General features: G+C 62.9%; 199 protein-coding genes and 6 pseudogenes (2 of these 205 cut by a window edge). 113 read left to right on the top strand and 92 right to left on the bottom strand.

Annotated features, from left to right (window positions below):
- Positions 1–767, top strand: a pseudogene (locus tag ACVC5H_RS13775) (IS256 family transposase) (it extends 458 nt beyond the left edge of the window).
- 19 nt (positions 768–786) lie between these two features.
- Here the strand turns inward: ACVC5H_RS13775 and ACVC5H_RS13770 are convergent.
- The 4 genes and pseudogenes from ACVC5H_RS13770 to ACVC5H_RS13755 form a co-directional block, all read right to left on the bottom strand.
- Positions 787–921, bottom strand: a pseudogene (locus tag ACVC5H_RS13770) (IS3 family transposase); the annotation flags it as partial.
- A 151-nt stretch (positions 922–1,072) separates the two neighbouring features.
- A complete protein-coding gene (locus tag ACVC5H_RS13765) occupies positions 1,073–1,420 on the bottom strand; it encodes a hypothetical protein (protein ID WP_489618420.1) in 348 nt (115 codons plus the stop codon).
- 18 nt (positions 1,421–1,438) lie between these two features.
- Positions 1,439–2,011, bottom strand: coding sequence for a hypothetical protein (locus tag ACVC5H_RS13760; protein ID WP_489618419.1), 573 nt, complete (start codon positions 2,009–2,011; stop codon positions 1,439–1,441).
- A 288-nt stretch (positions 2,012–2,299) separates the two neighbouring features.
- Positions 2,300–2,950, bottom strand: coding sequence for a DUF1353 domain-containing protein (locus ACVC5H_RS13755; protein ID WP_489618418.1), 651 nt, complete (start codon positions 2,948–2,950; stop codon positions 2,300–2,302).
- Positions 2,951–3,193: 243 nt separating this feature from the next.
- Here ACVC5H_RS13755 and ACVC5H_RS13750 point away from each other — a divergent pair.
- The 6 genes and pseudogenes from ACVC5H_RS13750 to ACVC5H_RS13725 all read left to right on the top strand — a co-directional run bounded on the left by ACVC5H_RS13750 (position 3,194) and on the right by ACVC5H_RS13725 (position 10,605).
- A pseudogene (locus tag ACVC5H_RS13750) lies at positions 3,194–4,418 on the top strand (IS256 family transposase).
- A gap of 776 nt (positions 4,419–5,194) precedes the next feature.
- Positions 5,195–5,317 carry a hypothetical protein gene (locus ACVC5H_RS13745; protein ID WP_489618417.1) on the top strand — a complete coding sequence of 41 codons (123 nt, stop codon included), beginning with the start codon at positions 5,195–5,197 and terminating at the stop codon, positions 5,315–5,317.
- Positions 5,318–5,667: 350 nt separating this feature from the next.
- On the top strand, positions 5,668–6,990 hold the full coding sequence (locus tag ACVC5H_RS13740) for a protein kinase domain-containing protein (RefSeq protein ID WP_489618416.1): 1,323 nt from the start codon (positions 5,668–5,670) through the stop codon (positions 6,988–6,990).
- Positions 6,991–7,007: 17 nt separating this feature from the next.
- Positions 7,008–8,123 (top strand): AAA family ATPase, encoded by a 1,116-nt coding sequence (locus ACVC5H_RS13735; RefSeq protein ID WP_489618415.1) that lies wholly within the window; start codon positions 7,008–7,010, stop codon positions 8,121–8,123.
- A gap of 1 nt (position 8,124) precedes the next feature.
- Positions 8,125–9,528, top strand: coding sequence for a hypothetical protein (locus tag ACVC5H_RS13730; RefSeq protein WP_489618414.1), 1,404 nt, complete (start codon positions 8,125–8,127; stop codon positions 9,526–9,528).
- An 879-nt stretch (positions 9,529–10,407) separates the two neighbouring features.
- On the top strand, positions 10,408–10,605 hold the full coding sequence (locus tag ACVC5H_RS13725; protein ID WP_489618413.1) for a hypothetical protein: 198 nt from the start codon (positions 10,408–10,410) through the stop codon (positions 10,603–10,605).
- A 144-nt stretch (positions 10,606–10,749) separates the two neighbouring features.
- Here the strand turns inward: ACVC5H_RS13725 and ACVC5H_RS13720 are convergent, their stop codons facing one another.
- From ACVC5H_RS13720 to ACVC5H_RS13695, 6 genes are all read right to left on the bottom strand, one after another.
- Positions 10,750–11,217: a hypothetical protein gene (locus tag ACVC5H_RS13720; protein WP_489618412.1), complete on the bottom strand. Its 468-nt coding sequence runs from the start codon at positions 11,215–11,217 to the stop codon at positions 10,750–10,752.
- The gene (locus ACVC5H_RS13715; RefSeq protein ID WP_489618411.1) at positions 11,210–12,943 is read right to left on the bottom strand and encodes a hypothetical protein; all 1,734 of its coding nucleotides are present in this window, start codon (positions 12,941–12,943) and stop codon (positions 11,210–11,212) included. Before ACVC5H_RS13715 ends, ACVC5H_RS13720 begins: the two co-directional genes overlap by 8 nt.
- A complete protein-coding gene (locus ACVC5H_RS13710) occupies positions 12,840–13,532 on the bottom strand; it encodes a hypothetical protein (protein ID WP_489618410.1) in 693 nt (230 codons plus the stop codon). The genes ACVC5H_RS13715 and ACVC5H_RS13710 overlap by 104 nt, the downstream gene beginning before the upstream one ends.
- Complete coding sequence (locus ACVC5H_RS13705; protein ID WP_489618409.1) at positions 13,529–15,070, bottom strand: site-specific integrase; 1,542 nt, start codon at positions 15,068–15,070, stop codon at positions 13,529–13,531. Before ACVC5H_RS13705 ends, ACVC5H_RS13710 begins: the two co-directional genes overlap by 4 nt.
- A complete protein-coding gene (locus tag ACVC5H_RS13700) occupies positions 15,070–16,290 on the bottom strand; it encodes a tyrosine-type recombinase/integrase (protein ID WP_489618408.1) in 1,221 nt (406 codons plus the stop codon). Before ACVC5H_RS13700 ends, ACVC5H_RS13705 begins: the two co-directional genes overlap by 1 nt.
- A 249-nt stretch (positions 16,291–16,539) precedes the next feature.
- The gene (locus ACVC5H_RS13695) at positions 16,540–17,433 is read right to left on the bottom strand and encodes a LysR family transcriptional regulator (protein WP_489618407.1); all 894 of its coding nucleotides are present in this window, start codon (positions 17,431–17,433) and stop codon (positions 16,540–16,542) included.
- 90 nt (positions 17,434–17,523) lie between these two features.
- Here ACVC5H_RS13695 and ACVC5H_RS13690 point away from each other — a divergent pair, with 90 nt between their 5' ends.
- Together ACVC5H_RS13690 and ACVC5H_RS13685 are read left to right on the top strand one after the other, a co-directional pair.
- Complete coding sequence (locus ACVC5H_RS13690; RefSeq protein WP_489618406.1) at positions 17,524–17,844, top strand: 3-phosphoglycerate dehydrogenase; 321 nt, start codon at positions 17,524–17,526, stop codon at positions 17,842–17,844.
- Positions 17,845–17,870: 26 nt separating this feature from the next.
- On the top strand, positions 17,871–18,674 hold the full coding sequence (locus ACVC5H_RS13685; protein WP_489618405.1) for a methyltransferase domain-containing protein: 804 nt from the start codon (positions 17,871–17,873) through the stop codon (positions 18,672–18,674).
- A gap of 29 nt (positions 18,675–18,703) precedes the next feature.
- Here ACVC5H_RS13685 and ACVC5H_RS13680 read toward each other — a convergent pair whose 3' ends face one another.
- Both ACVC5H_RS13680 and ACVC5H_RS13675 read right to left on the bottom strand, forming a co-directional pair.
- The gene (locus tag ACVC5H_RS13680) at positions 18,704–19,093 is read right to left on the bottom strand and encodes a hypothetical protein (protein ID WP_489618404.1); all 390 of its coding nucleotides are present in this window, start codon (positions 19,091–19,093) and stop codon (positions 18,704–18,706) included.
- Positions 19,094–19,496: 403 nt separating this feature from the next.
- The gene (locus ACVC5H_RS13675) at positions 19,497–20,540 is read right to left on the bottom strand and encodes a DNA-binding protein (RefSeq protein WP_489618403.1); all 1,044 of its coding nucleotides are present in this window, start codon (positions 20,538–20,540) and stop codon (positions 19,497–19,499) included.
- A gap of 187 nt (positions 20,541–20,727) precedes the next feature.
- Between ACVC5H_RS13675 and ACVC5H_RS13670 the strand changes: the two genes are divergently transcribed.
- From ACVC5H_RS13670 to ACVC5H_RS13605, 14 genes are all read left to right on the top strand, one after another.
- Entirely contained in the window at positions 20,728–21,690 is a 963-nt protein-coding gene (locus ACVC5H_RS13670; protein WP_008328784.1) for a site-specific integrase, read from the top strand.
- 387 nt (positions 21,691–22,077) lie between these two features.
- A complete protein-coding gene (locus ACVC5H_RS13665) occupies positions 22,078–22,413 on the top strand; it encodes an ArsR/SmtB family transcription factor (RefSeq protein WP_008328785.1) in 336 nt (111 codons plus the stop codon).
- 42 nt (positions 22,414–22,455) lie between these two features.
- A complete protein-coding gene (locus ACVC5H_RS13660) occupies positions 22,456–22,965 on the top strand; it encodes an arsenate reductase ArsC (RefSeq protein ID WP_008328786.1) in 510 nt (169 codons plus the stop codon).
- Positions 22,966–23,029: 64 nt separating this feature from the next.
- Positions 23,030–24,313 (top strand): arsenic transporter, encoded by a 1,284-nt coding sequence (locus ACVC5H_RS13655; protein ID WP_008328807.1) that lies wholly within the window; start codon positions 23,030–23,032, stop codon positions 24,311–24,313.
- Position 24,314: 1 nt separating this feature from the next.
- Positions 24,315–25,514 (top strand): MFS transporter, encoded by a 1,200-nt coding sequence (locus ACVC5H_RS13650; RefSeq protein WP_008328809.1) that lies wholly within the window; start codon positions 24,315–24,317, stop codon positions 25,512–25,514.
- 9 nt (positions 25,515–25,523) lie between these two features.
- Positions 25,524–25,952: an arsenate reductase (glutaredoxin) gene (arsC, locus tag ACVC5H_RS13645; protein ID WP_008328810.1), complete on the top strand. Its 429-nt coding sequence runs from the start codon at positions 25,524–25,526 to the stop codon at positions 25,950–25,952.
- On the top strand, positions 25,918–26,655 hold the full coding sequence (arsH, locus tag ACVC5H_RS13640) for an arsenical resistance protein ArsH (RefSeq protein WP_154134776.1): 738 nt from the start codon (positions 25,918–25,920) through the stop codon (positions 26,653–26,655). Before arsC ends, arsH begins: the two co-directional genes overlap by 35 nt.
- A gap of 494 nt (positions 26,656–27,149) precedes the next feature.
- The gene (locus ACVC5H_RS13635) at positions 27,150–28,394 is read left to right on the top strand and encodes a TolC family protein (protein ID WP_034350328.1); all 1,245 of its coding nucleotides are present in this window, start codon (positions 27,150–27,152) and stop codon (positions 28,392–28,394) included.
- Positions 28,391–29,875 (top strand): efflux RND transporter periplasmic adaptor subunit, encoded by a 1,485-nt coding sequence (locus ACVC5H_RS13630; protein ID WP_008328813.1) that lies wholly within the window; start codon positions 28,391–28,393, stop codon positions 29,873–29,875. Before ACVC5H_RS13635 ends, ACVC5H_RS13630 begins: the two co-directional genes overlap by 4 nt.
- Positions 29,872–33,012: an efflux RND transporter permease subunit gene (locus tag ACVC5H_RS13625; RefSeq protein WP_008328814.1), complete on the top strand. Its 3,141-nt coding sequence runs from the start codon at positions 29,872–29,874 to the stop codon at positions 33,010–33,012. Before ACVC5H_RS13630 ends, ACVC5H_RS13625 begins: the two co-directional genes overlap by 4 nt.
- Before the next feature lie 28 nt (positions 33,013–33,040).
- A complete protein-coding gene (locus ACVC5H_RS13620) occupies positions 33,041–33,379 on the top strand; it encodes a copper-binding protein (protein ID WP_034350329.1) in 339 nt (112 codons plus the stop codon).
- Between the two features lie 207 nt (positions 33,380–33,586).
- Complete coding sequence (locus ACVC5H_RS13615; protein WP_202799754.1) at positions 33,587–33,697, top strand: LemA family protein; 111 nt, start codon at positions 33,587–33,589, stop codon at positions 33,695–33,697.
- A 74-nt stretch (positions 33,698–33,771) separates the two neighbouring features.
- Positions 33,772–35,049: a 3-phosphoshikimate 1-carboxyvinyltransferase gene (locus ACVC5H_RS13610; RefSeq protein ID WP_008328816.1), complete on the top strand. Its 1,278-nt coding sequence runs from the start codon at positions 33,772–33,774 to the stop codon at positions 35,047–35,049.
- Between the two features lie 188 nt (positions 35,050–35,237).
- The gene (locus ACVC5H_RS13605; protein ID WP_008328817.1) at positions 35,238–36,284 is read left to right on the top strand and encodes a DUF2207 domain-containing protein; all 1,047 of its coding nucleotides are present in this window, start codon (positions 35,238–35,240) and stop codon (positions 36,282–36,284) included.
- A gap of 107 nt (positions 36,285–36,391) precedes the next feature.
- Here the strand turns inward: ACVC5H_RS13605 and ACVC5H_RS13600 are convergent, their stop codons facing one another.
- The 4 genes and pseudogenes from ACVC5H_RS13600 to ACVC5H_RS13585 form a co-directional block, all read right to left on the bottom strand.
- Positions 36,392–37,939 carry an IS91-like element ISCR8/ISPps1 family transposase gene (locus ACVC5H_RS13600; protein ID WP_008328818.1) on the bottom strand — a complete coding sequence of 516 codons (1,548 nt, stop codon included), beginning with the start codon at positions 37,937–37,939 and terminating at the stop codon, positions 36,392–36,394.
- 108 nt (positions 37,940–38,047) lie between these two features.
- Positions 38,048–38,653 (bottom strand): annotated as a pseudogene (locus tag ACVC5H_RS13595) (FAD-dependent oxidoreductase); the annotation flags it as partial.
- 131 nt (positions 38,654–38,784) lie between these two features.
- Entirely contained in the window at positions 38,785–41,700 is a 2,916-nt protein-coding gene (locus ACVC5H_RS13590) for a Tn3-like element IS1071 family transposase (RefSeq protein WP_034350331.1), read from the bottom strand.
- A gap of 114 nt (positions 41,701–41,814) precedes the next feature.
- Entirely contained in the window at positions 41,815–42,726 is a 912-nt protein-coding gene (locus tag ACVC5H_RS13585) for a LysR family transcriptional regulator (RefSeq protein ID WP_008328845.1), read from the bottom strand.
- A 126-nt stretch (positions 42,727–42,852) separates the two neighbouring features.
- Here ACVC5H_RS13585 and ACVC5H_RS13580 point away from each other — a divergent pair, with 126 nt between their 5' ends.
- From ACVC5H_RS13580 to ACVC5H_RS13505, 16 genes are all read left to right on the top strand, one after another.
- Entirely contained in the window at positions 42,853–43,224 is a 372-nt protein-coding gene (locus tag ACVC5H_RS13580) for a 2Fe-2S iron-sulfur cluster binding domain-containing protein (RefSeq protein ID WP_008328848.1), read from the top strand.
- A gap of 21 nt (positions 43,225–43,245) precedes the next feature.
- A complete protein-coding gene (locus tag ACVC5H_RS13575) occupies positions 43,246–44,190 on the top strand; it encodes a catechol 2,3-dioxygenase (protein WP_008328854.1) in 945 nt (314 codons plus the stop codon).
- A gap of 144 nt (positions 44,191–44,334) precedes the next feature.
- On the top strand, positions 44,335–44,766 hold the full coding sequence (locus tag ACVC5H_RS13570) for a GlcG/HbpS family heme-binding protein (RefSeq protein ID WP_034350336.1): 432 nt from the start codon (positions 44,335–44,337) through the stop codon (positions 44,764–44,766).
- Positions 44,767–44,791: 25 nt separating this feature from the next.
- A complete protein-coding gene (locus ACVC5H_RS13565) occupies positions 44,792–46,246 on the top strand; it encodes a 2-hydroxymuconic semialdehyde dehydrogenase (RefSeq protein ID WP_008328859.1) in 1,455 nt (484 codons plus the stop codon).
- A 271-nt stretch (positions 46,247–46,517) separates the two neighbouring features.
- Positions 46,518–47,384 (top strand): alpha/beta fold hydrolase, encoded by an 867-nt coding sequence (locus ACVC5H_RS13560; RefSeq protein ID WP_008328861.1) that lies wholly within the window; start codon positions 46,518–46,520, stop codon positions 47,382–47,384.
- 23 nt (positions 47,385–47,407) lie between these two features.
- The gene (gene dmpE, locus ACVC5H_RS13555) at positions 47,408–48,193 is read left to right on the top strand and encodes a 2-oxopent-4-enoate hydratase (RefSeq protein ID WP_008328863.1); all 786 of its coding nucleotides are present in this window, start codon (positions 47,408–47,410) and stop codon (positions 48,191–48,193) included.
- Between the two features lie 19 nt (positions 48,194–48,212).
- A complete protein-coding gene (gene dmpH / locus ACVC5H_RS13550) occupies positions 48,213–49,001 on the top strand; it encodes a 2-oxo-3-hexenedioate decarboxylase (protein ID WP_008328869.1) in 789 nt (262 codons plus the stop codon).
- Positions 49,002–49,026: 25 nt separating this feature from the next.
- Positions 49,027–49,629: a putative antibiotic biosynthesis monooxygenase gene (locus ACVC5H_RS13545; protein WP_008328872.1), complete on the top strand. Its 603-nt coding sequence runs from the start codon at positions 49,027–49,029 to the stop codon at positions 49,627–49,629.
- Positions 49,626–50,429, top strand: a complete 804-nt coding sequence (locus ACVC5H_RS13540) for an SDR family NAD(P)-dependent oxidoreductase (protein ID WP_008328873.1) — start codon at positions 49,626–49,628, stop codon at positions 50,427–50,429. Before ACVC5H_RS13545 ends, ACVC5H_RS13540 begins: the two co-directional genes overlap by 4 nt.
- 32 nt (positions 50,430–50,461) lie before the next feature.
- Positions 50,462–51,376, top strand: a complete 915-nt coding sequence (locus ACVC5H_RS13535; RefSeq protein WP_008328875.1) for an acetaldehyde dehydrogenase (acetylating) — start codon at positions 50,462–50,464, stop codon at positions 51,374–51,376.
- Between the two features lie 13 nt (positions 51,377–51,389).
- Complete coding sequence (dmpG, locus tag ACVC5H_RS13530; RefSeq protein WP_008328878.1) at positions 51,390–52,430, top strand: 4-hydroxy-2-oxovalerate aldolase; 1,041 nt, start codon at positions 51,390–51,392, stop codon at positions 52,428–52,430.
- Positions 52,431–52,442: 12 nt separating this feature from the next.
- A complete protein-coding gene (locus tag ACVC5H_RS13525) occupies positions 52,443–53,420 on the top strand; it encodes a Bug family tripartite tricarboxylate transporter substrate binding protein (RefSeq protein ID WP_008328880.1) in 978 nt (325 codons plus the stop codon).
- 17 nt (positions 53,421–53,437) lie between these two features.
- Positions 53,438–53,629: a 2-hydroxymuconate tautomerase gene (thmT, locus tag ACVC5H_RS13520; RefSeq protein ID WP_008328882.1), complete on the top strand. Its 192-nt coding sequence runs from the start codon at positions 53,438–53,440 to the stop codon at positions 53,627–53,629.
- A 63-nt stretch (positions 53,630–53,692) separates the two neighbouring features.
- Positions 53,693–53,920, top strand: a complete 228-nt coding sequence (locus ACVC5H_RS13515; protein WP_008328886.1) for a cis-(methyl)benzoate dihydrodiol dehydrogenase — start codon at positions 53,693–53,695, stop codon at positions 53,918–53,920.
- A 43-nt stretch (positions 53,921–53,963) separates the two neighbouring features.
- Positions 53,964–55,352 (top strand): amidase, encoded by a 1,389-nt coding sequence (locus ACVC5H_RS13510; RefSeq protein WP_489618402.1) that lies wholly within the window; start codon positions 53,964–53,966, stop codon positions 55,350–55,352.
- Positions 55,353–55,394: 42 nt separating this feature from the next.
- Positions 55,395–56,189, top strand: a complete 795-nt coding sequence (locus tag ACVC5H_RS13505) for a 2-keto-4-pentenoate hydratase (protein ID WP_008328897.1) — start codon at positions 55,395–55,397, stop codon at positions 56,187–56,189.
- Positions 56,190–56,278: 89 nt separating this feature from the next.
- Here ACVC5H_RS13505 and ACVC5H_RS13500 read toward each other — a convergent pair whose 3' ends face one another.
- The 8 genes from ACVC5H_RS13500 to merT form a co-directional block, all read right to left on the bottom strand.
- Positions 56,279–59,248: a Tn3 family transposase gene (locus ACVC5H_RS13500; RefSeq protein ID WP_008328900.1), complete on the bottom strand. Its 2,970-nt coding sequence runs from the start codon at positions 59,246–59,248 to the stop codon at positions 56,279–56,281.
- A gap of 2 nt (positions 59,249–59,250) precedes the next feature.
- A complete protein-coding gene (locus tag ACVC5H_RS13495; protein ID WP_003124096.1) occupies positions 59,251–59,811 on the bottom strand; it encodes a recombinase family protein in 561 nt (186 codons plus the stop codon).
- Between the two features lie 130 nt (positions 59,812–59,941).
- On the bottom strand, positions 59,942–60,931 hold the full coding sequence (locus tag ACVC5H_RS13490) for a DUF3330 domain-containing protein (protein ID WP_003132006.1): 990 nt from the start codon (positions 60,929–60,931) through the stop codon (positions 59,942–59,944).
- The gene (gene merE / locus ACVC5H_RS13485) at positions 60,928–61,164 is read right to left on the bottom strand and encodes a broad-spectrum mercury transporter MerE (RefSeq protein WP_003132004.1); all 237 of its coding nucleotides are present in this window, start codon (positions 61,162–61,164) and stop codon (positions 60,928–60,930) included. Before merE ends, ACVC5H_RS13490 begins: the two co-directional genes overlap by 4 nt.
- Positions 61,161–61,526 (bottom strand): mercury resistance co-regulator MerD, encoded by a 366-nt coding sequence (gene merD, locus ACVC5H_RS13480; RefSeq protein ID WP_000995360.1) that lies wholly within the window; start codon positions 61,524–61,526, stop codon positions 61,161–61,163. The genes merE and merD overlap by 4 nt, the downstream gene beginning before the upstream one ends.
- Positions 61,527–61,543: 17 nt before the next feature.
- Entirely contained in the window at positions 61,544–63,229 is a 1,686-nt protein-coding gene (gene merA, locus ACVC5H_RS13475; RefSeq protein WP_003158917.1) for a mercury(II) reductase, read from the bottom strand.
- Positions 63,230–63,300: 71 nt separating this feature from the next.
- Positions 63,301–63,576: a mercury resistance system periplasmic binding protein MerP gene (merP, locus tag ACVC5H_RS13470; protein WP_003131987.1), complete on the bottom strand. Its 276-nt coding sequence runs from the start codon at positions 63,574–63,576 to the stop codon at positions 63,301–63,303.
- A gap of 12 nt (positions 63,577–63,588) precedes the next feature.
- Positions 63,589–63,939, bottom strand: a complete 351-nt coding sequence (merT, locus tag ACVC5H_RS13465) for a mercuric ion transporter MerT (RefSeq protein WP_003131974.1) — start codon at positions 63,937–63,939, stop codon at positions 63,589–63,591.
- 71 nt (positions 63,940–64,010) lie between these two features.
- Here merT and merR point away from each other — a divergent pair, with 71 nt between their 5' ends.
- The 3 genes and pseudogenes from merR (at position 64,011) to ACVC5H_RS13450 (ending at position 67,320) form a co-directional block, all read left to right on the top strand.
- Positions 64,011–64,445: a mercury resistance transcriptional regulator MerR gene (gene merR / locus ACVC5H_RS13460; protein ID WP_003131969.1), complete on the top strand. Its 435-nt coding sequence runs from the start codon at positions 64,011–64,013 to the stop codon at positions 64,443–64,445.
- A 33-nt stretch (positions 64,446–64,478) separates the two neighbouring features.
- Positions 64,479–66,953 (top strand): annotated as a pseudogene (locus tag ACVC5H_RS13455) (efflux RND transporter permease subunit); the annotation flags it as partial.
- Between the two features lie 28 nt (positions 66,954–66,981).
- A complete protein-coding gene (locus tag ACVC5H_RS13450) occupies positions 66,982–67,320 on the top strand; it encodes a copper-binding protein (RefSeq protein ID WP_008328976.1) in 339 nt (112 codons plus the stop codon).
- A gap of 137 nt (positions 67,321–67,457) precedes the next feature.
- On the opposite strand, the gene ACVC5H_RS13445 is transcribed toward ACVC5H_RS13450, so the two are convergent.
- The 4 genes from ACVC5H_RS13445 to ACVC5H_RS13430 form a co-directional block, all read right to left on the bottom strand.
- Positions 67,458–67,715: a hypothetical protein gene (locus tag ACVC5H_RS13445; protein WP_489618401.1), complete on the bottom strand. Its 258-nt coding sequence runs from the start codon at positions 67,713–67,715 to the stop codon at positions 67,458–67,460.
- Positions 67,716–67,825: 110 nt separating this feature from the next.
- Positions 67,826–68,620: an EAL domain-containing protein gene (locus ACVC5H_RS13440; RefSeq protein ID WP_489618400.1), complete on the bottom strand. Its 795-nt coding sequence runs from the start codon at positions 68,618–68,620 to the stop codon at positions 67,826–67,828.
- A gap of 71 nt (positions 68,621–68,691) precedes the next feature.
- Complete coding sequence (locus tag ACVC5H_RS13435) at positions 68,692–71,193, bottom strand: YbcC family protein (RefSeq protein WP_489618399.1); 2,502 nt, start codon at positions 71,191–71,193, stop codon at positions 68,692–68,694.
- Between the two features lie 23 nt (positions 71,194–71,216).
- Complete coding sequence (locus ACVC5H_RS13430; protein WP_489618398.1) at positions 71,217–72,779, bottom strand: NADH-quinone oxidoreductase subunit L; 1,563 nt, start codon at positions 72,777–72,779, stop codon at positions 71,217–71,219.
- A gap of 99 nt (positions 72,780–72,878) precedes the next feature.
- Between ACVC5H_RS13430 and ACVC5H_RS13425 the strand changes: the two genes are divergently transcribed.
- From ACVC5H_RS13425 to ACVC5H_RS13365, 13 genes are all read left to right on the top strand, one after another.
- On the top strand, positions 72,879–73,772 hold the full coding sequence (locus ACVC5H_RS13425) for a LysR family transcriptional regulator (protein WP_489618397.1): 894 nt from the start codon (positions 72,879–72,881) through the stop codon (positions 73,770–73,772).
- Between the two features lie 204 nt (positions 73,773–73,976).
- On the top strand, positions 73,977–74,192 hold the full coding sequence (locus ACVC5H_RS13420; RefSeq protein WP_489618396.1) for a hypothetical protein: 216 nt from the start codon (positions 73,977–73,979) through the stop codon (positions 74,190–74,192).
- 141 nt (positions 74,193–74,333) lie between these two features.
- A complete protein-coding gene (locus ACVC5H_RS13415) occupies positions 74,334–74,651 on the top strand; it encodes an ArsR/SmtB family transcription factor (RefSeq protein ID WP_489618395.1) in 318 nt (105 codons plus the stop codon).
- A gap of 2 nt (positions 74,652–74,653) precedes the next feature.
- Positions 74,654–75,103 carry a YeeE/YedE family protein gene (locus tag ACVC5H_RS13410; RefSeq protein WP_489618394.1) on the top strand — a complete coding sequence of 150 codons (450 nt, stop codon included), beginning with the start codon at positions 74,654–74,656 and terminating at the stop codon, positions 75,101–75,103.
- A complete protein-coding gene (locus ACVC5H_RS13405) occupies positions 75,100–75,528 on the top strand; it encodes a DUF6691 family protein (protein WP_489618393.1) in 429 nt (142 codons plus the stop codon). The genes ACVC5H_RS13410 and ACVC5H_RS13405 overlap by 4 nt, the downstream gene beginning before the upstream one ends.
- 87 nt (positions 75,529–75,615) lie before the next feature.
- On the top strand, positions 75,616–76,491 hold the full coding sequence (locus ACVC5H_RS13400; RefSeq protein WP_489618392.1) for an MBL fold metallo-hydrolase: 876 nt from the start codon (positions 75,616–75,618) through the stop codon (positions 76,489–76,491).
- 200 nt (positions 76,492–76,691) lie between these two features.
- Complete coding sequence (locus ACVC5H_RS13395; protein WP_489618391.1) at positions 76,692–77,729, top strand: cytochrome c oxidase subunit II; 1,038 nt, start codon at positions 76,692–76,694, stop codon at positions 77,727–77,729.
- Positions 77,726–79,648 carry a cytochrome c oxidase subunit I gene (gene ctaD, locus ACVC5H_RS13390; protein WP_489618390.1) on the top strand — a complete coding sequence of 641 codons (1,923 nt, stop codon included), beginning with the start codon at positions 77,726–77,728 and terminating at the stop codon, positions 79,646–79,648. Before ACVC5H_RS13395 ends, ctaD begins: the two co-directional genes overlap by 4 nt.
- Entirely contained in the window at positions 79,645–80,247 is a 603-nt protein-coding gene (locus ACVC5H_RS13385; RefSeq protein ID WP_489618389.1) for a cytochrome c oxidase subunit 3, read from the top strand. The genes ctaD and ACVC5H_RS13385 overlap by 4 nt, the downstream gene beginning before the upstream one ends.
- Positions 80,244–81,125: a cytochrome c oxidase assembly protein gene (locus tag ACVC5H_RS13380; protein ID WP_489618388.1), complete on the top strand. Its 882-nt coding sequence runs from the start codon at positions 80,244–80,246 to the stop codon at positions 81,123–81,125. Before ACVC5H_RS13385 ends, ACVC5H_RS13380 begins: the two co-directional genes overlap by 4 nt.
- The gene (locus ACVC5H_RS13375) at positions 81,103–81,477 is read left to right on the top strand and encodes a c-type cytochrome (protein ID WP_489618387.1); all 375 of its coding nucleotides are present in this window, start codon (positions 81,103–81,105) and stop codon (positions 81,475–81,477) included. The genes ACVC5H_RS13380 and ACVC5H_RS13375 overlap by 23 nt, the downstream gene beginning before the upstream one ends.
- Positions 81,474–82,295: a c-type cytochrome gene (locus ACVC5H_RS13370; protein ID WP_489618386.1), complete on the top strand. Its 822-nt coding sequence runs from the start codon at positions 81,474–81,476 to the stop codon at positions 82,293–82,295. Before ACVC5H_RS13375 ends, ACVC5H_RS13370 begins: the two co-directional genes overlap by 4 nt.
- A 337-nt stretch (positions 82,296–82,632) precedes the next feature.
- On the top strand, positions 82,633–83,136 hold the full coding sequence (locus ACVC5H_RS13365) for a CinA family protein (RefSeq protein WP_489618385.1): 504 nt from the start codon (positions 82,633–82,635) through the stop codon (positions 83,134–83,136).
- A gap of 2 nt (positions 83,137–83,138) precedes the next feature.
- Here ACVC5H_RS13365 and ACVC5H_RS13360 read toward each other — a convergent pair whose 3' ends face one another.
- On the bottom strand, positions 83,139–84,158 hold the full coding sequence (locus tag ACVC5H_RS13360; protein WP_489618384.1) for an SDR family oxidoreductase: 1,020 nt from the start codon (positions 84,156–84,158) through the stop codon (positions 83,139–83,141).
- Positions 84,159–84,401: 243 nt separating this feature from the next.
- Here ACVC5H_RS13360 and ACVC5H_RS13355 point away from each other — a divergent pair, with 243 nt between their 5' ends.
- Entirely contained in the window at positions 84,402–85,097 is a 696-nt protein-coding gene (locus ACVC5H_RS13355; RefSeq protein WP_489618383.1) for a VIT1/CCC1 transporter family protein, read from the top strand.
- A 16-nt stretch (positions 85,098–85,113) separates the two neighbouring features.
- On the opposite strand, the gene ACVC5H_RS13350 is transcribed toward ACVC5H_RS13355, so the two are convergent.
- From ACVC5H_RS13350 to ACVC5H_RS13340, 3 genes are all read right to left on the bottom strand, one after another.
- Positions 85,114–85,527 carry a DUF2306 domain-containing protein gene (locus ACVC5H_RS13350; RefSeq protein ID WP_489618382.1) on the bottom strand — a complete coding sequence of 138 codons (414 nt, stop codon included), beginning with the start codon at positions 85,525–85,527 and terminating at the stop codon, positions 85,114–85,116.
- 158 nt (positions 85,528–85,685) lie between these two features.
- Positions 85,686–86,990, bottom strand: a complete 1,305-nt coding sequence (locus ACVC5H_RS13345; protein WP_489618381.1) for a type II toxin-antitoxin system HipA family toxin — start codon at positions 86,988–86,990, stop codon at positions 85,686–85,688.
- Positions 86,987–87,274, bottom strand: coding sequence for a helix-turn-helix domain-containing protein (locus ACVC5H_RS13340; protein ID WP_489618380.1), 288 nt, complete (start codon positions 87,272–87,274; stop codon positions 86,987–86,989). Before ACVC5H_RS13340 ends, ACVC5H_RS13345 begins: the two co-directional genes overlap by 4 nt.
- Before the next feature lie 501 nt (positions 87,275–87,775).
- Between ACVC5H_RS13340 and ACVC5H_RS13335 the strand changes: the two genes are divergently transcribed.
- The 12 genes from ACVC5H_RS13335 (at position 87,776) to ACVC5H_RS13280 (ending at position 97,857) form a co-directional block, all read left to right on the top strand.
- A complete protein-coding gene (locus tag ACVC5H_RS13335) occupies positions 87,776–88,999 on the top strand; it encodes an IscS subfamily cysteine desulfurase (RefSeq protein WP_489618379.1) in 1,224 nt (407 codons plus the stop codon).
- A 13-nt stretch (positions 89,000–89,012) separates the two neighbouring features.
- Positions 89,013–89,462: a Fe-S cluster assembly scaffold IscU gene (gene iscU / locus ACVC5H_RS13330; RefSeq protein WP_489618378.1), complete on the top strand. Its 450-nt coding sequence runs from the start codon at positions 89,013–89,015 to the stop codon at positions 89,460–89,462.
- 43 nt (positions 89,463–89,505) lie between these two features.
- Positions 89,506–89,862 carry an iron-sulfur cluster insertion protein ErpA gene (erpA, locus tag ACVC5H_RS13325; RefSeq protein ID WP_489618377.1) on the top strand — a complete coding sequence of 119 codons (357 nt, stop codon included), beginning with the start codon at positions 89,506–89,508 and terminating at the stop codon, positions 89,860–89,862.
- A gap of 12 nt (positions 89,863–89,874) precedes the next feature.
- Positions 89,875–90,195, top strand: a complete 321-nt coding sequence (gene iscA, locus ACVC5H_RS13320) for an iron-sulfur cluster assembly protein IscA (RefSeq protein ID WP_013234802.1) — start codon at positions 89,875–89,877, stop codon at positions 90,193–90,195.
- A 3-nt stretch (positions 90,196–90,198) separates the two neighbouring features.
- A complete protein-coding gene (gene hscA / locus ACVC5H_RS13315; RefSeq protein ID WP_489618376.1) occupies positions 90,199–92,127 on the top strand; it encodes a Fe-S protein assembly chaperone HscA in 1,929 nt (642 codons plus the stop codon).
- Positions 92,128–92,178: 51 nt separating this feature from the next.
- Complete coding sequence (gene fdx / locus ACVC5H_RS13310) at positions 92,179–92,517, top strand: ISC system 2Fe-2S type ferredoxin (protein ID WP_489618375.1); 339 nt, start codon at positions 92,179–92,181, stop codon at positions 92,515–92,517.
- 209 nt (positions 92,518–92,726) lie between these two features.
- Complete coding sequence (gene nifV, locus ACVC5H_RS13305; RefSeq protein WP_489618374.1) at positions 92,727–93,857, top strand: homocitrate synthase; 1,131 nt, start codon at positions 92,727–92,729, stop codon at positions 93,855–93,857.
- A gap of 67 nt (positions 93,858–93,924) precedes the next feature.
- Positions 93,925–94,254: a nitrogenase stabilizing/protective protein NifW gene (gene nifW / locus ACVC5H_RS13300; protein ID WP_489618373.1), complete on the top strand. Its 330-nt coding sequence runs from the start codon at positions 93,925–93,927 to the stop codon at positions 94,252–94,254.
- A gap of 22 nt (positions 94,255–94,276) precedes the next feature.
- Complete coding sequence (locus ACVC5H_RS13295; RefSeq protein WP_489618372.1) at positions 94,277–95,122, top strand: electron transfer flavoprotein subunit beta/FixA family protein; 846 nt, start codon at positions 94,277–94,279, stop codon at positions 95,120–95,122.
- Positions 95,123–95,153: 31 nt separating this feature from the next.
- On the top strand, positions 95,154–96,248 hold the full coding sequence (locus ACVC5H_RS13290; protein WP_489618371.1) for an electron transfer flavoprotein subunit alpha/FixB family protein: 1,095 nt from the start codon (positions 95,154–95,156) through the stop codon (positions 96,246–96,248).
- Positions 96,249–96,268: 20 nt separating this feature from the next.
- Positions 96,269–97,567, top strand: coding sequence for an FAD-dependent oxidoreductase (locus tag ACVC5H_RS13285; RefSeq protein ID WP_489618370.1), 1,299 nt, complete (start codon positions 96,269–96,271; stop codon positions 97,565–97,567).
- Positions 97,564–97,857, top strand: coding sequence for a ferredoxin family protein (locus ACVC5H_RS13280; protein ID WP_489618369.1), 294 nt, complete (start codon positions 97,564–97,566; stop codon positions 97,855–97,857). The genes ACVC5H_RS13285 and ACVC5H_RS13280 overlap by 4 nt, the downstream gene beginning before the upstream one ends.
- 81 nt (positions 97,858–97,938) lie before the next feature.
- Here the strand turns inward: ACVC5H_RS13280 and modC are convergent, their stop codons facing one another.
- The 13 genes from modC to nifH form a co-directional block, all read right to left on the bottom strand.
- A complete protein-coding gene (modC, locus tag ACVC5H_RS13275; RefSeq protein ID WP_489618368.1) occupies positions 97,939–99,057 on the bottom strand; it encodes a molybdenum ABC transporter ATP-binding protein in 1,119 nt (372 codons plus the stop codon).
- Complete coding sequence (gene modB, locus ACVC5H_RS13270) at positions 99,054–99,806, bottom strand: molybdate ABC transporter permease subunit (protein WP_489618367.1); 753 nt, start codon at positions 99,804–99,806, stop codon at positions 99,054–99,056. Before modB ends, modC begins: the two co-directional genes overlap by 4 nt.
- A gap of 7 nt (positions 99,807–99,813) precedes the next feature.
- A complete protein-coding gene (gene modA / locus ACVC5H_RS13265) occupies positions 99,814–100,569 on the bottom strand; it encodes a molybdate ABC transporter substrate-binding protein (protein ID WP_489618366.1) in 756 nt (251 codons plus the stop codon).
- Positions 100,570–100,616: 47 nt separating this feature from the next.
- Positions 100,617–101,216 (bottom strand): nitrogen fixation protein NifQ, encoded by a 600-nt coding sequence (locus ACVC5H_RS13260; protein ID WP_489618365.1) that lies wholly within the window; start codon positions 101,214–101,216, stop codon positions 100,617–100,619.
- Positions 101,217–101,274: 58 nt separating this feature from the next.
- A complete protein-coding gene (fdxB, locus tag ACVC5H_RS13255) occupies positions 101,275–101,580 on the bottom strand; it encodes a ferredoxin III, nif-specific (protein WP_006463098.1) in 306 nt (101 codons plus the stop codon).
- A complete protein-coding gene (locus ACVC5H_RS13250) occupies positions 101,577–101,783 on the bottom strand; it encodes a CCE_0567 family metalloprotein (protein ID WP_013234814.1) in 207 nt (68 codons plus the stop codon). The genes fdxB and ACVC5H_RS13250 overlap by 4 nt, the downstream gene beginning before the upstream one ends.
- Positions 101,784–101,809: 26 nt before the next feature.
- Positions 101,810–102,280 carry a NifX-associated nitrogen fixation protein gene (locus ACVC5H_RS13245; RefSeq protein ID WP_145601200.1) on the bottom strand — a complete coding sequence of 157 codons (471 nt, stop codon included), beginning with the start codon at positions 102,278–102,280 and terminating at the stop codon, positions 101,810–101,812.
- 3 nt (positions 102,281–102,283) lie between these two features.
- The gene (gene nifX, locus ACVC5H_RS13240; protein ID WP_006463095.1) at positions 102,284–102,685 is read right to left on the bottom strand and encodes a nitrogen fixation protein NifX; all 402 of its coding nucleotides are present in this window, start codon (positions 102,683–102,685) and stop codon (positions 102,284–102,286) included.
- Positions 102,682–104,070: a nitrogenase iron-molybdenum cofactor biosynthesis protein NifN gene (gene nifN, locus ACVC5H_RS13235; protein ID WP_489618364.1), complete on the bottom strand. Its 1,389-nt coding sequence runs from the start codon at positions 104,068–104,070 to the stop codon at positions 102,682–102,684. The genes nifX and nifN overlap by 4 nt, the downstream gene beginning before the upstream one ends.
- Before the next feature lie 4 nt (positions 104,071–104,074).
- A complete protein-coding gene (gene nifE, locus ACVC5H_RS13230; protein ID WP_489618363.1) occupies positions 104,075–105,454 on the bottom strand; it encodes a nitrogenase iron-molybdenum cofactor biosynthesis protein NifE in 1,380 nt (459 codons plus the stop codon).
- Between the two features lie 89 nt (positions 105,455–105,543).
- Complete coding sequence (gene nifK / locus ACVC5H_RS13225) at positions 105,544–107,103, bottom strand: nitrogenase molybdenum-iron protein subunit beta (protein ID WP_489618362.1); 1,560 nt, start codon at positions 107,101–107,103, stop codon at positions 105,544–105,546.
- A 106-nt stretch (positions 107,104–107,209) separates the two neighbouring features.
- Positions 107,210–108,664: a nitrogenase molybdenum-iron protein alpha chain gene (nifD, locus tag ACVC5H_RS13220; protein WP_171938389.1), complete on the bottom strand. Its 1,455-nt coding sequence runs from the start codon at positions 108,662–108,664 to the stop codon at positions 107,210–107,212.
- Positions 108,665–108,831: 167 nt separating this feature from the next.
- The gene (nifH, locus tag ACVC5H_RS13215; protein ID WP_489618361.1) at positions 108,832–109,710 is read right to left on the bottom strand and encodes a nitrogenase iron protein; all 879 of its coding nucleotides are present in this window, start codon (positions 109,708–109,710) and stop codon (positions 108,832–108,834) included.
- A gap of 517 nt (positions 109,711–110,227) precedes the next feature.
- On the opposite strand from nifH, the gene ACVC5H_RS13210 reads away from it, so the two are divergent.
- The 4 genes from ACVC5H_RS13210 to ACVC5H_RS13195 all read left to right on the top strand — a co-directional run bounded on the left by ACVC5H_RS13210 (position 110,228) and on the right by ACVC5H_RS13195 (position 112,034).
- Positions 110,228–110,659, top strand: coding sequence for a response regulator (locus ACVC5H_RS13210; protein ID WP_489618360.1), 432 nt, complete (start codon positions 110,228–110,230; stop codon positions 110,657–110,659).
- Positions 110,660–110,711: 52 nt separating this feature from the next.
- Positions 110,712–111,116 carry a group II truncated hemoglobin gene (locus ACVC5H_RS13205; RefSeq protein ID WP_489622693.1) on the top strand — a complete coding sequence of 135 codons (405 nt, stop codon included), beginning with the start codon at positions 110,712–110,714 and terminating at the stop codon, positions 111,114–111,116.
- A gap of 9 nt (positions 111,117–111,125) precedes the next feature.
- On the top strand, positions 111,126–111,713 hold the full coding sequence (locus ACVC5H_RS13200; RefSeq protein ID WP_489618359.1) for a hypothetical protein: 588 nt from the start codon (positions 111,126–111,128) through the stop codon (positions 111,711–111,713).
- A gap of 84 nt (positions 111,714–111,797) precedes the next feature.
- Positions 111,798–112,034 carry an FmdB family zinc ribbon protein gene (locus tag ACVC5H_RS13195; protein ID WP_489618358.1) on the top strand — a complete coding sequence of 79 codons (237 nt, stop codon included), beginning with the start codon at positions 111,798–111,800 and terminating at the stop codon, positions 112,032–112,034.
- 4 nt (positions 112,035–112,038) lie between these two features.
- On the opposite strand, the gene ACVC5H_RS13190 is transcribed toward ACVC5H_RS13195, so the two are convergent.
- From ACVC5H_RS13190 to nifA, 14 genes are all read right to left on the bottom strand, one after another.
- On the bottom strand, positions 112,039–112,890 hold the full coding sequence (locus ACVC5H_RS13190) for an SIR2 family NAD-dependent protein deacylase (RefSeq protein ID WP_489618357.1): 852 nt from the start codon (positions 112,888–112,890) through the stop codon (positions 112,039–112,041).
- A 35-nt stretch (positions 112,891–112,925) separates the two neighbouring features.
- Positions 112,926–113,231 carry a 2Fe-2S iron-sulfur cluster-binding protein gene (locus tag ACVC5H_RS13185; protein ID WP_017453286.1) on the bottom strand — a complete coding sequence of 102 codons (306 nt, stop codon included), beginning with the start codon at positions 113,229–113,231 and terminating at the stop codon, positions 112,926–112,928.
- A gap of 60 nt (positions 113,232–113,291) precedes the next feature.
- Complete coding sequence (locus ACVC5H_RS13180) at positions 113,292–114,440, bottom strand: DegT/DnrJ/EryC1/StrS family aminotransferase (RefSeq protein ID WP_489618356.1); 1,149 nt, start codon at positions 114,438–114,440, stop codon at positions 113,292–113,294.
- Positions 114,441–114,470: 30 nt separating this feature from the next.
- Positions 114,471–114,731 carry an HCV capsid domain containing protein gene (locus ACVC5H_RS13175; protein ID WP_489618355.1) on the bottom strand — a complete coding sequence of 87 codons (261 nt, stop codon included), beginning with the start codon at positions 114,729–114,731 and terminating at the stop codon, positions 114,471–114,473.
- Positions 114,732–114,743: 12 nt separating this feature from the next.
- Positions 114,744–114,953 carry a putative nitrogen fixation protein NifT gene (gene nifT, locus ACVC5H_RS13170; RefSeq protein ID WP_026052155.1) on the bottom strand — a complete coding sequence of 70 codons (210 nt, stop codon included), beginning with the start codon at positions 114,951–114,953 and terminating at the stop codon, positions 114,744–114,746.
- Positions 114,954–114,988: 35 nt separating this feature from the next.
- Positions 114,989–116,128 carry a cysteine desulfurase family protein gene (locus tag ACVC5H_RS13165; protein WP_489618354.1) on the bottom strand — a complete coding sequence of 380 codons (1,140 nt, stop codon included), beginning with the start codon at positions 116,126–116,128 and terminating at the stop codon, positions 114,989–114,991.
- 11 nt (positions 116,129–116,139) lie between these two features.
- Complete coding sequence (locus ACVC5H_RS13160) at positions 116,140–116,514, bottom strand: DUF3024 domain-containing protein (protein WP_489618353.1); 375 nt, start codon at positions 116,512–116,514, stop codon at positions 116,140–116,142.
- Positions 116,511–116,759 (bottom strand): nitrogen fixation protein NifZ, encoded by a 249-nt coding sequence (locus ACVC5H_RS13155; protein WP_006463078.1) that lies wholly within the window; start codon positions 116,757–116,759, stop codon positions 116,511–116,513. The genes ACVC5H_RS13160 and ACVC5H_RS13155 overlap by 4 nt, the downstream gene beginning before the upstream one ends.
- Positions 116,756–117,073 (bottom strand): nitrogen fixation protein NifZ, encoded by a 318-nt coding sequence (locus tag ACVC5H_RS13150; protein ID WP_489618352.1) that lies wholly within the window; start codon positions 117,071–117,073, stop codon positions 116,756–116,758. Before ACVC5H_RS13150 ends, ACVC5H_RS13155 begins: the two co-directional genes overlap by 4 nt.
- A gap of 32 nt (positions 117,074–117,105) precedes the next feature.
- Positions 117,106–117,849, bottom strand: a complete 744-nt coding sequence (locus ACVC5H_RS13145) for a 4Fe4S-binding leucine-rich repeat protein (RefSeq protein WP_489618351.1) — start codon at positions 117,847–117,849, stop codon at positions 117,106–117,108.
- A 4-nt stretch (positions 117,850–117,853) separates the two neighbouring features.
- Positions 117,854–118,228, bottom strand: coding sequence for a HesB/IscA family protein (locus tag ACVC5H_RS13140; RefSeq protein WP_489618350.1), 375 nt, complete (start codon positions 118,226–118,228; stop codon positions 117,854–117,856).
- 9 nt (positions 118,229–118,237) lie between these two features.
- Entirely contained in the window at positions 118,238–118,456 is a 219-nt protein-coding gene (locus ACVC5H_RS13135) for a 4Fe-4S binding protein (protein ID WP_013234835.1), read from the bottom strand.
- Between the two features lie 33 nt (positions 118,457–118,489).
- Complete coding sequence (gene nifB / locus ACVC5H_RS13130; protein WP_489618349.1) at positions 118,490–120,067, bottom strand: nitrogenase cofactor biosynthesis protein NifB; 1,578 nt, start codon at positions 120,065–120,067, stop codon at positions 118,490–118,492.
- A gap of 363 nt (positions 120,068–120,430) precedes the next feature.
- Positions 120,431–122,059 carry a nif-specific transcriptional activator NifA gene (gene nifA, locus ACVC5H_RS13125; protein ID WP_489618348.1) on the bottom strand — a complete coding sequence of 543 codons (1,629 nt, stop codon included), beginning with the start codon at positions 122,057–122,059 and terminating at the stop codon, positions 120,431–120,433.
- A 577-nt stretch (positions 122,060–122,636) separates the two neighbouring features.
- On the opposite strand from nifA, the gene ACVC5H_RS13120 reads away from it, so the two are divergent.
- The 3 genes from ACVC5H_RS13120 (at position 122,637) to ACVC5H_RS13110 (ending at position 125,070) form a co-directional block, all read left to right on the top strand.
- Positions 122,637–123,173, top strand: a complete 537-nt coding sequence (locus ACVC5H_RS13120) for a globin family protein (protein ID WP_489618347.1) — start codon at positions 122,637–122,639, stop codon at positions 123,171–123,173.
- 89 nt (positions 123,174–123,262) lie between these two features.
- Positions 123,263–124,264: an LLM class flavin-dependent oxidoreductase gene (locus ACVC5H_RS13115; protein ID WP_489618346.1), complete on the top strand. Its 1,002-nt coding sequence runs from the start codon at positions 123,263–123,265 to the stop codon at positions 124,262–124,264.
- The gene (locus ACVC5H_RS13110) at positions 124,261–125,070 is read left to right on the top strand and encodes a TOBE domain-containing protein (RefSeq protein WP_489618345.1); all 810 of its coding nucleotides are present in this window, start codon (positions 124,261–124,263) and stop codon (positions 125,068–125,070) included. The genes ACVC5H_RS13115 and ACVC5H_RS13110 overlap by 4 nt, the downstream gene beginning before the upstream one ends.
- Here ACVC5H_RS13110 and ACVC5H_RS13105 read toward each other — a convergent pair.
- On the bottom strand, positions 125,030–126,709 hold the full coding sequence (locus ACVC5H_RS13105; protein WP_489618344.1) for a cyclic peptide export ABC transporter: 1,680 nt from the start codon (positions 126,707–126,709) through the stop codon (positions 125,030–125,032). The two genes, ACVC5H_RS13110 and ACVC5H_RS13105, sit on opposite strands and share 41 nt — an antisense overlap.
- A 329-nt stretch (positions 126,710–127,038) precedes the next feature.
- On the opposite strand from ACVC5H_RS13105, the gene ACVC5H_RS13100 reads away from it, so the two are divergent.
- From ACVC5H_RS13100 to ACVC5H_RS13085, 4 genes are all read left to right on the top strand, one after another.
- Complete coding sequence (locus tag ACVC5H_RS13100) at positions 127,039–128,112, top strand: GNAT family N-acetyltransferase (RefSeq protein ID WP_489618343.1); 1,074 nt, start codon at positions 127,039–127,041, stop codon at positions 128,110–128,112.
- A 13-nt stretch (positions 128,113–128,125) separates the two neighbouring features.
- Complete coding sequence (locus tag ACVC5H_RS13095; protein ID WP_489618342.1) at positions 128,126–129,445, top strand: lysine N(6)-hydroxylase/L-ornithine N(5)-oxygenase family protein; 1,320 nt, start codon at positions 128,126–128,128, stop codon at positions 129,443–129,445.
- A 99-nt stretch (positions 129,446–129,544) separates the two neighbouring features.
- The gene (locus tag ACVC5H_RS13090; protein WP_489618341.1) at positions 129,545–131,764 is read left to right on the top strand and encodes a TonB-dependent siderophore receptor; all 2,220 of its coding nucleotides are present in this window, start codon (positions 129,545–129,547) and stop codon (positions 131,762–131,764) included.
- A complete protein-coding gene (locus ACVC5H_RS13085; RefSeq protein WP_489618340.1) occupies positions 131,758–133,020 on the top strand; it encodes a PepSY-associated TM helix domain-containing protein in 1,263 nt (420 codons plus the stop codon). The genes ACVC5H_RS13090 and ACVC5H_RS13085 overlap by 7 nt, the downstream gene beginning before the upstream one ends.
- Positions 133,021–133,096: 76 nt before the next feature.
- Here ACVC5H_RS13085 and ACVC5H_RS13080 read toward each other — a convergent pair whose 3' ends face one another.
- From ACVC5H_RS13080 to ACVC5H_RS13015, 14 genes and pseudogenes are all read right to left on the bottom strand, one after another.
- Positions 133,097–143,173: an amino acid adenylation domain-containing protein gene (locus ACVC5H_RS13080; RefSeq protein ID WP_489618339.1), complete on the bottom strand. Its 10,077-nt coding sequence runs from the start codon at positions 143,171–143,173 to the stop codon at positions 133,097–133,099.
- A 30-nt stretch (positions 143,174–143,203) separates the two neighbouring features.
- Positions 143,204–146,302 carry a non-ribosomal peptide synthetase family protein gene (locus ACVC5H_RS13075; RefSeq protein ID WP_489618338.1) on the bottom strand — a complete coding sequence of 1,033 codons (3,099 nt, stop codon included), beginning with the start codon at positions 146,300–146,302 and terminating at the stop codon, positions 143,204–143,206.
- A complete protein-coding gene (locus ACVC5H_RS13070) occupies positions 146,299–158,493 on the bottom strand; it encodes an amino acid adenylation domain-containing protein (RefSeq protein WP_489618337.1) in 12,195 nt (4,064 codons plus the stop codon). The genes ACVC5H_RS13075 and ACVC5H_RS13070 overlap by 4 nt, the downstream gene beginning before the upstream one ends.
- Before the next feature lie 24 nt (positions 158,494–158,517).
- Positions 158,518–159,513 (bottom strand): TauD/TfdA family dioxygenase, encoded by a 996-nt coding sequence (locus tag ACVC5H_RS13065; protein ID WP_489622692.1) that lies wholly within the window; start codon positions 159,511–159,513, stop codon positions 158,518–158,520.
- A gap of 36 nt (positions 159,514–159,549) precedes the next feature.
- The gene (locus tag ACVC5H_RS13060; protein WP_489618336.1) at positions 159,550–160,233 is read right to left on the bottom strand and encodes a 4'-phosphopantetheinyl transferase family protein; all 684 of its coding nucleotides are present in this window, start codon (positions 160,231–160,233) and stop codon (positions 159,550–159,552) included.
- A complete protein-coding gene (locus ACVC5H_RS13055; protein ID WP_489618335.1) occupies positions 160,208–160,963 on the bottom strand; it encodes a thioesterase II family protein in 756 nt (251 codons plus the stop codon). The genes ACVC5H_RS13060 and ACVC5H_RS13055 overlap by 26 nt, the downstream gene beginning before the upstream one ends.
- Positions 160,960–161,175 carry an MbtH family protein gene (locus ACVC5H_RS13050; protein ID WP_141915043.1) on the bottom strand — a complete coding sequence of 72 codons (216 nt, stop codon included), beginning with the start codon at positions 161,173–161,175 and terminating at the stop codon, positions 160,960–160,962. Before ACVC5H_RS13050 ends, ACVC5H_RS13055 begins: the two co-directional genes overlap by 4 nt.
- Positions 161,176–161,350: 175 nt before the next feature.
- Complete coding sequence (locus ACVC5H_RS13045; protein ID WP_489618334.1) at positions 161,351–161,857, bottom strand: RNA polymerase factor sigma-70; 507 nt, start codon at positions 161,855–161,857, stop codon at positions 161,351–161,353.
- Between the two features lie 377 nt (positions 161,858–162,234).
- Positions 162,235–164,790 (bottom strand): cation-translocating P-type ATPase, encoded by a 2,556-nt coding sequence (locus ACVC5H_RS13040; RefSeq protein WP_489618333.1) that lies wholly within the window; start codon positions 164,788–164,790, stop codon positions 162,235–162,237.
- Positions 164,791–164,973: 183 nt separating this feature from the next.
- Positions 164,974–165,858 (bottom strand): copper homeostasis membrane protein CopD, encoded by an 885-nt coding sequence (gene copD / locus ACVC5H_RS13035; RefSeq protein ID WP_489618332.1) that lies wholly within the window; start codon positions 165,856–165,858, stop codon positions 164,974–164,976.
- Complete coding sequence (copC, locus tag ACVC5H_RS13030; RefSeq protein ID WP_489618331.1) at positions 165,855–166,220, bottom strand: copper homeostasis periplasmic binding protein CopC; 366 nt, start codon at positions 166,218–166,220, stop codon at positions 165,855–165,857. The genes copD and copC overlap by 4 nt, the downstream gene beginning before the upstream one ends.
- A 162-nt stretch (positions 166,221–166,382) precedes the next feature.
- Positions 166,383–167,253: pseudogene (locus ACVC5H_RS13025) on the bottom strand (fumarylacetoacetate hydrolase family protein).
- Positions 167,254–167,293: 40 nt separating this feature from the next.
- Positions 167,294–167,707 (bottom strand): RidA family protein, encoded by a 414-nt coding sequence (locus ACVC5H_RS13020; RefSeq protein ID WP_489618330.1) that lies wholly within the window; start codon positions 167,705–167,707, stop codon positions 167,294–167,296.
- A gap of 107 nt (positions 167,708–167,814) precedes the next feature.
- A complete protein-coding gene (locus ACVC5H_RS13015; RefSeq protein WP_489618329.1) occupies positions 167,815–168,981 on the bottom strand; it encodes an FAD-dependent monooxygenase in 1,167 nt (388 codons plus the stop codon).
- 726 nt (positions 168,982–169,707) lie between these two features.
- On the opposite strand from ACVC5H_RS13015, the gene ACVC5H_RS13010 reads away from it, so the two are divergent.
- Entirely contained in the window at positions 169,708–171,084 is a 1,377-nt protein-coding gene (locus ACVC5H_RS13010) for a uracil-xanthine permease family protein (protein WP_489618328.1), read from the top strand.
- Positions 171,085–171,208: 124 nt separating this feature from the next.
- Positions 171,209–171,796, top strand: a complete 588-nt coding sequence (locus ACVC5H_RS13005; protein ID WP_489618327.1) for a cysteine hydrolase family protein — start codon at positions 171,209–171,211, stop codon at positions 171,794–171,796.
- Between the two features lie 78 nt (positions 171,797–171,874).
- Here the strand turns inward: ACVC5H_RS13005 and ACVC5H_RS13000 are convergent, their stop codons facing one another.
- Positions 171,875–172,561, bottom strand: coding sequence for a GntR family transcriptional regulator (locus ACVC5H_RS13000; RefSeq protein ID WP_489618326.1), 687 nt, complete (start codon positions 172,559–172,561; stop codon positions 171,875–171,877).
- 343 nt (positions 172,562–172,904) lie between these two features.
- Between ACVC5H_RS13000 and ACVC5H_RS12995 the strand changes: the two genes are divergently transcribed.
- From ACVC5H_RS12995 to ACVC5H_RS12980, 4 genes are all read left to right on the top strand, one after another.
- Positions 172,905–173,720, top strand: coding sequence for an alpha/beta fold hydrolase (locus ACVC5H_RS12995; RefSeq protein WP_489618325.1), 816 nt, complete (start codon positions 172,905–172,907; stop codon positions 173,718–173,720).
- Between the two features lie 17 nt (positions 173,721–173,737).
- Entirely contained in the window at positions 173,738–175,099 is a 1,362-nt protein-coding gene (locus ACVC5H_RS12990) for a metal-dependent hydrolase family protein (RefSeq protein ID WP_489618324.1), read from the top strand.
- A 167-nt stretch (positions 175,100–175,266) separates the two neighbouring features.
- On the top strand, positions 175,267–176,448 hold the full coding sequence (locus tag ACVC5H_RS12985; protein ID WP_489618323.1) for an acyl-CoA dehydrogenase family protein: 1,182 nt from the start codon (positions 175,267–175,269) through the stop codon (positions 176,446–176,448).
- Between the two features lie 99 nt (positions 176,449–176,547).
- Positions 176,548–179,202 (top strand): EAL domain-containing protein, encoded by a 2,655-nt coding sequence (locus ACVC5H_RS12980; protein WP_489618322.1) that lies wholly within the window; start codon positions 176,548–176,550, stop codon positions 179,200–179,202.
- A gap of 55 nt (positions 179,203–179,257) precedes the next feature.
- Here ACVC5H_RS12980 and ACVC5H_RS12975 read toward each other — a convergent pair whose 3' ends face one another.
- Positions 179,258–179,557 carry a hypothetical protein gene (locus ACVC5H_RS12975; protein ID WP_489618321.1) on the bottom strand — a complete coding sequence of 100 codons (300 nt, stop codon included), beginning with the start codon at positions 179,555–179,557 and terminating at the stop codon, positions 179,258–179,260.
- 161 nt (positions 179,558–179,718) lie between these two features.
- Here ACVC5H_RS12975 and ACVC5H_RS12970 point away from each other — a divergent pair, with 161 nt between their 5' ends.
- The 6 genes from ACVC5H_RS12970 (at position 179,719) to ACVC5H_RS12945 (ending at position 185,813) form a co-directional block, all read left to right on the top strand.
- Positions 179,719–180,024 carry a helix-turn-helix domain-containing protein gene (locus tag ACVC5H_RS12970; RefSeq protein WP_489618320.1) on the top strand — a complete coding sequence of 102 codons (306 nt, stop codon included), beginning with the start codon at positions 179,719–179,721 and terminating at the stop codon, positions 180,022–180,024.
- 494 nt (positions 180,025–180,518) lie between these two features.
- Positions 180,519–181,217: an HAD-IA family hydrolase gene (locus tag ACVC5H_RS12965; protein ID WP_489618319.1), complete on the top strand. Its 699-nt coding sequence runs from the start codon at positions 180,519–180,521 to the stop codon at positions 181,215–181,217.
- 146 nt (positions 181,218–181,363) lie between these two features.
- The gene (locus ACVC5H_RS12960; RefSeq protein ID WP_489618318.1) at positions 181,364–182,986 is read left to right on the top strand and encodes an ABC transporter substrate-binding protein; all 1,623 of its coding nucleotides are present in this window, start codon (positions 181,364–181,366) and stop codon (positions 182,984–182,986) included.
- A 137-nt stretch (positions 182,987–183,123) separates the two neighbouring features.
- On the top strand, positions 183,124–183,804 hold the full coding sequence (locus ACVC5H_RS12955; protein ID WP_489618317.1) for a response regulator transcription factor: 681 nt from the start codon (positions 183,124–183,126) through the stop codon (positions 183,802–183,804).
- Positions 183,801–185,177 carry a sensor histidine kinase gene (locus ACVC5H_RS12950; protein WP_489618316.1) on the top strand — a complete coding sequence of 459 codons (1,377 nt, stop codon included), beginning with the start codon at positions 183,801–183,803 and terminating at the stop codon, positions 185,175–185,177. The genes ACVC5H_RS12955 and ACVC5H_RS12950 overlap by 4 nt, the downstream gene beginning before the upstream one ends.
- A gap of 69 nt (positions 185,178–185,246) precedes the next feature.
- Positions 185,247–185,813, top strand: coding sequence for a cytochrome b (locus tag ACVC5H_RS12945; RefSeq protein ID WP_489618315.1), 567 nt, complete (start codon positions 185,247–185,249; stop codon positions 185,811–185,813).
- A gap of 69 nt (positions 185,814–185,882) precedes the next feature.
- On the opposite strand, the gene ACVC5H_RS12940 is transcribed toward ACVC5H_RS12945, so the two are convergent.
- Both ACVC5H_RS12940 and ACVC5H_RS12935 read right to left on the bottom strand, forming a co-directional pair.
- On the bottom strand, positions 185,883–187,289 hold the full coding sequence (locus ACVC5H_RS12940; RefSeq protein ID WP_489618314.1) for a sensor histidine kinase: 1,407 nt from the start codon (positions 187,287–187,289) through the stop codon (positions 185,883–185,885).
- Between the two features lie 2 nt (positions 187,290–187,291).
- Complete coding sequence (locus ACVC5H_RS12935) at positions 187,292–187,969, bottom strand: response regulator transcription factor (RefSeq protein ID WP_489618313.1); 678 nt, start codon at positions 187,967–187,969, stop codon at positions 187,292–187,294.
- A 253-nt stretch (positions 187,970–188,222) separates the two neighbouring features.
- Between ACVC5H_RS12935 and ACVC5H_RS12930 the strand changes: the two genes are divergently transcribed.
- The 5 genes from ACVC5H_RS12930 to ACVC5H_RS12910 all read left to right on the top strand — a co-directional run bounded on the left by ACVC5H_RS12930 (position 188,223) and on the right by ACVC5H_RS12910 (position 194,788).
- Positions 188,223–189,371, top strand: a complete 1,149-nt coding sequence (locus tag ACVC5H_RS12930) for an efflux RND transporter periplasmic adaptor subunit (RefSeq protein WP_489618312.1) — start codon at positions 188,223–188,225, stop codon at positions 189,369–189,371.
- Positions 189,364–192,468: an efflux RND transporter permease subunit gene (locus ACVC5H_RS12925; protein WP_489618311.1), complete on the top strand. Its 3,105-nt coding sequence runs from the start codon at positions 189,364–189,366 to the stop codon at positions 192,466–192,468. Before ACVC5H_RS12930 ends, ACVC5H_RS12925 begins: the two co-directional genes overlap by 8 nt.
- Before the next feature lie 13 nt (positions 192,469–192,481).
- A complete protein-coding gene (locus ACVC5H_RS12920) occupies positions 192,482–193,942 on the top strand; it encodes an efflux transporter outer membrane subunit (protein WP_489618310.1) in 1,461 nt (486 codons plus the stop codon).
- Between the two features lie 67 nt (positions 193,943–194,009).
- Positions 194,010–194,414 carry a hypothetical protein gene (locus ACVC5H_RS12915; RefSeq protein ID WP_489618309.1) on the top strand — a complete coding sequence of 135 codons (405 nt, stop codon included), beginning with the start codon at positions 194,010–194,012 and terminating at the stop codon, positions 194,412–194,414.
- The gene (locus ACVC5H_RS12910; protein ID WP_489618308.1) at positions 194,411–194,788 is read left to right on the top strand and encodes a hypothetical protein; all 378 of its coding nucleotides are present in this window, start codon (positions 194,411–194,413) and stop codon (positions 194,786–194,788) included. Before ACVC5H_RS12915 ends, ACVC5H_RS12910 begins: the two co-directional genes overlap by 4 nt.
- A gap of 7 nt (positions 194,789–194,795) precedes the next feature.
- On the opposite strand, the gene ACVC5H_RS12905 is transcribed toward ACVC5H_RS12910, so the two are convergent.
- Entirely contained in the window at positions 194,796–195,722 is a 927-nt protein-coding gene (locus ACVC5H_RS12905; protein WP_489618307.1) for a LysR family transcriptional regulator, read from the bottom strand.
- A gap of 194 nt (positions 195,723–195,916) precedes the next feature.
- On the opposite strand from ACVC5H_RS12905, the gene ACVC5H_RS12900 reads away from it, so the two are divergent.
- From ACVC5H_RS12900 to ACVC5H_RS12870, 7 genes are all read left to right on the top strand, one after another.
- Positions 195,917–197,035, top strand: a complete 1,119-nt coding sequence (locus tag ACVC5H_RS12900) for a porin (protein WP_489618306.1) — start codon at positions 195,917–195,919, stop codon at positions 197,033–197,035.
- A gap of 91 nt (positions 197,036–197,126) precedes the next feature.
- Positions 197,127–198,179: an ABC transporter substrate-binding protein gene (locus ACVC5H_RS12895; RefSeq protein WP_489618305.1), complete on the top strand. Its 1,053-nt coding sequence runs from the start codon at positions 197,127–197,129 to the stop codon at positions 198,177–198,179.
- A gap of 78 nt (positions 198,180–198,257) precedes the next feature.
- Positions 198,258–199,118: an ABC transporter permease gene (locus ACVC5H_RS12890; protein ID WP_489618304.1), complete on the top strand. Its 861-nt coding sequence runs from the start codon at positions 198,258–198,260 to the stop codon at positions 199,116–199,118.
- Entirely contained in the window at positions 199,115–199,894 is a 780-nt protein-coding gene (locus ACVC5H_RS12885) for an ABC transporter permease (protein WP_489618303.1), read from the top strand. The genes ACVC5H_RS12890 and ACVC5H_RS12885 overlap by 4 nt, the downstream gene beginning before the upstream one ends.
- A gap of 12 nt (positions 199,895–199,906) precedes the next feature.
- The gene (locus ACVC5H_RS12880) at positions 199,907–200,920 is read left to right on the top strand and encodes an ABC transporter ATP-binding protein (RefSeq protein WP_489618302.1); all 1,014 of its coding nucleotides are present in this window, start codon (positions 199,907–199,909) and stop codon (positions 200,918–200,920) included.
- 35 nt (positions 200,921–200,955) lie between these two features.
- Positions 200,956–201,924 carry a nucleoside hydrolase gene (locus ACVC5H_RS12875; RefSeq protein WP_489618301.1) on the top strand — a complete coding sequence of 323 codons (969 nt, stop codon included), beginning with the start codon at positions 200,956–200,958 and terminating at the stop codon, positions 201,922–201,924.
- Between the two features lie 53 nt (positions 201,925–201,977).
- Positions 201,978–203,051, top strand: a complete 1,074-nt coding sequence (locus ACVC5H_RS12870; RefSeq protein ID WP_489618300.1) for an adenosine deaminase family protein — start codon at positions 201,978–201,980, stop codon at positions 203,049–203,051.
- 12 nt (positions 203,052–203,063) lie between these two features.
- Here ACVC5H_RS12870 and ACVC5H_RS12865 read toward each other — a convergent pair whose 3' ends face one another.
- Positions 203,064–204,785 carry a methyl-accepting chemotaxis protein gene (locus ACVC5H_RS12865; RefSeq protein ID WP_489618299.1) on the bottom strand — a complete coding sequence of 574 codons (1,722 nt, stop codon included), beginning with the start codon at positions 204,783–204,785 and terminating at the stop codon, positions 203,064–203,066.
- Between the two features lie 323 nt (positions 204,786–205,108).
- Here ACVC5H_RS12865 and ACVC5H_RS12860 point away from each other — a divergent pair, with 323 nt between their 5' ends.
- Positions 205,109–206,374: a multidrug effflux MFS transporter gene (locus ACVC5H_RS12860; protein ID WP_489618298.1), complete on the top strand. Its 1,266-nt coding sequence runs from the start codon at positions 205,109–205,111 to the stop codon at positions 206,372–206,374.
- Positions 206,375–206,440: 66 nt separating this feature from the next.
- Positions 206,441–206,644: a hypothetical protein gene (locus ACVC5H_RS12855; RefSeq protein ID WP_489618297.1), complete on the top strand. Its 204-nt coding sequence runs from the start codon at positions 206,441–206,443 to the stop codon at positions 206,642–206,644.
- 95 nt (positions 206,645–206,739) lie between these two features.
- Here the strand turns inward: ACVC5H_RS12855 and ACVC5H_RS12850 are convergent, their stop codons facing one another.
- The gene (locus ACVC5H_RS12850) at positions 206,740–209,166 is read right to left on the bottom strand and encodes a DNA polymerase II (RefSeq protein WP_489618296.1); all 2,427 of its coding nucleotides are present in this window, start codon (positions 209,164–209,166) and stop codon (positions 206,740–206,742) included.
- Positions 209,167–209,363: 197 nt separating this feature from the next.
- Between ACVC5H_RS12850 and ACVC5H_RS12845 the strand changes: the two genes are divergently transcribed.
- Together ACVC5H_RS12845 and ACVC5H_RS12840 are read left to right on the top strand one after the other, a co-directional pair.
- A complete protein-coding gene (locus ACVC5H_RS12845) occupies positions 209,364–210,302 on the top strand; it encodes a lysozyme inhibitor LprI family protein (protein ID WP_489618295.1) in 939 nt (312 codons plus the stop codon).
- A 140-nt stretch (positions 210,303–210,442) separates the two neighbouring features.
- Positions 210,443–210,649 carry a hypothetical protein gene (locus tag ACVC5H_RS12840; protein WP_489618294.1) on the top strand — a complete coding sequence of 69 codons (207 nt, stop codon included), beginning with the start codon at positions 210,443–210,445 and terminating at the stop codon, positions 210,647–210,649.
- Positions 210,650–210,671: 22 nt separating this feature from the next.
- Here ACVC5H_RS12840 and ACVC5H_RS12835 read toward each other — a convergent pair whose 3' ends face one another.
- From ACVC5H_RS12835 to ACVC5H_RS12825, 3 genes are all read right to left on the bottom strand, one after another.
- Positions 210,672–212,084, bottom strand: a complete 1,413-nt coding sequence (locus ACVC5H_RS12835) for an aminotransferase-like domain-containing protein (protein WP_489618293.1) — start codon at positions 212,082–212,084, stop codon at positions 210,672–210,674.
- Between the two features lie 145 nt (positions 212,085–212,229).
- Positions 212,230–214,314: a TonB-dependent receptor gene (locus tag ACVC5H_RS12830; protein WP_489618292.1), complete on the bottom strand. Its 2,085-nt coding sequence runs from the start codon at positions 214,312–214,314 to the stop codon at positions 212,230–212,232.
- A 392-nt stretch (positions 214,315–214,706) separates the two neighbouring features.
- A complete protein-coding gene (locus ACVC5H_RS12825; protein WP_489618291.1) occupies positions 214,707–215,456 on the bottom strand; it encodes an SDR family oxidoreductase in 750 nt (249 codons plus the stop codon).
- Positions 215,457–215,559: 103 nt separating this feature from the next.
- Here ACVC5H_RS12825 and ACVC5H_RS12820 point away from each other — a divergent pair, with 103 nt between their 5' ends.
- Positions 215,560–216,513, top strand: a complete 954-nt coding sequence (locus ACVC5H_RS12820; protein ID WP_489618290.1) for a cupin domain-containing protein — start codon at positions 215,560–215,562, stop codon at positions 216,511–216,513.
- Positions 216,514–216,516: 3 nt separating this feature from the next.
- Here ACVC5H_RS12820 and ACVC5H_RS12815 read toward each other — a convergent pair whose 3' ends face one another.
- Entirely contained in the window at positions 216,517–217,155 is a 639-nt protein-coding gene (locus ACVC5H_RS12815; protein ID WP_489618289.1) for a GntR family transcriptional regulator, read from the bottom strand.
- 110 nt (positions 217,156–217,265) lie between these two features.
- On the opposite strand from ACVC5H_RS12815, the gene bioB reads away from it, so the two are divergent.
- The 5 genes from bioB to bioD are packed head-to-tail and all read left to right on the top strand — an operon-like array spanning position 217,266 to position 222,645.
- Positions 217,266–218,288 (top strand): biotin synthase BioB, encoded by a 1,023-nt coding sequence (gene bioB / locus ACVC5H_RS12810; RefSeq protein WP_489618288.1) that lies wholly within the window; start codon positions 217,266–217,268, stop codon positions 218,286–218,288.
- A complete protein-coding gene (locus ACVC5H_RS12805; RefSeq protein ID WP_489618287.1) occupies positions 218,288–219,445 on the top strand; it encodes a cytochrome P450 in 1,158 nt (385 codons plus the stop codon). Before bioB ends, ACVC5H_RS12805 begins: the two co-directional genes overlap by 1 nt.
- A gap of 10 nt (positions 219,446–219,455) precedes the next feature.
- Positions 219,456–220,616 carry an 8-amino-7-oxononanoate synthase gene (bioF, locus tag ACVC5H_RS12800; protein ID WP_489618286.1) on the top strand — a complete coding sequence of 387 codons (1,161 nt, stop codon included), beginning with the start codon at positions 219,456–219,458 and terminating at the stop codon, positions 220,614–220,616.
- Positions 220,613–221,959, top strand: a complete 1,347-nt coding sequence (gene bioA / locus ACVC5H_RS12795; protein WP_489618285.1) for an adenosylmethionine--8-amino-7-oxononanoate transaminase — start codon at positions 220,613–220,615, stop codon at positions 221,957–221,959. The genes bioF and bioA overlap by 4 nt, the downstream gene beginning before the upstream one ends.
- Positions 221,956–222,645, top strand: a complete 690-nt coding sequence (gene bioD / locus ACVC5H_RS12790) for a dethiobiotin synthase (protein ID WP_489618284.1) — start codon at positions 221,956–221,958, stop codon at positions 222,643–222,645. The genes bioA and bioD overlap by 4 nt, the downstream gene beginning before the upstream one ends.
- Positions 222,646–222,664: 19 nt before the next feature.
- Here bioD and ACVC5H_RS12785 read toward each other — a convergent pair whose 3' ends face one another.
- The 7 genes from ACVC5H_RS12785 to ACVC5H_RS12755 form a co-directional block, all read right to left on the bottom strand.
- On the bottom strand, positions 222,665–224,305 hold the full coding sequence (locus ACVC5H_RS12785; RefSeq protein WP_489618283.1) for a histidine kinase famiy protein: 1,641 nt from the start codon (positions 224,303–224,305) through the stop codon (positions 222,665–222,667).
- Between the two features lie 160 nt (positions 224,306–224,465).
- Positions 224,466–225,167 (bottom strand): ABC transporter ATP-binding protein, encoded by a 702-nt coding sequence (locus ACVC5H_RS12780; protein WP_489618282.1) that lies wholly within the window; start codon positions 225,165–225,167, stop codon positions 224,466–224,468.
- Positions 225,164–225,925, bottom strand: coding sequence for an ABC transporter ATP-binding protein (locus tag ACVC5H_RS12775; RefSeq protein WP_489618281.1), 762 nt, complete (start codon positions 225,923–225,925; stop codon positions 225,164–225,166). The genes ACVC5H_RS12780 and ACVC5H_RS12775 overlap by 4 nt, the downstream gene beginning before the upstream one ends.
- Positions 225,922–227,814 carry an ABC transporter permease gene (locus tag ACVC5H_RS12770; RefSeq protein WP_489618280.1) on the bottom strand — a complete coding sequence of 631 codons (1,893 nt, stop codon included), beginning with the start codon at positions 227,812–227,814 and terminating at the stop codon, positions 225,922–225,924. Before ACVC5H_RS12770 ends, ACVC5H_RS12775 begins: the two co-directional genes overlap by 4 nt.
- Positions 227,815–227,862: 48 nt before the next feature.
- Positions 227,863–229,077 carry an ABC transporter substrate-binding protein gene (locus tag ACVC5H_RS12765; protein WP_489618279.1) on the bottom strand — a complete coding sequence of 405 codons (1,215 nt, stop codon included), beginning with the start codon at positions 229,075–229,077 and terminating at the stop codon, positions 227,863–227,865.
- Positions 229,078–229,163: 86 nt separating this feature from the next.
- The gene (locus ACVC5H_RS12760; protein WP_338714977.1) at positions 229,164–229,700 is read right to left on the bottom strand and encodes a response regulator transcription factor; all 537 of its coding nucleotides are present in this window, start codon (positions 229,698–229,700) and stop codon (positions 229,164–229,166) included.
- Positions 229,701–229,840: 140 nt separating this feature from the next.
- Positions 229,841–230,686, bottom strand: partial view of an ATP-binding protein gene (locus ACVC5H_RS12755; protein ID WP_489618278.1) — the 3' portion only. 537 nt of this gene lie beyond the right edge of the window; only the last 846 of its 1,383 coding nucleotides appear in the window; the start codon falls outside the window, past its right edge — the gene reads right to left on this strand; it ends in the stop codon at positions 229,841–229,843.

Here is a 230,686-nt window from a genome sequence, read left to right as displayed (position 1 = left end):
GATGAAGTTAAAGCATGGCAAGCCAGGCCATTGAATCCAATTTATCCCATCGTTTATTTTGACTGCATCCATGTCAAAGTGCGTGAAGGAACGGTGCGAGTAAAAGCCGTCTACCTGGCCATCGGCATCACCATGGACGGCGAGAAGGAGGTGTTGGGACTGTAGCTAGCGCAAACGGAAGGCGCCAAGTTCTGGCTGCAGGTCGTCACTGAGCTGCGTAATCGGGCGTGCAAGATATCTTCATCGCTTGCGTTGACGGTTTGAAGGGCTTCCCGGATGCCATCGAAGCTGTATTCCCGAAGACCACGGTGCAGCTGTGTATCGTCCACATGGTTCGGCACAGCCTGAATTACGTCTCATGGAAACGACGTCCGGAGGTGGCGGCTGACCTATGATTGATTTATCAGTCGGCAACCGCCGAAGAGGCCGAACTCCGACTCGGTGAATTCGAAGAGAAATGGGATGCAGAGTATCTGCCTATCGGCCAATCTTGGCGGCGCAACTGGCCCCGTCTGATTCCGTTCTTCGACTTCCCACCAGAAATTCGAAAGGTCATCTATACGACCAATGCCATCGAGTCGGTCAACAGGAGTTTGCGCAAGCTGACTAAGAACCGAGGCTCGTTCCCAAGCGACGAGGCACCGGTCAAGTTCTTCTTCCTTGCCCTGCGTAACATCAGTAAAAAGTGGACGCTACCCATCCGAGATTGGAAAGCTGCACTGACTCGGTTTACTATCCAGTTCGGTGAACGTATCTCTATGAATTAAACGAAATCCCGTTTACACAAAAATTCGGACACGCCCAGGCCAGATGTGTGAGCGCCGTGGGCACATCGGGCTTATCCATGAAGGCGATGTAATCATGCTTCATCGTTTTTACGAACCGCTCCGCCATGCCGTTACTCTGTCGCGAGCGCACGGGCTTGGCGGCGAACTGTGTTGCGGGAAATGTCGCGCCTACAGGCAATTTTCCGAATTGATGTGCGGTCTCTGATGGACCAGCGTCGAATAATTCCAAGTAGGGCCGCGTCTCGATACTTGGAATGCGCCATGTGCCACATCAAAAATGATCTTCAGACAATCGCGGCTATTACTCCAGTAAAAGCGGTTCTCAATACATCTAGGATCGAATTAATAGCCTTTTGAACCGCGATCATAGTTAAATGTGAAACTGCTACAAGTACGCCCTCGCAAGCGTTTTTTTGCATCAAAAAGAGAATCTTCCCGGTTTCCGGCGAATATCCTTGCATGTTATCGATCTCATACATTGCCACGTTGCTGGCTATTTCAGAAAGCTGAATTGCCATCTTCTGGAATTCGGCCGGTGCGTAGGCCTTTACTGAATCCCAACCGTTGCCAAATGCGGTGCCTGCCGCCTCCATCATTTGGTCAAAAATGTTTTGCACATCGATAGCAGCCATGATTATCACTCCCTTTAGTTATTTTTTAGCGTTCTCAACAACCGAAACCGCGTTGATGGATTGATTCATAATCTTTACGGCCGTGACAGCTGTTGCAGGCCTCAAGCAAGAAATCTGCTTTTTATTATCTTTTTTGTCTGTGCATTTATCGGTCTCGCTGTGAATACGTTTGATGGCGGTGAGCTGAGCTTTGACCAAGACCAGTAGCTTTTCATTGCATCCTTCTTCATTACCATCGTTGCTTGCGGAGTCGGGCTGAATGTCGGCGGGAATATCCCGGCCAAAAATTGCTTCGACCCTCCTGAAAACCTTCTTCTCAAGTTTGCATCCCTTGCTATTGGAAGCGGTTGATGCTCTGGCTATCAGCACATCTATCTTTGCTTCCAGTGCGTTGTAGGTTTTTAGGTTCGCCTCATAGGAACCCTCCGCGGTGCCAGCTTCGTCCGCTAGGTTTTTACTGAAGGTGCCGAATTGTTCGGAGAATTCAACGATGCCTTTGTCAATCACTTCGTCGTAGGTGCTGACTAGTCTAAAGCTCCCGCAGCCGCTAAGCGAGGTGATAACTGTTAGTGTAAAAAGCAGCTTTTTCATATTTTTATATCTCCTTAAATGAACTCCACTGCGGATTCGTTTTTTCTAGGAAAAATGTCCCACACCAACAATTTCACATCACAAAATCTGCCGCCAATACGCAAGCATGTTTGGATCAAATTACATTGGCAGCATCTTAAGATAAAGCCAACGACCGCGGTTTGACAGACGGAAAAATCGCACCGAGGTCAAGTAGCCAGCTTTTATAGAGATCAATGCTCCGGTTCCTATATTCGCTAGCATGACGCTGAGCCATGGCCATAGATGATTACCGATCTGTAGCTAGCGCTATTTACGGAAAAGAATTCTACTCAAATCTGTTTGTACCCTAATCTCATTTCCAAGAGCACTGCATATTTTAGTCAGAGCGGAATCAGTTTGAGGAAACTGTTCGATTGCATTTTTGGAGCGCAAAAAATTTCTAAAGATTTTCCAATCGGAAACTGGTGTTCTGTCCTCGAGGTACGCGGGTGGAATGACCCGGATGAGATGCTCTTCTTCTCGCTCGCGCTTATTTGTTTCCCACGCATGGCCGCCAGCTAATTCAAGGCGTAAAATTTGAAAAAAACTGAACTGAGTTATTTCGTCGACGCCTGCATCTTGCATCGCCTGATAGATTATTTTGTCGGCATCTTTCCTAGTACATACCCCTCGCCAGTAGAGGTAATCGTGCAATATCGCCGCAGTTAAGTATTTGCCAAACGGCGGGTATTTCGACCAAACGATTCTGGGAGTGCTCGCTAAATCTGTGACAAAGCCTTTAGGTACGATTATTGAAGCGGTAGGCCCGTCGTAATAACGAACGACAAATTCCATATCTTGTAATACGACCCACTGGGTTCCGTCACCAAATGGACTAAGGGCTGCGGGATCTTTTAAGGTTATGGTCGAGCAACCGAACAATACCAATGAAATGAAAACAATAATGAGGCGGGTCATATCTTCTTTCTCAGTCTTACAATTTTTCTTGTTGAAAAATGGCAACTATTGAGTTTGCAGATGCTGATATTGACTAGGGAATTGCGCTCACCCTGTTGTTACATTTGGTTACACGCATAAAAGTATATACCCGTAAAACGAATGGCGTACAGGTGCCAGTGAAGTGCTCCCAGAGATGGGCCTGTACATAATTTTGTGCAAACGGACTATTGGCAGGAAACTGTCGCCTTGTCCGGAGCCACAATGAGTAAAAAGAAACACGACGTACCAGAAGAATTACTGGCTGGATTGCTAGCCAATTACAAGAATCCCGAAGATTTAATAGGTGAAGAAGGTCTGTTGAAGCATCTCACCAAGCTGGTGGTGGAACGAGCCCTGGAAGCCGAACTGAGCGAGCACCTGGGTCATGAGAAGCAGGGGTGCGTAGCCAAGAGTCGGGCAATACCCGAAACGGCAAGAGTCGCAAGACGCTCAAGGGCGAATTTGGCGAGTTGCCGATTGAAGTTCCTCGGGTCCGTCATGGCAGCTTCGAACCGAAGCTGGTAACCAAGCATCAGACGCGCTGGGCCGGCTTCGACGACAAGATTATTTCGCTGTATGCCCGTGGCATGACGGTAAGAGAGATTCAGGCGCACCTGGAAGAGATGTATGGAACCGAGGTGTCACCCAGCCTGATTTCATCGGTCACTGACGCCGTTGTCGATGAAGTTAAAGCATGGCAAGCCAGGCCATTGAATCCAATTTATCCCATCGTTTATTTTGACTGCATCCATGTCAAAGTGCGTGAAGGAACGGTGCGAGTAAAAGCCGTCTACCTGGCCATCGGCATCACCATGGACGGCGAGAAGGAGGTGTTGGGACTGTAGCTAGCGCAAACGGAAGGCGCCAAGTTCTGGCTGCAGGTCGTCACTGAGCTGCGTAATCGGGGCGTGCAAGATACTTCATCGCTTGCGTTGACGGTTTGAAGGGCTTCCCGGATGCCATCGAAGCTGTGTTCCCGAAGACCACGGTGCAGCTGTGTATCGTCCACATGGTTCGGCACAGCCTGAATTACGTCTCATGGAAACGACGTCCGGAGGTGGCGGCTGACCTACGATTGATTTATCAGTCGGCAACCGCCGAAGAGGCCGAACTCCGACTCGGTGAATTCGAAGAGAAATGGGATGCAGAGTATCTGCCTATCGGCCAATCTTGGCGGCGCAACTGGCCCCGTCTGATTCCGTTCTTCGACTTCCCACCAGAAATTCGAAAGGTCATCTATACGACCAATGCCACCGAGTCAGTCAACATGAGTTTGCGCAAGCTGACTAAGAACCCGGGCTCGTTCCCCAGCGATGAGGCGCTGATTAAACTATTCTTCCTGGCCCTGCGCAACATTAGTAAAAAGTGGACGCTGCCCATCCGAGATTGGAAAGCTGCACTGACTCGGTTTACTATCCAGTTCGGTGAACGTATCTCTACGAATTAAACGAAATCCCGTTTACACAAAAATTCGGACACGCCCCTTCCCCGACGCAGAGAAACAGCTGTCGGCTGGTAAGAGTGCGGCTGACATTGTGCTTCGATGCGAGAATTGGTCAAGGCTTTCGGAGCTGCCCGAGCAGCCCGGCTTTTTGGACGTGGAGTCAATTGAGGGAGGTGATGAGACAAATCCATTGTACGGCAGCCCGCCTTGGGTGGCGCCTGAAAAAGCCTGGCTTTACGGACTTGGTCGAATTCTCCGCTCCGCCCTTACTGGGGAATTTGACTTCACGAGCCGGCGCTACCTTGTCACTGAGGAAGTAGGGCGATACAGCGGTTTGCGCAGTACCTAGTTCAAGCGCCGTTTCGGCCTCTTAAACTCAGGGCGCGGACTTCTGTATGAGCCTGGACCTGTGTCGCCGTGGCTCTCCGGCCTGCTTCACCAGTCCAGACATAAGTGAAATCGGCCGCCCACTTCTCATTCGGCACAGTTGCTTCAAATTGCCGGCCCAACAGATTCGGCGCAATCGAGTGCACCGCCACCTCAAGCCGCCCTGGTGTACGACGGCGCTTGTGCCGTGCCTTTGATGCCAGCGGCCTTCATCAACCGGGAGACGCAGTTCTCACTGCAAGCAAAGCCAGCATGTACATCCAATCCGCAATGCGATGGAGCCTGTCCGTCTTCAGCGTGACGAGATTATATTTGCAAAGAGCGAGTGACCTGACCTGAAAAAACTGGTCCGACTTGAACTTTCATATGCTATTGAAAAGGAGAGTCAGACCATGCCCAAGAAGCGATTCACATCCGAAGACATCATCCACAAACTGCGCGAAGCAGAAGTCATCTCTGCGCAAGGCAAGACGGTAGCCGAAATCAGCCGCCAACTCGGTGTGGCCAATGAATAGGTGAGGGCGCTCGAATATGACCAACAGCAGGCCATGATAAAAATCGCTGCGATGCGCATGGACGCTTTTAACGTGACTTTTAGCAGGCATTGCCCCGTTCAACGCGCATTAGCCAAGCTAGTGAGTACGCTTCGCGAAGAACTTAACTTGTCGCGAGACGATATCAGGGAGCGTATGACCGCGTGGCCGCCTTCGGAAGGCAGTGGATGGCGGGGCAATTGGAGAGGGTAAACTCTGCGAGAAAATCAGCAACGATCTGGCTTTACTTTGACATCTTTCTGAAATGACATTTATATTATAACAACGGGGGATGTAAAGTTGTTCAGCCTAAAAATATGTCGGGAGAAGGTATGACGGATTTCCACGAGCTGTCGGGGCGAACTATTCGTGAATGGACATTAATCGAGCCTATTGGAACAGGAGCGGATGGTATTGTCTACTCGGCAGTCAAGGATAGAGAACAGTTTGCACTCAAGCTGTTTTTTCCCGAGACATTGAAAAAAAATGGCTACGACGAAGGGTTGCAGCGTTTAGAGTTGCAACTTCAACTCAAAGGGAAAAAGCACCATCAGTATTTAGTGCAAATTTTTGACGGCGGAGAACTTCCAGAATTAGACACTTTATATGTAGTGATGGAATTGGTTCCAGGAACATCTTTGGACAAAGTTATTGATAAGGTTCCTAGGGAGGCAATTCCTAAGATTGTCGACCAGCTTGCCTCTGCCGCTGAACATCTGGAAACTTGGGGGCTAGTGCATAGAGATATCAAGCCAGCAAACATCGTGATTAGTGACGATTTTCAATCAGCAACTTTGTTGGACCTTGGAATTGTGTTGGCAACAGACCTCTCTGATGCAGGGCGTCTTTCCGGGGACGAGTTCGTTGCTACGGTGCGCTACAGTCCCCCAGAGTTTGTGTGGCGTACAGAAGAGAGCGGAGATGAAAATGCCTGGCGTGCTATTACGTACTATCAGATTGGAGCAACTCTGCATGATCTCATAATGGCAAAACCGCTATTTTCTGGTCATGACACACCTAGGGCCGTGCTCTACGATTCGGTTAAATATCGCACGCCAGTCATTGGTGCAGATGATTGTGAAAGCTGGCTGATTACGCTCGCTAAATCATGTTTGGTGAAAAAATGGCGCGAACGAGTTCAGCTTGTCAATTGGGACAGTTTTAGAAAGACATCTGATATTAATGATGTTGATCATCAGACCAAATTGATTCGACTTCGACAGTTACGGCACGAGGAAGGCAGGATATTTAAGGCCGAGCAGGCGAAAAATAACGTTCCTGCAAATGGCCGATTCCATGAGTTGTGGGATCTGCATAATCGTGTGTTCCTTGAAATCCGAGAATACTTGATGAGTACCGATATCTATCCACGTTTCAGCGGGTCGGCAATTCGTGCCAACGAAAAGTGTTATCTGCTGAAATTCGAATTTGATGAAGATGACGAATTGATGTTTTTTTCGAAGGTGACAGTAGATGTTCAGCTGTCAATTGATGAAGAGTTTGAGCAGGCGTCAATTCTGGAGGTAATCGGTTCACATCAAGAAGGGGAGATAATTTTCTCTAGTAAGTGGACTGAAGTGCTAACTATTGAGAGCACTTCCAGACTTGTCCAGAATGCATTATTGCAAATTGTGTCGCAACTGGTGCCTGAATAATTAGGGGAGTTGAATATATGAGCACATTCTGGATTAACGATAAAAATCTAGACGAATTTCAGTCGGCTGCTGTCCAAAACTTCTCTGCTGAAGATAGTTTTTTGGTGCGAGGGCCTGCGGGGTCAGGCAAGACGAATATCTTGCTATTGCGCGCCAAATGGCTGCGTATTAAGGATGTGAAAAATGTCAAGATTGTGGTTTTTACGGCCAGTCTAAAAGAACACGTTCAAGAGGGATGTGCAACCTATTCCCTTCCAGCAGGTATCGTCACAACGCACATGCAGCTATTTAAAGATTTGCTAGGTGATTACAATGTCGCGTTTTCTCTGTCAGATGATTTTGATTCAGACAGATCTATGTTGGCCGGGGCTGCGAAGTCGCTAATTGACTTGCGAAATATTGAGCCTATTTACGACGCATTGTTCGTCGACGAATGCCAGGACTACATGGATACCGAACTGATGGTTTTCCGTAGGCTAGCTAGACGGTTGATTTTGGTGGCCGATTCTCGGCAATCGATTTATCGCGTGACTCATACCCCAGAACTTCTTGAAAAGCTGGTTGGTAACAAGGTGATAACGCTGAAGTATCATTATCGAAGCGGCTTAAATATTTGCGTGGTTGCAGATGGGATTTTGTCGGATTCAGCAACCTATCCACGTGTGACGCCAGACTGCAAATATGACGAAGCAGTTCGTCCGTCGTCAGTGACTCCTGAAGAATGCGAGGATTTTGAAACCCAAATTGCTCAAATTATGTCAGCTTTACCTGGGCAATTAGATTTGTATCCAGATGAATTGGTTGGGGTGGTTTTCCCCAAAAAGGAGCAAGTGGAGAGATTCAAGCACGTTTTGGATGCCGACAAGACCATTTCAGATAAAAGCAGAGTGCGTGTCCAGACAATGCATGGCGCCAAAGGGTTGGAATTTAGGGCGGTGCATATAGCCGGCTGTGAGGCATTATCCAAAATGGGGCCAACGCAGAAACGATTGGCATATACGTCCATCTTGCGTGGCAGAACCGCAGCGACAATCTATTACACTGGTAATATCCCAGGGTATTTGGAAAGTGCGTTGGCCCGCCTTGAGCCCCCAAAGGCTACCCCTACGTTAGAGGATTTATTCCGGAGTTGAAATGCTTGTAAAGAAAAGCCTCAGAACTGATGAAATTTTCAGTAGAGATTATGTCTCACGCCAACAAGTTAGAGATGATTTGTTTTCGGTGCAGGGGTCGAGAAGTGCTCGTCTGCATGAGTGTTTTTTCCAGAAAATAGGCAATGCCTTTTCTCTTCCAAGCGCGATTGTACCTTTCGAGAACGATGCGGAAACGTTGTATGCGGATGTCGCAACGTACCATCGGGAATGGAGCCCGATTTCGGCGCACATTAATATCTATGATGAAAAGATCCACGATTTCCGACCTAATTTAACCTCTAAAAAGGCACCGCAAAATAATCAGAATGAATTTCGCCAACGTATCTGGGTTGCACTTATCTTGGGGGAATCTGCGGCTACCTTTTTGCAGTCAGACAATGAGCGCGTTTGGCAACCGTCATATGAATCATGCCGGCGCTCCTTGGCGTTTTGTTTAGCACGAGCGGACACTCTCTACCATAATATTTCCTATCCGAAGGTCGCGCATCGATGGTCTTCACTTCGGTTTCTTTCAAAGATGGATTTCCCTAATAGCGTCTTTGAAAGCGTGTTAGATGTCTCGGGCTATATGAATGAGGCAGAGCTATCTAGCACTTCTGAATTCTTTGCAGAGGGGCTTGCTCGCCCACTATTTGATTTGGCAAGAAATAGATTGACTGTGGCGGATGTAATTGATGTATTCGAGAACCTTTACGGACCGGAAATTCGCACGCATGTCTTAGAGCTAAGAGGAAGATTTGATGGCCGGATGAAAGCGTTTCTCTCAATTGCAGAGCTGATAAAAAAGAAACCTACGAAAGAAGGGAAAAGTCTAGATTCAATTGCACTTGCATTCTTCGCCAATTTAATTTTGCCTGGATCAATGGAACATTTCCGTCCGTTGCGCAGATTGGCAAATGAGTATCCTTCGATCCTAGTTTGGTATTCCTTTTTCGCCGGCGTTTCTTCGGAAGCTGATGAGTGTAATTTTGCTCCGAGTATCTGTAAGAAGATTATTCGAGATTTAAATACTCCGTTTTCACCGTCGTCTGTGCCCGTGTGCGACATCTCTTTTGATGAATTGTCTGTACTTTCAAGAGTTGGTCTTTCGAACGATCTGATCAAGCCAGTTCAGCCCCGGGTAGTCATGGTGTCACTGCTTCCAGGTGTTGACTTATTAACCCGTTTCTCTAGCGCCGATTCTGTAGATAATTCCGAGCGAAAAGGGGGGGGCTCTGAAAAAAATACGGAAGATTTCGATAAAAAGAGAATGTTGTCATTGCTCGCAGAAATGCAAACTCTTCTTGAAGGAGCGCCCCGCGAAGAAAATCGAGGAGATTCTTCTGATCCTACCACTAGGAAAGTCGCACCTAAAACGAAAAGTATTTATCGCCGAAATAATTAAGTACTGATGACGAGGTTGCAATTGCATACTTTCGAAACGTTGGAGTTTTACCGAGGCTTCAGCAACCGGTGGCCCATTGATAGACCATCCGTTATTACGACTAGAAAAGATCGGCGGCCGCGCAATTTCGACGACGGATCTCATGCTCGAGCGGACGCCTGGTTTGAAAAAAAATTCGGTATCCGTTACAGAAGTCAGGCTGTCTTCGTTACGAGCGCACATTTCACTGCTCGGGGGTACGGGGCAACACCTGATCACGTTGCGCGTATTATCCCATTGGGAGAGTACAAGTTCTGTTGGTCTCCAAAGCGGATAGATCTTTTGTTCTTTGAAAGAAATAATGAAGGTCTAGACATTGAGCAATATCTGGACGAAAGCCAATATCAAGACTCAGACTTGGAGCTCGCTCATTCAACAAAGCATGAGGTCATGTTGTATTGCGAGCAATATATTTCAATACCGACAAGTCTTATGAAGCCCTCCGAAACTGCACCGTTAGACGGCGCACCGCTGATTTACTTGGGAAGTTGATTCAGAAGTCAAAGACTCTTCACGGTTTAGCTTTGCGAGCTAAATTGGCTTTTAGTTCGCGAACGCAGGCGTTCTAATGTCTCCTCAATATTAATTTCTCCCTGAGCCCAAGCCAAACCATTGTTAATTGTTGGCTGAGCTGGCATTAGCCCCGCGAGACTCGGCGAGTTCGGCTGTGGCAGCCGTGGACCGCGGCATCAGCGGTTGCCGCAGCGATATGGGCGAATCTTCGCGCATTGCTAGAACCACCGTGAAGAGGGTGTATCCTCAAATTTGAGCACATCTATCTTGTCGCACACGGTCTCGTGGTGCTAGAGTGCAATAGCGAAAGATTAGAGGAAAAGATCTATGTTTATTGATGCGGACATGGATGTTGATTTAACAATAGCACTCAAGGTGCTCCATAGACTACAGTTAGAAGACGGGGATCTTGGAGCCGAATATTGGTTGAAGATCTCCATGCTGCTCAAGGCAGCCTCAAGCTACCGTAAGCGAGCTTTGGATGCAGAAAGCAAGCTGCGTCAAATCGGTGACATATGCAACTGATGTAATGCTTTGAAAAGTCTCGTCTCAGGTGAGGGCTAAGAGGGGAGTGCGGCATCACTGATCAAGTACGAAAAATCCACGAAACATACTGTGAGCGAAGGTATCCGTTATCAAAAGATATAGGCGCATCTGGACCGATGGTAGCTATTTCTTTTTGTTCTGCTCGTAGATCGCCTCCTCAGGCATCGCTCCTAGTTTCGCGAGATGGTCACGCACTTGCTGGAACTGTTCGTAGAATTTGGCCCACATGCTGAAGCCGCCAAGCTCCCCAACCGCTCGCAGCATGGCTACATGGGATGCAATCAGGGCCTGCACACTTCCCTCGAGTTCCTTGACACGATGCTCCCTTTGCTCAAGAGACGAGGCCATGCTTGCGCTTGATTGTTTGCCCGCGCGATTTCGCCAGCGCCTGTATTCATCTTGACGCGCTTGAAATATCGCCAAGAGTTTTCTGCGTTTTTCGCTCCGCGTGATGGTGGACGCCGCTCTGATTGATGGATGGACACGAGCTACTGCGCGAGCGGTGATATCTTCGTCGCTCTCTAGCATTTTTTCCAATATTGCGGTCATTTCTGCGTCATCATGCGCCACAGAATATTTTTTTTCAGTCATTCAATACTCCTGGTTGGCCAGTGTTAGAGAGGTCGACCCCATCCGGGAAGACGTGCTCGCCTGGAGAGGCGGCGAGCAGTTTTTGTACGCCGACTAGGCGCTCCTCCGCATGATTTAATTGATTTTTCCAGCCCAGGCTAGTCGACGGACGCGCCTTGATGGTCTCAATTGCCGCCTTAAACTTGCCTTCAAGCCTTATCAAGTTTTTCCGGTTCTCCGGCAAGTCTGTTGCCGATAAATGGCGGCAATTGGCAAAGCATTCTAAGTGTTTAGGGCATGGATCAACTGTGAAAGAGTTCAAGCAATGGCCATATGGCGTTGCATGGAACCCATCCGCTTCAACACGCAAATATTCGTAAGCGGCATTATCGCCTTCGCGAGTCTGGATGCGGCGAAACGCCTCCACGATTGGGCCGTTCGCTTTCTTGGCTTTGATCATCTTGGCGACGGTGGTCGCTTTTTCACCTAACATGATCTCGACTTCCGGTGGAATCTCAATCTGTTCCAGTTCTTCCGCCAACGAGCGATGATCGTATTCGTAACTCTGTGTGACGCTGCGTCGGTTAAAGCGTTTAGAAATGATGGTATCCGCTACGCCCAAGCGAAACAATTCTGTGTTTTGCAAATGACGAAGTGCGTGGGACTTAATGCCCATTCTGCGCTCTTCATCCCCGCTTCCATATCGACTAAATATCGAGGGCGGGTCCGGTGATTCTCCAAGAGCATGTCCAATGAAAGTCGGATCTGGTCGACTGACGGACATATATCTAGTAATGTCACAAATCCCGTCATTGCGCTCCTCTGCGAGCGATCGTTTTGGCTGAACGAATAGAAATTCCCACGGCTGGATAGCTCCGGTCTCAAGCCGAAGCGGCGCCATGTCTGATATTTTAGTGGGAGTGAACGCGCGAATGTGAGCTTCCATTTCCCCAACATTGACGTACGTGTTAGCCCACGACATGCGGCTGCTCGTTGATATAATCGCTCCGGTCGAATCCCGGAAACGCAACGCAGTTTCTCCGCGCTGCATTTGCTTAGATAGGCGATTTCCGAACTTATAAATCGCCATATCCAAATTACCACCTCTGCGCATATGAAGCTGGGTCTGGGCGCGATGTAGTTCGCGCAATACTTCCGGATCAAAATCCTGACGATATTGGCCTATATGGCTGGCTGCCTCAATTTTTAGCCAAAAGGGATTGCCGGATATCCGGGAGTACAGATCAATGAACGGCACGTTGGCATTTTCTTCATACCAAGGCAATATTCGGCCGGTCTCGCATTGCAGCTTAAGCGTATCCCGCAAGGGCTGAGTGATCTTCTCTATTCGATCAAGTGATTCAATTAGCAATTGCTGAAACATCTCCGGCACAGGCTGGATATTTTCGCGAAGGATGCGGCTATCTGATTCCTCGTTTTGCTGTTTTTCCGCAAAATGCCTTAGCATCATGGACTTCGATATGCCGCCGGATTCCCCTGCAGAACGGCCCTTTGCATCGACGTAAATTCGTTCGCGCTTCCAATCAACGGGAAGGAGTGCAGCTTCACCTATTCGAAATCCGGTGAAGATCATCGTCCGGATACTGGCAAATTTCAGCTCATCCATGAACGTGCGAGGTTTTTCAGTCATGACGATGCGAATCAATTCCCAAAATGCGCGTCTCTCCGGCAATCGTTCTTCGCGCTTTCTCTCTTCGAGATTGGATCGCAATTCGTCTTCCGACATTGTGTGCTTTGATTTCCGCCCTCGCGTGCCTAAACGAGTAATGCCAAGCAGGGAATACATTTGGCCAGCGTCGCAGATGTGATGAGCATCGATAACGTTTTTCACTACGCCCGCAACGATATCCCCCCAGTTTTCCTGACACCTGGATTTCGCTAGCTATCTCTTTTGCGATGCGCAACCCGTCTAGCGTGAGTTCCCATGGCTCGCTACCGACACAAGTTGCAATGACTCGAAGTGGCCGAACTACATTGTTGTAAACAGATCCTGGGGTATTTCGTTTCACAAACAGTTGCTCAGTGACTGCGGCTTTGAGAAGATCTTGCCAGCCTTCAGAGAGAGGTTGTGTAGGTAGCTCTTCTTGGCTGTTCAAATCGCGTTTCGCATTAAGTATCGCCAACGCTTTAGGGTCTGGCCCAAAGTCACGGAGATAATGCGCAGGCGGCGGCACATCGCCCGAGATGGATGTCAGATTCCATCCCGTTTTGTCCAGTGCTGCGCCGGCCCCATCTAACGGAATATCCCACGATATTCCCTTTTCCCGGGCAAGCGATTTCCCAAACTCAATGAACGTTTGATAGCGCGGGTTCATAGTGAAGCCCCGTCAAGTTCATCAATGACAGATTGAATTTCAGCGATCGTTCGCTGCAACTGCATATAAGCCGGCGAATGTGTGTCTCCACGAGCGCTTCCATCAAAAAATAACACGACCTCGCGCATTTCGGATAGAACCTTTTCGTGGAGCTCTCGATCATGCACGGGCATGAACTTGCGGCACCCATAGCAGGACGTCACGGGATTATACGGGCACGCAGGTTGTCCAGATTGACAGCCGCCAATCCCAGAAATTGGAATGCCGTGAGGGACGGCTGCGACTTGTTGTTCTCCTTTAAGACATTTCAATTCTTCGACCGAAATGAAATGGTCATGCGCGATTGTTGCAACATGTCGATACACTTCCGAAGCGCCGAGCGCTCGATTGACTCTTTCAGCATGAGATGCGGAAACCGAAAAATACACGAGTCCAGTATCAGTCTGTGCATGACCGAGGAACTCAGCAAGCTCTGCGTGACTTGCGCCAGCATCGACAAGACGCTGGGCCGCTGTATGGCGAAGGGCAGTAGCAGTGCCGGTATCCTCTGAATTGATTACAGATCTGACGAGTGTCGAGATTCTCGTTCCGACCTCTTGGCTCGATTGAGCTTGAAAGAATTTTGCTATACCCGTAATGCCGTTTGCATCTAAATATTCTTGCCAACGAACGAAGATTGGCGTCCACTCTGACTTCACTCGCCGCGTCATGGCGACGTTTTTTTTGCTGCCTCGTTGTTTTGCAACGTGAAACGTCAAATGCACTGAAGGATATTTCGATGCTTCAGTATTCCAGATTCGAACATGATGCACATCCAACATCGCGATTTGTATTGGCCGCATTGCAAATTGGTACGAACAAATGAGCATGCCAGCATCAGCGAGTTCATTCATTAAAAATTGCTTCTCCCCCGTATGGGTTAGCCGTTCAGTGACATTATCCAAGTATCTGACAATTAATGCCTCTTCTTCAGCGGAAAGGAAAACTTCGCCGGAGCGAACACCACTATATTTATCCTGTGCGGGCAAGGGGAGGGTGGTGCTTATAAATTCGGCATAGTCGCTGCTCCACCCATACAAACGATATGCGCACAAAAGATGCAACACGTATTTTGCCGCCATGTATGTAGGAGGTGGAAGATCGCGGCCCCGCAGCGCTATCCAAACCAGACCAATTCCCATCGGACCCGCATCAATTAGTGCGGCAAGATCCGACGGTGTCAGATGTCGCATCGCGGACAGATACGTATATACAGTATGAATGTTTAAATTTTTCGCAAGCGCAAAAGCAAAAACATGTTTAAAGATTGTGCTGCAATCTGGATTGGTACGAGTAAAGTCCAATCGACACATTGTTCCGCAAATTATAAGTTCGAACTTTGCTTGCTCTTCTGGATTGTTTATTGACCTTACCACATCATTAAATTCGTCATAATAACGAAGCGTGGAAGGCAAACTGGGCAGGCGGCTGCACAGTTCAGCAAGCACGTCTCTGCCGTTATTGGATCCTTCAAATTCGTGGAACTGAAGTTGCTCCATCAACGTCTCTCCGGCAACGATCGCAGGAGAGCAACGCGCTCATCAAATGCGTTAGTCCAAACGGAAGCAAGCCGATCTTCGAACACGGCTCGCGCATAACGCGACGGCATGGACGACGTTCTTGACCAACCGAAGAACGTACGCAACTTCTGTAACGCTTCATCCATTGAATCTCCTTGTCGAAGCAACTGATGAAGCCGCATTACAGCACAGGTATGACGTAAGTCGTGAGGTGTAACAGATTCTTTGCCGGTTCGATCCATCAACTCTTTCACGGCATTGGCAGGCAATCGAGACGATGCATGCGCAAATGCTTTTGTTATTGCCTCAGTCGACAAAGGCATATTTGAGGGCGAATTCAGTAGAAAAGAATGCCTTGGACGCCCGCGATAATTCTGCGTATAAGTATCAATAATTTTTGCTGTCAACTCGCTAATTGGGATCTGGCGAAGTGATGATGAAGTCTTGATGCTCGGCTTGGAGTATCGGGGATCAGTTTTGCTTTCCTCGTAAGGATTTTCTTGAATATTGATCCAATAACGATTTCGCTCTTGCTTAGAGTCGTACATTGCTTTGACACCGTCTACGGGCAGCAATAGCAGCTCTCCGCGCCGCAGTCCCTGATGTAGCATCAGTATGAAGGATACATAAACTCTCCAACGAGTCCGAACCCTTGGGAAAGGATTTGTTGGTGATTCAGGATCCAGCATTTCATAAAGCAACTGGACGGTGGTTGCCGGTAACGACCGGATTGATTCGATCGGTTTGGCTTTGCTGACGTGCAGTTGGCGATAAATGATACCCAGACGTTGCAACCGTCCATCAATACCTCGCATGAGCGTATCTGCCTGACTTTTAGAAACCCACGCAACTACGGAAGAAACAAAGTCCAAGCCGGTTTGCCAACGTTTTTCGTCTGTGCCGGTGGTGTTGGGGCGATTGCGGATAGAAACGAACCACGACTCTAGGATGATAGCCAACACTTGCTCATTAAGGGCCCCTAACGCGTCGTCAAGAGCAGACTGGCCGAGTAGTTGATCGGCATGGCAATAGAGATTTTCAATGTGACGCAATTTCTTGATATGAGTGGACTCGGCAAGCTCAGCTGTCGCGGCTGTGGACCACACGGCCGCCCAATATCTGGGGAGACCGAAAGTGTCGATCAAGACCGGCCCGCGAAGATTGGAAGGCACATTTGCGTTTGAAAGTTGGATAAACATCTCTGCACACCAAATTGTCGCAACGGCTAAAGATACCATTTACTTTTTTTATGTTGCGGTATTTAGAGGAAAGTTACTCTTATTACGCAACAGATTCAAAACTACGTGCCCTTCGCATAATTTGTATTATGTAAAATAACAACCATCCATTTCAATGTTTCCAAGAACCCTTCCGTCGCCCCTGGCGCCACCATTGCAGCGCAGACCGTATCGGAACTGAGGTATTCCTGCGCGGACAACTACCCACCCTCAGTTTTCGTTCTCTTGTTCCCGGATCAGGTCATAAAGCGCCTGAGCCGCCGGCGACAGATGCGCAGCCTTGCGCGTGATCAGCACAAGGCTGCGTGAAACAACAGGCTCCACAAGTTCCATCATCCGCACATTGGGATACGCACCTTCCTGCATGGCCAGCCGTGGCACCACGGCAATGCCGACTCCCTGTGCCACCATCCCCACCGCTGTCGAACTGCGCTGCACCTCATAGAACGAGCGCAACGCCAGGCCATTGGCGTCGAGGATCGGATCAAGCAAGGCGCGATTGGCGCTCACCTCGCCGGCAAAAATCAACGGATAAGGTTGAAGTTGTGCCCAGGCGGCCCGGCGCCGTTTGGCCAAAGGGTGACCCCGATGGCAAATCAGTACGTACCGGTCCGCCATCAACGGGACACTGACAAGCTCAGGATGATGCTCCTTCGCAATATTGATGCCGAACTCCGCCTCGCGCCGCAGTACCGCTTCCGCTACGGCCGATGAAGCGTGATCGAGGATCTTGATGCGGTTATGCGGATAACTCTCCGCATAAGCCTGGAGGATACGTGGCAGGTACTGAACCCCGACAGTGGGTACACATGCGATGCAAACGTCACCACGTCGCGCCATCCCCGTTTCACGGATTTCCACGAGCGCACCGGCCAGCTCACCGAGGAGCCGCCGGGCCTGGGGAAGGAAGTCTTGCCCGATTTGCGTGAGCGCAATGGAACGCGTGGTCCGTTCTATCAGCGTTACACCCAGAAAATCCTCAAGCTTGCGCAAACGCAGCGTCACCGCCGTTTGAGTCACATGCAATGCGCCGGCCGCCCCCTGGAAGCTGCCTTGATCCGCAATCGCCACAAACGCCTGCACACCAAGGATGTCTATTTTCATGAGGAAAACTTATTAATCTTCGAAATAATTTCATTTTACCGGCTCTCCTGACGCGCTCAAGATACGAACCAGCCAGGAGGGAAGTCGATCATGAATATCACCATTCCAGAGGCACGTGACCAGGCTCAGCCTGATCAAGCCAAACCTGAGGCCTATGATGCCGTCGAGCCGCTCATCCTTGACCTTCTCGAATGGATCGGCAGCGATGCACGGCCCTACAGCGAGGTCATTGAAATCTGGCGTACCTCCTGCCCTCGCCTGCCGTTTTGGGAAGAAGCCAATGCGCGAGGTTATCTGGCGCGTCTGCATGCGTCCGGTGGCGTTGCCCGAGTGAAGGTCAGCGAGGCCGGCGCCGCCCATCTGCAAGCTAGCCGAGGCCGAACGATTCGACGTTCGCAGACGTCGACGTGAATCCAGAAACGAGACAGGAGCAAGCCATGCAAGCCTCTCAAGAAACAATGCAACCCCAGGTTCAGTGGGATGTCACCCAGTATCTGCGCTTCGGCGGCGAACGCCTGCGCCCTGCGCTGGACCTGATGCTGCATCTGCCCGTGCAGAACCCCGCGCGTATCCTCGACCTTGGTTGCGGCGCCGGCAACCTGAGCGCCATCCTGCAGCAGCGCTGGCCACAAGCCGAGGTGCTCGGTGTCGATGGTTCGGAGGAGATGTTGGCCAAGGCGCGCACGAGCGTGCCGCAGGGCCGCTTCATCGCTGCCGATCTGAATCATTGGGTACCCGAGCACAAGCTGGACCTGATCTACACCAATGCGACCCTGCAGTGGCTGCCAGATCACGCGCAACTGTTCCCGCGGCTGCTGTCCTTTCTCAATCCCGGCGGTTGCCTGGCGGTGCAGATGCCGGCCATGCACGATGCACCGTTGCGCCGGGCGCAGGTGGAGCTGGCGCAATCGTCTCCCTATGCCGATGTGCTGGGCGCCGTGTCGGAGCGGCGCAATGTACTGGAGATGGGTGCGTATTACGACCTGTTGCGCCCGCACGTGGCTACGCTGGACATCTGGCAGACGACCTACCTGCATATCCTCAATGGTGCGGACCCGGTACTGGAATGGGCCAGCGGCAGCAGCCTGCGGCCCTATCTTGAGAAACTGGCGGGCGGGCAACTGCAGGCTTTCCGCGCCGATTATGCGCGCCGGATGCAACTGGCTTACCCGCCCAGCGCGGATGGCAGCACCCTGCTGCCGTTCCAGCGCATGTTCATCGTGGCGAGCTTGGCGAACTGAGACCGTGTGCATCTCAGCGATTGCCGCTGTCAAGCCGAACGGGCTCGCTCCCGGATCAGGCGCGCATACGCTTCTGGCTGCGCCTGCCGCAATTCGTCCAGGGCATCGACGGCGCTCTCCAATCGCGAGCGCCGCTGTTTGGCCTTGATCTCTTCGACTTCCTTGACGACCTTGGCCAGTTGATCCCTGGATTTTTTGCTCGGTGGTTTCCCCTCGGCAAGCGCCAGGACAATCTCGTTGAGGCAGCCGAGCTGGGTGCCATAACTGGCCACATCCTTGACCACGCGTTCTTCGACTCCGGCATCCCCGGCGAAATTATTGGTGGTGATGGTCGGCGAAAACCAGGGAGTGACCATATGCTGGTCGACGTTGCCAGACAGCGGCCAGAAAATCGAAAAGGGATTCAGTTCCGCGCTCATGGGATGCCCTCCGAAAAGAATGTATCGGCCGATATTACCGAGAACTGTTGAGCTTTTGCCAGTCCAAGATCAAAGCGCGCAGGGGTATGGATAAAAAGTGCACTCAGGACGAGCAGAAAATGACGAAAATGACCTGCGACCACCTGCAGGGCTGCGGGAAAAAGTGTTTTTGGGGAAAGAATATTCAGTGCGCATCAAAGCGCAGGCCGACTTCGGCCCAAGCGCACGCCGATGGACGCGGCCTCGAAGGCCGGATGCCGGACAAGGCCGGCCGCCCGCGACCCAAACCTTCATATGGCACTTTTGCCAGGGCAGTTGCAGATGCCCTGCATGTTGGTTGGAGATCCGCTGTGGCATGAGCGGCGCCGAGCGCCCCGTCCTGGCGTCAGGCTTCTAAAGCGCCCTACTCTTTCCGGTCTGCTTTTTCTTCTTTTTTCTCGTTTTCGGCGGCCCTGTGGTGACGCCATTCTCGCAAGAGCGCTTCGTGTGTCTCCAGCCTGGCGCGCACTGCGGCCAGTTCGCGTTCGCCCTGCTGCCATTGCTGGCGCGCGCTGGCGGCGTCTTGTCCGGCCTCGGCCAGGCGGCACTGCAACTGCGTCAAGGCTTCATCCCGGGCGGCCAGCTGCGCTTCGAGCACGAGTTTGGCGGAGGCCGCCGCTTGCAGTGATTCCAGCTGCTGATCCCGGCGGGTCGCCAGCGTCTGCTGCTCGGCCAGTGCCTGGCGCGCATGCGTCAACTCGGCGATCAGGCGCACGCCCTCCTGGTTGAGGCGAGTGATGTCCTCCTGCCGCACCACCGCGTCCTGCCGCAACTGGCGCAGTTCAGCCTGCAGGGCCTGCATTTGCTGCTCATGGCGCCGCTGGTCCTGGTCGCGCTGCTCCTTGGCGGCGCTGCGGTAGTGTTCCAGCGCCTGGCGTGCGTGCTGGTGCTTTTCTTCCAGGGATTGGCGATGTTGTTCGTTCTCTTCCAGGCGGTCCTGCAGGGCGGTCAGACGAACCTCCAGCGTGCGGACGGTGGCGGCGTGCTCCTGCCGTTCCTCCTGGGTTCTTTCATGCGCGGCGCGTTCGGCGATCAAGGCCTTTTGCGTATGATCCAGGCGCAGGTTCAGTTCGGCATGGGCCGTGCGCAGCGCTTCCAGCTCCTTGGACATGCGCGCAGTGACGGCCTCGGCTTCGGTGCGGGCGGCATTGACCTTGCCGTCCGCTTCGGCCTGCAGCTGTTCGGCAAGGCGCGCAACAAGGTCTTGCAAGGCGTCGCTGATGCTGCGGGCACCGTCCCGGCCGCCCTCCTCTTCTTCCAGTTCCTTCAGGTATTTGTGGATCGTCGTCTTGGAACCGGTGTTGCCCAGCTCCACCCGCACGGCATCCACCGACGGATGGCGGCCCAATGCCAGCAGGCTGTCGCGGGCTTTCTTCACTTCCGATTTGTAGAGACCGGTGCGTGCCATGGTCCAAGTCCGTTATTTGATGATGTATTACATAATACGTAATTACATAATAAATATAAAGAGATAAAGGCTGTAAAATATAAAAATATCACATGAGATATTGGATAGTTATGTATCCTGATGGGCTAAAATCGACGTCATCCGACTCCATCCACCTGTAATGCCGCCTTTTTAAGATTCAAGCGCCATGATCCAGATTGATGACTACTTGCGGGCCGCCACCCGGGACAACACCCGAAAAAGCTACCGCGCCGCAGTGAACCATTTCGAGGCTGAATGGGGCGGCTTCCTGCCGGCCACCGCCGATAGCATCGTGCGGTACCTGGCCGCCTATGCGGGCGTATTGGCGCACAACACCCTGAAACAACGCATCTCTGCACTGGGTCAATGGCACGTCGACCAAGGTTTTCCGGACCCGACCAAGGCACCTGTGGTGCGCAAGATGCTGCGCGGCATCCAGGAACTGCATCCCGCGCAAGAAAAGCGGGCCAAGCCGCTGCAGCTTGATGCGCTTGAGCAGACCTGCGCCTGGCTCGAACAGCAGCGCGAGCAGGCACGGCACCAGGGGCGCTTCGGCGATCTGCTCCGTCACACCCGCGATAAGGCGCTGCTGCTCATTGGATTTTGGCGCGGATTTCGCAGCGACGAGCTGGCCAGGCTGGAAATTGATCGCATCGAGGCCGTTGCCGGCGAAGGCATGACGATTTATTTGCCACGCACGAAGACCGACCGAAGCCTCAAAGGCACCACCTACAAAACGCCCGCGTTATCGAAGCTATGCCCGGTGGCAGCCTACCTAGACTGGTTGGCTATCAGCGGTCTGAAATCGGGCGGCGTTATCAGGGGCATTGACCGCTGGGGCACGATTAGCGAAGGTGCCGTCAACGCGGCCAGCATCATTCCGTTGTTTCGCCGGATCTTAAAGACCGCTGGGGTTACGGACGTCCACCTTTATAGTTCGCACTCATTGCGCCGAGGCTTTGCCAGTTGGGCCAGCGCTAATGGATGGGAGATGCGGGCGCTGATGGAGTACGTGGGATGGAAAAACGTCAGTTCGGCTTCGCGATATGTAGATTCGCCGGATCCATATCACCGAGAAATGTTGGAGCGTCTCATTCCCAAGACGCCTCCTCTGCTGGAGCAATCCTGAGTTGAGCATTGCCTTTCTAGCCGACGATGATTTTTTGTCAGGCCCATGGCGGGGGGATTCAGCGCAAGAAATTGAATAAGCTCCGGTACATGGACGCAGTAGAGATGGTGTTGGGCACTCCAGCTCTATCTGGATCGAGGAAATATAGCCTGGCGAAGCTATTCCCCCCCTTTGTAGTGAGCAGTGCCTTTAATTCCGCTTTTAAAGCATCTTGGGCATCTTGTTTTGCCGTGTCGGTCGACCCTCACGTTCTACTACCTGGGCAGAACGAAACGTCAGAAGTCCGTTATTGACCGATAGCGGTCCACTTCTACCAAAATCCAACACGCTCTTGTTTTAATCTAATAATTCAATAATAATTGAATCATTGGATTGATTGGAGCTGTGATGGAAACCAAGACCGTTATTGCCGCACTGGCTGCTTTGGCACAGGACTCTCGCCTGGCCATCTTCCGCTTTCTCGTTCAGGTCGGGCCAGAGGGCAGTGCTGCCAGCAAAATAGGGGAAGCCTTGGACATTGCTCCCTCATCCCTGTCTTTCCACATGAAAGAACTCTCGCATGCCGGTCTGGTGACTTCGCACCAGGAGGGGCGCTTCGTCATCTATGCCGCCAACTACACCGTCATGAACGATGTTCTGGGGTTCCTCACCGAGAACTGCTGCGGTGGCAACGTGTGCTCGCCGGTGACGGCATGCTGCGAGCCAACCGCTACTGCCGAATAATCAATGCCTGGAACCGCCAGGCCTTCACGCCAAGGAGTCACCATGTCCACTAGCCAACAGAAGACCTACAACGTTCTTTTCCTCTGCACCGGTAATTCGGCCCGCAGCATCATGGCCGAAGCACTGCTCAACACCATGGGCAAAGGCCGTTTCAATGCCTACAGCGCAGGCAGTCATCCGGCCGGCGCCGTCAATCCGCTGGCGTTAGAACAGATCCACGCGACTGGTTATCCGCTGAATGACCTGCGCAGCAAGAGCTGGGACGAGTTTGCGGCACCGGATGCCCCAAAGATGGACTTCATCATCACGGTTTGCGACAACGCCGCCGGCGAAGTATGTCCGATCTGGCCAGGACAACCGATCTCGGCCCACTGGGGATTCGAAGATCCAGCGGCTGCTACCGGCACCGACGAGCAAAAGCGCGCCGTATTCTCGAAGGTTGCCCGCCAGATCATGACCCGCGTGAACATCTTCGCCAGCCTGCCGTTCCACACGCTCGAAAAGACCTCGATCAAGCGTGAGATGGACGCTATCGGCGCCACCCCGGTTTAAACCTCACGGCGAGAGCCCGATGGCTCTCGGCTCCTGATTCATCTTCTTCGACCAAGGAAAGAAAGTGCTGGCCGCTTTTGTCATCTTCCTGCTCACCCTGATTTTTGTGATCTGGCAGCCCAAGGGGCTCGGCATTGGCTGGAGTGCGTGCGCTGGCGCGGCCGTGGCTTTGGCTGCCGGCGTCATTCATCTTTCGGACATCCCGGTTGTCTGGCACATCGTCTGGAACGCCACGGGTACCTTCATCGCCATCATTATCATCAGCCTGCTACTGGACAAGGCCGGCTTCTTCGAGTGGGCAGCTTTGCACGTAGCCCGGTGGGGTGGTGGTCGCGGCCGCATGCTGTTCGTACTGCTGATCCTGTTGGGCGCAGCCGTATCTGCCCTGTTCGCCAACGATGGCGCCGCGCTGATCCTGACGCCGATCGTCATCGCCATGCTGCTGGCGCTGCGATTCTCGCCCCAGGCGACGCTGGCCTTTGTCATGGCAGCCGGCTTCATCGCCGACACGGCCAGTCTGCCACTGGTGGTATCCAACTTGGTGAATATTGTCTCGGCGGACTTCTTCAAGATCGGATTCGCGGAATATGCCTCGGTCATGATCCCCGTCGACATCGTGTCAGTCGTGGCGACGCTCATCGTGCTCTTTCTCTACTTCCGTCGAGATATCCCCGCAAACTATGACCTGACCCAGGTTCCGGATCCCGTCGCGGCCATCCATGATCGAGCAACGTTCGTCGCCGGCTGGTGGGTGCTTGCGCTGCTGCTGGTGGGTTTCTTCTGGCTGGAAGGCCTCGGTGTGCCCATCAGCGCCGTGGCGGCGGTTGGTGCACTGATCCTCCTGGCAGTTGCAGGCAAAGGCCATGTCATTTCTACGCGCGAGGTCATCAAGGGCGCGCCCTGGCAGGTCGTGTTCTTCTCGCTGGGGATGTACCTGGTGGTGTATGGGCTGCGCAATGCGGGCCTGACGGACTACCTGACAAGCGCGCTGAACGGCTTTGCAGAGCACGGCGTCTGGGGCGCTGCCCTCGGTACCGGCTTCTTGACGGCTTTCCTGTCGTCCATCATGAACAACATGCCGACGGTGCTGGTGGGCGCACTGTCGATCGACGCCACCACAGCCGAAGGCGCGGTGAAGGAAGCAATGGTCTACGCCAATGTCATTGGCAGCGACCTTGGCCCCAAGATCACCCCCATCGGTAGCCTGGCGACCTTGCTCTGGTTGCATGTGCTGGACAAGAAGAGCATCCACATCTCATGGCGCTATTACTTCCGGGTGGGCGCAATGCTGACGCTGCCCGTCCTGCTGGTGACGCTGTCCGCCTTGGCGCTGAGACTGGGAAGCTGAAGTGGATGCCCGTAAATCGACCTGGCTGATTCCATCACTTGGGCTGACCCAGATTGTCGGCTGGGGCTCGATGTTCTATGCCTACGGGATCTTGATGCAGCCGATGCAGACTGAGCTGCAGCTCTCCAAGCCAGTCGTGGTCGGAGCTTATTCCCTTGCGCTGCTCATTTCGGGGCTAATGTCCACGCTGGCCGGCAGCATCATTGACCGCATCGGTGGCCGGCTGCTGATGGGCGCCGGAACCGTATTGGCCGCCTTGATGCTGGCGGCCATGTCGTTCGTTCACGATGCGCAGGGGCTTTATCTCATCTGGGCGGTAATCGGGCTGGCCATGAGCGCGACGCTATACCAGCCGGCGTTCGCCGTGTTGACCCAGGTCTTCCAAGCAGATTTCCGCCGCGCCATCACGATGTTGACGCTTTTTGGTGGCTTTGCCAGTACCGTCGCCTGGCCGCTGACCCAATGGTTGCTGGAGCAGTATGGCTGGCGGACGACGTGGCAGATTTACGCGGTGGCCAACCTGGTGATCTGCCTGCCGGTTCATATGCTGCTTCCAGCAGCCAGGTCTATTCAGAAGACCAAGGCCGCCGCCAATAAGGATTGGGACCTGAGGGCTGTGCTACGGCAACCGAGTTTTTATGCAGTGACGACGGCCGTGACCTTGAACGCCCTGGTGTTCTCGGCAATGTCGTTGCACTTGATGTCGATTTTGCATGATCGCGGAATGACGCCGTACTATGCCGCCGCAATCGGAGCGATGATTGGCCCCATGCAGGTGTTGGGCCGAATCCTGGAGACCACGATCGGGAAGAAGGCCAGCACCAGGCAGACGGGCCAGTTTGCCATTTCCTTGCTGCCAGTAGCTTTGCTTCTGCTCTATGCCCCAGCTGACTGGCTGGTGCTCTACGGACTGTTTGCCATCCTGTACGGCATGGGCAACGGCGTCATGACCATCGTTCGCGGGACGCTGCCAGCTGAGTTGTATGGCCGTGAGGCCTACGGCGCCATCAGCGGCGCGATGGCAACTCCGGTCACGATCGCTTTCGCAGCCGGTCCGTTCGTCGCATCGCTCCTCTATAGCGTCGGGGGCGGCTATCCCGGTGCCATAGCTGCCCTGGTTGCCATAGCGGCGACGGGAGCAATTCTCTTCTTTTTCGCTACGGCGGCGATTCGCCCGCAATCAGAGCCGATTTCACAATAGGACCTCATCATGACGATCATCTATCACAACCCTGCATGCGGGACCTCCCGCAACACCCTGGCCATGATCCGCAACAGCGGCGAAGAGCCGACAGTGATTGAGTACCTGCAGCATCCACCCAGCCGTGAGCAGCTGGTCAAGATGATTCAGGATGCCGGTCTGACGGTTCGCGAGGCCATTCGCCAGAAAGGCACGCCTTACGCTGAGCTGGGCCTGGATGACGTCACCTTGACCGACGATCAACTACTGGATGCAATGCTGGCAAATCCCATCCTGATCAACAGGCCGTTCGTCGTGACGACCAAGGGAACCAGGCTGTGCCGTCCGTCCGAGTTGGTATTGGACATCCTCCCGAACCCGCAACAAGGCGCTTTCACCAAGGAAGACGGCGAAGTCGTGATCAATGCGGAGGGCCAACGTGTCGCACCAGGTAACTGATCTGCCCAACGTCGATCCCGGCCAATTCAAGGTGCCTGCAATCGGCGACTTCTCAAAAATTGGCGCATCGACCCACCGTCCGCGCTTTCTCCTGCTGTACGGATCTGTTCGTGAACGCTCTTACAGCCGATTACTGACCATGGAAGCGGCACGGCTGCTGGAAGCGATGGGCGGCGAGGTCAAGATCTTTGATCCCCGCGGCTTGCCGCTGCCGGATAGTGAGCCGGAGACACATCCTAAGGTCGCGGAACTACGCGAGCTGGCGAACTGGTCCGAAGGTATGGTTTGGTGTTCGCCAGAGCGCCACGGCGCTATGACCGGCATCATGAAGGCCCAGATTGACTGGATTCCGTTGACACAGGGGGCTATCCGTCCTTCACAGGGCAAGACCTTGGCCGTCATGGAAGTGTCCGGTGGATCGCAGTCCTTCAATGCTGTGAATCAAATGCGGATTTTGGGGCGCTGGATGCGGATGCTGACCATTCCCAATCAATCCTCGGTGGCCAAAGCGTACCTAGAATTTGACGACGCCGGCAGGATGAAGCCATCGCCTTACTACGAGCGGGTGGTCGATGTGATGGAAGAACTGTTCAAATTCACGCTGCTAACGCGTGATGTCTCGCCGTTCCTGACCGACCGATACAGCGAACGCCGAGAAAGCGCATTAGAACTGAGCAAGCGAATGAACCAGAAATCTATTTAAACCCAGCTCATCGAGACATGATCTATAATTTGTGCGATGAAAATGCTTCGTACATTTCTGATAGTGTTGCTAGCCATTGCCATTCCCCTTGAGGGATTGGCGGCTGTGCGCATGGTCGAAATGATGCGTAGTGTCACTCCTGCCATGGAGATGTCGGTCTCCGCAAACAGCTCGGACGAAACTTGCGTCATGAGCATGTCAAGTGGGGACAAGTCATCAAAATCGACGGCGCCATGCAAGATGGGAGACGCCTGCAAGATTTGCCAAGTGTTTCCGTCGACCACACCTTCAGCGGACGTTAATCTGCAGGTTCTTCCCTTGATCGCAACGGTCTCCCTGTTGCCCGAATCGTTTCTTCCTTCCCACGATCTGTCCGGATTGTGGCGTCCCCCTCGTTCACTCTGATCGTTGCTGATTTCTTGACACGCTTGGCTTGAGCGCCAAGTGGTCTTTCGCGCGCTTTTTCGCGCAGTCACGCTATGGAGTGAACAATCATGTCCTTTCACAGGATATCCGGGGCCCTGCTTGCTTTGCTGGCAGGGATGTCCGGCCTTGCCCACGCGGCTCCCTTATCTTTTAACGCTGCGCTCGATATCGCCGAGCGCCAGTCTCCCAACCTGGCCTCCAACAGGGCTCAAATTGCGGCAGCCCAATCATCGGCGATACCCGCAGGTGCTTTACCTGACCCCAAGATCTTTGCCGGAGTCGACAACTATCCCGTCTCCGGGCCGGATCGAGGCCGACTCAATGCCGACTCCATGACGATGCAGAAAATCGGCGTCATGCAGGATTTTCCCAATGCGGCCAAGCGCCAGGCCCGCGTTGCCGTAGCCGAAGCTTCGATCGAAACTGCGCAAGCACAGCGGCAAGTGGAGCGCCTCAAGCTGCGCCGAGCCACGGCCTTGGCTTGGCTCAAGCGCTATTTCCTGGAACGCAAGATCTCGCTGTTCGATGATTTGGGCAAAGAGAATCAGCTTCTGGTAGATGCCGTGCGCGCCCAGATCGCGTCTGGCCGTACCCAGGTGGCCGATAGCGTAATGCCCAAGCAGGAAGCGGCTCAATTGGCTGACCGTCGTGATGAACTGATCCGCGACCTCGTCAAGGCCAAGTCCGGCCTCCGCCGCTATGTGGGTGGTGAAGCCGATGAGCCACTGGTCGATGCGTTGCCTGAGCTGCGCATCGATGCTGACCATTTACGCGATCACTTGCACAAGCATCCGGAACTGGAAGCCTATTCTGCGGAGAGCCACAAGGCGGAAGCAGAATTGCGCCAAGCGCAGGCGATGAAGAAATCCGATTGGGGTGTCGAGCTAGCCTATCAGCGACGTGACCCGCGCTTTGGCAACATGGTGTCGGTCCAGTTCACGTTCGAGATTCCAGTTTCCCCCGCGACAAGGCAGGATCCCCTCATCGCGGCTAAACAGCAAGAGCTATATCGCATCGATGCAGACCGCGAGGCCATGCTGCGCGATCACACCAACGAGCTCGAAAGCGATCTGGCCGACTACCAATCCTTGACCCGGCAGCTTGAACGCGCTAACCAGACGGCCTTGCCGCTGGCACAGCAAAAAACCGACCTCCAATACGCCAGCTATCGCGCAGGCAAAAGTGACTTGACGACAGTCCTCGCGGCACGCCGGGAAGTCGTCGACCAGCGCCTGAAAATCATCGATTTGGAGGCGCAAAGATCCGCAGTCGCCGCCCAACTCTATTTCGCCTATGGGGAAGATCAACAATGAAAAAAAGCACTTACCAGATCGCCGTACTGATCGCGGCGGTTGCCGCGGTGAGCGGCATGGGTGGATATTGGATGGCCCATCGCGCCGCCGGCGCCGAAGCCATGCCTATCAAGACAGGGAATCCTGCCACGCAAGTTGAACGCAAGGTACTGTATTGGTACGACCCGATGATGCCGAATCAGCGTTTCGACAAGCCGGGAAAGTCGCCGTTCATGGACATGCAACTGGTCGCGAAATATGCGGATGAGCAAGGTGACGGCGCCGGCGTCAAGATTGACTCTGGGATTAGCCAGAACCTGGGAATGCGCACCGCCAAGGTCGAGCGTGGCAGCTTTTCGAGCACCGTGCGCGCTGTCGCCAACGTGCAGCTCAATGATCGCCAGGTGGCGATTGTCCAGGCCCGAAGCAACGGCTTTGTTGAGCGGGTCTACGCACGTGCTCCTGGCGACGTCATTGAACGCGGCGGGCCCCTGGTGGACTTGCTCATTCCGGAATGGGCTGGCGCCCAAGCGGAATTTTTGGCGGTGCTCGGTACGAAGGACCTGGCGCTGATCCAGGCCGCCCGTGCACGTCTGCAGTTGCTCGGAATGCCGGCTGATCTGATTAGCCGTGTAGAGAAAAGCGGCCGACCTCAGACGGTAGTGACCATCGCTGCACCTATTGCGGGCTTGATTCAGACCTTGGATATCAGGAGTGGAATGACGGTATCGGCCGGAGCGCCTTTGGCCAGGATCAACGGGCTCGATACCGTGTGGCTAGAAGCGGCAATTCCTGAGGCGCAAGCCGCACTAGTCAACGTCGGCGGTAAGCTGGAAGCGGATTTTGCGGCGTACCCAGGCGAAAAATTCACAGGCAAGATCCTTGCCGTTCTGCCGGAGAGCAACGCCGACAGCCGTACCCTCCGGGTTCGCGCCGAGTTGCCCAATCGCGATGGCAAATTGAAGCCGGGCATGTATGCGCAAATCGGCTTAGGAGGCGGCAAGGCAGCACCAAGTCTACTGGTACCGTCTGAAGCGGTCATCCGCACCGGCGCGCGCAATATCCTGCTGGTCACAACAGGCGATGGTCGCTACCAGCCGGTCGAAGTGAAGCTTGGCCAAGAATCCGATGGAAAGAGCGTCATCCTGGATGGCGTCACTGAAGGCCAACAAGTTGTCACGTCCGGTCAATTCCTCATCGATTCCGAGGCCAGCCTTAAAGGCGTGCTCGCGCGGCTGAACACTTCACCAGGCGCCGACGCCAAGAGCGCCCAGATGTCACTCAATGAGGCGACCGGGAAAATCGAATCACTGCGGGACACTGACATCACGCTCTCGCACGGTCCGGTCCCAACACTGGGTTGGGGAGCCATGACAATGTCATTCAAACTGGCGCGGCCTGAGATGGCAACACGTCTCAAGGCGGGAGATAGCGTGCATTTCGGTTTCCAAGAGAGAAATGGCAATTATGTGATCGAGAAGCTGGATCGGAGCACGCCATGATCGAAAAACTCATCAAATGGTCGCTTCGCAGCCGCTTCCTGGTCTTGTTTGGCGTGCTTTTTCTGGGGGCCTGGGGGGTATGGGCGCTCAAGACCACCCCTGTGGACGCGTTGCCCGATCTTTCGGATGTTCAGGTCATCATCCGGACTACCTATGCTGGCCAGGCGCCGCAAATCGTCGAGAACCAGGTAACGTATCCGCTGGCAACTACCATGCTGTCGGTGCCGGGTGCAAAGACGGTGCGGGGCTACTCGTTCTTCGGGGACTCCTTCGTCTATGTCTTGTTTGAGGACGGCACGGATATGTATTGGGCACGTTCCCGGGTACTGGAATATCTCAACCAGGTGCAGGGGCGCCTTCCGGCCTCGGCCAAGGCATCACTGGGGCCGGACGCTACCGGCGTCGGCTGGATCTATGAGTACGCGCTGGTCGACAGGAGCGGGCAACACGACCTGGCCCAGTTACGTAGCCTGCAAGACTGGTTCCTGAAATATGAGCTCAAGAGCCTGCCCAATGTCGCCGAAGTCGCAACGGTAGGCGGCATGGTCAAGCAATACCAAGTAGTGCTCGACCCGGTGAAACTGGCGGCCTACAGCATCGGGCAAGACAAGGTTGTCGACGCGATCAAAAAGGCCAACCAAGAAACCGGTGGCTCGGTGCTGGAGATGGCGGAAACCGAGTACATGGTGCGGGCTTCCGGCTATTTGAAGACGCTGGCGGACTTCCGCAACATTCCCTTGGCGACGGGGAAAAACGGCGTACCCGTCAAACTGGGCGATGTAGCGGCCATCCAATTCGGGCCGGAGATGCGCCGCGGCATTGCGGAACTCAATGGCGAAGGCGAGTCGGTGGGCGGCGTCATCATCCTGCGCTCAGGCAAGAATGCGCGGGACACCATTGCGGCCGTCAAGAGCCGACTGGAAGAGCTCAAAAAAAGCCTACCCACCGGTGTTGAGGTCGTACCTGTCTACGACCGCAGCCAGTTGATCGATCGCGCCATCGACAACCTGTCGCACAAGCTGCTTGAGGAGTTCATCGTCGTTGCGGTTGTTTGCGGCCTGTTTCTCTGGCATCTGCGTTCCGCACTGGTGGCCATCGTCTCTCTGCCACTGGGCATCATGATTGCCTTCATCGTCATGCGGTATCAGGGCGTCAACGCCAACATCATGTCCCTAGGAGGGATCGCCATTGCAATTGGTGCTATGGTCGATGCCGCCGTCGTCATGATCGAGAATGCGCACAAGCATATCGAAGAGTGGAAGCATCGACATCCAGGGCAACCTTTACAGGGGGAAACCCATTGGAGAGTCATCGGTGAGGCGGCGGCAGAGGTCGGACCAACGCTGTTTTTCTGCTTGCTGATCATTACGCTGTCATTTATCCCGGTATTTACCCTCGAGGCGCAGGAGGGACGCTTATTCGGGCCATTGGCATTTACCAAGACCTATGCAATGGCCGGTGCCGCCGGACTATCCGTCACACTGATCCCGATCCTGATGGGCTACATGATCCGCGGGAAGATCCCCTCGGAGAACAGCAATCCGCTCAATCGCTGGCTGATTCGTTGCTATCGGCCGTTACTGGAAGCCGTCTTGCGCCGCCCTAGGACGACACTGGCAATTGCGGCGCTTGCGCTGTTGACGACCTTATGGCCGATCAGCCGTTTGGGCGGTGAGTTCTTGCCGCAGATGGATGAGGGGGATCTACTCTATATGCCGTCAGCCTTGCCAGGCTTGTCCGCATCCAAAGCTGCCGAACTGCTGCAACAGACCGATCGCCTGATCAAGACGGTTCCGGAAGTCGCCAGTGTTTTCGGCAAAGCTGGCCGTGCTGAGAGTGCGACCGATCCAGCCCCCCTGGAGATGTTCGAAACGACCATTCAATTCAAGCCGCGTGATCAATGGCGCCCCGGCATGACGCCGGCAAAGTTGGTGAATGAGCTTGACCGGGTCGTCAAAGTGCCTGGCCTATCGAACATCTGGGTACCGCCCATTCGTAACAGGCTAGACATGCTGGCTACCGGGATAAAAAGCCCGATTGGCGTCAAAGTGTCAGGCACTAGCCTGGTTGATATCGACAAGACGGCGCAACAAATCGAACAGGTTGCCAAAGAGGTGCCAGGTGTCAGCTCCGCGCTCGCCGAACGTCTCAGTGGCGGACGTTACGTGGATGTCGATATCGACCGGCTGACTGCCGCCAACTACGGTCTCAATATCGCTGATGTCCAGAGCATCGTCTCGTCGGCCATCGGTGGGGAGAATGTCGGTGAGACGATTGAGGGACTGGCACGTTATCCGATCAGCGTTCGCTATCCGAGAGAGACTCGCGACTCGCTGGAGCGACTGCGCGATCTGCCGATCCTGACCGCCAGCGGGCAGCAGATCACCTTGGGAACCGTCGCCAAGCTGAAGATCAGCGATGGCCCGCCCATGCTCAAAAGTGAGAATGCTCGGCCCAGCGGCTGGATCTATGTCGATGTCCGGGATAGGGATCTGTCATCTGTGGTCGCCGATTTGCGCGCTGCGGTCAGTTCCAAAGTAAAGCTAACGCCCGGACTGAGCATTGCTTACTCGGGGCAATTCGAATACCTGGAGCGGGCAAATGCACGTTTAAAGCTAGTGGTGCCGGCGACGCTGATGATCATCTTCGTGCTGCTCTATCTGACGTTCCGACGCTTCGATGAGGCAGCATTGATCATGGCGTCACTGCCATTTGCTTTGGTCGGCGGCATCTGGTTTCTCTATGCCCAGGGCTACAACCTATCGGTTGCCACCGGTGTCGGTTTCATTGCTCTTGCGGGCGTGTCCGCTGAATTCGGCGTCGTCATGCTGCTGTACCTGAAGCAGGCGGTCTCTGTCCGTGAACAACAGGTAGGCGCTATCTCGGTCCCCGTACTGGAGGATGCAATCCGCGAAGGTGCCGTGCTCAGGGTACGCCCAAAAGCGATGACCGTGGCCGTCATCCTGGCGGGGCTGATTCCGATTCTGTGGGGAAGCGGTGCCGGCTCCGAAGTCATGAGCCGGATTGCAGCGCCGATGGTCGGCGGCATGATTACCGCTCCGTTGCTTTCGATGTTCGTCATTCCGGCCGCGTATCGCTTGATGCGTGGTCGTCAACCCAAAGCCAATCCGGCTTAATTTATCTTCAAAGTGAAAGGAAGTTGTCATGAAGAACGTGATTTACGCCATGCTTTTTACCGCATCCCTGGGCAGCATTGCGCCCGTGTTTGCCGCAGATATGCAGGGCATGAAAATGGGCCAGGCTGATGTTGGCGAAATGGTTTCTCATGGAACCGGGGTCATCAAGAGCCTCGACCCGAAGCAGAAAACCGTTACCTTGGCGCATCAACCCATTAAAGAACTAAACTGGCCAGCGATGACCATGGGCTTCAAAGTATCGGATGAGAAAATGCTACAAGGACTCAAAGTCGGAGACCAGGTCACATTCGACTTAAAGGGGAGTGGAGCCGCACCTGTCGTGACGGGAATTCGTCCAGCTAAATAAGCCGGGTACCGTCCGTGATTGCAAATTTCCTATGCGACACGGACGGTTGGATGTGAGCAAGGCATCGATATGCGCGCAATGGCAACCAATCATCTACGAAATATGAATAATGGATTATTTCTTAATTACTTTTTCGCTTATGTATGAACATTTGCTTTATCTCGGCTGGCTCCCTACAATGGCGCTGCCCGCGATCTTAACGTCAAGGTGGAGAGCTTCCCGTCCAATCTCGTGGCGGGGCAGTTCGGTTTTGCCAAGGCGCCCTATTTCGAGATCGACAACCCGGCCGACCGCGCCGTGCCGACCGTTAAGTTCTAAGCACCGGCTCACAAATTCCCGCCGATATTCCGATAGCCCGGCTTTGCGCCGCATACTTTGACAAGACGACGATCATGATCGAACTGACCATCACCCCGCCCGGCCACCCGCTTTCCGGCAAGGTGGAGCCGCCCGGTTCCAAATCCATTACCAACCGTGCACTTCTGCTGGCCGGGCTCGCCAAGGGCAAAAGCCGTCTCACGGGCGCGCTGAAAAGCGACGATACGCTTTACATGGCAGAAGCGCTGCGTGAGATGGGTGTCAAGGTAACCGAGCCTGACGCCACCACCTTCGTGGTGGAGAGTTCAGGTGTGTTGCATCAGCCGGAAAAGCCGCTTTTCCTCGGCAATGCCGGCACAGCCACCCGCTTTCTCACCGCCGCTGCCGCCCTTGTGGATGGCGCCGTCATCATCGATGGCGACGAGCATATGCGCAAACGCCCGATCATGCCGCTGGTGGAAGCCCTGCGCTCCCTCGGCGTTGAGGCGGAGGCGCCGACCGGCTGCCCGCCCGTCACCGTCTGCGGCAAGGGTACGGGTTTCCCGAAGGGCAGCGTCACGATCGACGCCAACCTTTCCAGCCAATATGTGTCCGCACTTCTGATGGCCGCCGCCTGCGGCGACAAGCCTGTCGATATCATCCTCAAGGGCGAGGAAATCGGCGCGAAGGGCTATATCGATCTCACCACATCGGCCATGGAAGCATTCGGTGCGAAGGTGGAGCGGGTGAGCAACGCCATCTGGCGCGTGCATCCGACGGGTTACACGGCAACCGATTTCCACATCGAGCCGGATGCCTCCGCCGCCACCTATCTCTGGGGCGCTGAGCTTTTGACCGGCGGCGCCATCGATATCGGCACGCCGGCCGATAAGTTCACCCAGCCGGATGCCAAGGCCCATGAGGTCATGGCGCAGTTTCCCCACCTGCCCGCTGAAATCGACGGTTCGCAGATGCAGGATGCCATTCCCACCATTGCGGTTCTCGCTGCCTTCAACGAAACACCGGTGCGTTTCGTCGGCATCGCCAATCTGCGCGTCAAGGAATGCGACCGAATCCGCGCCGTCTCACTCGGCCTCAACGAAATCCGCGATGGTTTGGCGCATGAGGCAGGCGACGACTTGATCGTGCATTCCGATCCCTCGCTTGCGGGCCAGACGGTGAATGCCTCGATCGACACTTTCGCCGACCACCGTATCGCCATGAGCTTTGCGCTGGCGGCGCTGAAGATCGGCGGCATTGCCATCCAGAATCCGGCCTGCGTGGGCAAGACCTATCCCGGTTACTGGAAGGCGCTCGCCTCGCTGGGCGTCGAATACTCGGAAAAGGAAACCGCTGCCGAGCCGCAGCATTAGAAGAACGGTATTGGTTTTCCGTCATTCCGGCCCTGAGCCGGAATCCAGTGCGATCAAGTCCTTGATCGCGAAAGACTCTTCAAGCCGCGCAGACGCGCGGCTGCTGGATACCGGGTCTAGCCCGGTATGACGGCAATGACTGTATTCTGAAACCGGAAACGCTCCATTCCCTTAAGGAGAAATCACCCGTGAAGACCATCGCCGCAAGATTTCTCGCGCTGTTCGTCTTCCTGGGCGCGGCCTTCCCGGCTTTCGCGGAAGAGTTCATCCGTTCGTATCATTCCGTCATCGAGGTTGCGCGAGACGGAAAGCTGACGGTGACGGAGAGCATCACCGCCCGCGCCGAAGGCCAGAACATCAAGCGCGGCATTTTCCGCGATTTTCCGCTTTATGCGCTGGATGCGAATAACCGCCGCACCAAGGTGGATTTCAGCGTCGTTTCGGTGGAGCGCGATGGTGCGCCCGAGAACTGGCGCACCGAAACCATCGATGGCGGCATCCGCATCTATACCGGCAGCGCCGACCGTTTTCTGCCGACCGGCGAACATATCTTCCAGATCACCTACACCACCGCCCGGCAGATCCGTTATTTCAGCGATTATGACGAGCTGACCTGGAATGTTACCGGCAATGGCTGGCAATTCCCCATGGGCGAGATTTCCGCTACCATCACGCTGCCACAGGGCGTGAAAGCCACGGATACCGCCGTCTTTACCGGCCCTCTTGGCGCGAAGGGCAAGGATGCGCGCATTCTCAGCGAAGGCAACGAGGTGTTCTTCGCCTCCACTCGCCCGTTTTCGGTGGGCGAGGGCATGACGGTTGCCGTCAAGCTGCCCAAGGGTGCGATTGCCGCGCCCGCGAGTTCGCAGGAGACAAGCTGGTGGCTGCGAGATCATATGGCCATCCTGATCTCGGGCGGCGGGCTTCTGGCCGTTCTCATCTATTACCTGCGGGCATGGTCCGCGGTGGGCCGAGATCCGGCCAAAGGCGTGGTCGTGCCGCGCTGGGATGCGCCGGAAGGGTTGTCGCCGGCGCTGGTCAATTACGTCGACAATAGGGGCTTTTCGGGCGCCGGCTGGACGGCGCTTTCCGCGTCTGCCCTTGATCTTGCCGTCAAAGGTTACGTCGTTCTGGAAGACCTGAAAAATTCCATCGCGGATAGGAAATTCAACCGCATGAGGCCAAGTATGGCACGAGTTTTGGGCCTCGAAACACGTTCGGCCAAGGAAGGTTGAGCGCTCGCTTGCCGCTCAATGGCAAGAGCTTGGGAGGCAGTATGCATTTGGGCCTGGCGCGCGCGCAGCTGCTTCCCCGCAGCGATGGATACCGCCGCTTCACTGGGTCACCAATTGACGCGCTGGTCTACCTCGTCGGGTTGAGCTGCCAGATCCCAATCCGGCTCGCCTTGCGCACCATCATCCACCGGCGCGTCGCAGCCCTCCCACAGCGGTGGCCCGCGTGCCGGGGTGATGTGCGGGGGGGCAGACTCCACCCCGATGTGGTTCAGGATGTGGCGGATTTCGGCGCTGTGGGTGATGAAGGCAATGATGCGCATCTGCCCACCGCACATGGGGCACAGCAGCGGAAATGCCTCGTAGATGCGGGCAATCAGCACCGCCCACAAGTAATGCGCCGCTCGCTTCGGGCGTGCTTCAGGTTCGGGTGTGGGTGTGGCCGCGTTGCCCGGCGCCGCCACCCCAGGTACGCCCGCGCCAGGTTGTGCAGTCTCCACCGTGGCTGGTTGCGACGCAGCAGGCTGAGCCAGCGCCGTTACCGCCGCCCTGAGCGGCGAGTTGGGTGCCAGCACACCAAAGTAGCGGTGCCGGTGGGTGCGTGGCGGTGGCACCAGCGCGGCGATGCGGTCGATCAGTTCCAGCGGTGTGAGGTGCAGCTCATCTGCCTTGGCACCACGCTTGTCACTGGTGGGCTCGCTGCGCTGTTTGGCACAGCGGTACACCAGTTTGCTTCCCTCTTTGCGTAGGCGCTCCATGGAAAACGGTGGACGCGCGCAATAGCGCAGCAGCCGCTCCAGCGCAGCGCGGTCGTGGGCTTCGATGCACACCCCCGCATCCACCGAGAAGCCGCTGTGTTTGTAGCCCAGCATGTCTTTGGCGTCACAGTTCTCCAGCAGGCCCCGAGCAACGAAGGCGCGCAGGATGCGTTTTTGCAGTGTGGTCTGCACTGGGGCCACGGTAGCCGCATCGATGCCGGTGGCCGCGTGAAAGATGACACCCGGCGATGAGATTCGAGGGGTCGCATCAGCATCGCCCTCGCCCTCCACTTCCTCAAACACCCCGTCCACCACACAAACGTGGAAGTGGACGTGTTCATTGAGGCTGGAGCCGAATCGGTGAATGAAGGCGATGGCACCGATGTGCAGGCCTGCCTTGTCCATATGGGCCGCACCGGGGCTGTGGGTCTGCAGAGTTTGTGCGATCACCCGCAGAAAGATGCGCAGCACCATGCTCAGCACCGCTCCGTCGCGCTGCATGAAGTAACGAAGCCGCTTGGGAACCGACAGCACCCACTGGCGCACCGGCAGGCGGGGGAAAACGTGGTCGTTCAGGTGCGCTGCTGTCTCCACCATGCGCCGGGTGGTGCACGAGGGGCAGACTCCCCGGCCTTTGCAGGAGAAGGCTACAAAGTAGTCGTGCCCACAGTCGCCGCAGCGAGCGCGGGCAAAGCCATGGGCAAAGATGCCGCACTCAAGATACTTGGCAAACGCTTTGCGCACGAAGGGCTTGGGGGTGTGGTGGTCGCCCTGGCCGTCGAACTGACCCGCGCTGGCCAACTCTAGCCAGGTCTCGTAGTGCTCGGCTACCGTTTGGTAGAGCAGCGTGCGTTCGGGGTGGCGTGGGTTGTAGAGCTTGGGCTTGGAAGTGGCTGACATGAATACTGTACAAATGCACAGTATTCTGCGGCGATTGTTTGGGTACGCAAAGCACAAGGCCCGAACCGTCGCCAGTTCGGGCCTTGTCAGGGTAGCTTGGCTGCGGACTTACTTGCGCGCAGGCGGCACATCCGTGCAGCTGCCATGCGCCACTTCCGCCGCCATGCCGATGCTCTCGCCCAGCGTCGGATGCGGGTGGATGGTCTTGCCGATGTCCACTGCGTCCGCACCCATCTCGATAGCCAGCGCGATCTCTCCGATCATGTCGCCCGCGTGGGTGCCGACCATGCCACCGCCCAAGATCTTGCCGTGGCCCCGGCCAGCATGGCCGTCTCCTGATCCTGCTTCGGGGCTGTCGTCGAACAGCAGCTTGGTGACGCCTTCGTCGCGGCCGTTGGCAATGGCGCGGCCCGAGGCCGCCCAGGGGAACAGGCCCTTCTTGACCTTGATGCCCTGCTGCTTGGCCTGGTCTTCGGTCAGGCCCACCCAGGCCACTTCGGGGTCGGTGTAGGCCACGCTGGGGATCACGCGGGCGTTGAAGGCGGCGCTGGCCAGTTCCTTGTTGCCCTGCAGTTCGCCGGCGATGACCTCGGCCGCCACGTGCGCTTCATGCACCGCCTTGTGCGCCAGCATGGGCTGGCCCACGATGTCGCCGATGGCGAAGATGTGCGGCACATTGGTGCGCATCTGGATGTCCACGTTGGGGTCTCCTCGTTTTCAGTGCAATAAGTGACGGTACGAAAAGCTAGCACTGGCGCGGAGGTGGTGTTGGTAGATCGTTGATTTCATTGACTTTCCTGTTCACTTTCAAATCTGCGATTCGTGGCGTCAAACCGTGGTCGGTTTCATCCATTGGTGCCAGTTATCGATGCATTTGGCCGCGAAGGCAGGATTTGGTCAGCATAGCGGTCAACCGGGAAGCGAAACACACCCCGCAAGTTGATGCTCTCCAGCCTGGTGGGCGCAATCTTCTCGATCAGTTCCGGTGGAATGACCTGGCGGCGGTTCGACCAGCGATCCAGGACCGCCTGCATCTGTGAGGTATTCCACGCCATCACGATGTTGGCCATCAGGCTCAACGCATCGGCCACAGCCTGCATTTCATCGACACGTTTGGCCTGCGCCGGGCTGATCCGGCCGGTATAAATGGCGCGCTTGAGGGCGTTAACAGCCTCGCCCCGATTGAGCACCCGGCGCAACTCGTTCCTGAAAGCGTCCTTGACAAAGTAGTCAGCCAAAAACGCCGTACGCAGCAACCGCCCCAATTGCACGCCAGCCTCATAGATTGGATCGCCCTGGGCGGCAGAACCGAACCGCGCAAGAGCTGCCACCGCACTGGCATGTCCGCTCATGACCGAGGCTGCCAGGTGCACCAGACTATCCCAATGCTTTTCGATCAAAGCGACGTCGACATTGGCTTCGCACACCGCAGCGATTTCTGCGGGCACTTTGGTGCCGCGTGGCACAAAGAGGTGGCGCTGTTTGAGTTCCTTCAACCGCGGGCAAAGATCAAAACCAAGCAAACGGGCATGTGACATGGCAAAGTCGGTGTAGCCATGGGTATCCACAGCAAGCTGGCTGGTCTCCAGCTTTTCTTGGCGGATGACACCTTCAATGGCCACGCCCGCCTGGCGCTCATTGAGCACAAAGGGCTGCGCATGGAAGATGCCCCACCGGTCTTTTACATGGGAGTAGATTCCAATGGAAGGTGTGTTGCGCCGAGGATCAAGCCGGGCTTGCCACACCCGTTTGGTGGTCTCCATGGTCATCATGTCAGAAGATGCCAAATCGGACCGCCCCCAGGTGGCGGCAATCGGGTGTCGCTGCATGAATTCCAGCACAGCCTGGCAGGCCTGGCTCAGACGCCGTTCGTCCCGCGCCCAGCGCATGGCCTGGCGAATGCTGGTGGCAGACAATTGCGGAATCATGCGCGCGCATTCGACCGCAGTCAGACTGGTGCCGTGGGCCATGATGCCGGCATAGACCATCAGCAGCTCGTCGGTAGAGCGCGGCTCACGTCCGAGCATGATCCAGCTAAAGCGCACCTGGGCGTCAACGGCCAGAATCACTTCCGGCAATTGAACCTCACCGATGCGGTGATCCAAAGCCGCGCGCAGCTTGGTCACTTCTGGGTCTTCGTCCTCTGCGGGCAATGGCGACAAATGGAGTTCATCATCCACGCGCAGTACGCCACTGCGGGCTGCAGCGGCCACCGCATCGACACCGGCAGTTACTCTGGCCAGCAAAGGCTTCAAGAAAGTGGCAGCCTTGCTGGGTAACGATAGACGGGCATAGTGTTTCTTGGACTCTGCCTGCCAACGCTCGTCCGTGAAGAACAAGCGCGCACGACCCCGAAAGCTCAGGCTGTGCTCAATCCAGACCGAGCCATTGCGCACCGCGCGGCGCAGGGCAAACAGGGTGGCCACCTCCAACGCCTGAAACGCCCGTTCCCGGTCTGGGCTGGAGATCGAAACCTGCCAGATCATTCCCAGACTTGGTGCCACCACTTCAACTGGCAGCTTTCTGGATCCTTTGAGATATAAAGCTTGCAGCTTGGCAAGGTACTCGATGGCAGGATGCTCGCCGGTGGCCTGCCAGGGCAGCTTTGCAATGGCGACGAGCAACGACCGCACGGGGCGAATTCCATCAATCAATCCCTCGCGGACCAGGGAGGCCCTGCTCGGTGGTTTGCGTTTCTGGGTTTCGGTGATCAAGGCTTCAAGACGGGCACGCAACTCAGCATCTGGCACCGCACCTTGCGCGCTCAAGGCAACAAGTTCGCCGAGCAGCGTTTTGTACATTGCGGCCCAATTGACGGTAGCGGGGACATCGGCGGCAGCCTGACGCCACAGATCGGCGATCCGGCGCTGCACCATAAGGATCAACTGGTCTGTGGTGGTGAACAGGCAATACCGAAGAAAGCATGCGACCTCCACGGTGCGCGCTGGCTCTTTGATCTTGGCTCCGGCTGAGGGCGGCCTGGAGACAAGTCGGCGCGCGTAGCGGCGCAAGATGAGATCGGGGATGTCTGCCAGGTGCTTATGAACGTCCAGCGTGTAAAGCAGGTCGATGCGCTCCAGTACCTCGCTGATTTGGCGGGTTGAGTGTTTCGCCGGTGCAGCCCATAGCCAACTCTGCTGGGTTTGTCCATCTGGGCGCAGCTCTGAAACTGAGGCTCGCCAGCGATCAAGTGTTGCTGGATCAACGCTGGCGGCGATGGCGGTGCCTGTTTCAACTTCAAGCTGGGCAAGTGCCGCCGCAATCAGTGTCCGAATTGCCCGCTCGTGCACGATCACCAGCTTGTTCTTGTACAGCCATTGACGCGCCCGCACGAGTAGCTGATCGCGGTCGGCGCAGCGCGCCACTTCGTCGCGCAGTTCACGTACCAGTGAGCGGCGCTGGTGCTCGCTCATCCACTGGAATCCAAGGACCGTGCAGGCTACTTGTTGGTGATCGAATAGCGTGCGCCCGCGTTCATACATGGCTCTCAGCGAGGCGACTTCTGGTGCTGCAATGCCAAGCTCGTTGCCAAGGTGGCGCCACAAGGCTACTGGAATTACCCGAAAGGCACCGAGCAAACGCCCACTCATGCGCAGGAAACCAATATGGAGCGCCAGACCAAGCTTGTGGGAATCACCTCGGCGTGCATTGATTGCGTCGCGCTCGGCACCATCGAAGGTGAAAAATGCCTTCATCTCGAAGTCGCTGATATCGCGGGGGAGCCCACGCATCCCCAAAAACGTTGTGTGCCAACCCTGCATCGTGAACCTCAAAAGTGGGAGGCCACCATACCCGTTTACAAAGCGAACAGGAAAGTCAATGAAATCAACGGTCTACCCAGACCACCCCCGCGCCAGTGCTAGCTTTGCGTACCGTCACTTATTGCACTGAAAACGAGGAGACCCCTTCCCATGCGCACGCACCACCTCCAGGAACATGGCCAGCACCGGCGACGGATCGCCGCGCCGGTAGAGGCAGCTCAGCTCCAGGTCCTTGAGGTGGCGGCTGCGCAAGGGCACGAACACCACGCCCGGCAGGCGCAGGCTGGCGGCCGACCGGGTGGCGATGGTCAGCCCGAAGCCACTGGCCACCAGGGCCACGGCCGTCACCACGTCCTCGACGTCCTGCTCGACCGCCAGCCGCACGCCTTCCTGGCGGAAGGCCTCGGCCACTTCCTGCGCCAGCCCGTGGATGGCCTCGTTGGGGTAGAGGATCATGGGCAGCCCGTCGAGGTCGGCCATCCCGACCTGCCTGCGCTGCGCCAGCGGGTGCGCTTCGTGCATCGCCACCAGCAGCGGCTCGCGCAACACCGACTCGACCACCAGGTCCGGCTCGGGCGGGATCAGGCGGTTGAAGCCCACGCTGATGCGCCGTTCGCGCAGCGCCTGCAGCTGCTCGGACTTGGTGAGGTTGTGCAGCGCGATGCGCACCTCGGGCCGCTGCGCGTGGAACTTCGCGAGCACGCGGGGAATGACGTCCAGCACGCCCGAGCCGTAGATGCCCACGTCGAGCTGGCCGGTCAGGCCCTGCGCCGCGCGCCGCGTGCGCTCGGCCGCGCGCTGCGCCAGGTGCAGCAGGTTGGGCACCTCGTCCAGCAGCGTCTGGCCCGCCTCGGTCAGCTCCACGCCGGCCGGTGTGCGCAGGAACAGCGGCGCCCCCATCTCGTCTTCCAGCGCCTTGATCTGGCGCGACAGCGGCGGCTGCGCCATGTGCAGGCGCTCGGCCGCGCGGGTGAAGTTGCGCTCTTCGGCGACCGCCAGAAACTGGCGCATGTCTTTGAGATCCATGGGGCCTCCTGGTTCGGCTCGCAATACCTCACCAGTATAGGGTCGCAAAAATTCGGTATTGGACGGTATGACCGCTCCGCCCTATCTTTGGCAGCTGAAGCTGCTGCGTTGAAGAAGAACTGAGACATGTCCCTGTTTGATTCCCGCCCCAAGTTCGCAGTGCACGTGGCCCAGACGGACGAGACCTTTCCCTGCGCCGGCAATGAAAGCCTGCTCACCGGCATGGTCCGCCTGGGCCGCAAGGGCATCCCGGTGGGTTGCGTCAACGGCGGCTGCGGGGTCTGCAAGGTCCGCATCGTCGAGGGACAGATCAAGGCCCTGGGGCCGATCAGCCGTGCACACGTGACGCTCGACGAAGAGAACCAGGGCTACACGCTGGCATGCCGCGTGGCACCCCAGACGCCGGTGAACCTCGAAGTGGCCGGCAAGTTGAGCAAACCGTTTTCCAAGGGGCGCGCAGAGTCTGCGACTGCCAGCCCTTCGATTCAGCAGCAGTAACCAACCACCAGGAGACACAACATGGGTGTGATGCGCATCGGGCACGCGAGCCTGAAAGTGATGGACATGGACGCCGCCGTCCGGCACTACGAGAACGTGCTGGGCATGAAGACCACCATGAAGGACAAGGCGGGCAACGTCTACCTCAAGTGCTGGGACGAATGGGACAAGTACTCGGTCATCCTGACCCCGTCGGACCAGGCCGGCATGAACCACCTGGCCTACAAGGTCGAGAAGGAAGCCGACCTTGAAGCGCTGCAGCAGAAGATCGAGGCCTGGGGTGTGAAGACCACCATGCTCGACGAAGGCACCTTGCCCTCGACCGGCCGCATGCTGCAGTTCAAACTGCCCAGCGGGCACGAAATGCGCCTGTATGCCAGCAAGGAGTTTGTCGGCACCGACGTGGGCAACATCAATCCCGACCCCTGGCCCGACGGCCTCAAGGGCGCGGGCGCCCACTGGCTGGACCACTGCCTGCTGATGTGCGAGATGAATCCCGAGGCCGGCATCAACACCGTGGCCGACAACACCCGCTTCATGACCGAGGCGCTGGACTTCTTCCTGACCGAGCAGGTGCTGGTCGGACCCGAAGGCAACATGCAGGCGGCGACCTGGATGGCCCGCACCACCACGCCGCACGACATCGCCTTCGTCGGTGGGCCGCGCAGCGGCCTGCACCACATCGCCTTCTTCCTGGACTCGTGGCACGACGTGCTCAAGTCCGCCGACGTGATGGCCAAGACCAAGACGCGCATCGACGTGGCCCCCACCCGCCACGGCATCACGCGCGGCGAGACGATCTACTTCTTCGACCCGAGCGGCAACCGCAACGAGACCTTCGCCGGCCTGGGCTATCTGGCCCAGCGCGACCGGCCGGTGACGACCTGGACCGAAGACCAACTGGGCAGCGGGATCTTCTATCACACGGGCTATCTGGTGCCGTCTTTCACCGAGGTGTACACGTGATCACCCCCCTGCGCCACTGACGCGGCTTCCCCCCTCTCTGGCGCGCCTTCGGCGCTTGGAGGGGGGACGGCACCTGAGGCCCGGCGGAGCCGGTTCCTCGGTGCCCCTCGAACTGGAGTCACCTTTCTCTCGCCGCTTCTTCTTATGACATCCGCTCTCTCTGTTCCATCTTCCGTCATCACCGCATCTGCGGCTTCGTTGGCCTGTCAGGCGGCGGTGGCGCATGCGGAGGCATCGGGCATTCGCATCAACGTGGCCGTGACCGATGCCTCGGGCACGCTGACCGCGTTTCTGCGCATGCCCCATGCGTTTCTGCATTCGATCGACATCGCGATCGACAAGGCCTACACCGCGGCCAGCTTTGGCTTCCCCACCTCGCAGTGGGGCGGCGTGATCGGCGACGACGAGCTGCTGCGCATCGGCCTGAACCAGCGCCAGCGCCTGGTGCTGTTCGGTGGCGGCCTGCCCATCGTGGCCGGTGGCCAGCGCATCGGCGGCATCGGCGTGTCCGGCGGCTCGGCCGAACAGGACGAAGCCTGTGCCCGCGCCGGCCTGAAGGCCCTGGGCCTCGACTGACTTTTCTTTTCCTTCCTCACGCACCATGAAACAGTTCCTGAACTTCATCAACGGCGATTTCGTCGCCACCGCCAAGACCTTCGAAAACCGCAACCCGGCCACCAACGAGGTCGTAGGTCTGGTGCACGAGGCCGGTCAGGCCGAGGTCGACGCGGCCGTGGCCGCGGGCCGCGCCGCGCTCAAGGGCGAGTGGGGCACGATGAGCGTGGTCAAGCGCGCCGAACTGCTGCACGCGGTGGCCGACGAGATCAACCGCCGCTTCGACGACTTCCTCGCCGCCGAACTGGCCGACACCGGCAAGCCGCGCTCGCTGGCTTCGCACATCGACATCCCGCGCGGCGCCGCCAACTTCAAGATCTTTGCGGACATCGTCAAGAACGTGCCGACCGAGAGCTTCCAGATGACCACGCCCGACGGCGGCACTGCCATCAGCTACGGCCTGCGCACACCCCTGGGCGTGGTCGGCGTGATCTGCCCCTGGAACCTGCCGCTGCTGCTGATGACCTGGAAGGTCGGCCCGGCCCTGGCCTGCGGCAACACCGTCATCGTCAAACCCTCGGAGGAAACCCCCGCCACCGCGACCCTGCTGGGCGAGGTGATGAACGCGGTCGGCGTGCCCAAGGGCGTGTACCAGGTGCTGCACGGCTTCGGCCCCGGCTCGGCCGGCGAATTCATCACCAAGCACCCGGGTGTCAACGGCATCACCTTCACCGGCGAGACCCGCACGGGTGAAGCCATCATGGCCGCCGCCGCCAAGGGTGTGCGCCCGGTGTCGTTCGAACTCGGCGGCAAGAACGCCGGCATCGTGTTCGCCGACGCCGACTTCGACAAGGCCATCGCCGGCATCACCCGCAGCGCCTTCGAGAACTGCGGCCAGGTCTGCCTGGGCACCGAACGCGTGTACGTGCAGCGCCCGATCTTCGACAAGTTCGTCGCCGCGCTGAAAGAAAAGGCTGAGGGCCTGAAGATCGGCGGCCCCGACATGCCGGGCGTGGGCATCGGCCCGCTGATCTCGGCCGAACACAAGCAGAAGGTCATGGGCTACTACGCCAAGGCCAGGGCCGAGGGGGCGACCGTCGTCACCGGCGGCGGTGAACCGGCCATGACGGGCGAGTACGCCAACGGCCACTTCGTGCAGCCCACTATCTGGACCGGCCTGCCCGAAAGCGCCAGCGTGATCCGCGAGGAGATCTTCGGCCCCTGCTGCCACATCGCCCCCTTCGACACCGAAGAGGAAGCGATTGCGCTGGCCAACGCCACCGACTACGGCCTGGCGACCACCGTGTGGACGCAGGATCTGGGCAAGGCGCACCGCATGGCCGCGGCCATCGAGGTCGGCCTGTGCTGGATCAACAGCTGGTTCCTGCGTGACCTGCGCACCGCCTTCGGCGGCAGCAAGGCCTCGGGCATCGGCCGCGAAGGCGGCGTGCACTCGCTGGAGTTCTACACGGAACTCCGCAACGTGATGGTGAAGCTGTGATCTCCCCCCCTGCGCCGCTGCGCGGCTTCCCCCCTCCGTTGCGCGTCTTCGACGCTTCGAGGGGGGACGCCGCCTGTGGCCCGGCATAGCCGGTTCCACGGCTGCCCTGGACGAACGGCCTCGTGCGCCGACAGCGAGTGGGCCGGGGCGACTGGTGCAGTGAAGTAAAGGAGGAGGCGAGCGCGCAGCGACCGACGGGGGACATGAACGGAACCAGTCGTCCCGGCCCACTCGCCGCCCCTTCAAAGCAAAGACCTCAAGGACAAGACACATGAATGCCCCACACAACCCTGAAATTGCGCTGAGCGTTCGCACAGGCAGCTTCAACACCAACGTGCACGACCTCGGCAGCTCCAAGCCGGGACAGCCTCCGGTGCTGTTCATCCACGGCTCCGGTCCGGGTGTAAGCGCCTGGGCCAACTGGCGCCTCGCCATGCCGGTCATCGCCAAGGATCGGCGAGTCATCGCGCCCGACATGGTGGGCTTCGGCTACACCGACCGCCCCGCCGGCATGACCTACAACATGGACACCTGGGTCCAGCAGGCGCTGGATGTCATGGACGCGATGGGCGTCGAGAAAGCCGACGTGGTCGGCAACAGCTTTGGCGGCGCGCTCTCGCTGGCGCTGGCGATCCGCGCGCCGCAGCGCGTGCGCCGCCTGGTGCTCATGGGCTCGGTCGGTGTGCCCTTCCCGATCACGCCGGGCCTGGACGCGGTCTGGGGCTACGAGCCCTCGCTGGCCACCATGAAGCGCCTGCTGGACATCTTCGCCCACAGCCGCGCGCTGGTCACCGACGAGCTGGCCGAGCTGCGCTACCAGGCCAGCATCCGCCCCGGCTTCCAGGAATCCTTCTCGGCCATGTTCCCGGCCCCGCGCCAGCGCTGGGTCGACGCCATGGCCAGCCCCGAATCGGCGATCCGCGCGCTGCCGCACGAGACGCTCATCGTCCACGGCCGCGAGGACCAGGTGATTCCGCTGCAGACCTCGCTCACGCTGAGCCAGTGGATTCCCAACAGCCAGCTGCACGTGTTCGGCCACTGCGGCCACTGGACGCAGATCGAACACGCCGCGCGCTTCGCCCAGCTGGTGTCGAACTTCCTCGCCGAAGCCGACGCGCAGGGCGCCGCGTCCGCCTGACCCCTTTTCCCACACAGAACACCATGGACAACTCCAAGATCCAGCACTACGGCGACGAGCTCTACCAGTCGCTGCTCGACCGCCAACCCGTCGCTCCGCTGACCGACCGCGAAGCGGACATCACCATCGAGGACGCCTACCAGATCCAGCTGCGCATGATCCAGCGCCGGCTGGACGCGGGCGAGCGCGTGGTGGGCAAGAAAATAGGCGTGACGAGCAAGGTCGTGATGGACATGCTCAAGGTCAACCAGCCCGACTTCGGCCACCTGCTCTCGGGCATGGTCTACAACGAAGGCCAGCCCATCCCGGTGAGCAGCATGATCGCGCCCAAGGCCGAGGCAGAGGTCGCCTTCATCCTGGCGCGCGACCTCGAAGGCCCCGGCGTCACCGCGGCCGACGTGCTGCGCGCCACCGACTGCGTGATGCCGTGCTTCGAGATCGTCGACTCGCGCATCAAGGACTGGAAGATCAAGATCCAGGACACCGTGGCCGACAACGCCTCCTGCGGCGTGCTCACGCTCGGCGGCCTGCGCAAGAGCCCGCGCGACCTCGACCTCGCGCTGGCCGGCATGGTGCTGGAAAAGAACGGCGAAATCATCAGCACGTCCTGCGGCGCATCGGTGCAGGGCTCGCCGGTCAACGCGGTGGCCTGGCTGGCCAACACGCTCGGCCGTCTGGGCATCGGCCTCAAGGCCGGCGACATCATCCTCTCTGGCTCGCAGTCGCCGCTGGTGCCGGTGGTCGCGGGCGACAGCCTGTATTGCAGCGTCGGCGGCCTGGGCGGCACGTCGGTGCGTTTCGTCGCCTGAGCGGGAAGGAAACAACCACATGAAACTCGACAAGAACACCCTCGCCCAGCTCGCCGAGCACCTGGAAAACGCCGAGCTGAAGGCGCACGACGTCACCAAGATCACCGACGACCACCCGGACATGGACTGGGACGACGCCTACGCGATCCAGGACCTGATCCGCGCGCGCAAGGAAAGCCGTGGCCACAAGACGGTGGGCCTCAAGTGCGGCCTGACCTCCTACGCCAAGATGAAGCAGATGGGCGTGGACACGCCGGTCTTCGGCTTCGTCAGCGACTACATGGCCTGCGCCGAAGGCAGCGACATCAAGACCTCCGAACTCATCCACCCCAAGGTCGAGGCCGAGATCTGCGTCGTCACCAAGGCGCCGCTCAAAGGTCCGGGCTGCCACGTCGGCGCCGTGATGGCCGCGATCGACTTCGTGATCCCCGGCGTGGAGATCATCGACAGCCGCTACCGCGACTTCAAGTTCGACCTCAAGAGCGTGATCGCCGACAACACCTCGGCCTCGCGCTTCGTGATCGGTGGCCGCGCCCGTCGTGTGGAAGACCTGGACCTGCGCACGCTGGGCGTGGTGCTGGAGAAGAACGGCCAGATCGTGGCCATGGCCGCCGGCGCCGCCGTGATGGGCCACCCGGCCGCCGCCATCGCCGCCCTGGCCAACCACCTGGGCGCGCGCGGTCAGGAGATCCCGACGGGCAGCTTCATCATGACCGGCGGCGTGACCGAAGCCATTGCGGTGCAGGCCGGCGACAGCGTGAACGTGCGCTTCCAGGACCTGGGCACGGTTGGCATGCGATTCGTCTGAGCGCCGCCCTGAGCCGCCTGCACCCATGAACGCACCCGCCACCCCGTCGCGCGCCGTGACCGTGCTGGTCACGCGCCGGGTCGCACCCCAAGGCGTGGCCGGCTTCGAGACGGCCATGGCCGGCATGATCGAGGCAGCGACCCACTTCCCCGGCCACCTGGGCGGCCACCTGGGCGGCCAGCTGGTGCGCCCTGGCGAGGCCGGCGGCGGCGACGAGCCCCTGCTCTACCACGTGGTCTTCGCCTTCGACAACGAGGCGCACCTGGCCGCCTGGCAGGACTCGCCCGAGCGGGCCCGCTGGCTCGCGCAAGTCGCACCCCACACCGTCGGTGCGCAGGAGATGCGCCGGGTCAGCGGGCTGGACTACTGGTTCGCGCCGGCGGGCAGCACCACCAAGGCGCCGCCGCGCTGGAAGGTGGCGATCGTGACTTGGCTGGGCATCTTCCCGACCGTGCTGCTGCTGTTCCTCACCGTGGCGCCGCTGCTGGCCGACTGGCCGCTGGTGCCGCGCACCATGGTCATCACCGTGCTGGTGGTGGTCCTCATGACCTGGGTGGTGGCGCCGCGCCTGACCCGCTGGCTGGCCGGCTGGCTGCACGCCCGTCCGCCCGTAGGAGGGCGCCCATGAGCCCGGCACCACGCCCCCTGGCGGGGCAGACCGCCTTCGTCTCGGGCTCGACCGCTGGCATCGGCCTGGCCATCGCCCAGGCCCTGCTGGCCGACGGCGCCCATGTGGTGCTCAACGGCCGCGGCGAGGCGTCGGTGCAGCGCGCCCTGCAGACCCTGCGCCAACAGCACCCGCAGGCCGAGGTGTCGGGCATCGCCGCCGACCTGGGCACCGCCGCCGGCTGCGAGCAGGTGGCGACCCGGCTGGCCGATGTGGACATCCTGGTCAACAACCTCGGCATCTTCGAGCCCAAGCCCTTCGAGCAGATCGCCGACGCCGACTGGCAGCACCTGTTCGAGGTCAACGTGATGAGCGGCGTGCGCCTCGCCCGCGCCGCGCTGCCCGGCATGCTGACGCGCAACCGCGGCCGCATCGTCTTCATCTCCAGCGAGTCGGGCATCTGCCCGCCGGCCGAGATGGTGCATTACGGCATGAGCAAGTCGGCCCAGCTGTCCGTGGCACGCGGCCTGGCCGAGTGCTGCGCCGGCACCGCCGTCACGGTCAACAGCGTGCTGCCCGGCCCCACGCTGACCGAAGGCGCACGCGCTTTCTTCGACACGCTCGCCGCGCAGCAGGGCCTGAGCTTCGACGAAGCCGCGGCCCGCTTCTTCCGCGACGCGCGCCCCACCTCGCTGCTGCGCCGCTTCATCCGCCCCGACGAGGTGGCGGCCATGGTGGCCTACGTCTGCAGCCCGCAGGCCAGCGCCACCACCGGCGCCGCGCTGCGGGTGGACGGTGGCGTGGTGCGCACGCTCACCTGAACCTTTTTTCTTCTTCCCCCAGGAGTCAACCCATGACCAAAAAAATCAAGTGCGCCCTGATCGGGCCCGGCAACATCGGCACCGACCTGCTGGCCAAGCTGCAGCGCAGCCCCTTGCTCGAACCCGTGTGGATGGTGGGCATCGATCCCAACTCCGACGGTCTCAAGCGCGCCAAGGAGATGGGCATCAAGACCACCGCCGAGGGTGTGGACGGCCTGATCCCGCACATGAAGGCCGACGGTGTGCAGATCGTGTTCGACGCCACCAGCGCCTACGTGCACGCCGAGAACTCGCGCAAGGTCAATGAGCAGGGCGCGATGATGATCGACCTCACGCCCGCCGCCATCGGCCCCTACTGCGTGCCGCCGGTCAACCTCAAGCAGCACGTCGGCCAGCGCGAGATGAATGTGAACATGGTCACCTGCGGCGGCCAGGCCACCATCCCCATGGTCTACGCGGTCAGCCGCGTGCAGCCGGTGAGCTACGGCGAGATCGTCGCCACCGTGTCCAGCAAATCGGTCGGTCCCGGCACGCGCAAGAACATCGACGAGTTCACCCGCACCACGGCCGGCGCGGTCGAGAAGGTGGGCGGCGCCAAGAAGGGCAAGGCCATCATCGTGATCAACCCGGCCGAGCCGCCGCTGATCATGCGCGACACGGTGCACTGCCTGGTCGAAGGCACGCCCGACGAGGCCGCGATCACGAAGTCGGTGCACGACATGATCAAGGAAGTGCAGAAGTACGTGCCGGGCTACAAGCTGGTCAACGGCCCCGTCTTCGACGGCAACCGCGTCTCGGTCTTCATGGAGGTCGAGGGCCTGGGCGACTACCTGCCCAAGTACGCCGGCAACCTGGACATCATGACCGCCGCCGCCGCGCGCACCGCCGAGATGTTTGCCGAAGAAATCCTGAAGGGCGAGCTCGTGCTCGAACCCGTCGCCGCCTGATCCGGAGCACCCCATGAGCCAGCAAAAAATCACCCTGCACGACATGACCCTGCGCGACGGGATGCACCCCAAGCGCCACCTGATGACGCTCGAACAGATGAAGAGCATCGCCTGCGGCCTCGACGCCGCCGGTGTGCCGCTGATCGAGGTCACCCACGGCGACGGCCTGGGCGGCTCCAGCGTCAACTACGGCTTCCCGGCCCACTCCGACGAGGAGTACCTGGGCACCGTGATCCCGCTGATGAAGCAGGCCAAGGTCTCGGCCCTGCTGCTGCCCGGCATCGGCACCGTCGACCACCTGAAGATGGCGCACGGCCTGGGCGTGCACACCATCCGCGTGGCCACGCACTGCACCGAAGCCGACGTGAGCGAGCAGCACATCACCTTCGCCCGAAAGCTCGACATGGACACCGTGGGCTTCCTGATGATGGCCCACATGAACAGCCCCGAAGGCCTGGTGAAACAGGCCAAGCTGATGGAGGGCTATGGCGCCAACTGCATCTACATCACCGACTCGGCCGGCTACATGCTGCCCGCCGACGTGAAGGCCCGCCTGCAGGCCGTGCGCGACGCGCTCAAGCCCGAGACCGAGCTGGGCTTCCACGGCCACCACAACCTGGCCATGGGCGTGGCCAACTCGGTCGCCGCCATTGAATGTGGCGCCACCCGCATCGACGCTGCCGCCGCCGGCCTGGGCGCGGGCGCAGGCAACACGCCGATGGAAGTGCTGGTCGCCGTGCTCGACCGCATGGACGTGCAGACCGGTGTGGACGTCTGGAAGATCCAGGACGTGGCCGAAGACCTGGTCACGCCCATCATGGACTTCCCGATCCGCATCGACCGCGACGCGCTCACGCTGGGCTACGCCGGCGTGTACGGCAGCTTCCTGCTGTTCGCCAAACGCGCCGCCGTCAAGTACGGCCTGTCGGCGCGCGACATCCTGGTCGAACTGGGCCGCAAGAAGATGGTCGGTGGCCAGGAAGACATGATCGAAGACACGGCCATGACCATGGCTCGCGCGCGAGATGCGCGCGAGCAGAAAAAAGCGGCCTGAGGAACGCACCCTATGCAACGCAGAGATTTCATCGCCTCCGTGGGGGCCGGCCTGGCCCTGGCACCCGCCGCTGGTTGGTCGCAGGACGCCTACCCCGCCCGTCCCGTCAAGCTCATCGTGCCCTTCCCACCGGGTGGACCCACCGACATCATGGGCCGCACCGCCGCCAAGGCCATGGGCGACGCGCTGGGCCAGTCCTTCGTGGTCGAGAACAAGGCCGGCGCCGGCGGCAACATCGGCACCGACGCGGTGGCCAAGGCCGCACCGGACGGCTACACCATCGGGCTGTCGGCCATCAGCAGCCTGGCCATCGCGCCCTACCTCTACGACAAGCTGCCGTTCCAGGTGGAAAAGGACTTCGCCCCGATCTCGCTGGTGGGCACCACGCCCTGCGTGATCGTCGTGCACCCGAGCGCACCGTTCGCCGACCTCAAGGGTCTGGTGGCCTACGCCAAGGCCAACCCGGGCAAGCTCGGCTACGCCACGTCCGGCATCGGCACCAGCAACCACCTGGCGGCCGAGCTGCTGCAGTCGGTGGCCGGCATCGAACTCACCAACATCCCCTACAAGGGGTCGAGCCAGATCGTGCCGGACCTGCTCTCGGGCACGGTGATCATGAGCATGGAAAGCTCGCTGGCCACCACCTTGCAGCACATCCGCAGCGGCAAGCTCAAGGCGCTGGCCGTCACCTCGCCCACGCGCGCCAAGGCCCTGCCGGACGTACCGACCGTGGCCGAGTCCGGTTACCCCGGCTTCGCGGTGGAGACCTGGTTCGGCCTGGTCGCCCCCGCCGCCACCCCGGCCGCCGTCGTGCAGAAGCTGCACGACGCCTGGGCCAAAGGCGCCAAGACCGCCGAGGCCCAGGCCGCGTTCGACAACATCTCCGGCAACCTGCGCGTCACCACGCCCCAGGAGTTCGACGCCTTCATCAAGGCCGAGAACAACCGCTGGGGTGCCCTGATCCGCAAGCTGGACATCAAAGCCAACTGACCCAGGAGACCACCACCATGCCGTTCGCACAGATCTACATACTCGAAGGCCGCACGCCCGAGCAGAAGAAGGCCGTGATCGAGAAGGTCACCCAGGCGCTGCACGAGGCCATCGACGCGAAGAAGGAAACCATCCGCGTCTGGATCCACGAAATGCCCAAGGAGAACTGGGGCATCGCGGGCGTCAGCGCCAAAGACCTCGGCCGCTGACCAGGACCGGAATCGCCGCCCAGCGCTACCAGGGGCGCGTGGTGCAGGCGGCCCTGCAGGCCCATGGCCGCGTCGACGCGTCGGTGCACAACGTGGGCGGCACCATCTGGGTGCGTCTCGCCCGGTGCCATCGACAACGGCCAGCGCATCGTGCCGCGCAACCCGCAGCCGCTGAGCGAGGCCGAGACCGGCTGGATGAAAGCCATCTACACCCAGTTGCTGCGCGACACGCCGATGAACCGCCTGGGCACACCAGAAGAGATCGCCGCGGACTTGGCGGCCGGGTGGTGACAATGGGACACACCCTGTTCACCACACCCCGAGGAGAAGGCCCTTGAACGCTGCCCACCTGTCGCTGGCCGAGCACGCCGCCCGCCTGCGCCGCCGCGAACTGACGGCGGTGGCCCTGATCGACACCTGCGCGCAACACCACGCGCGCATGGAACCCCGGCTCAACGCCTACAAGACCTGGGACGGCGCGCGCGCCCGCAGCGCCGCCGCTGCGGTCGACACCCTGCTGGACCAGGGCCAGGACCTGGGCCCGCTGATGGGCTTGCCGGTGTCGGTGAAGGACCTGTACGGCGTGCCCGGCCTGCCGGTGTTTGCGGGCAGCGACGAGGCCCTGCCCGAAGCCTGGCAGGCGGCCGGCCCGCTGGTCGCGCGGCTGCAGCGGCAACTGGGCATCGTGGTCGGCAAGACGCACACGGTCGAGTTCGCGTTCGGGGGTCTTGGCGTCAACGCCCACTGGGGCACGCCCCGGAACCCCTGGTCACCCCACGAGCACCGCGTGCCAGGCGGGTCCAGCGCGGGCGCGGGCGTCTCGCTGGTGCAGGGCAGCGCCCTGCTGGCGCTGGGCACCGACACCGCCGGTTCGGTGCGCGTGCCCGCGTCCATGACCGGACAGGTGGGCCTGAAGACCACCGTGGGGCGCTGGCCGGTCGAAGGCATCGTGCCCCTGTCGTCCTCGCTCGACACCGCGGGCGTGCTCACCCGCACGGTGGAAGACCTGGCCTACGCGTTCGCCGCCCTCGACACAGAGAGCCAGGGCCTGCCCGCGCCTGCCCCGGTGCGCGTGCAAGGACTGCGCGTCGGCGTGCCGACCAACCACTTCTGGGACGACATCGACCCGAGCATCGCCGCCGCCGTGGAAGCGGCCGTTCAGCGCCTCGCCCAGGCCGGCGCGCAGGTGGTCCGGTTACCGCTGCCGCACTGCGAGGAAGCCTTCGACATCTTCCGCCGCGGCGGCCTCGCAGCGTCCGAACTCGCGGCCTACCTCGACCAGCACTTCCCGCACAAGGTGGAGCGGCTGGACCCGGTGGTGCGCGACCGCGTGCGCTGGGCCGAGCAGGTGTCTTCCGTCGAGTACCTGCGGCGCAAGGCCGTGCTGCAGCGCTGCGGCGCGGGCGCGGCCCGGTTGTTCGACGACGTCGACGTCCTGCTCACGCCCACCGTGCCCGCCTCGCCGCCGCGGCTGGCCGACATCGGCACGGTGGAGACCTACGCGCCGGCCAACATGAAGGCCATGCGCAACACCGCCATCAGCAACCTGTTCGGCTGGTGCGCGCTGACGATGCCCGTGGGCCTCGACGCCAACCGGATGCCGGTGGGCCTGCAGCTGATGGGGCCGCCGCGCGCCGAAGCGCGGCTGATCGGCATCGCGCTCGGCATCGAGGCCCTCATCGGCCAGGGCCACGCGCTGCTGGGCGCGCCCGACCTGCCATAGCCGGCGCGCCCCACCCTCAACCTTTCCAGGCGGAGCCCCCCCATGACCCAGACGCCCAACCAACTCGCCGAAGCGATCTGGGCCGCCCGCCAGGCCGGTCGGACACTGGACGCCGCAGCCACCATCGGCACGCCCGACCTCGCCACCGCCTACGCCATCCAGCGCGCGCTGCTCGGCCTGCGCCTGGCCGCCGGCGAGCGCGTGGTCGGGTGGAAGCTGGGTTACACGTCGGAAGTGATGCGCCGCCAGATGGGCATAGCCCGGCCCAACATCGGGCCGCTGACCGACCGGATGCTGCTGAACTCGGGCGACGCGGTGCACGAGCGCCTGGTGCAGCCGCGGGTCGAACCCGAGATCGGGCTGCGCCTCCAAACCGCCCTCGACGCGCGGCACGCGCCCGTCGACCGCCACACCGTGGTCGCCGCCGTGGAGGGCGCCTACGCCTGCCTCGAAGTCGTGCACTCCACCTGGACAGGCTACCGCTTCAACCTCGAACAGAACACCGCCGACAACTCGTCCGCCGGCCAGGTCGTCGTCGGGCCACGCCTGCCGGTGACCGACCTGATGGCGGCGGGCACCGTGGCGGTGCGCCTGCACGACGGCAGCCACCACACGCTGGGACAGGGCGTGGGCGCCGATGCCGACGGCCACCCCCTTGACGCGGTGGCGCGGCTGGCGCGGGAGCTGGCCGCGTTTGGTCAGCGGCTGGAGGCGGGTGATCTGGTGATCACGGGTGGGCTGACAAAGGCTTGTGAGCTGGAGGTGGGGGGGAGGTTGACGGGAGTGTTTTCGTTTGGGGACGCTTGGTCGGTAGATGTGACTGTGCGGCGTCTGTGAAACGACACTTGATAGGTGCGGATCGCCTGCACATCAACCCGGTCAACGAACGGCTCGGGGTCGTCTCAGAAAACGGAAAATAAAGCACGCTAAGCAGGTTGCAACGGCCGCAGCGGCCTGAACTTGCCCGCGCCGATCTTGGCGCTGCTGCGCCAGAGGTAATCGCCGGTCAGGTTGATGTGCTCCCAGCCGAGCGGCGACAGGTACTGCAACAGCGCGTCATCGACGGCGTGGCCGTTGCCCCGCAGCGCGTGCGCAGCCCGTTCCAGATAGACCGTGTTCCATAGCACGACGGCCGCCGTCACCAGGTTGAGGCCGCTGGCACGGTAGCGCTGCTGCTCAAAGCTGCGGTCGCGGATTTCACCCAGACGGTTGAAGAACACGGCGCGGGCCAGCGCATTGCGGGCTTCGCCCTTGTTCAGCCCAGCGTGCACGCGACGGCGCAGCTCCACGCTTTGCAACCAATCCAGGATGAACAGCGTGCGCTCGATACGCCCCAGCTCGCGCAGGGCCACGGCCAGGCCGTTCTGGCGCGGATAGCTGCCGAGCTTGCGCAGCATCAGCGAAGCCGTCACCGTGCCCTGCTTGATCGACGTGGCCAGCCGTAGAATTTCATCCCAATGGGCGCGAATAGCCTTGATGTTCAGTCTGTCGCTGCTAATCATCGGCTTGAGCGCGTCGTAGACGGTGTCGCCCTTGGGGATGAACAGCTTGGTGTCGCCCAGGTCGCGGATGCGCGGCGCAAAGCGGAAGCCCAGCAGGTGCATCAGGCCAAATACATGATCGGTGAATCCTGCCGTATCGGTGTAGTGCTCCTCGATGCGCAGGTCGGACTCGTGGTACAGCAAGCCGTCGAGCACATAGGTCGAGTCGCGCACGCCGACATTGACCACCTTGGTGTGGAATGGCGCGTACTGGTCGGAGATGTGGGTGTAGAAAGTCCGCCCAGGACTGCTGCCATATTTCGGGTTGATGTGGCCAGTGCTCTCGGCCTTGCTGCCGGTTCGGAAATTCTGGCCGTCCGACGATGACGTGGTGCCGTCGCCCCAGTGCTCGGCGAAGGGATGCCGGAACTGCGCATTGACCAGTTCGGCCAGCGCCGACGAATAGGTTTCGTCGCGGGTATGCCAGGCTTGGAGCCAGGCGAGCTTGGCGTAGGTCGTTCCGGGGCAGGACTCCGCCATCTTGGTCAGACCCAGGTTGATGGCGTCGGCCAGGATCGTGGTCAGCAGCAGGTTCTTGTCCTTGGCCAGGTCGCCCGATTTCAGGTGCGCGAAGTGCCGGGTGAAGCCTGTCCATTCGTCTACCTCCAGCAGCAGTTCGGTGATCTTGACGTGCGGCAGGATCATTGCTGTCTGGTCGATCAGCGCCTGCGCGGTGTCGGGCACCGCCGCATCGAGCGGCGTGATCTTCAGGCCCGACTCCGTGATGATGGCGTCCGGCAGCTCGTTGGCCAGCGCCATGCGGTTGACGGTGGCGAGCTGCGTTTCCAGCAGCGTCAGCCGGTCATGCAGGTACCGGTCGCAGTCGGTGGCCACGGCCAGCGGCAATTCGCTGGCCTGCTTGAGGCTGGCGAATTTCGCGGGCGGCACCAGGTAGTCCTCGAAGTCCTTGAACTGGCGCGACCCCTGCACCCAGATGTCGCCGGAACGCAACGCGTTCTTCATCTCCGACAGCGCGCACAGCTCGTAGTAGCGCCGGTCGATGCCGGTGTCGGTCATGACCAGCTTCTGCCAGCGCGGCTTGATGAACTCGGTCGGCGCGTCGGCGGGCACCTTGCGGGCGTTGTCGCTGTTCATGCCGCGCAGCACCTCGATGGCGTCGAGCACGTCCTTCGCGGCGGGAGCGGCCCGCAGCTTGAGCACGGCAAGGAATTCCGGCGCGTAGCGGCGCAGCGTGGCGTAGCTTTCGCCGATGCGGTGCAGGAAATCGAAGTCCTCGGGCTGCGCAAGCTTCTGCGCTTCGGTGACGCTCTCGGCGAAGGCATCCCAGGACATGACGGCCTCGATGGCGGCGAACGGATCGCGGCCCGCCTGCTTGGCCTCGATCAGCGCCTGGCCGATGCGGCCGAACAACCGCACCTTGGCGTTGATCGCCTTGCCGGACGCCTGGAATTGCTGCTGATGCTTGTTCTTGGCGGCGTTGAACAGCTTGCCCAGGATGCGGTCGTGCAGGTCGATGATTTCGTCGGTGACGGTGGCCATGCCCTCGATGGCAAGCGCCACCAGGGTGGCATAGCGTCGCTGCGCCTCGAACTTGGCCAGGTCGGCGGGCGTCATCTGGCCACCCTCACGGGCGATCTTGAGCAGGCGGTTCTGGTGCACCGACCGCTCGATGCCAGAAGGCAGGTCGAGCGCCTGCCACGCTTTGAGGCGTTCGATGTGTTCCAGCATGTGCCGCGAATTCGGTTTGACGGGCGATTGGCGCAGCCAGGCCAGCCAGGTCGTTTTGCCGTTGTCCCGACGCTTGAGCAGATCGTCGAGGCGGCGGCGATGCGCGTCCGACAGCGGTTCGGCCAAGGCATCGTAGATGCGCCGGTTGGCGCGGGTGATTGCTTCGGCGCTCGCCCGCTCGACGGCGTTGAGGGCAGGCAGAATGACCGACTGCTGCCGCAGGTGCTCGATCAAGGTGCTGGCCAGCACGATGCCCTTGTCGGTCTGCAAGGCCATCTCGGTCAGCAACTGGACGGCCTGCCGGTAGTGGCCCATGGTAAAGGGCTGGAAGCCGAACACCGTTTGCAGTTCGACCAGGTGCTCGCGCCGGGTCTGCTCCCGCTGCCCGTATTCGTCCCAGCTTTCGACGCTGACCTTGAGCTGGTCGGCGACCAGTTTCAACAAGGGCGGAAACGGCGGCTCATCGACGCCCAGGATGACACCAGGAAAGCGCAGGTAACAGAGCTGCACGGCGAAGCCCAGCCGGTTGGCCGGGCCGCGCCGCTGCCGGATGATGGAGAGGTCGGTTTCGCTGAACGTGTAGTGACGGATCAACTCATCCTTGGTGTCCGGCAACGCCAGCAGGCTTTCGCGCTCGGCGGCGGACAGGATTGAACGACGTGGCATATTTACTGATCCGTTCTCAAGTATTGATACAGGGTTTCGCGACTGATTCCGAATTCACGAGCCAGCTTGGTCTTTTGCTCGCCAGCCTCGACACGTTGGCGCAGTTCGGCAATACGCTCAGACGACAGGGATTTCTTCCTGCCACGGTAGGCCCCGCGCTGCTTGGCGAGCGCGATGCCCTCGCGCTGCCGCTCGCGGATCAAGGCGCGTTCGAACTCGGCGAACGCGCCCATTACCGACAGCATCAGGTTCGCCATCGGCGAGTCCTCGCCGGTGAAGGTCAAATGCTCCTTAAGGAACTCGATGCGTACGCCGCGCTGGGTGAGGCCCTGCACCAGGCGGCGCAGGTCGTCGAGGTTGCGCGCCAGACGATCCATGCTGTGCACCACGACCGTGTCGCCTTCGCGCACGAAGGCGAGCAGCCGTTCCAGTTCGGGCCGCCGTGTGTCCTTGCCCGACGCCTTGTCGGTGAACACTTTATCCACCTGGATCTGTTCGAGCTGCCGTTCTGGGTTCTGGTCGAAGCTGCTGACGCGGACGTAACCGATGCGCTGACCGTGCAAGGTATCCTCCTGAGGGAAATGTGTCAGGAAGAAATCTATGACCCTTGACGGCGCATGTCAATCAATTCGGAAGGCAACTCTATTCTGACGATTTAGCGCCGGATGGTCTGACGCCAAGTTAGGGCATGCCTCAATCTGACGGTAGCGAGTCGCAGGCGTTCGGATCGGCATCGGTTTCGTTCCCTGTCTTGGCACGCGCTTCGAAGCGTTGATAACACTCCAACCCGCAGAAGTGCTCGACGTATTCCGCGCCTTCCGGGGTGAAGGCGGCATCGAGCGGGATTTCCTTGCAGCACACGCAGCAACTGGTGGTGGTCGAGTCACTTGCATTCATGGTGGCACCCCTCCATTGACTGACGAAGACGGCGAATGCCGCCGCCGGCATTGGCTTCGCGAACAGGAAGCCTTGTCCTGTGTCGCAGTCCGCTTGTCGCAATAGATCAAGACTCGCCGATGTTTCCACGCCTTCAGCCACCACATCCATGCCCAGCCCGTGCGCAAGCTGAATCACGGTGTGCACGATGGTTTGGTCGCGGCGGTCGTTGGCGAGCCCGGCGACAAACGATTGGTCGATCTTGAGCGTGCTGATTGGGCAGCACTTCAGATGTTGCAGACAGGAATACCCCGTCCCGAAGTCATCGGCGGCGAAGCGCACACCGATCTGCCGCAAGGCGTCCAGGGCGGGGAAGATCGCCGGATCACCAAACGCGACCGATTCGGTCAGCTCGATTTCGAGATACTCGGCGGGCAACTCGGCATCAGCCAGCACGCCCTTTACCCACCCGTCGAAGTCCGGTCCCACTTGGCTCGCCGAAACATTGACGGCCAGCCGGAACGGTCGCCATGCCAGCATTCGCCAGTCACGCATCTGGCGGCAGGCTTCGCCCAGCACCCAAGCGCCGATTTCAGGCATCAGGCCGGACGATTCGACCACGGGCAGGAACTGGCCCGGTGGCAATAGTCCAAGCGTCGGATGACGCCAGCGCAACAGGGCTTCCGCGCCGACAATCCCACCACTGCGCAGATCGACGACGGGCTGGTAGTGCAGTTCAAGCTGCCCGCGCTCGACCGCTTGGGCCAGTTCCGGCGTCGTCCATCCATCCGGCCGGAAAGCGCTCATTCTCTTTCCCTGAATGCCCGCAACGCCCGCGACAGGGACAGAAGGAACAGGCCGGTCAAACCGAGCGCCGCGATGACCCAATGCTCGCCGAGGAAAGCACCGGCGGTTGTGCCGGCCAGCACGACAGCGAGGATGGGCAGGTGGCAGGGGCAAGTCAGCACAGCCAGTCCGCCCCACAGGTAGCCGGTGATCGGTTTGTGCGTCTCGGACGGCAAGCGCTCGGGGTTGTTCATGGCAGACTCTCCGCGTGCTGTGCCGGCTCGGTCGGCAGGGTGGCCAACTGCACTTCCAGATCGGCCAACGCTTCGCGCCGACGCTCGACGAACTGACGCAGCAGGGCAAGCTGCGCGGCCGCTTCGTCGCCGTCCGCCGCATCCAGCGCCCGGCACAGCCGCGCCAGCGCGTCGAGGCCGATGCCCGCCTCGAAGGCCGCCCGCACGAAGCACAGCCGTTGCAAGGCGGCGTCATCGAACAAGCCGTAGCCGCCTGGTGTGCACGCCACCGGGCGCAGCAATCCGCGCAGCAGGTAGTCGCGCACGATATGCACGCTCACCCCGGCATCAAGAGCCAGCCGGGACACCGTGTAGGCGTTCATTGAACACCTCCTTTTTCTCACCCGGCGCAGCAGGAAAGCTGCTTCACATCCTTGTTGAAGGTCTGCGCCGCGAGCTTCAACCCCTCGACCATCGTCAGGTAGGGGAACAACTGGTCGGCCAGTTCCTGCACCGTCATGCGGTTGCGAATGGCCAGAGCCGCCGTCTGGATCAGTTCACCCGCTTCCGGCGCGACCGCCTGTACGCCGATCAGCCGATGGCTGCCTTCCTCGATAACCAACTTGATGAAGCCGCGTGTGTCGAAGTTGGCGAGCGCACGCGGCACGTTGTCCAAGGTCAAGGTGCGGCTGTCGGTCTCGATCCCGTCGTGGTGGGCTTCCGCCTCGCTGTAGCCCACGGTCGCCACTTGCGGATCGGTGAACACCACGGCCGGCATTGCGGTCAGGTCGAGCGCCGCATCGCCGCCGGTCATGTTGATCGCGGCACGGGTGCCGGCCGCTGCCGCCACATAGACGAACTGCGGCTGGTCGGTGCAGTCGCCGGCCGCGTAGATGTTCGGGTTGCTCGTGCGCATGCCTTGGTCGATGGCGATGGCACCTTGCGCATTGACAGTGACCCCCGCTGCGTCCAGCGCGAGGCTGCGCGTGTTCGGTGTCCGACCGGTGGCAACCAGCAGTTTGTCGGCGCGCAATTCACCGTGCGTGGTGGTCAGCACGAATTCACCGTCCATATGGGCGACCTGGCTGGCTTGCGTGTGCTCCAGCACCTCGATGCCCTCGGCACGGAAAGCGGCTGTCACCGCCTCGCCGATGGCCGGGTCTTCACGGAAGAACAAGGTATTGCGCGCCAGGACCGTGACCTTGCTGCCCAGCCGGGCAAAGGCTTGCGCCAGCTCCAGCGCCACCACCGACGAGCCGATTACGGCAAGGCGTTCGGGAATGGTGTCGCTCGCCAGGGCCTCGGTGGAAGTCCAGTAGGGTGACTCTTTCAAGCCCGGAATCGGCGGGACCGCCGGGCTGGCACCCGTGGCGACCAGGCAGCGGTCGAACATCACGACGCGCTCGCCACCCTCGTTCAAACGGACGGTAAGGCTCTGGTCGTCCTTGAAGCGCGCCTCACCGTGCACAACGGTGATGGCCGGATTACCGCCCAGGATGCCTTCGTACTTGGCGTGCCGCAGTTCGTCGACGCGGGCCTGCTGCTGGGCCAGCAGCTTACTGCGGTCAATCGTAGGCACAGTTGCCGCAATACCGCCATCGAACGGGCTTTCCCGGCGCAGATGGGCGATGTGGGCGGCGCGGATCATGATCTTGGACGGCACACAGCCGACATTGACGCAGGTGCCGCCGATGGTGCCGCGCTCGATCAGCGTGACCTGCGCGCCTTGCTCGACGGCTTTCAGCGCCGCCGCCATCGCGGCTCCACCGCTGCCAATGACCGCTACCTGCACCGGGGGCTCGTTGCCACTGTGCTTTTCGGCGGCGGCCATCCATCCCCGCACCTTGTCGAGCAGTCCGACGCGGTTGTCCGCCAGTGGCGCATCGGCTAGCGTTGCCTTGTAGCCCAGTCCGGCCACGGCGGCAGTCAGCGCGTCCGGCGATGTGCCCGGCACGATGGCGAGTTGCGCTGTGCCCTTCGGATAGGACACCAGCGCCGACTGCACGCCTGGCACTTTTTCCAGCGCTTCCTTGACGTGCGCCGCGCACGAGTCGCAAGTCATGCCGGTGATTTTTAGATGGGTCATGCAACAGATCCTTTATCGTTTGTGGCGCCAGACAATGACGTCCGTTGTGCTGCGGTGCCGTTTTCAGTGACTCACTGCTTGACGCTGGACGGATAGCCCGCGTCTGCGGTTGCCTTGGTCAGCTTCTGCACGCTGGTCTTGGCATCGTCGAAGGTGACGACCGCTTGGCGTGTCTCGAAAGTCACGTCAACTTTGCTGACGCCTTCGACCTTGGAAATCGCCTTCTTGACAGTGATCGGGCAGGCGGAGCAGGTCATGCCCGGTACGGACAGCGTGACGGTCTGGGTGGCGGCCCAGACGGGGGCAACAACGGCGGCGAGGGCGAGGGAGGCAAACAGTTTCTTCATGGTGAACTCCGATCAGTAGAAAAATGGCATGACGTAGGGAAATCCGAGCGCGACCAGAACCAGCGCGGCCACGATCCAGAAAATGAGCTTGTAAGTAGCTCGCACTTGGGGAATCGCGCAGACCTCACCCGGTTTGCAGGCCGCTGCCTGCCGGTAGATGCGCCGCCAGGCGAAGAACAACGCCACCAGCGCCACGCCGATAAAGATGGGGCGATAGGGTTCCAACACCGCCAAGTTGCCGATCCAAGCGCCGCTGAACCCCAAGGCGATCAGAACCAACGGCCCGAGGCAGCAAGCCGAGGCGAGGATGGCGGCAAGCCCTCCAGTGAAGAGCGCGCCGCGCCCGGTTTTTGGTTCAGACATGCGCTTGTCCTTTCGAATTGAAATTGGATAGCGTAACCTTACTTCCGTACTCATGTACGGAGTCAAGCGATATGGAAAACAATTTGGAGAACCTGACCATTGGCGTTTTCGCCAAGGCGGCCGGGGTCAATGTGGAGACCATCCGTTTCTATCAGCGCAAGGGCTTGTTGCTGGAGCCTGACAAGCCCTATGGCAGCATCCGCCGCTATGGCGAGGCGGATGTAACGCGGGTGCGCTTCGTGAAATCAGCCCAGCGGCTGGGCTTCAGCCTGGATGAGATCGCCGAGCTGCTGCGGCTGGAGGATGGCACCCATTGCGAGGAAGCCAGCAGTCTGGCCGAGCACAAGCTCAAGGACGTGCGCGAGAAAATGGCTGACCTGGCGCGCATGGAGGCCGTGCTGTCTGAGTTGGTGTGCGCCTGCCATGCGCGAAGGGGGAACGTTTCCTGCCCGCTGATCGCGTCACTACAGGGTGGAGCAAGCTTGGCAGGTTCGGCTATGCCTTAGCGTGCTTTATTTTCCGTTTTCTGAGACGACCCCGAGATGGCGGAAACCGAGTACATGGTGCGGGCTTCCGGCTATTTGAAGGCGCTGGCGGACTTCCGCAACATTCCCTTGGCGACGGGGAAAAACGGCGTACCCGTCAAACTGGGTGATGTGGCGACCATCCAATTCGGACCGGAGATGCGCCGCGGTATTGCGGAACTCAATGGCGAAGGTGAGTCGGTGGGAGGCGTCATCATCCTGCGCTCAGGCAAGAACGCGCAGGACACCATTGCGGCCGTCAAGAGCCGACTGGAAGAGCTCAAAAAAAGCCTGCCCGCTGGTGTTGAGGTCGTACCCGTCTATGACCGGAGCCAGTTGATCGATCGTGCCATCGACAACCTGTCGCACAAGCTGCTTGAGGAGTTCATTGTCGTTGCGGTCGTTTGCGGCCTGTTCCTCTGGCATCTGCGTTCTGCCCTGGTTGCCATCGTCTCTCTGCCGCTGGGCATCATGATTGCCTTCATCGTGATGCGGTATCAGGGCGTCAATGCCAACATCATGTCCCTAGGGGGGATCGCCATTGCAATTGGTGCCATGGTCGATGCCGCCGTTGTCATGATCGAGAATGCGCACAAGCATATTGAAGAGTGGACGCATCGACATCCAGGGCAACCTTTGCAGGGGGAAACCCATTGGAGAGTCATTGGTGAGGCGGCCGCAGAGGTCGGACCAACGCTGTTTTTCTGCTTGCTGATCATTACCCTGTCGTTTATCCCGGTATTCACGCTGGAGGCGCAGGAGGGACGCTTATTCGGGCCATTGGCATTTACCAAGACCTATGCAATGGCTGGTGCCGCCGGATTATCCGTCACGCTGATTCCGATCCTGATGGGCTACATGATCCACGGGAAGATCCCTTCGGAGAACAGCAATCCGCTCAATCGCTGGCTGATTCGTTGCTATCGGCCGTTACTGGAAGCCGTCTTGCGACGGCCTAGGGCGACACTGGCAATTGCGGCGCTTGCGCTGTTGACGACCTTATGGCCGATCAGCCGTTTGGGCGGCGAGTTCTTGCCGCAGATGGATGAGGGGGATCTACTCTATATGCCGTCTGCCTTGCCAGGCTTGTCCGCATCCAAAGCTGCCGAACTGCTGCAACAGACCGATCGCCTGATCAAGACGGTTCCGGAAGTCGCCAGTGTTTTCGGCAAAGCCGGCCGTGCCGAGAGTGCGACCGATCCCGCCCCCTTGGAGATGTTCGAGACGACCATTCAATTCAAGCCGCGTGATCAATGGCGCCCCGGCATGACGCCGGCGAAGTTGGTGAATGAACTTGACCGGGTCGTCAAAGTGCCTGGCCTGTCAAATATCTGGGTGCCGCCCATTCGTAACCGGCTAGACATGCTGGCTACCGGGATAAAAAGCCCGATTGGCGTCAAAGTGTCAGGCACCAGCCTGGCCGATATCGACAAGACGGCGCAAGAAATTGAACAGGTTGCCAAAGCAGTACCGGGCGTCAGCTCCGCGCTCGCCGAACGTCTCAGTGGCGGACGTTACGTGGATGTCGATATCGACCGGCTGACCGCCGCCAACTACGGTCTCAACATCGCTGATGTCCAGAGCATCGTCTCGTCGGCCATCGGTGGGGAGAACGTCGGTGAGACGATTGAGGGACTGGCGCGTTATCCGATCAGCGTTCGTTACCCGAGAGAGACTCGGGACTCGCTAGAGCGCCTGCGCGATCTACCGATTCTGACCGGCGGCGGCCAGCAGATCACCTTGGGAACTGTTGCCACGCTGAAGATCAGCGATGGTCCACCCATGCTCAAAAGTGAGAATGCGCGGCCCAGCGGCTGGATCTATGTCGATGTCCGGGAGCGGGATCTGTCATCTGTGGTCGCCGACTTGCGCACTGCGGTCAGTTCCAAGGTAAAGCTGATGCCCGGGTTGAGCATTGCCTACTCGGGACAATTCGAATACCTGGAGCGAGCAAATGCACGTTTGAAGCTGGTGGTGCCGGCAACGCTAATGATCATCTTCGTGCTGCTCTATTTGACGTTCCGGCGCTTCGATGAGGCAGCATTGATCATGGCCTCACTGCCATTTGCCTTGGTCGGCGGCATCTGGTTCCTCTATGTTCAAGGCTACAACCTCTCGGTTGCCACCGGTGTCGGGTTCATCGCTCTGGCTGGCGTGTCCGCTGAATTCGGCGTAGTCATGCTGTTGTACCTGAAACAGGCGGTCTCTGTCCGTGAACAACAGGTAGGTGCTATCTCAGTCCCCGTACTGGAGGATGCAATCCGCGAAGGTGCCGTGCTCAGGGTCCGCCCAAAGGCGATGACCGTGGCCGTCATCCTGGCGGGCCTGATCCCAATTCTGTGGGGAAGCGGCGCCGGCTCCGAAGTCATGAGCCGGATTGCAGCGCCGATGGTCGGCGGCATGATTACCGCTCCATTGCTTTCGATGTTCGTCATTCCGGCCGCGTATCGTTTGATGCGTGGTCGTCAACCCAAAGCCAATCCGGCTTAATTTATCCTCAATGTGAAAGGAAGTTGATATGAAGAACTTGATGTACGCCATGCTTTTTACCGCATCGCTGGGCAGCAGCGCGCCCGTATTTTCCGCAGACATGCAAGGCATGAAGATGGGCCAAGCCGATGCTGGCGAAATGATTTCTCATGGGACCGGTGTCATCAAGAGCCTCGACCAGAAGCAAAAAACCGTTACCTTGGCACATCAACCCATCAAAGAACTAAACTGGCCGGCAATGACCATGGGCTTCAAAGTATCGGATGAGAAAATGCTACAAGGCCTCAAAGTCGGAGACCAGGTGACATTCGAATTGAAGGGGAGTGGAGCCGCGCCCGTCGTGACGGGAATTCGTCCTGCCAAATAAGCCTGGCACCGTCCGTGCTTACACGTTCCTAATGCGACACGGACGGTAGGACGTGAGCAAGGCATCCATAAGGTCGAAAAGGTAACCAATCATCTATGAAATATGAATGATGGATGATTTCTTAATTACTTTTTCGCTTATGTATGAACATTTGCTTTATCTCGGCTGGCTCCCGTATCGGTCCGGTTGCCGTTGACCACCGAACTGCAGCGGGACTGCCCGGTCGGCACCTGGATGGCGCGGGTGCGCATTTCCATGCGGGTCTGCTGGATGATCGGATACTGGGCATAGGCCGCCGGTGCGCACTGGCTCTCGGTGGCGCGATAGGCTTCGGTGGCACAGCCGGTCAGTGCCAGCATCGCTGCCAGCCACGGCAGAGTGGCGTTGATGTTCATCGGGGAGGTCTCTTTACATGTTCCGGGCAAGGATTGTAGCCGCGCCTGGCATCCTTTCCCGAACAGAACGTCAAAAAACGGCATCGACGGCATGCCGTTTTCTTTGCCTCTCAGTCCCAGGCCGCATCCGGCACGAGTGCCAAGGCCTGGAAAGCCGGCTTGGCAAACCAGTACCCCTGCATCAGATCTATGCCCAGCGCAGCCAGGTGATCACGCTCGGCGCGGCTTTCCACGCCCTCGGCCAGGATCTCGATGTCCAGGTCACGGCAGATGGCGGCAATGCCCGCCACGATGGCCTGGCGTGGTTTGTCGGTGTCGATGTTGCGCACCAGGTCCATGTCGATCTTGATCAGGTCGGGCTGGTATTCGGCCAAGAGGTTCAGGCCGGCGTAACCGGCACCGAAATCATCGATGGCCGTGCGAAAACCGAAGCGGCTGTATTCCTTGAAGATGTTCACCAGATGCGGCCGGTCATCCACACGCTCGCCTTCGGTCACTTCGAAGATGATCCGCTCGATCGGAAAGCCGTACTGGCGCGCTGCCGTGAAGGTGCTCTGGATGCACACTTCCGGCCGATACACCGCATTGGGCAGGAAGTTGATCGACAGGAACTGGGTCATCCCCAGACGCGCCGCGCCCTCCACCGCCCTGGTGCGGCAGGCCTGGTCAAATCGATAGCGGTTGCCGTCATTGACCTGGGCCAGCACGGTGTAGGCCGGTTCGCCGTGCGGACCGCGTACCAGCGCTTCGTAGGCATACACGGAGCGCGTGGAAAGCCGCACGATGGGCTGGTAGGCGTACTCGAATGTGATGTCCAGGTCGCCCTCCTCCGAGCAGCCCTTGCAGGAGCGGCGCGCAGCGTCGTCTCCCGGGCTGGCATTGGAGGCTGGAAGGATGGGGATCATTCTTTCTCCAGCAGTTCATAGTTGCTAAACGGCATCCATGCTACAACATCTCGTCAACGATACCAGAAGTTTCACAGGGCAATTGACTTCCAGCCTTCGCGCCGCCACTGCTCCAGTCCTGCTTCACCAAAGCGCCACAGGTGCAGCCAGCCGTGTTCCAGCAATTGCCGCACGATGGCGTGGCGGGCGACGATGGCATCGATGGACTCGGCCGGCGCATCGATGACGACCGTCAGGCGCAGTGGCTCATGGACCCACTGCTGGCCATCATGCAAGGACTGGCGCGACAGGCCGATCCGCAAATCACCGCCGTTGCCTTCGAAGACGCCGATGGTGCCGCCCACCACGTTGTGCAGCAGCTTGTTGCCGCTGCCCAGGCGCAGCGGATCGCTGGTGGAGGCGTGGTACTGCCAGTTGATCCAGTGCGTCACCAGCATGGGCGCGGTCATCAGCAGTTCAAGGACGCTGCCGTCCTGATCCTGGCTGGCATCGTAATCGTGCAGGAAGCAGCGCCCGCCCAGATCCAGCCCGCGGCTGCGCGCGCGCGGGGCGATCAGGAAGGCGGCGTTGCCGGTCAGGCCCCATTCGGGACGCGGCTGGGCGCCGTCGTTGGCGCGCCGGCGCAACTGTTTCAGCAGGGCCGGTGCGGCCTGGGCCGGGTCCACGCCCAGGCGCAGCGCGCGTTCACGTCGCACACGGTCGCCCGCCTCGGCAAGGATTGGCTGCAGGGCCTGCCAGCGCGCGAGGGCGGCAGGAGGCAGCAGGTCGAGGTCAAAGGCTTCGATCTCGTCGGTGGTGGTGTTGTGCAGCGCGGCCAGGAAATGGCTGTCTTCGGGGATGAAGATCTGCTGTTCCAACAGGCCGCGCCGCACTTCCTTTTCGTTCAGCAGCTGCGCCAGCGTACGCGCATTGACTTCACCGGTCTGGCCGCAGCAGGCGCCACAGTCCAGCGCCGCCGCATGGGCATTGTTGGCCGACTGGCTGCCGTGGCCGGCCAGCAGCACCAGCGGTGCCACCTGGCGGTCCAGGCCCATGGCGTGCAGCACGCGGGCGGCCAGGGCCACCTTGTCGGCCAGCGCCACGCCGACCAGTTGCGGGCGGCAGACCTCGCGGTAACGTGCCGGCAGGCCGGCCAGGTCATCGCGTGCACGCTCGCCCTGCCCCGGCCGCAGCCATTGCCACAAGCCGCCCAGCGCGGTCACGCCCGCCACTTCCACGAAGGAAAACGCCGAGCCCGGCCAGCGCGTATTGCCCTGCCATTGCTCCTTGAAGGCCAGGCTCTTGCGACGTGCACGCGCCACCGCACTGGCCAGCACCCCGCCATCGGCCGGCGCACCTGCCGGCGCCACCACATCCTGGACCTGGTAAGCAGGCGGCAGCAGGCCCGGCAATTGCGGCCGGCTGGCTTGCGTAGCCAGCGGCGTATAGGCCACCGGCAGCCCGAAGAAACCGGCAAAGCCCATGGTTTGCATGCCCGGATGCACGGCTTCCAGCGCACGCCGCAGCGGTTCACTGCGCACGTCGATGCAGAAGGCGGCCTGCACCTCCACGGCGCTGGCGCTTGCTGGCGCCCGCTGCAGCAAGGCGGCCGCCAGGCGGCGCTGGTAGCCGGCTTCCAGCGCGACCTGCCAGAGTTCGTCGACCAGCAACTCCTGCCGGGCCTGCTGCAGCCGCTCCTGGGAGCGTGCCCAGGCTTGCTGCACCGTGTGGAAGGCATGGCTGGCCGCTTCGTCATCCTTGCACTCCAGCAGCAAGGCGCCCCAGGCCATGCGGATGGCCAGCAACTCGCGCAGGTGCTCGTCGCTGCCGCCCTCCAGGCGCGCCTGCCAGCCCAGGTAGGCGCACCAGGAAGCCCAGCCATTGACGGTCAACAGGACCGATTCCAGGTAATCCGCCCAGACCTCGGGCGGCAGGTCCAGCCGTTGCATGACCCAGCGCTCGGCTTCACGTGCGCAGGCCGGCAGTGCACGGATGCCATCGGCGATGTGCGGCAGTCCCATCAGCAGGCCGATGCCGTGATCGTGCTCCAGCGTCTCGCGCCAGAATGCGTACAGGCCCATGCCGCGCTCGGGCTGCCAGTCGGCCTGATGCTGGTCGAAGTAGGCGGCGCAGGTCTGGCTGACCTGGTGCGTGATGGCCTGGCGCCAGGAGAGCCGGGTATGGCGCTGGGGATCGTTGTCCAGCACGTCGATGAGCAACGGCAGTCGCGGCGGCAGGTTGCCCGCAGCCAGCACGGCGAGGCAGTGGGCGGCATCGAAACCGCGTTCCTGCGCCTCGATGGATTGCGCCAGGGCGTATTCCAGATCGGCCTGCGTCACGCGGCCCTGGTCCCAGGCTTGCTGCAGCTGGTCCTTGGGCGGAAAGACCTGGATACCGCCCAGCAAGGCCATGCGCGCGGCGACCTCCCGCAGCGGCATACCTATCCGCGACCAGTGCGGATTGACGGCGATGGCGCGGTCCAGCGGCCAGGCCGGGGCAATCGCGCCGCAGGCCTCCTGGCAGGCTTGCTGCAGGTGTTGTTCCAGTTCGGCACTCCAGGCGAGCACCGGGCTATTTTTGTCCAAAACATTCATGCGGTTTCTCCGGTGAGGCGGCTTCAGCCCTGGCTACGGCTGTCGGCGGCGAGGTTGTTCACATTTTGCCCGGCGGCGGCCCGGCGGGCACTGGGCGCCCAGTTCGAGGGCCAGAGTTGCAGGGCCAGGCGGGTATAGGCTTCATCCAGATAGAAACCGGCGTAACTGCGGCGGCGCCAGGCGGCCATCGTGTGCGGCGCCAGTTGCAGCAGGCCCATGCAGACGTACAGCGCCAGCATCGCCAGCAGTGCCGTCACCCCAAACACGGTGCGCGGGGAGTCGGCAATGTGCAGCGGCAGCAGGTGCGCAACCAGAGCGCCTGCCGTCAACCCGCCCGCTCCCAGGAGACCCAGCAGCCAGCTCCGCAAGCACCCGGTGCCGGCAGCCGCCGAGCACCACAGCAGCGGCGCCCAGGCCAGGCCGAGGATGCCGCTCCACCACCAGGGCCAGGCCGCGTGCGGACTCAGGCTGTGCAGGCCCAGCACCAGGGCGATGCTCGCCACCGGGGCCAGGATTACGCTGGCGGCGCTGCGCAAGGCCGGGCTGTGCAAGGCGGCCAGACGCGTCTCCCGCACCACCGACGAAGCGGAAAGGAAGGCATGGGCCTTGTAGAGCGAGTGCCCGATCAGGTGCAGCGCGGCGAACAGGTACAGGCCGGCTGCACACTCCAGCAGCATGAATCCCATCTGCGCCACGGTCGACCAGGCCAGCTTGACCTTGATACTGATGCGGGTCAGCATCACCAGCCCGGCCAGCAGCACGGTGCCGGCGCTGACAATGAGCAGCACGGCGCGCGCCGCGAGGGCCTGGTCCAGCAAGGGAGCAAAGCGCACCAGCACGAAGCCGCCCAGGTTGACCACCCCCGCATGCAACAAGGCCGAGACCGGGGTGGGTGCCTCCATCACCTGGATCAGCCAGCCATGCACCGGCAGCAGGGCCGTGCGCAGGATCACCGCCACGATCAGGCACAGCGCGCTGGCCTGCAGGCTGGTGGACAAGCCATGCTGCGCCACGTGCGCCCACAGCGCCGAGAAGGAGCCGCTACCCACCGTGGTCCAGGCCAGCGCTGCGGCCACGATGAGCAGGCCATCGGCGAGGCGGTCGGCGATGCTTTTCTTGTAGGAGGCCAGACGGGCGAAAGGACGCTCAGGGTAGAAACACAGCAGCCGCTGCAGCGCCAGACCCACCGCTGCCCAGGCGGCGATCAGCACCAGCCAGTGATCGGCCAGCAGCAGCAGGTGCACGGCGGTCAATACGGCCGCCAGCGCGGCGGCATACTGGCGCTGGCCTTGCTCGCCTTGCAGGTAGCGCGCCGAAAAGCTGCCGATCACCGTGCCCAGCGCCTGCACCAGCAGCGCCAGCACCAGGCCGAAGGTAGACGGATGTAGCACGCCCGGCCAGGGCGTGCCGTCACGTCCTGCGATCAGGCTCGCCAGGGCCAGCACCAAGGCCAGCAGGGAAAGCGACTGGAACAGCGTCCACACGCGCGGCGGCGTCAGCCGGGACAGGCCCAGCACCAGGGCGGTGGCCAGCATCAGCGCCGGCGGGGCCCAGGCGCTGAAGGCCAGGAAAGGAATGGTCGTCATGACAATAAGCCTCATGCTTTGGAATGGGGCCATGATGCTTGCCATTGATCGTTCTGTAAATTACATTTATTAGAACGAATACATTGATAAATACGAACGATGCGTCTAGAACAGCTTAACTTCCATCATCTGCGCTATTTCTGGCGTGTCGCCAAACTCGGCCATCTGACGCGGGCGGCCGAGGAGCTGCATACCTCGCAATCGGCGGTCTCTGCCCAGATCCGTCAGCTCGAAAAGCAGCTGGATGAAGATCTGTTCCTGCGCGAAGGCCGCCGCCTGACATTGACCGCCACCGGGCAGCTGGTGTTCACCTATGCCGACAACATCTTTGGCCTGAGCCAGGAAATGCTGGGCCGGCTGGAAGGCCGTTCAGCGGGGGTGACACGCCTGCGGGTGGGCAGCGTGGCCACGCTGTCGCGTAACTACCAGGAAAACTGGATCCGCCCTATGCTCTCGGACCCTTCGGTCTCGCTGGCGCTGGAATCGGGCCTGCTGGAAGGCCTGCTGGAGCGCCTCATGCAGCACCAGCTCGACGTGGTGCTGGCCAACGAGACCGTGCCCTCCGACCCCGACCGCCCGCTGCACTGCCGTTTCCTGGGGAGCCAGGCGGTCTCGGTGGTCGGCCCGGCACATCGCTGGGAAGCCCGCAGCCTGCGCATTCCGCAAGACCTCGAAGGGGTGGATATGGCCCTGCCGGGTCCGCGCCATGCCTTGCGCATGCAGTTCGACGCACTGTGCATCTCCAGTGACGTGCGCCCGCGCATGCGCGCCGAGGTCGATGACATGGCCATGCTGCGCCTGATCGCCCGTGACAGCGGCTGGCTTACCGTGCTGCCCGAGGTGGTGGTGCAGGACGAGTTGCGCAACGGCACCCTGGTCGTAGCCGGCCAGACCAGCGAGCTGGTGGAGAGCTTCTATGCCATCACCACGCCCCATCATCACTATGACGAATTGCTTGACCGCCTGCTGGCAGGGAGCCCACATCCGTCCTGAGTGCCGGTAATCGTCCCTTTCCCTGCCCGATTGAGTACTGAACAGCAATAAATGCTACTCATGGGTAAAATGGTGGCGATTTGCGCAAAATATATGCAACCTAATGCCGATATTGCCAACGTGGTAATGGCGTACACTTGCGCAACTCAGGGGGGCAAGCGCGGTCGTGCTTGCTGCATCATCATAAGAAACCCGGCGGACAGGATGAGGAAGGCACTTTTCAGGTATCGCGATGCGCTGGTCAGGATAGAACTCAAGTGTCTGGGCGACTCCGGCAGTGGCTGGACCTGGGACGTCTATATCAATGGCCAGCTGCAATTCTGCGGCGAGGATGCCCCCTTTGCCTTCGCCGAGGAAGCCATGGCGGCTGCCCAGCAGACCAGCCGCCACATGATCGACCTGCTGCACGCCTCTCTCTGAGCTGCGCGGGCGCCTTCCCGCAAGCGTTCTGGTCCGGTTTTCCCCATCTTCCCTTTCCGTTTCTTCGATTTGGCTTGCAATTACCATTGCGCCTGATTATTATATATTTAAATATAATATTGAAATGCATAATTACCTGACATGAACAACCCAGCCCCGCTGCAAGCCGAACAAATGCGCCAGGCCGCCGGCCAGGCCGTGGCAGCGCTCAAGGTCCTCGCCAATGAAGACCGCCTGCTGCTGATGTGCCAGCTCTCGCAAGCCGAAATGTGCGTGAGTGAACTGGAACAGGCGCTCGACATCCGCCAGCCCACGCTGTCCCAGCAGCTCGGCGTGTTGCGCAATGAAGGCGTGGTCAGCACCCGGCGCGAAGGCAAGCGTGTCTATTACCGCGTGGCCGATCCGCGCCTGCTGGAGATGCTGGGCCTGATGTATCAACTTTATTGCCCCAAGGAATAAGCATGAACATTGCCTGGAATACCTTTACGCCCGGCGCTTCGCTGGCAGGCGGCCTGTTGATTGGCGTCGCTGCGGCCGCGCTGGTCCTCTTCAATGGCCGCATCGCCGGCATCAGCGGCATCGTCGCCGGCCTGCTGCCGCCGCGTGCCAAGGGCAGCGCCTGGCGCGCGCTGTTCGTGCTGGGTTTGCTCATCGCCCCCTTGCTGTATGCCCTCGTGGCCACCCTGCCCGCCGTGCACATCGATGCCGGCTATCCGGAAATCGTCCTGGCCGGGCTGCTGGTGGGCGTGGGCACGCGCTATGGCGCGGGTTGCACCAGCGGTCATGGCGTGTGCGGTTTGTCGCGCTTTTCGCTGCGCTCGGCGGTGGCCACGGTGTGCTTCATGGCAGCCGGTTTCCTGAGCGTTTATCTGTTGCGTCACGTGCTGGGGCTGCAAGGAGCACTTTCATGAATCTGCTGCGCAATATCGCTGCCCTGGCGGCCGGCTTGCTGTTTGGCCTGGGCCTGATCCTCTCCGGCATGGCCAATCCGGCTAAGGTACTGGGCTTTCTCGACCTGGCCGGTCATTGGGATCCTTCGCTGGCGCTGGTGATGGGCGGCGCTATCGCCATCGGCATCCCCACTTTCGCGCTGGCGAAGAGACGCTCGCAATCGCTGCTGGGCGTGCCCATGCAATTGCCGACCGCGCGCCAGATTGATCGCCGGCTGGTGTTGGGCAGCGTGCTGTTTGGTATCGGCTGGGGCATCGCCGGTATCTGCCCGGGGCCGGCACTGGTCTTGCTTGGCATGGCTTCCTTGAAAGGCCTGGCCTTCGTGCTGGCCATGCTGGCGGGCATGCTGATGTTCGCCTGGGCAGAGCGGTTTCAGGCGAAATGAACGTTATTGCATGCAGGATTGCCGTGCGACGCGACTGTTGCCGCAAGCAGCCTGTTTGAATGTGAAGAAAAAACACCAGGACCCATCATGGACAAATTGCATATTGAAGGCCATTTCGACCCCGCCACCAGCACCGTCAGCTACATCGTGCTGGACCCTGCCACCTCGCAGTGTGCGCTGGTGGACAGCGTGCTGGACTACGATCCCAAGTCCGGCCGCACCTCTACCCGCAGCGCCGACCATCTGATCGGGCGCGTGCAGGCGCTGGGCGCCAGCGTGCAATGGATCCTGGAGACTCACGCCCACGCCGACCACCTCTCTGCCGCGCCCTATCTGAAACGCAAGCTGGGCGGACGCATTGCCATTGGCGAGCACATCCGCCAGGTGCAGCAGGTGTTTGGCAAGCTCTTCAACGCCGGCACTGAATTCGAACACGACGGCAGCCAGTTCGATCACCTCTTCACCGACGGGGAGACTTTCCAGATCGGCCAGTTGCAGGCGCGCGTGATGCACACCCCCGGCCATACGCCGGCCTGCATCACCTATGTGGTGGAGGAAGCGGACCAGATCGCCGCCTTCGTGGGCGACACCCTCTTCATGCCCGACTATGGCACGGCGCGCTGCGACTTCCCGGGCGGCGATGCACGCCGGCTGTTCCGCTCCATCCATGCGGTGCTGTCGCTGCCGCCGCATGCCCGGCTCTACATGTGCCACGACTACCAGCCAGGTGGCCGCGAACTGCGCTTCGTGACCACGGTGGCCGAAGAGCGCCAGCACAACATCCACGTGCACGAAGGCATCAGCGAAGACGCCTTCGTGGCCATGCGCAGCGCCCGCGATGCCACGCTGGACATGCCCGTATTGCTGCTGCCCTCGGTGCAGGTCAACATGCGCGCCGGACAGATGCCCCCGGCCGAAGCCAATGGCGTGCATTATCTGAAGATTCCGCTCAATGCCGTCTGAGGCGGCTTGCGGGGCGATCAGGACAATCCAGCCGTAGTGCTTGATCACTTCGCCTGACGGCTCTTCGCCCACACCGGACAGGCTGACTCAGCCGCAAGCGCCGGTGCAGCATTCCTACACAGGCTCGCCGGGTTTTCCTATTTCGCCGTCCTGCGCAGCTTCGCATAATCGCTCATCCCTGCATCATCGAGCGATTCGCCTTGCCACCTCTGCCCATCAATTTTCGTTTCAACCGGCCACTGCGCCTGGCGGCGCTCCTGGCCGGTCTCTGGGCGCCCGGTGCCTGGGCCCAGCGGGAGGTCTGGCAGAACGTCCTGCATCCGGCCGGCGTGCAGGCGGAGACCATCGCTCGCCTCTGGCACTTCACGCTGGCCTTGTGCGCGGCCGTGTTCGTGCTGATCCTGTTCGCTTGTGCCCTGGCACTGTGGCGGGCGCGCCAGCGCCGGGCCGCCCTGTCCGCCCTGCCACCACGCTTGCCCTGGCTGATCGGCTGGGCTCTGGGCTTGTCGGCCATGGGACTGGTGGCGCTGTTCGGCGCTGATGTGGTGGCCAGCCGTGCGCTGGACCAGTTGCCCAGCGCCCAGGCCCTGCACATCCGGCTGACGGCACGCCAGTGGTGGTGGGAAGCCCGCTACAGCGATCCGCTCGACGGCCGCCAGTTCATCACGGCCAATGAACTGCATCTGCCGGTGGGGCGCGCCGTGCTCATCGACCTCGAGAGCGAAGACGTCATCCATTCCCTGTGGTTGCCCAACCTGCACGGCAAGCTTGACCTGATCCCCGGCAAACATGCGCAACTGCGGCTGCGGGCCGACCAGGCCGGACTCTATCGCGGGCAGTGCGCTGAATTCTGCGGTCTCGAACATGCCCGCATGGCCCTGCTGGTGCGGGCCGAGGCACCCGAGGATTACGCGCGCTGGGCCGAGCGGCAGGCACGTCCGGCGCAGTCCGCCAATGCCACGCTCGAGGCGCGCGGGCTGACCATCTTCAACGCCAATGACTGCGCGCAATGCCACACCATTCGCGGCACCAGCGCAGACGGACGCGGCGGCCCCGACCTCACCCACCTGGCCAGCCGCAGCACGCTGGCGGCAGGCATCTTCCCCAACGAGCGCGGTTTCCTGGCGGGTTGGATCAATGATGCCCGCTCGCTCAAGACCGGCGTCATCATGCCCCCAGCGCACCTGCCGCCGCAGGACATGGCGGCCTTGCTGGATTATCTGGAGGCCCTGAAATGAACGCCACGCTTGCCTCGGCTACCGATCAGCAGCCGGACCAGCAGGCGCGGCTGCTGGAACAGACCTGGGCCGATCCGCCCGGTCTGTATGGCTGGCTGTGCGCGGTCAATCACAAGACGATTGCGCGCCGCTTCATCGTCACTACGTTCGCCTTCTTCCTGCTGGGCGGGCTGCTGGCGCTGGCGATGCGCCTGCAACTGGCGCGCCCGGCCTCGGACCTGATCGGCGCGCGGCTCTACAACCAGCTCTTCACCATCCATGGCACGACCATGATGTTCCTTTTTGCGGTGCCGGTGATGCAGGCCATCTCGGCCTTCCTGCTACCGCTGATGATCGGCGCGCGCAGCGTGGCCTTTCCGCGCCTGAATGCCTTTGCCTACTGGATATTCCTGTTCGGCGGCTTGTTGCTGTATGGCGCCTTCATCGCCGGCAGCGGCCCGGACGTGGGCTGGTTTGCCTACGTGCCGCTGGCCCTGAACCAATACGCCAGCGGCAAGGGCGTGGACATCTGGGCACAGATGATCACCTTCACCGAACTGTCAGCACTGATCGAAGCCATCGTCATCATCACCACCATCTTGAAGCTTCGCGCCCCCGGCATGAACCTGCGCCGCCTGCCGCTGTTCGCCTGGGCCATGCTGGTGACCTCGGTGATGGTACTCTTCGCGATGCCCGCGGTCATGCTGGCCAGCACCGGCCTCATCACGGACCGGCTCGTCAACACCCAGTTCTACAGCCACCAGAACGGCGGCGACGTCCTGCTGTGGCAGCACCTGTTCTGGTTCTTCGGGCATCCGGAGGTCTATCTGATCTTCCTGCCGCCGCTGGGCATCATTTCCACTGTGGTTGCGACTTTTTCACGCCGTCCGGTGGTGGGCTATCCGGCCATGGTGCTGTCCCTGATCGCCACGGCTTTCCTTGCCTTCGGGCTATGGGTGCACCACATGTTTGCCACCACCCTGCCGGTCAACGGCAAGCTCTTCTTCACGGCCGCCAGCCTGCTCATTGCACTGCCGACGGCACTGCAGATTTTTTGCTGGATCAGCACCCTCTGGCTGGGGCGTCCGGTGTTTCGCACGCCGCTGCTGTTCGTGCTGGCGTTCTTCTTCATCCTGCTCATGGGCGGATTGACCGGGCTGATGCTGGCCTCGGTGCCGCTGGACTTGCAGCTGCACGATACTTACTTCGTGGTCGCGCATTTGCACTACGTCTTGCTGGGCGGGGCCATCTTCCCCTTGTTCGGCGGGTTCTACTACTGGTTCCCGAAGTTCAGCGGGCGGCTCCTGGGCGAGCGCCTGGGGCGCTGGAATTTCTGGCTCTTCTTCATCGGCTTCAATGTCTGCTTCTTCCCCATGCACCTGCTGGGCCTGCAGGGCATGACGCGTCGGGTCTATACCTATCCGGTCCAGATGGGCTGGGAAGGACTGAACCTGACGGCAACCATCGGCGCCTTCCTGATCGCCGCCAGCGTGCTCGTCTTCCTGATCAACGTGGTACGGACCCTGCGGCGCGGTCAACCTGCCGGACCGAATCCCTGGGGTGCCGGTACGCTGGAATGGAGCATGGACTCACCCCCGCCAGCGGGCAATTTCCTTCATATGCCGGTGGTGCATGGTCTTGACCCCTTGTGGCAGGAACCGCAGCAGCCCAGCCATGTGGCCGGACTGGACAATGGCCAGCGTGAAGTCTTGATCACTTCGGCCTTGGAGGGGCATCCCCAGCACCGTTTCTGGCTGCCGACGCCTTCGCCCTGGCCGTTGCTGTCGGCGGTGGCCACTACGGTGCTGTTCATCGGTTCCATCTTCACGCCTTGGGCGGTGGTCTGGGGCGCCCTGCCGGTGGGCCTGGCGACGGCGATCTGGTTCTGGCCGCGACGGCAGCGCAGCCGGGCGCGCATCGAGACCGAGGTACGTCCATGAACCAGCAGCCCGATGTTCTGGATGTCAGCCACTTGCCCACCTTCGGCTTCGGCCCGGCCAGCACTACCTGGTGGGCCACGCTCGGCCTGATCCTGATCGAGAGCACGGTCTTTGCGCTGGGCATGGCCAGCTACTTCTACCTGCGCGGGCAGTCGCCTGCCTGGCCGCCGTCGGGACCGCCGCCTGACCTGCTGTGGGGTAGCCTCAACACGGCCGTGATGTTGCTGTCCTGCCTGCCCAACCACTATGCCAGCAAGGCCGCCGAGCGCTTCGACCGCAAGGTGGCGCGGCGGTGGCTGGTGACCTGCCTGCTGTTCTCGCTGATCTTCCTGGGAGGACGCGTGGGCGAATTCGCCTCCCTCAACGTGAGCTGGAGCGAAAATGCCTATGGCTCCATTACCTGGATGCTGCTGGGCCTGCATACGGTCCACCTGATCACCGATACCTTCGATACCCTGGTCTTGACGCTGCTTTTCTTCACCGGGCCGGTGGAAAGCAAGCGCTACGTCGACGTCAGCGAGAACAGTGATTACTGGGTGTTCGTGGTGGGTAGCTGGCTGGTGCTCTATGCAGTCATCTACTGGGGAGCGCGCCTGTGAGCCGGCGTGCACTAGCCATCGTGCCGTTCCTGGCCTGGACGCTGCCGCTTCAGGCGCATACGCTGGGGGCCGCCCCCGCCAGCGGCTGGAGCCAGGAGACCTGGCTGTGGTGCTTACTGCTGTTGAGTCTAGGGCTGTATGGGCTAGGCAGCCTGCGCCAGCACAGGACAGGACACATCCAGCCTGGCCGGGTGGCCAGCTTCATCGCAGGCTGGCTATGCCTCTCGGCGGCGCTGGTCTCGCCCATTGATGCGGCCGGGGCGGTCTCCTTTGCCGCCCATATGGTCCAGCACGAACTGCTGATGATCGTGGCCGCGCCGCTGCTCATCGCCGGCAGGCCGGCGCGCACCTGGCTGTGGTCGCTCCCGCCGGGCTGGCGCAAGCCGGTCGGGCACTGGTTCGGCCACCAGCGCTCACTGCAGTGGCTACGCGGCGCGAGCCGGCCGCTGCCGGCCTGGACGCTGCATTTCCTGGCGGTATGGGGCTGGCACGTGCCGTTCTGCTTCCAGGCGGCGTTGCGGCATGAGGCGGTGCACATCGCCCAGCATGCCAGTTTCTTCATTTCGGCCCTGCTGTTCTGGTGGAGCGTGCTGGCCAAATGGCGCCGCGTGGAGCCTGATCGCGGCGCGCTGTTCTATCTCTTCACCACCATGATGCACACCAGCGCGCTGGGCGCCCTGCTGGCCCTGTCGACGCGGCTGTGGTATCCCGCCTACGAGACGCTGCCCTGGCAGCTCGGCCTGTCGCCGCTGGAAGACCAGCAACTGGGTGGTTTGATCATGTGGATACCGGGGGCGCTGAGCTATGTGGTGGTGGCGCTGGTGCTGTGCGCACGCTGGCTGATCGGAGGGGAACGTGAAGTCCTTCCGCGTCCCTGATTTCCTCCTGCCGTTGTTGCTGGCGCTGTGTTCTGGCTACGGCCTGGCTGCCAGCGCCGATGACATCGCCCGTGGCCGCCGCCTGCTGGCCGAGCGTGGCTGCGCGGCCTGCCACCGCATCCCGGGCGTGGCGCCCTCGGGCAGCCTGACCGGGCCGTCGCTGGAACACACGGCCCGCAGCAGCTACATCGCCGGCATCCTGCCCGCCAATGAACCGAACATGGCGCGCTGGATCATGCATCCCCGCGCCATCCATCCGGACAGCGCCATGCCGGAACTGGGCATCACTGCCGACGAAGCCGCCGCCATGAGCGCCTACCTGCTGCAGAAGCGGCCGGGAGGCGGCCCATGAAGCGCCGTCTGCATCGCGCATTGCTGGCCGGCTTCGCATTGATGCTGCTGGCCGCGTCGGCGGCGGCAGTGCTGGTCTGGAGCGGCGCTTACAACGTCAGCGCGGTGACGCAACACTGGTCTCCCGTCTTCAAGCTGATGGAATACGCGATGCGCCAGTCGGTACGCCGCCACGCGCAGCAGATCGAGACGCCCGCACTCGATGCTCCCGACATGGCCAGGGCCGGGGAGCGGCACTATGAACGGTTTTGCGTGCAGTGCCATGGCGCGCCCGGCCGCGCACCCGACACCGCCACGCTGTCGATGCAGCCGGTGCCGGGGCCATTGAGCGCGGCGGCGCACAAGTGGCAGTTGCGCGAGCTGTACTGGATCGTCAGCAATGGCATCAAGATGACGGGCATGCCGGCCTGGCAGGCCCACCTGAGCGAACAGGAACGATGGGAGGTGGTGGCCTATCTGCGGGCCATGCCGGACCAGTTGCCAGCGGTACAGGCCGTGCCGGCTGATCCGCAGCCAATCCCGGCAACGGCCGACATCGAGCGCGGGCGTGTGGCGCTGACGCAGTACGCCTGCCAGTCCTGTCATCGCATTCCCGGCGTGGTGGGCGCACCAATCGATGTCGGTCCGACATTGGACGCCATGGGCAGCCAGGCTTACATCTCGGGCACGCTGGTCAATACGCCGGAGAATCTGGCGCACTGGATCCTGCATCCCAAGCGCTACAAGCCCAATGGGGCGATGCCGGAACTGGGCGTAAGCGCGGCAGATGCGGCCGACATGAGCGCCTACCTGCGCTCGGTCGACCGCAACGCGCGTTAGCTATGGCTGGAGAAATGAAACACCCCCAGCAGGAACATGCCGCCGATGATGGCCAGCACGATGATGCCGCCCACGATGGCGATGGCGGTCTTGGGCTTGCGGTCGGACATGAGAACTCTCCTTGGCGCGGCCGATGCCCGTCGGAGAGGGCAGCTCGGTCCACGGTCGAGATTAGCAAACGGCCTGCGCCCTGGGCATAGGCCATCGCCTGCTCCGCTTCCCGCATTCCGCTGTCAGCGGCGTGGGAATGCGGGAAGGTACGGACCAGCTGGCTAGAACGCTGAGCCCACAACGCGATCCATTTCCCTATCACCCACGACAAACACAGGAAATCAAGATGAAAGACGACTACGCAACATTGGGACATCTGCTCTGCCAGCGCGGCCTGCGTCTGGTGACGGCAGAATCCTGCACGGCCGGCATGGTCGCAGCCGCCCTGGGCGACGTCGAAGGTTGCGGCCAGTGGCTCGAAGGCGCCTTCGTCACCTACACCGAAGAAGCCAAGGAAAGCATGCTCGGCGTGACCCGCGCCGATATGCAGCGTTATGGCCTGACCAGCGAGGAGATTGCCGAGCGCATGGCCCGAGGCGCCTTGCGCGCCAGTGACGCTGCCCTGGCGATTTCCAACACCGGCGTGGCCGGCCCTGACGATGCGCCCGATGGCACGCCTGCCGGCACGGTGTGCTTTGCCTGGGTCTTGCACGAAGGCGATTGGCAGACCATCCGCACCGCCACCCGGCGCTTCTCCGGGGACCGCAAGGCGGTGCGCGAACAGGCCAGCGAATTTTCCATCAGCCAGGCCCTGCAATTGCTGCGCTCGCCGCCGCTGCGCAGCAACTGAACTCAGCGTCCATTGCGGCCTGCGAGCTTGCCGGCCACCAGGCAGGCCACGCCCAGTACCGCCAGGCGCGACAGCATCGGTGCCTGGGCGCTGGCCCAGGTGTAGGGCGAGAACGGCAGCACGTGCTGTTCGTTCCCCCGCTCGGCCACGGCCGGTTGCGGGCCGTTGGCGTAGAGACGGCCACTGTCGCCGCTGGCCGGGCGGTCGCTGCGCTGCTGGGAAAACATGCAGGTCTTGAGGTAGTAATCCATCGCTGCCGGCGCGCATTTGTTGGCCGAGGACACCAGCCGCGAAGCCGCGCCCACATACAGATCCCGGCGCGGACTTTGCGCGGCGACCAGGATAGCCTCGGCGGCGATGGATGGGGCATAGACTGGCGGCGGCAGCTTGGGCTGCACGTCCATGTAGTTTTTGGCGTGGCGGGTGAAGGGGGTATCCATCGCAGCCGGCTTGATCAGCGTGACCGAGACCGCAGCCCCCTCCTCGGTCAACTCCACGCGCAGGGAATCCGTAAATCCCTTGACCGCATGCTTGGAGGCCGAATACGCCCCCTGCAGCGGCACGGCCACGTCGGACAGCTCACTGCCCAGGTTGATCAGCGCCGCGCCCTGCGCATTGGCCTTCAGATGCGGCAAGGCGGCCAGGCTGCCGTTGACCACACCCCAGTAGTTGGTCTCGAAGAGGCGGCGGTGATCTTCCAGGCTGACCTCTTCATGGCGGCCGAAGATGGACACGCCGGCATTGTTGATCCAGGTATCGATCTGTCCGAAGCGCTCCACAGCACGGGTGGCCGCAGCCTGCAAGGCGCTGAAGTCGGCCACGTCGGCCGTCACGCAGAGCACGCGCTGGCCCGATGCATCCAGTTCGGCGGCCACGCGTTCCAGCGCCTGTTCATCCCGCGCCAGCAGCACCAGGCGCGCTCCCCGCGAGGCGGCCAGCCGGGCGGTGGCCAGGCCGATGCCGCTGGTGGCACCGGTGATGACGATGGTCTGGTCGGCGATATTCTTGAGCTGGCAGCGCATGATGGATCTCCTTGGTGAAGTCAAAAGATCCAGCATAGGGGGCATGGCGGACAGCGGCTATCGGAGGCCGCCGCGTGGCGGGGGTATCTGCGGATGTCAGTCGTGCAGGCATCCATGAAGATGAGCGGGATGTGTCTGACCGAATGCGAATCGCCCTCATTTTCGCTAATTGTCGTGGCCTTTGCGGCAGCGCGGCCCTAGAATCTGCGCCATTCCGCAACCGGGCAACTGAACTGACGCATCATGGCCAAATTCCATCTCGAACATCACAGGGTCGACGCCATCTCCTGGCTACGCGCCGCCGTCCTCGGTGCCAACGATGGCATCGTCTCCACTGCCAGCCTGCTGGTCGGCGTGGTCGCTGCCAATGCCAGCCATGAAAATGTCCTGCTGACCGGCGTGGCCGGGCTGGTCGCGGGGGCCATGTCGATGGCGACTGGCGAGTATGTGTCCGTCCATTCGCAGGCCGACAGCGAACATGCGGCCCTGAGCCAGGAGCGCGAGGAACTGGCCACCGATCCCGAAGGCGAACACCGCGAACTGATGGGCATCTACATGCGCCGTGGCCTGAACCAGGAGACCGCGCATCAGGTCGCCGCGCAACTGATGGCCCACGACGCCCTGGACGCCCATGCCCGCGATGAACTGGGCATCTCCGAAACCACCGCCGCAAGGCCGGTCCAGGCCGCCATCGTCTCGGCACTGAGCTTTGCGGTAGGCGCCGCCTTGCCGCTGGCCGTGGTCTTGCTTGCACCGGCGGCGACTCTGCTGCCGGCCATCGTGATCGCTGCCCTGCTCTCGCTGGCAGTACTGGGCGCGGTGGCGGCCAGGACGGGCGGGGCCAGTCTGTGGAAGGGAGCTTTGCGCGTGAGTGTGTGGAGTTCGCTGGCCATGGGCTGCACGGCGGCCATCGGTTCCTTCTTCGGCGCCGCGCTCTAGCAGCGCCTGGGCCGGCTTACAGCCAGCCCAGCCATTGTCCCCAGACCAGCTGGCCCAGGTAGCGCGATGGCAGCAGCGTGAAGGCGCCGGCCACTAGGCAGGCGCCGATGTAGACGCGCTGCATGGTGCGCCGATGCGTCGTGATATCCCCGCGCATCACCGCAGAGATACCGCGATAGAGCAGGAAGACCGTGCCTGGTACCAAGAGGTGCAATGGCGTATAGCCGGCGATGTTGGGCAGGTCATGGGAACGGATGAACACCGCCGAGCAGACCGTGGCCACCATGCAGGTGAACCAGGCGTAACCCAGCGCACGGTGCCAGCGAGGCCGCACGGTGCGGGCAAGCCGGGCCCAGAAGGCGAAGGGGCCGATGACGACGGCGGCAAGGGCGGCACTCAGGTGGATGGCGATGACGGGCGTGAGGGACATGGCAGGCTTTCAGCAAAATCGATGGGGCGATTGTGCTGAGGCGGCGGCCGGGGAGGAAGCAGGATGCGACGAAACGAGGATTTGACGGCGCAGAATGCAGCGTTAGGGCCAACCCGCAACGATGATCGAGGGCAATCCCGCCTGATAGCTGGCCTCAACTACTGCCCTTTCGCCAGCGGTAGACGCAACAACCTGGCAGAAATCACCTCTCGCACCTTATCTGGCATTTCCATTTCTCTCATCGCTTCAGGCCACAATTCCCTCGCCTTTGCAACGACTTGTTTAACCGCCGTCGTCGCTATTTTTGGAGGTACGCCGGCCATCTTTGCCACGTCCGCATAGGTAGCCAGCGTCTCAGTCTGTTGTAGCTTGTCGATCGCGACGTTGGTGGCGAACCCGAGAAACCCCGGCAGCGCCGAAACACAGACGATATCGTAGGCCGGCGACAATTCCGGGATGACGCCGTCACGGTACAAGACGCTGAAGTTCTTCAGATGTGCGTCCGAGTTTCCGAGCAAGGTATTGACTGCCTGACGAATGAACATCTGCCTTACGTCGGAGATCCCCTTCGCGCTCAGGCGCTTCAACAATGCGATGAAGGTCACGAAGTGGTTCAGTCCAGCGTATTTCTGCGTGGGCATCAATGTCAGCATCTGACACGCATCCTCCATGTGGATCGGTCCTCCAGGACTACGGTCAAACCTGTCCACTGCAAGGAACCGAGTCTGCTCACCCAAGGCCACGACCAAGTCCGGATGATCGTCCATCGTGTTCATAGGCTGCGGACGGCAGCGAGCGATTTCTACGCCGGCCAGCTCTGCGAGTCGCATACACGCGTATTCGTTCATGATCTGCGAATCATCATTGGTGGTCGGAAGTTTGGCGATCAACTCGGAAAGCGTTCCTTTGATCGGCAGGCAGTAGCGTTGGCCGTTCTTCGCATGCGATAGAGCAATCTTGTCCTGCACGCCGGAGAGAGCCGCCGCCCCTTCTGCTGCCGCCTCGGGTACGCAGGTTTCCAGATTGTCGGCCCCACCGGTTACGCCGAAAGCGCGTGCGGATTGGGTCAGATTATCCAGATTGGCTGGAATGACCTTGACTGCACCAGGAAGGTCTTCGCCTGCAGCGGCCAGAATCCCGAAATCGTCCATATCGCGCACATCTTTGCGCGTTGCTGCCAGCCGGCGGCGTAAGGCTCCCTCTGGCATCAACCCTGCAAAGAATGGAGGCAGCTCCCCCCTCTCACGGTAGATGGCCGGGTTGAAATGGTTGTTCAGAATTGTCTGTGTCAATTCCTCTAGCCCTGGCGGTGTCATGGAGGCCGAGATGGTTCGGCGAGCCTTGTCCGTCAGGTACGGTTCGCTTGCCACAAATCGTGTGACACGGCCAGCCTCGCAGAGCCAGCCTATATGCTGCCCGTGCAGCCACACCTCCAGATAGCGTGGTCTCAGCGCGTTGCTCATTTGTCCAACCCCAGGATCATCTCGGCCGCCGTAGGCACATTATCCGGCCCGATCGCCTTGCCCGACAGAAGCCGCTGGACCTCTGGCATCAGGTGGTTGGGAATCAGCACGAGGTTGGCGTCCATTGCCGCCGCCAGCAGTTCACATGTTCCCACTCGCGGATCGCGCTTCCCGCTCAAGATTTGGCTGATACTGGCGTTGGCCAGGCCGGTGAGCTGGGACAGAGCTTCCAGCGTCTTGCCTTGCTCCTGCCGCCGCTTGCGTAGCTGTTCGATCGTGTCCATATATACCTATTAGCTAAATTTAATCAATTAATTTTACGTTTACGTATATTTTTAATATAGCGGTTATTTATGTAAACATCAATTTTTAGTGGCTGAATGTACGTATTCGATAATTTCTTATGAGTAATTTCTTGCGAGTTCACCAGGCTTGTAAATTATTTAGATGATTTTTCTGACGGCGAATCAAATCGTCGTGCCAGCCACCCTGCACCCCACCACGCAAAGCAAAATGTACTGCCCGGGCATCACCGGATGCAGCGGCAGGTGGCCAAAGATGTCAGGCTGATCCCGTCACGTACGGCAACACATCGCATCCGTCCTGTCGTCACAAATCCAACAAAACCGACAATCCGCCGCACGCTTTGTCGCGTCACAAAACAATCATTTATTCCTTTCTATTCAGTCACTTAGAAGAGCTCCCCCGCATGGCACGCTCTTTGCAAAAGCTCCTACCGCAGCCAGGCACAGACCCGTTCTCCCACACAGTTTGCCGGAGCCACCATGCCCTCCTCTTCCTTATCGCTACCGATCTACCTGGATTATTCGGCGACCACCCCGGTCGATCCGCGCGTTGCGCAAAAGATGATTCCCTATCTGACCGATATTCCGGGCAACCCGGCCAGCCGCTCGCACAGCTTTGGCTGGGCCGCCGAAGCGGCGGTCGAACATGCACGCGAGCAAGTCGCTGCACTCGTCAACGCCGACGTGCGCGAAATCATCTGGACCTCGGGTGCCACCGAATCCAACAACCTGGCCATCAAGGGTGCCGCTGAATTCCTGCGTAGCAAGGGCCGCCACCTCATCACCGTCAAGACCGAACACAAGGCCGTGCTCGACACCATGCGCGAGCTGGAACGACGCGGTTTTGAAGTGACCTACCTGGAGGTCGGCAGCGACGGCCTGCTCGACCTGGCCGCCTTTGAAGCGGCCTTGCGGCCCGACACCATCCTGGCCTCGGTGATGTACGTCAATAACGAAATCGGCGTGATCCAGGACATCGCCGCATTGGGCGACATTTGCCGCGCACGCGGCGTGCTCCTGCACGTGGATGCCGCCCAGGCCACCGGCAAGGTGGCCATCGACCTGGCCAGCCTCAAGGTCGACCTGATGTCCTTCTCGGCCCACAAAACCTATGGCCCCAAGGGCATCGGCGCCTTGTACGTGGGACGCAAGCCGCGCGTTCGGCTGGAGGCGCAGATGCATGGCGGCGGACATGAACGCGGCCTGCGCTCGGGCACCCTGGCTACCCATCAGATCGTCGGCATGGGTGAAGCCTTCGAACTGGCATGCCTGGCCATGGGCACCGAGAACGAGCGCATCCGCATGCTGCGCGACCGCCTGCACGCCGGCTTTGCCGATATCGAGGAATGTTTCGTCAATGGCGATCTGGATCGTCGCGTACCGCACAACCTCAACATCAGTTTCAACTATGTCGAGGGCGAATCGCTGCTCATGGCCATCAAGGATGTGGCGGTGTCGTCCGGCTCAGCCTGTACCTCGGCCAGCCTGGAACCCTCCTATGTCCTGCGCGCACTGGGCCTGTCGGATGAACTGGCGCACAGTTCGATCCGCTTTTCCATCGGGCGCTTCACCACTGTCGAAGAGATCGACTTCGCCGTGAACGTGATCCGTGAAAAGGTGGGCAAGCTGCGCGCACTCTCGCCGTTGTGGGATATGTACAAGGACGGCATTGACCTCTCCACGGTGCAATGGGCTGCACACTGACAAGGAGCACATCATGGCTTACAGCGACAAACTGATGGACCACTACGAAAACCCGCGCAACGTCGGCAGCTTCGACAAGGACGACACCAGCGTGGCCACCGGCATGGTCGGTGCTCCCGCCTGTGGCGACGTGATGAAACTGCAGATCAAGGTCGATCACAACGGCATCATCGAAGACGCCAGATTCAAGACCTACGGCTGTGGGTCGGCCATCGCCTCCTCCTCCCTGGTGACCGAATGGCTCAAGGGGCGCACCCTGGACCAGGCGCTGGACATCAAGAACACCGCCATCGCCGACGAACTGGCCTTGCCGCCGGTGAAGATCCACTGTTCCATCCTCGCCGAAGATGCCATCAAGGCCGCCGTGGCGGATTACCGCAGCCGGCATGACACCACGCCCGAGGTCCAGCAGGCGGCACCGGCTCCCAAGCAATACCCGATCTGCGCGCCCATCGCCGACTAAGACGGCACGGCCGGCTCCCATCCCCATTTCCTGGAGGTCCATCATGTCCGATACCGACACCATCACCGCCGACGCCCCCCTCATCTTTACCGACTCGGCCGTGGCCAAGGTCAGCGAATTGATCAGCGAAGAAGGCAATGCCGAACTCAAGCTGCGCATCTACGTCAGCGGCGGCGGCTGCTCCGGCTTCGAATATGGCTTTGCCTTTGACGATGCCGTCAACGAAGACGATTTCTGCATCGAGCGCAACGGTGTCTCGCTGCTGGTCGATGCCATGAGCATGCAATACCTCAATGGTGCCGAGATCGGCTATGAAGAAGGCCTGGAAGGCTCCCGCTTCATCATCAAGAATCCCAATGCCACCACCACCTGTGGCTGCGGCAGTTCATTCTCGGTCTGAGGAGAGACGGCAATGAGCATCACCCTCACTGAAAACGCCGCGCGCCGCGTACACGCCTTCCTGGCCAAGCGCAGCGCTGTCGGCTTGCGGCTGGCAGTCAAGACCAGCGGCTGCTCCGGCATGGCGTATGCGCTCGAATATGCCGACGTCGCCGAACCGCAGGATGTGCGCTTCGAAAGCCATGGCGTGACCGTGCTGATCGATCCCAAGAGCCTGCCCTACCTCGATGGCACCGAGCTGGACTTCGTGCGCGAAGGGCTCAACGAAGGCTTCAAGTTCAACAATCCCAACGCCAAGAACCAGTGCGGCTGCGGCGAAAGCTTCGCGGTCTAGGCCATGTCCCTGCTCCAGATCGCCGAACCTGGCCGCAGCACGGCGCCGCACCAGCACCGGCTGGCCGTGGGCATCGACCTGGGCACCACCAATTCGCTGGTGGCCACGGTCCAGTCCGGCCAGGCCCGCATCCTGCCGGATGAGGCCGGGCAGGCGCTGCTGCCTTCGGTGGTGCGCTATCTGCCGGCTCACTCCCTGCAGCCGGCAGACCGGCCACCGGCCGTCGTCGGCCATGCCGCCAAGGCCGCGCAGAGCGATGATCCGCGCAATACCTTGTCCTCCATCAAGCGACTGATGGGACGTGACCGCGCCGACATGAGCGCCGGCAGCAGCACCGACATGCCCTATGCCTTCATCGACAAGCCCGGCCTGGTACAGATCGACACCGCGGCGGGCATCAAGACGCCCATCGACGTATCGGCCGACATCCTGCGGGTATTGCGCCAGCGGGCCGAAGCCTCGCTGGGTGGCGAACTGAGCGGTGCGGTCATCACGGTGCCGGCCTACTTCGATGACGCCCAGCGCCAGGCCACCAAGGATGCCGCGCGCCTGGCCGGCCTGACCGTGCTACGACTGCTCAATGAACCCACGGCGGCCGCCATCGCCTATGGACTCGACCAGGCTGCCGAAGGCGTATTCGCCATCTATGACCTGGGTGGCGGCACCTTTGACATTTCCATCCTCAAGCTCTCACGCGGGGTCTTTGAAGTGCTGGCCACCAACGGGGACGGCGCCCTGGGTGGTGATGACTTCGATCGCTGCATCCATGACTGGATCCTCGACCAGAGCCAGCTGGCAAGCGCAGAACTCACCACGCAAGATACCCGCCGCCTGCTCACTGCTGCGCGGCAAGCCAAGGAAACCCTGAGCCAGGAGGCCAGCGCGACCATTGCACTGAACCTGTCCTCGGGACAGGCCGTGCAACTGATGCTGACGCGCGAGGTATTTGCAGCCATCAGCCAGGGCTTGCTGGCCCGTACCCTGCTGCCCACCCGCAAGGCGCTGCGCGACGCGGGCTTGGGCGTGGCCGAGATCGACGGTGTGGTCCTGGTCGGCGGATCGACCCGCATGCCGCAGGTCCGCGCGGCTGTGGCGGACTTCTTCGGCCAGCCGCCCTTGACCGATCTCGATCCGGACCAGGTCGTGGCGCTGGGCGCGGCCATGCAGGCCAATGTCCTGGCCGGCAATCGCCAGCAAAGCGACTGGCTGCTGCTGGACGTCTGTCCGCTCTCGCTGGGTCTGGAAACCATGGGTGGCCTGGTAGAAAAGATCATCCCGCGCAACTCCACCATTCCGGTGGCACGGGCGCAGGAATTCACTACCTTCAAGGATGGCCAGACCGCCATGAGCGTGCACGTGCTGCAAGGCGAACGGGAACTGGTGGCAGACTGCCGCTCGCTGGCGCGCCTGGAGTTGCGTGGCATTCCGCCCATGGTGGCCGGTGCGGCCCGCATCCGCGTGACCTTCCAGATCGATGCCGACGGGCTGCTGTCGGTCTCGGCACGCGAACAAAGCACGGGCGTGGAAGCGGCCGTCACCGTCAAGCCCTCCTATGGGCTGGATGACGCCAACATTGCCCGCATGCTCTCCGAAGCCGCCGGGCACGCCACCGATGACATGAAGATGCGCACGCTGCGTGAAGCCCAGGTCAACGCCCGCCAGGTGGCCGATGCCACCGATGCCGCGCTCAAGCGCGACGGCCACAGCCTGCTCAGCGCTACCGAACAGGCGCACATCCGCCAGCACCTCTATGCCCTGACGGAACTGATCGAAACCGCCCGCGAAGCCAATGACGACAACATCGCTGCGCTGGGCCGCGCCTGCGATGCCTTGAACCAGGCCACCCAGGAATTCGCCGCCCGCCGTATGAATGCCAGTGTCGCGCAGGCCCTCTCTGGTCAGCGCCTCGAAGCCATCGACCTGGGCTCATGACTTGACGTGCCAACCCTGACCGGGGCCATCCCGGCCACATCGGGAGCTGCCATGCCGCACATCACCGTTCGTCCCCATCCCGTCCTGTGCGCCGAAGGCAGCAGCTTCGATGCGCGCAGCGGCCAGTTCCTGTGCGATGCCTTGCTCAAGAACGGGATCGCGCTGGAACATGCCTGCGAAAAATCCTGTGCCTGCTCCACCTGCCATGTGATCGTCCATGAAGGCTTCGACTCCCTGGCACCGGCCAGCGACGACGAGGAAGACCAACTGGGCCGCGCCTGGGGCTTGAACGCACGGTCGCGCCTGGCGTGCCAGGTCGTGCTCAGGCAGCAGGACCTGGTGATCGAGCTGCCGCTCTACACCGTCAATCTGGCGCGCGAACGCGGCTGAGGGCCGCGCGGTGCGTCGGGTCGACAAGGCCGGACAAGACACGACAAACACGACAAAAGTGACAAGGTTCCCGGACCACCGAAAAACACCAGGCAAGTCGCTTATCACGTTGATTTTCAAGGAATTTATTCTGCAAATCTGATTGGCACATGAATTGCTAAATCAGGATCAGAAGACATTTTTCGTATCGCATTGCCGGAGAATCCGAGATGGTTACAATCAATGACACTACCCTGCGCGACGGCGAGCAAACTGCCGGTGTTGCCTTCACGGCGGAAGAAAAAATCGACATCGCGCGCGCCCTTGATGAGATCGGCGTGCCGGAGATGGAAATTGGCATTCCCATCATGGGCGAGGCCGAAATCGAGGTCATCCAGGCCATCGCCGCCCTGCCCCTGCGCAGCAAGACCATGGTGTGGGGCCGCATGTGCGAGGCCGACCTGGCCGCCGCCGCACGCTGCCACGCCGATATCGTCAACCTCTCCATGCCGGTGTCGGACATCCATATCCAGCACAAGCTGCAACGCGACCGCGACTGGGTGCTGGCGCAGATCCGGTATTTCCTGCCCAAGGCGCTGGACCTGGGCATGGAGGTTTGCCTCGGTGGCGAGGATTCTTCCCGCGCCGACCCGGATTTCTTGTTGCGTGTGATCGAGACGGCGCAGGCCGCGGGCGCACGGCGCTTCCGCTTTGCCGATACGCTGGGGTTGCTCGATCCCTTTGCGACTTACGAAGCGATCCGCCAGTTGCGCGACGAAGTCGACATCGAACTGGAAATGCACGCCCACAACGACCTGGGCCTGGCCACCGCCAACACTCTGGCCGCCATCAATGCCGGCGCCAGCCACGTCAACACCACCGTCAACGGCCTGGGCGAGCGGGCTGGCAATGCCCCGCTGGAAGAAGTGGTCATGGGCCTGCGCCATCTTCATGGCATCGAAACCCAGGTCGACACTCGCTGCCTGCCAGCCATTTCCCGGTTGGTGGCCAAGGCCTCCGGCAAGGCGGTGGCGCCCAACAAGAGCATCGTGGGTGAGGCGGTGTTCACGCATGAATCGGGCATCCACGTGGACGGCCTGCTCAAGAACCCGGCCAACTATGAACACTTCAGCCCGGCCGAGCTGGGTCGCAGCCATCACATCGTGCTGGGCAAACATTCCGGCTCGCGCGGCGTGAAGGATGCTTTCGCCAAGATGGGAATACTGCTCTCGGACAGCCAGGCACAAGCCATGCTCCTGCGCATCCGTGACCACACCATGGTGGCCAAGACCGCGCCCAGCGAAGATGAACTCACGCGTTTTTTCCTGGAAAGTGGCGCCTGCGCGGCGAGCCAGATGTAAGCATTTGGATTCGCCCGTTCCCGCACGCTGTGCCTGTGTTCCTCTCAACCACGAAAGAGAGCCCGTCATGCTGACCCTGGCCGAAAAACTGAAGCAACTGTCCGCCGCCGAAGAGTTCCTCGATTTCTTTGGCGTGCCTTACCAGCAAGCGGTCGTGAACGTCAATCGCCTGCACATCCTGAAGCGCTTCTACCAGTACATGCGCCAGGAACGCAGCCTGGATGAACTGGATGAAGTGGAGATGTTCAAGAAATTGCGCGCCCTCCTGGCCACCGCCTATGACGACTTCGTGCATTCCACGCCGGCACAGGAAAAAGTGTTCAAGGTTTTCCAGGATGCCCACGGCAAGTCGGTCTCGCTGGAAATGCTGCGCATGTCCCTGCCGGCCAAAGCCTGAGCCAGTCCTTTAGGAGAACACCATGCATATCGTCGTCTGCATCAAGCAAGTGCCCGATAGCGCCCAGATCCGCGTGCATCCGGTCACCAACACCATCATGCGCCAGGGCGTACCCGCCATCATCAACCCCTATGACCTGTTCTCGCTGGAAGAAGCGCTGCGCATCAAGGATCAGGTCGGCGGACGGGTCACGGTGCTGACCATGGGCCCGCCGCAGGCGGAGGCGGCGCTGCGCAAATGCATTTCCTTCGGTGCCGACGATGCCATCCTGGTGACCGACCGCGCCTTCGCCGGTGCCGATACGCTGGCCACCTCGTATGCCCTGGCGGCTGCCATCCAGCGGATCTCACAAGACCAGGCGGTCGATCTGGTCCTGGCCGGCAAGCAGACCATCGACGGCGATACGGCCCAGGTCGGCCCGGGCATCGCAAAGCGACTTGATCTGCAATTGCTGACCTATGTCTCCAAGATCGTGTCGCTGGACCCGATTGCGCGCGAAATCGTCATCCAGCGCCGGGCCGAAGGCGGGGTGCAGGTGCTCCAGACCAAGCTACCCTGCCTCATCACCATGCTCGAAGGCAGCAACGAAATGCGCTTTGCCACCATGGAAAACATGTTTCGCGCCGCCCGCCATCCGATCCGTACCTGGGACCGTGCGGCCGCCGGCATCGAGGACGTCAGCAAGATCGGCTTGAAGGGCTCGCCCACGGTGGTGAGCAAGGTGTTTGCGCCCAAGCCCAATGCGCGCCGCGCCGAGATCATCACGGCAGAAGGCGACGAAGCGCGCGACCTGGCCGTCACCCTGGTCGGCAAGCTCTTCACGCAACACCCCAAACTGGGCGACGCCATTGCCAGGAAAGTGGCCTGATCTTCCCAACATCGATTCCATGAGGCACAGCATGAACGACGACAAGCATGCGCCAGAGCGCAAAGGCGGCAAGGGAAAATACGAACTGGACGAACGCCTCAAGGCCTACCAGGGCGTGTGGGTCTTCATCGAACACGAGCGCGGCGAAGTCCACCCGGTCTCCTGGGAGCTGCTGGGCGAAGGCCGCAAGCTGGCCGACCAGCTCGGCGTGTCGCTCTCGGGCGTGGTACTGGGCGCGCCCGATCTGGCGACCCGGCAGTTCTGCGAACAGGCTTTCCACCATGGTGCCGACAGCTGCTACCTGATGGCCGACCCTACCCTGTCAGCCTACCGCAACCAGCCGTTCACCAAGGGCCTCACCGATCTGGTCAACCGCTATCAGCCGGAAATCCTGCTTCTGGGCGCCACCGCACAAGGGCGCGACCTGGCCGGCAGCGTGGCCACCACGCTCAGGACCGGCCTGACCGCAGACTGCACCGGGCTCACCATCGACATGGAAAACCGCAGCATGGCGGCATCGCGCCCAACCTTTGGCGGCAGCCTGCTGTGTACCATCCTGACGCTGAATTACCGGCCGCAGATGGCCACCGTGCGGCCGCGGGTGATGGCCATGCCGGAGCCCGACCGCAGCCGCAGCGGCCAGATCATCGAGCACCCGCTGTGCCTGGTCGAGAGCGACATCATCACCAAGGTCTTGGAATACATCCCCGACAATCAGCAAGACAAGCCGCAGCTACCGTTTGCCGACATCATCGTGGCGGGCGGACGCGGCATGAAGCGGGCCGAGAATTTCCAGCTGATCTGGGACCTGGCCATGGTGCTGGGGGCCGAGGTGGGAGCCACGCGTCCGGTGGTGCAAGCCAACTGGGTGCAGGCCGAGCGCCAGGTCGGGCAGTCCGGCAAGACCGTGCGGCCCAAGCTGTATATCGCGGCGGGGATTTCGGGCGCCATCCAGCATCGTGTCGGCATGGCGGATTCGGACGTGATCATTGCCATCAACAGTGACCCCAACGCCCCCATCTTCGACTTCGCCAGCTACGGCATCGTCGGCAACGCCATGACCATCCTGCCGGCCTTGACCGATGCCTTCCGTCAACAACTGGCCACGATGCGCATGGCGAGCTGAGCCACAACAGGGAGAACAGCATGACTGAGAAATTCGATGCCATCGTGGTCGGCGCCGGGCCCTCCGGCAATGCCTGCGCTTATACCATGGCCAAGGCCGGACTGAAGGTGTTGCAGATTGAACGGGGAGAATATCCCGGTTCCAAGAACGTGCAAGGCGCCATCCTCTACTCGGATGCGCTGGAGCGCATCATTCCCGACTTTCGTGAGGACGCGCCGCTGGAACGCCACATCATCGAGCAGCGCATGTGGGTGCTCGACGATCAGTCCTTCATCGGCGGCCACTACCGCTCGGAAGACTTCAACAAACCGCCCTACAACCGCTACACCATCATCCGAGCCCAGTTCGACAAATGGTTTTCGCAGAAGGTGCAAGAGGCAGGCACCCTGCTGATCTGCGAGACCACCGTGACCGATCTGCTCATGGATGGCCAGCGCGTAGTCGGCGTACAAACCGATCGCGCGGGCGGTTCGATCTATGCCGACATCGTGGTGCTGGCCGATGGCGTCAATTCGGTGCTGGCCCGCAAGGCCGGCTTTCGCCCCGAGCTCGATCCGGCCGAGGTGGCTCTGGCGGTCAAGGAAATCCATTTCATGCCCGAAGAAACCATCGCCAGCCGCTTCAACGTCAGCGGCGACGCCGGCGTGGTCATCGAAATGGTCGGCAAGATCACCAAGGGCATGATGGGGACCGGCTTCCTCTACACCAACCGCGACTCGGTGACCATCGGCGTGGGTTGCATGCTGTCCGACCTCAAGCGGCAGAAATGCTCGCCCTACCAGCTGCTGGAAGACATGAAGGCCCATCCGGCCATTGCACCGCTGCTCGAAGGCGGCGAAATGAAGGAATATGCAGCGCACCTGATCCCCGAGGGCGGCTACCACTCCATTCCCTGCCTCTATGGCAGCGGCTGGATGGTGGTCGGCGACTCCGGCATGTTCGTCAATGCGGTACATCGTGAAGGTTCCAACCTGGCCATGACCAGTGGCCGCCTGGCTGCCGAAACCGTGATTGCCTTGCGTGCCGAAGGACTGCCCCTGACGGAGCGCAACCTGGCACGCTACCGCACGGCCCTCAACGAAAGCTTTGTCATCAAGGACCTGAAGAAATACCGTGCCCTGCCCGGCATCTTCCATCGCAATCCGCACCTGTTGAATACCTATCCCGAACTGCTCAACCAGGCAGCGCATCACATGCTCAAGGTCGACGGAACCGACAAGAAATCCAAGGAACGAGACATCCGGCGCAGCTTCACCCAGCGGCGCTCCTTATTCGGATTGGTGGGTGATGCCTACAAAATGTGGAGGGCTTTCGAATGAGCACGACCAAGGTCGAGGAAAAACTGTTCCAGAACCGCTACAAGATCGACAGCGGCCGTCCGCATATCGCCATCAAGGACCAGTCGGTGTGCGCTGATCAGTGCAAGACCCAGCAATGCCTGACCTGCTGCCCGGCCGGTTGCTATACCGCCGAAGGCGGCGGCCAGATCCTGCTGACTACCGATGGATGCCTGGAATGCGGCACCTGCCGCGTGATCTGCACCGAACACCGCAACGTGGCGTGGGAATATCCCCGTGGCGGCTATGGCATCCTGTTCAAGTTCGGCTGAGGGCTCGCACGGGAAAGGCCGCATCGCCAGCGCGGCTGCGGCCCCTCCCGTGCGTTCAAGCATCAAGCGACTGCATCATGTCTACAACAAGGCTACCGACTTGATCTGCGCCCACACCGGCTGGCCCGGCACCAGGGCGAGCTGATCGCAGGAGCGCCGCGTGATGCGTGCCAACAGTTGTTCTCCGCCGGCATCCAGCATGACCAGCACGTGGGCCGGATGCTGCGCTGGCGCCAGCTTGAGCACCGTAGCCGGCAACCGGTTGAGGATGCTGCTGTCATGGCTGGGGCTCAAGGCCAGGCTGACGTCGCGCGCATGGATCTGCAGCCGCACCGGCTGACCGACCGGCAACTCCCGTCGCGGCACGAAGATCTCGCCACCGGCCAGCACCAGGCGGGTCAGGTGATACGTTTCGTCATGGGCAGCAACCTTGGCCTCGATCACCGCGCCGGCATCCTCGGCATGGGCCAGGGGCAGATCGAGTCGTGACAGCAGTGTCGCCAGGGGACCGCTGGCCAGGCAGCGGCCCTGCCGCATCAATACCAGCGTATCGGCCAGACGCGCGATTTCTTCAGGATGGTGGCTGATGTAGAGAATGGGAATGGCCAGCTCGTCACGCAGGCGTTCCAGGTAAGGCAGGATATCGCGCTTGCGGTCATTGTCCAGCGCGGCCATCGGTTCGTCCATGAGCAACAGGCGCGGTGCCGTGAACAAGGCGCGCGCCATGGCCACGCGCTGGCGCTCTCCGCCTGACAAGGCCGACGGCATGGCCTGCAGCAGCGGACCGATGCCCAGCATCTCGATGATCTTCTGGCGTGGCGCGGCGCCGGGAGCGGCCTTGCTGCGGCGCGCACCATAATCCAGATTGCGGCTCACCGACAGATGCGGCAACAGGCTGGCCTCCTGGAATACATATCCGAGCGCGCGTCGATGAGTCGGCAAGAAATACTGGCGCTGCGAATCCTGCCAGACCTCGCCGTTGACCTCCAGGTATCCCCGGCTCGGGCGCAGCAGGCCGGCCATGCAGCGCAGGAAGGTAGTCTTGCCGCAGCCGGAGGGTCCGCTCAAGGCGCTCACACCCTGCCCCGGCAATTTCAGATCCAGCTCAAGCTGGAACTCGCCCGCGCCACCATAGCCATACGCCATCTTCGCGATGATCCCGGGCTGCGCGATGCTGGGTTCAACCATGGCTGGCGTCATGTCGTTCTCCTGGTAGCGTCGCCCGCCTGCACCGTAGCGTCCTGTGGTGCGCGGGCGCTCTTGCCTGCCTTGAGCGTGGTCTTGCCGGCACGCCTCAGACGCATCATCACCAATAGCACAAGAAAGGAAAACACCAGCATCGCGCCTGCCAGCCGGTGCGCCTGGGCGTATTCGAAGGCTTCCACGTGGTCATAGATCTGCATCGACAAGACCCGTGTCTTGCCGGGGATATTGCCGCCGATCATCAGCACCACGCCGAACTCGCCCACGGTATGGGCAAAACCGAGCACTGCCGCCGTCAGGAAGCCAGGCCCGGCCAAGGGCACGGCCACGGTAAAGAAGGCATCCAGCGGCGAGGCGCGCAGGGTCGCCGCCACTTCCATGGGACGTTCACCGATGGCCTCGAAGGCGTTTTGCAAGGGCTGGACCACGAAGGGCATCGAATACAGCAGCGAGGCCAGCACCAGTCCGCCAAAACTGAAGGGCAGCAAGCCCAGCCCCAATGCCTGGGTGAGCCGGCCCACCGGCCCTTGCGGTCCCATGAGCACCAACAGATAGAAGCCTAGCACCGCAGGCGGCAAGACCAGCGGCAAGGCCACCACTGCGGCCATCCCATGGCGCCACCCCGAGCGCGTGCGCGCCAGCCACCAGGCCAGCGGTGTGCCCACCACCAGCAGCAGCACCGTGACGATGCTGGCCAGGCTCAGCGTCAGGCGCACCGCACTCCAGTCTTCGGCGGTCAACCACATGGCCGGCCTAGCGATCCAGCTCGTAGCCGTAAGCACGGATGACCTGGCGCGCCGGCTCGCTCTTGAGATAGCTCAGCAAGGCCAGGGCCCCGGGATGGTCACGGCCTTTTTCCAGTAACACCGCGTCCTGCAGGATCGGCGCATACAGCTCGGCCGGCACGATCCAGGCCGAGCCCTCGGCGATCTGCCCGTTCCTGACCACTTGCGACAAAGCCACGAAGCCGAGCAAGGCATTGCCGCTGGCGATGAACTGGTAAGCCTGGTTGATGTTTTCCGCCTGGACGATCTTGGCCCGCAAGGTTTCTTCAAGCCCCAGCTTCTGCATCGTCTGCACGCCCGCCAGGCCATACGGCGCCAGCTTGGGATTGGCCAGCGACAGGTGTTCGAAGGCACCCTTCTTCAGGATCTCTCCCTGCGCGTCCACTACGCCCGGCTTTGCGCTCCAGAGCACCAGCTTGCCGCGTGCGTAGGTGAAGCGGCTGCCGGACACGGCGGTGTTCTGCTTTTCCAGCAGAGCGGGCGTGTCGGCGTCCGCCGCCAGCAAGATCTCGAATGGCGCGCCATTGTTGATCTGGGCATAGAACTGGCCGGTGGAGCCGAACGCCGCCACTACCTTGTTACCGCTGGCCTGCTCGAACGCAGCGGCAATCTGCTTGAACGGCTGGGTGAAATTGGCCGCCACGGCCACGTGGACCTCCTCGGCATGGACGCCCGGCATCAACAACCACAGCCAGGTACAGGCCAGCATCAGCTTGCGCAACATGGACTTGTTCCTTGAAAAAAGATGAGAATGAAGACACCAGCGCCGGCTCAGTTCAAGCCGAGCAATGGATTGGCATCTTCCGGACCGAAGCACTTGAGGTAATCGGAACAATTGCCGCAGCTGGGGGCCTGGCACAGCACCAGCCCTTCGCGTTCGCACAATTGCCGATAGAAGAACTTCTTCCACTTCATGTCGCTGACGTTGCGCTCGGCCAGGACGGAAAAGTAATGACTGATCAGCCGTGACAAGGCCGTCCGGTTGGGCAAGCCCATGTCTTGCCAGAGATGGTTGGACCCCATGCAGGCCGTGGCGATGGCGTGGGCCAGCCAGGTACTTTCCTGGTCGTCGCAGGTGCGGCAATCCATCAGCATGGCCAGCAGGTCATCGAATTCGTCGATCGGCGGCGGCGCACAGGCCTCGCCGGACAACGCACTGCGGGAGCCATACAGAGGCGCCGTCAACTCCGGAAAATAGCGCTCACGCAAGGCCGCCAGGGCCTCGGCATCGAGGGCGGCGATGGGTACGTCATAGGGGGCCGGACGATGATCGGCCAGTGCGATCAGGCCGGCAAAGGCCAGGGTCACCACATGGTCCGGGTCGCGCGCTGCTTCCATCAATTCCACATAACCTGCCTGGCTGTAGCTCATTTTGGGGCCTCCTGGGTCGGTGTCAGAGAACGAAAAAAGCTTCAAGGGAAATGGACGATCAGACCTGCGCGCTCCCATGGGTGTAACACTTCTTGGGACAAATCCGTGAGCAGGCTTCGCAACCGATGCAATTGTCGCGGTTGGCGATGGTCATGATCTTTCTTTCGTACTCCTCATCCTCGTCATCATCAGGATCGACCGCGATGCGCTGCCCCTCGTCATTGATACCGACCAGGGCCAGCACGTCGCGGCCGCATACCTTGAAGCAACGGCCGCAGCCGATGCATTTGTCTTCATTGATCTGGCCGACGAACTGGGGCGTCCAGTCGGCACCGCCGGGAAGCTTGACCGTGAATGTCGTCATGGCTGCCTTTCCTTCTCATCCTCAAGTGCGCGCCGTGCCTGGGCCAGCGCGGCATGGGCGTCATAGGCCTTTTGCGCGACCTCCAGGATCTTTTCCCAGCCGGTCGGCAAATCCTCGGACAGATCGTGCAAATCCATCTTCAAGGCGGTGGCCTGCTGGTTGAGCTTCTTGACTTGCGCCTTGAGCGCTTCCCTGTCCTGCATGTCCGTTCTCCTTGTGGCCGATGCCCTCAGCCGTAATTGACCACTTCAGGGAACTGCCGGATCATCTCGACCCCGGCCGCCACGATCTTGCCACCCTCCTCGGCCAGCTTGTCCACGCTTTCGAAGCCGAAGCGATGCACATCCCGCAGATGCTTGTTGACCACCACCAGGCGCCCGGCCATGAGTACCATGCGTCCGAAGCCCTCATGCGACATCTTCATCATGGGTGTGGCGATGCTGCCGGTCTGGCGTTCGATCGCCAGCCCGACGGCGTTGTAGAACAATTCCAGGCGCCACAGGGTTTCAGGATCGGGGTCGCCGATGATGGGAATCTCGCGGCGCTGCTCGCGCGTGATGATGTAGGGCGCCAAGAGATCCGCGTTGCTCTTGCCGTCCCAGGCGCCATGGGTATCCTGCGCGCGCCATTGCTTGATGAGCTCCTGCACGAACGGGCTGTCGATGGCGGCCGGGGCCTCTTGAGTGGCGATGGCAGTCACGGTTCACACTTCCTCTTCAAAGTTGATGTCGCGTTCCTGGCCCTTTTGCATGGCCTTGCGCAGCCATGGTGCCGGTGTGCCCTTGAGCACTTCCTGCAGCTTGTCGAGGATGTCCAGGATAGGTTCGGCCTGCGCCACCTTGACCGGGTGGATACGGTTGGCCACCACCCGCGCCGCACCCGAGCCGCCGATGGCGGCGACATACAGGATGGCGCAATCCTTGATGGCCTCGATCTTGGGGGCCAGCTTGTCTTCGTCGCCGTCCTCCTTGAGATCGCCGTCGAAGCTGTGCGTCTGCACGAAGCTGTAGCCATTGGGCCAGACCTCGAACACCGCCAGGTTCTTGGCCCAGCCGAAATGCGCATCCACGCGTTGCAGATCCTGGGTTGCAAATGCCACTTTCATGAGCTTTCTCCTTGAACGGACGTGGCCAGCGCCAGGGCATCGCGCGTGCTCTGCGGCAGCTGCCAGTCATCCGGGGTATGTGCATGGCCTGCGGCCAGCAACAGGTTGCCGATCTCGAAAATCAATCCACGCGTGCCACGATAGCCGACCGAGAGACAGTGCCCGGCCCCCAGGCGGTCGAACATGGGCAAGCCGGCGCGATGGAAGGGGATATGCAGACGCTCGGCCGCCTGGCGTCCGTGCGAATGCGTCACCAGCAGACCGGCGCTGATACGGCGTGCGCCCTGCTCCAGATCCTCCAGGTCGCCGATCACGACCCTTGCCGTCGGCACGCCTTCGAGCACCGGCGAGGTCGTGGTGGTCACGGCACAGCCAATCTCGCAGCCCATCTCGCCCAGCCATGCCGAGAGGGCCAGCAACAGGTCCGGCTCGGCGCCGATGGCCACCTTGACCCCGCCGAAGAAGAAATGGCCATCCAGCATGGCATCCTGCAACTGGCTGCGCTGACGCCGGTAGCGCGCCGGAATCGGCTGGCCCGACACGTATTCCAGATAGGCCAGGAAACGGTCATTGGCCTGCAGGCCGGTGAGCCGGTCGAATACCACATAAGGCACTCCGCTCAACTCCTGTATGACCTGGGCACTGGCGCGCATCTGTTCTCCGATGGCGATGGTGACGATGGAAGCCCCCAGCGCGCGCATGTCGGCCAGGGTAGTACCACCCATCGAGGTCGGGCTGAAATTGTCGGGAAGATGGCCATCCAGCGAGCCCGATACATCGGGCAACATGATCGGTTCCAGTCCGAAGGATTGCACGATGTCGCGCAATTCCTCGATGTCGGCCGGTGTCAGATGGCAACCGGCCAGCAGATTGACCTGCTTGGCGCGCGTCTGGATGCCCGGCTGCGGCTCCCCCAGCGCCCGGATCAATGCTTCCACGGCCTTGGCCCAGCCATCCTGGAAGGCGCCCGTGTAGTCAGGCGTGGAGACATAGGCCAGCGCGGTATCGGCGAGGTCGGGATGCTTCTGGCGGATCAGCTTGAGATAGGCATTGACGTCATCGCCCTTGGTTTCGGTCAGCCCGGTGGAACAGATGGCGATCAGGTCCGGCTTGGCGCGCAGGCGGATGTTCAAGACCGCCTTTTCGATGTTGTCCATCCCGCCCAGGATGCTCGATACCTCATTCATGGCGGTGGTCTGCAAGGGAATCGCTTCGCGGAAATGGCGCACCAGCAATACCAGCCCGAACGAAGTACAGCCCTGAGAACCATGCATGACCGGCATGCAGCGGTTCATGCCCAGGAAGGCATAGGCCGCACCCAGCGGCTGGCTCATCTTGAGCGGGTTGACGGCCGCGGCCTTGGAGGAAGTCTCGACGATGGCCATCTGCTTACTCCCAGGGTGCCGGTGCGCGCACCTGCTCCCACACCGGGTTGTACAGGGCGCGGTCGATTTCCGAGACCAGCGTGATCATGCCCTCATAGCCGGCATAGGCATGATGGCGCTCCTGGTTGATGTCCAGCCAGGGCATCTTGGCCTTGAGCGCGATGAATTGCGAACGCCCGCCCGAGAGCATGATGTCGGCACGCGCCTCTTTCAACATGGCATACATCTCGCGCGGCGTCATGTCATCGATCATGTGGGCTTCATCACCCATGATTTCCTTGATGCGCTCCTTGTCCTCGCGCGTCGATTTCTTCACGCTGGTGCCGACGATTTCGATGCCAACCTCCTGCAAGGCCGCTACCACGGACCAGGACTTCACCCCGCCGGTAATCAACAGAACACGCTTGCCCGCCAGGCGCTTCTTGTAATGCGCCAGACGACTCCAGGCGCGCGCCTCTTCCACCGCGATCAAGGCTTCGGTGCGGTCGGTCAACTCGGCCGGAGCACCCTGCTGCACCAGCAGGCGCGCGATCTGGCGCAACGAATCGGAGACGTCGCCGATGCCATAGAACGACCCTTCAAAGAAGGGAATCCCGTAGCGTTCTTCCATCTTGCGCGCCACGTTGATCATGGCCTTGGAACACACCATCATCGATGCCCGGGCCCGGTGCGAAGAGGCAATCTCGCGATAGCGGCCATCGCCACTGATGCAGGAAAGCACCCGCACGCCCATGGCATCGAGCAAGGGCGTGATCTGCCACAACTCGCCGGACAGGTTGTATTCGCCGATGATGTTGATGTCGTAGGGCGTGGTGAATTCGGGTTCGACCGTCCCGATCACGTAATCGAGCAAGGCTTCGCCGGCCAGCTTGTTGCCCAGGTTCTTGACCCCGGCAAAGCCGGGCGAATTGACCGGAATCACCGGCTTGCCGAACTTGGCGCTGGCGGCCTTGCAGACGGCCTCGATGTCGTCGCCCGTCAGCGCAGTGACACAGGTCTGGTAGACGAACACCGCCGGCGGATCATATTTTTCGATGATTTCCTTGACCGCCTTGTAGAGCCGCTTTTCACCACCGTAGATGACGTCGATCTCACTGATGTCGGTGGTGAAACCGGTGCGATAGGTCTGCATACCGGACGAAGCCGCATGGCGGTTATCCCAGGAATTGCCTTCGCAGGCAATGGGGCCATGCACCAGGTGGGCCACGTCCACGATGGGCTGCAAGGCGATCTTGGCACCATCAAAGGCGCAGCCACCGGCGGCCGCTCCCGGTGCCAGCTGCTTGCTGCAGCCTGCCTTGCGTTGCTTCTCTGTTTTGGCCTGGTTCTTCTCGCAGGCCGGTTCTTCGAAGACTTCCTGGATCTTCAGCTTCAAGGCCGTCATGATCGCTCTCCGTGCTTGCCTGGGTTGGTGCCGGGGGTACTACGCATTCCGCCAGGCCATCCTTCTGCCTGGCGGGACGTCCGTCGCGCTCAGCGGATGATGTCGTAGGAATAGTCGGTCTCGCCGGCCACCACCGTATTGGCATCCAGGGCTTCGAAGTATTCGTCGAGGATCATCACCAGCACGCGCATCGCACCGGCATAACCCCAGATGGGGAAGCGATGATAGTGATGGCGGTCGAAGACGGGGAACACCAGGCGGATCAGCGGCACGCCGCAGTCGCGCTCCAGGTACTTGCCGTAGGTATTGCCGATCAGGAAGTCCACCGGCTCCGTGAACAGCAGGGATCGCAGGTGCCACAAGTCACGCTTGGGATAGACCTTGCAGTCCTTGCCGAAGGGAGAAGCATCCAGCAGCGCCTGCACCTTGGCCGCCCATTCGGCGTCACCGTTGGTGGAGAGAATGTGGGTCGGCTCGCAGCCCAGCTCCAGCAGGAACTGGGTCATGCCGATCATCATGTCGGGGTCGCCGTACAAGGCAAACTTCTTGCCATGCAAGTGCGCCTGCGAATCGGCGATGGCATCGACCAGGCGGCCGCGCTCCAGCTCCAGTTCAGCCGGGATGGGCTGGCCGCTCAGGCGCGACAGTTCCATCAGGAACTGGTCGGTGCCGGCCACGCCCATCGGATGGTTGAGGGTGACCACTTCCTGGCCCTTCTCGGCGATGTACTTGGCGGTCTTGAGCGTGCTGAACTCCTGGAACACCACGGTGGCCTTGGCGTCGAGCGCCTCGATCACTTCCTGCTTGGTGGTGCCGCCGCTGTACATGCGGAACTGGCCATCGGTCGGGGTGTTCCAGACCTCCGAGGGATCGCACACGATGGTGCCGTCCACGCCCATGAGCTTGAAGATGCGCTTGACCTCCGGCAGGTTGCCGACCACGAAGCCGTCGAAACCGCCGATGAAATTGATGCGCTCGTTGGGTTTTCTTTCCAGTGCCGGCACGGTGCCGGCCTTGCCATCCCAGAAGTGGGTCAGGATGCCTTTCAGGGCATTGTCGTAGCCAGTCACGTGGCTGCCGACGAAGGCCGGGGTATGAGCGAAGGGTACGTCGTATTCCGCCGGCACGCTGCCCTTGTCCTTGGCGTTCTTGATGAAGGAGTCGAGGTCGTCACCGATCACCTCGGCCATGCAGGTGGTGGAGACGGCGATCATCTCCGGCTTGTACAGGCTCAGCGCATTGGCCAGGCCGTCGATCATGTTGTTGAGGCCACCGAAGACGGCGGCGTCTTCGGTCATCGACGACGATACGCAGGACGTCGGTTCCTTGAAGTGACGCGAAAAGTGCGAGCGGTAATACGCCACGCAGCCCTGCGATCCGTGCACGAAGGGTAGCGTGTTCTGGAAGCCCACGGCGGCATACACCGCACCCAGCGGCTGGCAGGCCTTGGCCGGATTGATGGTCAGTGCTTCGCGGGCGAAGTTCTTTTGCTGGTATTCCTTGGTCTTGGTCCATTCGGCCACGTCCTGCACCTTGTCCAGCGGAACGGCGAACTCGAACTCTTCTTTCTTGCGGGCGAGCAGTTCGCGGTATTCCGGCTGGCGGAACAGATTCTCGTGGTCCAGAACGCTATCGGCGTTTTGCGGCATGATGATACCCCTTCAATTCAACTGATCAAATGATCCAGGCTCGGGTCGGATGGACGAGAGGCGTTGAGCACGGTCCTGCGTCCATCCATCCCCGAATCGATTCAGCTCAGGCCTTCCACGGTGCCTTGGCCATGCCCCACACCGGGCTGTTGATGGCCATGTCCATGTCGCGGGCGAAGATGGCAAAGCCGTCGTAGCCGTGATACGGGCCCGAGTAATCCCAGGAGTGCATCTGGCGGAACGGCACGCCCATCTTCTGGAAGACGTATTTCTCCTTGATCCCGGAGCCGACCAGATCGGGCTCGATCTTCTCGACGAACTTCTCGAATTCATAGCTGGTCACGTCGTCGTAGATCAGCGTGCCGTCCTCCACGTAGTGGGTAGTGCGCTGGTAGTCGTCGTTGTGGCCGAATTCATATCCGGTACCGACCACCTTCATGCCCAGGTCGCCATAGGCATCGATCACGTGGCGCGGACGCAGGCCACCGACGAACAGCATCACGGTCTTGCCTTCCAGGCGCGGGCGGTACTTGGCGATCACGGCATCGGTGAGGGCCTTGTACTTGGCGATGACGCGCTCGGCGCCTTCCTTGATCTTGTCGTCGAAGTGGCTGGCGATCTGGCGCAGCGATGCCTCGATCTGGCTGGGGCCAAAGAAGTTGTACTCGACCCAGGGAATGCCGAATTTCTCTTCCATGTGGCGCGAGATGTAGTTCATCGAGCGATAGCAGTGCAGCACGTTGAGTTTGGCCTTGGGCGTGTTTTCCATTTCGGCGAGGGTGCCGTCGCCGGACCACTGGGCGATGACGCGCAGGCCGATCTCTTCCAGCAGGATGCGCGAGGACCAGGCATCGCCGCCGATGTTGTAGTCGCCGATGATGGCTACGTCATACGGGGTCGCCACGAACTGGTTCTTGTCCGGGTCCATCTTGTCGAGCACCCATTCCTTGATGGCGTCGTTGGCCACGTGGTGCCCCAGCGACTGCGACACGCCACGGAAGCCTTCGCAGCGCACCGGCACGATGGTATGGCCGTCGTATTGCTTGGACTTCTTCTTGGAGACCGCTTCGATGTCGTCACCGATGAGACCGATCGGGCATTCGGATTGCACCGAAATACCCTTGTTGAGCGGGAACAGCTCCTGGATCTCGTCGACGATCTTTTCCAGCTTCTTGTCGCCGCCGAAGACGATGTCCTTTTCCTGGAAATCGGACGTGAACTGCATGGTCACGAAACTGTCGATGCCGGTCTTGCCGATGTAATAGTTGCGGCGCGAGCCCCAGGAGTACTGGCCGCAGCCGACCGGACCGTGGCTGATGTGGATCATGTCCTTGATCGGTCCCCAGACCACACCCTTGGAACCGGCATAGGCGCAGCCGCGAATGGTCATCACGCCGGGGATCGACTTGATGTTGGATTTGACGTTGCAATCCGACTTGCCCTCTTCCTGGGTGGTCAGGTGCTTGGCGCGACGCTTGGCGGTCTTGTCCGGATAGGCCTTGAGGACCTCATTGATCAATTCCGTATTGCGTGCCGTGGTTTCTTCAACTGTGAGGCTCATGGGCCCTCCGATAAAATTAGTCGCGGGGGACATACCCGGTCGTATGCCAATCCGGTCAACAAACCTGCGCTACCCTTTTTCTTGCGGTCCCGGCCGCCTTCGCTTCAGACAACAGAGGCGCGAGCGACCGGGACCTTGCAGCATCAACAGCAGGCAGATGACGATGCTCAGGCCGCTACTTCGGCCGTCTTGCCCACCATCGATTCATCAACGACAGGCATCAGGCCATGCTGCATCAACAGGTCTTCCAGCTCGTCCATGGTGATCGGGGTGGGGATGGTGCCGTTGCCGGCGTTTTCGTGGATCTTGTTGGCCAGGGTGCGGTATTCGCCAGCCTGCTTGGAATCGGGCGCGTACTCCAGCACGGTCATGCGGCGCAGCTCGGCGTGTTGCACGATGTTGTCGCGCGGTACGAAGTGGATCAGCTTGCTGTTGAGCTTGGCCGCCAGGGCGGTGGCCAGTTCCAGTTCCTTGTCGGTCTTGCGCTCGTTGCAGATCAGCCCGCCCAGGCGCACGCCACCGGAGTTGGCGTACTTCAGAATGCCCTTGGAGATGTTGTTGGCGGCGTACATGGCCATCATCTCGCCGGACATCACGATGTAGATTTCCTGCGCCTTGTTTTCGCGGATCGGCATGGCGAAGCCGCCGCACACGACGTCGCCCAGCACGTCGTAGGACACGTAGTCGGTGTCATCGTAGGCGCCCTCTTCTTCGAGGAAGTTGATCGAGGTGATCACACCCCGGCCGGCGCAGCCCACGCCCGGTTCCGGGCCGCCGGATTCGACGCAACGGATGTTCTGGTAGCCGATCTTCATGACGTCTTCCAGCTCCAGATCCTCCACCGAACCGGCATCGGCGGCCAACGACAGGATGGTGTCCTGGGCCTTGGCGTGCAGGATCAGGCGGGTCGAGTCGGCCTTGGGATCGCAGCCGACGATGAGGATGCGCTGCCCCATCTGGGCCAGCGCGGCCAGGGTATTTTGCGAGGTGGTGGACTTGCCGATGCCGCCTTTGCCATAGAAGGCGATTTGTCTGAGTGAGGCCATTTGATTCTCCTAGAAATAAGCGGTGTAGCTCTGGTGTAAGAAATTAAGATGTCGTTCAAAGCAGTTTTGTCATCACACTTGCAGCCGTTGGGGCGCCGCTTCGAAACTTTTATTGGTCTTCGTCTCAAGTCACGCATTCGGCAAGTCATCGTCGGTGCACAGCCCTATCTGCAAATGCCGTGCCACCATCAAAAAATGATCTCAAGTCATTGATTTGATTGGTTAAAACAGCATTTCCCGCAACCTGCCAATCCACTTCTTCCTGGTGTTGGAAACCGCACAAACGGCACTCAGTCTGTAGGGAACGATACAAGCCCGCGCCCTCAACAGAACCGTGTAGCCAACCACGCCAGCAGCCCGCTGGCCCGCATCCACAGGCCTTGTCGCGCCCTGCTGAAGACAAGGAAAAGCGGCTGGCCGATAACGGGAACGATGTTTGCTATCGGGATGAATGGCAGGGCAATGAAGGCTGCCTCAGGCGGCCCCGTCAGCGATCCATTCACGCAAGGAGCAAACCATGCAAATCGGTGTAGACAGCCAGCGCGCGGTCGACAACAAGCGGGTCTTCATCGTCGACTGTGATGAAGTCAGCGGATTGGCGCTGCAGTTCATGCTGGCCGACGAGTGCGAGGCGCATCTGCTGGCCGATGTCGAGAGTGCCTTGCGCAAGGGCCGCGACTGGCCGCCCGATCTGCTCTTGCTGGGCCAGGGCAATCTGGCCAAGGAGGGCATGGAGGTGGTGCTCCAGTTGCGCCAGCAACAGCCGGCCCTGAAGATCGTGGTCGTCTGCGACAGCGCCGATGACAGCCATGTCCGGCAAGCCCTGGCGCAAGGTGCCAACTCGACGCTGCTGCGCCCGCTCACGCTGGAGTCCGTGCGCCGCAAGGTCGATGCCCAGCTGGGCCGACGCACGCCCCTGGGCCTGGGCATCGCGGTGACGGTGGTGTAGGGCCATGTGCGCGACCCGTATCCCATTGAAGCTGCCGCATCGGGCAGCCCCGATGCCGGGCGCATCGACCTCTGCGCCCCTGGCCAATCCCCATTACCAGCAGATCGGCGGCGAGCCGGTCGTGCGGCAACTGGTCGACCGTTTCTACGCCCTGATGGACCAGCTGCCCCAGGCAGCCGTGGTACGCGCCATGCATCCGGCCGACCTGGGGCCGGCCAGGCAGCGCCTGTTCATGTTCCTTTCCGGTTGGCTGGGCGGTCCGCCCCTGTACGCCGAGGCGTTCGGCCATCCGCGCCTGCGTCACGCACACGCGGGCTTTGCCATCGATGCCGCCGCACGCGATGCCTGGATGGCCTGCATGAACCAGGCGCTACAAGAACTGGTACCCGACGAGGTGTTGCGGCAGCAACTGGGTGCCGCATTTTTCAAGACTGCCGATTTTCTGTGCAACCAATAAGGAAACTTCATGAGCACTCTCGCAAATACCCCCCTGGCCGATCTGGACAATGACGGCCGTCTGCTAAGCCCGGTCTTCAAGGGTCCGACCAAACGCAATGGACGCGTCGCCTTCCGTGGCGAAATCGCGCTCAAGTACCAGGCCAGCCTGGCCGACGAAAAACGGCCGCCGGAAATCAAGTTCGACCAGGTGATGACGGTGGCCGACGTGGGCGCGGCCACCATTCCCTTCCTGGCCGGCATGGCGCCTTCGCTGGAACACATCAAGCTGCTGTGCGAAGTGCTGGGGGACAAGCTGGCCGCCGATGGCAAGTACTTCTTCTTCGCCTGCAACCTGGATATTTCGCTGCGATTCCAGATTCCTTATGGCGGTGCCACCTTCTACGTGATGCCGCTGGACGAATCGACGGTCTATAACGAGTTGCTGGAACTGTTCCGCATCGAGCGTGGCGATCTCAAGAAACTCGACACCGCTGAAAAGATCCTGGCCGTGGCCGACGGTGCCCTGCGCTTCAAGGGAAAGTTCGAGGAGATCAGCTTCCAGCGCGGCCTGGAGGTGATGGGGCCGATCAAGGTCAAGGAAAACCGCCCGGTATGACGCCACAGGGTCGGGTGGCAGCCCGCCATCAGGAATGCTGCCCTACCCTGCGCGAACGCCCCCTTCAACATCAGCGAGCCGACCATGCCCCTTTTCGACTTTCTCTGTACCGCCTGCGACACGCATTTTGAAAAACTGGTCCGCGCTAGCGACACGCCAGCCTGCCCGGGTTGCGGCAGCCATGCGGTGCTCCGGCAGGTGTCGGCGCCGCAGGCACCGGGCAAGAGCGTCGGCATCCTGCAGCGTGCCCGGGCGCAAGCCGCCCGGGAGGGGCACTTCAGCAATTACCGTCCATCGGAATTGCGCAACAAACTGAAGTGACCCGTCACACCGGCAGCCCCAGCTGCGCACACAGCAGGGCTGAGAAGTCCGCCGTTGCCATGGGCAGCACCTCGATGCCATGTTCCTCCAGGAAGCGCTGTTCATTGCGAGATGGTGTCTCCGCCAGCACCGCCCAATGCCGCGCCGAGGAGCGCTTGGTGATCTGGTGCGCAAAACTGCGTTGTAGCTGATCGTTGAAGCGGCAGCCGATGAACAGGAAATGACGGCCTTGCCGCAGTGCCTGCACGCGCGCCGGAATTGGCGTCTGGATGTCAATCTCGGTAAGCACTTCGACGAAATCGGAATCCGACACGAGATAGTTGGCAGCCGGTGCATGCGCCCCGATGGGCTGATACAGCAAGGTGTTCCAGCCCGGCGCGGTGCTCTCCTGAACTGCCTGGCCGGTGCCGTCGTAATACTGGTACCAGGTACCGAAATGCTCGGACTGCGACAAGCCCTGCACCTGTCCCCAGTCATCGCGGCCGCTGGCGAGCATGGCGCTGCGCATGGCATCGTCATACCAGAGCGCGACGATCATCGGGATCTCCGGCATGCCAGCCAGCACCTGCTGTAGCGGCAACGGCGGCACAGCGGCAGAGAATGCGCCCTGCATCAGTTGCACCAGGCTCTTGCGATGCTTGAAGTTCTCGATGAATTGCGCAGTAGCCGTAAGGCGGTTGCGGATCTTGTGCGGCACCGTGACCTGGGCGGACAGCAGCGCCGCCAGTTTTTCCTGCGAATCGGGCAGCGGGCAATCCGGCACCTGCGTCAGCAAGCCCGGTCCCAGGTAAGCAATGAGCTCCCCCCTGGCGAGTGCATCGAACAGGTCTTGCAAGGTGTCCTCATTGGTAGGCATGGCGATGGCTCCTCGGCGCAGGTGTTCAGGCAGGTTCAGCGCCCGGAGGCGAAATTGAGCAGTTCGAGGGTGACGTCTTCCTCGCCCACGATCACCTGGCAGGCCAGGCGCGACTTGGAACCGACGCCCACGATGCTGTCGAGCTTGGCGTTTTCAGCCGGGGTGGTGCGCGAGACGCTCTTGCGCCCTTCCAGCACGAAGATGTGGCAGGCGCCGCACTCGGCCTTGCCCTGGCACTTGTTGGCGATGGCTTCGCCAGCTTTCATCACGGCCGCCAGCAGCGTGGTGCCGATGCTCACCTCGATGGTCTTGCCGGAGGGTTGGATGGTAACGACGGGCATGGTCAGGACTCCTTTAGGGTGGATGAGGTCAATAAAAATGCGAAAGGGCATGCGCCCCGCTCAGTAGATCGCCGCCCCAGCACCGACATTGCTGGAGGCATCCTTGGCCGCCTGCACGATGAAGTGCACTTCGTCGGTATCCAGATGCCCGTGCAAGGGCAAGGCGATGCAGCGGTCGGCGATCTTTTCCGTGAGCAGCAGGTCGCCGCGTTTGCAGCCAAAGCGGCTGTAGTAGAACTGCTGGTGCAGCGGCTGGCACCAGGCGGCGGCTTCCACTTCCTGGCTGGCCAGGTCTTCGATGATCTGGTTGCGCATGGTGCGGGTGAAGCGTGTGCCGAGGTGCACCAGGTACAGCATCCAGTAGACCTCCTCGACGTCGGGGCCGATATAAGGCGGTTTGATGCCCTCGAAGAATTGCACGTGCTCCAGGTAGTAGGCCTCGACCTGCTTGCGCCGCAGCAGGATTTCATCGAGCCGCTCCAGCTGGGCAATGCCGATGGCTGCGCTCAGATCGCTCATCGAGGCCTGCATCGGCACCCGGCTGGCCACGGCGATGGACTGGCGATCGGCCAGGTTGCGGTTGCGCATGTAGTGCAATTCGCTGGCCAGCTCGGGATCATCGGTCACCAGCATGGCGCCCTCGCCACAACACAGGGCCGAGGGCTGCGAAAAATCGAAGATGGCAATGTCACCGAAGTTGCCCACTACGCGGCCCTGGTAACGCGAACCGATGGCTTCGGTGGAATCCTCGATCAAACGCAGGCCATGCGCCTGCGCCAGCTGGCGGAACTCGGCCCAGGCCGCAGGATGGCCATTGCAATTGCCCACCACGATGGCACGCGTACGCTGGCTGATCTTGTCGGCCACCTTGTGCGGCGCCAGGTTGCCGCTCCAATAGTCGATGTCGGCAAACACCGGGGTGGCACCGACCAGCGTGATGGCATGGGCGATCTGATGCCAGGAGTAGGCGGAGGCAATCACCTCATCGCCAGCGCGAATGCCCATGGCACGCAAGGCCAGCATCAGTGCCACCGTGCCGCTGGCAACGGCCACGCCATAGGTGCGGCCAAGATAGGAGGCGAATTCGTTTTCGAAGGATTCGACCACAGGGCCTGCGGACAGGCCCGACGAGACCAGCACCCGTGTGACGGCTTCCAGCTCGCGGGTGCTGACGTCAGGGTCCGACAATTTGATCCATTCCTGTTCCATGTGCTGCACTCCTCCGGGTATTGGCTCAACTCAGGACAACCGGGCGATCACCACGCCGCTGGCCTCCTCCGGGCCCTCGACCACACGCCAGCAATGGGCATCGGTATCGACCAGGAACAAGGCATAGCTGTGCCCGCGCCAGTATGGCGATTCGCCGCGCATGTCCTCCTGGTCGCAACGGCTGCACACCAGGCCCGGCAAGGCGCTGCGCAGGGCCGCCAGGACGTTGAGCTGGGCGGCATCCTGCAGCACGTCCTGGACGGTGGCCAATTGCTGGGACGACAGGCTCATCGCAGCAACTCCTCATTCGCCCAGACGGCGTGCATCGATGGTCACCGGCAATACGGTGGCCGCATCCATCACCGGCAACACCAGTTGCCAGCCGTTGGCCAGGGTGACGTGGCCGCCCCACATGTCGGGCTTTTCCATGGCCACGATGGGCTCTTCCAGGTCTTTCTTGGGGACGTAGGCCGACAGCAAGCCTGCTGAGTTCTTGCGGATCATCACTTTCACGTTGGGCTCCTGATGGGTTGGTCCGGTAAGGCTGCCTAGGCTGCTCTTGCCTGCAAGGGCTGCACGATCTCCGACAAGGCCGCCAGCACCGCATCGATCTCGTTGTCGCGGGTATCGCGGGAGAGCGAAAAGCGTATCGTCGCCGCGGCCTGCTCGCTGGACATGCCCATGGCCATCAACACGTGGGAAGGCATGTCGCCGCTGGCCGTACAGGCCGACCCGCTGGAGGCGCAGATGCCCAGGCGATCCAGGCGGTCCAGCACCCGCTCGGCATGGACCTGGCCGAAACGTGCGCTCACCGTATTGGGCAGGCGCACTGCGCCCGCACCATTGATCTGCACCTGTGGCAGGCATGCCAGGCCGTGCTCGAAGCGTTGTCGCAATGCGCTCACCGCCGGCATCCGTGGCAGCGCCGCACGCGCCTGGGCCGCTGCCACGCCCAGCCCGACGATGCCCGCCACGTCCTCGGTACCGCCGCGCCGGCCGCGTTCCTGGTGGCCGAACAGCAAGGGCGGCAACTTGATCCCCTTGCGCACGTACAGGGCACCGATTCCCTTGGGCCCATGCTGCTTGTGCGCCGACAAGGACAGCAGATCCACGCCCATGGCCGTCACATCGCATGGAACACGGCCCACTGCCTGCACTGCGTCGGTATGGAACAGCACGCCGCGCTGGCGCGCCAGTTCGGCCGCCTGGGCAATCGGAAACACCACGCCGGTTTCATTGTTGGCCCACATCAGGCTGACCAGGGCAGTATCCGGCGTGATGGCTGCCGCCAGTTCATCGAGCTGCAGTTGCCCATGCTCATCCACCGCGATCCAGCTGATACGCACGCCCTGCGCCTGCAGATGCCGCAGCAGCAGCAAGGTGGAAGGATGCTCGACCAGGCTGCTGACGATATGGCGCCGCTGCGGCTGCAAGGCCAGCGCGCCCAGGATGGCCATGTGATTGGCTTCGGTGGCGCCACTGGTGAACACCAGTTCGGCCGCCGTGGCGCCGAGCAGGGCCGCCACCTCTGCGCGGGCACTGTTCACGCGCTGGCGTGCAGCGTCACCGACCCGGTGCTTGCTGGAAGGATTGCCCCAGGCTTCGTGCTGGCAGGCCTGCATGGCGGCCAGCACTTCCGGCGTGGGCCGGGTGGTGGCGTTGTTGTCGAGATAGATGATGGTATCCATGGGTGCCATACTCATTGCCAGAACAACCTTGCGGTGTCCCGGTTGATGCAATCCATCAGGACCTGCAGGCTGCGTTCGAGCATGAAGAATTCCCAGCCGCCTTCCGTGTGATCCTTGCGGAAGAGTTTCCACACCCCCAGCCCGGCGTCATATTCCAGCAGCGCGATATCGACCATGCCGCCCCCGGCGTCGATATTGCGCGAACAGCACGGACTCTGGATCAGGTAACCGCTGGCCGTCATCTCCACGCGCGGCACGACATACAGGTAGCGTGCGCGCTTCTGCAGCATGCGCCCGATACGCCGCAGATCCAGCTCGTTGGGCTGCCAGCTGCGGATGCCGCCTGCAGTGGGCATGCCGTTGGCCTGGGCGATGATCTGGTTCATGCCGGCTCCAGCAGGACGATTTCTTCTTCCAGACAGCCCACTACGCGGTTGCCGGGAAATTCCACCAGATACACCGGGATGGTGGACTCCTCATGCATGCCCACCTGCACCACTTCGCCCGGCGTTCCCTGTGCCACCAGCAAGGCCTCGGCCTCGCAGTCCGGGTAGGAGCCATCGTTGAACAGGTCGATACTGGCTTGCACCCGCTGCCCCCAGGCATATCTGGCCACGCGTGGTTCGATCATGTTGCCGCTCCTTGGATTCCGGCCGCCTGCCCGGACGTGACGGGCGGGTCGAGCGATTGCAGCTCGCGCCCTTTCATGCCGACCCGGTAACCGTGCTCGACGAATTCGATGCCGTAGATGTAGAACTGCTGCAGGAAGGTGCCGATACTGGTCACATAGCCGATGTCGCCCTTCTTGACCAGGATGTCGCCGATCTCCCGGCCTGCGAAGGTGCCGTCGTTGCGGATGGTCTTGGTACTCCTGACCTTCTCGCCATAGCTGAATTGCGGCGGCCCGTCCAGTTCGACCCGGCCATCATCACGGTTGATCTTCATGGTCCCAGCTCCTGTTGCTCTGTCATCGTGGTTCACGCCAATCCGCTGCGCTGGCGCGCCAGCGTGCGAACGGCTTCGTCTTCATCGTCCGACAGCAAACCAAGATGCGCCGTATCGATACGCTCAGCCACGCTGTAGCGCACGCGCCAGTCCGGGTCCTGGCACAAGGCCACCAGTTGCCCCGGTGCCAGGCGCTGCGCCACCACCGTGCGCACCGCAGCGTCTTCATCCCTGGCCATCGCGCTCAATAACGCCGATCCCACTCGCGCTGCCACGACGCGGCGCACCTCGCGGTCTCCATCGTGCAGCATGCGCACCAGCCATTGCGGTTCGATACGCTGCGCCACAATCAGGCGCACGCCATAATCGCCGTCGCCCATCATCTGGTGCAGCTGCTCGACGTGCAGCCGCCGCGCCACCTGGATACGGACCTCGCGATCCGGATCTTGCCGCAACATCAGCAGCTGGCGTTGCGGCAGGCGCTGCGCCACACTCCAGCGCACCGTCGCATCCGGGTCATCGATCATGCGCGGCAGGTAAAACACTTCCACGTGCTTGGCCGCTACCGCCCTCACCTCGAAATAGGGATGCGTGAGGAATTCCTTGGCCAGGGCCGGATTCCACGCAAAGAAACGGTCGATGCGCCGTGCATAACGGTCATGCACGCAGGCCTTGGCCAGTTCACACCGCGTGGAGGGGCGGCCCATCTGCGCGCAGTCGGCGCACGACAATGCCTGTCCCTGCCAGTCGGTCGCCGCGAAGGGCTCCGTATCCAATTGCTCAAGCCTTGCGCCGGATGCTGGAGATCGACACTGCAGCCGTGGCCGGCGGCGCCGAGCCATGCGTCCCGCAGCTGGCAGCCGGCGCATTCGGGTTGCGGAAGGTCAGCCCGGATTCGCTAAGGGTATCGGCAAAATCGATGGTCACGCCCTCCAGCAACAGGCGACTTTCGGCAGGCAGGAAGACGGCCAGGCCGTTGCAGTCGAGGCTGACGTCGCCTGGCGTGGGCTGCGCCTCGACCGAGAATTCCGAACTCAGCCCGGAACAACCGCCTGCACTCACCTGCAGACGGAAGCCGGACTGGGCCGAACCGCCATTGAAGCGCACCATGCGGCGCATGAATTTTTCGGCGGCGGGGGTGATGGTGATGTTCATCGGCCCTCCCTATGCCTGGTAACGCGGCTGGGCATTGTCGATGACGCAGGTGCCATCGACCGGGCATACGGCCACGCATTGCGGTTCATCGAAATGTCCCATGCATTCGGTACATTTCTTGGGATCGATCACGAAGATCCCGTTCTTTTCGCGAATTGCCACGTTCGGGCATTCGGGCTCGCAGGCGGAACACCCAGTGCATTGCGAGGCAACGATCTTGTAGGCCATGCTTTTTCTCCTTGCGTGAAACTGATTGGCTGCTTACGCCGCGGCGGACGTGGACTGCACGGAGGTATAAGCCCCCTGCCGGATATCGGCGTCGCCCCGTGGCCGATGCTCGATCTGTCCGCTGCGCACGCGCTCCAGGTAATCCATGAAGTAGGCGATGACGGATTGCTCGATGAATTCATGGGCATACCGGTCCACCGGTTCAATGCCCACCTTTTGCAGATCATCCTTGGGACAGCCGCCGATCTTGGCCACCAGCACCGCATGGCAGTCGTTGATGGCACGGATGACGGTCTCCAGTGCATCCTCCTCGCCATAGCCGCCCTGGCAGTACTGGTCCACGCGCCGGTGTCCGACGAACTTGCTGCCGGCGCTGCTGACTTCATAGATCTGGAATTCGCTGACGTGTCCGAAGTGTTCGTTGACGCGTCCCTGCCCCTTGGTCGCCACCGCCACCAGCAAGGACAGGCCGCTCTGGTCTGCCATCTGGGCCAGTTCCTGCTGCTCGGCGACCTTGGCGGCCGACTTGGCCTGGCGCTCCTGTTCCACCAGTTCCTGGTAGGCCTTGCGGGTGGCGCCGTCATAGGCCACTTCCATGGCCTCGATCTTCTCGGTGGTGAATTCGGCGCTGCGATCTTCACCCAGCAGCCCCACCGCATCGGCGCGGCACTGGCGGCAGTGGCGCATCATGTTCATCTCGCCTTCACAGGCATCCTGCAAGGCCTTGAGCTCCTGGGCACTGGGGCCGCGCTGGCCGTTCAGGCCAAACACGGTGCCGTGCTCAGGTGCCGAAATGAGCGGCATGATGTTGTGCAGGAAGGCCCCGCGTGACTTGACCGCGCGATTGACTTCCACCAGATGCTGGTCATTGATGCCCGGGATCATCACCGAGTTGACCTTGCAGAGGATGCCGCGCGCAGTGAGCATCTCCAGTCCCAGCATCTGCCGTTCGTGCAAGATGCGGGCCGCGTCGATACCGGTCCAGCGCTTGTTCTGGTAATAGATCCAGGGATAGATGTGCTGCCCGATCTCGGGATCGACCATGTTGATGGTGATGGTGACGTGATCGACGTTGAAGGCGGCGATGGTGTCGATGTGGTCAGGCAAGGCCAGGCCATTGGTCGACAGGCACAGCTTGATATCGGGCGCGGTCTGCGAGATCAGCTCGAAGGTCTTGAAGGTCTTGGCCGGATTGGCCAGCGGGTCGCCAGGGCCGGCAATGCCCAGCACCGTCATCTGGGGAATGGTCGATGCCACCGCAAAGACCTTCTTGGCCGCCTGCTCGGGCGTGAGCTTTTCGCTGACCACGCCGGGACGCGACTCGTTGGCGCAATCGTATTTCCGGTTGCAGTAGTTGCACTGGATGTTGCAGGCTGGTGCCACCGCCACGTGCATACGCGCATAGTGGTGATGGGCCTCTTCGCTGTAGCACGGATGGTTCTTGACCTTCTCCCAAACCTCCGGTGCCATGTCTGCGGGACCATCGGATGAACCGCAACTGGCCTTGCCGCCTTCACTGCTGGTGCCACAGCCTTTGTGTTCGGCTACCTTGTCCAGCAAGGTGCCTAGCGATTTGATGTCCTGGATACCGACGTACTGTGTGGGCTGCATGGATAGTCCCTTTCAGGAAAGTGATGCCTGGGCCTTCTCCTGAGGACATAGCCAAAACCGTGCCAGAGAAAATAATCAATCAATTCAAAGACATAGCGAAAAATCGTGTGACACGGCGATGTGAGGATAGCGACAATCGACGAGACATTGTGGGCGGCGCTTGTCATGAATACGACAATGCATCACAGGCCGGGATGCGGCTGATGCAATGGAGATGGGACAAGGAGAATACGTGGATGCGCCAGCCGGGGAGTCCATCAGAAGAGCCGGCTGGCGCGACGCCGAAGATGCCCGCATCCGGGGCGGGAACGGCAGGGAGAAAAAACTTTTGCTCTGGCCCTACGTCACGCGCACAGACAAGTTTCAGAACTTCTTGACCTCGATATTGAATTTCTGCAGCGCATAGCCCATCTGGCGCGGCGAGATGTTGAGCGCGCGGGCGGCCTTGGCCTGCACCCAGCCACATTGCTCCATGGCCCAGATCAGGCGTTCGCGCTCGGAGGTCGGGGGGGCGGCGGACAGCGGCTTGTCCTTGGTCATTCCACCCGGCAAAGATGGCGCCGTATGCGTGGGGATACGCTCCAGCGGTACGACCACGACCGGTTGCTCCTGGCCGGGTTCATGCAAGACCTTGGTCAGGCATTTGTTCTGCTGGCAGGAGAAATGCACCTCGGTGATCAGGTCGCCGCGCATCATGGTGGCGGTGCGCTCGACACAATTTTCCAGTTCCCGCACATTGCCCGGCCAGTAGCAATTCATCATGACCTTCATGGCCTGCGGTGACATGGCCACCATCGCACGCTGGTTTTCGACGCGGAATTTTTCCAGGAAGTGTTCCACCAGGTAGGGAATATCCTCGCGCCGTTCGCGCAACGGCGGAATGAAGATGCTGACCACATTGATGCGGTAATACAGGTCGGCCCGGAACTCGCCCTTGGCCACGGCTTTCTCCAGGTCGCGGTTGGTGGCGGTGACCAGGCGCACGTCCACCTTGATCGAGCGCGACCCGCCGACCCGTTCGAATTCGCGCTCCTGCAATACCCGCAGCAGCTTGGCCTGGAAGGCCGGCGAAATTTCGCCGATCTCGTCGAGGAACAGAGTGCCCCCATGGGCGAGTTCGAAACGCCCCTTGCGTTCGCCCTGGGCCCCGGTGAAGGCGCCCTTCTCATGGCCGAACAATTCGGATTCCAGCAAGGTCTCCGACAAGGCCGCACAGTTGACCTTGATGAAGGGCCCATCCTTGCGCGGACTGAGGTAATGGATGGCGCGCGCGATGACTTCCTTGCCGGTGCCGCTCTCGCCGCGCAACAGCATGGTCGAGCGTGAGGGGGCGGACTGGTGTACCTGGGCGAACACTTCCTGCATCGCCTTGGAAATGCCGATCACGTTATCGAGCTTGTACTTGCCCTGGAGCTGGCGGGACAACTGGCGTTTTTCTTCCTGCAGTTGCTGGCGCTCGGCGGCCACGTTGCGATACAGCCGCACGGTTTGTCCGATCAGGTTGGCCACCATGGTCAGCAGACGCACCTCATGATCGACACTGCGCGAGGGCGACAGCCCTTCCCGGAACACGCACAGCACGCCCAGTATTTCGCGCGCGGCCTTGATCGGCACGCCGACGAAGGAAACGACCCCGCCATCTTGCGATTCGCGCGGGCTGGTGCGGGCCAGGAACAAGGGCTCCTGGGCGAGATCGCGCACTACGATGGGGGTTTCCGTCTGGAAGATCTTGCCGGTGATGCCTTCGCCGACCCGGTAGCGGCCACTCTGGAATTCTTCGTAGCTCAAGCCGATGGCGCTGACCAGTTGCAGCTCGCCGGTATCCTGCATCAGGCTCAGCAAGACCCGTCGCGTTTCCAGGTGGGCAGAGAGGACGTTGAGGACTTCGCGCAAGGTCTTTGACAGATCCAGCGACGAACCCAATATTTTGCTGATCTCGTAGATCGTGACGAGTTCCAAATTCACACTGCGGTCGTCAAGAATAGTGGCCATCGGACTCTCCATAGGTGAATGCTGGAACCCAATGCGCTGCCTGAGAGCGCTCAAACCGACTGCGGACTCTGCCGTGAAATTGAGATCCAGAAAAATCGACAGACAAAGCGCCGTGTAATTACTCAATAGTTACCTTGCCAAGCAAGCAAACTTCATGCCCAAACGAGTGAACGAATCAAGTTTGCCGAGCATGCCGCACAAGGGCTGTGTCACCTTCATGACGGATTGGCGGGTTGACGACAATCGTGTCGTCTTTGTCGGTTTTGCGACAAGTACCGGCACCGGATCAGTATCTGCACATCTCCACTATCCCGTTGATTTAAAAGGGAATTCCAGAATGGCACGGTTTTGGCTATCGATGCAGGTCATGCCCATCGCCGGTCGACATGAAGGACGGAGCAGAGCAAGCCGGCAATCCCGCCAGCGTTATGTAGCGAGCTATACAAACCTCAATCATTCACCATCGCCGAACATGAATCTGCCGTCGATCTCCGAGTCTGGTGCACCAAGCGCGTGCTGGGCGCCCTGCTCTCAGGCATGCTATCTGACCTTGAACTGGCCGGCCGCTGGCGCGGCCATGCCACGTGGTCCGCAGCAGGCGATCTGCGAGCCGCCAGCGTTGCCGCAACCAGCGCACCGGCTGCTGGCACTGTGCGATGAATCCGGCTTGCGCAGACTGGTGCTGCATCACATGCGGCGCCTGCGCCATTCCCCTTTGTTCGCACGCTCGCACAACTGCTTTGATTGCGTTACCTCGCGGATCGCCGACTTCGTGGTGGAGTCATGCGGCGGTCCGCTCTACTACAGCCAGCGCCATGCCCATCTGCAAGCGGGTGCCGGCCTGCCGTTGCTATTGGATGAAGCGGGCCGCGAACTGTGGCTGGTACAGCTTTGGCATACCTTTGACGATATCGGCTTTCCGCCCGCACTGCGTGCCGACTTCTGGGCCTGGGCCGAACCCTTGTCGATTCACCTGCTGGTGCGACATGCCCGCATCGAACCGCCACGGCGCTACCCTTATGACGTGGTGCGCAGCTGGTTCCACTCGCCGGCCACCGATATGCTGCCGCCGATACCCGGGCCGATCCGCCCCTCGGGAAGGTCCGAACCATGAACTGCTCCAGCAGACATGGCATACCCTGCAGCGGCTCCTTGATGCGGCCGGCCTGAGCGATGCCCAACTCTTTTTCCTGCGAACCCGCCATGCCAGACTGCCAGCAACGCTACGGCGTCTTCCTCAACGTCGAAAATCCCCACGGCAATGCGCGCGATGCCCTGTTGCAAACCGTCGATCATGCCATCGTGGCAGAGGCCCTGGGCTATCACGATGTCTGGGTCGCCGAGCACCATTACAGCAGCTTCGCCATCGGTAGCGCCTTGATGGTGCTGCTGGCGCAGATCGCCGCACGTACTTCGCGCATCCGCCTGGGTACGGGCGCGTCGTTGCTGGCACTCAATGACCCCTTGCGGGTCGCCGAGGACGTGGCCACGCTGGACCTGCTCAGCAACGGCCGGATGGAATTCGGCGTGGCACGCGGCGGGCCGTTTCCAGAGCAATATCGTCACGCCGGCTTGAGCAGTGCCGATCTGGCGCGTGCGCGCATGATGGAGGCGCTGGACGTGATCCTGCGTGCATGGCAAGGCGCGCCATTCAGTATCGAGGGACGTTTTTTTCACTACGACAGAGTGCAGTTGCAACCGCAGCCGCTGCAACGGCCCATCCCGGTGTGGCTGGCCAGCATGAGCGAGGATTCGCTTGATCTGGCCGCGTGCCATGGTTATGGACTGATGGCCACGCCCTCTGCCGACCTCGGGCAGGTGGTCACGCGCGTGGCTGCACAGCGCGCGCAGCGCGGCCCCTTCCCGTTTGCCATCGCCCGTTTTTTCCATTGCGAACCGGAGGCGCACAAGGCGCTGGCGCATGGTCTGGCGGGCGTGCGCGCGTATCCGCGCATGATGCAAGTGCAATTCGCGCCCGGCGGCACCCCGCCCATGTTCCAGGCCGATGCCACCGATCAGGTCATCCTGGCCAACGCCATCATCGGCGACCCGGCGCAATGCGTGGCGCGCATTGAACAGCTGCAAGAACAACTGGGGCCGCATCGCTTGCTGCTCAAGCCCGCCAACCATGATCCGCAGCAAGCGCGTGCAGCCCTGCGCTTGCTGGCGGACGCGCTGGGATTGAAGCCAGCGGCAAGGACATGAAGACCTTGCCTGTCACCGATACCACCCTGTTGAGCAGCGAACTGAAACTGGTGCATCGCCTGGACCAGCGCTTCTTTGCCCTGCTCGACGCCATCGCGCAAACCGGGTCGATCAATCGCGCGGCCAGCACGGCGGGCTACAGCTACAAAGGCGCGTGGATGCTGCTGGAGTCGGCCGGCAACCTGGTCAATGGCGCACTGATCGAAACCGTCACGGGCGGCAAAGGCGGTGGCGGCACCCGGCTCACGCCTGCCGCGGTGGAACTGCTGGCCGCGTGGCGCGAGCTGCAACGGCGCAATCTCGAATTCCTGCATAGCCAGGAGACATGGCTTAATCAACTGCCAGCCTTGGCTGGCCTGCTCAGGAGAATGGCAATGAAAACCAGCGCACGCAATCAATTTGCCGGCGTCATCAGTGCGATCGATACCGGCCCTGTCACCACGCAAGTCACCGTCATCATCGCCGGCGGGCAAGAGATCGTGGCCACCATGACCACGACTGCCGCCCACCGGCTCAAGCTCAGGATCGGCGGCAATGCGATTGCGCTCATCAAGTCCTCGGCGGTGGTGCTGGTCACCGATTTTGCCGGCTTTGCGCTGTCGGCACGCAATCAGTTCGAAGGCACGGTCTCGCGCGTGGAGCGTGGCGCGGTATCGTCGCTGGTGGTGTTGACCTTGCCTGGCGGGGCCTCCATGACCGCCAGCGTGACCAATGACGCCATCGATGCGCTCTCGCTGGTCGTGGGCCAGACCGCTAGCGCCGTCTTCAAGGCGTATGCAGTGATGGTGGCCGTGCAGCAAGATTGACGACACGCGGTTGTACAACCGCCGCGGCCTTGAGGGCAAGGGATTTGCGCGTCAACTGCCCGTTCTCCAGAGACAGCAGCACATCGGCCTGGTCGAAGTAGCGGTCGTCATGCGAGATCACCAGCACGGCCTTGCCCTGTGCTTTCAGCTCCGGCAGGATTTCCCGATAAAAGACTTCCTTGAACAAGGGGTCCTGATCCGCAGCCCATTCGTCGAAGACCATGAAGGGCCGGTCCTCCAGCGCCGCCACCACCAGCGCCAGGCGCTTGCGCTGGCCTTGCGACAGGGCGCGCGTGGTGAACGCGCCCGCCTTGACCTGCACCACATGCTGCAGTTGCAGCCGTTCCAACAGGCGATTGGCTTCGGCATCCAGGCCGGGGCGGCCACCTTCGAGCAACTGGTCGAACAGGTGGAAGTCCGAGAAGACGGTCGAGAACAATTGCCGGTAAGCGTCGCGGTTGGCATCGTCCACTGCGTTTCCATTCCAGAGAATCTCCCCCTCCTGCGGCACATAGAGTCCGACCAGCAGCTTGGCCAGGGTGGTCTTGCCGCTGCCGTTGCCACCGACCAGGAAGCACAGCTCGCCCGGACGGAAGCTCAAGTCGACCGGCCCCAGCGTGAACATGCCATCGCTGCGCTCGTGATAGTAGCGATGGCTCACACCGCGCAGCACCAGGCTGTCCAGCAGGCTGCGCTGGCCGGCCGGCGCGGGCGCTTCGCTGCTGGCCATTTCCTGGGTGACGGCATCGATGCGGGCAGCGGCCACGCGGGCCAGGTTGGCACGCGGGATGTTCATCAGCAGCACTTCCAGCGGCGTGACGATATACACGAACACCAGTGCAAAACCGCTCACCACCGCGCGTTGGCCAGGGGCGTCGCCGACCAGCGCGAACAGCACCAGGCCGATGAAGGCGAAGATCAGGAAATTGCCCCAGCCGGCCGAGGCGCTGAAGGTACACATGCCGCGCGTACGCAGGCGACGCACGTTCTCGATGGCCGCGTGCAGCAGGCCGCGCTCGAACCGCTCACGCTTGTCGCGATGCAGGCGCAACTCCTTGGCCCCATGGGTCATGCCCTGGAAATGGCCAAACATCACATCCTGCTCGCGCGCGGCCTGCTCCAGGTAGCGGATGGCCTTCAGGTGGGCCAGGTGATAGCCGACCGACCCCAGCGCCAGCACCGCCAGCGCGCCCAGGAAAACCTGCCAGGACAGCAGCACCATGTAGATCAGGCAGCCGATCACGACCACCGAATTGGTCAAGATCGCGGGCATGCCGACAAAGAATTCTGCGACCTTGGCACTGTGCTCGGTCAGGGCCGACTGGATGCGCGGTGCGCCGATCTTCTCGATATGCCGGTAATCGGCGCCGATCACGCGCCCGGAGATGTAGCGGCGCAGATCCGCCTGCGCGCGCTGGTTCAGCCGCTCGAAAGAAATGTTGGACAGCATGTGGAACACCATCAGCAGCAGCACCGTGGCCGCGAATTGCCAGGCGGCATGGGGACGGCTGGCCGCCTGGCCGGCGATGGCGGCATTGATCTGCACCACCGTGAGCACGCTGCAGATGCCGCGCAGGACGCTGGCAGAAGCGGCTAACAGAAGCAGGCGCCAGGATTGGCGTATCAGGTAGTTGAGCATGCGGTAACGGGTCGGAAAAGTCGGGGGAAGAGTAAAGACAAGAAAATCGCAAACGCAGAATTGTTCACTTGACTGACGATCCAGCCGCCCCGCGGTTTAACCCTGCCCTCCTGTCAGGAAACCTCCAAAAAACACCCTGACCCGCTTCACAAGCGGCTTTGCGGCCGATTTCACTGTTTTCTATAAATAAAAATACTTCTCATTCGTCTATAGAAAGGTGAAGGTCTTTGCGATCCGGATCAGATCGGATGTTGCTTTTATTCATCTTTTCTGAGTATCCGGCGCGATGCCTTGCGTTGTGTCGTTTTGCTTACCGGGAGCTTTTATTTATGCCGCTGTCCCCCTCCTCTGCCGCTGCCGCCACCCCTTTGTGCATCCATGGCGAGCCCCTGCTGGTGGTGCGCCAGGCGCAGCATCTCGCCGTCACCGATGCCGATGGGCGGGTGCGGTCGCGCTGGTCGTGGCTGCACGGCAGCAGCCAGGAATGGAGCATCGCTCCCGAAGGCGGAGCGGGCGCCACTTACGCTGATCTGCTGGCCGTGTTGCAGACGGTTTTCCTGCACGTGCCGCAGGTGAAGACCATCAACGTCGAGCTGCCGCAGGAACAGGCTGCCGCCTTTTGCCGGGCCGGCCTGCTGCTGCGCCAGGGCGCGCACCACGTGGCCGTGGCCGAACTGATCTGGCAGCACGCAGCCGGCTGGCTGCCGCTGGAGCGCCCGCCCTTCCCGGTGCAGCAGGTGATGAGCGAGGGCAAGCGCCATCCGCTGCGCCCACCAAAGCCGGAAGGCGAAGTCTATCGCCGCTACCTGCCCTGGCTGGGCCAGACCCTGACGCTGCGCAGCCTGCGCCTGGAAGAGGATCTGGCGCTCTTCAACCGCTGGATGAATGACCCGGTGGTGGTGCAGTTCTGGGACGAAGCCGGCGACCTGGCGCGCCATCGCCGCTATCTCGACACCATCGCCGCCGATCCGCACATGACCTCGCTGATCGCCAGCTTTGACGACCGGCCCTTTGCCTACTTCGAAGTCTATTGGGCCAAGGAAAACCGCATCGCGCCCTTCTATGACTGTGGCGATTTCGACCGGGGCTGGCATGTGCTGGTCGGTGAGGAAGCCTTCCGGGGCAAGCAATTCGCGGTGGCCTGGCTGACCTCGATCTCGCATTACCTCTTCCTCGACGATTGCCGCACCCAGACCGTGGTCGGCGAGCCCCGTGCAGACCATGAGAAGCAGATCCGCAATCTCGACAAGAGCGGCTACGCCAAGCTCAAGGAGTTCGACTTCCCGCACAAGCGCGCCATGCTGGTGATGCTGTCGCGCGAACGTTATTTCGGGCAAGGCCTGTGGCAGCCGCAGACTGCGCTGGCGCCACTGGATCCGCCGTTTTTCCCGCTTTTTCCCTGAAAGGAGCTCCGTCTTGAAGATCCATGACCTCATCGGTGTCGGATTCGGCCCGTCCAACCTGGCCCTGGCCATCGCCCTGCAGGAAGGCCAATCCGAGGCTGGCCCGATCGATGCCCTGTTCCTGGAAAAACAGCCGCACTTCGCCTGGCACGGCGACATGATGCTCGATGGCACCCACATGCAGATTTCCTTCCTCAAGGACCTGGCCACGCTGCGCAATCCCGCCAGCCCCTACACCTTCATCAACTACCTGCACCAGAAACGGCGGCTGTCGGACTTCATCAATCTCAAGACCTTCTATCCCAGCCGACTGGAGTTCAACGATTACCTGGCCTGGGCGGCCGGCCACTTCGCTCATCAATGCCATTACGGCGAAGAGGTCATCGCCGTGCTGCCCGAGATCAAGGGCAGCGAAGTAGCACTGCTGCGGGTGGTCTCGCGCGATGCCCAACACCGCACCCACGAGCGGCTCACGCGCAACCTGGTGATGGCCCTGGGCGGCACGCCCAACATCCCGGATTGCCTGGCGCACCTGCGCGACGAACCGCGCGTGTTCCATTCCAGCAGCTTCCGCCGCGACTTCGCACAGCTGCAACAGCCGCGCCGCGTGGCCGTCATCGGCGCCGGCCAGAGCGCCACCGAGATCTTCCTGGAACTGCAGGGCCATCCGCGCCTGACGGTGGATCTGATCACGCGCGCACGCACCATCAAGCCTTCCGACGACAGCCCCTTCGTCAACGAGATCTTCAATCCCGACTACACCGATTACGTCTACAACACGCCCGAAGACAGCCGCGCAGCGCTGCTCGACGAATTCATGCAGACCAACTATGCCGCGCCCGACATGGCCCTGATCGAACGGCTCTACGACGTGCTGTACCAGCAGAAGGTCAAGGGAGAACAGCGCCACCGCTTCCTGCGCCGCCACGAAACGATGAAGGCCTGGAGCGATGAAGCCGGTGTGCACCTGGCCCTGAAGAACCTGGAAACCGGCCAGGCCAACACCGAGACCTATGATGCCGTGATCCTGGGCACCGGCTACCAGCGCCAGCAGCATCACGCCCTGCTGGGCGAGCTGCAGGCCTACCTGCCGGGCATGCGTGTGGATCGCCACTACCGGCTGGACAGCACACCCAACTTCCGCCCGGCGATCTTCCTGCAGGGCAGTTGCGAAGCCTCGCATGGCCTGAGCGACACCCTGCTCTCGATCACGGCGATCCGCACCGACGAAATCCGCCTGGCCCTCACGCACAAGCTGCACCAGGGCCAGGCAATCCCCGCAGCACTGCAGGCATCAGGGGATGCCAAGCGCCACGGCGCCTTGCAGGCCTGACCCGGAGCGCGCCAGCCGCCGCCAGCGCTGCCCCATGTTCAACGTCACATCAACAACGTCAACACCAACAACAACAGCAATCGAGGAACGCGTTTTATCATGACCCAACGACACTCCCGGAACCACCCTTCCCCGCTGCGCCAGCGCCTGCTGGTCAGCTCCCTCCAGTGCGCCCTGCTGGGCATGTCGGTCTCCGCCAACAGCCTGGCGCAGACCACCGGCACGGATGAAAAACTGCCCCAGGTTACCGTCACGGCGACGGGAGAAGAAGAGAAAGCCACCGGCCCGGTGCATGGCTTCGTGGCCAAGCGCAGCGCCACCGCCACCAAGACCGATACCCCCATCACCGAAACGCCGACCTCGATCTCGGTGGTGACGGCCGACCAGATCGCCACCCAGCAGGCCCGCACCGTGGCCGAAGCACTCAGCTACACCAGCGGTGTGCAGGTCTCCACCGGTGCCTTTGCCATCGTCGATACCGGTGCGCTGCTGCGCGGCTTTTCCCTCAACAATGGCGGCTCCTTCTACCGCGACGGCATGCTGACCTCCTCCAACGCCAGCTACAGCCGCTACGCGCCCGAGCCCTATGGCCTGGAACGCATCGAACTGCTGCACGGCCCGGCCTCGGTGCTGTTCGGCCAGAACTCTCCGGGCGGCCTGATCAACGTGGTCTCCAAGAAGCCCACCACCACACCCCTGCATGAACTGGAAGTGCAGGTCGGCAGCTTCGACCGCAAGCAGATCGCCGGTGACTTCGGCGGCGCCCTGGATGACGCCGGCGTCTGGTCCTATCGCCTCACCGCGCTGGCGCGCGAAGCCAAGACCCAGGTCGACAACACCGTGGACAACCGCCTGTTCCTGGCGCCGGCCATCACCTGGCGCCCCGATGACCGTACCGAATGGACCGGCCGCATCGAACTGCAACGTAGCGAGGGCCTGGCCAACAACCTGTTCCCGGCGGCCGGCACGGTGACCTACAACCCCAATGGCCGCATCCCGACCAGCACCGCGCTGGGCCGCTCGGCCGACAACAACGAACGCTACGACAACGCGTCCATCAGCTCGCAGTTCTCGCACCAGTTCGACGATGTGTGGACGTTCCGGCAGAACCTGCGCTACACCAAGTACGACGGCACCCGCAACAACCTGCGCTTCGCCTCCTTCTATCCGACCACGCAATACGCCACGGCGGCCCTGCAGCGCTGGCGCCTGAAGACCAATTCCGACACCTTCACCACCGACAACCAGCTGCAAGCCGACTTCAGCACCGGCCTGCTCAAGCACAAGGTGCTCATGGGCGTGGACTACCATCGCACGGCCGGCACCGTGAGCGGCTACACCAGCCCCAACACCCTGGCCGGCTACGTGCTCTCCAACATCTACACCAACACCTATGCCAACCTGCCGACGGTAGCAGACAACTACAACACCAAGACCCTGGACGAACAGATCGGCGTGTATCTGCAGGACCAGCTCAAGATCGGCCAGCGCTGGATCGTCTCGGCCGGCATTCGCCACGACAACTCCGACCAGACCGTCACCAACTACATCGCCAAGACCCAGACCAAGCGCAGCGACCAGGCCAATACCCGCAACCTGGGCACGGTGTATGAACTCGATGGTGGCTGGTCGCCCTATGCCAGCTACTCCGAGTCCTTCACCCCGACCACCGGCACCAGCTACGGCGGCGCCATGCTCACCCCGGAGACCGCCAAGCAATATGAAGCCGGCGTGAAGTACGCACCGGTCAATACCAATGCGCTCTTCACCATGGCCTTGTTCGACCTGACCCGCCAGAACGTCTCCACCGCCGACCTGGCCCACGCCGGTTACTACACGCAGACTGGCGAAGCCCGTTCACGCGGGGTCGAACTGGAAGGCAAGATGTCGCTGGCCGATGGCCTGAACATGACCTCCAGCTACAGCTATACCAATACCAAGGTGACCAGCAACACCTCCAGCAGCACCACTACCAGCACCGTGGGCAAGGCGCTGCCGGGCGCCTCCAAGCACAGTGCCGGCGTGCTGCTGGACTACGGTTTCCAGCGCGGCACGCTGGCCGGTACGCACGTCTCGGCGGGGGTGCGCTACATCGGCCGCGCCTATGGCAATGCGCTCAACACCTTCGAGACCCCCTCGGTCACCCTGCTGGACTTCGGCGCGCGTTTCGACCTGGGCCGCATCTCCAGCGACTGGCGCAACTTCGAGCTGGCGCTCAAGATCAACAACGTGACCGACCGCATCTATGCCTTCTGCTCGGAACTGTGTGAATACGGCGCCCGCCGCACCGGCCTGGTACAGGTGACCACACGATGGTAAATCCCGCTCCGGGGTCCTCCGGGCGTGCCTGGAGGCCGTGGGTGCCGAGCCGCCAGACCTTTGTCCTGCTGCATCGCTGGACCGGTCTGGCGATCGCGTTTTTCCTCGTGGTGGCCAGCCTGACCGGCATCCTGCTGGCCTTCGAGGATGAGCTGGAGGTCTGGCTCGCGCCCGAGCTGCAACTGGCCCAGCCGGCACCGGGCCAGAAGGCTGACGCCATGCTGGACCCCTACGTCCTGCGGGAACGGGTCCAGCAGCAATTGGGCGAGAAGGTTTACGTCAACCAGCTGATACTGCACCCGCAGCCCGGCCGCACGGTCTCCTTCACGGCCGACCCCGCCACCGATCCGGCCAGCGGCCGGCCCTACCGGCTGGGCTACAACGAAATCCTGGTCAATCCCTATACCGGCAAGGTGCAGGGCGTACGCGACCGCGACAAGATCAGCCTGCATCCGCAGAACCTGATGCCGCTGGTCTTCAACATCCACCATTCCATGGCCCTGCCACGGGTGGCGGGGGCCTTGCTGATGGGGCTGGTCTCGACCTTCTGGACCATCGACTGCTTCGTCGGGATGTATCTGACCTGGCCGCGCGCACGGCCCTTCCTGAGCAAGTGGAAACCGGCCTGGATGGTGAAGTGGCAGGCCGGCATCTACCGCGTCAACCTCGACCTGCACCGCGCCTTCGGGCTATGGTGCTGGCTGATGCTGCTGCTGTTCGCCTGGTCCAGCGTGATGTTCAACCTGCGTGAGCAGATCTACATGCCGGTGATGTCGCGCATCCTGCCCTTCGATACCAGCTGGCGTGCCCAGCCGCCCTTGCGCGAACCCATGGTGCAGCCGCCCATGAGCTGGCCGCAGGCGCACGCCATGGCGCGCGAGGCGATGCAGCGCTTTGCTGCCGAACGGGGCATCCGCACCGACTTCGAGGAAAGACTGAGCTTCGACCGCCGCCGCGGCCTCTATGCCTACATGGTCCACAGCAGCGCCGATCTGCGCAGCAACGTCGGCAATACCGGCATCCTGATCGATGCCCGCACCGGCCAGCTGCGCGGCCACTGGCTGCCCAAGGGCGACCGCAGCGGCAACACCTTCAGCAACTGGATAGGCGCGCTGCACATGGGCCAGGTATTCGGACTGCCATGGCGCATCTTCATCTCCTGCATGGGACTGGTGATCACGCTGCTGTCGGTGACCGGCGTGGTGGTCTGGTGGAAGAAGCGCAAGGGCCGCAGGGCTCACCTGCACAAGGCCTGAGTCCGCTCTGCCAGGCACTTTTCCACGGCCTCCCGGATGATTCCGGGAGGCCGTTTTTTCAGGTCGGCCATCCGCCTCAGCGCAGCAGTGCCAGTACGCTGGCATGCCACTGCGCATGGCCGAGGATGGACAGATGGTCGGCCTGCTCCACCGTGGCCAGGGAAGCCAGCGTCCCGGCGTACTGCGTCCAGTCGGTCGGCATCTGCCCGGCCTCGCGCCGTCCGGCCTGCCATACGTGCAGCGGTGCCCTCACCCGGACCTGTGCCTGCAGGCCCAGCCGCAGACAGCGGATGCGTTCCCACAGCGCCGCTTCGGCACCGCTCTGACCGGGCGCATCCAGCGGCAGTCGCTCGCCCAATCTGCCGACGATCTCCAACAGGAAATAAGCGCGCTGCGGCGCACTCATCTGCGCCAGCAGCGCATACCAGAGGGCGCGCCGCGGCGAACGCTGCAGCCAGCGTTCCAGGGTGGCTTCATGGGCTTGCAGCACGGCAGCCGGCGGTGCGGGCAGTTGCGCCAGTTGCTGGCGCAGGCCGGCAAAGTCGGCACTGTCGACCAGGCCGATCCACTCGACCTGCACCGCCGCATCGCGGCGCTGGTGCAGCTGGTGCGCCGTCTCCAGCGCCAGCAGGCCGCCCACGGACCAGCCCAGCAGGCGCACACGCCTGCCCGGCAGGGCTTCGCAGAGCGCGCTGGCATACTGCGCAGCCAGTGCATCGGCATCCATGCTGCTCCAGCGCCATTGCTCATGCGGCGGACAGAGCAGCTGGAACATCGCGTGCTCCTTCCCGATGGCCGCAGCCAGCGCATCGTACTCATGCGCATTGCCCATGTGTGCCGGCAAGCACACCAGTACCACGTCCTCCTGACACTCGGCCTGGGCAGGGCTGTACGGATGGCGTTGCAGTACCGGTACAGTGCCGGTACGGTTGGCCGCACGCTTGGATGAGACAACCGGGCCACCCTGGCGCAGCAATCCGGACAGTTTCTCCTGGCCGGGCAGCGCCAGCAGCAGTTCGATCAGCCGGCGCGCCAGATGCGCCACGTGCGCCTGTTCCAGCCGCGCGCCATCGTATTCGAACTGGAAGCGCAGGGCTGCACCCGGCAAGACCACCACCGTCAAGGGGAATTCGGTGGCGCCGCGGCTGCGGATGGCATCGAAGGCCAGCGAGCGGCCCACGCCCTTTTTCAGCGATTCATCCACCGGGAAGTTCTCGAAGATCAGCAGGCTGTCGAACCAGTCGCCCTCGCTGCGCCCTGCCCATTGCGAGATCGCAGCCAGGTCCACGTGCTCGCGCTGGCGCAGCGCCAGGTTGTGCGATTGCAGCCCGGCCAGCCACTGCGGCACACGCAAGTCCCCCTGCAGATGCTGGATCAGCGGCAAGGTATTGATGCACATGCCCATGACCCGTTCTATCCCCGGAAAATCAGTACTGCGTCCGGAGGCCGTGACGCCGAACACCACATCGTCGCTGCCGGTCGCTTCCTGCAACACCAGGCTCCAGGCTGCCTGCACCAGGGTATTGAGGGTGACCTTGCTGCTGGCCGCAAAGGCTTGCAGGGCCTGCGTCTGCGTGCTGCCGAGCTGCTCGCGCACGGTGTCATAGGCCGAGCTGGCGCCACTGGCCTGGCCTTGCGGCAGCCGGGTCGGCACCCCGCACAGCAGCCCGGCCGGGAACTGAGGGCAGCGTGCGAACTGGGCGCGCCAGAACTGTTCATCTGCCGGCGTGGCTTGCCGTTGCAACCAGTCGATGTAATGGCGGAAGTCCAGCGCCTGGTGCTGCAACGGCTGCGCTTCCATCAGCGAGAACACTTCGCCCAGCAACTGCGACATGCTCCAGCCATCCAGCAGCACGTGGTGCCAGGTCCACAGCAGCCGGTAGCCCTGCTCCTCGCGGGCGATCACGAAGCGCATCAACGGCGCCTGCTGTGGCGCAAAGCCACGCTGGTGCTCGTGGCGGCACAGCGCTTCCCATTGCTGCTGCACATTGGCTGCCGACTGGCCGCGCCAGTCCAGCACGGTCAGCGGCAACTCGGTCTGGCGCAAGACCACCTGCACCGGCTGCGCCTGGCCACCCCAGGCAAAGCCGGTGCGCAGGATGGGATGGCGCTGCAATACGGTGCGCCAGGCCTGGGCGAAGCGCGCCAGATCGATGTGGGCGCTGCTGGCGTCGAGCTGTACCACGTTGGCCACCGCATAGGGTGAGTCGCGCAGATGGCGCAGCATGTTGCGCTGCCATGGGGTGGCCGGATAGATGTCCTCGATCAGGGATGGCGCGCAAGCCATCTCGGCCACGATGGCATCCAGTTGCGCCTGGTCGCGCTGCAACAGCGGGAAGTCCGAGGGCGTCACCCCGCCTGCGCTGCTGGCGCAATGGGCGATGAGCTCGTGCAAGGCCGTCTCCAGCGCGCCGGCCAGCCGCTCTACGGTGGCAGCCTCATAGCGTTGGCGGCTGTAGCTGATCTCCAGCCGCAGTTCGCCACCGGCCACCTGGCCATTGATGGAAAGCTCGCAGCCCAGCGGCGCGTCTGGATCGCGTGAGGCACCGGGCGACTCCGCCGCAGGCTGCCAGCCGCCCTCCTCGCGGAAATTGCCGTCGAACTGGCCCAGATAGTTGAAAGCCAGGGCCGGCTTGGGCATGCGCTGCAGGGCCTGGCGCTCTGCGGCGCTACCCCATTGCCGCAGCAGGCCGTAGCCGATGCCGTTGTCCGGCAGGCTGCGCAGCATGCTCTTGACCGCGCGGATCAGCGCGGGCCACTCGCCTGCCGTAGGCAAGGCCACCGGCATGACGCTGGTGAACCAGCCTATGGTGCGGGAAACGTCCAGCGCTTCGCTGCCGGCATCGAGCTGCTCGCGGCCATGCCCTTCGAGCGTGATGAGCAGTTGCGCCATACCGCCCCACTGTCCCAATGCCCGCCCCAGCGCGGCCAGCAGCAGATCGTTGATGCGGGTGCGATAGGCCGCCGGCGCCTGTTTGACCAGCGCCTGCGTCTGCACGGCGTCCAGGCGGCATGCCACGCGCGCCTGGTCGGCGGCCCGCAGCGGCGCCTCGGGATGATCGCAAGGCAGGCTGGCGGGCAGGTCTTGCCATGCTTGCCAGTAGCCAAGTTCATCGTGGCGGCGGGCCGCCTGGGCTTGCAGGAAACGGCCCCACTGGCGGTAGGAGGCGGTCTTGGCCGGCAAGACCGGGGCGGCCCCGGCCAGGCGCTGGCGATAGGCCAGTTGCAGGTCTTCCAGCAGGATGCGCCAGGACACGCCATCCACCACCAGATGGTGCACCACCAGCAGCAGCCGCCAGCTGCCGTCGTCCAGTACCATGCTGCCTGCGCGTAGCAGCGGGCCGCGTTCCAGCCGCAGGCTGCGCTGCACGCGCGCGCAGAAGGCCTCCAGCTCGGCCGGCGAATGCACTTGCGCCTGCCACAGCAGCGATTCATCCGCATCGCGTTCGCGGCGCGCGCCATAGGCCTGCTGCCATTGGTCCTGTGCCTCCTGGCGGAAGACCATGCGCAGGGCGTCGTGGTGATTGACCACATCGACCAGGGCCTGCTGCATCGCGCCGAAGTCGATGGGCTGGCGGCTGTGCAACAGAATGGCCTGGTTCCAGTGGTGGCGCTGCGGGATGGCGCTGGCCAGGAAGTCGGCCTGGATCGGCAGCAGCGGCACCGGCCCCGCGCTGGCATCATCGGCTGCCAGGCCGGCCTGTGCCGGCTGCGCCACCGGGTCGGCCGGGGTAGCCGCCTGGGCCAGCGCTGCCACGGTCTGTTGTTCGAAGATCTGGCGCGGGGTCAGTTTCCATCCCTGCTGGCGCAGGCGCGCGATGATCTGCAGGCTGAGGATGGAGTCCCCGCCCAGTTCGAAGAAATTGTCATGACGGCCGACCCGCTGCACCCCCAGCACTTCGGCCCAAGTAGCCGCGATCAGGCTTTCCAGCGCGCCCTCGGGGGCCGCGCCGACATCGCTTTCGGGCAGGGCCGGCAGTTCCTGCGGCAGCGCCTTGCGGTCGATCTTGCCATTGGCGTTGAGCGGCAGCGCCGGCAGCACGATGATGCGGCTGGGCAGCATGTAGGCCGGCAGGCTCGCAGCCAGCGCACCCTGGATCGCCGCCAGATCGGGCGTGCTTCCCGCAGGCGCGCTGACGAAGGCCAGCAACCGGTCGACCCCGCCCACGGCACGCACCACCACCACGGCCTGACGAATGGCCGGCTGGGCCAGCAGTGCCGCCTCGACCTCGCCCAGTTCGATGCGGAAACCCTTGATCTTGACCTGATGGTCGATACGCCCCAGGTAGGCGATCTGCCCATCCTCGCGCCAGCGCGCCAGGTCGCCGGTACGGTACATGCGCTGCCCTGCTGCGCCGAATGGATCGGCCAGGAAGGACGCCGCCGTCAAGCCCGGACGGTCCAGGTACCCGCGCGCCAGTCCGGTGCCGCCGATGTAGAGTTCGCCGGCCACGCCGCGCGGCAGCAACTGCAGCCGGTCATCCAGGATCATGGCGGTGCGCTGGCCGACAGGCCTTCCGATAGGCGCATACGGCACATCGCACGGCTGGGTCGCAGCGGCCTTCCAGACCAGGGGCGTGACCACCGTTTCGGTCGGGCCGTAGCCATTGATCAGACGCTGCGGACGCAGCACGCGCTGCACCTGCTCGAAGGTCTCGCGCGGCATGGCTTCGCCGCCGAAGGAATACAGGAAGACCGTGGGCGGATTGCCGCTGCGTTCCACCCAGTCGGCCAGTTGCTTGAGATAGACCGGCGGGAACCCGGCATGGGTGATGCGGTGCCGATGCAGCGCCGCCGCCGTCTGCTCCGGCGTCCACAGGTCCGGATCGCGCAGCACCAGCACGCCGCCCACGCAGAGAACCGTCATCCAGCGCTCATGGGCGCCATCGAAACTGAAGGAGAGGAAATGCAGTTCGCGCGACTGCGGCCCCATCTCGTAGAGCCCGGCGGTGGCCTGGATGTGCATGGACAGCGGCCCGTGCGCCACCTCCACGCCCTTGGCTCGGCCGGTAGAGCCAGAGGTGTAGATGACGTAGGCCAGGCTTTCCGGGCTGGTCTCGACGGCAGGCAGCCCCGCCGGACCCTCTTCGAGATCGAGGCTGCCGATATCCAGCCAGTCGCGGCCGGTCTGCGTCGCCAGCGCCGGCCAGGGCTGGTCCTGCACGATCACCAGGCCGGCGCGGGCATCGCGCAGCATATAGGCCACGCGCTCCTGGGGCGCTTCCAGATCGATCATCACGTAGGCCGCTCCAGCCTTGAGAATGCCCAGCAACACCACGATCATCTCCGGCGAACGCGGCAGCGCCACGGCGATGCGCTGTTCCTCTGCGCCAGTACCAGAGGGCAGGCCGCGCGCCAGCAGATGATGGGCGAAGCGATTGGAGCGCTCTTCGATCTGGCCATAGCTGAGGCTGCGCTCGCCCATCACCACCGCCTCGGCGTGCGGCTGACACTGTGCGATATGCGAGAACAGGACGTGCACCGGCACGCGCTGAAGTTCGTCCGGTGCCGCCTGCCCCAACTGCAAGAGCGCCTGCTGCTCCTGCTGTGCCAGCAGCGTCACCTCGCCCACGGCGCGCGTCGCCGATTGTGTCAGTGCCAGCAATCCCTGCAGCAGATGGCGGGCGATCTGCTGCACGGTCTGCGCATCGAAGTGCTGGCGTTGATAGCGCAAGCCGATCTGCAAGCCGTTCTGCACGCCATCGCCCGGCGCCACGCCCACGGTCATCGGATAGTTGGTCTGCTCGCGGGTATGGGTACGGCAAAAGCGCGGGCCCTGCGCCTGGCCGCTGCGCAGCACGCTGTCGATGGGATAGTTCTCGAACACCAGGATGCTGTCGAACAGGCTCTGGCCGAGATGGCCGTGCCAGCGCTGGATCTCGTAGAGCGGGGTGTGCTGGAAGGCGCGTGCGGCCAGATTCTGGTCCTGCAGCGCTTGCAGCCACTGGCCGACCGGCTGCGCGTGGGCCGCCGGCACCAGCACCGGCAAGGTGTTGATGAACAGGCCCAGCCATTGCTGCACGCCCTCCAGTTCCTCGGGACGTCCGGCGACGGTGGCGCCGAAGCACACTGCCGCCTGCCCGGTATAGCGTTGCAGCAGCAGCCCCCAGGCAGCTTGCAGCAAGGTGTTCAGCGTCACCCGCTGCGCCTTTGCGAAGCCTTGCAATTGCTCGGTCTGCGCCACCGGGAGGAAGACCTTGTATTCGCCATCGCCCATGGGTTCCTGATCCGGCTGCACCGGGGTGCAAGCCTGATGCAGATAGGTCGGTGCGGCCAGCGGCGCCAGGCTTTCCTGCCAATGGCGGCGGGCGGCCTCGCCATCCTGTTGCTGCAGCCACGCGATGTAATCGCGGTAGGCTCCCTGCACCGGCTCGGTGGCGGGCTGTCCATGGTAGTGGCGCACCACCTCGCCCAGCAGTTGCGAAGTGCTCCAGCCATCCAGCAGCAGGTGGTGCACGGTCCAGATGAAATGGTGGCGGGCTGCACCGGTACGCACCAGCATCAGGCGCTGCAGCGGTGGACGGGCGAGGTCGAAGCCGCGCCCCAGTTGTTCGGCGGCGATCGCTTCGAGCGCCGTCTCGGCATCGCTGCTGGCGCGCACGTCGGCTTGCTCGATGGACAGCGCCAGCGTGCGCGCGACCCATTGCAGCGGCGGCGTATGCTCGGCCAGGAAGCCCGTGCGCAGCACCTCATGCCGGTCCTGCACCGCCTGCCATGCACGTTGCAGGCGTGCCACGTCCAGCTCGCCATCGATGTCGATGCGCAACTGGTTGAGATAGGCCGCACTGCCGCTCTCGTAGACGCTGTGGAACAGCATCCCGGTCTGCATCGGCGAGAGCGGATAGAGGGCCAGCACCTGCCCGGACGGCACCGGCAAGGCAGGCATAGCGGCCGAGGCCAGCAGGCTGAGGTCGGGGCCGCTGGCGGCGACCGCCACGGCCGTAGGGCGGACGGCCTGTTCGATGGGCTGCGCCACCTCGGCCAGTTGGGCGATGGTCTGGCGATCGAACATCTGGCGCGGCGTCAGCTTCCATCCGGCCTTGCGCAGGCGCGCGATGATCTGCAGGCTCAAGATGGAATCGCCGCCCAGCGCAAAGAAATTGTCCTGGCGTCCGACCTGCGGCAGGCCCAGCACGTCTTGCCAGATTGCCGCCAGCGCCTGTTCAATCTCGCCTTGCGGGGCGCTGTAATCGTTCTGCTGGCTGACCTGCACGGCCGGCAAGGCCTTGCGGTCGATCTTGCCATTGGTGTTCAGCGGCAATGCCGACAGCACCATGATGATGGCCGGTACCATGTACTCCGGCAGATGCTCGGCCAGTGCGCTCTTGAGCGCTAGCTCGTCGTGACTTGCGCCCTGATGCAGCGACACATACGCCGCCAGTCGCTGTCCCTCCACCGCCACCACCACCGCTTCACGGATGGACGGTTGTACCAGCAAGGCCGCCTCGATCTCGCCCAGTTCGATACGCAGGCCGCGCAGCTTGACCTGATGATCCAGACGCCCCAGGTACATCAACTGGCCATCTTCGCGCCAGCGCACCAGGTCGCCCGTGCGATACAGGCGCTGACCCGTGCTGGAGAACGGGTCGGCGACGAAACGCTCTGCCGTCAGGCCCGGCTTGTTCAGATAGGCGCGGGCCAGGTTGACCCCGCCCAGGTACAGCTCCCCGGCTACCCCCGGCGGCACCAGCTGCATCGCCGCATCCAGCACATAGGTCCGGGTGGCGCTGATGGGGCGGCCGATGGAGACGCTATGGCCTGCGTCGTCGCGCTGGCAAGTCCAGTGGGTGACGTCGATGGCAGCTTCGGTCGGACCATACAGGTTGATCAAGGCCGCCTGCGGAAGCTGGCGCTGGGTCTGCTGCTGCAATTCCATCGGCAGCGCTTCGCCGCTGCAGATCACCCGGCGCAGGCTGGGACAATCCGGGCCGTGGCCGTCGTTGACGAAGGCTTGCAGCATCGAGGGCACGAAGTGCAAGGTAGTGATGCCGGCTTGTTCGATCAGCGCCGCCAGCCGTGCCGGATCGCGGTGTTCACCGGGCGCGGCCATGACCAGTTCGGCGCCGGTCATCAGCGGCCAGAAGAATTCCCACACCGAGACGTCGAAGCCGAACGGTGTCTTCTGCAATACGCGGTCATCGGGGCCGAGCTGATAAGCCTCCTGCATCCATGCCAAGCGGTTGTAGAGGCTACCGTGGCGATTGGCGGCACCCTTGGGCTGGCCGGTGGAGCCGGAGGTGTAGATGACGTAGGCCAGTTGTTCCGGATGAATCGGCAGGCCGGGATTCCCGGCAGGCGCAAGACCGGACAGTGCGGCGACATCGACGATACGGCAACCGGACACTTCCGGTAACTGGCCCAGTACACTTGCGTGGGTCAGCAGCAGAGAGGTGCGGCTGTCTTCGATGAAGTAGCGCAAGCGCTGCGGCGGATGATCGGGGTCCATCGGGACGTAGGCCGCCCCGGCTTTCATGATGGCCAGCAGGGCCAGCACCATGTCCTCGGAACGCTCCATGCAAACGCCCACCCGCTGGTCGCGGCGGACGCCCTGTGCGATCAGCCAGTGTGCCAGTGCATTGGCGCGGCCATTGAGCTGGCCGTAATCCAGCGCCTGTCCGGTATGCGGCACGCGCAAGGCAGGCCGCCCGGGGTGCGCCTGTGCCTGCGCCTCGATCAGCGCCAGTACGTCACCGGCCCCATGCGCTTGCGGATTGACGCTCCATGCCTGCAACATCGACTGTTCCTTGCCGCCGAGCAGGGCCAGTTCACCGAGAGGGGTGTCGGCGGCGCTGCCCAACTGTTCCAGTACGGTGAGATAGACCGCAGCGATACGGGCAATGCTGCTCTCCCGGAACAGGGCGCGGCGGTATTCCAGCCGCAGTTTCACTTGTCCGCGGATGAGCTTGACGTCCAGCGCCAGATCGAACTTGGCCGCATGCAAGGCAATCTCCAGCGTACTGGACTGCAGTCCCGGCAGATCCAGCGTGCCGCTGCCGTCGATGACCTGCAGTCCGAACAGGGTCTGGAACAGCGGATGGCGCGGCAGGCCGCGTTCGGCGGGATAGCGCTCCAGCAGCAGTTCGAAGGGCAGCTCGGCATGCGCCATGGCGTCCAGCGTGTCGCTGCGCACCTGGCGGCATAGCGCACGCAGGCTCATGCCGGGGTCCAGACGCGCGCGCATCACCTGGGTGGTGACGAAGAAGCCGACCATCTCCTGCAGTTCAGGCCGGTTACGCCCGGCCTGGGGAATGCCGACCGCGAAATCATCCTGGCCGCAGCAATGGCGCAGCGTCACCTGCCAGGCCGCCAGCATGACCACGAAGGGCGTGCAGCGCTCCTGCTGGCAGAACTGGCGCAGGCGCGCCGCCAGCGCATCATCCAGTACCAGGCTGTAGAGCGCGCCGTCTTCCTCGCTGGCGCTGCCGCCCTGCTCCACCGGCAGGTTCAGCGGCGGCACGTCCTGGCCCAGCCTGGCTTGCCAGTGATCCAGCTCCTGCCGCAGCCACTCCCCTTGGCAATGTGCACGCTGCCAGCGCGCGTGATCGGCGTATTGCAAGGCCAGCGGCGGCAGCGCCGGGGCCTGTCCGGCCAGGGCTTGCGCATAGGCTTGCTGCAGGTCGCGGACGATCACGGGATTGGACCAGGCATCGGAGACGATGTGGTGCATGCCCATGACGAGCAGATGATCTTGCTCGCCCAGTTGCAGCAGCCGCACGAACATCAGCGGCGCCTGGCCCAGGTCGAAGACGTGGTGTGCGGCAGCGTCGATGGCCGCCGTGACCAGCGCTTCATGCGCCTCGGCCGGCTGCCCGCGCAGGTCGCTCAGTTGCAGCGGCAGCGCCACGGCCGGGAGGACTTCCTGGCAGGCTACGCCGTCGTGCTCGACAAAACGCGTGCGCAGGCTGGCATGGCGCGCGATGAGGGCATCGAAGGCGGCCTGCAGCGCGGCGTGGTCCAGCCGGCCCTGCAGGCGGAAGGCGCGGGTCAGGTTGTAAGCGGTCTGGTGCGGCGCCAGCTGATGCAGATACCACAGCTGCTGCTGGGAGAACGACAGCGGCGCCGGGCCCTCCTGAGGTGCAGCACCAGCGGCCTGCTCCTGTTCGCGTTGATCGGCCTGCAGCAGTGCCAGCAATTGATGATTTTTTTCGTTCATGAAAGCGTGATCCAAGAAAAGAGGCGACGGCTAGGCCTGTTCCAGCAGGGCGTCGCGTTGCGCAGCGGGCATCTCCAGCAGCGTGCGGCGCAGGCCGGCCAGTTGCTCCAGGGCCGCCGCATCGGGCGCCTGTGCGCGCAGCGCGGCCGCCAGTGCGGCCGGGGTGGCATGGTCGAACACCAGGGCCGGGGCGATGTCGACCTGCAGCAGCTTGCGCAGCCGCGCCACCAGCTTGATGGCCAGCAGCGAATGGCCGCCCGCTTCGATGAAGTCGCTCTCGCGGCCCAGCGCCGCAGCCTCGGGCAGCAGTTGCTGCATGGTGTGCAGGACGATGAATTCGAGATCGTCGCGTGGCGCTTCGGTTTCACTACCCTGCCCTGCGCTCACCGTCTCCTGCGCCAACGTAGCCAGCAAGGCACGCCGGTCGACCTTGCCATTGGCCAGCCGGGGGAAGGATGGCAACGCCACGATGCGGGCCGGCTGCATCGGTTCCGGCAGCAAGTCCTGCAAGGCGCTGCGCAGGCTCTCAACTGCAATGCCCTCGCCGCTCACCCAGGCCACCAGGTGCGCCGGCTCACCCTGTGCCGCTGGCGCCATTACGCAAGCCTGGCGCACGCCAGGCTGCAGCAGCAGGGCTGCTTCGATCTCCGCCGGTTCGATGCGGAATCCCCGGATCTTGACCTGCTCATCGGCCCGTCCCAGGATGCGCAAACCACCTTGCGGCAGATAGCAGGCCAGGTCGCCACTGCGGTACCAGCCCTGACGGTCTTCCTCTGGACGGTTCAAATAACCCCGGCTGCGCTGGGCACCGGCGATGCAGAGCTGGCCGATGCCGCCCACCGGCACCGGGCGCAGATCACCGTCCAGGATCGCCACGCGACAATTGGCCATGACGCGGGTCAGCGGTACCGCGCCGGCATCGTCGGCCGCATCGGCGGGGCAACATGGATGCCACATCACCCCTACGGTGGTCTCGGTCGGGCCATAGTGGTTGAAGATGCGGGCCTGCGGCCGGTACTGCCAGATCCGCCGCAACAAGGCGGCCGGCGTGCTCTCGCCGCCCAATACCAGGGTCGCGGGCAAGACCGCCGATCCGCCGTCGAGCAAGGCGTCCAGATGCGAGGGCACGATCTTGATCGCATCGACCTGATGGCGCTGCAGGAAGGCGGCGAAATGCGCGCCATCCTGCATGTCGCTGGCGTCGGCAATGGCCAGTTCGGCGCCGTGGAACAGTGCGCCGAACAAGGCCGTATTGCCCAGGTCGGCGGCCACCGTGCTGGTCAGGCCCCAGCAGCGGCACTCGGCCAGCGCCATGCCTTGCGAGGCCGCCACCACATAGTTGAGCAATTGTGCATGCTCGATCAGCACGCCCTTGGGGGTGCCGGTGGACCCCGAGGTATAGAGCAGATAAGCCAGATCCTGCAGGCCCGGCTCGATGGCAGGCGCATGCGCGGGATAGTCCTGCAGATCCACGGGTAGCACTGCGTGGCGCCAGCCCGCTGCGGATACGGCCTTGCCATCATGCAGCACCAGCGCCGGAGCGGCATCGGCCAGCACGGCATGCTGGCGCGCCACAGGCCAGTCCGGATCGATGGGTACGTAGGCCGCGCCGCAACGCCACACCGCCAGCAGCGCCAGCACCATGTCCGGCGAGCGCGGCAATACCAGCGCCACGTGCGCACCGCGCGCCACGCCCTGCGCCTGCAGCCAGTGCGCCAGCTGGTTCACGCGCTGCAGCAGTTGCCCATAGCTGATCTTGCCGCCGGCGCTGGACAAGGCGATGGCCTGCGGCGTAGTGACGGCGTGCGCGGCGATGTGCGCCAGCAGCGTGTCGCGGCCCGGCGCCATTGTCTCAGCCTGTGCCGGCAGCCGTTGCGGCCAGACTGCGGCATCCTCCCATTGCCATTGCGCCCAGGCCGCATCGGGATGGGCCAGCGCCTCGCCCAGCCAGGCTTCATATTGGCGCAGCAGCCCCGCCATGCTGGCGGCATCGTAACGGCGCGCATCGTAGTGCAATTCCAGCGCGGGCGCTGACGGATCGGCCAGATCGGCTTGCAGCGCCAGCTCCAGTCGTGCATCGCCTGAGGCCGGCCATTGCAGTTGCCAGCGCAGCGCGCCATCCTGCCAGCACCTCGCAGTGCGACGCGCGCTGAAGCCGATTTCCGGTAGTCTGGCCGCCAGATCATCGGGCAGGTATTCCTGCGCAGCCACGTGCTGTTCACACTGGGCGGCCAGTTGCGCCGCCAGTTCGCCGAGCGTGGCTTGCGGCGCCAGGTTCAGGGTCAGCGGCAAGGTCTTGCCATAGAGGCCCAGCGCCTGAGCCATGGGTTCGTAGTCGTCGCGGCAATCGTGCTGCCACGCGCAGGCGATCTGGCTGACTTGCCCCAAGCGGGCCAGCAGCGCCAGCCAGGCCGCCTGCAGGACGGTGGCGGCGTCCAGTTGCCGGGTGGCCTGCAGCGCTTGCAGGCCAGTGGCCGGTACAGTACCGATACAGCTGCGCACGACAGCCGGTACAGCCGTACCAGACACTGCCTCGCGCCGATAGGACAAGCGCAGCGCCGGCACCTGGGCCAGTTGCTGGCCCAGGTTGGCCCAGTAAGCCTGGCCGATGCGGGCATCGTCATCCTCATCGAGGGACTGGCGCCATTGCACGTAATCGGCATATTGGAAGGCTTCCTCGGCGGGTGTTCCCTGATCGCGGTACTGGCGCCGCACTTCATCGGCCAGTAGCCACAGGCTGCGGTGATCGGCCACCAGTGGCGCGGCCGCCAACAGCAGGCGGCCGCGCTGCGCCTCATCCTGGGCCAGCCAGGCCTGGATCACTTGCCCGCACGCCGTATCGAACTGGGCCGTCGGCATGGGGGCGCCAGGCGGCAGCCTGTGCAAGCGCAGGTTCTGTGTCGGTGTCTGCGGCAGCGGCGCCTGGCGCAGGCCGCGATAGCCTTCGACCTGGCCGAAGGCATGGCGCAGGATGGCGTGGCGCGCCACCACCGTTTCCCAGGCTGCCTCCAGGCGGGAGAACTCCAGCGGACCTTGCCAGTCCAGTTGCAGGGTATGGGTGGCCTGTGGCTGCGCCTGCTGCAGGCGCTGTTCGGAACTGAGGGCGACAGTCTGGTCCAGTGGCATCATGCTGCACCCTCCGGCAGTTCAGTCGCCGCAGCCGAAGGGGTAGCAACCTCGGCACGTTCCACCATGGCCCCCATGGCGACGACGATCTTGCGCGGGCCCTCGTAGGGATCGCGGGCATGCGCGGCCAGCATGTTGTCCAGCATGACCACGTCGCCCTGTTGCCAGTCGAAGCGTACCGCGCACTGCTCGTAGAGCTCGCCGATCAAGGCCATGGTGGCATCGGGAATGGGCGTGCCATCGCCGAAAAGCACATTGCGCGGCAGGCGCTCCGGCCCGACCATGGCCAGCAGGTCTGCGCGCACTTCCGGCTCCAGGCAATACGGATGGTGCAATTGCACCTGGTTGAAGAACACTTCCGCCCCGGTGACCGGATGCACGATCACGGCCGGGCACAGCGTGCTGGTCTGCAGGGTGTCGTCGTCGAGCCAGCGATAGCTGGTGCCGGCCGCTGCCAGCCTGCTTTCGACCACGGTGCGGTCCCCGGTGCCGAAGAAGGATTGCCAGCTCACATCCAGGCGCGGCGTGAAGGTGCGCACGTAGCGCAACTGCTTCTGCTCGAACTCGCGCCGCAGCTCGGCCGGCAGGCGACGCAACATCTCGCGGCAATCGACGATGGGTGTGGCACCGCCGACCGGCGAGGGCAACTCGCAGAAGAACCATTGCTTGCGCGGCCAGCGTTCGATGTGGGCGCTCTCGTTGTGGTACAGGATCATCTGTTTCTCGGGATAAGGCGTGGAGCGGTAGGTCTTGTTGCCGCCCTCCTTCTTGGGCAGGTCGCCGTAGCTGCCATACAGTTCGGGCTCGATGGCTTCGGCAAAGCGCTCGAAGTCTTGCGGCGTGGCCAGGCCGAAGCGGCGGAACAGGATGCCGCCATGGCGTTCCAGCAGGCTGGCGATCAGTGGCTGGTTGGCGCGCGCCCAGGCGACCGTATCGAGGTCGGCACTGGTGGCTTCCACCAGCAGCGGGAAATCGGCGCCGGGACGCAAGGGGCTCATGCGCACGGGCGCCTTGGGCGCTGCAGCGCCCAGGCCCTTGAGCTTGCTCAGCTTGTCGAGCTTGCCCGGCGCCAGGGGCGCGGGGGCAGTGGAAATGGAAGCAGTGCTTGGCATGGTGACGGGTTCTTTCATGAGAGGGATTTCATACCGGGACAGCGGCCATTGCGGATGCGCCACGATCTGTTGCAGCAGCGCGATCCAGGCCGCCGCCATGCGCTCGATGGTGCTGCCTTGGAAGACATGGCTGGCATAGACCCAATCGGCCTGCAGCGCGCCCTCCAGCGGAGTGACGAAGAGCGCGATGTCGAACTTCGCATGGGCATGGCGCGAGGGCAGCGCCTCTACCTGCACACCGGGCAAGTCGAAGTCATGCGCCGGCATGTTCTGCATCACGAACAGCAGTTGCACCAGCAGGTTCCAGCGGCGGTCGCGCCGGGCCGCAGCGAGTTCGGCGATGCGTTCGAAGGGCGGCGAGGAATGGGCAAAGGCATCCAGCACGCTGGCGCGCGTGCTCGCCAGCCATTGCACGAAGCTCTGTTCGCCCTGATGGCGCGAGCGCAGCGGCAACACGTTGACGAAGAAACCGACCATCTCTTCCAGCGCCTCATGCTCGCGCCCGGCCACGTCCGTGCCGATGAGCAGGTCGGCCTGGCCGCTCAGGCGGTGCACCAGCAACTGGAAGCTGCCCAGCAGCAGCATGAAGAGCGTGCAGTCGCTGTCGCGGGCCAGCCCTTGCAGCTGCTCCGTGAGGGACTGGGGGATGTGCACCGACAGGCGCGCACCGTCTGCGGACCACACGGCCGGACGTGGCAGGTCAGGCGGCAAGGCCGGCTGCGCGGGCGCCCCTTGCAGGGTCTCCCGCCAGAATGCTTCATCGGCGGCACACACGCCCTGCTGCTGTTGCCAGGCCGCGTAATCGCCGTATTGCAGCGCCGGCAGCGGTAGCCAAGGTGCCTGGCCCGTGAGAAGCGCGCGGTAGATGGCCGAGAATTCGCGAATCAGCACGCCGACCGACCAACCATCGGCCGCGATGTGATGCACGGCCAGCAGCAACACCTGGCGGGCGCGCCCATCGCTGGCCGACGCCAGTTGCACCAGCACGGCGCGCATGAGCGGTGCGGCGCCCAGATCGAAGGGACGCGCCGCTTCTTCGCGCATCAATGCGTCCAGCCTCTGTTGCTGCGCGGCCGGCGTTTGCCCGCGCAGATCCTGCACCGCCAGCAGCGGCGCACTGTCTGCGGGCGTGGCGATGCGGGCGAAGGGTTCGCCTTCGTCGTCTTCGTGATAGCTGGTACGCAGGATCTCGTGACGCTGCACCAGCAGCGCCAGCGTCTGCTCCAGCAAGGCCGGGGCCAGTGCGCCATCGAACTGCAGCGCGGCGGTCATGTTGTAGGCGCCCGTGCCCGGCCCGCTCTGCATGCGGTGCACCAGCCACAGGCGTTGCTGCATCGGTGAAAGGGGCATGCGTGGCGTGCGCGCTACCGGCTGCAATACTGGCTGCATGCGCTGCGGCGCACTGGTGCGGGCGACCTCTGCAGCCAACTCCCTGAGCACGGGTGTGGCGAACAGGTCGCGCAGCGTCAGCGCGTGCTGGGGATGACGGGCGCGCCAACGCGTGACCACGCTGGTGGCCAGCAGCGAATGCCCGCCCAGCGCAAAGAAATGGTCATCGCGGCCGACCTGCGGCAAGTCCAAGACCTCGCACCAGATCGCCGCCAGCGCCTGTTCAATCTCGCCTTGCGGGGCGCTGTAATCGTTCTGCTGGCTGACCTGCACGGCCGGCAAGGCCTTGCGGTCGATCTTGCCATTGGTGTTCAGCGGCAATGCCGACAGCACCATGATGATGGCCGGTACCATGTACTCCGGCAGATGCTCGGCCAGTGCGCTCTTGAGCGCTAGCTCGTCATGGCTGGCGCCCTGATGCAGCGACACATACGCCGCCAGCCGCTGTCCCTCCACCGCCACCACCACCGCTTCACGGATGGACGGTTGTGCCAGCAAGGCCGCCTCGATCTCGCCCAGTTCGATACGCAGGCCGCGCAGCTTGACCTGATGATCCAGACGCCCCAGGTACATCAACTGGCCATCTTCGCGCCAGCGCACCAGGTCGCCCGTGCGATACAGGCGCTGACCCGTGCTGGAGAACGGGTCGGCGACGAAACGCTCTGCCGTCAGGCCCGGCTTGTTCAGATAGGCGCGAGCCAGGTTGACGCCGCCCAGGTACAGCTCCCCGGCTACCCCCGGCGGCACCAGTTGCATCGCCGCATCCAGCACATAGGTCCGGGTGGCGCTGATGGGGCGGCCGATGGGTACGCTATGGCCTGCATCGTCGCGCTGGCAGGTCCAGTGGGTGACGTCGATGGCAGCTTCGGTCGGACCATACAGGTTGATCAAGGCCGCCTGCGGAAGCTGGCGCTGGGTCTGCTGCTGCAATTCCATCGGCAGCGCTTCGCCGCTGCAGATCACCCGGCGCAGGCTGGGGCAATCGGGGCCGTGGCCGTCGTTGACGAAGGCTTGCAGCATCGAGGGCACGAAGTGCAAGGTAGTGATGCCGGCTTGTTCGATCAGTGCCGCCAGCCGCGCCGGATCGCGGTGTTCACCGGGCGCGGCCATGACCAGTTCGGCGCCGGTCATCAGCGGCCAGAAGAATTCCCACACCGAGACGTCGAAGCCGAACGGTGTCTTCTGCAATACGCGGTCATCGGGGCCGAGCTGATAAGCCTCCTGCATCCATGCCAAGCGGTTGTAGAGGCTACCGTGGCGATTGGCCGCCCCCTTGGGCTGGCCGGTGGAGCCGGAGGTGTAGATGACGTAGGCCAGTTGTTCCGGATGAATCGGCAGGCCGGGATTCCCGGCAGGCGCAAGACCGGACAGTGCGGCGACATCGACGATACGGCAACCGGACACTTCCGGTAACTGGCCCAGTACACTTGCGTGGGTCAGCAGCAGAGAGGTGCGGCTGTCTTCGATGAAGTAGCGCAAGCGCTGCGGCGGATGATCGGGGTCCATCGGGACGTAGGCCGCCCCGGCTTTCATGATGGCCAGCAGGGCCAGCACCATGTCCTCGGAACGCTCCATGCAAACGCCTACCCGCTGGTCGCGGCGGACGCCCTGTGCGATCAGCCAGTGTGCCAGTGCATTGGCGCGGCCATTGAGCTGGCCGTAATCCAGCGCCTGTCCGGTATGCGGCACGCGCAAGGCAGGCCGTCCGGGGTGCGCCTGTGCCTGCGCCTCGATGAGCGCCAGTATGTCGCCGGCCCCATGCTTTTGCGGGTTGCACGACAAGACCAGCGCTGCCGCCTGTTCAGCCGGGCTTTGATAAACCAGTTCCGCCAGCGGCCTGTGCAGATGGCTGCCCAGTTGCAGCAGCAGCGACTCGGTGAGCCGTTGCAACGCCTCGGCCGTGCCGGGCGCGATGAGCGCGGTGTCGTAGCGCCACTCCAGTTGCAGCCGTTCGGTCAGCGTGGCGATCAGGGTGAGCGGGTAATGGGTCTCTTCGCGGTTGTGCAGCACTTCCAGGCGCAGTCCCTGCTGCTGTTCGGCCTGCAAGGCCAGGTCCAGGGGATAGTTCTCGAACACCAGGATGCTGTCGAACAGTGACTGTCCCGGATGGCCGGCCCAGGACTGGATGTCATAGAGCGGCGTGCTGTCGAATTCGCGCACCGCCAGGTTGCTGGCCTGCAGGGTCTGCAGCAGCGCTTGTACCGTCATCTCCGGCCGCGTCCGCGTCACGATGGGCAGGGTGTTGATGAACAGGCCCAGCAGTTCGTCGGCCCCTTCCAGCTCGCTCGGACGGCCCGCGACGGTGGCCCCGAAGATTACCGTGGCTTGGCCGCAGTAGCGCGCCAGCACCAGGCACCAGGCGGCCTGCACCAGGGTATTGAGGGTGCATTGCTGTTCGCGCGCGAAGGTCTGCAGGCGCGCCGTGGTCAACAGGTCCAGCATGGCGATGCAACTGGCCTGGCCCTTGCCCGGGCGCTGCAGTGGCGGCAGCGCGTTGACCAGGCTGGTCGGCCCGTCCACCCCGTCGAATTGGCCGCGCCAGAATCGTTCGGCCTTGCTGCGGTCCTGCTGCTGCAGCCAGGCGATGTAATCGCGATAGCGCAGCGCCGGCGATGCCAGTGTGGCGCCCCGGTAGAGCCGCAAGACTTCGCCGATCAGTTGCTGGGTGCTCCAGCCGTCCAGCAGCAGGTGATGGCGGGTCCAGATCAGGTGATGCACCTGATCGGCTACCCGTACCAGGCTCAGGCGCATGAGCGGCGGATGCTGCAGATCGACGCCGCGCGCATGCTCAGTGGCGGCCAGGGCCTGCAGGGCCGGATCCTGGTCGAGACGCTCGCGCCAGTCATGTTCCTCGATGCTCAGGACGGCATGCCGGGCCACCCATTGCAGGGGGTGTTCGCTGTGCGCCAGGAAGCCGCTGCGCAGGATGTCGTGGCGTTCCAGCACGGTCTGCCAGGCCTGGCGGAAGCGCGCCACGTCCAGGCGATGCAGGCGCACCTGCAGCTGGTTCAGGTAGGCGCCACCCTGCGGGGCCAGCATGGCGTGGAACAGCAAACCGGCCTGCATGGGCGAGAGCGGATAGAGATCGGCGACGCGTTCAGCCGGCAGGCCCTGCATCAGGGTGTCGAGCTGGGACTGCTGCAGGCGCGCCAGCGGGAAGTCCGAAGGCGTCGCCCGGCCCCGCACCTCGGCGCAGTGGGCCAGCAGCGCGCGCAGGTTGTGCAGGAATTGCCGCAGCAGCGCGGCGATGGCGGGCTGCTGGTGCAAGGCGCTGCAATACAGGCACTCCAGATGCAGCTGACCATCGCTCACCATGGCCGTAAAGTCCAGCAGGCAGCGGCGCAGGCTGGCCGGATCGCGCTCCTGCTCGGCCAGTGCCGCCGTGCGAGGCAGCATCTGCCATCCCGAGGCCTCCGGCAGCGCATCGAAGCGGCCGAGGTAATTGAAACTGACCTGCGGTTGTACCCCGGTCTGCCCGCTCTGGCTGCGCCAGAGTCCGTAGCCCAGACCCTGGCCCGGAACCTGGCGCAACTGCTCCTTGATCCCGGTCAGCAAGGCGGCCGGCGCGCTGCTGGCGACCGCCAGCTGGACCGGATAGAGCGCGGTGAACCAGCCCACGGTACGGCTCAGGTCCGGCGCATCGCCGCTCGCGCCGGGCAATTCCTCGCGGCCGTGGGCTTCGACCTCGATCAGGATGCGCTCGCGCTGCGTCCATTCGCACAGCGTCTGCGCAGCGGCCGCCAGCAGGAGATCGTTGATGCGCGTGCGGTAGGCGGCATGGGCGTCACCGAGCAGGAAAGCGGTGCTCTCCCTGTCCAGCACCACCGCTTCGCGGGCACTGCGGGCGACGGTGTTGTCCTCGCGCTTGCCGACGCTGTGCGCCGGGGTGCAGGGCAGATCGTCGTCGGCCGTCTGTGCCAGCCGCTGCCAATAGGCCTGTTCCGAACTGCTCAGGCGCGCTGCCGACACGGCGCCGGCCCAGGTGCTGAAGCCGCTGCTGCTCAGCGGCGGCACAACTCCTTGCAGCAGGCTCAGCAGGTCCTCCAGCAGGATGCGCCAGGACACCCCATCGACCACCAGGTGATGCGCAATGAGCACCAGCATGCCGCGCGTCTGGCGCGGGCGGGTCAGCCACAGCACCCGCCAGAGCGGTCCCTGTGACAGATCCAGGCTGCGCTGTGCCTGCGCAATGGCCGTCTGTTGTGCTGCCTCGTCAGCGACCTGCCGGGCCTCGAAGCACTCGCCCGCATGCGGCGCCACGGTCTGCCACCAGACCCCGGCTTCATCCTTGAGGAAGCGCAGACGCAAGGCCTCATGCAGCGCTCCCAGCTGCTGCACGGCGTGATGCAATGCATCGACCGGCGTATCGGCCGGCCCCTCCAGCTGCACGCTCTGGTTCCAGTGCGCAGGAGGCTGGGCATGATGCAGGAAGAACCATTGCTGGACCGGCGTGAGCGGCAACAGGCGCGGGCCGGCCTGGGCCGGCGCGGGCGTGGCGGCGGCGTTGCCCTGCCCTTCCAGCGGCACCGCCAGCGCGGCCACGGCGGCCAGATCCTGCGCCTGCATCAACTGGCGCGGCGTGAGGCGCCAACCGGCCTTGCGCAGGCGTGCCACGATCTTGAGCGTGAGGATGGAATCGCCGCCAAGGGCGAAGAAATTATCGTGGCGACCGATCCGCGCCACGCCCAACACGTCTTGCCAGATTGCCGCGATCACGCTTTCGGCACCCTCTTGCGGGCTATCCTGCAAGGACAGTCCGGCGCCGGTATCGCGGCTGTCCTGCGGCAGCGGCAAGGCCTTGCGGTCGATCTTGCCGTTGGCCGTCAGCGGCAGTTGCGCCAGCACCACGAAGTGGGCCGGCACCATGTAGTCGGGCAGGCAGGCCGCCAGTGCCGTACGCAGGACCGCCGGATCGGCTGTGCCGACCAGGTAGGCGCACAGTTGCACACGCTCGTCGGGGCCGGGCACGGCCAACACCTCGGCCGCGCGCACACCCGGCTGGGCGCGCAGGACGGCAGCGATTTCCTGCAGTTCGACCCGATAACCCCGGATCTTGATCTGGTCGTCGATGCGGCCGAGGAAAACCAGTCGGCCAGCGCGGTCCAGTCTCACCTTGTCGCCGCTGCGATACAGGCGTGCGCCGCTGCCAGCAGGATCGGCAATGAAACGCTCGGCGGTAGCGCCCGGTTTGCCGTGATAGCCGCGTGCCAGGCCGGCCCCGCCGATGTAGAGCTCGCCCGCTGCCCCGCGCGGCACCGCGTTCAGATCCGCATCAAGAACCTGTAGCGACAGCTGCGCCAGCGGCTGGCCCAGCGGCAGCGGCAGGGGTTCTTCGGCGTCCAACACCTGGGTGAGCACGCCGACCGTGGTTTCGGTCGGGCCGTAGTGATTGACCACGCGGCAGTCCGGGCGCAGCGCCAGGATCTGCTGCAGCAAGGCCGGGCTGGTGCTTTCGCCGCCGACGACCAAGGTATGGCGCGGCAAGACCTGCGCGGCCTGTGCTGATTGCAGCAGCGCTTGCAGATGGCTGGGCACGATCTTGAGCACATCGACGGCGCGCGCCTGCATGAAGGCCGCGAACTGCGCCGGATCGAAAGCGGCCTCGGCCGGCAGCAACTGCAGCGCACGGCCCGAGCAGAGCGCGCCGAAGAAGGTGGTGTGGCCCAGATCAGCCGCCACCGTCGAGGCCATGGCCATGCTGCGTACGCTCTGCGGCAGCGCCAGACGGGCCAGCAGCGCTTGCACGTAGTTGCCCAACGCACCACGACTCACCGTCACGCCCTTGGGACGTCCAGTGGAACCGGAGGTGTAGATCAGATAGGCGAGCTGCTGCGGCTGCGGCTCAGGCCAGTATTCTTGCGCTGTCTGCGCCACTGTACCGGCAGTGGCAGGTGGAATGGCCAGGTACTGTGCTGGTGCCTCCGGCAAAGTGTGCAGGCGCTCTCCTTCTGCAGTGGCCAGCAACAGGCAAGCGCCGCTGTCGGCCAGCTGATAAGCCAGTCGCTCATCCGGCAATTGCGGATCCAGCGGGACATAACACGCGCCCACACGCAGGCAGGCCAGCACGGCGACGACGAACTCCACACGACGGCTGCTGGCGATGGCTACCCGCGCTTCGGCGCTCACGCCCAGCGCACGCATCCGCTGCGCCAGGTGGTCGACCTGGGCGCGCAACTGCTGCGCGTTCAGGCTGACGTGCTCATCGGCCACGGCCAGCGCCTGCGGTGCGCGTTCGGTATGCGCAAGCCACAGCGCGATCACGTCGCCGGGGCTCGCGGTTGCCTCGCATTCGGCCTGCGGCGCCACCAGCGGCGCGGGCGCTTGCGGCCACGTCAGACCGGCCAGCGGCAATGCCGGCGCAGCGCAGACCTGGGCGGCGAATCCGGTAAGGGCGGTGGCCAGCTGGCTGATCTCTTGCTGCGTCCAGCGTGTGCTGGCATAGGCAAACAGGCAGCGCAGTTCTTCCCCCTCCAGGCTGAAATCCAGGCTCAGATCGAAGTGGGCCTGCCCTCCGCTCAATTCCTCCAGCTGCAGCGACAATCCGCCGGCCTGCCATACCGGCAAGGCCTCGCGTTCGGTGCACTTGACCTGGCACAGCGGATGAACGTGCGGCTGGCGCTCCGGCTGCAGGGCTTGTACCACCATGTCGAAAGACACATCCTGGTGCTGGCGCGCCGCCAGCACCGTCTCGCGCACTTGGCGCAGCAAGGCGTCGAAGCCCAGGCGGCTGTCCAGGCGGGTACGCAGCACTTGCAGATTGAGCAGATAGCCGATCATGGCGCGCGTCTGCGGATGGCTGCGCTCGGCCATGGGCGCGCCCACACGCAGGTCGCTGCAACCGGTGGCGCGATAGAGCAGCAGGTCCAGCAAGGCCAGCATGCCCATGAAGAGCGAGCAGCCCTGGGCCGCGCACAGCTCGCGCAGCGCCCGTGCGGTGTCAGCCGGCAGGGTGAAGGCGTGACGCGCCTCGGGCAAGCCTTCTTCGGGGCCAGCCTGGCGGCGGCCGTCCGGCAGCGGCAAGGCTTCGTGCTCGCTGCCCAACTGGCTGCGCCAATAGTCGAGCTGGCGTGCGATCTCTGCGCTGTCGAGCTGCTGGCGGCGCCAGAGGGCGTAATCGCTGAACTGCAGCGCGGGCGCGGCCGGCAAGGGCTGGCCCTGGCTATGCGCAGCATAGAGGGCACACAGGTCCTGCAGCAGCACCGGCAGGGATTGGCCATCGGCGGCGATGTGATGCAGCGTGATGCCCAGCGCATGGCGCTGTTCATCGATGCGCACCAGGCAGGCGCGCAAGGGCCGCTCCCGGTCGAGCGCAAATGGCAGGCGGGCGCGCTGCTCCAGCCTCGCGCGGGCCTGGGCCGCATCGCCGGACACTTCACTCAACACCTCCAGTACACCTTGGCTGGCCGGAAGCGCTATCTGTACCGGTACACCATCGGATTGCACCCGGTACACCGTACGCAGGATGGCGTGACGCGCGGCCAGATCATCGAGGCTGCGGCGCAGCGCCGCCACATCCAGTGCCCCGTGCAGATGCAGGATGCCCGGCATGTTGTAGGCCGCACTGTCGGGGTCGAGCTGCCAGGTGGTCCACAGCGAATGCTGGGCCGGCGACAGCGCCAGGCCGGCCTGGCGCTGGGCTTCGCTCAGCGCCGCGATGGTGGCCAGCGGCTGGCGCGGTGCGCTCTGGCGCACTGCCTGCACTTGCTCGGCCAACTGCTCCAGTTGCGGATATTCAAAGATCAGGCGCACCGGGAAATCGATCTCCCATTGCTCCCCGATGGCTGCGGCCAGCTGCACCGCCTTGAGCGAATTGCCGCCCTGGCGGAAGAAATGCGACTGGCCGGCTGCTGCGGACGTATGCATGACGCGCTCCCACAGCATGCGCAGGATGGCGGTTTCCGGGCTGTCGGCGGCGGGCGCTGTGTCCGCGCAAGGCGCCGCTTCAGATGCGCCCTGCAGGCGGCCAAAGGCGTGGATGGCATAGGCATCCAGGCTCTGCGTGCGCCAGCCTTCGCGACAGGCGCTGCGCTGCAGCTTGCCGCTGGAGGTCTTGGGCAGGCCGCCCGGATTGAGCAGCACGATGACACTGGCGGCCTCGTTGCAGGCCTGCACGATGCATTCCTGCAGTGCCTCCACCAGTTGCTGCGGCGCCACCATCTTCTGAACGCTGCGTGAGATTTCCAGGGCCACCCCGATGCCTTCCACGCCCTGCGGATGCCATTCACGCGGGATGGCGAAGGCCGCCACACGACCCTTGCGGCTCAGGTCGAGCTCGCTCTCGATGGCGCGCTCGATATCCTGCGGATACAGGTTTTGGCCGCGCACGATGATCATGTCCTTGCTGCGGCCCGTGATGAACAAGGCGCCCGCCCGGCAGAAGCCGAGGTCGCCGGTGCGCAGCCAGTGCCGGCCATCCTGTTCGATGAAGGTGTGGGCGCTGTCGTCCGGACGGCGCCAGTAGCCACTGGCGATGCTGGGACCGGCGGCCCAGATCTCGCCGACCTGTCCCTCTGCCAGCGCGGTGCCCGTGGCCGGGTCGGCAATGCGCAGCGCATGGCCTTGGGGCGAGATGCCGCAGGCGACCAGATGGACCGCATCCTGCTCCTCGCCCGCGACCTCCGCGCGGCCCTGGCGCAAGCCCTCGGCATCGAAGGCAGCGACCTGCATCCCCTGGCCGCGCTGCCCGCCGGTAACCAGCAGCGTCGATTCGGCCAGGCCATAGCAGGGATAGACGGCATCGGCGCTAAAACCGCTCTTGCCGAAGCATTCGATGAAGTCCTGCAAGGTATCGTGGCGCACCGGTTCGGCGCCCGAGAAGGCCACCCGCCATGAGGACAGATCCAGCCCCGCCGCGCGTTCGCCACGGATGCGGTCCACGCACAGCCGATAGGCAAAATCGGGGCCGCCGCTGATGGTGCCGCGATGTCGGGCAATGGCTTCCAGCCAGCGCACCGGACGTTCCAGGAAGAAGGCCGGCGACATCAATACCACCGGAATGCCGCGGTACAGCGGTTGCAGCAGCCCGCCGATGAGACCCATGTCGTGATACAGCGGCAGCCAGCTGACGAACACGTCCTGGCTGCCCACGCCCAGGCGTTCCTCGATGGCGGCCTCGTTGGCCATCAGGTTGGCATGGGTGACCATGACGCCCTTGGGACGTGAGGTGGAGCCGGAGGTGTATTGCAGGAAGGCGACGTCGCCAGGGGAAATCGCCTGCTCACGGAAAACCCCCTCCCCGGCCCCCGTCTCATCCACGGCCAGCATGTCGGCCTGCCCCGCCAGCGGCGCCGCCGCGGCCTGCAAGGCCTCGCGCACGGCGGCGGTGACCAGCCAGCAGGCCGCACCGGCGTCCTCGGCGATTCCGGCCAGGCGCTGCAGGTGCTGCTGGCGCATCGACTCCGGACGGTGCAGCGGCACCGCGATCAGGCCGGCCGCGAGGCAAGCCAGGAAGGCGGTGACGTAGTGATGGTCATTGTCCAGCAGCAGCAAGGCGCGTGTGCCGGGGGCATGCGCCTGTTGCAGGCGCGCGGCCAACGCACGCACGGCGGCGGCCAGTTCGGCGTAATCGAAGCTGCGCTCGCCCTCGGCGTTGACAGTGGTCAGTGCCAGGTCATGCGGGCGCGTCTGCGCCAGTTGGAACAGGCGCGCGACGATGTGGGCGGCGCGGTCGGAGGATTCGGCGGAAATCGTCATGGGTGGCAATCCTGGGCAAAGAGGTCAGTCGAGATTGGTGTGGGAGCGCGACATGGCTACCACCACCTTGCGCGGGCCGGAGAACGGCGTTCTGGCGTGGGCCACCAGCATGTTGTCGAGCATGAGGACGTCGCCCGGCTGCCAGGGGAAGATCACCGTCTCGGCGTCCAGCACTGCGCGCACCTGGTCGAGGATGGCATCGTCGATGGTGCTGCCATCGGCCCAGCAGACATTGCGCGGCAACTGATCCTCGCCGACCAGTTCGATGAGCGAAGCACGCACTTCCGGCGCCAGGTTGGAGGCATGGAACAGGTGCGCCTGGTTGAACCAGACCATCTCGCCGGTAACCGGATGACGCTCCACGCCCTGGCAGCGCTGGCGCGTGCGCAGTCCATCGTCGTCCAGCCATTGCCACTCGATGCGCTGGCGGCGGCAGAAGGCTTCCACTTCGGCGCGCGTCTCGACGCCAAAGACCTCCTGCCAGGGCAGGTCGAAATCATGGCTGTAGTGGCGCACGTAGAGCAGGCCCTGGGCGAAGCGCTCGCGGATGGCTGCGGGCATGTTGCGATAGATCGCACGGCTGTCGGCAATGGGCGTCTCGCCCCCAACGGGCGAGGCTGTCACGCAGTGGAACCAGATGCGCATGGGCCATTCGCGCGTGTAAGCCTGTTCGTTGTGCAGCGGGATATGTTGGTGCGCCGGGTATTCGGTGGAGGTGTAGATGCCATTGGCCACCGATGAGCGCGGCGTGGAGGCGAATTCGTAGCGCAGCAGCGGATCGCCGAAGCTGGCAGCGAACTGCTGGAAGTCGGCCACGCTGGGCACCTCAAAGCCACGCAGCAAGACCCCGCCGACGCTGCCCAGATGCGCTTCGATCTGGCCGGCCAGTTGGTCCCTGGCCTGGGCCAGCGTCTGGCCGGCGTGTGCGGGCTGCAGCAGCACCGGCAAGGCTTGCGGGCCCGCATCAGGCCGTGGATGGCGGCTGAAGAGCAAGGATGGCGAGGAGATCGTGGCGGGCATATTGAGGGAGGCAATGGTCAAGGTGATTCTCCGGAATCAGGCGTCGATCCAGGCCAGCGCGGCGGCGTGGCCGGGCAAGGTGGACAAGGCGCGTGCATGCAGCCGCGCGGGAGCGGGCCAGTGCGGCTGCTGGTGGAAGATCTGGTAGCGCGGATGCGTCTCCAGGTGGATGTCGATGGACTGCAGGTGCTCGCCTATGCCCAGGCCCAGCGCCTTGAGCACGGCTTCCTTGGCGACCCAGCGGCGCAGGAATTGCGGTCCGTCGAGGGGGAATGGCAAGGCGGCCCGTTCGCGTGCACTGAACACCAGAGCGGCCATGTCCTGCAGCTCTTGCGCCTCGGCGGCGATGCCGCATTCGACGTCGATGCCCAGTTCCAGCCCCGGCGCCAGGGCCAGCAAGCCGATTCGTCCGGCATGTGCGAGATTGAAGGACAAGATGCCAGGCACGCCCAGTTGCGGCTTGCCATAAGCGTTGCGCACCAGCGGCACGGCTTGCGGCGCGCAGCCCAGCCGCTGGCTCAGCAGGCGGCGCAGCAGCGCGCGCATGTGGCGAAAACGCCGGGCATCCTCGCTGTGGTGATAGCGGTGCGCATGGGCGCGCTCCTCGGCGTTGAGTACCAGCTCATCTTCTGCGCCTTCCCCGCAGCCCAGGTCGAACAGGACCTGCCACAGTTCGATCTGGGCGGGGATGCCCTCAGGCGTGGGCAAGCGCTGCAGCATGATTGACGTACGCGGAGGAAGTGGCCTGCGCCTGCAGATGGCCCTGCAGGCGGGCCAGCAGCGCGTCCTGCTGGGCTTGCAGATAGAAGTGGCCGCCCTCGAACCAGTCCAGCGTCACGTGGCCGCGCGTTTCGCGCCGCCACGCCTCCAGCGCCGCTGCGCCAACGGAATCGCTGATGCCGCCATAGACGTGCACCGGCAGATCGAGCAAGGCGGCGGTTTCGATGGCCGGGCGCTGCGCCTGGAAACTGGTGCACACGCGATAATCGGCGCGCAGTACCGGCAGCGCCAGTTCCAGCAGCTCAGGGCAGTCGAAGACTTCATCGCGGGTGCCGCCCTGGCGGCGCATGGCGCTGATGAGGGCCGCATCGGATTCGTCGGGCTCGACCCACTGCCGCGCCAGCGGCGCGGCGCAGGCCGACACCATCAGGGCCAGCGGCGCCGGCCAGCCGCGCTGCGGCAGCACCCGCGCCAGTCCTTGCGCCAGCAGGCCGCCCATGCTGTGACCGAACAGCATATAGCCGCAGGATGGCGCCGCGGTACTGGCCAGCTCATCGGCCAACTGGCCCAGCAGCACGGCATAGTCTTGCTGCAGCGGCTCGCGGATGCGGCGGCCACGGCCGGGCAGCTCGACGGCCTGCAGCCGTGCCACGCCTTGCAACGCAGACTGCCAGGGGAAGTACATGCTGGCACTGCCACCGGCGCAAGGCAGGCAGAACAGCGTGATCATGCCTGGCCCTGGCCTTGCATGAATTCGCGCAGGCTGCGCGGACGCATGTCAGTCCATACCGTCTCGATATGCTGCAGGCAGGTTTGTTTGCTGCCGCTGACACCCGTATCGCGCCAGCCGCCAGGGATGCTCTTGTAGTCGGGCCAGAGCGAATACTGCTCCTCCTCATTGACCAGCACGCGGAATACACCGTCTTCACGATCAAAGCTCATCAGTTTGCCTCTTCATTTCCGGTTCGCGGCGAACGTGCTCGGACGGTTCGCCAGGTTTGCAAAATCATTCACATCGCAACACTTAAATGCGAATAACTCTTATTTAGTCTGACGAACCACGAGGAGAGAAATTTAGTGTTTTCCTGGATTCAGGCAGGTGCCCTGCGCCGGCACCTCAGCAGGCGTGCTCGCGACAGCATTGCATCGCATCGCGGATCATGAAGTTGACCAGGGTGGTGGATACGCCCAGCTGTTCGGCCACTTCGCGCTGGGTATAGCCATCCAGGCGATGCAGTTCGAAGGCCCGCAGCGTACGCTCGGGCAGGCAAGACAAGGCACGGGAGAGGTTGACCAGGGTCTGGCGCGCGATACTGGCGCTCTCAGGCGTGACGCCATGACTGACGACGTTCATGCCCTCCTCTTCCTCGGCGAACATGAAGGACTCGATGGAGAGGCGACGCTGGCGATCGATCGCCAGGTTGCGCACCACCTGAATCAAGAAGGCCTTGGGCTGGCGCACGGGGAAATCGGCAGATACCTCGGCGATCTTGAACCAGGCATCCTGGACGACATCCTCAGCACGCTGGCGGCATCCCAAGATACGCGCGGCCGCATCACGCAGCTGCGCACGGCAGGCGATGAACTGATGGCACAGTTCCATGGGGTCGGCATGGTCAGACAAAAGCCCTTCTCCTCTACACAACATGCATGCGGCCTCCGACGGCGGGCGCGCATTGCCCGGGGGCAAGCAGTCCGCCGCACCTCCTGCACGGAGATGGCGAACGGGCGATGCGTGTTCTGATTGATTGGATGGCTAGAGTCCGTCGGCGGCGGCAAGGCCGGTCCGGGACCATGGCTGTCTGTTTGGCGGCACGTTGTCAGGCGTGATCTCGCCGCTGTCGGCGCATGCAGGCACTCGATGCGTGCTGGATACGTCGAAATGGTGAGTTTCAATTACGTTTTGTCGCCAATAATAACAAGAATTATTATCAATTGGAAGAAAACATTGCTGTATTGCCGACCGTTGGGCGACTAGGGCCTGTTCGCATTAAATCGGCATCAAGAGGCCGGGAGCGTAGGTTGGCCAGAGAAATGTTTCACGGCCTCAAACCACAGCAAATTGATTCCAGCCACGCCAATGCAAGCCAGCAGCATCAAGGGCGTTGGCGGGGCGAACCCGAATAGCCGGCTCAGGACAGGAATGCCCAGTATCGCGCACAGCAAGACGAGAGTAATCAGGGCGATCCCTCCGAAGTAATGATTGACCGTCCCTGAGCGGCGCCATGAAGCTTGCGTCCATGAACGGTTCGCATGGATCAATCCGAGATTCGATAACACCAGCACGGCGAAGGTCATGGTCCGTGCCAGCTCGTCGGAAACGGCCATGAATCGGCTGCCTGCATAGACTGCCAGCAATGTAACCAGCAACCCGCTCCCTTGCCATAGGCCACGCAGAAGAATATGCCCGTCGAACAGACGCGCCTGGGGTGGACGAGGCTTGTCCAGCATGGCGTGAGGTTCCAGCGCTTCAGCCTCGAACACCATCGAACAAGCGGGGTCGATAATCAGTTGTAAAAACAGGATATGCGCCGGAAGCAGCAGCATGGGCCAACCCAGCAGGACCGGAATGATCGACAGTCCGACAATCGGTACGTGCACCGCCACAATGAAGACAATGGCCTTGCGCAGGTTCGCAAACACCCGCCGCCCATAACGCACCGCCACTAAGAGTGAAGAAAAATCATCATTGAGCAGCACCAGCGCCGCGGCTTCGCGAGCGACGTCGGTCCCGCGTGCACCCATGGCCACGCCGATGCTGGCCGCTTTGAGCGCCGGGGCGTCATTGACGCCATCCCCCGTCATCGCCACGATATCGCCCCGCGCACGGAAGGCTTCTACCACACGCAATTTCTGTTCCGGCCGGATGCGGCTGAAAATGTGCGTCTGAGCCAGACGCAGGCACAGGGCGTCATCGCTCAACAAGGCCAGCTCGGCGCCAGTGATGATCTCACCTTCCGCGGGAATGCCAGCCTGCCGGGCAATCGACCTTGCGGTGGCGGAATGGTCGCCGGTGATCATGACCACGCGGATACCCGCGGCATGGCACTCCTTGATCGCTTGGGGGACGTCGGCGCGTACCGGATCTTCCATCGCGATCAATCCGAGGAATTCGAAATCAAAATCATGCTGGTTGACGGGCAGTGTTTGCGCGGTGAAGCGCGCACGTGCGACGCCCAGCACGCGCAGTCCGTCGGCAGCCATGCTCTGTACTTGCCGGGCGACCAGGGCACAACCCGCAGGGTCGAGGTGACACAGATCGACGATCGCTTCCGGCGCACCTTTGGCGGCGATCACCCGTTCGCGCAGATCGGGAGCTTGCCATACCCGGGACATCGCCAGCATCTCGCGTGACAGGGGATAGTCGTCGATCAAGGTCCAGTTGCCATGCAGGTGCTCCGTATTGGCCAGCAAGCGCTTGCCGGCATCGCCGATGGCGGACTCCATCGGATCAAAGGCCCGACGATGGCTCGCCAGGATCGCGAACTCCAGGGTGAGATGCAATGCCTCCGGAAGCTCGGGCGAAGCCGCCGTCACGGTGTCGTGGATGGCCGCATCAGTCCATAGCCGCCTAAGCACCATGCGATTGGTCGTCAAGGTTCCGGTCTTGTCGACGCACAGCACGGTGGCCGCGCCCAACAGCTCGATGGCAGGAACGCTTCGGGACAGCACATTCTCACGTGCCAGCCGCCACGCCCCCAGCCCGAGGAAGATCGCCAGCACCACCGGCAATTCCTCTGGCAACAAGGCCATCGCCAGGGTCAGCCCTGCAAGCAGGCCGTTGAGCCAATCTGCACGCGACAATCCGTAGGTAACGGCAAGCCCGCCCGCAAGGAGCAGCCCGACGGTGGCAACCCGTCTCACGATGCGACCGGTTTCGCGCTGGATTGGGGTTTTCTGCTCACCCAGCCCGGCAAGCGATTTTCCGATCCGGCCGAGAGCACTGCGTTCGCCAGTGGCCATGACGCGGCCTCGTGCGCTGCCTTGCGTGACGAGCGTTCCCGAGAACAGCTGCGCAGTCTCGATCATGGCCGAGGCGGCGGCCGCACGGTCTGAAACAAGATCGGTTTCCTTGGCGACCGGCACAGACTCCCCCGTCAACATGGATTCGTCGACGGCCAGGTTGGATGATTCCAGAAGGCAGATATCAGCGGGAATACGGTCCCCTTCGTCCAGCAATACGATATCGCCGTCAACGAGTTCCCGCGCTGCGATCTTGCGCGGGCGTCCGTCGCGGACGACCAGGGCTTGCGGGCTGGAGAAGTCGCGCAATGCCTCCAGTGACCGTTCCGCGCGGCGCTGCTGGAAAAACGTGATCCCCATGACGACGAAGACGAAGCCGAGCAGCATCAGCGCCTCATGACGGTCCCCCAGGAGCAGGTAGATGACGCCGCAAGCGACCAGCAGCAGGAACATCGGCTCGGAGACGACCTCAATCAGCAAGCGCCATGCCCCCCGCTGCGTCGACGCAGGAAGCTCGTTGGGACCGTCGCGAGCAAGGCGGTGGCGCGCCTCTTCTTCGCTTAAACCATCGTCATGGGTGGAGGTGGTGGACATCGGTGACTCCCCTGGCAGGCACAGCAGGAGTGTAGATGCAGCAGGTACAGGGAGAAAGCTGCTCTCGGGTCAAGACATTGACGCAACGCATGCCTGGATCAATTCACCGCCATTCCTACTGAGTGCATGGCCACGCAAACTGCAGCGGGTCGCGTTACATGATGGCCGGCAACACGGTCCGCCTCAATTCGGCTGCAGCATTCCCAGCCAGGCCAACAGCAACAGCGCCAGCCAGGCCAGCACGATCTCCACTTGCGTCAGCCGGAAAAACCGATCCAGAGCGCGGGGATCGCGGCGCATGGCGGGCACCAGCCGATAGCGGTTGAAGACGGCGATGAGGACCATCACTCCCGCCACCAGGATCTTCAGCGTCAGCAGCCCCTGATAGGGATAGCGCCAGTCCAGCGGCATGGTGCCGAGAATGAAGAAGGTATTGCAGAGACCCGTGAGCCAGACCAGCGCGACCACGGCATGTCCGATATTGGAAAAGCGTCGCAAGATCCCCTTGATCAGTTCGGGATGAGCGGACCGGGTTGGCCTCGACAGGATCAGCAGAACGACCGGCAGTGCCCCTATCCAGGCGCCGACGCTCCAGACATGCAGCACGTCGTTGACCTGATGCCCCAAACCGATCCAGCCGTCTTGCATGACGGCATGCCCGGTCAAGGCCAGGCTTCCCAGCAGGCCGCCACTACCCACAACACCGGACAGCATGCGGACGCGGCTGGTGCCGTACGCACTGAGGATCAGCAACGGCAAGGCCGCCAGTTGACACCACCAGGCCTTGCCGATGGAAGTGCCATTGGCGACCGCGCCCCACATGTCGGCACGCCAGGCATCGCTCCAGCCATCGCCCAGGATGCTGGCCTGCAGCGGCAAAGTGGCGGCCACGGCGATGAATGCCAGGCCGACCAGCAGACGGCGCCAGAGCGCCAGGCGCTGCCAGAGCGTGCTCCTGAGTGGTTCATCGACCAGCACCAGGAGCATCAGTGCCATGCCCCACAGGAACAGGGCCGCACCGTCCAGCAACAGGCGGCAGAGCCCCAGCAGAAACAAAGGAGAAATCAAGGTGCCACGGAGAAGCTGTAGCTACCCTCGGTCTTGTGGCCATCCTCGGAGAGTGCATGCCATTGCACGGTGTAATTGCCAGCCGCGAGCCGCGCCGGAACCGGCACCATCAGGGACTTGCCGCCGTCCATGAGCATGGCTTCGCCCAGCTTGACTTCCTGCTGATCGGGGCCCAGCAATTTGACGCCGCTAAAGCGCAGATTGAGGCCTTCGGAGAAGCCCAGCGTGAGGTCGGCCGGCGCAGCCACTACCGCCTTGTCGGCGGGAGCAGCCGTCTTCAGGTGGGCATGGGCCCAGGCGGATTGGGACAGGATCAGACCGGCCAGCGCGGCCAGCGAGAGGAGGCGTTTGATTGTTCGCATGATACGGATGGGGGGGAGATAACCGAAGAGGTCAGATGAATGAAACAAGGAGCCATAGCTTACGCCGTTTGTCGCGGCGGGCCTGCGGCAAATTGTCGCAGGCCCGCGGCTTTCCCTGACCTGCCCTCTCCGGCGACCGAGGAGCGCCGATATCCTCCTCGGCTAAACGAATCTGTTGCAGATCTCCCCAACACCATCAATGGCGATGCGAATCACATCACCGGACTTGATATAGACCGGCGGATCCATCCCCATTCCGACACCGGCCGGCGTACCGGTGGCGATGATATCCCCCCGGATACAAGGTGATACCGCGCGAGATCGTCTCGATCAGGGCCGGGATATCGAAGATCATGTTCTGCACCGGGCCATCCTGGCGGAGCTCGCCATTGACCCAGCACTTCACCCGCGAATTGCTGACCTCAAGTTCATCGGCCGTCACCACCCAAGGCCCCATCGGGCAGAAGGTATCGAAGGACTTTCCCATGTCCCACTGCTGATGGCGCATCTGTACATCGCGGGCGGTCACGTCATTGACCACGGTATAGCCGAACACCGCCTCCATGGCGGCATCCCGCGAAACGTTCTTGCACCGCCGGCCGATGATCACGGCCAGCTCAGCTTCGTAATCCACCTTGTCAGTGATGCCTGTCGGCAGCAGCACATCGTCATGCGGGCCCACCACGCATTCCGGCACCTTGGTAAAGACGATGGGCCACTCATCGGTCTTGCTGTTGCTGGCCTGGAATACCGAGGCGGCCAGTTCCCGGGCATGGGCATGATAGTTGCGGCCCACGCACCAGAGATTGCGGCGCGGATGTGGTATGGGCGCCTGCAGTAGCACCTCGTTGAGCGCTACGGACTCGGCCTCCAGCAAAGGTGGATAGTCGCTTCCACTGGCCCGTGACTCGATGAGTCCGAGCATGCTGCCGGCTTGTTCCGGGGATGATGCAAAGGGCGTCACCCGTTGCTGGCCCGACGAAACCATGCCGATGCGGCGTACGCCGTTGAACATGTATGTGGCAATTTTCATGCGTAGGCTTTCCTTCTCGGAGAAATCGTCATGTTGCGGATCAGCCCTTGACGGCGACAGCTTCGACCTCGATCAGGAAGTCTTCCTTCACCATGCGGTCCACCACCAGGAGTGTGTTGGGCGGGTAGATACGGTCTTCCCACAGACTTGGGAAGAGCTCGGCGCGCAACTGCATGAAGGTATCGATATCCTGCGAATGCACCAGGTAGGTATTGAATTTGGCGATATCGCCAAAACCCAGTCCCATCCCCTTGAGCACGTCGCCGAGATTGCTGAAGACCTGGCGGAACTGCGCAGTGAAATCATTCCTGCCGACGACGCCGCCATCGGCGCCGACGGCCAGTTGTCCGGCTATGTAAAAGAGCGTGCCGCGTTCCACACGGGTGGCATGCGAATACAAACCTTGTGCAGGGGCGGCGCCCTCTGGATTGACGTAGGTGACGTGATGGGTCATGACGGTTTCTCTCTGGTTAGGGCGGGTGCCATCCCGCTAGACAGATGGCTGGCCGGCGGCTTGCCATCCTGGCGTGATACGTTTCGATGGGTGCGGTGGCGGACCTCTCACTCACGACAGACATAGCTGTGCAGCCAGGCAAATTGCTCCGGCAGCCTTGCCAGCACCTGTCGGCGCTGCTCGCGCAAGGGCCCCGGCGGCAGATGCAGGCAGGCATTGAGATTGAAGGAGGACTGCTGGATGCGTTCACCGCGCGGCTTGCGCAGGCGCTCATAACACGCCAGTTTGGCGGACAGTCCATCCAGGGTGTCATCGTCGAGGATGTGTGCCAGCGTGACCGCATCCTCGAAGGAAGAGATCGCTCCCTGGCCATGGTGCGGCAGCATGCCGTGGGCGGCATCTCCGAGGAGTACCACGCGGCCGCGATGCCAGCGATCCATCTTGCTGACTTGATGCAGGCCCCATCGCTCCGACAGATTGACGTGCTCCAGCAATTGCGCGACGGCCGGATGCCAGCCCGCGAAGCGCCCGCGAATCTCCGCAGGATCGGCGGGAATACGCCAGCTGGTGTGCGGCCACTGCTCCGGACCATCGACAAAGACCACGATCGTGGTGAACTCGAAATCCGGACCGACAGGGAAGTTCAGGACATGCAGTCCCTCCCCCATCCAGTCGGTAAAGCAGTGTGGCTCCGGCAAGAGATCCAGTTCCCTGGTCCTGGCCAACCCGCGAAAGGCACTGCTGCGGGTATAGAGCGGACGGGCATCCGGTTCGACCAGCTTGCGCACGACCGACTTGATGCCATCGGCACCGATGACCAGATCGGCCGTATCGACGGTTTCGTCGGCCCAGTAGAGGCTGGCCTGCTCACCGCTGTCATCGAGGTGCTGCAATTGCTTGCCCAAGCGGATGGTGTCGCGTCCGATGACATCCAGCAGTGCCGCCTGCAAATCCGTGCGCAGCGCGCCGTAGTAAGGGTGGCCAAAGGCGCGGCGATACCAGCGGTCGCGCCCCAACGCCTGCTGCGCGGCGATGCTGCCATCCTCATTGCGGAAATAGGCGGCCTCGGTTTCGCAAGAACGCTGTGCCATCCGGTCGGCGATCCCCATCTCTTCAAACAGCCGCGTACCGTTGGCCCACAAGGAAATGCCGGCACCGAGTTCGGCCAGCTCCGCGGCCTGCTCATAGACCGTCACCTCATGCCGGCTACCGCGCATGGCGGCGGCCAGCGCCAACCCACCCATGCCCGCTCCCACTACAGCGATTCTTGCCATTGGTCTGCTCCTTGGAAGTAGTTCATCAAACCTCTATCGGGATCCTGGATGCCGGCAATCGGATAAATGCTTCTTGCATTCTTTATTCAGCGGGAATCCGAAAATCGGAGAGTTCCAGATATCCCTGCTGTCATGGCGATCAGGATCCGCTGCCGCAACTCGGCCGCCGATTTTCGCGACGGCGGCCGACAGCGATCCCGAATCAGCAAGAGACATGCCAGATTACATACTTTATACAATTTAAATGACAGGATGCCGAGCCTCTCCGATGATATCTACGGCATTCCCGCCAGTGTGGGCCTTTCCCGGCGCTAAGTCCCAAGCTCCACACTTTGAATAATGTATAACTTTTATTATTTGGCATGAATTATGCTCACTGCCGAAGGACCGGCCGGGATGCCTCGGGCGCATGGACGCACTGCACCAAACCGGGGAAGGCGCGAACCAGATGCGACCACTCACGGTAACAAGGCCGGGTTTTGCACCGAAATATTATTTTTATACATTATGCAAATTGGATATCTTCTTTTCGGGAGGGCAGATATCGATCAGACAGGCACACGACTTGCATTCAGCCGGGCGTCATCAGATCGCACCGTGTGACGGGTGCGCGGCGCCAGGCACATCAGGCAGCTTTGGCAACATCCGGTACGTACCAATCCCCTCGCCGTCCGGGCAGCGGCACCTCCACGGGTCGCTCCGCCCTCACACCATGAAAGGCATCTCATGCAACACGATGACATGAAGCTGGACGTTTCCATCGAAGATAACGTCAGCAAGCCAAGCACCCTCCTCTTTGGTTTCCAGCATCTGCTGGCCCTCACGGGGATCTGGGTATTCCCGGTGCTGATCGGCCAGATTCTCCATCTGGATGCACAGGCGGTCAGCTGGATCATCCAGGCCTGCTTTTTCACCACCGGACTGGTGACCATCCTGCAATCGAGCCGCATCCTGAAGCTACCCGTCGTGCAGGGTCCCACGGGAGCGTTCTTCATCGCGGTGCTCACCGGCGGCGCCACCTACGGCCTGGCGGCCACCTTTGGATCGATGGTCGTGGCAGGTGCGATTTTCATGCTGCTCACCATCCCCCTGGGCAACCTCGGCATTCTCGGACGCCTCGCCAGGTTCGTGGCCTCGCCTGTGGTGTTCGGGACGCTGCTGGTGATCGTCGGTGCCAGCCTGGCCGATGTCGGCCTGTCCGGCTGGTTCGGCATCCCGGGCAGCCCAAGCTATGGTGCGCAGAGTTTCCAGATTGCCGTCGTCACCGCGCTCATCATCGTGGCCTGCATGGTATTCGGGGGCAAGACGCTGGTACGCAAGGGCTCCCTGCTCTGGGGCATCATCGGCGGCACCCTGGTGGCATGGATGACCGGCTATTGGAGCCTGCCCAGCCTGGCCAGCGCCAGCGTGCTGGATCTGCCGCGACTGCTGCCGTTCGGTTTCGGTGTCGCCTGGCCGATGGTCGTGCTGATGATGCTGGCCTTTCTGCATGCGGGCGTGGAAGCCATGGGCATCTATTCGCTGCTGGCGCGCTGGGGCGGACAGGACATGCCCATCGGTCGCGTGCATCGCGGGCTGTTCTCGGAGTTCTTCGGCTGCTGTGTCGGTGCACTGTTCGGCGGCCTGGGGACCACTTCCTATCCGGAAAACGTCGGCATCATCAAGGTCAGCCGCGTGGCCAGCCGCCGCGTCACATTGGTGGCCGGAGCATTCGCCCTGGCGCTGAGCTTCCTGCCCAAGCTGGCACTGCTCATCGCCGGCCTGCCGCCCTGCGTGCTCGCGGCGGCCTCCACCATCCTCTTCGGCATCATCGCCGTCAGTGGTATCCAGATGCTGGCCAAAGTGGACTGGGATGAGCTCAACATTGCCGTAGCGGCCCCCTCCTTCATCATCGCGCTGGGCGTGACCCACGTACCAGCCGATCTGCTGGGCAAGCTGTCGCCGGCGGTGTCCAGCTTCCTCAAGCCGATGATGCTGGGTACCGTGCTGCTGGTGGTATTGCACATCCTGATCAACCATGTCGCCCGCCCCTGGATGGCGCGCTCACGCGCTGACGGCATGGCGGTCGGCGAGCCAGCAGCCTCGTCGCCGGTGCAGCACTGAGATCATTCACTGACCGCAACAGGAGACCATCATCAAAGCCAATGTCTACGACAAGACCATCGACCTCGGCCATGCCTTCGATGACTATCTCGATCCAGCCCACACCGCCGTCATCTCCATCGACATGCATCGCGGCCATCTGGAGGATAGCCCGGACTGCCCCTGCCCGGCGCCGCGCGGCCGCGAGATCGTGCAGCCCATTGATCGCTTTCACCGGTCCGCCCGCGCGGCAGGCGTGCGCATCATCCACGTCAAGGCGGTGCTCAGACCTGGCGGGGTGGATGACCTCAACGGCTTGCCGGCTGCCTGGCGGCGCACCTTCCCCTTGCACGTGGGGCCGATTCCGAATGCGGCCGAACATGCCATGGAGGGGTCACGCTGGACCGAATGGGTGACCGAAGTGCTGCCCGAAGACATGAAGGTCGCCAACAAGCGGCGGCTTTCGGCCTTCTATCCGACCGACCTGGATTTCCTGTTGCGCAACCAGCGCATCGCCACTGTGGTGCTCGACGGCATCATGGCCGACTGCTGCATCCTCAACGCCGCCTTCGATGCCTGCAACCTGGGCTACAAGGTCATCGTGCCGCGCGATCTGGTACGCGGGACTGACCCGTCACTGGAAGCGGCAGCGCTGCACATGATGTCGCTACATCTGGGACTGGTGGTGGAATCAGCCGAATTGCTGCGGGCCTGGCAAGCGCCGGGATATTGAAACAGCCGGCACAGTACATGGCGCAAGAGTGGCTACCCTTCTGCCCTGCAGTGCTGCCGGACAGAAGGATGACGGCTGTCATTCGCGATGAGGATGGTCGGCCAGCCCCTGCAGCAGCCGTGTGCGGGTATTTTCGGAATGGGCGATGATCAGGCCGACGAAGGTGTCAGTGTCGCCATTGACAAAGGCCTGAGCCAGTTGGGAATGTTCCTGCTGCGCCTGCTGCATGTCGCCGGTCAGGCGGACTTCGGTACGGATGTAGGGCTCGATGATGCCGCGCAGGTTCTGGAAGGCCCGCATGGTATGCGGGCGAGCGGCCGGGGCCAGCAGGGCCGTATGGAATTTCTGGTTCAACTCGAACCAGTGGGCGACGTCCTCGTCACTGGACTTGTCGGTCAGGCCGGCCATCTGGCTGATGATGCCGTAGACGCGGGCAATGTCGCCCTCGTTGCGGCGAGCGATGGCATGGCGCGCCAGTTCGCTTTCAAGGAGGCGGCGCAGGTCGAACACCTCGCTGATCTCGTCCCGGTCCAGCGAGGCCACGGCATAGCCGCGGCGCGGCTGCAGGATCACCATCCCCTCCGCCTCCAGTCGCGGCAGCGCCTCGCGCAGCGGACTGCGGCTCACTCCCAGGCGCTGTGCGACCTCCTCCTGGCGCAAGACCTGGCCGGGGCTGAAGACCCCATTGAGGATGGCATTGCGCAATTCACGGTAGACGATTTCAGGCAGCGACAGGGCATTGGCGCCATTGAGGGAGTTTTGCATACCAGCACCTGGTAAACGGGATGGGAGATTCTAGCACGGCCCGCCATCAGCATTGTATAAAATAAGTAAGTCTTTTCTGGCGCGGAAATTGCTGTCGGCTTGTGGATACGAGACAAGAATGCACCGAGTGCGGATGAAAGTCCCGCTTGTGGCACTTTATATCGCATTCCTTGCCCCATTTCAGGCCAGCAATGCACGTTTGAAGATACCGATACCCATGGATTTGGCTCGGAATTATTTTTTGTATAAATTATTCAATATGGAATTTTATTGATTTTCGAGCGATGGCGGAATCGATGGAAAAACCTTCCGCCACATCCACCTTTCCGGAGAACAGAGCGCAATGACTGAAGACACCTTCGAGTTTGAAGATATTCCCGTGCACTACTACCACGCCGGACAAGGCCGCCCGCTGCTGATGCTGCACGGCTCCGGACCGGGGGCTTCCAGCCTTGGCAACTGGCGTAGCGTGATGGATCGCCTGTCAGAAGATTTCGAACTGTTCGCCATGGATCTCATCGGTTTTGGCAAAAGCGGGCGCAAACCCGCACCGCCCTATTTCGACTATCCGATGTGGGTACGTCAGGCGCAGGCGATGCTGGCGCGCATACCAGGCCAGCGCGTGGGCGTCATCGGGCATTCGCTGTCCGGTTCGCTGGCGCTGGCGCTGGCCGCGCGTGATCCGCGTATCGCCGCCGTCTTCACGACCGGGACGATGGGGGGGCAATTCGAGGTCAATGCACTGACCCGTCAGGTATGGACCGGACCGCGCAACCGCGAGCAACTGGTACAGACCCTCTGCGGCATCATCTACGACACCACCGTCATCGACGAAGCCTACCTGGCCGCGCGCGAACCTGTGGTTTTCGCCCCCGGCTATGCCGACTATTTCGATGCCATGTTCGCCGGTGACAAGCAGCAGTATGCCGACGCAGCCATGCTCGACGCCGCTACGCTGGCGGCCGTGCAGTGTCCCGTACAACTGCTGCATGGACGCGAAGACCGCGCCTTCCCGCCCGCATGCTCGCACCAGATCGCGCAAGCCCTGCCCCGCGCCGATGTCGTGCTGCTGGGCGGATGCTCCCACTCCGTCGCGTTCGAGCGCTCCGCCACTTTCCTCGCCCTGGCCAGGGACTTCATGGCCACCCATCTGAACTGATAGCGAAAGGCTTCCCCATGCAAGCGAAAAAAGGCTACCTGCTCAAAGGCCGCGTCATCGACGGCTCCCTCACGCCACCCATTGAACAGGGCGCAGTCGTGGTCGAAGGCGAGCGCATCCAGTGGGTGGGCACCGCTGCGCAGTTGTCACCGCAATACAACGAGGGCGATTACGAAGTCATTGCACTGCCGGACCGTTCGATCCTGCCCGGACTGATTGACGGGCACATCCACATTTCCTTTGGCGAGTCACGTTCAGAGGAGGAAAACGCCCTCTACACCCCGCCGGAATTCCGCACCCTCAAGGCCATGTATTACGCCAGGAAAATCCTCCAGGCCGGCGTGACCAGCTGCTTCGATGCCGCCACCACCTACAACGTGGCCCAGGCCGTACGAGATGCCATCGATACCGGCATGTTCGAAGGGCCACGCTTGACGGTATCGGGCAAGCAGATCACCAATCACCAGGGCCTGGAGGACTCCTTCCCAAGCTGGATGGAGTTTCCGGCCGGACAGAGTGCGGTACTGGTCAAGAACAAGGATGACCTGATCGAGGCCATTCGCCTGCAGGTCAAGGAAGAGGTGGACGCCATCAAGGTCTCCGGCTCCAACGACAATCTGATCACGCCTGATGCGCTGGGCGCCTCGGCCTTTACCTTCGAGGAGCTCAAGCTGATCGCCGATGAAGCGCACCGGCTGGGCCGCATCGTCAGCACCCATGCCCGTTCCCGCGATGCGGCGCTGGATGCGGCACGCGCCGGCTTCGACAACCTGTTTCACGCCTCCTACATCGACGACGAAGGCATCGAGGCTTGCCTGAAGAATGATGTCGTCATCACTCCCACGTTGACGCTGCTGGTCAATCTGGTCAATGCCAATCCGGAACAGGCCGGCGCTTCGGGCAAAAGTGCCTTTCAGCGCGAAATCGACGCTGCCGCCGAGAATCTCTCGCGCGCGTGGAAAGCCGGCGTCCCCATCATCGCCGGCAGCGAGAGCGGCTGGTCGCCGGTACCGTACGGACAATGGCACGCCAAGGAAATGGAGATCCTGGTGCAGCTGCTGGGCATGACTCCGCTGCAGGCGATCCACGCCAATACACTGGCGGCCACCCGGCTGCTCAGGCGCTATGGTCACGAAGTGGGCAAGATCGAGGCAGGGCGTTTTGCCGACCTGCTGGTGGTCCCGGGAGATCCGAGCCGGGACATCCGCCTGCTGCAATTCCCCAAACGCTTCGATTACATCTTCAAAGGCGGCCAGCCCATCGACCGCACGCCGCCGGCCCCACGCAAGCGCAAGTGGTATGAGCGAACCAAGATCTTCCTGGATGGACTTTATGAATTCGATGATCTGACGGGGGCGGGCATTCTCAACCGGAATTGAGAGAAGCACGCAATCCGGTTCTGGGGAGGGAGGATGAGCCACTATGCGCCCACCGCGCAAGCTAAGAAGAATTTCGCAGTTTGGCCCTGTGCGTGGTGCCCCTATGATGTCCTCATCCTTGCCATCCGGCGCAAGGCCGACCTGAGGACCTCTTCAGATACCACCCCATGAGCACAATTTCTTCCGACCTCCTGCAACGCATCGCCGACGGCGCCGCCCGGCGTGATGCCCAACGCGAACAACCCTTCGACGTGATCGCCGACATCAAGGCCACCGGTTTCGGTGCCGGCCGGCTCGATGCCGACTACGGCGGTGGCGGTGCCACGCTGGTGGAAACGCTCGATACAGCCATCCAGCTTGGCGCGGCCGACCCGAACATTGCCCACATCTGGCGCAATCACCACGTGGCGCTGGAACGGCTGCTCAATGCCCCCCTGCAGCATGCCGGCGTCGAGCGCCTGCGCGAGCGGGTCAGAGCAGGAGACCTGATCGGCGCCTCCCATACCGAACTGGGCCAGCCCCAGATCGGCGGCAATGCGCCGCTGGCCACGCGGCTGCTGCGCCAGGGCGACCACTACGTGCTCAATGGTCAGAAGTTCTATTCCACCGGTTCGCTCTTTGCGGATTGGCTGCACGTGACCGTCTCGGTCGAGGATGGCCGTCGCGCTGTCGTGCTGCTGCCGCGCCAGCGCGAAGGCGTACAGACCGTTGACGACTGGTTCGGCATGGGCCAGCGCCTCACCGGCAGCGGCACCACTGTGTTCCAGAACGTGGTGGTGGCCGCCGACGAAGTGGTCTTGCCCGATGACGTGCCGGCGCGCCAGGCCGTATTCGGTTCGACCATCGCCCAACTTTTCCTGACCTCGGTGATCGCCGGCGTGGTCACGGCCGTCGCCCGCGATGCCGCCACCCTGCTGGGCAAGCGCAAGCGTAACTACTACTACGCCCCCACCCCATCGGCAGCGCAAGACCCCATCCTGCTGACCGCCCTGGGCGAGCGCGAGGCCGATGCCTTCGCCACCCGCGCCGTGGTGCTGGCTGCCGCCGCCGAAGCCGACCGTGCCTATGCCGCCTTGAAGGCCAACGCTGCCGATGCCGATGATCGCCTGCAAGATGCCGCCGCCGCTGCGGCCAAGGCCAAGATCACGGTGGACCGCATCGCCCACCACGCGGCAACTGCGCTGTTCGACATCGCCGGAGCGTCGGCCACGTTGACCCAGTTCAACCTGGATCGCCACTGGCGCAACATCCGCACCATCTCCACCCACAACCCGACCTCGCACAAGGCCTATGCGCTGGGCAACCTGAGCGTGAATGAGGTCAGGCTGCCGACCCAGGGTTTCTTCTAAGTACGTTCACTCCATAAAGCCTGCGCCGATAAAGGTTTTCATTTGTCTTGATGTTCTATAAAGTAGACAAAAAACCAATCAGGGGAAAACGCAGGCAACATGAAGATTCCAGTACCCACTGTGGCTGCGGCAGGGGGCAGGCTGTCGCGCGCGGGTACGGGCCGGCCTGCATGCCGCCGTGCGCGCGGCCCGTCCTTACGCTGGCATGGCCTGCTGGCCATGCTGTGGCTGCTGCTCAGCTGCAGTGCCATGATGGCAGCCCAGGCACAGACTTCCACGCAGACGCCGGGCAAGCTGCTGACGGTCGGCGTTTACCAGAATCCGCCCAAGATCTTCTTTGATGGCGATGGCACGGCCACGGGATTGCACATCGACCTGATCCGCCTGATTGCCGAGCGTGAACACTGGCAGTTGCGCTTCGTCCCCTGCGAGTGGCAAGCCTGCCTGCAGCAGGTCGAAAGCGGCCAGATCGACCTCCTGCCGGACGTAGCCTGGAGCGAGCAGCGTGCCAGGGTACTGCAGTTCCCGGCCGTGCCGGCGCTCTACAGCTGGTCCATCCTGTATCGCAACCGCGCCGTGGTGATCAATTCGGTCTTCGATCTCAAGAACAAGAAGATCGGCCTGCTGGAAAACTCGGTGCAGGCCAATTATTTCCGCAGCCTGGTCGACAATTCCGGCATCAAGGTCCAACTGGTGCCGCTGCAGAATATCGAGACCGGCTTCAAGCAGGTCTCCGCTGGCGAGCTCGACGGCGTCATTGCCAGCCAACAAGCCGGTGACATGCTGGCCGACCGCTACCAGCTGGCCGATACCAGCATCGTGTTCCAGCCGGTGAAACTGTTCTTCGTCAGCGGCCGGCAGCAGCCGCCTGAAGTGCTGGCAGCGATTGACGGCGCGCTCTCTCAATGGCAGGCCGATCCGGGTTCCGTCTATTTCCAGATCCTGCGCAAATGGGGGCGCGGCGAGACGGCCATCCCCCTCTACTTATGGTGGCTGCTGGGCGGCGCCCTGGTGCTGCTGGCGTGCACCCTGCTGATCGCCGCCTATCTGCGCCGCGAAGTGGCGCGCCGTACCGATTCCCTGAAGCAAAGCGAACTCTCGCTGCGCGTGGCCGCCGCTGCCTTCCATTCTTCCGAGGCGATCTGGGTGATGGATGCCGGACGCAAGGTGCTCGATGCCAATGCCGCCTTCATCGCGCTGACCGGTTATCAGCAGCATGAGCTGCCCGCCGAAGGCATGCCCCCCTGCCAGCACGACTCGCAGAGCGGGGACTATCGCGCCGCGCTGTGGGCGCAGGTCCAGCGGGATGGGCAGTGGCAGGGTGAACTGCAGGTGAGCCGCAAGGACGGCCACTCCTACTGCGCCCTGCTCACGCTGACCGCCGTGGCCGATCCGCAGGGCGAGGTGACGCATTACGTCGGTACCCAGATCGACATCAGCAGCCATAAGCGCCTGCAGGAAGAAACCCGCCAGCTGGCCTTCTATGACCCGCTCACGGGACTGCCCAACCGGCGCATGTTACTGGAGAAGATCGCCGCCGCCAGCCAGCAGGCCGATCCGACGGCAGCCCTGTTCTTCGTCGATATCGACAATTTCAAGGATCTCAACGATGCTCTGGGCCACTCCATCGGCGATCAACTGCTGTGTCAGATCGCCCGGCGCCTGCAGCAGCTGGCCGGCCCGAAGGGGCTGGTCGCACGCCTGGGCGGGGATGAATTCGTGGTGCTGCTGGAACGCTCCACGTCACCGCAAACCTGCGAGCAAGACAGCCCCAGCGAGTTCGCCCAGCGCATCATCGCCGCCATGGAGCAACGCTTCGACTTGAGCGGGATCAGTCATTTCGCCACCTGTTCGGTCGGTGTTACTCTGATGCATGCACCAGGTGCCAGCGTCGAAGACCTGCTGCGCCAGGGTGACCTGGCCATGTACGCAGCCAAGCAGAAGGGACGCAACACCTACTGCCTGTTTGATCAGCAGATGGAGCATGCCCTGCATTTCCGGACCGGCCTGGAAAGCGACCTGCGGCGCGCCATCGGCAGCCCCGAATTCCTGCTGCATTACCAGCCGCAACGTGACCAGGCCGGCCGCCTGATCGGCGTGGAAGCGCTGGCACGCTGGAACAGTCCATTCCGTGGCAGCGTCTCGCCGGCCCTCTTCATTCCGGTGGCCGAGGCATCGGGATTGATCCTGACACTGGGCCAGTGGGTGTTCCAGCAAGCTTGCCGCCAGTCGGTGCGCTGGAACCGGAAGGGCAACCGCCAGCCTATCGTGATCGCCGTCAACGTCAGCGCGGTCCAGATACACCATCCGGATTTCGTGCAAGGCGTCCTCGCCACGCTGCAGGAAACCGGTGCCGATCCCGGCCACCTCAAGCTGGAATTGACCGAATCGGCCATGGTCGATGACGTGCAGGCCACCATCGACAAGATGCTGGAGCTGAAGCACCACGGCCTGGGGCTGTCGCTGGATGATTTCGGCACGGGATATTCCTCGTTGTCGCTCCTGAAGCGCCTGCCGATTGACCAGCTCAAGATCGACCAGTCTTTCGTGCGCGAACTCTTGTTTGCGCCCAGCGACGTGGCCATCGCCAAGAGCATCATCACCCTGGCTGATGCGCTGGGACTGGAAGTGATCGCCGAAGGCGTGGAAACCCGCGAGCAGCAGCAGTTCCTGGCCTCGCTGGGCTGTACGCGCTATCAGGGCTATCTGTTTGGCAGGCCGGTGCCGGCGGAGCAGTTCGACGGACTGGATTGAGCCAGGCAGCGAGACGTTCGGTCACGCTCGCGCCTGAACCGGCACACGCCGAGGGTCAGTGAGTGGCGCGCCGCTCGGCCATGGTCAGGTATTCGGCATGCAGATGGGCGGCTTCCAGCACCTTGCGGCATTTGTCGCGTTCGGCCGGAAGGGTCGCCAGCTCATGCTGCAGCAGTTGTTCGATGATCTCCGCCGCTTCCATCGGCTCGGTACCGGCCGTATGCATGGCCAGGAGGCAGTTGCGCACGGTGGCCCGCACCAGTTCGCCGATGGGCTCATCCTGCTCGGACATCTCGCACAGCCGCACGATGATGCCCAGGTGGCGCCGCGCGATGCGCATGGCATTGGTACACATGGTCTCCCTCCCTCTTATGAGGCTCAAGATAGGACGGTGCCGCCAGCTCTGCCATCAGGAGTTTCCTGATTTCAACATCGACAAGCTGCGGCACTGCGCAGGCCCTTCGACCACGACCGCGACGCCGGACCATTCAGATTAGAAAACCCACATTGATGCCCATGCGCCAACATGCTGACTTCCTCAAGCCCCCTGTCCATGACACCCTGGTCAACCTCGGCCGGCGCATCCGCCGCGCCCGCAAGGCGCGCAAGCTGTCCTTGTCGGAACTGGAACAGATCACCCGCATCCACCGCTCTACCTTGGGCAGACTGGAGCGGGGCGACCCCGGGGTGTCCATCGGCGGTTTGATCGTGGTGCTGGACGCCCTGCAGGTACTCCCGGAGGTGGAGTTGCTGCTCAACCACCCTGAAAGGCTGCAGCAGCTGCGCAGCGAGCAGCCATCAGGCGGTGACCGGGATCTCTGAGCGGCCGGCAGCGGCCCGCACACGGGCAGGCCATCGTGGTATTTCGCCCATCCAGTCCAATTGGACTAGTTTCTTTACAGGCGAGCACAGCTAGAATCGCGGCTGTGGATGAGTCACCCTGGAGGGGGGAAAAAGATCGGACCGCATAGCGCGGCGCCGGCAGCTCGGGGGGGACTCATCTGCTTTCCTGCCTGTCCCTGCGCTTTCCCGTAGTTCACCCGCCTCAACGCCTCCCAACCCTGCTCCCTTCATTGCAGGCAAGCTTGCGTCCCGTACGCCAGCGCCCGGCAGCGCATTTCAATCTGCATCGATGTAAAGAACGACTGCCACACCATGCCGTGGCAGCCCCCCAGAAAAAAATTCTGTGCGGTTTGAGCGGCCCACTTTGCATCAAGCGCTGGCGCGCGCGCCCGTATTCTGGAGGCCATAGCGCAAGCGCATGCTTGTGTGGCTATGCCCCCCTCCCACTGCCATTCCCTTTTCTGGAGCAAGACATGCCGTTGAAGGACTTCAAGGTACTCACGTTTGACGTCGTAGGCACTCTCATCGATTTCGAAGGCGGCATGCTGGCCTACCTGCGCCAGGCCGCCCCCGAGAGCAAGATCTCGGACGAAGATTTCCTGGCGGCCTACCGCGCCGCCCGCAGTGATGGCAACACCGGCTGGTATCCGGACGATCTGGAGCGCTGCTGGCATGTCATCGCCCCGGGCCTGGGCCTGCCCGACACGCCGGAACTGGCGCGCGGCCTGCGCGATTCGGTGGCCCGCTGGCCGGCCTTCCCGGATTCGGTCGAGGCCCTGCAGCGCCTGCGCAAGCATTTCAAGCTGGTCACCATGACCAATGCCCAGACCTGGGCCCTGGCGCACTTTGCACGTACGCTGGGCGAGCCTTTTGACCTGCTGCTGAGCTGCGACGACGCTCTCTACGAAAAACCCGATCCGCAATATTTTGCCTACGCACGTGGCCGCTTCGAAGGCCAGTGGGGCTATCGCCAGGCCGACAACCTGCACGTGGCGCAAAGCCAGTACCACGACATCGGCGTCTCCATGCGCCTGGGCATCACCACCTGCTGGATCGAGCGCCGTCACGGCAAGTCCAGCCCGGGCGGCACCATCGCCTCCGAACATACGGTCCCGGATTACCACTTCCACACGCTGGCCCAACTGGCCGATGCGGTAGAAGCGGGCCAATAAGCCCTTCCTCCTCAGCGGGCCGCAGAGCCCGTATCACCTGGCACCCGGCGCGGTGCCAGCTTGCATCAGTTCATCCGAGCCCAGGCAGCCCCTCCCCCGAGGCCCGCCTGTCCCCTCACGCCTCAACCACCCAAGGGAGCAGCAACATGGACGACAACAGCAAGAACAAACACGACCTCCTCCTCAGCGCCGGCGACACAGCCGGCCTGATGGAAAGCATGAAACGCGGCGCCAGCCGGCGCGATCTCCTCAAAATCCTGCTGGCCGGCGGCATGCAGGCCACGCTGGCCGGCAGCCTTGCCGCCAGCGCCGCCAGTGCCTACGCCCAGACTCCGCGCCGTGGCGGCAAGCTGCGCGTGGGCGGTGATACCGCTTCGGTCAGCGATACGCTGGACCCGGCCAAGCAATCCAACAAGACCGACTACTCGCGCGGCACCATGCTCTACAACGGCCTGACCGCGCTGGACGCCAGCCTCACGCCGCAACCGGCCCTGGCCGAGTCCTTCGCCAGCAAGGATGCCAGGGTCTGGGTGTTCAAGCTGCGCCGTGGTGTCACCTTCCATGACGGCAAGGCGCTCACGCCGGCGGACGTGGTGTTCTCGCTGATGCGCCACAAGGACCCGGCCACGGCCTCCAAGGCCAAGACCCTGGCCGACCAGATCGAGAGCGTCAAGGAAACCGGCCCCTATGAAGTGACCGTCACCCTGTCCGCCCCGAATGCCGATCTGCCGGTCATCGTCGGTACCTTCCACTTCCACATCGTGAAGGCCGGGACCACCGATTTCAGCACCGGCATCGGCACCGGCCCCTACAAGCTCAAGGAATTCAGCCCCGGCATCCGCTCGGTGGTGGTGCGCAACGACAATTACTGGAAGCCCGGCAAGCCCTATCTGGATGAAATCGAGTTCGTCGGCATCGGCGACGAGAATGCGCGCGTCAATGCGCTGCTCTCGGGCGCTCTGGATCTGGTGGCCAACCTCAATCCGCGCTCCATCGAGCGGATCAAGGGCAGCCCCGGCTTTGCGATACTGGAAACCCAGTCCGGCGCCTATACCGACCTGATCCTGCGCAAGGACGTCGGCCCCGGCAGCAATCCCGATTTCGTGCTGGCCATGAAATACCTGATGGACCGCGAACTGATGCGCAAGAACATCGCGCGCGGCCATGCCGTGCTGGGCAATGACCAACCGATCGATCCGACCAATCCCTTCTACCTGGCCGGCCTGCCGCAGCGCCAGATGGACCTGGACAAGGCCAGGTATCACCTGCAGAAATCGGGCGTGACCGGCAAGGTGCCGATGGTCTGTTCGGTAGCGGCCATGTATTCGGTCGATATCGCCACGGTGCTGCAGCAGACCGCCCAGCGCATCGGGCTGGAACTGGAACTCAAGCGCATGCCGCCGGAAGGCTACTGGTCCAACCAGTGGCTCAACAACCCGGTCGGCTTTGGCAACGTCAATCCGCGCCCCAGCGCCGATGTCTTGCTCACGCAGTTCTTCCAGTCGCAGGCGGCCTGGAACGAATCGCGCTTCAAGAGCGAGAAATTCGACCAACTGCTCGCAGCGGCACGCGCCGAGATCGATGTCAGCAAACGCAAACAGATGTATGCAGACATGCAAACCATCATCCATAACGAGGCCGGGATCGGCATCCCCATGTTCCTGGCCAGCCTGGATGGCTATAGCAGCAAGTTGAAGGGACTCTCGCCGATTCCGCTGGGCGGCATGATGGGTTATTCGTTTGCCGAGCATGTATGGCTGGACGCTTGATCTGATCCATACAAGCTGTTTCAGACGACGGGGCGCTGGCCAGTGTTGGCAGCGCCCCGTCAGCATTCAGGCACACGGCCGCGCTTTTGCCTTAGACTCTATCGCCGTCCGGACAGACCCAGGGAGCGGGGCAAGCGATGAGAATACTGCTGGTGGAAGATGACGCCATGATCGGCGAGGAAGTGCGCGCAGCCTTGAAGGATGCGGGCTATGCCGCCGACTGGGTGCGCGATGGCGCGCTGGCGCTGGCCGCACTGGCCCGGCAGGACTACGACGCCGTGCTGCTGGACCTGGGCCTGCCCGGCGCTGATGGCCTGTCCGTGCTGCGCCGCTTGCGCCAGTTGCCGCCGAATGCGGCCACCCCGGTGCTGATCCTGACTGCCCGCGACGGCGTGCAGGACCGGATCGATGGACTCGACAGCGGCGCCGACGATTACCTCCTCAAGCCCTTCGCCATGGGCGAACTGCTGGCGCGCCTGCGCGCGGTGCTGCGGCGCAAGTCGGGCGCGGCCACGGTAGTGCTGGACAATGGCGACCTGGCCCTGGACCTGGCCGAGAAGACCGCACGCTGGCAAGACCAGCCACCGGTGGCGCTGTCGGCGCGCGAATTCGCCTTGCTGCAGGCGCTGATGCACCGCCCCGGTGCCATCCTTTCGCGCAGTGAGCTCGAAGAACGCATCTACGGCTGGGGCGAAGAGGTGGAAAGCAATGCCGTCGAATTCCTCATCCATGCCTTGCGCAAGAAACTGGACCGCGAGGCCATCAAGAACGTGCGCGGCATGGGCTGGATGGTCACCCGTGAAGCGGTGCGGCGATGAAGCGCCTGCGCACCCTACAGCGGTCCCTGCAAGCACGCCTGTCGCTGGCGCTGACGCTGGCCATCCTGCTGGTGGCCCTGGGCGCTGGCGGTTTCGGCTTCGTCAGCGCCTATCGCGATTCCATCCGCATGCAGGATGACCTGTTGCTGCAAGTGGGCGTGCTGATCGCCAACCTGGGTGGCACGCTGCCCGACGATGGCGCCGTGGGCAGCTATCCCGGTGCCGACCACGAATCGCGCATCAGCGTGCAATGGCTGCCCGGACCCGGCACGCCCAGGCCGCCAAGGGCGGCACTGCCACTGCCGGAAGGCTTGCACGATGGTTTCCAGACGGTCTCCATGTTCCATGAGGGCTTCCGCGTTTATGTCCAGACCCTGCCCTCGGGCCGGCGCATCGCCCTGGCGCAGGAAACCGATGTGCGCGACGGCATCGCCACGCGCAGCGCCTGGCGTGCGCTGATCCCGGTGCTGATCCTGGTGCCGGTGCTGCTGCTGGCACTCCAGCGCATCATGCGCAGGCTCTTCGCGCCCCTGGCCCGCCTGCGCCACGAGATCGACCAGCGCCGCGACGACCAGCTCGACCCGCTGGCCACCGCCGACCTGCCCGCCGAAATCAGTCCTTTCGTCGACGCCATCAATCGCCTGCTGGCCCGTGTGCAAGGCGCCATGGCGGCGCAACGGCGCTTCGTGGCCGATGCCGCCCATGAATTGCGCACGCCCCTGGCGGCGTTGTCGTTGCAGGCAGAACGGCTGCAGCAGAGTGAGCTGTCCGACACCGCCCGTGAGCGCCTGCAGCGCCTGGAACAAGGACTGCAGCGGGCGCGAACGCTGGTCACCCAACTGCTGGCGCTGGCGCGCGTGCAGGCGCAAGACCGGACCGGTATGTCGTCGCGCAGCCGCCAGGGGCTACGCGAGGTCGTGCGTCCGGTGCTGGAAGACCTGCTGCCGCTGGCCCAGGAGAAGAACATCGATCTGGGCGTCGATGGACCGCTGGAGGCGGTAGTGCAGACCAATGCGCTGGAGCTGGGCTTGCTGCTGGGCAACCTGATTGACAACGCCATCCGCTATACGCCCGCGGGCGGATGCGTCAGCTTGACGCTGGCTGAGGCAAAGGAAACGCCGCCCGGTTACGTGCGCATGGAAATCATCGACAACGGCCCCGGCATCCCGGCCAGCGAACGGGAACGGGTGTTCCAGCCCTTCCACCGCCTCGATCCGGCCGCCACCCCCGGTGCTGGCCTGGGCCTGGCCATCGTGCAATCGGTGGCGGCCAGGCTGGGGATCGTGGTTCGCTTGCTGGCGACCGATGAAGAGACGCAGACGGGATTGCGCGTGCTGCTGGACATTCCGGCCGCGTCACGAGAAATTTCTTGACCCAGGCTAATGCTGCACTAAGTTTCCTGGCGTACCATCGCGCAGATTCTTTTTCACTTGGGAACCCAGATGAACAATACCGAGCACGCCCTCGGGCAAGGCACCCGCTATCACCCTCTTTCGGCCGCGCTGCACTGGCTGATCTTCCTGCTGTTCGTAGTGGCGCTGGCCACCATCGAATACCGCGATGGCATCCCCAAGGGGGATCCCCTGCGCGACCTGCTGCGTACCGTGCACATGCATGCCGGCCAACTGGTGCTGATCCTGGTGGTGGTACGCCTGATCGCGCGCAAGATGCTGGGCGTGCCGCCCGAGCTGCCGCTGCCGCGCCTGCAGCAACTGGGGGCGCATGCCGTTCACCTGCTGCTGTATGCCGTCATGATCGGCCTGCCCATCACCGGCATCCTCTTCACCCAGGCCGGTGGCCGCGACGTGGTGTTCTTCGGCATGACCCTGCCGGTGATCTTGGCCAAGGACATGGCCCTGCGCGGCCCCATCAAGGAAGTCCATGAGTTCATGGGCGATGCCGTCTATTTCCTGGTCGGGCTGCATGTGCTGGGGGCCTTGTGGCATCAGTTCTTTGACCGTATGCCCATCCTGCAGCGCATGTCCTTGCGTTCATCGGAAAAGCGCTGATTCCCGCAAAATCGCCAAAACCTTCACTGCCCGGCCATCTGCCGGGCTTTTTTCTTCCCGGGATCGGCCTTACGGACCAGGTGCCCTGCCCGGAAAGTGAAGCCGGCAGGCGGCTCCCGGTCCATCGTTGCGGTTGTTGAGGGTGATGGTGGCGCCATAGCCGTCCAGCACCGAGCGCACGATGGCCAGGCCCAGTCCGGCGCCGCTGGTTTGCCCTTGCCGGGAGGCGCGTCCGCGATAGAAGCGCTCGAACAGTTGCTCCTGGTCCGCACTGGCAATGCCGGGGCCACGGTCCAGCACCTCCAGCGCGGCCCCGCCGGCCTCGGCGTTCACCCTGAGCTCGACGGCCGAATCCGGTGCGGAAAACTTGATGGCGTTGTCCAGCAGATTGTTCAGCACCAGCATCGCGGCACGCTCGCCCACGCACGCCTCGACCGTCTGCGGGGCATGCAGGATCAGCTCGATGCCGCGGGCCGCCGCACTGCCTTCCCACCTGGCCATGGCTTCGCGGGTCAGGGCGTCCAGCGCGACGGACTCGGGCTGCCGGCTTTCCTGGCCGGCATCCAGGCGCGCCAGTTGCAGCAGTTCCTCGACCATGCTGGTCAGGCCGACCACTTCTTCCAGGCAGGATTGCAGGGTGGCGACGTGCTCCTCGGGCGTGCGTGGCCGGCGTAGCGACAATTCGATCTCGGTACGCAGGCGCGACAAGGGAGAACGGATCTCATGGGCTGCGTTGGCGGTGAAATTGCGCTGCAGCTCGAAGGCGCGCTGCAGCCGTCCCAGCATCGAATTGAGGGTTTCGACCAGGTGGCCGATCTCGTCGTCGCTGCCGGGATCGGCCAGCCGCTCGCCCAGGCTGGCATCACTGATGCGGCGCGCCTGGGCGGCGATGCGCTCGACCGTTCCAAAGAGCCGCCCGGTCAGGATGGCCCCGGCCGCCGCCAGTGCCGCCAACAGCGCCACGGCCAGGCCGCCGAACAGCAGCGCCGCCGAATCCAGGGTGCGGTCGGCGTCATCCAGTGAACCCGCCACCAGCACGGCATACCTGTGCTCACCCAGCCGCACCGGGACCGAGACCATGCGCAGGGGTTCTTCGCTGGCGTGCGGCAGCGTATCGAAGACGGTCTGGCCGCGTTCCAGGCTTTTGAGCAAATCCGCCGAGACCGGCAGCGTGCCCGCGCCCAGATTGTTGCTGCGCGCCAGTACGGTGCCGTCGGCATTGATGATCTGCACCAGCCGGTCCAGCCGTACCAGAGAGGGCGGTGCCGTCCCGGGGCGCGGCTCATGCACCTGGATGGCCTCGGGTGCCCCCTCCACCAGCAGGCCCGCTTCGGTTTCACCCAGCGCCAGCAGCGCAGCGTCGAGCTGACCCAGCACCGATTGCGAGAGCAGCCACCACCCCGCTGCCGCCGCACAGGTGACGATCAGCACCACCGCCATCAGATGCACCAGGAGCAGGCGCCGGCGAAAACCCATGCTTATTGCCCTCCGTCGCTACGCATGCGAAAGCCCTGGCCGCGCAGGGTTTCGATCAGAGCGGGGCGGCCATCCGCTTCGAGCTTGCGGCGCAGGTTCTTGATGTGGACGTCGATCAGGTTGTCGATGGCGATCAGGTCGGCATGCCAGACTTCCTCGGCCAGTTGCTGGCGGCTGACCACCTGGCCGCTGCAGCGGACCAGCAGGACCAGCACGGCATATTCCTTCTGCGTCAGGTCCAGCCGCTGGCCATCGCGCATGACCTCATGGGCCAGCAGGTCGATGCGCAGATCGGCCAGTTGCAGGTGCAGGACCTGCAACTGGCGCGGCCGGCGCAGCAAGGCGTGCAGGCGCGCCAGCAATTCCTCGAAGGCGAATGGCTTGGCCAGGTAATCGTCGACACCGGCCTGCAAGCCCTCGACCTTCTCGCCCAGGGCGTCGCGCGCCGTCAGCATCAGGACCGGCCAGGAAACCTGGGACTGTCGCACGCGCTGGCACAGCGCCAGACCGTCCATGCCGGGCAGCATGCGGTCGAAGATGGCGACGTCGAACGGCTGCGCCAGATGCTCCAGCGCCTCTTCGGCACTGTAGGCAACCGTCACCGTGAAGCCCTCTTCCTGCAAGCCCTGGGCCAGCAGCCGTGCGGCTTTCTTGTCGTCTTCCACCAGCAGGATCTGCATACCTTTCCATTCACGTGCGTCGTCGAGATCGGGATTAAACCATGAGGTACCGGCCCGCTTTCTGAAGAAAGATTCAGAAACAGCCAGACCCAGCCCTCCTATGATAGCGACGTTTTTTGCAGCGCAACCAAAAGGGCGACGGTCCTTTGGCCTGGGCTGAAGAACATCGCAACACCGACAGCAACATCGAGAGCGGCATGACCGCTACGGAGCACCCCGCTCCTCCCTCAACCGCACAGTCCACGGTGCCACCATGAAAATCCGAATCTCTACGCGCAGAGGCGGCGTCGCCCTGCTCGGCGCAGCCGCATTGCTTGCCATCGCCGTGCGCGGCACCCTGCCGCTCATGGCCGGCGAGGTCAAGCCCAATCCTGCGGCCAGTCCCGTCCTGACCCACGAGGGCGAGACCATCGTCATCCCGCCCGAGTCGGCCTTGCGCAGCAGCCTCAAGACCGGCCTGATCGAAGAACACGCCATGGCCATCCCCTTCAGCCTGCCCGCCGTGGTCGAAGCCGATCCGGCACGGCTGGCCAAGATCCTGCCGCCCACCACCGGGCGCATCGTGCATCTGCAGAAGCGCCTGGGCGATGCGGTCAAGGCCGGTGAGGTGCTCTTCGAGATCGAGTCCTCGGACCTGGGCCAGGCCGTCAGCGACGCCCGCAAGGCCCAGGCGGCCCTGACCCTGGCGCGCCGCAACCTGGAACGCCAGCGCAGCCTGGACCAGGCCAACATCTCCGCGCGGCGCGACCTGGAGCAGGCCCAGAGCGATTATGAACAAGCCGACAGCGAAGCCACCCGCGCCCAGGCCCGTGTGGCCGCGCTGGGCGGCTCGGCAGGTGCCGGCAGCGCTGCGCCGCTGGCAGTGCGTGCGCCGGTCAGCGGCCATGTGATCGAACTGAACGCCGCCGTGGGCAGCTTCTGGAACGACACCACGGCCTCGGTGATGACGGTGGCCGACCTGTCCTCGGTCTACGTCAGCGCCAGCGCCCAGGAGAAAGACCTGGCGCGCCTGAAGGTCGGCCAGGATGCCGAACTGGCGCTGGACGCCTATCCCGGCCAGGTACTGCAGTCCAAGGTGCAATCGGTGGCCCAGGTGCTGGACCCGGATACCCGTACCGTGAAAGTCCGCATGCTGGCCGCCAATCCCGATGGCCGGCTCAAGCCCGGCATGTTCGCCCAGGCCACCCTGCGCGAGCCGGCCCGTCCCGGTTTGCTGGTACCGATGACAGCGGTGGTGCAAAGCGGTTTTGCCAATCGCGTCTTCGTGGAAGTGGCGCCGTGGAAGTTCGAGGCCCGCAAGATCAGCCTCGGTGCGCAGATCGGCAACGAGGTCGAGGTCACCGCCGGTCTGGCTTCCGGAGACCGCGTGGTCATCAAGGATGGAGTGCTGCTCAATGATTGAACGTCTCGTCACCCTCTGCTTCCAGCGGCGCGGCATCGTCCAGCTGGTGTTCCTGCTGGCTGGACTCTATGGCTGGTACTGCTGGAACCAGTTGCCCCTGGAAGCCTATCCCGACATCGCCGACGTCACCTCGCAGGTGGTCACCCAGGTCAACGGCCTGGCCGCCGAAGAAGTGGAACAGCAGATCACCATTCCGCTGGAACGCCAGATCATGGGCACGCCGGGCATGCACGTGATGCGTTCGGAAAGTACCTTCGGCCTGTCGCTCATCACCGTGGTCTTCAATGATGGCGCCGAGGATTACTGGTCGCGCCAGCGCCTGCAGGAGCGCATCTCCGCCGTCACCCTGCCCTACGGCGCCCAGCCGGGGCTGGATTCGCTGACCTCGCCCATCGGCGAAATCTACCGCTATACCCTGCAATCGAAGACACGCGACCTGCGCGAACTCTCCGAGCTGCAGTTCTGGAAGGTGATTCCGCGCCTGAAGCAGGTGCCGGGCGTGGTCGACGTCTCCAACTTCGGCGGGCTGACTACGCAATTCATGCTGGAACTGGACCCGGCCAAGCTGATCAAGTACAACACCTCGCTGAACCAGATCAGCCAGGCCATCTCGGCCAATAACGCCAATGCCGGCGGCAGCATCATGCAGCGTGGTGAACAGGGCCTGGTGATCCGCGGCGTCGGACTCATCCGCAGCCTGGATGACCTGGGCAACGTCGTGGTGTCGCAAAAGAATGGCGTGCCGGTACTGGTCAAGGATCTCGGCCGCGTGGTGCTGGGCAACCAGGAACGTCACGGCGTGCTGGGCATCGACGGGCAGTCCGACGCCATCGAAGGCATCACCCTGCTGCTCAAGAACGAAAACCCCTCGCGCGTGATGGAGGGTGTGCACGCGGCGGTGCAGGACCTGAACGACCACATCCTGCCCAAGGACGTCAAGATCGTGCCCTACATCGACCGCAGCAAGCTGGTGGAGGCCACCGTCCATACGGTCGGCAAGACCCTGATGGAGGGCATGGTGATGGTCTCGCTGGTGCTCCTGCTGTTCCTGGGCAGTGCGCGTGCGGCCGCCATCGTGGCCATCACCATCCCGCTGTCGCTGTTGACGGCCTTCATCCTGATGCATCACTTCAAGATCCCGGCCAACCTGCTCTCGCTGGGGGCGATCGACTTCGGCATCCTGGTCGATGGCGCCATCGTGCTGGTGGAAAGCGTGCTGCGCCTGCGTGAAGAACGCCCGCAAGGAGAAATCACCGGGGCCGACATCCTGCAACTGATGCGCCAACTGGCGCGGCCGATCTTCTTCGGCATGCTGGTCATCATCATTGCCTACCTGCCGCTGTTCGCCTTCCAGCGCATCGAATACAAGCTCTTCTCGCCGATGGCCTTTGCGGTGGGCTTTGCCCTGGTGGGCGCGCTGCTGGTGGCCTTGCTGCTCACGCCCGGCCTGTCATGGCTGGCTTATCGCCGCCCGGTCAAGGTCTTCCACAATCCGGTGCTGGCCTGGCTGGAGCCGCGTTACCGCAGCGTGCTGGGACGGCTGGTAGGCAAGTCGCGCTTCGTGCTGGCCCTGACCGCGCTGACCCTGGCCGCCATCGGCGTGCTGGGTGCCACCATCGGGCGCGATTTCCTGCCTTATCTGGATGAAGGATCGATCTGGCTGCAAGTCCAGCTGCCGCCCGGCGTCTCGCTGGACAAGGCCAGCGAACTGGCCGACCGCCTGCGCGCGGCCACCCGGGAGTTCCCCGAGGTCGAGCACATCGTGACCCAGGTCGGCCGCAATGACGATGGCACCGATCCCTTCACGCCCTCGCACATCGAGTGCGCGGTGACCTTGCATCCGTATGACCAGTGGGCCTCCGGCTGGACCAAACAGGAACTGATCGCCCACATGGCCGAGCGCTACAAGAAGCTGGCCGGCATCGACGTCGGTTTCACCCAGCCCATGATTGACGGTGTGCTCGACAAGCTCTCCGGCTCGCACAGCGACCTTGCCGTCAAGATCTTTGGCAACGACTTCAAGGAAATGCGTGTGCTGGCCACCTCGGTGCAGGAAGTCTTGCAGAACGTACCGGGTGCGGCCGATGTGGTCATCGACCAGGAGCCGCGCCTGCCCCAGGTGCGCGTAAACGTCGACCGTGCCGCTGCGGCCCGGCTGGGCATCAACGTGGCCGACATCATGGCGCTGATCCAGACCGGCATCGGCGGCAGTCCGGTGACGCAGGTCTTCATCGAGGAGCGCAGCTACAACGTGGCGGCGGTCTTCAACGACCGTGCCCGGTCCACCCCCGAGGCCCTCGGCAACCTGACGCTGGTGGCGGCCAATGGCGCCCATGTGGCCTTGTCGCAGGTGGCGCACATCACCATGGAAGATGGCGAAACCACCATCACCCGCGAGATGAACCGCCGCCACCTGACGGTACGCCTGAACCTGCGCGGCCGCGACCTGGCCTCCTTCCTGGATGAGGCCAAGGCCCGCATCGCCCAGCAGGTGCATTACGACCACACCCGCTACGACATCGCCTGGGGCGGTCAATTCGAGAACCAGCAGCGCGCCCAGGCTCGCCTGGCGCTGATCCTGCCGATGGCGCTGGCCTTCATGTTCGTGCTGCTCTTTGCCGAGTTCAAGAACCTGCGCCAGCCTGCGCTGATCCTGCTGTGCGTGCCGCTGGCCACCCTCGGCGGCCTGGTCGCCTTGCATCTGCGCGACATGACGCTCAATGTCTCCTCGGCGGTGGGCTTCATTGCACTCTTCGGGGTGGCGGTTCTGAACGCCATCATCATGATGTCCAACCTGAACCGCTGGGTAGGCCAGTCCGGGCTGCCGTTGCGGGAGGCCGTCATCTCCGGTGCGCTGGAACGGATGCGCCCGGTGCTCATGACCGCCACCGTCGCCGCGCTCGGCCTGGTGCCGGCAGCCATCGCCCATGGCCTGGGCAGCGACGTGCAACGGCCACTGGCCACCGTGGTGGTGGGCGGTCTGATGAGCGCCACCATCCTGACCCTGGTGCTGTTGCCAGCCTTGTACTACCTGGTCGAATCCAAGCTGGCGCGCCCTGCCGAGCCGAGCGCCGATGACCATGCCAACTCACGCTGAGGATGACCCCACCATGATCCTGACTTTCATTGCTCCCCGCTGGCCCTGCCTGGCCTGCGCCACCGCGCTAGCCCTGGTCCTCGGCGGCTGCGCCGTCGGACCCGACTTCAAGACGCCCGACGCGCCCAAGGTGAGCGCCTATACCGCCGAAAAGGTGGAGACCGCCAAGTCCCTCGATGGCCAGCATTTCGTCGCCGGCCAGGATGTGCCGGGCCAATGGTGGAAAGCCTTTGGCTCCCCGGCCCTGGATGCCTTGGTCGAGGATGCCCTGGCCCACAACGCCGACCTCGAGGCGGCCCAGGCGGCCTTGCACTCGGCGCGTGAAACCGCATCGGCACAAGGCGGTGGCCTCTGGCCCAGCGTGGACCTGCAATTCAATCCCACGCGCCAGAAGGTCGCCGACACCCTGGCTAGCCCATTGGCCGACAACAGCTACATCTACAACCTGCATACCGCCCAACTCAACATCTCGTATGCGCCTGACATCTTCGGCGGTACCCGCCGCCAGATGGAGGCGAGCCGGGCGCAAGCCGAGGTGCAGCGTTTCCAGCGCAATGCCACCTACCTGACGCTGGTGTCCAACGTGGTGCTGGCGGTGGTCAACGAAGCCAGTCTGCGTGAGCAATTGGAGGCGGCAGAGAAAGCCGAGGCGCTGGCCGCGCAGCAAATGGACCTGGTGCAAAAGCAGCGCGCGCTGGGCGCGCTGGGCCAGGCCGATGTGGCCGCCCAGGAAAGCCTGCTGGCCCAGGCACAGGCGGTCTTGCCGGGCCTGCGCAAGCAACTGGCCCAGCAGCGCGACCAGATTGCGGTGCTGGCCGGACGCTTCCCCGAGCAAGGCGGCACGCCGCAGCTGATGCTGTCGGCCCTGACGCTGCCCTCCGAGCTGCCACTGAGCCTGCCCTCGACCCTGGTGCAGCAGCGCCCCGACGTGCGCGCCGCGCAGGCGCAATTGCAGGCCGCCTCGGCCCAGGTGGGCGTAGCCATGGCCAATCGCCTGCCCAGCTTCTCCATCACTGGCGGCCTCGGCAGCTCGGCCCAGGACATCTCCAATCTGTTCAAGCCGGGAACGGCTTTCTGGAGTCTGGGCCTGGACCTGGCCACCCCCATCTTCCATGGCGGCACCCTACAGCACCAGCAGCACGCCGCCGAAGCCGGCCTCGACCAGGCTCGGGCGCAGTACCGCAGCGTGGTGCTGGGGGCCTTCCAGAACGTGGCCGATACCTTGCACGCAATTGCCGCCGATGCCGATGCACTCAAGGCCGCAGCGCGCGCCGAGGGGGCGGCCCAGCGCGGCTTCGATGCCGCGCAGGCGCAATGGAAGGCCGGACTGGCCGGCTATCCGCAAGTGCTGCTGGCCCAGCAGAATCTGCTGACGGCCAGCCAGTCACGGGTGCAGGCGCAGGCCACGCGCCTGTCCGATACGGTGGCCCTGTTCCAGGCGCTGGGCGGCGGCTGGTGGCACCAGGACCTGTGAGGGTGCAATATGCTCAAGGGGCGCAAGGCCGGCAGGCTGCCGCTCCCCGCAAACCGGAGATCCGTTCATGAACCTGCATACAAAAAACAGCACGATGTGGCGCTTGCCGCTCTGGATGGCGGGCTTGCTGGCGCTGCCCGCTTGCTCATGGAATCCACCCGCCGATTCCCATGTCCAGGCTACGGTCGGTGTGGTACAAAGCGTCATCGATCCGCACACCCAGGCCGACCAGTTGCCGCCCTGCCTGGCCAGCCGGTTGGCCCAGTTGCGCGGGGGAACCCGCTTCGTGGCCATCCGCTATCGCCACTGGGCCAGCCATTTCAATGCCACCACCTATGCGGCATTGGATGAAGATGCCCCGCTGCCTTTGCACCAGGCCGTGCAGATCGTGCCGGGACGATGTGCCCATGACGAACTGGCCATCATCCTGGGTCCTGCGCCATCGCCCATCACTGAAGGAGAAACGCCATGACCGACAAGTCCAACAAGACGACCATTGCCTGGCTGGACCAACCGGAAGAACATGACTATCCGGCCGCCCAGTCCTATCTCAATCTGCTCTACGACGATGCGCACAGCACCGAACTGGTCCGCAAGCTGCGCGCCGCGTCCATGTCCGGCTTCAAGGCCAAGGACATCCTGCGCGCCTCCGGCCTGTCGCCGCTGGGCATGAGCAATGCCCACGTGGAAAAGGACGTCAAGAAGATCCAGGCCGGCACCGCGCTGTCACCGCTGCTGCTGGTACGCCAGGAGGGCCAGCGCACCGTGGTGGCCGATGGCTACCATCGCCTGTGCGCCGTCTACAGCGTCGACGAGGACGCCACCATCCCCTGCAAGATCGTCTGAAGCTGGCTCAGAACCAGTGATTGGCCTGCTTGAGGTCGCTGCGCAGTTCGCGGAAGCAATGATCGGTCCAATGGCTGCGGCTGACTTCGTTGCGGCGCATGAGGACGATCTTGCGCTTGAGCGTGGGCTGCCGCAGCGGCGCCACGTGCAGGCTGTCATCGCGCAGGTAGGTGGTGTAGAGGCTGGGCATGATGCCGATGGCAATGCCCGAGCGCACCACGCCATAGAGCGATTCGCTGTGCACCACCTGATAGCGTCGCGATGAGGCCAGGCCATGCTGCATCAGCGCTGCCGAGGCGAATTCCCACACGCTGCCCTGCGTGAAGAGCACGATCTCTTCCCCCGCCATCTGCCGCCACTGCACTTCCTTGGCGCCCGCCAGGGGATGGCGGCGCGAGACGATCAGCACCAGTTCATCCTCGAACAAGGTCACCGTTTCCAGCGTCTGCGAGGACAGCGAATCGGGCGGCTTGATCCCCACGCAAAAATCCAGCTTGCCCGAATGCAGGGCCTCCAGCAGGGCATCATTGGGCATGTCCTGTAGCAGGATTTCCACATGTTCGTCATGCGCCTGGTTGTAGCGGGCGATCACCGCCGCCGTCAGCGTGACCGCCGAAGGAATGGCACCGACCCGGATGCGATGGCGCCCGGTGCCAATGGCGTGCTCGATATCCTCGAAGATGTTGCTGGCCGTATTGAGCAGGTGGCGCGCGTATTCCAGCACCACGCTGCCCTGCGCGGTCAGGCTGATCTGGTGCGTGGTGCGGTCGAAAAGCCTTGTCCCGAGCTGGTTTTCAAGCTGCTTGATGGAGGCCGACAAGGCCGGCTGGGTCACCGCCAGAACATCGGCGGCACGGCTGAAACTGTTGGTGTCGGCCAGGGTGACCAGGGCCTGCAGATGGCGCAGGGTGACTTTCTGATTCAATTTGATCATGGGAGGCGCGCAAAAGAAGTCTGCAGGCGGGCAATCAACTGATGGGAAACTCCGCCCGGTTATAAATCCAATTTATGAAATTATAAATATAAACAAATTATATTATTTCACGTCTTGTCCTATCCTCCACACCGTTCGCAGCGAATTCCAACAATGAACGGTCGCAAGACCATCTCAACACCACAGGGGCAGGCATGAAAAAACATTGGATGATAGGGGCGCTGGCCATTCCGGCAGCGCTGGCTGGCGCGCAGGCGCAGGCACAGAGCAAGGTCGAGATCTACGGTCTCATTTCGGGCGGGGTGGGTTACCTCACCAACCAGGGCGGTCCGCACAACTTCGAAGCCCTGTCGGGCACCAACCAGAACCCGCGCATCGGCTTCCGCGGCCAGGAAGACCTGGGCGGCGGCAACAAGGCCATCTTCACCATGGAAAACGGCTTCAACATGATGACCGGCGCGGCCGCGCAGAGTGGCCGCCTGTTCGGCCGCCAGTCCTGGGTGGGTCTGGCCTCCAACAGCATGGGTACCGTCACCCTGGGCCGCCAGTACGAAGCGGTCAAGGATTACCTGGGCCCCGTGGTCATCGCCAGCAACGGCGTGCACATCGGCGACAACGACAACGGCTACAACAACCTGCGCGTGCAGAACTCGGTCAAGTACGTCAGCCCGATGTTCAACGACTTCAACGTCACCGCCTTGTATGGATTTGGCGAAGCGGCGGGTGATGCATCGCTGAACCGCGTCATGAGCATCGGCTCCGGCTACAAGGGCGGCAACTTCCGCTGGGCCGTGGCCTATACCCAGATGGACCAGCCCAACAGCAGCAAGAGCCCGGATGGTGCCATGGGCAATGACTACGCCAGTTCGCTGCTGATCTTCAACAAGAGCGCGGTCAACAGCTCGGCAGGCGTGCGTCGCCAGCGCATCGCCGGCACCGGCGGCTTCTACATCGTGGGCAACACCGACTTTGGTGCCATGTACAGCAACGTCAAGTACGAATACCTGGACAACACCAGGCTGACGCTGCAGAACTTCGACATCAACGTCGTGCACCACACCACGCCGGCCCTGAACCTGGGCGCGTCCTACTTCTACACCACCGGCAAGTACGACACCATCAACACCAACCCGAAGTGGCACCAGATCAACCTGCAGGCGGATTACTTCCTGTCCAAGCGTACCGACGTGGCCATCACCTACAGCTACCAGCTGGCAGCGGGTGATGCCACCAAGGCCACCATCTTCGGCTTCCCCTCGTCCAGCGACAAGAAGCAGGCCGTGCTGATGCTGGGCATGCGTCACGTGTTCTAAAACTGTTCTGTTCTCCCCCAGGCCTGGTCAGTGGCTCCCGCGCTGGCCGGGCCTACAATATGCAGTCTTTTTACCGGTAACAAGGATCGCCATGTTCAAGCCCGCCCGTTTCTTTCGTCCCCTCGCCGCACTGGCCATGACCGGCCTCGGCCTGTCCTTGCTGGCGGCGCCGGCCCACGCGGAAAAGCGCACGCTGGTGCTGTCGGCGTATCCGATTTCCCAGCCGCTGTTCAACAAGCTGGTCTATGCGCCCTTCAAGGAAAAATGCGGCTGCGAGATCGTGGTGGAAACCGGCAACAACGCCGACCGCATCGCCAAGCTCGACGCCCGCCGCAACAATCCGGTGGTGGACCTGGTGCTGCTGTCGGACTTCGGCATGCTGGAAGCTGCCCGCAAGGGGCTGGTACAGCCGCTGGACTACGGCAAGCTGAAGAACACCAACCAGATCTATCCGTTCGCCCGCAATCCCATCGGCGGCAATTACGCGGTCGGCTACACCATCTATTCGGTCGGCCTGGTCTACCGCAGCGACAAGACGCGCGCCCCGCAATCCTGGAAGGATCTGTGGAAGCCCGAGCTCAAGGGCCGCCTGGCCCTGCCGGACGTGAGCACCACCCAGGGCCCGCTGGCGCTGCAGATGGCCGACCTGGCCTGGGGCGGCAAGGGCGGCGACTTTGCCACCGGCCTGCAGAAGATCCTGGCGATCAAGAACAACGTGGTCACCTTTACCAAGAACAGCGCGCAATTGTCCTCGCTCTTTGCCCAGGACGAGATCTGGGTGGCACCGGTGGCGCGCTTCACCTGGTCGCAGCTGATGAAGACCGGCATGCCCCTGAAGTGGGCCATTCCCGCCGAAGGCCAGGCTGCCGGCATGAACGTGATGGGCATCGTGGCCAAGTCCAAGAATGCCGACCTGGCCTACCAGCTGATGGACTTCTGGCTCTCCAAGGAAGTACAGACCGCCCTGGCGATGGAACTGGTGGACTCGCCCGTCAACACCCAGGTGGTGCTGCCCAAGGACAAGGCCGAGTTCAACACCTATGGCGGCGAACATATCGCCTCGCTCAAGTTCGTCAAGCCGGAAGACCTGTTGAAGCACCGCTCGGGCTGGCTGGAGCAGTGGAACAAGGGCATCAGCAAATAAGCCAATATTTTCATATCGTGGCGACGCCTGCCGGATGCAGTGCGTCGTCCTTCTCTTTCCGGACATCGTTTGCGCCTCATGCTCGCCTCTTCCAAAACGCGCCTGGGTCTGATACTGGTCACCCCTGCGCTGATCTTCACATCGGTCTGTTTCCTGCTCCCGGTGGGGGCCTTGCTGCTGGATGCCTTGCGCATCGGCGGGCCGGACAGCCTCGACGGCGGTCCGCTGCAATGGAGCCTGGCACGCTTCGCTGACTTCTTTGCCGAACCGCTGCATCTGCAAGTGCTGTGGCGCACCCTGCGCATCGCCGCCCTGGTCACGCTCTGCTCGGCCCTGCTCTGCTATCCCGCCGCCCAGGCCATCGTGCGCGTGGCCCCGCGCTGGCGCGGGCTGGTGCTGGGCATGATGATCCTGCCGCTGATGGTCTCGCCCATTGCGCGGACCTATGCCTGGATTGTCCTGTTCGGGCGCAATGGCGCGGTCAATGCGGTGCTGCTGCAGCTGGGCCTGGCCGATGAGCCGCAGCGGCTGCTCTTTACCGAGATGGCGGTCTTCGTCGGCCTGCTGCAGTTGTTGTTGCCGCTGATGCTGATGTCGCTGGTCAGCGCCATGGAAAACATTTCCGCCGACCTGGCCCTGGCCGCCTCCACCCTGGGCGCCAATGCCTGGCAGGTGTTCACCCGCGTGACCCTGCCGCTGACGCAGGAAGGGCTGATCGTCGGCGGCACCCTGGTCTTCACCGGCAGCGTCACGGCCTACGTGACGCCCGCATTGCTGGGCGGGCCCAAGGTCTTGATGCTGGAAACGCTGCTCTACCAGAAGGTCAGCGTGGAAAGTGATTTCGGCACCGCCAACGTGATCGCGGTGATCCTGGTGGCGATGACGCTGGCCGTCAACGCCGGTTTGAAACGCATTGCCGCTCCCCGGAGGACGACATGAAACAAGGACTCTTCCCGCGCGTGGTGCTGTGGGCCGTGATGCTGTTCCTGCTGGGACCGTTCATCATCGTCTTCCTGGCCGGCTTCAGCGGTGGCGAGACGCTGGCCTTCCCACCGCCTTCCTATTCGCTGCGCTGGATCATCGCGGTGCTGCAGGCCGATGAATTCCGCCAGGCCTTCGGCACCAGCCTGGAGATCGGCTTGCTGGCCACCGTGATCGCGCTGTTGCTGGGCGTGCCCGTGGCCTATGCCATGTCGCGCATGCCACCGCCGGGCATGGCGGTGATCAAGCAGGTGCTGACCTCGCCGCTCATCATCCCGGCCATGCTGGTCGGCCTGGGCCTGTTGCGCCACTTCGTGCTGGTGATCGATGCACCGGTGTTCCTGGGCTTATTGATCGGCCACGTCGGCCTGTTGACACCCTATGCGGTGCGGGTGGTTTATTCCAGCCTGGCCAACCTGCGCGTGGACATCGAGGAAGCCGCCATCACGCTGGGCGCCACGCGGGCCCAAACCTTCCGGCTGGTGGTGCTGCCCAATATCCGGGGCGCGGTGATCGCGGCCTTCTTCCTGGCCTTCGTGACCTCCTTCAACCAGGTGCCGGTGTCGCTGTTCCTGACCGGGCCGGGCATCAGTACCTTGCCCATCGAGATGCTGGGCCATATGGAAAACAGTTTCGACCCGTCCATTGCGGCGCTGTCCACGCTGCTGGTGCTGTTCACCATGGCTTTCGTGCTGGTCACCGAAAAGGTGCTGGGCATTTCCAAATACATGTGATGTGAGAACGTGATGAGTTACCTGAATCTGCAGCAAGTAGCGCTCGGCTACGGCAACGCCAGGACCGCCGTCGAAGGCCTGGAGCTGGCGGTCGCACGGGGCGAACTGATTTCCCTGCTGGGCCCCAGCGGCTGCGGCAAGACCACCACCATGCGCGCCATCGCCGGCCTGATCGACCTGCGTGCCGGCAGCATCGCCCTGGACGGCCGCGACATCAGCCGCCTGCCTCCCAACAAGCGCGACATCGGCCTGGTGTTCCAGTCCTATGCCCTGTTCCCGCACCTGAACGTATTCGACAACGTGGCCTTCGGCCTGCGCCTGCGCAAGGTGCCCGCCGCCGAACTGCGCCAGCGCGTGGAGAAGGTGATCGCCGCCGTCGGCCTGGCCGGTTTCGAAGCGCGCCTGCCGGCCCAGATGTCGGGCGGCCAGCAACAGCGCGTGGCGCTGGCGCGGGCCATCGTGATCGAGCCCAAGCTGCTGCTGCTCGACGAACCCCTCTCCAACCTCGATGCCAAGCTGCGCGTGCAGATGCGCGCCGAGCTGCGCCGCATCCAGCGCGAACTGGGCATCACCATGCTCTACGTCACCCACGATCAAGACGAGGCGCTGGCCATGTCGGACCGCATCGTCGTGATGAACGGCGGCAAGATCGAGCAGCTCGATACGCCGGAGCAGCTGTTCAACGCGCCGCGCACGCGTTTCGTGGCCAATTTCATGGGCTTCGAGAATCTGTTCGATTATTCCAATGGCCACTTGCACGGTATGGCCGGGCAATTGCCGCTGGCCGGGCTCCCAGCCGGTACCGCCTGCGCCGGCTGGCGCGTTCAGCAGGTGCAGATTGGCAGCGGGCCGCATGAGGGCCGCGTGCTCTCGCGAGGCTTCCTCGGCGAGCAGGTGCAATACCTGCTGCAGACGGCGTTGGGCGAAGTGCGCGGCATGGCCCCGGCCGCCCTGGCCTCGGCCCGCGAAGGCGATCAGGTGCGCTTTGACCTGCCCGCGCAGCACGCGCTGGCGCTGGCCGCCTGAACCTCCACTCCGGACTGTTGAAGAAGAAGACGAACATGCACAAGATCTGGCTCGATACCGACCCCGGCTTTGACGACTGGCTGGCCATGCTGATGCTCTCGGCCAACCTGGACGTGCACTGGCTGGGCGTGTCGGTGGTGGCGGGCAATGCCCCGCTGGTGACGACCTATGACAATGCGCTGCGCATCAAGCAGCATTACCGGCTCGACGTGCCGGTCTATGCCGGCTGCGACAAGCCGCTGGCCGGCACCATCGAAACCGCCCAATCCATCCTCGGTGAAGCCGGCATGGCCACCACCGGCGAGACCCTGCCGCAGGTCGATATCGCTGCCCTCGAAGCGCGCCAGTCGCGGCAGCTGCAGCGCGATCCGCTTCCGCACGCCGTGGATGCCATGATCGAAGCGATCCGCCTGCATGCCGGCCAGATCACGCTCATGTGCATCGCCCCGCTGACCAATGTGGCCGTGGCTCTGCAGCGCGCGCCCGAGATCGCCGGCATGGTCAAGGAAATCATCCTCATGGGTGGCTCGGCCGACCAGGGCAATCACACGGCCGCCGCCGAATTCAACATCTTTGCCGATCCGGAAGCAGCCGATGTGGTGTTCCGCTCCGGTATCCCGCTGCGCATGTTCGGCCTGAACCTGTGCCGCCAGCTGCTGGTGACCGCCGCCGAGGTGCAGCAGGTCCGTGCGCTGGGTACGGCGCGTGCCAGGTGGCTGGCCGGTTACTTCGAGGCTTACCTGCGCATCCGCAGTCCCGATGGCTCGGTGCCCATGCCCATGTATGACCCGGCCGTGGCGATCTGGCTCAAGCGTCCGGAATTGTTCAGCTTCCAGCCAGCCCGGGTGGAGATCGAATTGCAGGGCCGTCTCACGCGCGGCATGACCGTGTGCGAATTCCGCGTGCCACGCCGCGCCCAGCCCAATACCGAGGTGGCCATGACGGTCGACGGTCCGCGCGCCATGCAGTGCATGATGCAGGAGCTGCTGGGCAGCCTGTCCTGACAGCGCGACCGCATCCTCTTCCCGCCACGGCCCATTCCACTGACTTGCGTTTCATGACCTTCCAAGACGAACACGACACCGGCCCGCTCACGCTCGAACAATTCGTGCGCGCGCTGCCCAAGGTCGAATTGCATTGCCACCTGTTCGGCGCAGTGCGCCGCCAGACCTTCAGCGAACTCTCCGCCCGCGCCGGCCATCCGGTCTCGCCGGAGGAAATCGAGGCCTTCTACACCCGCGGCGAAAAACCGGTCGGCGTGCTGCGTGTGCTGCGCGCCCTCGATGCCGTGCTGATCCGCCAGCCCGATGACCTCTACCGCATCACCCATGAATACCTGCAGGATGCCCATGCCCATGGCGTGGCCTACAGCGAATTCTTCTGGAACCCGACCGGTACGGTACGCGTGTCGGGCATCCCCTACGCGCAGGCCCAGGCCGCCATCGTGCGCGCCATCGCTGATGCCGAGCGCGAGATTGGCATCATCGGCCGCTTGATTCCCAGCATCGACCGCGAAGCCAGCCCCGAGGAAGCCGTGGCCATGGTGCAATGGATGCTGGCTGCGCGCGCGCCGCAAGTGGTCGGTATCGGCATGGATTACCGCGAGAACGATCGTCCGCCGGAACTCTTCGAAGCCGCCTACCGCCTGGCCCGCGAGGCCGGCTTGAAGACCACGGCCCACGCCGGCGAATTCGGCATGCCCTGGCACAACGTCGCTACCGCCATCGATCTCCTGCAGGTGGACCGTATCGACCACGGCTACACCATCGTCGACAACCCGGCGCTGATGCAGCGCTGCATCGAGCGCGGTCTGGTCTTCACGGTGGTGCCGACCAATTCCTACTACCTGCGCACCCTCGCGCCCGAGCGCTGGGCGCTGGATCATCCGATCCGCAAGATGCTGGCTGCCGGTCTGCGCCTGCACCCCAATACCGATGACCCGACCCTGCACCTGGTCACCCCGACCGGCGCCTGGCTGATGATGCTGCAACTGGGTGCCGACGTGGATGATCTCAAGCAGTTCATGCGCAACGGTCTCGATGCGGCCTGGATGGACGAGACCCTGCGCCAGCAATGGCGCCCGCGCTGGGATGATCGCTTCGACCAGTTGCGCGCGCGCCTGCGGTCCTGATGGGCCGACGCGTCAGGAGGCCATGTCGATGACCATGCCATCCTGATCGGCGCTTTCCCCTTGCTCCAGCCGGAAGCTGGCCAGCAGCTCGGCCATGCGTTCGCTGGCCAGGCGCATGGCTTCGGCGGCGGCTGAGGATTGCTGCACCAGGGCGACGTTACGCTGGGTGGCCTGGTCCATGGCGCTGACCGACTGGCTGATCCGGCGCACACCGGCCGATTGCTGGGTACTGGCACTGGCCAGTTCGCTGATGACCAGGCTGACCCGCCCGACCTGCGCCACCACCTCCTGCATGCTGCGCCCTGCGGTCTGTGCACGTGCGCTACCTTGCTCGATTCCGGTCATCGCCTCGGCAAGCAGGCTCCTGACCTCCTGCGCGGCATCGGCCGAACGTTGCGCCAGGTCGTGCACTTCGGCCGCCACGACCGCAAAGCCATGTCCATGGTTGCCCGCGTGAGCCGCCTCGACCGCCGCATTCAACGCCAGCAGATTGGTCTGGGAGGCCAGGCCATCCATCTTCGCCACGATGTCCTCGATGCGCTTGGCGGCCAGGTGGACGGCGTGCATGTTGCCGACCATCTCGCTGACGGCGACGCCCCCATCCAGTGCCGATTGCGCCGCCGTCCTGGCCAGGGTGCAGGCCCGCTGTGCGCGGGCCGCGCTCTGCTGCACGGTGGTGCTCAACTGCTCCATGGCGGCGGCAGTCTGCTGCAGAGAACAGCATTGCTGCTCGGCGCGGGTGGCCAGATTGAGCGCGCTGTCGGAAATCTCGCCGGCCGATCCATGCATGACCCGCGCGCCATGCCGTACCTGCCGCACCAGGTGGCTCAAGCCCTGGCGCATGTCCTGCAGGGAGGACAGCAACTGCCCGGTTTCTCCCTTGAAACCGCCTTCGATGCGTCCGCACAGATCCCCTTTGGCCGCACGCGAGGCCACCTGGGCCGCCTGCGACAGCGGGCCGGCGACCAGCCAGTACAGGCTCATCACGCTCGCGGCCAGGACCAGCAGCACCATCGCGCCGACCATCGCGAACATCGTGTTGCGATGCTCCCTGATCTGGCGCGCCTGGGCGATCTCGCGAGCCGTGCGGGCATCCAGCATGGATTGGAGCTCCTCCATCGAACGCATCATCCTTGCCTTGGCCAGGTGATAGCGGCGGTCATGCAGCAGGCGGCGGGCCTGTGCCAGATCGTCCTCGGCCAGTTCCGGCTCCTCCTGCGGGCGGTCCCGCAAATGCCGCCGCACCAGTTCCATGGCGTGCGACTCGGTCGCCCATAGCACCGTAGAACGGCTGCGTACCTTGGCCACCGCGTCCATCTCCTCGCGGTGGAAGCCGGCTTGCTGCATCAGCTCGCTCAGGGCAACGATCAAGGTGCTGTCCGGACGCGGCGGCCGCCCGTCGGCATCCACCAGATCCCAGTAGATGCGCTCGTAGTGCTCCGGGCGGGGGCGCCTGCCGTCGCGGATCTCGGCGATGGCGTGGTATTGCCGTTCATACTCCGCATCGCCAGTGAGCACGAAGCTGCGCGCCAGGCGCGTCAGGTCATCGGCCCCCTGGCGCAGTTCGGCCACCAGGCGCTGCGCCGCCTCGCGGCGGGCGTAGGCCTTGGCCAGGGCTTCCCCCGCCTCCGATTCGGCCATGGCGGCCGTCACCAGCAGTGCCAGCAGCACGGTGATCGCCACCGTCAGCGCCACCAGAATCTGCCTGATGGAAAACCATTTGTAGATCGACATGCGCCCCTCCCTCGTTCGTTTGAAGATGCCGCGCCCCTCGCCTGCACCTGAAGGCGCAGGCTCAGCTGATGCGGCAGGCGGACGATACGTGGTGCGCACGTCTTTGTGCGGGATGACAAAAACATGCTGGAACAATCTCGAATTACTTCGTTTTTCTTCTCGAATTAATTGGAGTTTCTCGCTAAACCTATCCAATTACTTGCTAAAAAGATCGGCTCATTTTTCTGTTATCAGTGACAGTTTTCCAACGAAAGAACGAGCCCGAGCAGAAAAACGCACCAAGGTTCACAATAGCGGTCTTTGCAATGCAGCATTCCTTCTCCATGAACCCTGTCAGTAGTGCCGCCCGGCATGCGCCGCGCCATCCTCCGAACCATCCGCGTTTCCTGCTGTTCCTGATCTGCGCCTTCGCCTCGGCCGGGCAACTGGCCATCGACCTGTACGTCCCGGCGCTGCCGGAGATGGCCATCGACTACGCCACCTCGGCCCAGGCCATCCAGAGCAGCGTGACCGGCTACCTGATCGCCTACGCGGTGGGGCAACTGGTGTTCGGGCCGCTGGCCGACGCCTATGGCCGCAAACGCGTCCTCATGCTGGGGCTGGGCCTGTTCACGCTGGGTTGCGCGCTCTCCCTGGCCGCGCCCAACCTGGAGACCTTTGTCGCCGCGCGGGTGCTGCAGGGCTTCGGCATTGCCGCCACCAACCTGCTGGCCAAGGCCATCATCACCGACTCCTTCGCCGGCCAGGCCCTGGTGCATGCCTACACCTACATGGCCATCGCCTGGGGCTTGGGGCCCATCATTGCGCCGGTGATCGGCGCGCATCTGCAGGAAGCCTTCGGCTGGCGCTCCTGCCTGGTGTTCCTGCTGGTCTATTCGTTCGGCATGTGGGCGATCTTGTGGAAATATCGCGAGACGCTGGGGCAAGCGGTGCATCTGCATCCGGCCACGCTGTTCAGGAATGCCCGCATGGTGCTGGCCAGCCCGGTGTTCCAGAGCTGTTTCCTGGCACAAGGGCTGTGCTACGGCATCCTGCTGGTGTTCAACATCGTCGGCCCCTTCATGGTGCAGAACACGCTGCACCAGCCGCCGACCTTCTTCGGCTACCTGGCGCTGGCCATCGGCATGGCGTATTTCCTGGGTGGCATCTCCAATCGCCTCCACCATCACCGCCTGCCCTCGCCGGAGCAGCGCCTGCGCATCGGCGCACGCGTCATGACGGCGGCCGCCTTCGCCATGCTGGCGCTGGCACTGACCGTCGGGCTGCAGGTGTGGACGCTGATTGCACCGGTGCTGGTGATGGGCTTCTGCGCCGGGGCCATGTATCCGACGCTGATGGCCAAGGGCAATTCGATCTTCCCGCACATTGCCGGGCTCACCAGTGCCATCCTGGGCTTTGCGCTGCTGCTGGTCTCTGCAGGCATGATGGCGCTGGCCGGTTTCGTCTCCATCCATAGCCTGGCGCCGCTGGCGGTGTTCTTCTGCATCGTCGGGCTGACCGTGATCGCCATGGTGGGCAAGCTGCTGCAGCATCTGCAGGCGCCCACGGTGGCGGTGACGTTGCAAGTTCGCCCATCAGAAAAACCCTGATACCGGCGCCGTGGCAAGCGGCATACGATATGGCCATCGACACTGATTCATTCCCGGGAGGACCCCATGGCCATCATCCAGACCCTGCTGCACTACGGTAGCTATCTCGCCGCCTTCTACGCCTTGTACCTGCTGGCAGGCAGCCTGGCCTTCGGTCTGATCGTTTGGCAGAAGGTGTACAGCAAATCGCAGCGCCAGCCGATACCGGTGCGTGTGCGTGCGCGCCACCCGCGAATGGATGGGCGTGACCGGGATTCGTATCACCACTGAGGCCTTGCTGCGCGGGGCGCAGTCAGATCGCGGTTTGCAGGTAGCCAAGGGGCTGGATTCGTGGAATCCAGCCCTTTCTCATTGCTCGTTCGGCATCAGAACAACTCCTGCTGCGGTGAAGTGACGGATGCAAAACTGTCCCCCACGAAGACCAGGATGGCATCGGCCACCGGGGCGAGCTGGCGCTCCAGGTAGTGGGCGTAATCGATGGCGGCGCGGCGCTTTTCCAGCGGCTCCGGTCCTGCCGTGGTCATGACGTAGTTGATCCAGCCGCCTTGCTGGTATTGCAAGGGCCGGCCGCCCTCTTCATTGACCTGATCGGCCATGCGGGCGGCGCGCACGTGGGGCGGCACGTTCTTTTCGTAATGATCGAGCTGGCGGCGCAGGCGCTTGCGATAGACCAGCAGATCATCCAGCCGCCCGGCCAGCAGATCGGCGACATAGCCGGTGATGAAGTCGCGGTAGGGCTCGCCCCGGAAGATGCGCAGGTACAGCGCCTGCTGGAAGCGCTGCGCCAGCGGCGACCAGTCGGTGCGCACGGCTTCCAGACCCTTGTAGGTCACCTTGTCCTCGCCCTCGGGCGTGCGTACGTAGCCGGCGTAGCGCTTCTTGCTGCCGGTATCGGCGCCGCGCACGTGCGGCATCAGGAAACGCTGGTAATGCACCTCGAACTGCAGTTCCAGCGCACTCTCCAGCTGGTATTGCCCGGCCAGGTGGTTCCGCCACCAGTCATTGATGCGCGCGGTCAGCTGCTGCCCGATCTGCCGCGCCTGGGCGTCGTCATGCGGGCGGCGCAGCCAGACGAAGGTGGAATCGGTATCGCCATAGATGACCTCGTAGCCCGCCTCTTCGATCAGCTCGCGCGTGCGATGCATGATGTCGTGCCCGCGCCGGGTGATGGACGAGGCCAGGCGTGAATCGAAGAAGCGGCAACCGGTCGAACCCAGCACCCCGTAGAAAGAATTCATGATGATCTTCAGCGCCTGTTGCAAAGGCTTGTTGCCCTGCGCCTTGGCGACCTCGCGGCCCTGCCAGATCTGTTCGATGATGGCCGGCAGGCTGTGGCTGCGGCGTGAGAAGCGCGCGCCGTTGAAGCCGGGCACGGTCTGGCTTTCCGGTTCGTTCAAGGTACCGTCGACCAATCCGACCGGATCGATGAGAAAAGTGCGGATGATGCTGGGATACAGGCTCTTGTAATCCAGCACGATCACCGAGTCATACAGCCCCGCGCGTGAATCCATCACGAAGCCGCCCGGACTGGCCAGCGCCTCGGCGTCGCCCAGGTTGGGCGCCACGTAGCCCTTGCGGTGCATGTGCGGCAGGTAGAGATGGGTGAAGGCCGCCACCGAACCGCCGCTGCGGTCGGCCTGCAGGCCGGTGACGCTGGCGCGTTCCAGCAGGAAGGAGAGGATGTCGGTCTTCTCGAAGATACGCGTGACCAGTTCGCAATCCTTGAGGTTGTAGGTCGCAAGCGCCGCCTTGTCTTCGTTGAACATGCGGTCGATCTCATCCATGCGCTGGTAAGGCGTGGCAATGGCCTTGCCTTCACCCAGCAGCGACTGCGCCACGTTCTCCAGGCTGAACGACGGAAAATTCCAGAAAGCCCCGCGCAGGCTTTCGATGCCGTCGATCACCAGGCGGCCCGCTGCGTTTACCAGCAGGTGATTGGCACGCATGCCATGTTCGCGCCATTCCAGCGCACGTCCGGCGCGGCCCAGGCGCAGGGTGGTCTGGTATTTCTGCGCCTGCTTCTGCAGCACGTTGAGGTCGAACTGCACCAGGTTCCAGCCGATCAGCGCGTCCGGATCGTGGCGCGCCACCCAGGCATTGAGGCAATCGATCAGCTCCTTGCGTGTCTGGCAGAACTGCAATTCGAAATCCACCGCCTCCACCGCCCCGCTGGCCGGGCCCAGCGCATAGACGTTGCGCTGGCCGCAGCCTTCGATGGCGATGCTGTAGAGCTCGCCCTGCCAGCTGGTTTCGATATCGAGCGAGGCCAGCTTCAAGGGCGGACGATAGCCCGGCAAGGCGCGGATGCGCGTGTCCACCAGCACGCCCTGGCCATCGCCCACGCCCTCAAAGGCCACCGGGGCATTGATGAAGCGCTCCATCAGGTAGCGCTCGGGCGGGCGGATGTCGGCTTCGTAGACGCTGATGCCGGCCGCCACCAGGGTCTTTTCGATCTTCAGCAGCTTGCGATACTGGCGCGCATAGAGGCCCAGCACCGGGCGCTGGCTGAGGTCCTTCAAATGTTCCAGCGCACGCAGCTCCATGCCGGGCTCGTTGCCGATCAAGGCCTGCACTCGCTCGGCCTGGGCCTGCGGGACGAAGGCCACGGCCGTTTGCGGCGGCAGGCGCAGGCATTGCGGGCCGTCGTCGGTGGCCAGCCAGAGTTCGATCTCCACGCCTGCCGGCGTATCGCGCCAGTGACGGGACAACAGGAAGCCGGCGCGCTCGCCGGGGCGCAAGGAGGGTGCGGAAATGGGAGCGGCTGTGTCGGTCACCGTCGGGTACTGGGGCATGCGGATGGAGACCGGATTCTACTTGGATGTCAGCGGCCTTGCGTAATCGTCTCGCGGGCCAATTGTGAAGAACTCCAAACACACTTTTTCAGCTGCAAAGATTTTAAAAAAAATCCCGTTCTTCTCCGCGCTTTGGGCGCTCCCTCCCGGTGCGATGCTGGCGCCCATCACGTTCCCGCAATACGGAGAGTCTCGCCATGAAAGCCCTGCCCCTCATCCTCCTGCTCAGCAGCGCCAGCGTGCTGGGTGCGCTTGAACTCCATCCGGCACACGCCGCCAGCTTCGATTGCAGCAAGGCCGGCTCCGCCAACGAAAAAATCATCTGCCACGATCCCGAGCTCTCCGCGCTGGACGATCAACTGGGCCGGGCTTACCGCCGCGCGCGCAAGGCCGCCACCAACGTGCGCGCCTTCCGTACCGCCAGCGACCTGCAATGGCGCTGGCGCGAAGAGAATTGCCATGACCGCGCCTGCCTGGTGGCCTGGTATCAGCGCCGCCAGACCGAACTGGAGGCACAAGCCGCGCCGGCCACGGCCCCGGTCGCCGTGGCCCAGCCCGCCGCCCAGCCCGCCGCTCAGCCTGTCTCCGGCACGCCCGCACCGGCTTTGGCCGCCGTGGCACCCAGCCAACCCGCAGAAACTATCTCTGCTGAAGCGGCTGCGGCACTCGCCCGTGCTGCCATGGCCGCCAAGGCTGCGGCGGATGCCAAGGCGGCTGCGCCTGCCGCCGCGCCCGTCGCTACCGTCGCACCGCCCGCTGCGCAAAGCTTGCGGCTGGGCTTGAATACGCGCCAGATCGAGCATCTGGCACCGGAAGGCAGCATGCCCTGGCCGCATTACACGCGTGCCGAGCGCGGCCAGTATTTCTATCAGGACCCGCAGGCGGGCGCGGCGCAGCCTCTGGTGGCCGTGCGCTACTACGGCATCGAGAATGGCCAGTACATCCTCGAAGCCGTACGCGGCCAGACCGTGCTGCGCTACACCTGCAGCGCCGATTGTCCCTACATCTCCGAGCTGACCCTGCCGGGCGACGTGGAGAAGGATACGGTCATCGTCAAGAATGACCGGGCATCGCTGCCGGGCCTGATCGTCAGCGATGCGGTCAATGGCTTGCTCACGCCCATCATGTCGCGCTAGGCCACCATCACCACGGGCGATTGCGGACTTGTCCTACACGCGTTTGCGAACGCGGATGACAGGCGGCAGGCGGGGCGGCGGGCATACTGGCCATGGATGAGCATGGCGCGCATGCTCCCTTGCCCTGGCGAGAAGCCCTTATGAAGAAAATTGAATTCGAAGGTTACGTAATCGTCTACCAGGCCGATGACAGCGAAGGCCGCTGGAAAGGCTCGTACGCGATACTGAAGGATCGTGCAGAAATCAGCCGGGGCTCCCTGCCCCTGGCCGCCCACTCGGAAGACGAAGCTGCCTGCGAAATCCTGGCGGCAGCGCGACGCCAGACGAGCAGAACCATGGCAGCCTAGCCTCTTTCCCCTCTTTCCCCTCTTACACCACGACTTCGCGAATGCCGCGGCGATGGGCCAGCTCCATCAGCCGGCGCAGTGCATGGACCAGCGCGAAGCGGCTGCGCGCGCGACCCAGCGAGATGCGGATATGCGATGCGGGGCCACGCTGGGCTGGCACCTCGCCGGCCTGGAAGGTGTCCTGCGCGACCACATGCAAACCGGCCTCCCTCGCCTTGAGCACGAAATCGTGCCCCTTCCAGTGCGCCGGCAAGGCCTTCCAGACATGGATGCCCCCCGTGCCCGCCACACTTTCGTCACCCAGAGTTCGCAACGCCAGTTCCTGGCGGGCCCAGGCTTCATCGCGGATGCCCTCGGCCAGGGTGGCGGCGGTGCCGTCGTGTATCCATTGGGTCGACAGCGCCGTGGTCAGTGGCGTGGACATCAGCACGAAAGAGCGCAAGGCGCCCAGCACCTCTTCCTGGCTCAGTCCTTGCGGCGTGAGCACATAGGCCGTGCGCAGCCCCGGCAACAGGCACTTGGCCAGCGTGGAGACGTAGAACACGTGCGCTGGCGCATAGTGCGCCAGCGGCTTCGGTGCGTGGGCGGCAAAGCGCCAGTAGGGATCATCCTCGATGATGCGCAGGTCCAGCCGCGTGGCCACCGCGGCGATCTCGGCACGGCGCGTGGCGGGCATGGTGTGGGTGCTCGGATTCTGCAGCGTCGGGTTGAGGTACACCAGCCGTGCGCCGTACTTGCGCACCATGGTCGTGAGCAGATCCGGGCGCATGCCTTCGTGGTCCACCCCCACGGCCACCACGCGCCGCCCCAGTTGGGCGGCCGCCGCCAGCAGACCTGGATAGGCCAGCGGTTCGGCCAGGATGGTTTCGCCGGGCCGGGTCTGCGACAGCAGCAGGGCCGCCAGTGCCGCTTGCGCACCGGGACAGGCCAGCACCCGGCTGTCGTCGACCGGGCCCAGCATCTCATGCAGCCACATCGCCCCGGCCGCCCGGTCAGCGCCGCTGCCACCGCCCAGGTGGTAGGTCATGAGCAGATCGACGTCGCTGTGCAGCAGCACCTGCGAGACGCCCTGGCGCAGCAGGTCATCCAGGTCGATGCCGGCCGGTGGCGGCGGGATGTTCATGGACAGATCGATAGCCTGGCTCAGGTCTACCTTGGGCGCGGCCACGAAGGTGCCGGCCGCACCACGCGCTTCCAGCAGATGGCGGCGGCGTGCCTCGCTGTAGGCGCGGGTGACCGTGGTCAGGTCGACCTGCAGGCGCTCGGCCAGCAGGCGTTGTGGCGGCAGCCGGTCACCGGGCTTGAGGCGCTCGTCGGCGATGGCCTGTTCCATGAAACCGACGATCTGCAGGTAACGCGGGCCGCCATGGGCGGCGAAGCGGGCAATCCAGTGCAGGGAGGGATCTGCAGCGTGCGGGGGTTCCGGTCTGGCCATGCGAAAGTCCTGGGAGGAAGGGGGCGCCTGCAAGCCTTGCAGGCGGGCCATCTAGTATGGATGCATGACCGATAAAAATCCATACATCCATTCTTCCCCTTGTGCCAAGCCGGTGCCGCAAATCCTCAAGCCGATGCCGTGATTTTCACGTCCCGAATCGGTAAGACACCGTAATCTGGGCCGACAACGGGCGGCCCGGGCTCAAGGTGTAATTGAAGTTGGATGCGGAACCGCCCGTGTAATAGCGGCGATCGAACAGGTTAAAGATATTGAGCTGCGTCTTCCACGGGCCGCTCTGATAAGCGAGCATGAGGTCGGTACGGGCGTAGCCTGCCAACTTGAAGGTGTTGGGCAAGCTCGCTTCGCGCGCACCCATGGCGTAAACGCCGGCACCGGCCTTCAATCCCGGCAGCGATTTGAACTCATACGTCGCCCACACACTACCGCTATGGCGCGGCACATTGGTCAGTGCATCACCCACGGGAATACTGGTATCGGCCAGCACGATCGCCTGGGTATAGGCATAGCTGGCAATGATCTGCCAGCCCGTGGCAATCGTCCCTGCAATATCGAGTTCCAGCCCGCGGCTGCGCTGTGCTCCACTCAAGACCTGCAGCAACGGGTTGGCCGGATCGGTGGTGAGGATGTTCTGGCGTTTTAGATTGAACAAGGCCACCGAGCCGGCCAGCCGGTCCTTGATCAGCTCTTGCTTCACACCGACTTCGATTTGCTCTGCCACCTCGGCGTCGTACGTGACGTTACTGCCGCTATGACCCACATTGGGGGCATGGCTGCGGCTCCAATCCGCGAACAGAGAGGTCTTGTCCCAGGGCTGCCAGACCACACCCAGCCGCGGTGACAGTGCCGATTGCTCGCCACGCCCCACCACCATGTCGCTCTGCAGGGCCTCATTGACGAAACGGTCGGCCCGCAGCGCCAGCATGGCCTTGACCTCCTGGCTCAGGGTGACCTGATCCATCAGGTACAGGCCGTAATCCTTGCCACGCCCTTGGTGAGACTGCAGAGGATCGCTTGCCGTCAATCCTGACACGTAGCCGGGATTGAACAGATCCAGCGTCAGGGTGCTCACCGTCGATCCGCGACTGCCCACTTCCAGATAACCGTAGTCGGCACCCGCCAACACCTTGTGGTTGAATCCGGCCAAGGTCACGTCCCCGGCCAGTTCAGCACGCAGCCCATATTGGCGGGAGGCCTCGTCCGTATCGCCATAGACCGAATAATCCAACAGGTTGCCGGTGGCGGTGGTGCTGTTGGGGAAGCTCTGGGTGGATAACTGGCGCGCGTTGACGTATTGCATCGACAGGCGCAGTTTCCATTGATCGGACAATGCGTGTTCAACCAAGAGTGTAGCTGCCTGCGTATCGTTCTTGCCGTAATCGCCAGAGACACCAGCATAGGTGCCATCCAGAAGGCCGTAATAACGCGTGCGTGACAGCGACTGGTAATTGACCACGGCAGGAATACCCGCATCGAAGCCATCACGTCGCAGGTGATTGAATTCGGTCAGCAGCGTGATGGAATTTCCCCGATGATCGTCCCAGCGGATCGAGGGCGCGACAGACCAGGAATCGTAGTCCGTATTGTCCCGATACCCTGAGCCACGTTCGACTGCTGCGTTGAGTCGCACGCTCAGGTTGTCATCCAGCGCACGATTGAGATCGACCGTTGTGCGCGTCAAACCGTTGGTGCCGGCGGTGACGCCGATCTCGCCAAAGTTCTCCCGCTCGGGACGCTTGGAGACCGTATCGATGTATCCCCCGACGGCGCCAATCCCTCCGTACAAGGCCCCCGCAGGTCCTTTGAAGACATCAACCTGATCAATGTTCTGCACATCGCGGAACGCATAGTAACCATAGTTACGAAAGCCATCACGCAATCCATTGCTTTCGCTGAAGCCGCGGATATTGAAGAAGGTTGCACCGTTGCCGCCGTAGTTGGATTCTGCGTGCACGCCGCTGACGGTCTCCACCAGCTGATCGATCCGGGTCACGCCGCGATCCTTCAGGACCTCTACGGGGACTGTCTGGATGGATGCCGGATAATCCTTCAAAGGAATATCGGTATGCGTAGTCTGCGCTGCAGAATCAACAGCACTGGCCGGACTTGCGGAGGAACCGAACACGGTGACGACAGGTAATTCTGCTGCATCTTGGGCGCGGGCCACGCCACACAGTCCCGAAACAAGTACTGCAATGATGGTTTTATTCATGAAGGCTGGAAAGGAGGATGTGCCAGTGATGACGGGGGACATCGCTGCCGACGCTGCCTTGCATGGCAGCGCGAGCGGTCCAATCACGGACAGTTTTGATCGCGGCTTTCTCATCTGTTTTTAGCGCGACCCGGCCCCCCATCTACCTTCGGAGACAATACGACATAACGCCTGTATAGAGAATGTGACACTTTGTCGCACGCATCATGCCGCAAGCAGCGCCGACGCCATCATCTCGAACGCCAGCGCTCCGAGCTGTCCAGGCAAACATCCGGGGAGGAAGGTTGCGCTTGCGTGCGTTGCAAGCGGGCCATAATGCATGGATACATGCCCAAAACAAATCCATACATCCGCTCTTCCCCTCGGACCATGGCACTCCGCTCAGCAATAACTCAAGCCGATGCCGTGCGCATCCACTCCCGAGCATCTTCTCCGGCCGCGATGCGCATCGGTGCAGCCGGATCGGTAGCGGCCCGCCAGACGGCCTCGGCAACATCGCTGGCGTGGGTGATCCGGGTGTCGTCCTGGAAATTGCTGAACACCTGCGCCGCCAGCGCAGCATAGGCCTCGGGAACGCTGCCTTCCATGCGCGGCCGGGCATTCTCGGCAAAGCGCGTATGCGGCGCCCGGCCCGGCAAGACCAGGCGGGCTTGCACGCCCACGCTGGCCAGCTCAATGGCGAGGGATTCGGTGAAGGCATTCACGGCCGCCTTGCTGGCCGTGTAGACCGCCAGCAGCGGCAGCGAGCGCAGCGTGACCGAGGAGGTGACGTTGACGATCACGCCCGCGCCGCGCTGGCGCATCTGCGGGATGACTGCCTGGGCCATGGCAATGCTGCCCAGGGTATTGGTCTCGAAGAGTTCGCGCACCTGGGCCATGGACTGGCCTTCGACGGCGGCCAGCGCACCGACGCCGGCATTGTTGACCAGCGCGTCGATGGGGCCGGCCTGCGCGATGGCAGCGGCAATGCTGTCGGCGCGGGTCACGTCCAGCGCCAGGACGCGCAGGTTCGGTGAGGCGGGCAGCACGTCGCTGCGGGGCGTGCGCATGGTGGCGATGACCTGCCAGTCGCGTTGCAGGAAGTACGCTGCGATTTCCAGGCCGAAGCCGGACGAACAGCCAGTGATGAGGATGGTTTTCATGATCGGTTCCTTGTGAAGTGGGAGAGAACAAGGCGAAGAATAGGCGCCCAGCTGCGGACTTGCTACAATCAAAAGTCCATCATTCATTGGCAAACGTCCAGCCATGTCCGACATCGCACTCATCGATCCCCTGGCCGAAGTGGTCAGCCTGTTGCAGCCCGTGGCCCGCCACACCAAGTACGTGCAGGGCGCGGGCGGCTGGCGGGTGCGCCGCTCCCGGTCGGAGCTGGCGTTCTACTGTGCCGTGCTGGAAGGCAGTTGCCGCATCCTGGCCGAGCCGCAGGATGGCGATCCACTGAAGGACGACATCGTCCTGCAGGCCGGTGATTTCTTCCTCGCCCCGGCCTTGCAGGGCTTCACCGTGGCCAGCATGGAAGATTGCGACGAGGCCCTGCTCGATGAAGACAATCCGCCACCGCGCCTGTCCGATGGCCGCTATCACCTCGGCACGCTGGGCCTGCCGCCGCAGGTGCAATTGGTCGTCGGCCATTGCGTGTTCGAGTCGCCCGATACGCCGCTGCTGCTGTCGCTGCTGCCCAGCCTGGTGGTGGCGCGGGCGCACACGCGGCTGGCGGCGCTGGTGCAATTGGTGGGCGACGAATACCGCGCCGAGCGCCCGGCACGTGATGTGGTCCTGGCGCGCTTGCTGGAAGTGTTGTTGATCGAAGCCCTGCGCTCCCGCGACGATGCCGGGGCTGCCGCCACACCCGGCCTGCTGCGCGGGCTGGGCGATGTACGGCTCGCCTCGGCATTGCGATCCATACATGCCAGGCCGGCCGAGAACTGGAGCGTGGTGCGGCTGGCGCGGGCGGCGGCACTGTCGCGTTCGTCCTTCTTCGAACGCTTCCGCCGCGAAGTCGGGCTGGCCCCCATGGAATATTTGCTGGCCTGGCGCATGGCGCTGGCCAAGCGGCTGTTGCTGCACGAGGCGGCATCCATGACGGAGGTCGCGCAGCAGGTCGGCTACAGTTCAGCCTCCACCTTCAGCGTGGCCTTCAGCCGCCACGTGGGATTGCCGCCGTCGCAGTTTGCCCGGCGAGGTAGCGCTGCCCTGTAGGCCCTAGGCCGCCACGAAACCAACCCGCTCCATGGTGCCGATGTGCATGCTCAGCAACTGCACGGCGCGGTCGGTCTTCTTGTCGCGCAAGGCTTCGATGATGAGGCGGTGGTCGTGATCGGATCGCGGCTGCCAGCCGCGCTTGAAGCCGGTCGAGAAGAGATAGCGCGAATTGGTCAGCTGCAGTTGCTTCAAGACCGCCAGCAGGCGCGGCATGCCGCATTCGCTGGAAAGGATGTCGTGGAACAGGTTGTTGGCCGCATCCCATTCCACCAATGAAGCCGCCTGGGCGCAGGCCTCCTGGGCCTCTTCCAGGCGCACGATGTGCTCGGGTCCGAACTTGCGCACGCTGTGGCGCAAGGCCAGGATTTCCAGCGAGCCGCGCATCTCGGCATTCTCCTTCACCGCCGCCCGGTCCACCTGGGTGACCCGTACGCCGCGACGGGGCAAAGTGAGTACCAGTCCCTGTGCCTCCAACTGACGAAATGCCTCGCGTACCGGCACGTGGCTGGACTGGAATTCCTGCGCCACGTGATCCTGCCGGAGCGCCGCCCCGCCTGCGATTTCACCGCGAATGATGCGCGTGCGCAGCACCTCGGCAATGCGTTCGACGGTGCTCGGATGGTCGGAATGGTGCGCCATATTTTTATAGATAATCTATTAAAAAAGAAATTGTTATACGAATTTGAGCGAAGTTAGAATCCGCCGAAGCTGAATTCTAAGCCTTTTACTTCACCGACCGGATTCTATCGATGCGCCAGTGCCCTTCGCCCTCCCCCTCGGCTTCCGCTGTGCAGGACAGTGCTCCCCTGCATTTCCACCGCCCTTTGGCGGCTATCGACAGCAGCGCCGTCGAGCAATTGTTTGCCCTGCCCTTCCTCGATCTGCTGTACCGCGCGCAGACCGTGCATCGTGAGCATCACCGCGCCAACGAGGTCCAGCTCTCCAGCCTGTTGTCGATCAAGACCGGGGGCTGCGCGGAGGACTGCGGCTATTGCTCGCAATCGGCCCATCACAAGGACGCGGGCGTGCCGGCCGGCAAGCTGATGGGTGTGGACGAGGTGGTGCAAGCCGCCCGGGCCGCCCGCGTGCAGGGCGCCACGCGCTTTTGCATGGGCGCCGCCTGGCGCAACCCCAAGGAGCGCGACATGGCCGCGCTTACCGACATGGTTCAGCAGGTGCGCGCGCTGGGGCTGGAAACCTGCATGACCCTGGGCATGCTGGAACAGGCCCAGGCCGATGCCCTCAAGCAGGCCGGGCTGGACTACTACAACCACAACCTGGATACCGCGCCCGATTTCTATGACAAGGTGATCTCCACTCGCAGCTACCAGGATCGCCTGGACACCCTGCAACGGGTGCAGGAAGCGGGCCTGAACGTGTGCTGCGGCGGCATCATCGGGATGGGCGAGACGCGCGCCCAGCGCGCCGGACTGATCGCGCAACTAGCCAGCCTGCCGGTGCCACCGCAATCGGTGCCGATCAATCACCTGGTGCCGATTGCCGGCACGCCCCTGCAGGATGTGGCGCCGCTGGACGAATTTGAATTCGTGCGGACCGTGGCCGTAGCCCGTATCGCCTTGCCCCACGCGGTGATCCGCCTGTCGGCCGGGCGCGAGAGCATGAGCGAAGCGACCCAGGCGCTGTGTTTTGCGGCCGGTGCCAATTCCATCTTCCTCGGGGCCAAGCTGCTGACCACGGCCAATGCGCCGGTCTCGGCCGACCTCGATCTGCTGCAGCGCCTGGGCCTGCAAGCGGCACCTGCTGCGGCCTGATGCAAGTGCAATGGAGCCCCGCACATTGCGGCGGGGCGTGGATCATCAGCGGCTACGATGAAGTGGCCTTCGCACTGCGCGATCCGCGCTTTACGGTGCGGCGTGCGGCGCGCTGGATCAACAGCGGGCTCGGCGAGACAGCCGCAGACGACGATGCGCGCCGGTTCAAGCGCCTGTTCTCGCGTTCGCTCCTGTTCCTCGACGGCCGTGCGCACCGGCGCTTGCGCGGCGTGCTCAATCCGGGCTTCAAGCCCGCCGACCTGCAGGCACAACGTGCCGGCATCACCGGCATCGCGCACCAGCTGATCGACACCATCGTGGCCGATCCGCAGGCTGCCGACGGATTCGATTTCATCAGCCACTTCGCAAGGCCCCTGCCCGCGCTGGTGATTGCGCAACTGATGGGATTGCCTGGACGCGTGCCGGCGCAGTTCATCGACTGGGCGGCGGATCTGGCGGCCTTCATCGGCAGCCCTACGCCGGACGCAGCACAGACCAGGGCCGCGCAACAGGCCATGGATAGCCTGTGCGACTTCTTTGCGCAGACGCTGGCGCAGCCGGAGGATCTTCCTGCTGGCTGCCTCATGCACGGGCTGCAGGACGCCCACGTAGAAGGCCGATTGAATCGCGTCGAACTGCTGGCGCAATGCGCCACCCTGCTCTTCGCCGGCTACGAAACCACCCGCAACCTGCTGGGCAATGGCTTGCTGGCCTTGCTGCGCCATCCGCAGCAATGGGCTGCGCTGAAGGCGCAACAAGGCGATGCTGGCAGCCTGCGCCTGGCCGTGCGCGAGATGCTGCGTTATGACAGTCCGGTGCAGTACACCGGGCGGCGCCTGCTGCAGGATGTGCAACTGGCCGAGCAGACCTTGCGGCGCGGCCAGCTGGCGATCCTGCACATCGGCCAGGCCAATCACGATGAGAGGCGTTTCGATGACCCGCAACGCTTCGACATCGGGCGCGACGAAGGCATGCATCTCTCTTTCGGCCAGGGCCCGCACGTCTGCCTGGGCGCCACCCTGACGCAACTGGAAGCGGAGATCGCCTTCACTGCGCTGATGCAGCGGCTACCGACGCTCACCCTCGGCGAGCAAGCCCCGGTCTGGCAAGACAATGCGGCCTATCGCGCGCTCACCAGCTTGTCTGTCTTTTTCTGAAAGCATCTCCATGCAAGATTTCACCACCGAGCTGGACGTCCTCGCCAGCCAGAGCCTGCTGCGCACACGGCGCGTGGTCGTGGGGCCGCAAGGGCCGCTGCTGCAGGTGGAGGGACGCGATGAACTGTCCTTCTGCAGCAATGATTACCTGGGCCTGGCCAGTCATCCGGCCATCGTCGAAGCGGCCACTACTGCCTTGCAGCGCTATGGAATGGGCGCCTCGGCCTCCCCCCTGATCAGCGGCCACAGTGCCGCCCATGAGACGCTGGAAGCCGAGCTGGCCGCCTTCGTCGGGATGCCGGCAGCGCTGGTGTTCGGCAATGGCTACATGGCCAACCTCGGCGTTGCCGGGGCGCTGGTGGGCAGGGGCGACACCGTCATCGTGGACCGCCTGGCCCACGCTTCGCTGATCGATGGGGCAGGCTTGTCCGGAGCGAGCCTGAAGGTGTTTCCACACAACGACGCGCAGCGGCTGGAACAGGTGCTGGCCCGTTGCCGCAGCGGCCGCAAGCTGGTGCTCACCGATGCCGTCTTCAGCATGGACGGTGACCTGGCGCCGCTGGCCGAACTGGCGGCAGTCTGCGCCCGGCATGAAGCCTGGCTGCTGGTGGACGATGCCCATGGCCTGGGCGTGCTCGGTCCGCAAGGGCGCGGCAGCCTGGCGCTGGCCGGGGTGAGCGGGCCGCACGTGCTCACCATGGGCACGCTGGGCAAGGCGGCGGGCGTGGCCGGCGCCTTCGTGGCCGGGGCGGCCAGCGTCGTTGCATGGATCATGCAGCGCGCCCGTACCTACATGTTCAGTACCGCCCATCCGCCTGCGCTGGCGGCCGCGACCTCAGCCAGCCTGGCCCTGATCCTGCACGAAGAATGGCGGCGTGAACGGCTGCAAGAACTGACCGCACAACTGCGCACCGGACTGGCCGGCCTGCCCTGGACCCTGCTGCCCTCCCGCACCGCGATTCAACCGCTGATCGTGGGAGAGAACGGTGCCGCACGCGCCCTGGCGGCCGCACTGCGCACAAAGGGAATCTGGGTGCCCGCGATCTGCCCGCCCACCGTACCCAAGGGGACGGCGCGGCTGCGCATCAGCCTGTCGGCCCTGCATACCGGGGATGACGTGGCGCGCCTGGTGGACGCCCTCACTGCACTGGCCTCTGGAGCGCAAGCATGAACAGCGCAAGCACCCTGGCCGCCCGCAGCCTGCGCAGCGTCTGGCATCCCTGCACGCAGATGCGGCAGCACGAACAGGCTCCGCCCGTCGCGCTGGCCCGCGCCCACGGCCCCTGGCTCTTCGATACCGAGGGACGGCGCTACCTCGATGCCATCAGCTCATGGTGGGTCAATCTGTTTGGGCATACCAACGCGCGCATCAATGCCGCCCTGATCGATCAGCTGGGCCAGCTGGAACACGCCATGCTGGCGGGCTTCACCCATGAGCCGGTGGTGCAGCTCTCCGAGCGGCTGGCCGCGTTGACGGACCATGCGCTGGGCCATTGCTTCTACGCCTCCGATGGCGCCTCGGCGGTGGAGATCGCGCTGAAGATGAGCGTGCATGCCTGGCGCAATGCCGGGCAAACCACCAAGAACGAATTCATCTGCATTGCCGGTGGCTATCACGGCGAAACCGTGGGCGCGCTGGGTGTGACCGACACGCCCCTGTTCCGCAGCGCCTATGAAGCGCTGCTGCGTCCGGCCCATATCGCCGCCTCGCCCGATGCACGCAGGGCCGAACCCGGTGAAAGCGCGGCCGACGTCAGCCGCCGCGCACTGGCGGACGTGGAAAGGCTGCTGCAGCAACGCGCCGGACACATCGCCGCCGTGATCGTCGAACCGCTCGTGCAATGCGCGGCCGGCATGGCCATGCACGATCCCGCGTATGTGCGCGGGCTGCGCACACTGTGCGATGCGTATGGTGCGCACCTGATCGCCGACGAGATCGCCGTCGGCTGCGGACGCACCGGCAGCTTCTTCGCCTGCCAGGAGGCCGGCATCTGGCCGGACCTGCTGTGCCTGTCCAAGGGCATCAGCGGCGGCTACCTGCCGCTGTCGCTGGTGATGGCCAGCGATGCGATCTATGCCGCCTTCTACGATGAGGACGTGCGGCGCGGCTTCCTGCATTCGCATTCCTACACCGGCAATGCGCTGGCCTGCCGCGCGGCCCTGGCCACGCTCGACATCTTCGAGCAGGAACAGGTGCTGGAACGCAACCGCCAGTTTGCTCCGGTGCTGGCACGGGCTCTGCAGCCGCTGGCACAGGATGCACGCGTACGGCACGTGCGCCAGCGCGGGATGATCTGGGCCTGTGATGCCGTGATCGCGCAGACGGCCAGGGCGGCGGGTTTTTCGCGGCGTCTGGCCGACGAGGCGGCGCGACGTGAATTGCTGGTGCGTCCCATCGGCACTGCGCTCTATGTGATGCCGCCTTACATCCTTGATGCACAACAGGCGCTGTGGCTGGGCGAGCGCCTGCATGCCGCCTTCGATGCGGCCATGGATGAGAAGGAGCACGCATGAGCGGCCGCAGTGTGTTCGTCACCGGCACCGATACCGGCGTGGGCAAGACGCGGGTGGCCTGCGCGCTGATCCACCTGCACGCAGCGCAGGGCTGGCGCGTCGGTGGCATGAAGCCGGTGGCTTCGGGGGCTTTCCTGCAGGACGGCGTGTGGTGCAACGAGGATGTGCAAGCCTTGCAGGCCGCTTCCAACGTGGCCTTGCCGGGGCAGCTGGTCAACCCCTACCTGCTGCGGCAAGCAACTGCACCGCACATTGCGGCGGCAGCGCAAGGCGTGACTATCGCGCTGGACCATCTGGTGCAGTGTCACGCGCAATTACGCTCGGCCTGCGATGTCCTGATCGTGGAAGGTGCGGGTGGCTTCATGGTGCCGCTGGATGCGGATCACAACAGCGATGACCTGGTGGCCCGGCTGGGCTTGCCGGTGGTGCTGGTGGTGGGCATCCGCCTGGGCTGCATCAACCATGCCCTGCTGAGCGCCCGGGCGATCCGCGCGCGCGGCTTGCGCCTGGCGGGCTGGGTCGCCAATCACCTCGATGCGGCAGAAGATCAGGCCATGGCCATGGTGGAGAGCCTGGTGCAGCGGCTGCAGGCGCCGCTGCTGGGCCGTCTGCCGTGGGCACCCGAGATGACGGTGGCCGAGGCAGCCGCTTGCCTGGCCTGGCCAGCGGAGGACGTGCCTGTGTGAGCCAACGGGATGATCGTTGTCAGCTCACGCCTGTGGCACCGTCCAGGACGATGCGGACCTTGCGGGCCAGTTCATCATGGCGGTAAGGCTTGTCGATGACGGGAAACTCGCCATCGGCACCATGCCGCTCGATCGACTCGCTGGCGTAGCCGGTGGTCAACAAGACCTTCATCCGGGGCAACAGGCGCCGCGCCTCGCGGGCCAGCACCACGCCGTTCATGCTGCCCGGCATGATCAGGTCGGTAAAGAGCAGATCCACCGGCGGATCGGAGCGGATCACCTGCAAGGCTTGCGCCGGAGAATTGACCATGGTCACACGGTAGCCCAGGCTCTCCAGCATGGCCTGGGCCAGCTCGGCGACCTCGATCCTGTCGTCCACCACCAGGATGTGTTCATGCCCGCCCTGGCTGTGGGTGCGGTTGTCGTACTCAAAGCCGCCGCCCACCTGGTCTTGCGTGGCCGGGAAGTAGATGGAAACCGTGGTGCCGCATTGCAGGCCCGAGGAAATCCGCACCGATCCGCCCGATTGCTTGACGAATCCATACACCATCGACAGTCCCAGACCGGTGCCCTTGCCCTCGTCCTTGGTGGTGAAGAAGGGATCCATCACGCGCGGGAGGATGTCGGGCGGGATGCCCGGTCCGTTGTCTGTCACCGCGATGCATACATACAGACCCGGCTTGACGCCCAATTCTATGGCCCGTTCGTCGGAGCTCAGGTCTTCATTGCTTGTATGGATGCGCACCATTCCTTTGCCGGACATCGCATCGCGCGCATTGATGAGCACGTTGAGCAAGGCCACTTCCATCTGGGTGGGATCGAGACGGCAATTCCACAGGCCCGGGGCCAGCGAGGTCTGCACTTCGATGTCGCCGCCCAGGGTACGCTGCACCAGATCGGTAAATCCTTCGGTGAGCGAATTGAGATTGATGGTGCGCCCCTCCAGCCGCTGCTTGCGGGCGAAGGCCAGCAGTTGCTGGGTCAGCATGGCGGCCTTGCCTGAAGCCTTGCGGATGCTGTCGGCACTGCGCGCCACGCGGCCCAGGTCGGGCACATCGCTGCGCAGGGCCAGGTTGATGATGTCGAGGTAACCGCTGATGACCTGCAAGAGGTTGTTGAAGTCGTGGGCGATGCCACCGGTCAGTTGGCCCAGCGCTTCCATCTTGCGCGCCTGGCCCAGCGCCTGTTCGGCATCGCGGCGGCGGCTGATGTCGAGCTGCGAGCTGAAGAAATATTTGAGTTCGCCGCGCTGGCCGTAGATCGGTGCGAGGAACAGTGCGTTCCAGAAAGTCGAACCGTTCTTGCGGTAGTTCAGCAGTTCGGTAGCGATCTCGCGCCGTTCCGCGATGGCCTGGCGCACCTGCGCCACCACCGCGCGGTCGGTTTCCGGCCCTTGGAGGAAGCGGCAGTTCTTGCCTACCACCTCGGCGCGGCTGTAGCCGGTCATGTTGATGAAGGCGTTGTTGACGAAGATGATGGGGTTGTCCGGCTGGTTGGGATCGGACACGACCATCGGCATGCGCGTCATTTCGACGGCGGCAAAGAAGATATCGTTGGCGTCATCGCCTACCGCGACCTTGGCGTGGTCATTGCGCATTCCCGCATCGTTGAAGTCGTCGGCAGGCCAATGCACCGTGGGGTGCTTGGCAGTGTTGGGCATTGTATTTTTCTCCGGTTGGCTAGGCTCGGTTGCAGTGAGGCAACGGAAAGCGCGCTGCTTTCAGGAGTTTTGACACGGGTGTACTCATCGGTTCCGGGTGATTTGCAACAAGAATGGGCATGTCTTGTTACATCTGAACCCGATGTCCGTACAAGTCTTGCTACAGGACGGATTGCTGCTGATGAGCTTGGTTGGATTCCGGGATGCCCTGCTGCAACAAGCGCCCCTGATCGAGGTGACAGGCGCGATCACTGACCATGCCGGCAAAGTGCGTATTCTGTTCGCACAGCAGGATGGACATGCCGCGCTGCTTGAGTTGCAGGATCATGTTGGCCATCTGTTCGACAATGACCGGGGCCACACCTTCGGAGGGTTCGTCGAGCAACAGCAGGCGCGGATTGCCCATGAGGGTGCGGGCGATGGTCAGCATCTGCTGCTCGCCACCGCTCATGCGTCCACCGGGGCGATGGGGCATGGCGCCCAGGTTGGGGAAGAGTTCGAAGAGCGCCTGCGGCGTCCACGCTGCGGCCCCGTCGCGCGCGGGCTGGCGGCCGGTTTCCAGGTTTTGCAGCACGCTCAGTTCGGTGAAGATGCGCCGGTCTTCCGGCACGAATCCCAGGCCCAGGCGCGCGCGCTGGTAAGGCGCCAGGTGCGTGATGTCGCGCCCGTCCAGCGTGACCTGGCCACGGGTGCCTTCCAGCAGGCCCATCAGGGCCTTGAGCGTGGTGGACTTGCCTGCGCCATTGGGGCCCATGAGCGCTACCACTTCACCACGCCCGACCTGCAGCGAGAGATCGAAGAGGATATGCGCCTGCCCGTAAAAGGCATGTAGCCCCTTCACTTGCAGCAGCGGCGCGCTCATGCCGGGCTCCCGAAGGTGGCGCCCGAACCGAAATAGACCTCGCGCACCCGGGCATCCTGGCGCACGGCGTCGGGCTCCCCTTCTGCGATCAACTGGCCGCGCGCGAGCACGATGATGCGGTCGGCAAAAGCAAACACCACGTCCATGCTGTGCTCGGTGAAGAGGACCGACAAACCGCGTTCGATGACAAGGCGGCGCGTCAAGGCCATCAAGTCCTGGCGCTCGCGCGGGGCCATGCCGGCGGTGGGTTCGTCCATCAGCAGCAGGCGCGGCGCATTGGACAGGGCCATGGCCAGCTCGACGCGCTTGATGTCGCCATAGGCCAGCACGCCGCAGGCACGCCCGGCCTGATCGGCCATGCCGACCTGCTCCAGCAGGTGTAGCGCTTCCTCGCGCAGGCAAGCTGCAGCCGGACGCCACAGCTGCCACAGCCGGCGCCGGTGCGAGAGCAAGGCGGCCTGGACGTTTTCCAGCACGGTGAGCGAGGCGAAGGCGGCCGACACCTGGAAGGTGCGGCCCACGCCACGTCGCCAGATGCGGCGCGCATCCAGCCCGGCGATGTCGTCGCCATCAAGCAGCACGCGCCCGGCATCGGGCTGCAGTTGGCCATTGATGAGGTTGAAGCAGGTGGATTTGCCGGCGCCATTGGGACCGATCAGTGCCAGCATCTGGCCCGCTGGCAGCGCGAAGGAAACGCCATCGAGCGCGGCCACGCCACCGAATGATTTGGACAGGCCCTGGACTTGCAGCAGACTCATGCGCCCTCCTCCTTTGCCGGCTTGCGCAAGCGCACCAGTGCGCCCGCGACACCACCCGGGAAGAGCAACACCAGCAACAGGATCACGCCGCCCAGCAAGGCACGCCAGTAATCGGTCTCGCGCGCCACCAGGTCCTGCAGCCAGGTGAACAGCGCCGCCCCCAGCAAGGGACCAAGCAGGCTCTGCACACCGCCCAGCAAGACCATCACCAGGCCATCGACGGAACGCCCCACGCTGGCGACCTCCGGCGAGATGCTGCCCTTGGAGAAAGCGAAGAGCACACCGGCCAGCCCGCAGAACAGGCCGGCGATGGCAAAGCCGCCCCATTGCAGGCCGCGCACATCCATGCCCAGCGACTCGGCGCGCACGGCAGCATCACGCGCGGCGCGCAGGGCCAGGCCGAATGGCGCATGGATCATGCGCCGCAGGAGGTACACACCCAGCCCGGCACAAGCCAAGGCGAGATAGTAATAAGCCACGGGGGAAGCCAGTGTTTCGCTGGGTCGCACACCCACCAGCCCGTTGCTGCCGCCGGTCAGGTCATCCCACTGGAAGATCGTGGCCCAGACGATCTGGGCGAAGGCCAGCGTCAGCATGGCAAGATAGACGCCCGACAAGCGCACGCAGAACCATCCGAACAGCACGGCCCCGGCCATAGCGGTGAACGCACCGGCCAGCATGGCCAGCGGCATCGGCCATTGCAGCTTCAACGTCACCAGCGCGGCGGCGTAGGCGCCCAATCCGAAATAGGCCGCGTGACCAAAGGAGACCATGCCGCCCGGCCCCATCAGGAAATGCAGGCTGGCGGCGAAGAGGACGGCGACCAGGATCTCCACCATCAGCACCGGCAGATAAGGAAAACGGCCGGCCAGCAAAGGCAGCGCCAGCAAGGCCAGCAGCGCGGCCCATCCCAGCAGGCCGGCGTTGCGGCCGGGTGCGCGCAAAGGCGCGTCATGTCCGGAACCGCTGCGCACCAGCGCCAGCGGCTTGCCGAACAGGCCCCAGGGGCGCATCACCAGGATTGCTGCCATGACCAGGAATTCCACCACCAGCGTGAGCCGCGACAGAGACATGTCGATACCGAACAGGGAAACATTGCCCAGCGCAATGCACAGCGCCTTGACCTCGGCGATCAGCAAGGCCGCTGCAAACGCACCACCGATCGAGCCCATGCCGCCGACCACCACGACCACGAAGGCGTTGCCGATGGTATCGAGATCCAGCGCCAGATTGGCAGGCATGCGCGGTCCTTGCAGCGCCCCGCCCAGTCCGGCCAGGAAACAGCCCAGCGCGAATACGGCTGTAAACAGCCAGGCCTGGTTGACGCCCAGCGCACCCAGCATTTCGCGGTCCTGGGTAGCAGCGCGGATCAGCGTGCCCCAGCGCGTGCGGTTGAGCAGCAGCCACAGCAGGCCGAACACCAGCGGGCCGACGACGATGAGCAGCAGATCGTATTGCGGCAGGCGCCGCCCCAGCAGGTGAACCGCGCCGGAGAGCCCCGGCGCACGCGGACCGAAGAGATCTTCCGGGCCCCAGAGCCAGAGCGCACCATCCTTGATGATGAGCACCAGGGCGAAGGTGGCCAGCAACTGGAACAGTTCCGGCGCGCGATAGATGCGCCGCAAGACCAGCACTTCCACCACGGCCCCGAGCGCTGCCACCACCAGCGCGGCCAGCAGCAACGCTGCCCAGAAGCCCAACACGCTGGCCCCCAGCCGATCCACCAGGCTATAGGCGACATACAGCCCCAGCATGTAGAAGGAGCCATGGGCAAAGTTGACGATGCGGGTCACGCCGAAGATCAGCGACAGGCCCGCCGCCACCAGGAACATCGCGGAGGCGTCGGCCAGGCCATTGAGCAACTGGACGGTGAGACTGGCAAGCGTCATGGCATCAGCACTGGCCGCATTCCGATACAGGCAGGATCAGAGCGCAGCTCAATCGGCCGGGCGCAGCTTCTTGACCTCGGCATCCGGCAATTGCAGGCTGGCGCCATCGACGTAGCTGAAGCTGGTCATGATGCCCTTGCCATCCTTGATGCCGGTGCGGCCGACGAAGGCGCCCAGGGTGGACTGGTGGTCTTGCGCACGATAGACGATGGACGCCACGGGCGTTTCCACCTTCAGGCCGGAGAAGGCGGCGGAGAGCTTGTCGGCATCGGTGCTGCCGGCCTTCTTGATCCCTGCGGCAATCGACATCAGGGCGCTGTAGCCGACCAGCGAGCCGTTGCGGGGGTAGTCATTGTATTTCTTGCGGTAGGCCTCGACGAACTTCTTGTGTTCAGGCGTGTTGATGGCATACCAGGGATAGCCGGTGACGATCCAGTTTTGCGGCGCTTCGTTCTTCAGCGGATCGAGGTATTCGGGTTCGCCGGTCAGCAGCGACACCACTTCCACCTGGTCGAACAGGCCGCGCGTATTGCCCTCGCGCACGAACTTGCCGAGGTCGGCGGCGAAGAGTGCGTTGAAGATGGCATCGGGCTTGGCATCGGCCAGCGCTTGGGTCACCGCGCCGGCATCGATCTTGCCCAGCGGCGGCGCCTGTTCGGCCACGAATTCCACGTCCGGCTGGGCTTGCTTCAACAGGGTCTTGAAGCTGGCCATGGCGGACTGGCCGTATTCATAGTTGGGATAGACGATGGCCCAGCGCTTTTTCTTCAGCCGGGCCGCTTCCTTGACCACGGAGGCCACCAGCATGTAAGTGGAGGGACGCAGGCGATAGGTGTACTTGTTGCCGTTCTGCCAGACGATCTTGTCGGTCAGCGGCTCGGCCGCGAGGAAGAAGACCTTGTGCTGCTTGGCATAGTCCGTCAGGGCCAGTCCGGTGTTGGAGAGGAAGCCACCGAACAACAGCGCCACGCGCTCACGCGCCATCAGTTCCTCAGCCACGCGTACCGAGTCGCCGGGATTGCCGTTGTCATCGCGGGCGATCACTTCCAGCTTCTTGCCCAGCACGCCACCGGCCGCATTGACTTCATCAAGCGCCATCTCCCATCCACGGCGGTACGGTTCCAGGAAGGCCGGCTGGGCCTTGTAGCTGTTGATCTCGCCGATCTTGATGGTCTCCTGCGCCAGGGCCAGGCCGGAAGAAAAGTTCAGGATGGTCGCGGCGCTGGCCCACAGCAGGGTGCGCTGGAAGTTGAAATGGTTCACGTCATTCCCTTCTGGTGAGAGGTGCCCGGCCCGCTTGAGCGCGCTGGGCGGGCGTAATGATAACCGCTGGCGCCAGGGTGTGCAGATTACTTCACACGCTGCTTTTCCAGCTTGCGCGCCAGCGTACGACGGTGCATACCGAGGCGGCGCGCGGTTTCGGAGATGTTGAAATCGGTTTCCACCAGCACTTCGTGGATGCGTTCCCATTCCAGGGTCTTGATGGAGGTGGCACGCGCCGGCAACTCAAGCTCCGAGACCCCGGCCACGTGGCCGAAGGCGGCTTCGATGTCGTCGGTATTGGAAGGTTTGGCGAGATACTGGCAGGCGCCCAGCTTGATGGCTTCCACCGCCGTGGTGATGCTGGCAAAGCCGGTCAGCACCACGATGAGCATGTTCTCGTCGTGGGCATGCAGCATCTGCACGCAGGCCAGGCCGGAGGCATTGCCGCCCAGCTTGAGGTCGACCACGGCGTAGCCGGGATTGTGTTCTTTCAGGTGGAGGGCCGCTTCCTCCTGGCTGGCCGCCAGCAGGACGGTGTAACCGCGGCGCTCGAAGGAGCGTCCCAAGGTGCGTGCGAAGGCGGCGTCGTCCTCGATGATCAGAAGCAGGCGATCAGCCGGCATGTGCATTTCCTATTTCTTCTACTTTGCCAAAGCCGCTATTGTAAGGCGAGACGGCACCGGACATGGCCGGCACCAGAAGAAAAAGGAAATGATCGGGGTCAAAGCCACGTCGGGCGCGGCTTGCGGCCCATTGCGGCACATCAAGCGCCGGTCGGATAGTCCGGCGGCTCGGTGGCCTGGGCGGTTTCGGGCACCGGCTCCAGGCTGATGGCCGACAAAGGCAGCTCCAGCGTCACGCGCGCGCCACCGGCCTCGCCATTGCTGGCCCAGACCCGCCCGCCCAGCTTGCGCGCCACGTTGACCACGAAGAACAGGCCCAGCCCGCGCCCCGGCTTGCCCTTGGTGGACTGGTAGGGCTTGCCGATCTGGTTGATCATCCAGTCCGGGAAACCGGGGCCGTGGTCGGCCACTTCCATGAGCAGCAAGTCGCCTTCCCGCCGCACTTCCAGCGAGAGCCATTGCGGCGAGACCTCGAAGGCATTGTCCAGCACGTTGCCCAGCATCTGCTTGATGGCCGAGTCGAAGGCGACCGGCACATCCTGGTCGATCAGGTTGCGGTATTCAAAAATTTCCACCGGACGCGTCTTGCGCCAGTCCTCGGCCACGCTGTCAAGGAAGGTGTTGAGGGTGGTCTTGATGGAAGACTCGCCACGCGCCTGCCCGGCCGAGAGCAGCACGCCGCTGACGATGGATTTGCAGCGCTGCAGCTGGGCTTCCATCTCGGCGATGTCGTCCAGCATGTCGGGACGCTGGCTGATCTCGGGCATGCGCTTCCAGTCGCCCAGGATCACCGAGACGGTGGCCAGGGGCGTGCCCAGCTCATGCGCGGCGCCCGAAGCCAGCAAGCCCATGCGCACGATGTGGTCCTCTTCGGCGGCGCGCTGGCGCAGGTCGGCCAGCAGTGCATCGCCCGCACGCAGGTTGCTGCTGATGCGGGTGATGAAAAACACCATCAGGCCGGCATTGAGCAGGAAGCAGATCAGCGT

The sequence above is a fragment of the Herbaspirillum sp. Her3 genome (assembly GCF_057961275.1).
The sequence above is the reverse complement of the archived record's forward strand: the minus strand, read 5'-3'. Positions and strand labels throughout refer to the sequence as shown.

Coding starts and splice junctions, on each gene's coding strand:
- ACVC5H_RS13755 (WP_489618418.1), bottom strand. CDS start 2,950: ATGACCCGCCTCATTATTGTTTTCATTTCATTGGTATTGTTCGGTTGC.
- copC (WP_489618331.1), bottom strand. CDS start 166,220: ATGCGAACAATCAAACGCCTCCTCTCGCTGGCCGCGCTGGCCGGTCTG.
- ACVC5H_RS13110 (WP_489618345.1), top strand. CDS start 124,261: ATGAAGACCTTGCCTGTCACCGATACCACCCTGTTGAGCAGCGAACTG.
- ACVC5H_RS13765 (WP_489618420.1), bottom strand. CDS start 1,420: ATGGCTGCTATCGATGTGCAAAACATTTTTGACCAAATGATGGAGGCG.
- merT (WP_003131974.1), bottom strand. CDS start 63,939: ATGTCTGAACCAAAAACCGGGCGCGGCGCGCTCTTCACTGGAGGGCTT.
- ACVC5H_RS12955 (WP_489618317.1), top strand. CDS start 183,124: ATGAGAATACTGCTGGTGGAAGATGACGCCATGATCGGCGAGGAAGTG.
- ACVC5H_RS12990 (WP_489618324.1), top strand. CDS start 173,738: ATGCAAGCGAAAAAAGGCTACCTGCTCAAAGGCCGCGTCATCGACGGC.
- ACVC5H_RS13705 (WP_489618409.1), bottom strand. CDS start 15,070: ATGGAGCAACTTCAGTTCCACGAATTTGAAGGATCCAATAACGGCAGA.
- ACVC5H_RS12830 (WP_489618292.1), bottom strand. CDS start 214,314: ATGAATAAAACCATCATTGCAGTACTTGTTTCGGGACTGTGTGGCGTG.
- ACVC5H_RS13385 (WP_489618389.1), top strand. CDS start 79,645: ATGAACCAGCAGCCCGATGTTCTGGATGTCAGCCACTTGCCCACCTTC.
- arsH (WP_154134776.1), top strand. CDS start 25,918: ATGCGGAGGGCCAACGTGTCGCACCAGGTAACTGATCTGCCCAACGTC.
- nifX (WP_006463095.1), bottom strand. CDS start 102,685: ATGAAAGTGGCATTTGCAACCCAGGATCTGCAACGCGTGGATGCGCAT.
- ACVC5H_RS13610 (WP_008328816.1), top strand. CDS start 33,772: ATGATCGAACTGACCATCACCCCGCCCGGCCACCCGCTTTCCGGCAAG.
- ACVC5H_RS13010 (WP_489618328.1), top strand. CDS start 169,708: ATGCAACACGATGACATGAAGCTGGACGTTTCCATCGAAGATAACGTC.
- ACVC5H_RS12875 (WP_489618301.1), top strand. CDS start 200,956: ATGCACAAGATCTGGCTCGATACCGACCCCGGCTTTGACGACTGGCTG.
- ACVC5H_RS12850 (WP_489618296.1), bottom strand. CDS start 209,166: ATGCCCCAGTACCCGACGGTGACCGACACAGCCGCTCCCATTTCCGCA.
- ACVC5H_RS13210 (WP_489618360.1), top strand. CDS start 110,228: ATGCAAATCGGTGTAGACAGCCAGCGCGCGGTCGACAACAAGCGGGTC.
- ACVC5H_RS13695 (WP_489618407.1), bottom strand. CDS start 17,433: ATGAAAATAGACATCCTTGGTGTGCAGGCGTTTGTGGCGATTGCGGAT.
- ACVC5H_RS13335 (WP_489618379.1), top strand. CDS start 87,776: ATGCCCTCCTCTTCCTTATCGCTACCGATCTACCTGGATTATTCGGCG.
- ACVC5H_RS12895 (WP_489618305.1), top strand. CDS start 197,127: ATGTTCAAGCCCGCCCGTTTCTTTCGTCCCCTCGCCGCACTGGCCATG.
- ACVC5H_RS13340 (WP_489618380.1), bottom strand. CDS start 87,274: ATGGACACGATCGAACAGCTACGCAAGCGGCGGCAGGAGCAAGGCAAG.
- ACVC5H_RS12980 (WP_489618322.1), top strand. CDS start 176,548: ATGAAGATTCCAGTACCCACTGTGGCTGCGGCAGGGGGCAGGCTGTCG.
- ACVC5H_RS13200 (WP_489618359.1), top strand. CDS start 111,126: ATGAGCACTCTCGCAAATACCCCCCTGGCCGATCTGGACAATGACGGC.
- ACVC5H_RS13280 (WP_489618369.1), top strand. CDS start 97,564: ATGAGCACGACCAAGGTCGAGGAAAAACTGTTCCAGAACCGCTACAAG.
- ACVC5H_RS13355 (WP_489618383.1), top strand. CDS start 84,402: ATGGCCAAATTCCATCTCGAACATCACAGGGTCGACGCCATCTCCTGG.
- ACVC5H_RS12935 (WP_489618313.1), bottom strand. CDS start 187,969: ATGCAGATCCTGCTGGTGGAAGACGACAAGAAAGCCGCACGGCTGCTG.
- ACVC5H_RS13190 (WP_489618357.1), bottom strand. CDS start 112,890: ATGCCTACCAATGAGGACACCTTGCAAGACCTGTTCGATGCACTCGCC.
- ACVC5H_RS13060 (WP_489618336.1), bottom strand. CDS start 160,233: ATGCTGCAGCGCTTGCCCACGCCTGAGGGCATCCCCGCCCAGATCGAA.
- nifH (WP_489618361.1), bottom strand. CDS start 109,710: ATGGCCTCACTCAGACAAATCGCCTTCTATGGCAAAGGCGGCATCGGC.
- ACVC5H_RS13055 (WP_489618335.1), bottom strand. CDS start 160,963: ATGATCACGCTGTTCTGCCTGCCTTGCGCCGGTGGCAGTGCCAGCATG.
- nifD (WP_171938389.1), bottom strand. CDS start 108,664: ATGAGCCTCACAGTTGAAGAAACCACGGCACGCAATACGGAATTGATC.
- ACVC5H_RS12970 (WP_489618320.1), top strand. CDS start 179,719: ATGCGCCAACATGCTGACTTCCTCAAGCCCCCTGTCCATGACACCCTG.
- nifN (WP_489618364.1), bottom strand. CDS start 104,070: ATGGCCATCGTCGAGACTTCCTCCAAGGCCGCGGCCGTCAACCCGCTC.
- dmpG (WP_008328878.1), top strand. CDS start 51,390: ATGAGCCAGCAAAAAATCACCCTGCACGACATGACCCTGCGCGACGGG.
- ACVC5H_RS13400 (WP_489618392.1), top strand. CDS start 75,616: ATGGACAAATTGCATATTGAAGGCCATTTCGACCCCGCCACCAGCACC.
- ACVC5H_RS12905 (WP_489618307.1), bottom strand. CDS start 195,722: ATGATCAAATTGAATCAGAAAGTCACCCTGCGCCATCTGCAGGCCCTG.
- ACVC5H_RS12860 (WP_489618298.1), top strand. CDS start 205,109: ATGAACCCTGTCAGTAGTGCCGCCCGGCATGCGCCGCGCCATCCTCCG.
- ACVC5H_RS13560 (WP_008328861.1), top strand. CDS start 46,518: ATGAATGCCCCACACAACCCTGAAATTGCGCTGAGCGTTCGCACAGGC.
- fdxB (WP_006463098.1), bottom strand. CDS start 101,580: ATGACGACATTCACGGTCAAGCTTCCCGGCGGTGCCGACTGGACGCCC.
- ACVC5H_RS13050 (WP_141915043.1), bottom strand. CDS start 161,175: ATGAGCTTTGATCGTGAAGACGGTGTATTCCGCGTGCTGGTCAATGAG.
- ACVC5H_RS13505 (WP_008328897.1), top strand. CDS start 55,395: ATGACCCAGACGCCCAACCAACTCGCCGAAGCGATCTGGGCCGCCCGC.
- ACVC5H_RS13165 (WP_489618354.1), bottom strand. CDS start 116,128: ATGGATACCATCATCTATCTCGACAACAACGCCACCACCCGGCCCACG.
- ACVC5H_RS12950 (WP_489618316.1), top strand. CDS start 183,801: ATGAAGCGCCTGCGCACCCTACAGCGGTCCCTGCAAGCACGCCTGTCG.
- ACVC5H_RS13150 (WP_489618352.1), bottom strand. CDS start 117,073: ATGAAGATCAACCGTGATGATGGCCGGGTCGAACTGGACGGGCCGCCG.
- ACVC5H_RS13135 (WP_013234835.1), bottom strand. CDS start 118,456: ATGGCCTACAAGATCGTTGCCTCGCAATGCACTGGGTGTTCCGCCTGC.
- ACVC5H_RS13080 (WP_489618339.1), bottom strand. CDS start 143,173: ATGAACGAAAAAAATCATCAATTGCTGGCACTGCTGCAGGCCGATCAA.
- modB (WP_489618367.1), bottom strand. CDS start 99,806: ATGTGGTTGACCGCCGAAGACTGGAGTGCGGTGCGCCTGACGCTGAGC.
- ACVC5H_RS13515 (WP_008328886.1), top strand. CDS start 53,693: ATGGCCGCGTCGACGCGTCGGTGCACAACGTGGGCGGCACCATCTGGG.
- ACVC5H_RS13285 (WP_489618370.1), top strand. CDS start 96,269: ATGACTGAGAAATTCGATGCCATCGTGGTCGGCGCCGGGCCCTCCGGC.
- ACVC5H_RS13620 (WP_034350329.1), top strand. CDS start 33,041: ATGAAGAACGTGATTTACGCCATGCTTTTTACCGCATCCCTGGGCAGC.
- merA (WP_003158917.1), bottom strand. CDS start 63,229: ATGACCCATCTAAAAATCACCGGCATGACTTGCGACTCGTGCGCGGCG.
- ACVC5H_RS12960 (WP_489618318.1), top strand. CDS start 181,364: ATGGACGACAACAGCAAGAACAAACACGACCTCCTCCTCAGCGCCGGC.
- ACVC5H_RS13070 (WP_489618337.1), bottom strand. CDS start 158,493: ATGACGATTTCCGCCGAATCCTCCGACCGCGCCGCCCACATCGTCGCG.
- ACVC5H_RS13195 (WP_489618358.1), top strand. CDS start 111,798: ATGCCCCTTTTCGACTTTCTCTGTACCGCCTGCGACACGCATTTTGAA.
- ACVC5H_RS13585 (WP_008328845.1), bottom strand. CDS start 42,726: ATGGATCTCAAAGACATGCGCCAGTTTCTGGCGGTCGCCGAAGAGCGC.
- ACVC5H_RS12890 (WP_489618304.1), top strand. CDS start 198,258: ATGCTCGCCTCTTCCAAAACGCGCCTGGGTCTGATACTGGTCACCCCT.
- ACVC5H_RS13710 (WP_489618410.1), bottom strand. CDS start 13,532: ATGAACCCGCGCTATCAAACGTTCATTGAGTTTGGGAAATCGCTTGCC.
- ACVC5H_RS13205 (WP_489622693.1), top strand. CDS start 110,712: ATGCCGGGCGCATCGACCTCTGCGCCCCTGGCCAATCCCCATTACCAG.
- ACVC5H_RS12915 (WP_489618309.1), top strand. CDS start 194,010: ATGAACCTGCATACAAAAAACAGCACGATGTGGCGCTTGCCGCTCTGG.
- nifK (WP_489618362.1), bottom strand. CDS start 107,103: ATGCCGCAAAACGCCGATAGCGTTCTGGACCACGAGAATCTGTTCCGC.
- ACVC5H_RS12770 (WP_489618280.1), bottom strand. CDS start 227,814: ATGACGCTTGCCAGTCTCACCGTCCAGTTGCTCAATGGCCTGGCCGAC.
- ACVC5H_RS13535 (WP_008328875.1), top strand. CDS start 50,462: ATGACCAAAAAAATCAAGTGCGCCCTGATCGGGCCCGGCAACATCGGC.
- ACVC5H_RS12975 (WP_489618321.1), bottom strand. CDS start 179,557: ATGTGTACCAATGCCATGCGCATCGCGCGGCGCCACCTGGGCATCATC.
- merP (WP_003131987.1), bottom strand. CDS start 63,576: ATGAAGAAACTGTTTGCCTCCCTCGCCCTCGCCGCCGTTGTTGCCCCC.
- ACVC5H_RS13440 (WP_489618400.1), bottom strand. CDS start 68,620: ATGATCCCCATCCTTCCAGCCTCCAATGCCAGCCCGGGAGACGACGCT.
- ACVC5H_RS12825 (WP_489618291.1), bottom strand. CDS start 215,456: ATGAAAACCATCCTCATCACTGGCTGTTCGTCCGGCTTCGGCCTGGAA.
- ACVC5H_RS13140 (WP_489618350.1), bottom strand. CDS start 118,228: ATGAACATCACCATCACCCCCGCCGCCGAAAAATTCATGCGCCGCATG.
- ACVC5H_RS12805 (WP_489618287.1), top strand. CDS start 218,288: ATGCAAGTGCAATGGAGCCCCGCACATTGCGGCGGGGCGTGGATCATC.
- ACVC5H_RS13670 (WP_008328784.1), top strand. CDS start 20,728: ATGATCCAGATTGATGACTACTTGCGGGCCGCCACCCGGGACAACACC.
- merD (WP_000995360.1), bottom strand. CDS start 61,526: ATGAACGCCTACACGGTGTCCCGGCTGGCTCTTGATGCCGGGGTGAGC.
- ACVC5H_RS13360 (WP_489618384.1), bottom strand. CDS start 84,158: ATGCGCTGCCAGCTCAAGAATATCGCCGACCAGACCATCGTCATCACC.
- ACVC5H_RS12880 (WP_489618302.1), top strand. CDS start 199,907: ATGAGTTACCTGAATCTGCAGCAAGTAGCGCTCGGCTACGGCAACGCC.
- ACVC5H_RS13675 (WP_489618403.1), bottom strand. CDS start 20,540: ATGGCACGCACCGGTCTCTACAAATCGGAAGTGAAGAAAGCCCGCGAC.
- ACVC5H_RS13725 (WP_489618413.1), top strand. CDS start 10,408: ATGTTTATTGATGCGGACATGGATGTTGATTTAACAATAGCACTCAAG.
- ACVC5H_RS13590 (WP_034350331.1), bottom strand. CDS start 41,700: ATGCAGGGTTGGCACACAACGTTTTTGGGGATGCGTGGGCTCCCCCGC.
- ACVC5H_RS13740 (WP_489618416.1), top strand. CDS start 5,668: ATGACGGATTTCCACGAGCTGTCGGGGCGAACTATTCGTGAATGGACA.
- ACVC5H_RS13425 (WP_489618397.1), top strand. CDS start 72,879: ATGCGTCTAGAACAGCTTAACTTCCATCATCTGCGCTATTTCTGGCGT.
- ACVC5H_RS12910 (WP_489618308.1), top strand. CDS start 194,411: ATGACCGACAAGTCCAACAAGACGACCATTGCCTGGCTGGACCAACCG.
- nifB (WP_489618349.1), bottom strand. CDS start 120,067: ATGCAGCCCACACAGTACGTCGGTATCCAGGACATCAAATCGCTAGGC.
- ACVC5H_RS13365 (WP_489618385.1), top strand. CDS start 82,633: ATGAAAGACGACTACGCAACATTGGGACATCTGCTCTGCCAGCGCGGC.
- ACVC5H_RS12925 (WP_489618311.1), top strand. CDS start 189,364: ATGATTGAACGTCTCGTCACCCTCTGCTTCCAGCGGCGCGGCATCGTC.
- ACVC5H_RS13450 (WP_008328976.1), top strand. CDS start 66,982: ATGAAGAACTTGATGTACGCCATGCTTTTTACCGCATCGCTGGGCAGC.
- ACVC5H_RS13715 (WP_489618411.1), bottom strand. CDS start 12,943: ATGTCGGAAGACGAATTGCGATCCAATCTCGAAGAGAGAAAGCGCGAA.
- ACVC5H_RS13115 (WP_489618346.1), top strand. CDS start 123,263: ATGCCAGACTGCCAGCAACGCTACGGCGTCTTCCTCAACGTCGAAAAT.
- ACVC5H_RS13020 (WP_489618330.1), bottom strand. CDS start 167,707: ATGACCCATCACGTCACCTACGTCAATCCAGAGGGCGCCGCCCCTGCA.
- ACVC5H_RS13185 (WP_017453286.1), bottom strand. CDS start 113,231: ATGCCCGTCGTTACCATCCAACCCTCCGGCAAGACCATCGAGGTGAGC.
- ACVC5H_RS12965 (WP_489618319.1), top strand. CDS start 180,519: ATGCCGTTGAAGGACTTCAAGGTACTCACGTTTGACGTCGTAGGCACT.
- ACVC5H_RS13735 (WP_489618415.1), top strand. CDS start 7,008: ATGAGCACATTCTGGATTAACGATAAAAATCTAGACGAATTTCAGTCG.
- ACVC5H_RS13430 (WP_489618398.1), bottom strand. CDS start 72,779: ATGACGACCATTCCTTTCCTGGCCTTCAGCGCCTGGGCCCCGCCGGCG.
- arsC (WP_008328810.1), top strand. CDS start 25,524: ATGACGATCATCTATCACAACCCTGCATGCGGGACCTCCCGCAACACC.
- ACVC5H_RS12855 (WP_489618297.1), top strand. CDS start 206,441: ATGGCCATCATCCAGACCCTGCTGCACTACGGTAGCTATCTCGCCGCC.
- nifA (WP_489618348.1), bottom strand. CDS start 122,059: ATGGCCACTATTCTTGACGACCGCAGTGTGAATTTGGAACTCGTCACG.
- ACVC5H_RS12870 (WP_489618300.1), top strand. CDS start 201,978: ATGACCTTCCAAGACGAACACGACACCGGCCCGCTCACGCTCGAACAA.
- nifW (WP_489618373.1), top strand. CDS start 93,925: ATGCTGACCCTGGCCGAAAAACTGAAGCAACTGTCCGCCGCCGAAGAG.
- ACVC5H_RS12785 (WP_489618283.1), bottom strand. CDS start 224,305: ATGCCCAACACTGCCAAGCACCCCACGGTGCATTGGCCTGCCGACGAC.
- fdx (WP_489618375.1), top strand. CDS start 92,179: ATGCCGCACATCACCGTTCGTCCCCATCCCGTCCTGTGCGCCGAAGGC.
- ACVC5H_RS13445 (WP_489618401.1), bottom strand. CDS start 67,715: ATGAACATCAACGCCACTCTGCCGTGGCTGGCAGCGATGCTGGCACTG.
- ACVC5H_RS13540 (WP_008328873.1), top strand. CDS start 49,626: ATGAGCCCGGCACCACGCCCCCTGGCGGGGCAGACCGCCTTCGTCTCG.
- ACVC5H_RS12920 (WP_489618310.1), top strand. CDS start 192,482: ATGATCCTGACTTTCATTGCTCCCCGCTGGCCCTGCCTGGCCTGCGCC.
- ACVC5H_RS13700 (WP_489618408.1), bottom strand. CDS start 16,290: ATGTTTATCCAACTTTCAAACGCAAATGTGCCTTCCAATCTTCGCGGG.
- ACVC5H_RS12900 (WP_489618306.1), top strand. CDS start 195,917: ATGAAAAAACATTGGATGATAGGGGCGCTGGCCATTCCGGCAGCGCTG.
- nifE (WP_489618363.1), bottom strand. CDS start 105,454: ATGACGGCCTTGAAGCTGAAGATCCAGGAAGTCTTCGAAGAACCGGCC.
- ACVC5H_RS13120 (WP_489618347.1), top strand. CDS start 122,637: ATGCCACGTGGTCCGCAGCAGGCGATCTGCGAGCCGCCAGCGTTGCCG.
- ACVC5H_RS13250 (WP_013234814.1), bottom strand. CDS start 101,783: ATGCAGGACAGGGAAGCGCTCAAGGCGCAAGTCAAGAAGCTCAACCAG.
- merE (WP_003132004.1), bottom strand. CDS start 61,164: ATGAACAACCCCGAGCGCTTGCCGTCCGAGACGCACAAACCGATCACC.
- ACVC5H_RS12835 (WP_489618293.1), bottom strand. CDS start 212,084: ATGGCCAGACCGGAACCCCCGCACGCTGCAGATCCCTCCCTGCACTGG.
- dmpE (WP_008328863.1), top strand. CDS start 47,408: ATGGACAACTCCAAGATCCAGCACTACGGCGACGAGCTCTACCAGTCG.
- ACVC5H_RS13570 (WP_034350336.1), top strand. CDS start 44,335: ATGACATCCGCTCTCTCTGTTCCATCTTCCGTCATCACCGCATCTGCG.
- ACVC5H_RS13415 (WP_489618395.1), top strand. CDS start 74,334: ATGAACAACCCAGCCCCGCTGCAAGCCGAACAAATGCGCCAGGCCGCC.
- ACVC5H_RS13685 (WP_489618405.1), top strand. CDS start 17,871: ATGCAAGCCTCTCAAGAAACAATGCAACCCCAGGTTCAGTGGGATGTC.
- ACVC5H_RS13345 (WP_489618381.1), bottom strand. CDS start 86,990: ATGAGCAACGCGCTGAGACCACGCTATCTGGAGGTGTGGCTGCACGGG.
- ACVC5H_RS13575 (WP_008328854.1), top strand. CDS start 43,246: ATGGGTGTGATGCGCATCGGGCACGCGAGCCTGAAAGTGATGGACATG.
- ACVC5H_RS13500 (WP_008328900.1), bottom strand. CDS start 59,248: ATGCCACGTCGTTCAATCCTGTCCGCCGCCGAGCGCGAAAGCCTGCTG.
- ACVC5H_RS13180 (WP_489618356.1), bottom strand. CDS start 114,440: ATGGAACAGGAATGGATCAAATTGTCGGACCCTGACGTCAGCACCCGC.
- ACVC5H_RS12995 (WP_489618325.1), top strand. CDS start 172,905: ATGACTGAAGACACCTTCGAGTTTGAAGATATTCCCGTGCACTACTAC.
- ACVC5H_RS13660 (WP_008328786.1), top strand. CDS start 22,456: ATGTCCACTAGCCAACAGAAGACCTACAACGTTCTTTTCCTCTGCACC.
- ACVC5H_RS13090 (WP_489618341.1), top strand. CDS start 129,545: ATGACCCAACGACACTCCCGGAACCACCCTTCCCCGCTGCGCCAGCGC.
- ACVC5H_RS13105 (WP_489618344.1), bottom strand. CDS start 126,709: ATGCTCAACTACCTGATACGCCAATCCTGGCGCCTGCTTCTGTTAGCC.
- ACVC5H_RS13040 (WP_489618333.1), bottom strand. CDS start 164,790: ATGTCCACCACCTCCACCCATGACGATGGTTTAAGCGAAGAAGAGGCG.
- ACVC5H_RS13745 (WP_489618417.1), top strand. CDS start 5,195: ATGCCCAAGAAGCGATTCACATCCGAAGACATCATCCACAAACTGCGC.
- ACVC5H_RS13075 (WP_489618338.1), bottom strand. CDS start 146,302: ATGATGCCACTGGACCAGACTGTCGCCCTCAGTTCCGAACAGCGCCTG.
- ACVC5H_RS12930 (WP_489618312.1), top strand. CDS start 188,223: ATGAAAATCCGAATCTCTACGCGCAGAGGCGGCGTCGCCCTGCTCGGC.
- merR (WP_003131969.1), top strand. CDS start 64,011: ATGGAAAACAATTTGGAGAACCTGACCATTGGCGTTTTCGCCAAGGCG.
- ACVC5H_RS13155 (WP_006463078.1), bottom strand. CDS start 116,759: ATGATCGAACCACGCGTGGCCAGATATGCCTGGGGGCAGCGGGTGCAA.
- ACVC5H_RS13175 (WP_489618355.1), bottom strand. CDS start 114,731: ATGAGCCTGTCGTCCCAGCAATTGGCCACCGTCCAGGACGTGCTGCAG.
- ACVC5H_RS13625 (WP_008328814.1), top strand. CDS start 29,872: ATGATCGAAAAACTCATCAAATGGTCGCTTCGCAGCCGCTTCCTGGTC.
- ACVC5H_RS13085 (WP_489618340.1), top strand. CDS start 131,758: ATGGTAAATCCCGCTCCGGGGTCCTCCGGGCGTGCCTGGAGGCCGTGG.
- erpA (WP_489618377.1), top strand. CDS start 89,506: ATGTCCGATACCGACACCATCACCGCCGACGCCCCCCTCATCTTTACC.
- ACVC5H_RS13420 (WP_489618396.1), top strand. CDS start 73,977: ATGAGGAAGGCACTTTTCAGGTATCGCGATGCGCTGGTCAGGATAGAA.
- ACVC5H_RS13160 (WP_489618353.1), bottom strand. CDS start 116,514: ATGAACCAGATCATCGCCCAGGCCAACGGCATGCCCACTGCAGGCGGC.
- ctaD (WP_489618390.1), top strand. CDS start 77,726: ATGAACGCCACGCTTGCCTCGGCTACCGATCAGCAGCCGGACCAGCAG.
- ACVC5H_RS12760 (WP_338714977.1), bottom strand. CDS start 229,700: ATGCCGGCTGATCGCCTGCTTCTGATCATCGAGGACGACGCCGCCTTC.
- ACVC5H_RS12865 (WP_489618299.1), bottom strand. CDS start 204,785: ATGTCGATCTACAAATGGTTTTCCATCAGGCAGATTCTGGTGGCGCTG.
- ACVC5H_RS12940 (WP_489618314.1), bottom strand. CDS start 187,289: ATGGGTTTTCGCCGGCGCCTGCTCCTGGTGCATCTGATGGCGGTGGTG.
- ACVC5H_RS13720 (WP_489618412.1), bottom strand. CDS start 11,217: ATGACTGAAAAAAAATATTCTGTGGCGCATGATGACGCAGAAATGACC.
- ACVC5H_RS13565 (WP_008328859.1), top strand. CDS start 44,792: ATGAAACAGTTCCTGAACTTCATCAACGGCGATTTCGTCGCCACCGCC.
- ACVC5H_RS13760 (WP_489618419.1), bottom strand. CDS start 2,011: ATGAAAAAGCTGCTTTTTACACTAACAGTTATCACCTCGCTTAGCGGC.
- ACVC5H_RS12815 (WP_489618289.1), bottom strand. CDS start 217,155: ATGGCGCACCATTCCGACCATCCGAGCACCGTCGAACGCATTGCCGAG.
- hscA (WP_489618376.1), top strand. CDS start 90,199: ATGTCCCTGCTCCAGATCGCCGAACCTGGCCGCAGCACGGCGCCGCAC.
- modA (WP_489618366.1), bottom strand. CDS start 100,569: ATGTTGCGCAAGCTGATGCTGGCCTGTACCTGGCTGTGGTTGTTGATG.
- ACVC5H_RS12885 (WP_489618303.1), top strand. CDS start 199,115: ATGAAACAAGGACTCTTCCCGCGCGTGGTGCTGTGGGCCGTGATGCTG.
- bioA (WP_489618285.1), top strand. CDS start 220,613: ATGAACAGCGCAAGCACCCTGGCCGCCCGCAGCCTGCGCAGCGTCTGG.
- dmpH (WP_008328869.1), top strand. CDS start 48,213: ATGAAACTCGACAAGAACACCCTCGCCCAGCTCGCCGAGCACCTGGAA.
- ACVC5H_RS13545 (WP_008328872.1), top strand. CDS start 49,027: ATGAACGCACCCGCCACCCCGTCGCGCGCCGTGACCGTGCTGGTCACG.
- ACVC5H_RS13000 (WP_489618326.1), bottom strand. CDS start 172,561: ATGCAAAACTCCCTCAATGGCGCCAATGCCCTGTCGCTGCCTGAAATC.
- ACVC5H_RS12780 (WP_489618282.1), bottom strand. CDS start 225,167: ATGAGCGCGCCGCTGCTGCAAGTGAAGGGGCTACATGCCTTTTACGGG.
- ACVC5H_RS12845 (WP_489618295.1), top strand. CDS start 209,364: ATGAAAGCCCTGCCCCTCATCCTCCTGCTCAGCAGCGCCAGCGTGCTG.
- ACVC5H_RS13490 (WP_003132006.1), bottom strand. CDS start 60,931: ATGAGCGCTTTCCGGCCGGATGGATGGACGACGCCGGAACTGGCCCAA.
- ACVC5H_RS13680 (WP_489618404.1), bottom strand. CDS start 19,093: ATGAGCGCGGAACTGAATCCCTTTTCGATTTTCTGGCCGCTGTCTGGC.
- ACVC5H_RS13435 (WP_489618399.1), bottom strand. CDS start 71,193: ATGAATGTTTTGGACAAAAATAGCCCGGTGCTCGCCTGGAGTGCCGAA.
- thmT (WP_008328882.1), top strand. CDS start 53,438: ATGCCGTTCGCACAGATCTACATACTCGAAGGCCGCACGCCCGAGCAG.
- ACVC5H_RS13690 (WP_489618406.1), top strand. CDS start 17,524: ATGAATATCACCATTCCAGAGGCACGTGACCAGGCTCAGCCTGATCAA.
- ACVC5H_RS13370 (WP_489618386.1), top strand. CDS start 81,474: ATGAAGCGCCGTCTGCATCGCGCATTGCTGGCCGGCTTCGCATTGATG.
- ACVC5H_RS13730 (WP_489618414.1), top strand. CDS start 8,125: ATGCTTGTAAAGAAAAGCCTCAGAACTGATGAAATTTTCAGTAGAGAT.
- ACVC5H_RS13295 (WP_489618372.1), top strand. CDS start 94,277: ATGCATATCGTCGTCTGCATCAAGCAAGTGCCCGATAGCGCCCAGATC.
- ACVC5H_RS12945 (WP_489618315.1), top strand. CDS start 185,247: ATGAACAATACCGAGCACGCCCTCGGGCAAGGCACCCGCTATCACCCT.
- ACVC5H_RS13410 (WP_489618394.1), top strand. CDS start 74,654: ATGAACATTGCCTGGAATACCTTTACGCCCGGCGCTTCGCTGGCAGGC.
- ACVC5H_RS13525 (WP_008328880.1), top strand. CDS start 52,443: ATGCAACGCAGAGATTTCATCGCCTCCGTGGGGGCCGGCCTGGCCCTG.
- bioD (WP_489618284.1), top strand. CDS start 221,956: ATGAGCGGCCGCAGTGTGTTCGTCACCGGCACCGATACCGGCGTGGGC.
- ACVC5H_RS12820 (WP_489618290.1), top strand. CDS start 215,560: ATGTCCGACATCGCACTCATCGATCCCCTGGCCGAAGTGGTCAGCCTG.
- ACVC5H_RS13665 (WP_008328785.1), top strand. CDS start 22,078: ATGGAAACCAAGACCGTTATTGCCGCACTGGCTGCTTTGGCACAGGAC.
- ACVC5H_RS13005 (WP_489618327.1), top strand. CDS start 171,209: ATGCATCGCGGCCATCTGGAGGATAGCCCGGACTGCCCCTGCCCGGCG.
- ACVC5H_RS13635 (WP_034350328.1), top strand. CDS start 27,150: ATGTCCTTTCACAGGATATCCGGGGCCCTGCTTGCTTTGCTGGCAGGG.
- ACVC5H_RS13405 (WP_489618393.1), top strand. CDS start 75,100: ATGAATCTGCTGCGCAATATCGCTGCCCTGGCGGCCGGCTTGCTGTTT.
- bioB (WP_489618288.1), top strand. CDS start 217,266: ATGCGCCAGTGCCCTTCGCCCTCCCCCTCGGCTTCCGCTGTGCAGGAC.
- ACVC5H_RS13290 (WP_489618371.1), top strand. CDS start 95,154: ATGAACGACGACAAGCATGCGCCAGAGCGCAAAGGCGGCAAGGGAAAA.
- ACVC5H_RS12985 (WP_489618323.1), top strand. CDS start 175,267: ATGAGCACAATTTCTTCCGACCTCCTGCAACGCATCGCCGACGGCGCC.
- ACVC5H_RS13260 (WP_489618365.1), bottom strand. CDS start 101,216: ATGAGCTACAGCCAGGCAGGTTATGTGGAATTGATGGAAGCAGCGCGC.
- iscU (WP_489618378.1), top strand. CDS start 89,013: ATGGCTTACAGCGACAAACTGATGGACCACTACGAAAACCCGCGCAAC.
- bioF (WP_489618286.1), top strand. CDS start 219,456: ATGCAAGATTTCACCACCGAGCTGGACGTCCTCGCCAGCCAGAGCCTG.
- ACVC5H_RS13600 (WP_008328818.1), bottom strand. CDS start 37,939: ATGTCAGCCACTTCCAAGCCCAAGCTCTACAACCCACGCCACCCCGAA.
- ACVC5H_RS13350 (WP_489618382.1), bottom strand. CDS start 85,527: ATGTCCCTCACGCCCGTCATCGCCATCCACCTGAGTGCCGCCCTTGCC.
- ACVC5H_RS12775 (WP_489618281.1), bottom strand. CDS start 225,925: ATGAGTCTGCTGCAAGTCCAGGGCCTGTCCAAATCATTCGGTGGCGTG.
- ACVC5H_RS13065 (WP_489622692.1), bottom strand. CDS start 159,513: ATGCCCGCCACGATCTCCTCGCCATCCTTGCTCTTCAGCCGCCATCCA.
- iscA (WP_013234802.1), top strand. CDS start 89,875: ATGAGCATCACCCTCACTGAAAACGCCGCGCGCCGCGTACACGCCTTC.
- ACVC5H_RS13580 (WP_008328848.1), top strand. CDS start 42,853: ATGTCCCTGTTTGATTCCCGCCCCAAGTTCGCAGTGCACGTGGCCCAG.
- ACVC5H_RS12840 (WP_489618294.1), top strand. CDS start 210,443: ATGAAGAAAATTGAATTCGAAGGTTACGTAATCGTCTACCAGGCCGAT.
- ACVC5H_RS13630 (WP_008328813.1), top strand. CDS start 28,391: ATGAAAAAAAGCACTTACCAGATCGCCGTACTGATCGCGGCGGTTGCC.
- ACVC5H_RS13100 (WP_489618343.1), top strand. CDS start 127,039: ATGCCGCTGTCCCCCTCCTCTGCCGCTGCCGCCACCCCTTTGTGCATC.
- modC (WP_489618368.1), bottom strand. CDS start 99,057: ATGACGCCAGCCATGGTTGAACCCAGCATCGCGCAGCCCGGGATCATC.
- nifV (WP_489618374.1), top strand. CDS start 92,727: ATGGTTACAATCAATGACACTACCCTGCGCGACGGCGAGCAAACTGCC.
- ACVC5H_RS13015 (WP_489618329.1), bottom strand. CDS start 168,981: ATGGCAAGAATCGCTGTAGTGGGAGCGGGCATGGGTGGGTTGGCGCTG.